The 177,061-nt window shown below is 67.1% G+C and carries 145 protein-coding genes, 2 tRNA genes and 2 rRNA genes; 83 read left to right on the top strand and 66 right to left on the bottom strand.

Annotated elements, in window-relative coordinates:
* From FBZ89_RS20660 to FBZ89_RS20645, 4 genes are all read left to right on the top strand, one after another.
* Window positions 1-99: ribosomal RNA gene (locus tag FBZ89_RS20660) — 23S ribosomal RNA — on the top strand; the annotation flags it as partial.
* A gap of 109 nt (window positions 100-208) precedes the next feature.
* A 5S ribosomal RNA gene (rrf, locus tag FBZ89_RS20655) occupies window positions 209-324 on the top strand.
* A gap of 78 nt (window positions 325-402) precedes the next feature.
* Window positions 403-479: transfer RNA gene (locus FBZ89_RS20650), tRNA-Met, on the top strand.
* 173 nt (window positions 480-652) lie between these two features.
* Complete coding sequence (locus tag FBZ89_RS20645; protein ID WP_246172380.1) at window positions 653-1,978, top strand: tyrosine-type recombinase/integrase; 1,326 nt, start codon at window positions 653-655, stop codon at window positions 1,976-1,978.
* A 147-nt stretch (window positions 1,979-2,125) separates the two neighbouring features.
* Here the strand turns inward: FBZ89_RS20645 and FBZ89_RS20640 are convergent, their stop codons facing one another.
* From FBZ89_RS20640 to FBZ89_RS20625, 4 genes are all read right to left on the bottom strand, one after another.
* Entirely contained in the window at window positions 2,126-2,662 is a 537-nt protein-coding gene (locus FBZ89_RS20640; protein WP_145751757.1) for a hypothetical protein, read from the bottom strand.
* Window positions 2,663-2,909: 247 nt separating this feature from the next.
* Window positions 2,910-3,959: a DUF4238 domain-containing protein gene (locus FBZ89_RS20635; protein WP_145751755.1), complete on the bottom strand. Its 1,050-nt coding sequence runs from the start codon at window positions 3,957-3,959 to the stop codon at window positions 2,910-2,912.
* Window positions 3,960-4,337: 378 nt separating this feature from the next.
* Complete coding sequence (locus FBZ89_RS20630) at window positions 4,338-4,922, bottom strand: hypothetical protein (RefSeq protein WP_145751754.1); 585 nt, start codon at window positions 4,920-4,922, stop codon at window positions 4,338-4,340.
* Complete coding sequence (locus FBZ89_RS20625; RefSeq protein WP_145751752.1) at window positions 4,915-5,472, bottom strand: hypothetical protein; 558 nt, start codon at window positions 5,470-5,472, stop codon at window positions 4,915-4,917. The genes FBZ89_RS20630 and FBZ89_RS20625 overlap by 8 nt, the downstream gene beginning before the upstream one ends.
* Window positions 5,473-5,883: 411 nt before the next feature.
* Here FBZ89_RS20625 and FBZ89_RS20620 point away from each other — a divergent pair, with 411 nt between their 5' ends.
* The 8 genes from FBZ89_RS20620 to FBZ89_RS20585 all read left to right on the top strand — a co-directional run bounded on the left by FBZ89_RS20620 (window position 5,884) and on the right by FBZ89_RS20585 (window position 11,556).
* Window positions 5,884-6,771 (top strand): ArdC family protein, encoded by an 888-nt coding sequence (locus FBZ89_RS20620; protein ID WP_145751750.1) that lies wholly within the window; start codon window positions 5,884-5,886, stop codon window positions 6,769-6,771.
* Between the two features lie 5 nt (window positions 6,772-6,776).
* On the top strand, window positions 6,777-7,088 hold the full coding sequence (locus tag FBZ89_RS20615; RefSeq protein ID WP_145751748.1) for a hypothetical protein: 312 nt from the start codon (window positions 6,777-6,779) through the stop codon (window positions 7,086-7,088).
* Window positions 7,089-7,218: 130 nt separating this feature from the next.
* Window positions 7,219-7,617, top strand: coding sequence for a hypothetical protein (locus tag FBZ89_RS20610; protein ID WP_145751746.1), 399 nt, complete (start codon window positions 7,219-7,221; stop codon window positions 7,615-7,617).
* Window positions 7,607-9,184 (top strand): type IV secretory system conjugative DNA transfer family protein, encoded by a 1,578-nt coding sequence (locus FBZ89_RS20605; RefSeq protein ID WP_145751745.1) that lies wholly within the window; start codon window positions 7,607-7,609, stop codon window positions 9,182-9,184. Before FBZ89_RS20610 ends, FBZ89_RS20605 begins: the two co-directional genes overlap by 11 nt.
* Window positions 9,181-9,867, top strand: coding sequence for a hypothetical protein (locus FBZ89_RS20600; protein WP_145751743.1), 687 nt, complete (start codon window positions 9,181-9,183; stop codon window positions 9,865-9,867). The genes FBZ89_RS20605 and FBZ89_RS20600 overlap by 4 nt, the downstream gene beginning before the upstream one ends.
* A 67-nt stretch (window positions 9,868-9,934) precedes the next feature.
* Window positions 9,935-10,426 carry a zinc ribbon domain-containing protein gene (locus FBZ89_RS20595; RefSeq protein ID WP_145751741.1) on the top strand — a complete coding sequence of 164 codons (492 nt, stop codon included), beginning with the start codon at window positions 9,935-9,937 and terminating at the stop codon, window positions 10,424-10,426.
* 218 nt (window positions 10,427-10,644) lie between these two features.
* Entirely contained in the window at window positions 10,645-10,857 is a 213-nt protein-coding gene (locus FBZ89_RS20590; RefSeq protein ID WP_145751740.1) for a hypothetical protein, read from the top strand.
* 9 nt (window positions 10,858-10,866) lie between these two features.
* Entirely contained in the window at window positions 10,867-11,556 is a 690-nt protein-coding gene (locus tag FBZ89_RS20585; RefSeq protein ID WP_145751738.1) for a DNA methyltransferase, read from the top strand.
* 11 nt (window positions 11,557-11,567) lie between these two features.
* On the opposite strand, the gene FBZ89_RS20580 is transcribed toward FBZ89_RS20585, so the two are convergent.
* On the bottom strand, window positions 11,568-11,864 hold the full coding sequence (locus FBZ89_RS20580; RefSeq protein ID WP_145751736.1) for a mobilization protein C: 297 nt from the start codon (window positions 11,862-11,864) through the stop codon (window positions 11,568-11,570).
* Between the two features lie 147 nt (window positions 11,865-12,011).
* On the opposite strand from FBZ89_RS20580, the gene mobQ reads away from it, so the two are divergent.
* Genes mobQ through FBZ89_RS20560 form a run of 4 tightly spaced genes read left to right on the top strand, consistent with a single transcriptional unit; the run spans window position 12,012 to window position 16,608 of the window.
* Window positions 12,012-14,681 (top strand): MobQ family relaxase, encoded by a 2,670-nt coding sequence (mobQ, locus tag FBZ89_RS20575; protein WP_145751734.1) that lies wholly within the window; start codon window positions 12,012-12,014, stop codon window positions 14,679-14,681.
* Between the two features lie 11 nt (window positions 14,682-14,692).
* Entirely contained in the window at window positions 14,693-14,941 is a 249-nt protein-coding gene (locus tag FBZ89_RS20570; protein ID WP_186457477.1) for a hypothetical protein, read from the top strand.
* Entirely contained in the window at window positions 14,938-15,348 is a 411-nt protein-coding gene (locus FBZ89_RS20565; RefSeq protein WP_145751731.1) for a hypothetical protein, read from the top strand. Before FBZ89_RS20570 ends, FBZ89_RS20565 begins: the two co-directional genes overlap by 4 nt.
* A gap of 57 nt (window positions 15,349-15,405) precedes the next feature.
* Window positions 15,406-16,608 (top strand): hypothetical protein, encoded by a 1,203-nt coding sequence (locus FBZ89_RS20560; RefSeq protein WP_145751729.1) that lies wholly within the window; start codon window positions 15,406-15,408, stop codon window positions 16,606-16,608.
* Between the two features lies 1 nt (window position 16,609).
* On the opposite strand, the gene FBZ89_RS20555 is transcribed toward FBZ89_RS20560, so the two are convergent.
* Window positions 16,610-17,020, bottom strand: coding sequence for a hypothetical protein (locus tag FBZ89_RS20555; protein ID WP_246172378.1), 411 nt, complete (start codon window positions 17,018-17,020; stop codon window positions 16,610-16,612).
* 23 nt (window positions 17,021-17,043) lie between these two features.
* Window positions 17,044-17,304 (bottom strand): type II toxin-antitoxin system Phd/YefM family antitoxin, encoded by a 261-nt coding sequence (locus FBZ89_RS20550; RefSeq protein WP_145751725.1) that lies wholly within the window; start codon window positions 17,302-17,304, stop codon window positions 17,044-17,046.
* A gap of 190 nt (window positions 17,305-17,494) precedes the next feature.
* Between FBZ89_RS20550 and FBZ89_RS20545 the strand changes: the two genes are divergently transcribed.
* Both FBZ89_RS20545 and FBZ89_RS20540 read left to right on the top strand, forming a co-directional pair.
* On the top strand, window positions 17,495-18,274 hold the full coding sequence (locus FBZ89_RS20545; RefSeq protein ID WP_145751723.1) for a hypothetical protein: 780 nt from the start codon (window positions 17,495-17,497) through the stop codon (window positions 18,272-18,274).
* A gap of 238 nt (window positions 18,275-18,512) precedes the next feature.
* A complete protein-coding gene (locus FBZ89_RS20540; protein ID WP_145751721.1) occupies window positions 18,513-19,604 on the top strand; it encodes a hypothetical protein in 1,092 nt (363 codons plus the stop codon).
* Here FBZ89_RS20540 and FBZ89_RS20535 read toward each other — a convergent pair.
* Window positions 19,601-20,497, bottom strand: a complete 897-nt coding sequence (locus FBZ89_RS20535) for a hypothetical protein (RefSeq protein ID WP_145751720.1) — start codon at window positions 20,495-20,497, stop codon at window positions 19,601-19,603. The two genes, FBZ89_RS20540 and FBZ89_RS20535, sit on opposite strands and share 4 nt — an antisense overlap.
* A 58-nt stretch (window positions 20,498-20,555) precedes the next feature.
* Entirely contained in the window at window positions 20,556-20,951 is a 396-nt protein-coding gene (locus tag FBZ89_RS20530; RefSeq protein WP_145751718.1) for a hypothetical protein, read from the bottom strand.
* A gap of 219 nt (window positions 20,952-21,170) precedes the next feature.
* On the opposite strand from FBZ89_RS20530, the gene FBZ89_RS20525 reads away from it, so the two are divergent.
* The 3 genes from FBZ89_RS20525 to FBZ89_RS20520 are packed head-to-tail and all read left to right on the top strand — an operon-like array spanning window position 21,171 to window position 22,278.
* A complete protein-coding gene (locus tag FBZ89_RS20525) occupies window positions 21,171-21,884 on the top strand; it encodes a tyrosine-type recombinase/integrase (RefSeq protein ID WP_186457476.1) in 714 nt (237 codons plus the stop codon).
* Window positions 21,881-22,039: a hypothetical protein gene (locus FBZ89_RS30955; RefSeq protein WP_186457475.1), complete on the top strand. Its 159-nt coding sequence runs from the start codon at window positions 21,881-21,883 to the stop codon at window positions 22,037-22,039. Before FBZ89_RS20525 ends, FBZ89_RS30955 begins: the two co-directional genes overlap by 4 nt.
* Window positions 22,036-22,278, top strand: a complete 243-nt coding sequence (locus FBZ89_RS20520; protein WP_145751714.1) for a helix-turn-helix domain-containing protein — start codon at window positions 22,036-22,038, stop codon at window positions 22,276-22,278. Before FBZ89_RS30955 ends, FBZ89_RS20520 begins: the two co-directional genes overlap by 4 nt.
* 14 nt (window positions 22,279-22,292) lie before the next feature.
* Here FBZ89_RS20520 and FBZ89_RS20515 read toward each other — a convergent pair whose 3' ends face one another.
* Window positions 22,293-24,722: a DUF4238 domain-containing protein gene (locus FBZ89_RS20515; protein WP_145751712.1), complete on the bottom strand. Its 2,430-nt coding sequence runs from the start codon at window positions 24,720-24,722 to the stop codon at window positions 22,293-22,295.
* Window positions 24,723-25,489: 767 nt separating this feature from the next.
* On the opposite strand from FBZ89_RS20515, the gene FBZ89_RS20510 reads away from it, so the two are divergent.
* Window positions 25,490-25,566: transfer RNA gene (locus FBZ89_RS20510), tRNA-Met, on the top strand.
* A gap of 91 nt (window positions 25,567-25,657) precedes the next feature.
* Here the strand turns inward: FBZ89_RS20510 and FBZ89_RS20505 are convergent.
* The 8 genes from FBZ89_RS20505 to FBZ89_RS20470 all read right to left on the bottom strand — a co-directional run bounded on the left by FBZ89_RS20505 (window position 25,658) and on the right by FBZ89_RS20470 (window position 46,783).
* Window positions 25,658-26,773 carry a THUMP domain-containing class I SAM-dependent RNA methyltransferase gene (locus tag FBZ89_RS20505; protein ID WP_145751710.1) on the bottom strand — a complete coding sequence of 372 codons (1,116 nt, stop codon included), beginning with the start codon at window positions 26,771-26,773 and terminating at the stop codon, window positions 25,658-25,660.
* A gap of 538 nt (window positions 26,774-27,311) precedes the next feature.
* Complete coding sequence (locus tag FBZ89_RS20500; RefSeq protein ID WP_186457474.1) at window positions 27,312-29,081, bottom strand: ShlB/FhaC/HecB family hemolysin secretion/activation protein; 1,770 nt, start codon at window positions 29,079-29,081, stop codon at window positions 27,312-27,314.
* Window positions 29,082-29,158: 77 nt separating this feature from the next.
* Complete coding sequence (locus FBZ89_RS20495) at window positions 29,159-39,352, bottom strand: MBG domain-containing protein (protein WP_145751707.1); 10,194 nt, start codon at window positions 39,350-39,352, stop codon at window positions 29,159-29,161.
* 486 nt (window positions 39,353-39,838) lie between these two features.
* On the bottom strand, window positions 39,839-41,170 hold the full coding sequence (locus FBZ89_RS20490; RefSeq protein WP_145751705.1) for a cytochrome c: 1,332 nt from the start codon (window positions 41,168-41,170) through the stop codon (window positions 39,839-39,841).
* Window positions 41,170-43,344 carry a xanthine dehydrogenase family protein molybdopterin-binding subunit gene (locus FBZ89_RS20485; RefSeq protein ID WP_145751703.1) on the bottom strand — a complete coding sequence of 725 codons (2,175 nt, stop codon included), beginning with the start codon at window positions 43,342-43,344 and terminating at the stop codon, window positions 41,170-41,172. The genes FBZ89_RS20490 and FBZ89_RS20485 overlap by 1 nt, the downstream gene beginning before the upstream one ends.
* Before the next feature lie 8 nt (window positions 43,345-43,352).
* Window positions 43,353-43,808: a (2Fe-2S)-binding protein gene (locus tag FBZ89_RS20480; protein ID WP_145751701.1), complete on the bottom strand. Its 456-nt coding sequence runs from the start codon at window positions 43,806-43,808 to the stop codon at window positions 43,353-43,355.
* Window positions 43,809-44,088: 280 nt separating this feature from the next.
* A complete protein-coding gene (locus FBZ89_RS20475; RefSeq protein WP_145751700.1) occupies window positions 44,089-46,038 on the bottom strand; it encodes a sensor histidine kinase in 1,950 nt (649 codons plus the stop codon).
* A gap of 25 nt (window positions 46,039-46,063) precedes the next feature.
* Complete coding sequence (locus tag FBZ89_RS20470) at window positions 46,064-46,783, bottom strand: LuxR C-terminal-related transcriptional regulator (RefSeq protein WP_145751698.1); 720 nt, start codon at window positions 46,781-46,783, stop codon at window positions 46,064-46,066.
* 189 nt (window positions 46,784-46,972) lie between these two features.
* On the opposite strand from FBZ89_RS20470, the gene FBZ89_RS20465 reads away from it, so the two are divergent.
* The 17 genes from FBZ89_RS20465 (at window position 46,973) to FBZ89_RS20385 (ending at window position 59,957) form a co-directional block, all read left to right on the top strand.
* The gene (locus FBZ89_RS20465) at window positions 46,973-47,251 is read left to right on the top strand and encodes an NHLP leader peptide family RiPP precursor (RefSeq protein WP_186457473.1); all 279 of its coding nucleotides are present in this window, start codon (window positions 46,973-46,975) and stop codon (window positions 47,249-47,251) included.
* 59 nt (window positions 47,252-47,310) lie between these two features.
* Window positions 47,311-47,589, top strand: a complete 279-nt coding sequence (locus FBZ89_RS20460; RefSeq protein WP_145751694.1) for an NHLP leader peptide family RiPP precursor — start codon at window positions 47,311-47,313, stop codon at window positions 47,587-47,589.
* A gap of 25 nt (window positions 47,590-47,614) precedes the next feature.
* Window positions 47,615-47,890: an NHLP leader peptide family RiPP precursor gene (locus FBZ89_RS20455; RefSeq protein ID WP_145751693.1), complete on the top strand. Its 276-nt coding sequence runs from the start codon at window positions 47,615-47,617 to the stop codon at window positions 47,888-47,890.
* A gap of 19 nt (window positions 47,891-47,909) precedes the next feature.
* Window positions 47,910-48,197, top strand: a complete 288-nt coding sequence (locus FBZ89_RS20450) for an NHLP leader peptide family RiPP precursor (protein WP_145751692.1) — start codon at window positions 47,910-47,912, stop codon at window positions 48,195-48,197.
* A 101-nt stretch (window positions 48,198-48,298) separates the two neighbouring features.
* Window positions 48,299-48,553, top strand: a complete 255-nt coding sequence (locus FBZ89_RS20445; RefSeq protein WP_145751691.1) for an NHLP leader peptide family RiPP precursor — start codon at window positions 48,299-48,301, stop codon at window positions 48,551-48,553.
* Window positions 48,554-48,591: 38 nt separating this feature from the next.
* Window positions 48,592-48,876, top strand: a complete 285-nt coding sequence (locus FBZ89_RS20440; protein WP_145751690.1) for an NHLP leader peptide family RiPP precursor — start codon at window positions 48,592-48,594, stop codon at window positions 48,874-48,876.
* Window positions 48,877-48,998: 122 nt separating this feature from the next.
* Entirely contained in the window at window positions 48,999-49,280 is a 282-nt protein-coding gene (locus FBZ89_RS20435) for an NHLP leader peptide family RiPP precursor (protein WP_145751689.1), read from the top strand.
* A 65-nt stretch (window positions 49,281-49,345) separates the two neighbouring features.
* Window positions 49,346-49,624, top strand: a complete 279-nt coding sequence (locus FBZ89_RS20430; RefSeq protein WP_145751688.1) for an NHLP leader peptide family RiPP precursor — start codon at window positions 49,346-49,348, stop codon at window positions 49,622-49,624.
* A gap of 7 nt (window positions 49,625-49,631) precedes the next feature.
* The gene (locus tag FBZ89_RS20425; RefSeq protein ID WP_145751687.1) at window positions 49,632-49,913 is read left to right on the top strand and encodes an NHLP leader peptide family RiPP precursor; all 282 of its coding nucleotides are present in this window, start codon (window positions 49,632-49,634) and stop codon (window positions 49,911-49,913) included.
* A gap of 23 nt (window positions 49,914-49,936) precedes the next feature.
* The gene (locus FBZ89_RS20420) at window positions 49,937-50,230 is read left to right on the top strand and encodes an NHLP leader peptide family RiPP precursor (protein ID WP_145751686.1); all 294 of its coding nucleotides are present in this window, start codon (window positions 49,937-49,939) and stop codon (window positions 50,228-50,230) included.
* 48 nt (window positions 50,231-50,278) lie between these two features.
* On the top strand, window positions 50,279-50,560 hold the full coding sequence (locus FBZ89_RS20415; RefSeq protein ID WP_145751685.1) for an NHLP leader peptide family RiPP precursor: 282 nt from the start codon (window positions 50,279-50,281) through the stop codon (window positions 50,558-50,560).
* 35 nt (window positions 50,561-50,595) lie between these two features.
* Window positions 50,596-52,836 (top strand): TOMM precursor leader peptide-binding protein, encoded by a 2,241-nt coding sequence (locus FBZ89_RS20410; RefSeq protein WP_145751684.1) that lies wholly within the window; start codon window positions 50,596-50,598, stop codon window positions 52,834-52,836.
* Window positions 52,837-52,847: 11 nt separating this feature from the next.
* Complete coding sequence (locus FBZ89_RS20405) at window positions 52,848-53,705, top strand: hypothetical protein (RefSeq protein ID WP_145751683.1); 858 nt, start codon at window positions 52,848-52,850, stop codon at window positions 53,703-53,705.
* 44 nt (window positions 53,706-53,749) lie between these two features.
* The gene (locus tag FBZ89_RS20400; RefSeq protein ID WP_145751682.1) at window positions 53,750-54,727 is read left to right on the top strand and encodes an NHLP bacteriocin system secretion protein; all 978 of its coding nucleotides are present in this window, start codon (window positions 53,750-53,752) and stop codon (window positions 54,725-54,727) included.
* Window positions 54,727-56,883 carry an NHLP family bacteriocin export ABC transporter peptidase/permease/ATPase subunit gene (locus FBZ89_RS20395; RefSeq protein ID WP_145751681.1) on the top strand — a complete coding sequence of 719 codons (2,157 nt, stop codon included), beginning with the start codon at window positions 54,727-54,729 and terminating at the stop codon, window positions 56,881-56,883. The genes FBZ89_RS20400 and FBZ89_RS20395 overlap by 1 nt, the downstream gene beginning before the upstream one ends.
* Window positions 56,880-59,069, top strand: coding sequence for an NHLP bacteriocin export ABC transporter permease/ATPase subunit (locus FBZ89_RS20390; protein WP_145751680.1), 2,190 nt, complete (start codon window positions 56,880-56,882; stop codon window positions 59,067-59,069). The genes FBZ89_RS20395 and FBZ89_RS20390 overlap by 4 nt, the downstream gene beginning before the upstream one ends.
* A gap of 66 nt (window positions 59,070-59,135) precedes the next feature.
* On the top strand, window positions 59,136-59,957 hold the full coding sequence (locus tag FBZ89_RS20385) for an isocitrate lyase/PEP mutase family protein (RefSeq protein ID WP_145751679.1): 822 nt from the start codon (window positions 59,136-59,138) through the stop codon (window positions 59,955-59,957).
* A 7-nt stretch (window positions 59,958-59,964) separates the two neighbouring features.
* Here the strand turns inward: FBZ89_RS20385 and FBZ89_RS20380 are convergent, their stop codons facing one another.
* Window positions 59,965-60,633 carry an O-methyltransferase gene (locus tag FBZ89_RS20380; protein ID WP_145751678.1) on the bottom strand — a complete coding sequence of 223 codons (669 nt, stop codon included), beginning with the start codon at window positions 60,631-60,633 and terminating at the stop codon, window positions 59,965-59,967.
* A 94-nt stretch (window positions 60,634-60,727) separates the two neighbouring features.
* Between FBZ89_RS20380 and FBZ89_RS20375 the strand changes: the two genes are divergently transcribed.
* The 6 genes from FBZ89_RS20375 to FBZ89_RS20350 all read left to right on the top strand — a co-directional run bounded on the left by FBZ89_RS20375 (window position 60,728) and on the right by FBZ89_RS20350 (window position 65,847).
* Window positions 60,728-61,360: a TetR/AcrR family transcriptional regulator gene (locus FBZ89_RS20375; RefSeq protein WP_145751677.1), complete on the top strand. Its 633-nt coding sequence runs from the start codon at window positions 60,728-60,730 to the stop codon at window positions 61,358-61,360.
* 103 nt (window positions 61,361-61,463) lie between these two features.
* Window positions 61,464-62,927, top strand: a complete 1,464-nt coding sequence (locus FBZ89_RS20370; protein WP_145751676.1) for a capsule assembly Wzi family protein — start codon at window positions 61,464-61,466, stop codon at window positions 62,925-62,927.
* 89 nt (window positions 62,928-63,016) lie between these two features.
* Window positions 63,017-63,640 carry a TetR/AcrR family transcriptional regulator gene (locus FBZ89_RS20365; RefSeq protein ID WP_145751675.1) on the top strand — a complete coding sequence of 208 codons (624 nt, stop codon included), beginning with the start codon at window positions 63,017-63,019 and terminating at the stop codon, window positions 63,638-63,640.
* Between the two features lie 2 nt (window positions 63,641-63,642).
* Window positions 63,643-64,314, top strand: a complete 672-nt coding sequence (locus FBZ89_RS20360; protein ID WP_145751674.1) for an exopolysaccharide biosynthesis polyprenyl glycosylphosphotransferase — start codon at window positions 63,643-63,645, stop codon at window positions 64,312-64,314.
* A 247-nt stretch (window positions 64,315-64,561) separates the two neighbouring features.
* Complete coding sequence (locus FBZ89_RS20355; RefSeq protein WP_246138313.1) at window positions 64,562-65,107, top strand: RNA polymerase sigma factor; 546 nt, start codon at window positions 64,562-64,564, stop codon at window positions 65,105-65,107.
* Window positions 65,104-65,847 (top strand): anti-sigma factor family protein, encoded by a 744-nt coding sequence (locus FBZ89_RS20350; protein WP_145751673.1) that lies wholly within the window; start codon window positions 65,104-65,106, stop codon window positions 65,845-65,847. The genes FBZ89_RS20355 and FBZ89_RS20350 overlap by 4 nt, the downstream gene beginning before the upstream one ends.
* 3 nt (window positions 65,848-65,850) lie before the next feature.
* Here the strand turns inward: FBZ89_RS20350 and FBZ89_RS20345 are convergent, their stop codons facing one another.
* The gene (locus tag FBZ89_RS20345; protein ID WP_186457472.1) at window positions 65,851-67,248 is read right to left on the bottom strand and encodes a DUF1329 domain-containing protein; all 1,398 of its coding nucleotides are present in this window, start codon (window positions 67,246-67,248) and stop codon (window positions 65,851-65,853) included.
* Between the two features lie 206 nt (window positions 67,249-67,454).
* On the opposite strand from FBZ89_RS20345, the gene FBZ89_RS20340 reads away from it, so the two are divergent.
* The gene (locus tag FBZ89_RS20340; protein WP_186457471.1) at window positions 67,455-69,002 is read left to right on the top strand and encodes a DUF1302 domain-containing protein; all 1,548 of its coding nucleotides are present in this window, start codon (window positions 67,455-67,457) and stop codon (window positions 69,000-69,002) included.
* On the opposite strand, the gene FBZ89_RS20335 is transcribed toward FBZ89_RS20340, so the two are convergent.
* Complete coding sequence (locus tag FBZ89_RS20335; protein WP_186457470.1) at window positions 68,999-71,035, bottom strand: NAD(P)-dependent oxidoreductase; 2,037 nt, start codon at window positions 71,033-71,035, stop codon at window positions 68,999-69,001. The genes FBZ89_RS20340 and FBZ89_RS20335 overlap by 4 nt on opposite strands.
* A 118-nt stretch (window positions 71,036-71,153) precedes the next feature.
* Here FBZ89_RS20335 and FBZ89_RS20330 point away from each other — a divergent pair, with 118 nt between their 5' ends.
* Window positions 71,154-72,959: an ATP-binding cassette domain-containing protein gene (locus tag FBZ89_RS20330; RefSeq protein ID WP_145751669.1), complete on the top strand. Its 1,806-nt coding sequence runs from the start codon at window positions 71,154-71,156 to the stop codon at window positions 72,957-72,959.
* Here FBZ89_RS20330 and FBZ89_RS20325 read toward each other — a convergent pair.
* Window positions 72,932-74,413, bottom strand: a complete 1,482-nt coding sequence (locus tag FBZ89_RS20325; RefSeq protein WP_145751668.1) for a hypothetical protein — start codon at window positions 74,411-74,413, stop codon at window positions 72,932-72,934. The genes FBZ89_RS20330 and FBZ89_RS20325 overlap by 28 nt on opposite strands.
* A gap of 6 nt (window positions 74,414-74,419) precedes the next feature.
* Window positions 74,420-75,316, bottom strand: a complete 897-nt coding sequence (locus tag FBZ89_RS20320) for a nucleotidyltransferase domain-containing protein (RefSeq protein WP_145751667.1) — start codon at window positions 75,314-75,316, stop codon at window positions 74,420-74,422.
* A gap of 142 nt (window positions 75,317-75,458) precedes the next feature.
* On the opposite strand from FBZ89_RS20320, the gene FBZ89_RS20315 reads away from it, so the two are divergent.
* A complete protein-coding gene (locus tag FBZ89_RS20315) occupies window positions 75,459-76,877 on the top strand; it encodes a B12-binding domain-containing radical SAM protein (protein ID WP_186457469.1) in 1,419 nt (472 codons plus the stop codon).
* Here FBZ89_RS20315 and FBZ89_RS20310 read toward each other — a convergent pair.
* The 3 genes from FBZ89_RS20310 to FBZ89_RS30950 form a co-directional block, all read right to left on the bottom strand.
* Window positions 76,869-78,143 carry a glycosyltransferase gene (locus FBZ89_RS20310; protein WP_145751665.1) on the bottom strand — a complete coding sequence of 425 codons (1,275 nt, stop codon included), beginning with the start codon at window positions 78,141-78,143 and terminating at the stop codon, window positions 76,869-76,871. The genes FBZ89_RS20315 and FBZ89_RS20310 overlap by 9 nt on opposite strands.
* A 63-nt stretch (window positions 78,144-78,206) precedes the next feature.
* Complete coding sequence (locus FBZ89_RS20305) at window positions 78,207-79,664, bottom strand: O-antigen ligase family protein (protein ID WP_145751664.1); 1,458 nt, start codon at window positions 79,662-79,664, stop codon at window positions 78,207-78,209.
* Window positions 79,661-80,893 (bottom strand): lipopolysaccharide biosynthesis protein, encoded by a 1,233-nt coding sequence (locus FBZ89_RS30950; RefSeq protein WP_186457468.1) that lies wholly within the window; start codon window positions 80,891-80,893, stop codon window positions 79,661-79,663. Before FBZ89_RS30950 ends, FBZ89_RS20305 begins: the two co-directional genes overlap by 4 nt.
* Before the next feature lie 147 nt (window positions 80,894-81,040).
* On the opposite strand from FBZ89_RS30950, the gene FBZ89_RS20295 reads away from it, so the two are divergent.
* The 11 genes from FBZ89_RS20295 (at window position 81,041) to FBZ89_RS20245 (ending at window position 93,664) form a co-directional block, all read left to right on the top strand.
* Entirely contained in the window at window positions 81,041-82,030 is a 990-nt protein-coding gene (locus FBZ89_RS20295; RefSeq protein WP_145751663.1) for a hypothetical protein, read from the top strand.
* Between the two features lie 3 nt (window positions 82,031-82,033).
* Window positions 82,034-82,975, top strand: a complete 942-nt coding sequence (locus tag FBZ89_RS20290) for a glycosyltransferase family 2 protein (RefSeq protein ID WP_145751662.1) — start codon at window positions 82,034-82,036, stop codon at window positions 82,973-82,975.
* A gap of 28 nt (window positions 82,976-83,003) precedes the next feature.
* Window positions 83,004-85,967: an SLBB domain-containing protein gene (locus FBZ89_RS20285; RefSeq protein ID WP_145751661.1), complete on the top strand. Its 2,964-nt coding sequence runs from the start codon at window positions 83,004-83,006 to the stop codon at window positions 85,965-85,967.
* 104 nt (window positions 85,968-86,071) lie between these two features.
* Entirely contained in the window at window positions 86,072-87,577 is a 1,506-nt protein-coding gene (locus tag FBZ89_RS20280; RefSeq protein ID WP_145751660.1) for a B12-binding domain-containing radical SAM protein, read from the top strand.
* Window positions 87,574-88,974, top strand: coding sequence for a B12-binding domain-containing radical SAM protein (locus FBZ89_RS20275; protein WP_186457467.1), 1,401 nt, complete (start codon window positions 87,574-87,576; stop codon window positions 88,972-88,974). The genes FBZ89_RS20280 and FBZ89_RS20275 overlap by 4 nt, the downstream gene beginning before the upstream one ends.
* Window positions 88,967-89,773 (top strand): class I SAM-dependent methyltransferase, encoded by an 807-nt coding sequence (locus FBZ89_RS20270; protein ID WP_186457466.1) that lies wholly within the window; start codon window positions 88,967-88,969, stop codon window positions 89,771-89,773. Before FBZ89_RS20275 ends, FBZ89_RS20270 begins: the two co-directional genes overlap by 8 nt.
* 15 nt (window positions 89,774-89,788) lie before the next feature.
* Window positions 89,789-91,261 carry a B12-binding domain-containing radical SAM protein gene (locus tag FBZ89_RS20265; RefSeq protein WP_145751658.1) on the top strand — a complete coding sequence of 491 codons (1,473 nt, stop codon included), beginning with the start codon at window positions 89,789-89,791 and terminating at the stop codon, window positions 91,259-91,261.
* Between the two features lies 1 nt (window position 91,262).
* Window positions 91,263-92,273, top strand: coding sequence for a radical SAM protein (locus tag FBZ89_RS20260; RefSeq protein WP_145751657.1), 1,011 nt, complete (start codon window positions 91,263-91,265; stop codon window positions 92,271-92,273).
* An 8-nt stretch (window positions 92,274-92,281) separates the two neighbouring features.
* The gene (locus FBZ89_RS20255) at window positions 92,282-92,995 is read left to right on the top strand and encodes a methyltransferase (protein ID WP_186457465.1); all 714 of its coding nucleotides are present in this window, start codon (window positions 92,282-92,284) and stop codon (window positions 92,993-92,995) included.
* 70 nt (window positions 92,996-93,065) lie between these two features.
* A complete protein-coding gene (locus tag FBZ89_RS20250) occupies window positions 93,066-93,338 on the top strand; it encodes a ribbon-helix-helix domain-containing protein (protein ID WP_145751655.1) in 273 nt (90 codons plus the stop codon).
* A complete protein-coding gene (locus FBZ89_RS20245; protein WP_145751654.1) occupies window positions 93,335-93,664 on the top strand; it encodes a type II toxin-antitoxin system RelE/ParE family toxin in 330 nt (109 codons plus the stop codon). The genes FBZ89_RS20250 and FBZ89_RS20245 overlap by 4 nt, the downstream gene beginning before the upstream one ends.
* Window positions 93,665-93,681: 17 nt before the next feature.
* Here FBZ89_RS20245 and FBZ89_RS20240 read toward each other — a convergent pair whose 3' ends face one another.
* Both FBZ89_RS20240 and FBZ89_RS20235 read right to left on the bottom strand, forming a co-directional pair.
* Window positions 93,682-94,722, bottom strand: coding sequence for an amidohydrolase family protein (locus FBZ89_RS20240; protein ID WP_145751653.1), 1,041 nt, complete (start codon window positions 94,720-94,722; stop codon window positions 93,682-93,684).
* Entirely contained in the window at window positions 94,722-95,507 is a 786-nt protein-coding gene (locus tag FBZ89_RS20235) for a YdcF family protein (RefSeq protein WP_145751652.1), read from the bottom strand. Before FBZ89_RS20235 ends, FBZ89_RS20240 begins: the two co-directional genes overlap by 1 nt.
* A gap of 80 nt (window positions 95,508-95,587) precedes the next feature.
* On the opposite strand from FBZ89_RS20235, the gene FBZ89_RS20230 reads away from it, so the two are divergent.
* On the top strand, window positions 95,588-96,250 hold the full coding sequence (locus FBZ89_RS20230) for a class I SAM-dependent methyltransferase (RefSeq protein ID WP_145751651.1): 663 nt from the start codon (window positions 95,588-95,590) through the stop codon (window positions 96,248-96,250).
* A 1-nt stretch (window position 96,251) separates the two neighbouring features.
* On the opposite strand, the gene FBZ89_RS20225 is transcribed toward FBZ89_RS20230, so the two are convergent.
* The 4 genes from FBZ89_RS20225 to FBZ89_RS20210 all read right to left on the bottom strand — a co-directional run bounded on the left by FBZ89_RS20225 (window position 96,252) and on the right by FBZ89_RS20210 (window position 101,087).
* Window positions 96,252-98,759, bottom strand: coding sequence for an MtrB/PioB family outer membrane beta-barrel protein (locus FBZ89_RS20225; RefSeq protein WP_145751650.1), 2,508 nt, complete (start codon window positions 98,757-98,759; stop codon window positions 96,252-96,254).
* Window positions 98,756-99,994 (bottom strand): DmsE family decaheme c-type cytochrome, encoded by a 1,239-nt coding sequence (locus tag FBZ89_RS20220; protein ID WP_211115288.1) that lies wholly within the window; start codon window positions 99,992-99,994, stop codon window positions 98,756-98,758. The genes FBZ89_RS20225 and FBZ89_RS20220 overlap by 4 nt, the downstream gene beginning before the upstream one ends.
* Window positions 99,991-100,410 carry a c-type cytochrome gene (locus FBZ89_RS20215; protein ID WP_186457464.1) on the bottom strand — a complete coding sequence of 140 codons (420 nt, stop codon included), beginning with the start codon at window positions 100,408-100,410 and terminating at the stop codon, window positions 99,991-99,993. Before FBZ89_RS20215 ends, FBZ89_RS20220 begins: the two co-directional genes overlap by 4 nt.
* A gap of 83 nt (window positions 100,411-100,493) precedes the next feature.
* Complete coding sequence (locus FBZ89_RS20210) at window positions 100,494-101,087, bottom strand: NADH dehydrogenase ubiquinone Fe-S protein 4 (RefSeq protein ID WP_145751649.1); 594 nt, start codon at window positions 101,085-101,087, stop codon at window positions 100,494-100,496.
* A 161-nt stretch (window positions 101,088-101,248) separates the two neighbouring features.
* Between FBZ89_RS20210 and FBZ89_RS20205 the strand changes: the two genes are divergently transcribed.
* Entirely contained in the window at window positions 101,249-102,244 is a 996-nt protein-coding gene (locus FBZ89_RS20205) for an SDR family oxidoreductase (protein WP_211115287.1), read from the top strand.
* A 17-nt stretch (window positions 102,245-102,261) separates the two neighbouring features.
* Here FBZ89_RS20205 and FBZ89_RS20200 read toward each other — a convergent pair whose 3' ends face one another.
* Window positions 102,262-103,182, bottom strand: a complete 921-nt coding sequence (locus FBZ89_RS20200) for an NADP-dependent oxidoreductase (protein ID WP_145751648.1) — start codon at window positions 103,180-103,182, stop codon at window positions 102,262-102,264.
* A gap of 185 nt (window positions 103,183-103,367) precedes the next feature.
* Between FBZ89_RS20200 and paoA the strand changes: the two genes are divergently transcribed.
* Genes paoA through paoC form a run of 3 tightly spaced genes read left to right on the top strand, consistent with a single transcriptional unit; the run spans window position 103,368 to window position 107,219 of the window.
* Complete coding sequence (gene paoA, locus FBZ89_RS20195; protein ID WP_145751647.1) at window positions 103,368-104,072, top strand: aldehyde dehydrogenase iron-sulfur subunit PaoA; 705 nt, start codon at window positions 103,368-103,370, stop codon at window positions 104,070-104,072.
* On the top strand, window positions 104,069-105,019 hold the full coding sequence (locus FBZ89_RS20190; protein ID WP_145751646.1) for an FAD binding domain-containing protein: 951 nt from the start codon (window positions 104,069-104,071) through the stop codon (window positions 105,017-105,019). Before paoA ends, FBZ89_RS20190 begins: the two co-directional genes overlap by 4 nt.
* 4 nt (window positions 105,020-105,023) lie before the next feature.
* Window positions 105,024-107,219: an aldehyde oxidoreductase molybdenum-binding subunit PaoC gene (gene paoC, locus FBZ89_RS20185; protein WP_145751645.1), complete on the top strand. Its 2,196-nt coding sequence runs from the start codon at window positions 105,024-105,026 to the stop codon at window positions 107,217-107,219.
* A 141-nt stretch (window positions 107,220-107,360) separates the two neighbouring features.
* On the opposite strand, the gene FBZ89_RS20180 is transcribed toward paoC, so the two are convergent.
* A complete protein-coding gene (locus tag FBZ89_RS20180) occupies window positions 107,361-108,110 on the bottom strand; it encodes a creatininase family protein (RefSeq protein ID WP_145751644.1) in 750 nt (249 codons plus the stop codon).
* A gap of 179 nt (window positions 108,111-108,289) precedes the next feature.
* Here FBZ89_RS20180 and FBZ89_RS20175 point away from each other — a divergent pair, with 179 nt between their 5' ends.
* Window positions 108,290-110,203: an AsmA family protein gene (locus tag FBZ89_RS20175; RefSeq protein ID WP_186457463.1), complete on the top strand. Its 1,914-nt coding sequence runs from the start codon at window positions 108,290-108,292 to the stop codon at window positions 110,201-110,203.
* On the opposite strand, the gene FBZ89_RS20170 is transcribed toward FBZ89_RS20175, so the two are convergent.
* A complete protein-coding gene (locus FBZ89_RS20170) occupies window positions 110,204-111,607 on the bottom strand; it encodes an ATP-binding protein (protein WP_145751642.1) in 1,404 nt (467 codons plus the stop codon).
* Window positions 111,594-112,274, bottom strand: a complete 681-nt coding sequence (locus FBZ89_RS20165; RefSeq protein WP_145751641.1) for a response regulator transcription factor — start codon at window positions 112,272-112,274, stop codon at window positions 111,594-111,596. Before FBZ89_RS20165 ends, FBZ89_RS20170 begins: the two co-directional genes overlap by 14 nt.
* Before the next feature lie 164 nt (window positions 112,275-112,438).
* Between FBZ89_RS20165 and FBZ89_RS20160 the strand changes: the two genes are divergently transcribed.
* The 7 genes from FBZ89_RS20160 to FBZ89_RS20130 all read left to right on the top strand — a co-directional run bounded on the left by FBZ89_RS20160 (window position 112,439) and on the right by FBZ89_RS20130 (window position 121,426).
* Window positions 112,439-113,452, top strand: a complete 1,014-nt coding sequence (locus tag FBZ89_RS20160) for a YncE family protein (RefSeq protein WP_145751640.1) — start codon at window positions 112,439-112,441, stop codon at window positions 113,450-113,452.
* Between the two features lie 156 nt (window positions 113,453-113,608).
* A complete protein-coding gene (locus FBZ89_RS20155; protein ID WP_186457462.1) occupies window positions 113,609-114,979 on the top strand; it encodes a TolC family protein in 1,371 nt (456 codons plus the stop codon).
* Window positions 114,976-116,031 (top strand): efflux RND transporter periplasmic adaptor subunit, encoded by a 1,056-nt coding sequence (locus FBZ89_RS20150; protein ID WP_145751638.1) that lies wholly within the window; start codon window positions 114,976-114,978, stop codon window positions 116,029-116,031. Before FBZ89_RS20155 ends, FBZ89_RS20150 begins: the two co-directional genes overlap by 4 nt.
* Entirely contained in the window at window positions 116,028-119,081 is a 3,054-nt protein-coding gene (locus FBZ89_RS20145) for an efflux RND transporter permease subunit (protein WP_145751637.1), read from the top strand. Before FBZ89_RS20150 ends, FBZ89_RS20145 begins: the two co-directional genes overlap by 4 nt.
* A gap of 395 nt (window positions 119,082-119,476) precedes the next feature.
* Window positions 119,477-119,890 (top strand): hypothetical protein, encoded by a 414-nt coding sequence (locus FBZ89_RS20140; protein ID WP_145751636.1) that lies wholly within the window; start codon window positions 119,477-119,479, stop codon window positions 119,888-119,890.
* A gap of 159 nt (window positions 119,891-120,049) precedes the next feature.
* Window positions 120,050-120,685: a flavin reductase family protein gene (locus tag FBZ89_RS20135; protein ID WP_145751635.1), complete on the top strand. Its 636-nt coding sequence runs from the start codon at window positions 120,050-120,052 to the stop codon at window positions 120,683-120,685.
* A 228-nt stretch (window positions 120,686-120,913) separates the two neighbouring features.
* A complete protein-coding gene (locus FBZ89_RS20130) occupies window positions 120,914-121,426 on the top strand; it encodes a flavin reductase family protein (protein ID WP_145751634.1) in 513 nt (170 codons plus the stop codon).
* 155 nt (window positions 121,427-121,581) lie between these two features.
* Here FBZ89_RS20130 and FBZ89_RS20125 read toward each other — a convergent pair whose 3' ends face one another.
* The 4 genes from FBZ89_RS20125 to manD form a co-directional block, all read right to left on the bottom strand.
* Entirely contained in the window at window positions 121,582-124,458 is a 2,877-nt protein-coding gene (locus tag FBZ89_RS20125) for a TonB-dependent receptor (protein WP_145751633.1), read from the bottom strand.
* 96 nt (window positions 124,459-124,554) lie between these two features.
* Complete coding sequence (locus tag FBZ89_RS20120) at window positions 124,555-125,259, bottom strand: DUF5597 domain-containing protein (RefSeq protein WP_145751632.1); 705 nt, start codon at window positions 125,257-125,259, stop codon at window positions 124,555-124,557.
* Window positions 125,260-125,467: 208 nt separating this feature from the next.
* Window positions 125,468-126,787: an MFS transporter gene (locus FBZ89_RS20115; protein WP_145751631.1), complete on the bottom strand. Its 1,320-nt coding sequence runs from the start codon at window positions 126,785-126,787 to the stop codon at window positions 125,468-125,470.
* Window positions 126,788-126,887: 100 nt separating this feature from the next.
* Window positions 126,888-128,093 carry a D-mannonate dehydratase ManD gene (manD, locus tag FBZ89_RS20110; RefSeq protein ID WP_145751630.1) on the bottom strand — a complete coding sequence of 402 codons (1,206 nt, stop codon included), beginning with the start codon at window positions 128,091-128,093 and terminating at the stop codon, window positions 126,888-126,890.
* A 472-nt stretch (window positions 128,094-128,565) separates the two neighbouring features.
* On the opposite strand from manD, the gene FBZ89_RS20105 reads away from it, so the two are divergent.
* From FBZ89_RS20105 to FBZ89_RS20085, 5 genes are all read left to right on the top strand, one after another.
* A complete protein-coding gene (locus FBZ89_RS20105) occupies window positions 128,566-129,285 on the top strand; it encodes a GntR family transcriptional regulator (RefSeq protein WP_246172375.1) in 720 nt (239 codons plus the stop codon).
* Between the two features lie 138 nt (window positions 129,286-129,423).
* The gene (locus tag FBZ89_RS20100; protein ID WP_246172373.1) at window positions 129,424-131,814 is read left to right on the top strand and encodes a glycoside hydrolase family 3 N-terminal domain-containing protein; all 2,391 of its coding nucleotides are present in this window, start codon (window positions 129,424-129,426) and stop codon (window positions 131,812-131,814) included.
* Between the two features lie 5 nt (window positions 131,815-131,819).
* Complete coding sequence (locus FBZ89_RS20095; protein ID WP_145751628.1) at window positions 131,820-134,717, top strand: glycosyl hydrolase 115 family protein; 2,898 nt, start codon at window positions 131,820-131,822, stop codon at window positions 134,715-134,717.
* A gap of 42 nt (window positions 134,718-134,759) precedes the next feature.
* Window positions 134,760-135,686, top strand: coding sequence for a polysaccharide deacetylase family protein (locus FBZ89_RS20090; RefSeq protein ID WP_145751627.1), 927 nt, complete (start codon window positions 134,760-134,762; stop codon window positions 135,684-135,686).
* A gap of 26 nt (window positions 135,687-135,712) precedes the next feature.
* Entirely contained in the window at window positions 135,713-136,945 is a 1,233-nt protein-coding gene (locus FBZ89_RS20085; RefSeq protein ID WP_145751626.1) for an SGNH/GDSL hydrolase family protein, read from the top strand.
* Window positions 136,946-137,026: 81 nt separating this feature from the next.
* Here FBZ89_RS20085 and FBZ89_RS20080 read toward each other — a convergent pair whose 3' ends face one another.
* From FBZ89_RS20080 to FBZ89_RS30945, 5 genes are all read right to left on the bottom strand, one after another.
* Window positions 137,027-139,402 (bottom strand): heavy metal translocating P-type ATPase, encoded by a 2,376-nt coding sequence (locus FBZ89_RS20080; RefSeq protein ID WP_425465972.1) that lies wholly within the window; start codon window positions 139,400-139,402, stop codon window positions 137,027-137,029.
* Window positions 139,399-140,061, bottom strand: coding sequence for a methyltransferase family protein (locus FBZ89_RS20075; protein ID WP_145751625.1), 663 nt, complete (start codon window positions 140,059-140,061; stop codon window positions 139,399-139,401). Before FBZ89_RS20075 ends, FBZ89_RS20080 begins: the two co-directional genes overlap by 4 nt.
* Window positions 140,048-140,407, bottom strand: a complete 360-nt coding sequence (locus FBZ89_RS20070; protein ID WP_246172371.1) for a DUF2933 domain-containing protein — start codon at window positions 140,405-140,407, stop codon at window positions 140,048-140,050. The genes FBZ89_RS20075 and FBZ89_RS20070 overlap by 14 nt, the downstream gene beginning before the upstream one ends.
* A gap of 293 nt (window positions 140,408-140,700) precedes the next feature.
* Entirely contained in the window at window positions 140,701-141,174 is a 474-nt protein-coding gene (locus FBZ89_RS20065; RefSeq protein ID WP_145751624.1) for a hypothetical protein, read from the bottom strand.
* Window positions 141,175-141,296: 122 nt separating this feature from the next.
* Window positions 141,297-141,692: a DUF1636 family protein gene (locus FBZ89_RS30945; RefSeq protein WP_186457461.1), complete on the bottom strand. Its 396-nt coding sequence runs from the start codon at window positions 141,690-141,692 to the stop codon at window positions 141,297-141,299.
* 144 nt (window positions 141,693-141,836) lie between these two features.
* Here FBZ89_RS30945 and FBZ89_RS20055 point away from each other — a divergent pair, with 144 nt between their 5' ends.
* Entirely contained in the window at window positions 141,837-143,000 is a 1,164-nt protein-coding gene (locus FBZ89_RS20055) for a winged helix-turn-helix domain-containing protein (RefSeq protein WP_145751622.1), read from the top strand.
* Here FBZ89_RS20055 and FBZ89_RS20050 read toward each other — a convergent pair.
* Both FBZ89_RS20050 and FBZ89_RS20045 read right to left on the bottom strand, forming a co-directional pair.
* Window positions 142,983-143,567 (bottom strand): DUF4865 family protein, encoded by a 585-nt coding sequence (locus FBZ89_RS20050; protein WP_145751621.1) that lies wholly within the window; start codon window positions 143,565-143,567, stop codon window positions 142,983-142,985. The genes FBZ89_RS20055 and FBZ89_RS20050 overlap by 18 nt on opposite strands.
* A 101-nt stretch (window positions 143,568-143,668) precedes the next feature.
* The gene (locus FBZ89_RS20045; protein WP_145751620.1) at window positions 143,669-144,583 is read right to left on the bottom strand and encodes a LysR family transcriptional regulator; all 915 of its coding nucleotides are present in this window, start codon (window positions 144,581-144,583) and stop codon (window positions 143,669-143,671) included.
* Window positions 144,584-144,686: 103 nt separating this feature from the next.
* Here FBZ89_RS20045 and FBZ89_RS20040 point away from each other — a divergent pair, with 103 nt between their 5' ends.
* A complete protein-coding gene (locus tag FBZ89_RS20040) occupies window positions 144,687-145,523 on the top strand; it encodes an oxidoreductase (protein ID WP_145751619.1) in 837 nt (278 codons plus the stop codon).
* A 5-nt stretch (window positions 145,524-145,528) separates the two neighbouring features.
* Here FBZ89_RS20040 and FBZ89_RS20035 read toward each other — a convergent pair whose 3' ends face one another.
* Window positions 145,529-146,104 carry a helix-turn-helix domain-containing protein gene (locus FBZ89_RS20035; RefSeq protein ID WP_145751618.1) on the bottom strand — a complete coding sequence of 192 codons (576 nt, stop codon included), beginning with the start codon at window positions 146,102-146,104 and terminating at the stop codon, window positions 145,529-145,531.
* Window positions 146,105-146,186: 82 nt separating this feature from the next.
* Between FBZ89_RS20035 and FBZ89_RS20030 the strand changes: the two genes are divergently transcribed.
* The gene (locus FBZ89_RS20030) at window positions 146,187-146,717 is read left to right on the top strand and encodes a GNAT family N-acetyltransferase (RefSeq protein ID WP_145751617.1); all 531 of its coding nucleotides are present in this window, start codon (window positions 146,187-146,189) and stop codon (window positions 146,715-146,717) included.
* A gap of 26 nt (window positions 146,718-146,743) precedes the next feature.
* On the opposite strand, the gene FBZ89_RS20025 is transcribed toward FBZ89_RS20030, so the two are convergent.
* A complete protein-coding gene (locus tag FBZ89_RS20025) occupies window positions 146,744-148,243 on the bottom strand; it encodes a CoA-acylating methylmalonate-semialdehyde dehydrogenase (protein WP_145751616.1) in 1,500 nt (499 codons plus the stop codon).
* A 100-nt stretch (window positions 148,244-148,343) separates the two neighbouring features.
* Between FBZ89_RS20025 and FBZ89_RS20020 the strand changes: the two genes are divergently transcribed.
* The gene (locus tag FBZ89_RS20020) at window positions 148,344-149,249 is read left to right on the top strand and encodes a LysR family transcriptional regulator (protein ID WP_145751615.1); all 906 of its coding nucleotides are present in this window, start codon (window positions 148,344-148,346) and stop codon (window positions 149,247-149,249) included.
* On the opposite strand, the gene FBZ89_RS20015 is transcribed toward FBZ89_RS20020, so the two are convergent.
* The 7 genes from FBZ89_RS20015 to FBZ89_RS19985 form a co-directional block, all read right to left on the bottom strand.
* Window positions 149,233-151,332 (bottom strand): phosphocholine-specific phospholipase C, encoded by a 2,100-nt coding sequence (locus FBZ89_RS20015; protein WP_145751614.1) that lies wholly within the window; start codon window positions 151,330-151,332, stop codon window positions 149,233-149,235. The two genes, FBZ89_RS20020 and FBZ89_RS20015, sit on opposite strands and share 17 nt — an antisense overlap.
* Window positions 151,333-151,357: 25 nt before the next feature.
* The gene (locus FBZ89_RS20010; RefSeq protein ID WP_186457460.1) at window positions 151,358-152,605 is read right to left on the bottom strand and encodes a histidine-type phosphatase; all 1,248 of its coding nucleotides are present in this window, start codon (window positions 152,603-152,605) and stop codon (window positions 151,358-151,360) included.
* A gap of 23 nt (window positions 152,606-152,628) precedes the next feature.
* Window positions 152,629-153,789, bottom strand: a complete 1,161-nt coding sequence (locus FBZ89_RS20005; RefSeq protein WP_186457459.1) for a hypothetical protein — start codon at window positions 153,787-153,789, stop codon at window positions 152,629-152,631.
* The gene (locus FBZ89_RS20000) at window positions 153,789-156,713 is read right to left on the bottom strand and encodes a TonB-dependent receptor (RefSeq protein ID WP_186457458.1); all 2,925 of its coding nucleotides are present in this window, start codon (window positions 156,711-156,713) and stop codon (window positions 153,789-153,791) included. Before FBZ89_RS20000 ends, FBZ89_RS20005 begins: the two co-directional genes overlap by 1 nt.
* An 82-nt stretch (window positions 156,714-156,795) precedes the next feature.
* Window positions 156,796-157,791: a FecR family protein gene (locus FBZ89_RS19995; RefSeq protein WP_145751610.1), complete on the bottom strand. Its 996-nt coding sequence runs from the start codon at window positions 157,789-157,791 to the stop codon at window positions 156,796-156,798.
* Complete coding sequence (locus tag FBZ89_RS19990) at window positions 157,788-158,336, bottom strand: RNA polymerase sigma factor (RefSeq protein ID WP_186457457.1); 549 nt, start codon at window positions 158,334-158,336, stop codon at window positions 157,788-157,790. Before FBZ89_RS19990 ends, FBZ89_RS19995 begins: the two co-directional genes overlap by 4 nt.
* A 161-nt stretch (window positions 158,337-158,497) precedes the next feature.
* On the bottom strand, window positions 158,498-161,308 hold the full coding sequence (locus FBZ89_RS19985) for a TonB-dependent receptor (RefSeq protein WP_246172369.1): 2,811 nt from the start codon (window positions 161,306-161,308) through the stop codon (window positions 158,498-158,500).
* 261 nt (window positions 161,309-161,569) lie between these two features.
* Between FBZ89_RS19985 and FBZ89_RS19980 the strand changes: the two genes are divergently transcribed.
* Window positions 161,570-162,016, top strand: coding sequence for a DUF29 domain-containing protein (locus FBZ89_RS19980; protein WP_145751608.1), 447 nt, complete (start codon window positions 161,570-161,572; stop codon window positions 162,014-162,016).
* A gap of 37 nt (window positions 162,017-162,053) precedes the next feature.
* Here the strand turns inward: FBZ89_RS19980 and FBZ89_RS19975 are convergent, their stop codons facing one another.
* From FBZ89_RS19975 to FBZ89_RS19955, 5 genes are all read right to left on the bottom strand, one after another.
* Window positions 162,054-164,102 carry a hypothetical protein gene (locus FBZ89_RS19975; RefSeq protein ID WP_145751607.1) on the bottom strand — a complete coding sequence of 683 codons (2,049 nt, stop codon included), beginning with the start codon at window positions 164,100-164,102 and terminating at the stop codon, window positions 162,054-162,056.
* 108 nt (window positions 164,103-164,210) lie between these two features.
* Window positions 164,211-165,716 carry a tryptophan halogenase family protein gene (locus tag FBZ89_RS19970; protein ID WP_145751606.1) on the bottom strand — a complete coding sequence of 502 codons (1,506 nt, stop codon included), beginning with the start codon at window positions 165,714-165,716 and terminating at the stop codon, window positions 164,211-164,213.
* An 87-nt stretch (window positions 165,717-165,803) separates the two neighbouring features.
* Window positions 165,804-168,617 (bottom strand): TonB-dependent siderophore receptor, encoded by a 2,814-nt coding sequence (locus FBZ89_RS19965; RefSeq protein WP_145751605.1) that lies wholly within the window; start codon window positions 168,615-168,617, stop codon window positions 165,804-165,806.
* A gap of 208 nt (window positions 168,618-168,825) precedes the next feature.
* On the bottom strand, window positions 168,826-169,794 hold the full coding sequence (locus FBZ89_RS19960; RefSeq protein WP_145751604.1) for a FecR family protein: 969 nt from the start codon (window positions 169,792-169,794) through the stop codon (window positions 168,826-168,828).
* Window positions 169,791-170,360, bottom strand: a complete 570-nt coding sequence (locus tag FBZ89_RS19955) for an RNA polymerase sigma factor (protein WP_186457456.1) — start codon at window positions 170,358-170,360, stop codon at window positions 169,791-169,793. The genes FBZ89_RS19960 and FBZ89_RS19955 overlap by 4 nt, the downstream gene beginning before the upstream one ends.
* Window positions 170,361-170,583: 223 nt before the next feature.
* On the opposite strand from FBZ89_RS19955, the gene abc-f reads away from it, so the two are divergent.
* Complete coding sequence (abc-f, locus tag FBZ89_RS19950) at window positions 170,584-172,206, top strand: ribosomal protection-like ABC-F family protein (RefSeq protein WP_145751602.1); 1,623 nt, start codon at window positions 170,584-170,586, stop codon at window positions 172,204-172,206.
* On the opposite strand, the gene FBZ89_RS19945 is transcribed toward abc-f, so the two are convergent.
* Genes FBZ89_RS19945 through FBZ89_RS19925 form a run of 5 tightly spaced genes read right to left on the bottom strand, consistent with a single transcriptional unit; the run spans window position 172,207 to window position 176,882 of the window.
* A complete protein-coding gene (locus tag FBZ89_RS19945) occupies window positions 172,207-173,205 on the bottom strand; it encodes an FAD:protein FMN transferase (RefSeq protein WP_145751601.1) in 999 nt (332 codons plus the stop codon). It abuts the gene before it with no gap.
* Window positions 173,202-173,723 (bottom strand): nitrous oxide reductase accessory protein NosL, encoded by a 522-nt coding sequence (locus FBZ89_RS19940; protein WP_145751600.1) that lies wholly within the window; start codon window positions 173,721-173,723, stop codon window positions 173,202-173,204. The genes FBZ89_RS19945 and FBZ89_RS19940 overlap by 4 nt, the downstream gene beginning before the upstream one ends.
* Window positions 173,723-174,568 carry an ABC transporter permease gene (locus tag FBZ89_RS19935; RefSeq protein ID WP_246172367.1) on the bottom strand — a complete coding sequence of 282 codons (846 nt, stop codon included), beginning with the start codon at window positions 174,566-174,568 and terminating at the stop codon, window positions 173,723-173,725. The genes FBZ89_RS19940 and FBZ89_RS19935 overlap by 1 nt, the downstream gene beginning before the upstream one ends.
* Window positions 174,565-175,518, bottom strand: a complete 954-nt coding sequence (locus FBZ89_RS19930; protein ID WP_145751599.1) for an ABC transporter ATP-binding protein — start codon at window positions 175,516-175,518, stop codon at window positions 174,565-174,567. The genes FBZ89_RS19935 and FBZ89_RS19930 overlap by 4 nt, the downstream gene beginning before the upstream one ends.
* Window positions 175,515-176,882: a nitrous oxide reductase family maturation protein NosD gene (locus tag FBZ89_RS19925; RefSeq protein ID WP_145751598.1), complete on the bottom strand. Its 1,368-nt coding sequence runs from the start codon at window positions 176,880-176,882 to the stop codon at window positions 175,515-175,517. Before FBZ89_RS19925 ends, FBZ89_RS19930 begins: the two co-directional genes overlap by 4 nt.
* Window positions 176,883-177,061 lie beyond the last annotated feature (179 nt).

The raw sequence follows: 177,061 nt of genomic DNA, 5'->3' as shown, positions 1-177,061 counted from the left end.
CTGAAGAGCCGTGCTAGACCAGCACGTCAATAGGTGGCATGTGGAAGCGCGGCAACGCGTGAAGCTAAGCCATACTAATCGCTCGTCCGGCTTGAAACACCGCCTCCCCCGCGCAGCGGCAAACCCATTGCCCGGCGCCAGCAGACCTCAGCACGGGTTACACAAGACAACAGCAGCAGCAAGGGCACGCACGTGTGCGCCTGATCGATCTGGTGGTCATAGCGGGGGTCAATACACCCGATCCCATCCCGAACTCGGCCGTGAAAACCCCCAGCGCCAATGGTACTGCGTCTTAAGACGTGGGAGAGTAGGTCGCCGCCAGGTCCATCAGTCGCACATCCGCCCAGCGCCGCTCAATACAGACCCTCATCGCAATGCCCGCCTCCCCCAGAACACAGTTCCCGCGGGGTGGAGCAGCCCGGTAGCTCGTCAGGCTCATAACCTAAAGGTCGTCGGTTCAAATCCGGCCCCCGCAACCAGAAATCCCCAACAAAATCAATGCAGTGACCTTCTGGTGCAACGGCAAGAAAGCCGAAAATGCACTAGCGCAATTCTAGGGCACTTTTGACCCTTCGGCAAAACCTAATGGCCGATGGTCAATTTTGCGTATAGAATGGCGGTTCCGCTCGCTTAACGCGAAAGGAAGGGCCGCATGGCTACAACTGATTTAATGGGTGGTAAACTTCAGGTCTATCAACGCGGCAATAGCCGGTTCTGGCAGGCGCGCGCCTCCGTAGGTGGCAAGCAGCGCCAGTTCAGCACAAAAAAAGAGTCCCTGGCGCAGGCCAGTAAGGCCGCCGAGGACTGGTACATCACCCTCAAAGCGAAGGATCGTGTCGGCATTCTCGAAAGTGGCCCCACTTTCAGGAAAGCCGCCGACCAGTTCCAAAAAGAATACGGGGTCATCACCGATGGCCAGCGCAGCCCTAAATGGACGGAAGGCCATGAGTTGCGGCTGCGCGTGCACCTGGTGCCGTTCTTCGGTGATCTACCCATCAATAAGCTGACGGCGGGCAAGGTGCAGGAATACCGGGTGCATCGCATGACCACCTACATGCTGCCCAACCCGCATTCCAAAGGGCAGCACAAGCCCAAGACTACACCACCGGCGCGCAGCACCCTTCACAATGAGATCGTCACGCTGAGCCTGGTGCTCCAGACGGCGCAGCGCCACGGGTGGCTCGAACATCTTCCCAATCTCTCCGCTCCCTATAAGAGCCAGGCCAAGCGCACGCATCGGCCTTGGTTCAGCCCCGAGGAATACAAGCAGCTCTACGAGGCCGCGCGGAAGTATGCCCGCGAGGAAGTCGTGGAGAACTACCGATGGAACGCCGAGCAGGTTTACGACTTCATCCTGTTCATGGCGAACACGGGCCTCCGCCCCGATGAGGCTTACAACCTCGAATACCGCGACGTGAAGATTGTGGAGGACGACGCCACCGGCGACGAAATCCTTGAGATCGAGGTGCGCGGGAAACGCGGCGTCGGCCACTGCAAGAGTATGCCACGCGCGGTCAGCGTCTACCGTCGCCTCCTGGCGCGGGCAAAGCCGGTGCAAGACGAAAGTCGCCGGGAACGCCAACGCCGGAGAAGGGAAGGCGGTGAAGCCCCGCCCGCTCCCGCGCAGGAGTTCCCGCAGCTCACCGACAAGCTATTCCCCGGCAACCATATCCGCCTGTTCAACAACCTGTTGGATCGGATCGGCCTCAAGCTGGACCGGGATGGTAAGCCGCGCACCGCTTACAGCTTGCGACATACCTACATCTGTATGCGCCTTATGGAAGGTGCGGACATCTACCAAATTGCCAAGAACTGCCGAACCAGTGTTGAGATGATCGAGAAGCATTACGCGATCCATCTGAAGCACACGATCGATACTTCGGCCATCAACGTGATGAAGCCGAAGCCGGACAAAACGAAATGGAAGAAGACCCGCGCAGCGGTTACTAAATCCGTTCGGAACGATGACGACATCTAACCCTCTTGACCGAACCGCTTGCCGGTTCGGCGGGCCCACCCCTTGCGGGTGGGCCTTCCGGGGCTTGGCCCCATTTTCCGGCCTTGGGCCATTAAGTGTTCTTTATTCGGAGGCGGCAGCAAGGGGACTCAAAGGATGCTGACGGTATCAGGCTGCCGCTGCCTGGAATAGAAGCAGCGTCGTCCGGGCGGGCGAGTACCAAGAAATGTAATCGGGGTAGCTGACACGTAACCCCATATCGTGCGCCCATGCCTCTATCTCGGAACGCAGCGAGGGGTTTTTCCCGGCATCGTAAGAATGAGCGGCGACCACGGCAGCGCGTCCCTCCTCATCTCGGAAAAAGAACCTATGATCTGCAAAGCGGTTGACCCAATCGACCGAAGAGGCCGATTTCGAAGCGCGTATGGCGCGTTGCGCCAAAGTGGCCGGATAAAATCGCTTTTCGCTGTAGATGAGGCCATTCGATGACGCGAAATCAAGGGCAATTCGGCGCTGGTGCAGGCACACCAAATCGTGGTGCTTCTCAATTTCTATCTGGCGCTTTTCGCCAGCGGCAGTAGACCAGTTAATTCCATCTCGTGAGGGTGGGTTAGCGGTGAGTTCGTCAATTTTCTGAGCCACTTCACTGATAGTGCCGGGTATCTCCAGCGCCTTTGCATTCCTTTGCTCCCATCGCTTTGTCATCGCAGCCTTCTAGGTTGTGGGTGGTGGCGCTAAAATCGGTTGTGGGCGCTCCGCTTAGCCAATCGAGAGTAGATCGACGTCAACGGCCAAATCAAGGGTTGTTCGCCTCATGTTCTCATTTGGGTGCTGGCGATATAGGGGTTGAGTAGCGTCGCCGCTCCCGTCAAGGACGGTTTCGGCCATTCGGCTTCCACCCCTGATGCGGTCATGCCGCCGCAGACGCGGGTTTAACGGGCCGGTGAGGACGCTATGGTTTCGTCCCGAATAAATGCTGTTCGGACTCGGCTTGCTGGGCATGCCAGCGGTTCCATTGTTCAAGTTCCTGCCTATAAAACTCTGCGTTCGCCGTTCTCGGCCTCAACTGCGGCACGGTGGCATCGACAGTATGCGCGAAGATATAGCGATGAGCGTGTTCTGCCATCATTCGGCGCAGCAAGATCGTTTCGTCGGCTGAGAAGCGAGTGCCACGAGGGGGCGGGCGTTCGCCGATACGCGTATAGAGCAAGTGCTCCGGGCCGAGCGGCATCAATATTTCACTGCCTTTGCTGGCCCACCCAGCCTTGAAATCATACCTGTTCGAGTCATGGAAATTGAGCCGAATGACCGGTTTGTCCGTGGTGAACCAGGCCATTCCCTTCACAGGTTGCATAATCGTCCACTTGTGTTGCTCAAGTACCTTGGCGGTGCGTGTCAATAGGCGTTGGATCGCCCATAGCCAAAGAGCACGGCCCGTCGCAGTTTCCGCTTGGACGGTTCCAAACTCTTCACCTTCGGTGATCGTGGTGGTGACTTTCAACGGGAAGGCCATATCCAGTGGGCCGGGCGACGGAGGAGCGCCCCGCCCTTGTTTTACCGCCTCCAGCCGAGCGGCCAAATCCTGCATTGTTTTTTCCAACGCTAGTGGCGTGGTCCGGTTGGCCATTTCCAGGTACTCGACCAACCGCGCGGGTGTCCGCACATCATGCATGGCGAGATAACGGACGAGTCTGCGCCAGTCATCCGGTGTCAGGCGATCATTATGCAGCGCGCGTTGGATCGCGCTTTCTGCTGGGGTTTCAAATTCCTTAGAGAACCATTGCTCAATTTCATCGCTCTCTTGGCCGGTAATCCGGCGTGTGTAGAGATGTTGCTGGTAACCGATGCCCTTAATGCGCCTCTCGCGCCACAGCGGCACACGCTCATCCGAAACTAATATCCGGTATAGTTGGATGTGGCCGGGGGAGGATTCCCAGTGCTTGAGATACCCTTGAGACAGATAGTGATTATCACCGGTGATATTTTGATCTTTGGCGGTCATGGTCGCCGTTTATTGCTGATTTTCGTTGCGCGCACTTTCTAAGCATAGGGCGCTGCAAACCCGGAAAGCACCTAAAAAGTGTAGATACTTTAATCACGAGTGCATCTCCCGCTCACGGCGGGGCCGGGCTGTCGTGAACCGAACCAGCCGGGGCGGTTTCGGCCATTCGGCCTCCATCCCTGATGCGGTCATGCCGCCGCAGACGCGGCTTACGGGGGAGGCCGAGGGGCGCTGCCCCTTCATCATCCCCGAAGGAAAATAGACAGGGCCGAGGCTCGTCTGCGGCTGCGCCCGCATCACCCCCATCGATTTCCCTTCTCCCCCTCCCAACCCCGCGTGGTGACACTTCTAGTAAGGTCTAAAAGGCAGGGAGAAATCTCAAACTGGAGTGCGAAGAACAGCGGCTTTTCTGACGTTCTCAATAAATTCCTGCGCCGCCTTTTTTGCCGCGCGGCGATTTAAGCCATGTCGTCTAAATTGTTTGAATGAATAACTGTAATGGATCTTATCCCAAATTCGGCGGAACTTTGTGTCTGGTACCTCTAATATTACCTTAGGAGCATCTAGGTTGTCCCTCAAAAGATCGCCTTCTTTTCCCGCCTGAATATACAATGCTTTGGCGGCTAGAATGTGTTCAACTATGATGCCGTTACCAGCTGGAATGCTGAACTCTATAGCCGCAACAAGTTGGGAAGGACGGGCAAAGGTTAATATGAGGCACACGGTCTCCGGATGATCAATCATCTGACCCCACTGGCAAGAAACATCGCCAGCGCCAAGAAATAAATGTGCTCTGATAAACTCCGACAAATCGGGTCTGTTGGTCGTATCCAGGATAACTAATGGTATTAGTTTTCCATCGGCTACGTCTGGATGCGAGATCGCGCCATCTGACACAATTCGAATGGCAGTCTTTTCCCTGTCATTATTGACATTTATGAAGCCATATTTCTTCCTAAACATTCTTTTTCCTGCTGATAACGAGAACATCAATAGTTGATTCGGCTTGATGGCTATCCGTTATGATGACCTGCTGGCTTTGTACTGGATTCCCATTCAGTATCTGTTTGTTGACTTCAAAGTGAAACCAACCTGAGGCAGTATCGTGTGCGGCGATCCTATGCGGTACTGATATGTACTCACGAGTGCTGCTTTTCTGGGTAGGGGGTTTAGTCGCAGGAATTTTCACATTTATCAGTGCTTCTTGTGTAGCGTAATATTGCAAATGAAGCTCGACGCGTGCAATGGCATTGTCGGAATCGGTGGGGTTTCCTACAGAAATATGAAATGAATAGATGCGGTTTGAACCAAAATCTTCATCGAAGCCGCTATCTATCAAAATGGGCTTGAGTTTTGGTTTCTTTCTTAGATCTTGCCTTTCCGCCAGAGAAAGCGCGCGATTAGAGGTGCTGTAGCTTAACATAGAGATAATTACAGCGACGAGCGCAGCTGTGGCGGTGGCAATATCTGTCCAATGTTTTATAAGATCATCAACTGACATGGCGGTGGGCATGTAGGTTAAGCATTGTAGGGTGATAGAATATCCTGCACTCGGATTAAAGTCATTCGTCTACCCGGTCATTTTCAAGACGCATCCCCCGCCTTCAGGCGGGTCGGGCTGTCGTGAACCGAACCCGCCGATGGCGGTTTCGGCCATTCGGCTTCCATCCCTGATGCGGTTATGCCGCCGCAGACGCGGCTTTACGGGGGAGGCCGAGGGGCGCTGCCCCTTCTCATCCCCGAAGCAAAATAGACAGGGCCGAGGCTCGCCAGTTTCGTTGTCGGCGTAACCGCCGACGTTTCTGCTGTGGCTGCGCCCGCACCACCCTGTCGATTTTCCTTCCACCCTCCCAACCCCGCCTTCGCCAGGGGGCAGAGGTGCAGCAGCAGCGCTGCGCACCTCAAGCCCAAGGGAGAAGGCACCATGACCACCGACCGCCAGAATGTTTATACCCGTGTCACCGACAGCATCATTGCCGCCATCGAGGCGGGGGCTGGTGATTTCAGGATGCCGTGGCACAGCCAGGGCGATCTTGCACGCCCCTTGAATGTGATGAGCGGCAAGCCCTATCGCGGCATCAACACCGTGGCGCTATGGGTGGCGGCAGAGGCGACCGGGTACGCCGCGCCCATATGGGGCACCTACAAGCAATGGCAGGAGAAGGGGGCGCAGGTGCGCAAGGGGGAGAAATCCTCGACCGTCGTTTTCTGGAAGGTGAGCGACACCGGCACCGATGATGCCGGGGAACAGGGCGACGATGACGGGCAAGCGCATGCCCGCGTGTTCGCCCGTGCCTACAGCGTGTTCAACGCCGCGCAGGTGGATGGATGGCAAGCCCCGGCAATCCCGGTGTTGCCGCAGGCCGAGCGGATCGACCACGCCGAGCGGTTCTTTTCGGCATTGGGTGCGACGATCAAGGAAGGCGGGGCGCGCGCTTGCTATATCCCCTCCCGCGACGAAATCCACCTGCCGCCGTTCGCGGTGTTCCGCGATGCTGTGGCCTACTACGCCACCCTTGCGCATGAGGCGACGCACTGGACGGCGCAGGCCAGCAGGTGCGCCCGTGACCTGAAAGGCCGCTTTGGTTCCGAGAGCTATGCCGCCGAGGAACTGGTGGCCGAGCTGGGGGCGGCTTTCCTGTGCAGTGACCTTGCGTTGACGCCGGAACCCCGGCACGATCATGCCGCCTATATCGCGTCATGGCTTAAGGTGCTGCGCAGCGATCCGCGCGCCATCTTCACCGCCGCCGCCAAGGCGCAGGCCGCTGCGGATTGGATGCACGCACGTCAGCCGCAGGCCGTGGCTGCGTGACTACCATGAGCGAACCTCCCCGCCCAATTCAGCCCTGCCGCATCGTGTGGCAGGGCATCCCCATCGACGTAACCTATGAGGCCAATTGGCTCAGCATGGACGGTGATGGTGTCACCGCGCATCTTGAGGTGCGCGCCGAAAATCGCCGTCGCCTTCCGTTTACGGAAACCGGCTACCGCTCGCATTTCCTGCCGCGCGGCATCGTGGAGGCGGCGGGCGGCTCCGCCGCCTACGTGCTGGCATGGCTTGAGGAAGCGGCGCAGTCGGAAGACTGGCGGCAATACCGGAACGCCGAAAGCCAACTGTCGCTGTTCTAGTCGTCGGAGGGGCGGGGGCAACCCCCGCCCCTGACGATTTTTCGAGGTAACACGTTTGGCGTTATGTGATTGGGCGAGTGAGCGGCTTTATCGTTGAAGGTGTTGCGAGACTTTCCCGAAAGAAGCGCACATGAAAAACTGGTTCTATCAGGGCGTCGCCAAAGCCTACGAAGGCCCGTTGAACGACATCCGTCATAAGCTGGTGGAAGAAGCCTGGTTCGTGCGACCGGACGGGCGCGCAGTGACGGACGATCTGAAAAACGTGAGCCCGGAACCCTCAGCCGCCCAGGAGGTGAAGGTCGAGCTGGCGGAGCCGGTGGGCATCGCGGTCGAACAGCAGTTTCCCCAATTCTACGGCACCGACCTCACCCCCATCGCCGCGCCCGTGATTGAGGCCGCCGTGATCGAGGCTCCCGCCATCGAAGCGCCCACCATCGAAGGCGTCGCCACTGAGGTTCCCGACGCGCCGCAGATCGAAGGGCCGGACATCGGCCCCGGCCTGGAGGAGGGGCCGGGGATTGATCCGTAAACGTGCGGCCGACGCCGACCCTAAATCCCACCCCGTTCCCTATCATGCGGATTTGGATACGCCCTTGCTTGAGTTCGGCAAAGGCGAGGCGTGGACGATACGCGCCGCCGCCGAGTCGGTGGCCGTGTTCGGCGCTCCCGGCTCCGGCAAATCCAGCGGGGCGGGCAGAGCGTTCGCCAGCGCCTTTCTGTCTGCCGGAATGGGCGGGCTGGTGCTGTGCGCGAAGGTCGAGGAGGCCGAGGTTTGGCGGCGCTACGCGGCGGCGTGCGGGCGGCAGGCTGACTTGGTGGTTATCGACGAAACCGCCCGGCACCGTTTCAACATCCTCGACTATGCCGCCGCGACCATCGGCAGGCCCGGGTTTGAGCGCAACCTTGTCAGCCTGATGGAGCGGATGGCGGAAGCCGCCCGCGTTGCCGACGACAAAGGCGGCGGCAGCGATAAGGAAGGGCGCTACTACTATGACACCGCCAGCCGCTGGCTGGGCAGCGCCTTTCCGCTGCTGTTGCTGGCCTATGGCAGCGCGTCGATGAAGCAGCTTTACGACATGGTGAGCAGCGCGCCCACGAGTATGGACGAGGTGAGAAAGGAACTCGCCAACATCACCTCGGGCAAACAGCAGGGCATTTCGTCATTCTGCCTGCAAACCGTCTATCTCGCAGGCGAAGGGCTGAAAGCCAAGGCCGCGAAACTCCGTGTCCCGCCCACCAGCCTCCCCGAGGCGGGCGACTTCGACATTCATGCCGAGGTGTGGACGGACGAAATCCCCAGCGCCGACAAGCGGGAGCGCAGCATTGTCAGTTCGATCCTGCGGAATCTCACCGGCGCTTTCAGCACCGGCAAATTGCGGGAGTTGTTCTGCACCGATACCACGGTCACGCCGGAGGATGCGCGCGCGGGCAAGGTCATCGTGATTGACCTTCCGGCGCTGCGTTTCGGCCCGACCGGCATCGTGGCGCAAACGGTGTTCAAGTACTTGTTCGGCATCGCCATGCAGAGCAAGCCGGTTACCGCGAACACGCGCCCGGTGTTCATCTGGGCGGATGAGGCGCAGTTCTTCATTTCCAGCGCCGACGACGATCTGTTGAGCACCGCCCGCTCCTCGAAAATCTGCCTGGTCTATCTCACGCAGGATTTGCCGACCTATTACGCGCGCATCGGCAAGGACACCCACGACAAGGCCGAGGCCGTCCTGTCTAAGTTCGGCACCCGCATCTTTTTGGCGAACACCTCCCGCGAAACCAACCTTGCCGCTTCCGAAATCATCGGCAAGGAGTTCCAGGAGGAAATGGTGTTCACCACCAGCGACTCGCGGGACAAGCGCGGCGGCAGCAGCCGCCACGACGACCAGGCGGGCTTTGACGGTGGACGAAGCAGGACGCAGGGCGAGAGCCAAACGCGGCAGCAGCGCTACGAGTTCGCGGTTCCCCCGGATGTGTTCGCCTGGCGGCTGCGCACCGGGGGGCCGCGCAATAAATTCAAGGTGGATGCCATCGTGATCCGTAACGGTGCGACCTGGAAAAGCACCGGGCGGCACTGGTTACAGGCGGAGTTCTCGCAACGATGAGCGCCGCTTTCCATTTCGTCGCGTGGGGCTGGTACGGCGTGCGGCTGGTGCTGTCGCTGATCCATACGGTGCTTAGCTTCCTGAGCAAGCCGGGCGCGCGCTATACGGTGGGCGGGCTGCTGGCGCTGGGCGGGGCCTATTACGCCGATCAACTGCAATGGCTGCTTCTCAGCAGGCCCGATCTTTACCCTTCGCGCGATCCGCGTGAGGTGGTGCTGTATGCGGGCGTGGGCGGCGTCGCCATCATCGCGGGGCTCTTCATCCTGAAGCTCCGCGACTTCGTCAAGGGGCTCACCAAATACGCGGCGCTCGCGTTGCTGGCCGCGCTGGTGGTGGCGATCTACCGCCCGGTTCATGAGGGCCTTTTGCCCTTCATGCCGTCGCTGCGCGACCGGCTTACCTTCCATGTCGTGCTGGCCGTCACGCTCGCCGGTATGGCTATCGCCTACCGGACGGCATCGCAGGGGCTGGCGCATGTGCTGGGGCCATTCCCGCCGCCATCGCTGCCCCTGCCGCCGAGGCGTAAGCTGAAAGCGCGCACCAGGGTCATCGTCCCCGCCGCCGTTCGCGTCGTCGTGCCGCCGCTACCACGACGCAAGGCTGGGGATGGGGAGGCGTCTGCATCCGGTGGCGCGGTTCTCGACACCCTGCGGCGGCGGGTGCCGCCGGCGGGCACGGCATGACGCTTTGGCTGGCGCTCATGTGAAGCGCCAGCCCATTCCCGGAACACCTATTCTAAAGAGGTCGGCTATGGCGTTCTGTTCTGACTGCGGCAAGCAACTGCCTTCCACCGCTGCCGCCTTCTGCGGCCACTGTGGCAGCCAGGTGGCGCGCATGGCGCTCACCACGGTGGAGCCGCCGCCAAACGCGGCCTATCGCATGGCGGCACCGGGCGGTGCCATCGCGGCGACCGTCAACCCGCCGCCGACTAAGGGCGGATTTGTGCAGACCTTCGGCCTGGATATCCGCGTCGCCATCCTCACCGTGATCGTGGACACGCTGGTGTTCAGCGGCACCATCGTCAGCTTGGGCACCCTGTATTTTTTCGAGATCGGTGCCGGGTTCGTCCTCGGGTTCGTCACCTATAAAATCCAGAAGAACTGGTACGGCGACGACCACCATGCGGCGCTTATCAAGGCGCTCGTCATTGGCCTGGTCACGGCCATTCCCGCGCCGATTTCGGGGTTGTTCACCGTGCCGGGTGGTGCGCTGGGGCTCATTCACATGCTGCGCCGGAAGTAGGGCGAGTGTTGTCGCCCTGATTCATCGCCTTTGTTCCTTGGATGGCTGTTACCGCCCTCAGTCTGGCCGGGTTCCTTACCCGGCGCGGGCGGCTTGATCCATCCCCGGCCCGCTCCATTCGCTGCGCTCCCGTGTAGGGGAGGACAAGCCGCCCGTGGTCGCCGGGTTGGTGGGAACCGTCCTTCGGGACAGTAACCATCAACCAAGGAGACGACATCATGAAACAGACCACCAACGACACCGCCAGCACCACCGCAGCCGGGCCGCTCTATCACGCTTTCCACGTCGCTGAAACCGCCAGCGGCAAACGCTGGATACGCATCGGCACCGTATTCGCCCATGAGGACGGCCAGGGGGCGAGCCTCATTCTCGATGCGCTGCCCTTCAACTTCGATGGCCGCGTCGTGCTGCGCACCCCCAAGGCAGAATAGGGGGTGGCGATGGACTACTTCACCTATCGCCACTGCATCACACTGCCGGGGAGATCTCTCCGGCAGTTGCCGACCGCCACCGTGCTTCATGGCGACTGCATCGCGCGGATGCGACAGATGGAAACGGCGTCGGTCGATTTCATTCTGACCGATCCGCCCTATCTGGTGTCGTACCGCGACCGCACGGGGCGCACCGTCGCGGGCGACGACGACGCGGCTTGGCTGTGTCCCGCTTTCGCAGAAATGTATCGGCTGCTGAAGCCGGATGCTTGTTGCGTCAGCTTCTATGGCTGGGGTGCCGTGGATCAATTCATGGCCGCGTGGCGAGCCGCTGGCTTCCGCCCCATCGGCCATGTCGTATTCCACAAAGGCTACGCTTCCCGCGTCGGCATGCTGGAGGCGCGGCACGAATCTGCTTATCTGCTGGCGAAGGGCAAGCCACGCCCCCCGGCGTCGCCGCTACCCGATGTGCTGGGATGGCGGTACACCGGCAACCGGCATCATCCGACCGAGAAGCCGGTGCCGTCGCTGGCACCGTTGATTAGCGCCTTCTGCCCGGAAGGCGGCACGGTGCTCGATCCGTTTTGCGGTTCCGGCTCCACCCTTGTCGCCGCCCGCCAATTGGGGCGCGCGGCCATCGGCATCGAGTTGGATGCCGCGCATTGCCGTACCGCGCGGATGCGCCTCGACGCGCTGTAACGCGCGTGCGCCTATGATGATGGTTGATCGTCAGGCGCGGTCACTTCGGGCAACTGCGGGAAAAGCGCCCGGTCATGCGGGCGGATGACATACTCATCCAGTAGTCGATCCATTTGCTTGGCGAACGCGCTCTCCGGGTTCTTTTCCGAATGTTCCAGCGCCAACGCCCCGGCGATCACTTTGCGCCGTGTGGCAGCTTTACGAAGTTCATCCTTCAGTCGGGCGGATACGGCTTGGATACGCGCGTCAATCTCATCTCTTCGTTTCTTGAGCCCTTCGAGCTTGTCAGTAGATGTTTTTCGTGCCATGTCGGTATTCCCTCGCTTATTGCGATCAAGTATCGCAAATCGGCACGGGAGCTACAAGCCGAACCACAACCTATGGTTTTGCATTCATGGCGTAGCCGTGCTATCATCCCGAGAAAGACGAAGGGCGCACTTTAGCATTCCGTTGGAATGCGTGCGGCCTCCCGGCGGGAAGCGATGGAGACAAGCAGTCACTACCATTGCAGCGCTTCAACCATCACACGCGGCCAAGGGCGCGGCATTGTGGCCGCTGCCGCGTATCGTGCGGGTCAGCGCATCACCGATTTGCGTACCGGCCTGCGCCATGACTACACCCGTAAGCATGGTGTCCTTCACTCCGAGATTGTCGCGCCAGCCGGTGCGCCGCCATGGGCTTACGACCGGGCGGCTTTGTGGAACCAAGCCGAGCGTGCGGAGGATGCCAGTACGCGCCATGCGACCGCCAAGACCGGGCGGGAGTTCCGGCTTGCGTTCGCACATCAACTGACGGCGGAAGAGCGGATCGTTTGCGCCCGCGAGTTCGCGCAGTACCTCGTGGATACCTATGGCGTCGTGGTGGATTTCTCCATCCACGCGCCCGACAAGGACGGCGACCAGCGGAACTTTCACGCGCACGTCCTCACCTCCACCCGCGTCATGACCGACGCCGGTTTCGGCGGCAAGGTGCGCGTGCTCGACAGCCCCAAAACCAGCGGTAAGCACATCGAGGCCATCCGCGCCAAATGGGCGGAAATCGAGAATGCCGCCTACGTCCGCGCCGGGATCGACTTGCACGTCGATCATCGTAGCTACGAGCGCCGCGGGGAGGAGAAAGACGCCACCGTGCATCTTGGGCCCAAGGCATCCGGCCTTGAGCGCCACGGCCACGGTTCCGCACGCGGCGACCGCAACCGCGCCGCACGGGAGGCCAACGCGGAACGGGAGGCATTGAAGGCCGAGCGCGCCCGGTTGGGCGAACAGATGAAGGCCGAGGAGGCAGCACGGCAGCGTCGCGCGGAAGCAAAGGCCGAACGGGCGGCGATGCGGACCCATGACCCCGCCATCATTCTCGACGCAATCACCGAGCAGCGCTCGACCTTCACCGAAGGGGAATTACGCGCCCGGCTTGGTCGCACCATCAGCGACCAGGCCGAGCGTGACCGCATCGTGCGCGCCGTGATGCGGAGGCCGGAATTGGTGGGGCTGGCGGAGGCGCGCGGCGGCAAGATCGTGCGCTATACCACCATGAAGGTGCTGCGGCATGAGGCGGCGGGGCTGGCTGCTGCTGCATCCCTTACCCGCGACCGCCGCCATGGCGTTTCTGCGCGCACGCGCACGGCGGTCATGGAGCGGGGCCAGTTCGGCAGCATCAGCCCTGAACAATACGCCGCATACACCAGCGCCACCGGCCCCGAAGGGCTGGCGGTTGTCGCTGGTGAAGCGGGAACCGGCAAAAGCTACACGATGGCGGCTATCCGCCAAGCCTACGAGGCAGAGGGCAACCGGGTGGTGGGGTTGTCCTTCACCAACAAGGTTATTCAGGATTTGAAGCGCGACGGCTTCGGCGAGGTTCGCACCATCACCGGGGCATTGCAGGACTTAGCGAAAGGCCGCGCCGGGTGGAATGGCCGCACGGTGCTGATGGTGGATGAAGCCGCCATGCTCTCCACCCGCGATATGGTGAACCTGCTGACCCATGCCCACGAGGCCCGCGCGAAGGTCGTCCTTGTGGGCGACGACAAGCAGCTAGCCAGCGCGTTCCAGCGCGGCGGGTTGTTCGGTGCGATCCGCGCGCAGGATCAAACGCCGGTGTCCGAGCTTTCCGAGGTGCGGCGCATCAAGGACGCCGCGCCCGACGCCGTGCAGCAGCGTGGCGCGTTCAACGCCATGCATGAAGGCCGGTTCCGCGAGGCGCTGGGGACGTTCGACGCGCTGGGCTCTATCCACTGGTGCGGCACGCGGGAGGATGCCCGTGAAGCACTGGCGATGCAGTACGCGAAGGATGTAGCCGAGCGGCCCGGCCACCGCCGCTTCGCTTTCACCCACAGCAACGCCGACGCCTTGGCCGTCAATCAGGCGCTTCGCGCCGTTCATCGGCAGCGTGGCGAATTGGGCGTGGATCACCTGTTGCGCAGCAACGAGGGGCTATTCGCCTTTGCCACGGGCGACCGCATCCAGTTCACCGGCAGCGCCTACCACAAGACGGCCCGCGAGGCGGGGCTTGCCAACGGCGTGGTGGGGAGCATCCGCACCATCGAAGGGGCGCGCGTCACGGTCGAACTGGACGGCAAGAAAGGCGAGCCGGGGCGGATGCTATCCTTCGCCGTGGGCGATGATGCGCAGGCGGGCCAGTTCAACGCCTTCCGGCATGGCTATGCCGGGACGGTCTATAAGGGCCAAGGCGCGACCGTGGATGACGCCTACCGCCTGCACAGCGGCACGGAGCGCGCCGCCACCAGCTATGTGGGCGCGACGCGGCATGCCGAAAACCTGCATCTGTTCGTCAGCCGCGAAGCCTTACCCGCCAACACATCGTGGAATGCCCAGCAAGCGGGTTCGAGGCGCTGGACGAGCGCCAGCGGCAGCGGGCGGAGCTTGCCTACAAGGCGTGGTCGGAAACCTACCCGGCCCGTGGGGAGCGTTACGACATCGCCGCCTATGTCGGTTATGTGCAGCAGCAATGGACGCCGGAGAAAGCCCACGCCGCCGAGCTTGACCAACTCGCCCGCCAGATGGGCCGCCCAGAGGAGAACCGCGCCGCCTCGCAGTTCATACCCGTTGCCTTGCCACCCCCACCGGCCACGCCGGAGGATGGCCCTGCGACGCGCTACAGCGCGCTGAAACAGCGGGTGGTGGATGCGTTCCATCTGGTGCATGAGCGCACGATACGCCAAGCTGCTGCTACGCCGCAGCCTGCCGCCGCCGGGGGCACCGATCCGGGCGGGCGGTTCGAGTGGACACGTGCATGGATGAATTCCACGCCCCGCCCGGATGATAACTGGAAAAAACAACCAGAAGTTGATATAATGAACAAAAGCCCGTCCACTAAGAGCGGGCCGGAGGTAGGCATGAAGCCGGACATCGGCGGAATCGACCCATGAGCGGTAGCGGATTCCTTAAGAATATCCTTGAACAGCAGGCCCCGGCCCCGGCTGCCGAAGAGCTGCCGGACGATCCGGCTGTCTACCGCGCGTTCAAGACGGTAAACCACACGCAGTTAGGCTTCGCGGCCATCCTTGCGGGCGGCAAGGTGAAGTCCTTCCTATATCACTCTGTCGCCAATATCGAGTTGGAGACACGGGCAGGAGCTGAGTTCCTGACCTTCACCGACAGTGGTAAGGCCGTGACCATCCAAGGCAGTGGCTTGATGGCGATCTTGCGTGCGATGCTGCGCGGCAGCCTCATGGAAATCTGTGTATTGGACGGTCGCCCCGCGAAGCCGGGGGAGCCGGTCATTCGCCAGATGGCGATTACCGACACGACGGCGGGGGATAGGTTGTCGAGGTAGCTTCCAACAAGTGATAAGTGGGCTCATTGTAGATTCTGTGACGGCGAGGGGTGTGCAATGGAACATCAATTTAAAGATATGGAGCCGATGACGCATATTCGGCAGACTGTAAAGGAATTTAAATTCCTTTATTATCAGAGGTACTTGGCGAAAGGTTTCTTTAACTTTATAGCCCCATCTATTGTTGCGGTTAAGTCTCCTGTTCGTGATGGGTATATATACATACGACAATACATCAATGTTCTTCAAGTTCGCGACTTTGATAACGGATTTATTTTTGATGGTCAGAATGGGGCCCCTATTGGCGTAAAGAACAGCTTGGTAGACGGAATTCCAGAGTCCATATCTGCTAAGATAAAGATATTGGGCCGTTCGGACGACCAGACATGGTCTTTCACTAAGGGGGATTTTCCTAAAATAATTAACGATGAGACATTCACAGAATTTATTGTATGCGTGCCGGTTAAAGACTTATCTGACAAAATAATCGGTGATTATTCTTTAATATCTGATTATTATAGCAGGTTCATCGACATATACAGGATGGTGAGTGGAGATTCTTCGGTCATTAGATTTGGAGAAGGGGCGGCATTTGTCCCATTTACCGGAGAGGCAGTCGTTGAAATCGCGAGTCATGTAACAGAAAGCATTGATGAAATTGTCGCCAGTTACTACCCGAGGAATTTCACTAATAATATGTTCCAATTTGATGCTCATCAAGCAGAGATTGGTTCCGTAAATCAATATCACAATGAAATAGAGAGGGCTAAGGTAGTGGCGCATTTTCTAGCTACTGGGCTAGATGTCCCTCCATTCCATCGCAGAATTTCAGATATTATAAATATTTCCCAAAAAGCGCGAGACTATACGCTACTTGCTTTGGCGGCATTCCCGGTATTTGAGACATTCTATGATTCTTATATCAAGGAAGTGCGGACTGTTAGTAAGGAATTTAATGTATTCGTTTGCGGAAAAGAAAGAAAATCGAATGGTGGTTTTATAATGATTGGGGAGAGGATTAAGTGGCTTCCTGTCGCAATTAAAATGTTGGGTTTTGATACATCAATTCTTGGATTGTATTTCCGGAAAATTGAGGAAATTAACAAAATAAGAGGAGATATTGTTCATAATGGGAGGGAGTTAGGCGTAGATGAGTCTAATAAATTTATCCAATGGCTAACAATGTGTGTGGTTCTTTGTGAGACCTCTATTGGGAAGGCGACAGTTTATGCTGTGCCGCTGAAGCGTTTAAGCCAATAATCTATTCGGTACGCGGTACGGTCTTGAGCTTCCGGTGCAGATGCGCTTGCAGGATTCTTTCGCGGATATGCGTGAAGAACTTGGGCGGTAGCATGCCATACTCAAAGCGCGGAGGCTTGCTGCCGGGTACAGGTCGTAGGTCGGGGGTAGGCCATAGGAAGTCATTGGTTTCCGTGACCACGATCCATGATCGCGCGCCGTCCAGTCCAAGATGGGCTTTCAGCGCCGCCGGTATTTCGACCGCATCAGCCGCGTCAGTCGGTGGCGTATGGGTGATGGGAACGACGGTTATGACCTCGCGGCCTTCAATGACCTGATGGGCGGCCACGATGGCGCAGGGGCGATCTTTCCGCCCGTCTTCCGCTCCCCGGCGATGTTCCCATTCCCATAGGTAGGAATAGGAAATGACCAAGCCAGCTCGTGGAATTGGCAGGCTCACGCAGTCCAACCATCCAGCAGTTTATCAAGATGATTGAACTCCTCAGGCACGGAGCTTCCGGCAATCGCCTTGAGCGTTTCCGGATCAAGGTCTTCGACCTTGCGGGCGACGCGGCCTTTCGTAACCATCTCGAAGAAGGCAGCAGAAACGAGGACGGTATGGGTTCGCCCATTCTTGGTGATGGCCACCGGCGCTTGCTGGGCGGCATCTTGGTAGCGGCCAACATGCTGCTGGAATTCGCTGGAAGTAACTTTCATGGCATCCTCTCTCACGTATCTAAAATAGATAAAGCAGATAAAATTTGCAAGAGGAAAATAACACAAAGAACCTGTCAATAAGGCCGAATGGCCACTGGAATCGTCGTCCTCCCTTAAGCTCTTTGCCGTGGCAACGGAAAATTAACTATTTAATGGTATTAGTATTATATTAATCAACAAAAAAGGGTATATGGCACGAAAGAAAACAGATAAGGCAGCGCTGAGAAAACAACGCACCGCGCAGTTGGTTCGCTTGCATCGCCTTTGTGTCCTGATAGAAAAAAATTGGGATGGCTTTCGGATTTTCAAATTAGAGATAGAAACATTCGACGCTGAAAAGATGTCATGCCTTGTTCTGGCCATGAGCAATCTGCTGGAGCTTTGCCTTGATGCTATGGCAAGCCCTGAATATTCACCGAGTGAGGGTGAAAATAAGTCGCTTGCCGATTTTATGGACGGCACAGAAATCATGACGCAGCCGCTTATTTCCTTCTGTAATTTATATAAATCCAAGTACCTGCTTTATACGAAAAAGGACGAGTCGGTCCGCACTTATGCCATCAATTTCCTAAAGTTCGTTAATCAATTCCAAGAATGGGTGCGAAGTGCCGAAACATATTCACCATACCTGAAAGTCTTGGCGTCGAGTGGCAAGGTGGAGCGGGAGGTAGTTGCCAACATGAGCGTCGTTCGTAGCGGGCTTGACGTTATCGCCGTGAGGGTGACGAACGCATTCCATACCCCCGCCACCGTCTTTTCCAAGGATGAATTGTTGAAATGGAGCGACGAAGCGGAATGGCTAGTACACATGTTCGCTTGTGGTGTCGCCTATAAATTACGCCAAATGCCGGAAACTTCTGACGCTCCTGCGGAGGTTCCACCGCCACCTACTGCTGAGCCGGTCGCTCAATTGAACGAACCCGCAGCCAAGTCTTCCGGTGCGCCGGAGCAGGCAGTAGTCTTACATTAAATTTGGATAGGTTGCGGTAACCAATAAATAATATTGGTCTTCCTAACGAATGATGCTGCCTAGATTAGCAATAAATTAACGATTAGATGCTAGAATAGATTAAGTCATAAAAATAGTGAGAGCGCAAAAAGCGCCGGAACTTGGCGAACCACGTCCCACCAGAGGACGTTGGTTGATGAGCATAGGGAATAACATACCTCGCGCGGCTGAGAATAGTGCAGCCGATTTGGATGCTGGAATGGCGATGCTTGCGGCCCTCCGCGATGTCGCCGCCAAAGGCGTATCCATGCCCGAGGGCGTGCGCATGGACGATTCCGCCGCGCGCGCAGCGGTGGCCGATATTGCCGCCAATCTGGAGGTGCCGCCCGCGTTGAAGGCGAAAGCGCAGGAGCTTCGGGAACAGGTGCGCATGCACCAGATCAGCCCGGAGGAAGCCCGCAGCGTGCTTACCGCGCTCATTCAGGAATACCAGATCGACGCCAGCGCGGCGGCGGCTGGGGAAGAATCTACCCGCAAAGAAATGGCCCGCAGCCAACGCGCCCTATACGCCAGCGATTCCGTCTACCGCGCTGCTGCGGATGGCCTGCGTACCGAAGCCGACACCCGCCTTGCGGCGCTCGACAAGAACGAGGAGCGCTTGCAGGCCATGGCGAAAGAACGCGGCATCACGATCCCGGATGACGGGCGTATGGCCGCGCTGCGCAAAGCCTATGAGGAGGCCAAGCGGGACAACAACGACGAGGCCGTTCACGCCCTTGAAACCCAGATGCACGAGTTGGAGGAGCAGCGGGCGAAGGCGGCGGCGGCCCTATTGCACAAGGCGGGGCGTGATGATCTGGCCGGGGAAGCCGAGGGCATTGCCGGGGCGCAGAAGGATGGTTTTGAGGCGGCGCTTAAAGGCTACGACGAGTGGTCGCGGAAATTTCTGGAGGCTGAAAAGCGTCAGGGCAAGCTGACCCCCGAGAAGCTGAAACAGCATGAGGAGGAACTGGCCAAAGAGCGCGAAGCCTTGGTGAAAAATCGGGACACGAAAAGCGCTGCTGAGGGGGGATTACAGTATCGGGATAAAACGACTGACCTCCTCAGTCAGTTGGTGAATCCCCCATCCCCTTCCGGCGCGGCGGCGGGCGATCAGGAGAAACCCGCATCCGCTGCGGCAGCAACGTCACCCACGATGGTGCAAACGCCTGCCCCGCTGGTGATCCATCTGGAGGAACCGGCAGTGAAATTCGACATGGCGGAGGCCAACCACGTCGATCAAAAGGTGCCGACTACCATCACAGTAGCCGAGGTAACGAACTCAGCCCGTCCGGGTCGTGGCAGCGTTTAATAGCCCATCGCTGTCTTGGCCTTCCTGAGATAGTTCCCGGCCTGCGCCACCCCGGCATCATGGCATGCGCCGTTGGTCGCCGCGTTGCGGTAGCAGGCCCGCGTCATATCATTCAGCGCGGCCTCGCTCATGTTCGAGGGGGTTGGCATCTTGCCCGTCTGGAGGGCGTTCAGCACCGTCTTACTAAAGGCGGCGTCGATCGTCACGCTGGGGAAGCTATGGAAAGGGACGTTTGGCGCATCCGAAAGCTGGAACGTCACCGTACCGGTGCTGTCGCGCACGGCGGGATTTTGCGAGAGGGTATCAATCACTTCCACCAACCGCCGCGCGTTGCTCGCGGAGGGATTCAGGCCCTTGCCTGCCAAAATATTCTCGTAGACGCCCAGCACGCCACGGTCATGCAGGTCTTGCGCATCCTGCGGCAATCGCTGCACATCGGCGCTCTTTTCGAGCAGGCGAAGGCAGTACATCCCATTGTCCATGGGGTGCTTATCTCCGGGCTTTTCCCATACCTCAGCGCTGAGGCCGGTCATGCAGGTTGTACGGGCTGTGTTGAAATGTTTACGGTCATCTTTGTCAAGATTCACTTCGTAGTCGGTTTGATACTGATCGTAGATGATAGTATCAGCTACAGGTGCTGCTTGTGCCATGGTAAAAATCTCCTTTTTATCTGTGCGTGAATAACGGCGCGCTTCAATATTTTTTGTACCATCTATATCTATACTTATAGCAGTCGTATTAATTTTGAATGTGACAATTCCATGAAGATTTATACCTGTTGATATTTGAGTCGCTTGCACACCGAAATTTGGCCGTGCTTGGATGGGATAAGCAGAAAACAGGGTGCAACCGGCCACGGCGAGCCGTGCCAGCACCGCGTTTCGCATGGGCATGGTGAACGCCTTTCGTCACAGGGAAAGAAGGGCGGCGCAGTAAGCGCCGCCCCATGGGTCACGCCCAGTAATGGCCGCCCATTTCATGATTGCCGTGGATGTTGCGCTCGCAGCGGCGATAGCAGGCCGTGTTCGTCACGGCTCCCTGATCTTCCGTCAGCATCCAGCTTGTTTGCATGCTGCGCCCCACCTCCGGGGAATCGACTTTGGCCGGTTGCAGCACCAACCGCCGCGTGGCGGGGTCGGTATGCTCCAGCAGCACTTCGTCATCACCCATCGCAAAATGCTTGTGCAGGAGGGTGACGCCGAACCGAGCAGCCTTCCCGTGCCGCTTCAGCACGGCATACATTTCCTTCAGACACTCCGTATCACCCTCACCGATGGGTTCCACCGCATCAATATCCTGAAGCGGGGTCCATTCCATCGGACGCATCACCAACGCAGTAGCCGACATTCCCAGACTCCAATATATAAGTCACCGGAGGCGGAATGATGACACCATGCAACACTATCGGCAATTTTGTTGCGGGATGTGCTCTGGAATACATGGTTATTATCGACAAGGACGGCGACTTATACTTTGGTTGAGGCCGGGAATCGGCTGCATTTCTGGCGTGAGAAAATCCGCATGCAACCCTATTGCCGATTTTGTTGCATGCAGGAGGAATGGAAAATGGCTATCCCGGCAACGCTGGATTGGCAGGTGTATGACCCGACAGGCCGCCGAAAATACCTCAACCAAAACGAAACCGACCGCTTTCTGGCCGTGGCGGACGGGTACGACCTTGCCCGCCATGCGCTGTGTTACCTGCTGGCCTACACCGGCTGCCGGATTTCCGAGGCGCTGGCGTTCATGAAGCATCAGATCGACGAGGAGCAAATGGCGGTGCAGTTCCGCACCCTGAAACGGCGGAAGACCGTCTTTCGCAACGTCCCTGTGCCCCCGTTCGTCATTGAATTGTTGCTGGCCCTACCGGCGGGGGAGGATGGCCGCCTATGGACGATGCACCGCACGACGGCTTGGCGGATCATCAAAGCCGCCATGAGGCGGGCGCAGATCGTCGGGCCGATGGCGTGTCCCAAAGGGTTGCGGCACGCCTACGGCATCCGCGCAGCCGAAGGGGGCAGTACGCCTACCGTCATTCAAGAGGTGCTGGGGCATGCCACGCTACGCACGACCATGGTGTACATGAACGCCGTTGGGGTCGAGAAACGCGCCTTGGCAGCAAGGGCGTGGGAAAACTTGAGGGTCAGTGCCCGCGTAGCGGTTCCCGTACCCAAACGCCCGCGGTCTACCCGTCCGGCACGCGCCCCGGCGCTTCGGATACCGCCGCCCCACCAGCTCCCCCCTCCGGCAACGGTGTTCCCATGGTGGGGGTACGGATGACGACACCCCGCAAACCAACCTGTTGGGCTGATGTCCGGCTCGCACTGCGCATGACGTGGGCGGTGGTGGAAATTTTTCTTTCCCCCGCCGTGCTGCTGATTTTTGCCTCACGGCGACGCCCGCATGCAGAAACCAACGAGGAGGAAACCCAATGACCCGCCACATCCACCCGGTAGATAAGCAAGTCGCAGCGCGCCTGTATTTACGGCGGCGCTCCCTTGGCATGACCCAAACCGAGTTGGGCGCAGCCCTTGGCGTCACCTTCCAGCAGGTGCAAAAATACGAAAAGGGCATTAACCGTATGGCCGTCTCCACCTTGCATGAAGCCGCGAAAGCATTGGGTGTGCCGATTACATTCTTTTTTGAGGGGGCGGAAAGCATTGCCGATGGCTGATGTATGCTCCCCATCTACGGGAGAGTGGCTAGTGCTTCGAACTTAATGCACATCGCAAATGGGATGGGCCGAGTAGCCTTTACTCGACCAAACGTAAGCAGAAGTCGTTGCACTTCCTGTCGCTGGAAGCCGCCCGAGGGGACGGAAAGCCCAATCCGCCCCGTCAATCGATTTCCGATTGGTATTTTTGACATCTCACGCTGGACCAACTCGGAAATGGAAGAAATTTGCGTCGCAATTTTATCAGGCTGTGGCGCTTCTTGCAGATTTAAAAGAGCATCGGTCAACGTCCCCGATCTGACCTTTATCTTGCCAAATCGGCCCATCCGAATTGCTTGCAGAACGGGCCAACCCTGTAATTCAAGTGGGAATTCGACATTGCTCAGAGCCTTGACGGCCGGTGCCCACTGGGCATTCTCCACGATCCCCTTCTCCAATCCATGCATATGAAGGTACTGCCAATGCACGTCCAGATCCGTGTAGATGACGGAGCCGGTAAGTGAAGCAAGGTACATTCCGACTTCCAGCCCATATCCTTTGAAACAAAGAAGTTGTGCACCAGCTTCTCCCATCTCCATTGGCTGAAGCAGCGCATATGGATCAGTTTCTAACTCTGATTTAGCATGAGATACTATGGTGTCGATCTGTTTATCTGATAGCTCAGGCGTTATCTGCCGGAATCTTCGACGCAACGACGCTTCCGGCTGGCGCAGCATTAGCCGACGATGATCATCATCGGCCATCGCCTTATGCCAACCATCAAGCGCGCTTGATGGTTTGGAGTCCGCAGTCCGTTCGGTCGCCATTTGAAGCATGGAGGCCCCAAATTGCGCATCAATGTCTCCGGGGTCCGGGATGAGGTGGACATAACCGGCATGAATAAATGGCTCAAGTTCCAGAAGGAGCAATACGTTCTTAAGTGTCTGCTCTTTGTATTGCGACGGCGATACCGTGGGGCTGTACTCCGGCTTGAGCCGTACCGGATTCACGAAAGGATGTGCGAGAATCACTTCGTCAAAATAAGGAAGCCACCCAAGAACCATTGGGCCAATGAGGCGCGGGTCCGAAACGCCAAGATAGACCGCACGCAAAATGCCATTCCTCGGCCTCGGCAGAAGGCTAGGGAGATCGGTGTCTTCTGGCCAGAGGCTGCCGAATGCTTCATAGATGCGCTTGACCTGATCTTCGTTTAGTTCGCGCTGGACGTCTTGCCAAGTTTTCCCCGCGTTCAGGCCTAAAATATCCTCAACCACGCGGCAAAACATGAGATTACGCTCGCGAATGCCGTAAACCTCCCAAGTCGGACGGTCTGCAAACGGCAAGGATTGGCAACAACGCTTAAATTTGTGGCCACTTCCACAGCCGCAGAGATCATTGGGCTGGAGGTTCGATTTCTGTGCATTGCGTCGCAGGTATTCGTGGGCTCCTGACGTGCGCCCGAAGGCATCCTGATAATGTGTCCGACCGTCATTATATCCGATGTAAATCTCGCCGCCAAAACGCCACAGGTCATCCTTTGGAAGAAGGACTTGTGCAATATCACCCCATTCGCCTACGAACGATTTCTCGGGCGTGAGCCAGTCACGGTTCGAAGCGGCTAGGAATCTGCGTGCGCGACTCTTGATTAGGTGGTTAATAGCGATAACCTGATCCCGCGATAGCTTCCTTGTGCGGATGAAAGCGTCCGTCCGCACGATGCTTGACCCACGAAAATTTGGGTTGGTCCTGGGCGCACTCAGATTTACAGAAGCCGGATTTTTTGCGTACTCTAAATGCGTAAGAATCAGGCATGTATTAGCATCGAGGACAAAAACAGTCTGCGTGCCGATCCCCTCGATAGAGGGATCGTTTGGGTAGGCGCAATCCGCTGCCGTCGGTGGAAGCGACGCATTGTAAAATGTCACGGGATGATCGCTAACGATGAACTTCACCTCGGAATTTTCAGCAGAAACAATCTCGCGCACCCCCTCGGTCCACATCCTGCAATGCATGAGCCGCAATCCCTGCATCTCGACCATTAGCTGCACCTGATCGAGCGATGCATAGCGCGTTTTGATCCAGTCTAGGCCCTTTGGGGTTCTTAGCTTCTGTGCGTCCACATATTCGAAGAAATCCTGAAAGGCAGGGTGTACCTCGCTCGGATCACCTGAGACAAATGCGCGAATAGCTTGAGAACCTTTGTCATCGATTGGCCCGAAGAGAAATTTTTCGACTTCATCATTTACGATTTGGCCAAAATGGGTTGAGTAAAGATCAAATGCATAAAAGCACCCTTTCGGTGCGCGTCGGTTTAGATTGTTCATAGTGATGATGCGGCCATCGGCTAGCACCTTCTGGTCTGGCGACATGTCGAGATAGTGCAATTGCGTCTCCCCGAGCGCGAGAAAACCGCGCTGATACCATTGAGGGACGTAATGGTTGTCTCTTGTTACCTGCAGAGGCACTGATCTGTTCCTCAAAATTCAACCCGCATGGACCAGAATTTTTCTATTTTTAATTCTCTTTGAAGGAACTGAGAATAGCAATATGTACCTCGGCGAGTATAATATGTTAAGCGCGAGCCGTTTCCTGCATAGGAGTAAGGGGTGTCGCAATGAGTTGAGCTTACAAATATTTTTATATGATCGCAGAAGTGGCGAAATATATAAAGAAAAACATCAACTCATATATGCCTAGCCCGACTCGAAGTCTGTTCACGGGCAAGCCGTCGCCACTGGGTAACAGCAGCGATGAGGTTGGCGCTTGCGTTTAAGATCAAGGCTAGTTCGGTTAGGGTCATGGTGTCCTCCTTGGCTTCCACGCGCATCATTGCGCGATGGCGCGAAGGAGTGAGCAGGCCAAAGGGCGGGGCTGTCACACGCCGCCGTAGCGCCGGTTACGGGGCGCTACTGCACAAGCCGCAGGCGCGGAAGTGAGCCGCTTTGACGGTTCCCGCACGGGCTGCTTTCATTCGCTGCCCATCCGCATATGCGCTGGCGTAGCCGGGGAGGGCTGATCCGTGACGAAGTGGAGCAGCCTGATTTGCCCAAGGTGAAAGGCATCCTCAGAATTAGCTTCGCATTCCGTTCGGGGGTGTGCTACATGCTGGCTCCCCGTTAGGGCACTTTAATGTCAGAGCAGGGAATTAGGGCAAAACTCTAGGGCAGAATCTAGGGCACTTGCTTTGATAGAGTTGGTGAGAAGCGGTAAAAACTGAGTAAATTCAAGCTGACGCGGGGTGGAGCAGCCCGGTAGCTCGTCAGGCTCATAACCTGAAGGCCGCAGGTTCAAATCCTGCCCCCGCAACCAAGCACAAACCCCCGCCCGCGTAAGCCGGCGGGGGTTTTGATTCTGGGCCCCTTGGGCGATCGGATCGGGACAAGAACCGGCCGCGCGCCGTTCAGGCCAGAGGCGCCGTCCGGTACAGGATCACCTTGATGCCGCCATGCAGCACCGGCGCGCCGGTGGGCAGGAAGGAGAGGTCGGTCACTTTGGCCAGAGCCGGTTCATTGGTGATGATGCCGACGCGCCAGCCATGGAAGCGCTCGCGCAGCACCTTGCCAAGGCTGCCGTACAGGGCATAGAGCTGCTTGGTGTCGCCGATGCGCCCGCCATAGGGCGGGTTGACGATGACCAGCCCGGGCGGGCCACCGGGCGGGGTCAGGTCGCTGATGGCGTGGCGCCGAAAGTCGGTCCAGTCTGCCACGCCGGCCCGCGCCGCGTTGTCCTGGCTCATCTTCACGGCGCCGGCGTCGCGGTCGCTGCCATGGAAGCGCACGGTTGGTGGGGTAAGGACTGCGGAGGCTTTCAGCGCGTCCCAGGCGGCGGCGTCGAAGCCGGCCAGCCTTTCGAAGGCGAAGGATCGGGAACGGCCAGGCTTCAGGCCGGCGGCAATCTCCGCCGCCTCGATCACGAAAGTGCCTGAACCGCACATGGGGTCGATCAAGGGCTCATGGCCGTCATAGCCGCACTGGCGCAGGAACAGGGCGGCCATGGTCTCCCGCATTGGGGCCTTGTTCACCGCTTCCTTATGGCCGCGCTTGTGCAATGATTCGCCCGACGTGTCGATGCTGAAGGTACAGAGGTCGTCGTCGATGCGGGCCTTGACGACGACCTCGGCATCGTCCGCGATGGGGGCGCCCAACTCCTCCGACAGGGCGCGGGTGATGCGCTCCGCCGCGGCGCCGGCGTGGTAGATGCGAGACTTGGTGCAGCTGGCCTCCACCTTCACCGGCACGTCCGGCCGCAGGAAGTCCGTCCAAGGGAAGCGGCGGGCGCGCTTGTCCAACTGCGCCAGGTGCAAGGCGCGGAAGGAGCCGATGCGCACCAGCACGCGGGTGGCGCCGCGCAGTTCCAGGTTGGCGCGCCAGACCTCCGTCCAGCCGCCCCGAGTGCTGACACCGCCCTTGCCGGGCTGCGGGTCGGTGAAGCCGGCCGCCGTCATTTCCGCGCACAGCGCGGATTCCAGGCCGGGTGTGGTCACCACGTAGATGTCAAAGTCGTCGCGCTCATCCATGGCGCTTTGATATCGCGCCACCCCCGAACCGGCGAGGGCTTTCTCGCCATGGCTTCCGTGCGGTGGGGCAGGGGGCCAGTCCGTCATAATACGCGCGGCATTTGAACGTGACCGTTCAAATGCTCCCTCAGTCGCCGGGCGGCGGACATCCGTCCGCCTAGGCTTGTCCTCGCTGTGCCCCCCTTTACGTAAACTGGGGGTGCTCGCTCCGGCGGCCCCAGTCGGGGCCTACAGCGGCACGAGTCTCCATCTCGTGCCGCTGGTATAAGACCGAGCCAATTTCCAGGTACAAGGTCGATACCAGCGTCCGGCCCGAGGATTCGGTAAGCGCATCATGTTCGGCGCGGACCAGATATATTGGCCCGATGCCATTGGCCCGGCCGTCGATCGCATCAAGTCCGCTCCCTTCCTGACGGAGGACCAGAGGGCCAGAGAAGATCACCCAAAGGTGGAATCATCTTTGGGCGTGAAGCTACCCGCGGACAAACTCAGCCATAGCCGGCGGTGTCCGATTTAACGCGAACGGCTATATGCCGCGTCAATAGCTCAGCGTCACCGAGACGTGGCCGAGTTCCCCCTTTTCCGTGGCGCCCGGCAGCTTGCGCAACTGCCAGCCGTAGGCGAACTTCACCGTCAGATAGGTGCCATAGGTGTAGCCCAGGCCCACACCGGTGCTGGCCAGGTTGACGTTGTCACTCTCCCCGGCCGGGATGTTGCGGTTCCACAGGCTGCCGTAATCGAAGAAGGCCAGCAGTTGCAGGGCGTCATCGGGGCCGCGCTGCACCAGCTTGAAGGCGCGGCTGCGCAGCTCCGTGCTGATGAGCACGCCCTGGTCACCATTCACGGCGCGCTCGTTGTAGCCGCGCAGGATGTCGGCGCCGCCGGCGCCCAGCTGCTCGGTGTCCAGCAGGGCGCGGTTGCTCAACTGCCCCACCACGCGGGTGGCCCATACCGAGTCCTCCGGCAGCTTGACCAGACGGTTCAGCTCACTGCGGACGTAAAGATAATCGGCCTTGGCGCCCAGGCGGCCGGACTGGTTGTCGCCCGGCTGGAAGGCGGCGTTGGTGTTGTCGCCGGTCAGGCCGCCGGGGCTCCACACCAGGGTGTTGCTCCACCCCGTGCTGCCCCAGGCGTCACCCAGGGTGGCGGTGTAGTTGGCGGAGAACTGGTTGATCTCCGTCGCCGTGCGCGAGATTTGGACGCCGCCGAAGGCCAGGTTATTGTTGGTGGTCTTGAAGTCGTAGCCGAATTCCAGCTGGTGGGCGAAATCCGACGTCCGCGCCAAGGGGATTTGATAGCGCAGGCTGGCCTGGCCGCTCTTGCCCACCAGGCCGAAATCGTTGCCCACGTTGGGCACGCTTTCCTCATAGCTGCCGAAGATCATCAGGCGGTCCTGCCAGGGCAGGGGCGCCAGCCAGCTGAGGGAATGGCCGACAAAGGACGCGTTCCGCCCGCCCGGCCGGTCATGCCAGAAATCGTCGCTGGTGGTCAGCTGGTAGGACAGCTGCTCATCCTGCCAGAAGGCGTTGCCCCAGTTGAAGCCCAGGTTCCAGCGGTCGCGGCCGGTGCTGGGCGCGCCGCTGTTGTCATAGCCGGCATAGACGCGCAGGGGCAGACGGTCGCGGGTGGACAGCACCAGGTCGGTGGTGCCCGGGGCGGTGCCGGGGCGATAGACCAGGTCAACCTGGCGGAAGGGATTTTCGTTCAGGCCATTGACCTCGCGCAGCAGGCGCTCCCCCTCCACCCGGTCACCCGGGCGGACGCTGATGTGCCGGGTCAGCAGGGCGCTGTCGAACCACTCGTTGCCCTCGGCCGCCACCTGGCCCACCGTGAATTCGCGCACCACCACCTGCACGGTGCCGTTGTCGATGTCTTGCTCCGGCACCAGCACATCGACCAGCGGGTGGTCGTTGTCTCGGTAGAAAGCGACGATGCGGCGGGCCAGTTCATTCAGGTCCGCCAGGCGCAGGGGCTTGCCGATGTAAGCCTCCGCGAGCGGGCGAAAGCCGGGGCGGTCCAGGATGTCGATGCCGCCGGTGTCCACGCCGGTGACGGTGCTGCCGTGCGGCTTCACGGCGGCCGGCGAGGGCACGAAGGCCAGGCCCTTCAGCAGGGGCAGGATCACCCGGTCTGATTCGGGCGCGGGGGCGGCCGGCATGGGCAACTGCGGCGTCTGGTCCACCGGCGCCTTGGCGGGCGGCTCCTTGGGCGCGATGCGCTCATAGCTTTGTGCCTGCGCCCGCAGGGAGGTCAGCGACAGGCCGGCCAAGAGCAGGGCGGTGAGAACGCGTGCCGGGGGGACGGGCATGGAATTCCTGGGCATGGAGGCGGTCGTGGGAGAAGGGAGGGCGGGCGAGGGGGCGGAGGGGACGGTCATGACGCGCTTCAGCGCCACCGCTTGGCGATTTCGAACTCCGTCTCATCGGTCCCGTCCTGGTGGGCGGCGGAGAAGGTCGAGGTGTTGGTGATCGTGCCGCTGGCCGTGGCGGGGGGCGCCAGGTAGATGACGCGATAGTTGCCCTGCGAGTAGTCCGACCCCACCAGGGGCTGGGTGGGGGTGAAGGGCACCTTGCCGGAGGGCTGGTCCACGAAGTGGGTGGAGGACGGCACCTCGGGCAGCACCACGGGCGGCGACGTATCCGCCTGCACCGTCAGGGTGCCGGCGACGTAGCTGATGAGGTAATTGCCGGACGCGAGGCCACCCGGCGTGATCGTGTAGGTGCCGGCCGCCGTCCCGCCACCGTTGTAGACAAGGCTGCCGCCCAGGACGGCGGCCGTTTCGCCATTGACGAAGCCGCTGTAGCTGGCGCTGTAGGCCGGCGCGCCGCCGAACGTGATGGTGACGTCGTTGGCGGCAACGGTCAGCGGGGCGCGGTTCACCGTCAGCGTGCCGGCGACATAGGTGATGGCGTAATTGGCGCTGGTGAGGCCGCTGGGGGTGAGGGTGTAGCTGCCGGCGTTGGTGCCGGCGCCGCTGATCGTCAGGGTGCCGCCCAGGACCGACGCCGTCTCGCCATTGACGAAGCCGCTGTAGCTGGCGCCCAGGGTGGGCGTCTGGCCATAGGTGACGGTGGTGGTGTCGGCGGTGACGGTCAGGGCGGCCTTGTTCACCGTCAGGGTGCCGGCGACATAGCTGATGGCCGAGCCGTCCGTCGTGGTGGCCCCGCTGGCCGTGATGGTGTAGCCACCGACGTTGGCGCCGCTGCCGGCCCCGGTGGAGGCGAGCGTGGGGGCGGTGCCGAGGCTGGTGCCACCCAGATAGGCGTGCGTCACACCGGTCGCGCCGCCGGACAGCGTGTAGGCCAGCGCGCCGCTGACATCCTGGCCGTAGGTCTTGGTCACGTCGCTGGCCGTGATCACCAAGGTGGGCTGTTCCGCGAAAACATAGCGGTTGCCGCCGACCGACACCGTGCCGGACGCCAGGGTGCGGTTCCACAGGGCGGTATTGCCGCTGTCCAGGTTACCGAAGGTGTCGCCGGCCGAGGTGGCGGAATAGACCAGCCAGCGGCCGCTGGCGGCAGTGATGGCGCTGGAGCCGGCGGTGTTGATGAAGGCGCTGGTGGTCGACAGGGTGACGGCATCGCCGGTGGCCTGGCTGGTGACCGCGTTGGCCAAGGTCAGCGTTCCGCTGGTGGTGATGGTGACGCCACCGATGGCGGTGATGCCACTGATACCGGCGGCGGTGCCGATGGTCAGGGCGCCGGCGTTGGCGAAGGCCATGGCGCCCCCGGCGGTGGCCGCCAGGGTGCCGACGCCGTTGGGCTGGGTCAGAGTGATGGCGCCGCCGGCGTTCAGACCCAGGCTGCCCACGGTGATGGTGGCGCCGCCGGCCTGGGTGATGGTGCCGCCGGCCTCCAGCACCAGAGTACTGGCATGGGCCGGGGCGATGGCGGCGCTGATGACGATGTCGCCGGCCACGGGCGGATCCACCACCAGGGTGCCGGCGGTGATGTGGTCCAGTTCCGCCGCCGACAGCTCCAGCGTGCCGGTGGTGGCATCGCTGGCGCTGCCCAGGTCGACGGCCCAGCCGCTGGTGACGGGGGCCAGGGTCACGGTGCCGCCCCCCGTGGCGCTCACGGCGCTGGACAGGTTTATGCGATCGGCGGTCAGGGTGACACCAGTACCGGAGATGGCCTGGGACACGGTCAGCAGGCCGCCGGCCCCGGCTGTGAGCTGCGCCGTGGTGATGGCGGTGACCCCGCCCAGGCCATCGACGGTGCCCACGGTCAAGGCGCCTGAGTCCTTGAAGCTGACGCTGCCGGCGCCGGTGGTGGCCGCCAGGGTGCCGACGCTGTTGGCGGCGTTGGCCAAGCCGATGTCGCCGGCGGCGCGCACGGCCAGGTTGGTGGCGGTGATGGTGGCGCCGCTGGACTGGGTGATGGCGCCGCCCGTGGCCAGGGACAGGGTGGTGACATTGGTGGGCGCGATGGCGCCTGCGATGGTGTAGCCGGCGGTTTCGCTGATGTCCGTACGGCCGATGACCAGGGTGCCGGCAGTGACGCCGTTGATGCCGGCGGCGCTCAGCACGTCGGCGCCCGTCACGCTGCCACCCACGGCCAGGGCGCGGTCGGCGGACTGCTGGCGCAGGGTCACCGTGCCCGTGGTGGTGATGGTGGGGGCCGTGCCGCTGGACAGGGCGAAGTCGTCGCTGGTCAGCGTGATGGCGCCGGTCTGCGTGCCGCTGCCGAGGCTGGCGGCCGTGCTGGCGCCGTCGCCCAGCACCAGGCCGGCACCGGTGGTGCCGCTGCCCGTCAGGGCGACGGCGCCGCTGGTGGTGCTGACCGTTTCGCCGTAGAGCCGCAAGCCGGTACCGCCCGTACTCGTGCCGGTCAGCGTGATGGCGCCGGTCGTGGCGGCCACGCCGCCGCCGTTGACCAGCACGCCGGTGTTGCCGCCGGGGCCAGCCGCCGCCGTGCCGGTCAGAGTGATGGCGCCGGTCGCCGCCTGCAATGTGCTGGACACCAGTTGCAGGCCCAGGTGCGCGCCGGCGGCGGTGCTGGTGGTGGCCGATCCGGTCAGGGTCAGCGTTCCGCCGCCGCTGGTGGTGAGGCTGCTGCTGTTCAGCGCGATGCCGGAGGAGGTGCCGGTGACGCTGGCCTGCCCGTCACCCTTCAGGATGGCGCTGCCCCCCTCCAGGCTGATGGCGGTGTTGGTGATGCTGATGGCGGCGTCGTCGGTGGCGCTGGCCCCCGTGCTGTGGGCGTTGCCGGCCGTCGCGGGGTCGCTGACGACGGCGCCGCCCACCAGGGCCAGGGTGCCGCCCTTGGTCAGGATATTGACGCGGCTGAGGGTGATGCCGCCGGTGCCGCTGCTGTCGCTGTCGGCGTACAGGGAAAGGTCCAGCCCGGCGCCGACGATGCCGTTGACGGTGATGGTGCTGGAGGTGCCCTGCAGGGTGACGTTGTTGCCGGCCACCAGCGTCAGGGTGCTGGTGCCGCCGCCGGTACCGACTGCAAGGCTGGTGTCGGTGACGGTCAGGTCGCCGCCGGCCGTCAGGGTCAGGGTACCGCCCGCCGCCAGGGTGGCGGTGTTGGTGGGGGTGGCCACCGTCAGGTCGGTGCCGGCGGTCAGGCTGTTGCTGCCCGTGCCGCTCAGCGTCAGGCCGTCGTAGGTGGTGCCACCCGCGGTCACGCTGTCCACGGTGACGGCGCCGGAGGTGACGACGCTGAACGTGGCGCCGTTGGCGGTGAAATGCGTGACGGCGTTGCCCGAGTTGGTCAGGGTGTAGCTGCCGCCCTCCAGCGCCAGGCCGCCGGCGCTGATCGCCTGGGTTTGGGTGACGCTGGTGCTGGCGCCGGTGAACCCCAGGCCGCCGGTCAGGGTGATGCCATCGGTGGTGCCCACGCTTCCCACCGTCAGGGCGGTGTTGGAGCCGATCAGGATGCTTCCGGTGTTGGCCGCCAGCGTGCCGATGCTGTTGATGCTGGTGCCGCCGGACAGGCTGCCCAGCAGCAACAGGCTGGGGGTGGTGATGGCGGCCGACTGCGTGCTGGTGCCGGTGCTGTTCAGCGTAAGCGTGCCCGTGCCGCTGACCGTCAGGGCATCGTCGACGGTGATGGCGTGGCTGCCGGCCTCGATGTCCAGGCTGGCGTCGGCGGACAGCGTGATGGTGCCGCCCGACACGGTGTAGAGCAGGCTGGAATCGATGCCCGTGGGGCGGGCACCGGCCAACGCGCTGGTGCTGACCGCCGGGCCGTCGCTGGTCATCTGCACCGCGTTGCCCAGCACGGTCAGGCCGGTGGTGGTGCCGCCGCTGGTGGTCAGGTGCACGGCGTTGCCCAGCGTGGTGTTGCCCAGGGCCGGGTTCAGGTAGGCCACCAGGTTGCCGCCGGTGATGGGGCTGCCGTCGGCCAGGATGTAGTAATAGCCGTTGGCGCCGGTGAAGCCGCTGCCCAGGCTGGTGCCGTTGGTCAGCGCGCTGACGCGGTTGGCGATGGCGAAGCTGCTGCCGGCGGCGTTGCTGTAGGCGGTACCGGTGACGATCTGGACGCCGCCCGAATGTTCCCAGGTGAAGTAGGGCAGGGTCACGCCGTCGCTCATGCCCCAGACGGGCGTGGTGTAGTCCCACCCGGCACCGGTGAAGGTGCTGCGCGTCTGCATCTGGGCGGTCGTCTTCCCCGTGGCGCCGGAGGCCGTGCCGCCACCCACGCCGACCGACAGGCCGGAGGTTTCGGTATCATAGAAGCTGTTGCTGGTGGTGCCGCTGTTGTTGCCGATCAGGCCGCCCCGGGTGGTGGTGCCGGTCAAGGCCAGGGCGCCGATGCTGTAGGTCCGGGCCACCGTGCCGCTGTTGGTACCCACCAGGCCGCCGGCGGCGGACCCGCTCCTCACCGCGCCCAGCAGCGCCACTTGCGCATAGTCGTCGGTGATGGTGCCGATCAGGCTGTGGACCAAGTCGACGCTGTTGTTGCCCACCAGCCCGCCCACGGACTGGGCGCTGCCGGCGGCGGTCATGCGGATGCCGCCCAGGGCGTAGCTGTCCTGGATGGTGCCGTTGCTGTTGCCCACCAGCCCGCCGACATCGGTGCCGCTGGCGGTGATCAGGATGTCCGCCTTGGTGTCCTGCAGCAGGGCGCCGCCGGTGACGCTGCCAATCAGGCCGCCCACGGTGCTGCCGCCCGTGATGCCGCCGGTCACGGTGACATGGCTGATGCTGCCGCCGCCGACGTTGCCCGCCAGGGCGCCGACGTCGTTGCCGCCGGTGATGGAGACGGTGCTGAGCGTCAGGTCATGCACATAGGACGTGCTGCCGATGCCGCCGATGGCGCCGAACAGGCCGACCTCGGTGCTGCTGGGTGTGTTGATGGCCAGGCCGCTGATAGTATGGCCGCCGCCATTGAACGTGCCGCCGAAACTGTCGATGGGGGAGAAGCCGCCGCTGCCCCACACCCCGCCGGTGGCGGACAGGGCGCTACCCAGGTCGATGTCGTTGGCCAGGGTGTAACCGATATTGGGATTAAGGTTCACCAGTTGCAGCTGATGGGCCGACCGCAGGGTGGCCGACGCCTCCGTCCGCAGCATGGGCCGTGTGGCGCCGTTCACCATGTACCAGGTGTTGGACATGTCCCAGCCGGCGTTGCTGAACGTGGTGCTGGTGAACCCTTGTGTGCCGGTGATGCCGGTAAAGCCAGGCACCGTCTGGCCGGTGCCACCGCTGACGGCGCCAAAGCTCTGCCCCGTGGTGGTGACGTCCCAGAACGAATTGCTGGCGGTGAACGTCACGGCGCTCAGGCCCACCAGCCCGCCGTTGTAGGCGCTGCCGCTGGTGCTGCTGACCCGGCCGCTGGCGTAGCTGTTGGTGATGGTGGTGCCCACCGCCTGGATGATGCCGACCAGCCCGCCCTCTTCCTGGAAGCCGGTGACGGCGCCGGTGGCATAGGTGTTGGTCAGGCTGGCGCCAAACACGTTCCCCACCAGCCCGCCGATCACGCTGCCCCCGCCGGTGACATTGCCACTGGCGCCGGAGGTGGTGATGTTGCCGGCGGCAAGGCCTGCCAGCCCGCCGACATCCGTCCAGCCGCTGACGGCGCCCGATGCCCAGGACCGGTCGATGGTGCCGGCGCTTTGCCCCACCAGGCCACCCACGTACAAGCCGTGGGTGCTGGTGCCCGAACTGCTGACCGTGGCGGTGGACCAGCTGTCCGAGATGGCGCCGTTGGTGAAGCCCACCACGCCGCCGATGCTGTCGGCGGTGGCGCTGATCGTGCCCGACATGCCGGCGAAGCGGATGGACCCGGCGGTGGCGCTGCCCGCGATGCCGCCCACCTGGCTGGCACCACTGACCGTGCCGGAAACCGTGATGTTGCTGATGGCGGTGCCGCTGGCGGCCCCCACCAGGGCGCCGACGTTGTTGCCGCCGGAGACGGAGACGTTGGTGAGCGTCAGGTTGGCCAGGCTGCCGCCGCTGGTCTGGCTGAACAGGCCCCGGTTGTTCGCCGAGCCCGTCAGGGTCAGGCCACTGATGGTGTGACCCTGACCCGACAATTCGCCGGAGAAGGTGGGGATGGGCATGAACCCGCCGCCCCATATGTCAGCGGCGTTCGCGAGGGGGGTGGCCAGGCCGATGTCATTGGCGATGGTGTAGCGGGCGGTGGGGGCCAGGGCCACCAGTTGCAGTTCATGGGCGTCGCGGATGGTGGTGCTGGCCTCCGCGCGCAGGACCGGACGGAGCAGGCCGGCGGGCAGGTACCAGGTGTTGCTGAAATCCCAGCCGCTGAAGTTGGATTGGACCGACATTTGCGCGGTGGTCTGGCCGGTGGTGCCGGTGGCAGGGCCGCCTCCAACGCCGCCGGACTGGCCGGTGGTCTGCGTATCCCAATAGGAGTTGCTGAAGGTGGCGGTGCCGTCGTTCAAGCCCATCAGCCCGCCAACCATCGTGCCCGGCGCGCTGACGGCCCCGCTGGCATAGCTGTTGGTGATGGTGCCATTGGCGCCCAGGCCCACCAGGCCGCCAATATAATCGCTGCTCCCGCCGCCGGTTTCCCTGACGGTGGCGGTGGAATAGCTGTTGGAGATGTTGGTGGATATCCCCACAAGGCCGCCCGCCAGGGCTTGGCCCCCGACCCCGCCGCCGCCGGTGATGGTGATCGTGCCGCCGGCGTAGGAGGTGGTGACGGCCGTGGCGCTCAGGTCGGCGGTAACGCCCAGAACGCCGCCGGCATAAGCCTGCCCGCTTCGGATAAAGCTGAGATTGATGTCGGCCAGCGAGGTGGAACCGGTGATGGTCCCGCTGTTGTACTGCAACCCCACGATGCCACCGACGCCGTAGCCGCCACCGCCCTGGAAAGTCAATGTGCCGGTGACATAGGCGTTCACGACATGGCCGCCGTTGTTGGCGCCGACCAACGCGCCGACATGGCTGTCGGCATTGGTGACGGTGATGGCGGCATTGGTCAGGGTGATGTTGTTGAGGGTACCGCTATTGCCGCCAAACAGGCCGATATAGGTGTTGCTGCCGCCACCGTAGGTGATGGTCAGCCCATCGATGGCGTGACCCTGCCCGTCATAGGTGCCGCTGAAGGGTGTAGAGGGGTCGCCCAAGGGGATGAAGCCGGCGGGGACGCTGCCGGTGGTGGACTTCCAGATGCCGCCGGCGGTCGGGGCCGGCATGCGGATGTCGTTGCTCTGGGTGTAGCTGGCCGTCAGGTCGTGGGCGATCAACTGCAACTGGTGGGCATTGCTGACGGTCAGTGAATATTCCCAGAGGCCCAGGGGCCGCGTGCCGCCATCGCTCAGCCACCAATTGGTGGTGAAGTTGAAACCGCCGTAGGCGCTGGTCTTGTAAGCGTAGTTGCTGGCCGCGGACTGCGCCGGGTCGCTGGTCACGGCCGCGGCGCCGCTTGTGCTGCCCCCCACGACGGCGCCCACCGCTGTCACGCGGCCGGTGCTGAAGCTGTCCCAATAGCTGCTGGTGATGCTGCCGGCGCTGACGCTGTCGCCGTTGGTGCCCACCAGGCCGCCGATGCTGCCGGCGCTGCCGCTGCTGAGCGTGACGCTGCCGCTGGCCCAACTGGTGTTGATCGGGTTGGCGTTGATGCCGACTAGGCCGCCCACGCTGGTCACGCCGGTAACGGCGCCGGTGGCGTAGCTGGCGGCGATGCTGCCGCCCTCGGAGATACCGATCAGGCCGCCGACGGAATCGTTGCCGGTGACGGTGCCGGCGGCGTAGGTGTTGCCGATGCTGGCACCCTGGCCCGCGCCAATGAAGCCGTTGGTCCCCACCAGGCCGCCGACACGACTGGAATCCGGGGCATAGACGTTGCCCAGGGTGTAGACGTTGGTCAGGGTACCTAGACGCTGCCAACCGACCAGGCCGCCGACACCGGCGCCGCTATAGCCCTTGGGAACGGTGATGGTGACGTCGGTCCAGCTGTTGCTGATCGACTGCTGGTCGTCCTGGCCGACCAGGCCGCCAATGAAGTCGCCATAGCCGGTGATGGTGCCGGTGACATGGACGTTATTGAGGGAACCGCCGCCGTTGGCGCGCCCAACCACGCCGCCCACCCGGTTGGAACCGGTGATGTTCACATCCACCAGGCCCAGGTTGCTGACCCTGGGGCCATTGCTTGTGGGTGTGTCGCCGAACAGCCCGACCGCGACCGTGGTGGGGCGATTGATGGTAAGCCCGGTGACGGTATGGCCCTGGCCGTCCAGGGTGCCGGCGAAGTTGTTGATGGGGGCGAAACCGGCGCCGCTGTTCCAGGTGGCGGTGGCGCTGGCGTCGATGTCCCGGCCCAGGGCATAGGCGCCCGACAGGTTGGTGGACAAATTCTGCAGGTTCAGGGCGGTGTTCACCAGCATGGAGGCGGTGAGGGCGCCGGACCCCAGGGTGACGTTGCCGGTATAGCTGGTGGGTGAGGCGTAGCTAGTGGGGTTGTAATACAGGTTCACCGAGCCGCTGCTGCCGGTCATGACGACGCCGCCGCTGGTGAAGGTGATGGTGCCGCTGCCGGTACCGGTGTTGTCGGCATGCAGGGTGACGTCGCCGGACCCGGCGGTGTGGCTTAGCGTGCCACCGTTGAAGACGATGTTGCGATAGGCCGACAGGGTCAGGCTGTGGCTGGCGGACCAGGTGACGTTGTTGGCGATGGTTATGTCACCCGCCTGGCTGCCAGCGTTGCCGGTGGTGATGGTGACGTCGGCCGTGGACAGGGCGTTCTGCAGCGTCGTGGTGTTGATGACGGAGCTGGCGCCCGTGGGGGTGAAGGTGCCGCCGGACTGACTGCTGTTGAGATTACTGCCGGTGCTGATGGTAACGTTTTCCGGGTCCAGCAGCAGCTGGCCGACCGCGCCGAAGGGGGCCGTCAGGTCCACCGCGCCGGTGAAGTCCAGCAGCTTGTGGCTGGACACTTCGGCGAAGCCGCCGTTGCCGCTGCGGGGACCGCCCTTGGCGCTGAGCGCGCCGGCGAAGCCGGTGTACTGGTCCGACCAGACGATGACGGCGCCGCCGTTGCCCTTGGCGCCCGCGTCGGCCTTCAGGGTGGCGCCGGCCGTGACGGTGGTTTGGGCGGCCGTGGCCACGGCTTGCTTCACCATCTTGGTGGCCGCGTCGCTGCCGCCCTGGCGGTCGCCGCCCAGCAGGATGGTGCCGCCGGCCCCGGTGGTACCGCTGGTGTCGATCACCGCGCCCGCCGCCACCGCGACCGACTTGCCCGTCGCGATGACGGTGCCGCCACTGCCGTCGGCGTTGGTCGCCGCCAGGGCGCCGGCGACCGTGACGGCGCCGCCCTGGTCCGTCGCTGTTTCCATCGACCCGCTGGCCGACAGCCAGATGTGCCCATCCTTGACCGTGGTGCCGGTGGCGCGGATGGTCCCGCCGCCGTTGCCAGCCAGGGCATAGATGTTGCCGCCGGCGGCCTTCAGTTCCGCCTGCGCCGCCGCGATGGCGCCGGTGTTGGTAACGTCGCCACTTCCCACCTGGACATAGACGCGCTCACCCGCGTCGCCGTCCTTCAGCAGCACCTGCTGGCCGGCGGCCAGGCCCACGGTGCCGTTGGGCGCGGTGATGGTCCCCTCGTTGGTCACGCTGCGCGCGATCAGCAGGACATCGCCGCCGGTGGAGGAGATCTTGCCCAGGTTCTTGACCTCGGCATCCGTGTCGCCCTTGAACAGCAGGGTGCCGCCGGCCATGAAGGTGTCGTTGGCGATGTCCAGCGTGCTGGCGGTGAAGCTGCCGCCCGTGACCACCACGCCACTGGACCCCACGACCACGCCCGCTGGGTTGATGACGTACAGCGTGCCCGTGGCCTTCAGCGTGCCCAGGATGGTGGAAAGGTTGCCGCCAGTGACGCGGTTCAGCGTGGCGCCGGTGCCGTTGTTGAAGCTGACGGTGCCGCCCTGACCGATGGAAAAGCTTTTCCAGTCGATGATGGCGCGCTGGCTGCCCTGGTTGACGGTCAGGCTGCCCGGTCCGCCGCTGATGCTGCCCGATCCGGCCTGGAAGGCGCCGCCCGTGGGCAGGGTGGGGCCGCTGCCGGCGCGGGCCGGTCCGGCGGTGGTGACGGCCAGCATGGCCATGGCCGTGCCCGCCAGCAAGGCCGCCTGGCGGCCGTGCCGCTGGGGCTCTGGTGAGAAGATCACATGGTCTTCAGCGCGCGCCGCACCGCCTTGCGGGGCATTCCCCCGCATCCCCATCCCAACCCGAGAACCCATGCTGTCCGCCCCTGGAACCTGTGGCCCGAAACCTGTGGCGTACTCAGGCTCACGGGGGCGCCATACGGGCGACGGTCCTGCCCCGGCCGTCGACACCGCGTCACCGGTCCCGCCCCGGTTCGCGAATACGCCGCCAGTCACGCAACCGTTCGGCTGGCGACTAGCACCGGGACCATAACGCAACCGATGCGCGCAATTTATAGAAATTGTCGAAAGTGTACGGCAGTTATGCTGCCAATGATCCTCAAGTTATTGACACGATTAGTAGCATACACCCGTAAGGCATACGTGGTTAACGCCGCCACGCCGCCGCCGCGCACCAAGTGGCGGCTTCCCGGTGGGGACTCCCATATAGGCACCCGGGGAGGTGGCATTCCCGCCCCCGCGGGCTGGCCGGCGGGGCAACCGGGGACGCTACTCCAGGCGCAGCTTGGCGACATCGCCGGGCGTGATCTTCGACGGGGCCGCGCCGAAGCGCGCAGTCACGTAATTGGCCACCGCCGCGATCTCCTCGTCCGAATAGGCGCCGGAGAAGCCGGGCATGTAGGGCCGGCCGGTGACCTGGGGGCCGGAGCCCTTCAAGATCATCAGGGCGACGTTGGCCGCGCTGGGGTCGTTCACCGCCCGCTTCGCCGTCAGCTGAGCCTCCGCCGAATTGACGCCGGCGCCGCTCCAGGCGTGGCAACTGGCGCAGGCGCCCTCGAACATGCGCTTGCCGTCCAGGTTGTCGGCCACGGTGGCGCCATGCTCCCGCGGGGCGGGGCCGGCCGGGGCGGGCAGGCTGGTGTGCACCGCCGGCACGGTTTGAAGATAGCTGCGCATCGCCGCGATGTCCGACGGGCTGAGTTTCGAGAAGCTCAACTCCACCGCCTCGCGCATCGGGCCGGAGGCGACGCTCTTGCCCTTGGCGTGGCCGTGGGCCAGGTAGGCCTCGATCTGCTCCGCCGACCAGCCGCCGATGCCCGATGGGACGTCAGGTGTGATGTTGTAGGCGTTCCACCCTTCCGCCTGACCGCCGGCGAACTTGCGCCGGGTGTCCATGGCCTGGAACGGGGTGCGCGGTGTATGGCATTCGCCGCAGTGCGCCGCCCCCTCCACCAGATAGGCGCCCCGGTTCCATTCCGGACCGCGCTCGGCCACCGGCATGAAGCGGTGGTCGGGGTTGAACAGCATGCCCCAGAAGAACATCAGCCAGCGTTGGTTGTACGGAAAGGCGAAGGTGTCGGGCAGGTTCACTTTCCGCACCGGGGCCAGGGAGAACAGATAGGCCTTGATGGCCAGCACGTCCTCATCCGTCATCAGGGTGTACGACGCGTAGGGGAAGGCGGGGTAGAGGCGCCGCCCGCCCGGCGCCACGCCCTTGTGCACCGCCTTCAGGAAGTCCGCGTCGCTCCAGCGGCCGATGCCCGTTTCCGCGTCGGGGGTGATGTTGGGGGTGTACAGGGTGCCGAAGGGCAGCTTGAACGGCCGGCCGCCGGCGTAGGGCGTGCCGCCCTCCGCCGTGTGGCAGGCCTGGCAGTCGGCGGCCGAGGTCAGATAGGCGCCCCGTTCCAGCAGGGCGGCGTTGGCCAGTTCCTTGGGCACGCCGGTGGGCGAGGGGCCCTTGAAATCCGCCAGGCCAACCTGATGGCCGCCGGCGAAATCCAGGGCGCCGGGCAGGAACACCATCCGGGCCAGCACGGCGGCGCCCGCCACGACAATGACCCCGGCGGCCAGCAGGGCCGCCTTCTTTGAGCTACCGCGCATCAGGTTCGCCCTCCCTTGGCCAGCAGTGTCCGGTCTATGGGCATGCGTGTCAGTTGCACGCCGGTGGCGGCATAGATGGCGTTGGCCACGGCGGGCTGCACCGTGGTGGTGCCGGGCTCGCCAATGCCGCCGGGCGCCTCGGTCGAGGGCACGAGGTGCACCTCCACCGCCGGCATCTCATCGATGCGGACGACGCGGTAATCGTGGAAATTGCTCTGCTGCACGCGCCCCTTCTCAACGGTGATCTGGCCATGCAGGGCGGCGGACAGGCCGAAGACCAGGCCCCCTTGTATTTGCGAGATCACGCCGTCCGGGTTGACCACCATGCCGCAATCCACGGCCGTCACCAGGCGGCGCACCCGGACCGCGCCGTCGTCACCCACCGCCACCTCGGCGATGGTGGAGAGGAAGCTGCCGAAGACCGTCTGCAGGCAAATGCCCCGTCCCACCCGCTCGCCCGCCTTGGGGACCAGGGGCGTGCCCCAAGCGGCACGCTCCGCCGCCGTGTTCAGCACCTGCAGGGCGCGCGGGTTGGCGGTCAGCAAGGCGCGGCGGAAGTCCAGCGGGTCGCTCTTGGCCTCGCGCGCCAGCCGGTCGATGAAGCTTTCGATGCTGAAGATATTGTTATTGGGCCCCACGCCCCGCCAGAAGCAGGTGGGAACCCCCTGCGGCTCATGGCGGACGTAGTCGACGTGGAAGCCGCCGACGGCATAGGGCTGGTCGCTGGCGCCATCGATGGCGTCGATGTCGATGCCGCCGGTGAAGGCCGGCGGCAGCCATCGGGCGATGACCGAGGGGCCCACCACCGTGTGGCGCCAGGCCACCGGCTTGCCGTTCTCCAGCTTGGCGGAAAGCCAGCTGCCATAGGTGGAGCGGTACATCGCCTTCTGGATGTCCTCTTCCCGCGTCCAGACCACTTTCACAGGGCCATCGACATGGGCGGCGATACGCACCGCCTTGTCGATCATGTCCACTTCCAGCCGCCGGCCGAAGCCGCCGCCCAGCAAATGGTTGTGGACGGTCACCTGCTCGGGCTTCAGGCCGGCGGCCTGCGCCGCCATGGCCTGGGCTTTGGTCATTACCTGGGTGCCGGTCCAGACATCGCAGGCGCCCGGCCGCAGATGCACCGTGCAGTTCATGGGCTCCATGGGCGCGTGCGCCAGGAAAGGCAGCTCGTAGCTGGCGCTGATCACGCCGGGGGCGCCCGGTTGCGCGTCCGCCCCTTCGTTCTTCACCGCCACGCCCGGCTGCTTGGCGGCCTCATGCAGGGCCGTGCGCAGGCTGTCGGTGGACAGCGTGGCGTTGGGCCCCTCGTCCCAGGTGATGGCCACCTTGTCCAGGCCCTTCTTGGCCGCCCACATGTGGTCGCCGACCACGGCCACCAAATCGTCCAGCACGACCACCTGTCGCACCCCCGGCACGGCGCGGGCCTGGGTGTCGTCCACGTGCTTGACCTTGCCGCCCGGCACCGGGCAGCTGGCCAGGGTGGCGAACTTCACGCCCGGCGGCATGGCGTCGATGCCGTACTGGGCGGAACCGTTGCCCTTGGCTTCGATGTCCAGCCGGGTCTGGGTCTTGCCCAGCAGGCGGAAAGCCTTCGGATCCTTCAGCGGCGGGTCGGCCGGCGGGGTCAGGCGCGCGGCGGCGGCCGCCAGGTCGCCATAGGAGAGGGAACGGCCGCTGGCCGTATGGAGAACGGTGCCGTCCCGGGTCTCGCAGCTAGCGGGCGCTACCTGCCAGCGCTTGGCCGCCGTCTCCACCAGCATGGCGCGCGCGGCGGCGCCAGCCTTGCGCATGGGTGTCCAATAGGCGCGGACGGAGGTGGAGCCGCCGGTCGCCTGAATCTTGAAGATGGGATTGCCGTAGAGCGCGTCGCTGGCGGGTGCCGCCTCCAGCCGGATGGCGGCCAGCGGCAAATCCAGCTCCTCCGCAATCAGCATGGTCAGGGCCGTGTAGATGCCCTGGCCCATCTCCACCTGCGGCATGATCAAGGTCGCGGTCCCATCACCGGCGATGCGGATGAAGGCGTCGGGCGCGAACACGGCGGGGGTGTTCTCGCCCGCCACCGCCAGGCGGCCCAGCGGCAGATCGACGGCCAGCAGCAGGCCGCCGTAGGCCAGGCCACGCAGCACGTCGCGGCGGGATGCGCCGGGCGCGGAAGGATGCTTGTCCATCGTGTACCTCACGTCAGGGAGGCGGCGTGCTTCACGCCCTCGCGGATGCGGACGTAGGTGCCGCAGCGGCAGATGTTGCCCGCCATGGCGGCGTCGATGTCGGCGTCATTGGGCGCCGGCGTCTGAGCCAGCAGCGCCGCGGTCGACATGATCTGGCCGGACTGGCAATAGCCGCATTGCGCCACCTGCAGGTCCATCCACGCCTTCTGCACCTTGGCGCCGGCCGGGGTGGCGCCGATGCCTTCGATGGTGACGACGGCCATCTCCCCCACCTCCCCGACGGCCGTCTGGCAGGAACGAACAGGGGTTCCGTCCAGATGGACGGTGCAGGCGCCGCATTGGGCGACGCCGCACCCGAACTTGGTGCCCGTCATCCCCAGGACATCACGCAACACCCAGAGCAATGGCGTGTCCTGCTCGACATCCACATCGTGGACGGTGCCGTTGATCGAAAGCTTGACCATGGATTTTCCCCGTTCTGGCGGCCGGCGGCCTTGCTCGGCCGGGACCGGCACCGCCTGCGGAGCGGTGCCGGTCCCGGAGGCGCGCATCCTGGAGTTTCGCGCAGAACGGTGTGGTTCCGGAATTATACCGCGAGTGGGGGCGGGACCATCGGCAGGGCGCCAGCCGTGTCAGGGGGATTTCATAGTATACTGTATTATAAAGTAAATTTGTGTTTATCCGCCATTTTTGCCTGCGGGGCGTTGCCGGCCGCGCAACGATATTCTTGCCGACCGTGTCGCCTTAGTCGGCCGCCACCCCTCGGGTCAGGGGTAGCCATAGCGTGAAGCGCGTCCCCATTGGCCCTGACACCCAGGCGACGGAGCCGCCCACAGCCTGGGCGCGGCGCTGCTGGTTGCGCAGGCCCCGGCCACCGGCGGCGGCCAGGGCCGCCTGTGTGTCGAAGCCCCGGCCGTCATCCTCGATGGTGACGCATACGCCGGCCCGCTCGTCCTGGACATCGGGGGCGGTGCCCAGACGGATGTGGCTGGCCTGGGCATGGTGCAGGATGTTGGCGATACCCTCCTGCAGGATGCGCAGGATGTGCAGGGCGCTGGACGGGTCCAGCCACGCCAGGGTCGGCAGGTCCCGCACGTCCCATACCAGGGTGATGCCCGAGCCTTCCAGGCGCGGTTCCAGCCGGTAGCGCAGCGAGGCCAGCAGCAGCAGCAGGTCGGCGTCAACCGGTTCCATGGAATCGATGGCCAGTTTCAAATCGTCCAGGCAGCCCTTGAGGATTTGCGAGACCTTGGCATCGTCCACGGCGCCCTGCTCGACCGAGCGGATGGCGCTGATCAACGAGGCGCCCACGCCATCGTGCATGTCCTGCATCAGGCGCTGGCGCTCGTCACTGATGGTCTGGCGCCGCTCCGCCGCGCGCAGGCGCTGGTGGCTGATCTCCAGTTCCGCCTCGCGGGCGCGCAGCCGCTCCGCCAGGCTGGCGTTCACCCGCTCCACCTCCGCGATGGCGGCGACGTAGCGCCGGTACATCACCGTGCCGCACATGGCGAAGGTGACGGCGTTGGTGTAGGCGCCCAGGAACCAGCCCTCGGGGCCCAGCACGTGGTTGTGCATCATCCAGTCGGTCTGGCCCAGCACGGTGCAGAGGGCCAGGCCCCCGGCCAGCAGCCGCGCCTCGGGAAAGCGGCGCCAGGCGCAGGCGACGCCCACCACGCTGACCGTGGCCGCCATCACCACGGCGACCGCGTAGATGCGGGGCACGATGACCGGTGTGCTGGGCAGGACGGGCAGTACGCCGACCACGGGCAGGGTCAGGAGGGTGAGGGCGCTCGTCACCCCCACCACGGCGGACGTCAGCACTGTCAGCCGCCGGCCGTGAATCGACCGCAGGAACAGGTGGAGGATGACGATCAGCCAGAAAAGCGCATTGATGGTCAGCCAGGCGAACCAGTCGCTGGTGATCGGCACATCCAGGTAGAAGTGCAGATGGGCCGCGAACGAGATGGCGGCCAGGCCGAAGAACAGCAGATAGCCGGTGTCGTGACGGCGGCGGAGCCAGACGAACAGGGAAAACACGCCCACCGCCAGGAAGGCCGAGTTCAGCGCCATGGGCAGTTCGCGCTGAAGCAGCTGGCGCATGCGGTGCCGGACGCTCAAGGCTGCCTCCGGCCCTACCCAGAGCGAGGACAGGGCCACCGGCGTGGTCTGGGCATGGTCCAGGCGGATCAGGATGTCGGACGGCGGCGCGGCGTCGGCGTCCTGGTCCAGCACCAGCCACAGGGGGGTGAACAGGCCATTCCATGGCCGACCCTGCCGCTGCCGCCAATCGACCAGCTTGCCGTTCACATAGACGGCGTAGGGCCCGTCGGTGTCGATGCGGGCGCCGTACAGCGCCGGGGGCCCGCCACCCGTCGGCAGGTCGCGCGCCGACACCCGGATCCAGGTGGTGACCGGATAGCCCGGCGCCATGGCCGGCACCGTCTTATCCACCGGCACCATGGGTTCGGCATAGGGCAGGGTGATCGGCCGCCAGGTGCCGGCGGGCACCTGGCCGTCCAGCGTCGCCGGCGGTCGGGCCGGCGTGTCGCCGATGGCGGCCAGAACCTCTGCCTGGGTCAGGCGCACAGCCTTCCCCGGTCCCCCCGCCACCTCGTGGATGCCGGCGATCAGCAGCGACATAACGGAGAACAGCAGCACGGCGGCGGCCAACAGGGAGGCGGGACGGTACGTCATCAGCGGCTGTCGCGGGCCCTGGGGGTCAACTGTTCAGCAGGCCCAGGGTCCTGGCCTCGTAAATCGCCTCAGCCTTGGAGGTGACCTCCAGTTTGCTGTAGATGCGCCGCACGAAGGTGCGCACGGTGAAGTGCGACAGGTCCAGCATCCGCGCCACCTCCACCGTGGTGAAGCCCTTGGTGATGAGGGCCAGCACCTCCTTCTCACGCGGGGACAGCAGGGACGGAGCCTCGTCCTGGGGTTCGGCCTCGGCGGCGGCCTCTGTCGTGGGCGGGGGGGGCAGGTCGGTTCCGCGGCCCCGGAAGCGCAGCAGGATTTGCCGGGCAATGATGGGGCTGATAGGGCTGCCGCCCGCGGCCACGCTACGGATTTCATCGACAATGCGGACCGGCGCGCTGTCCTTCAGCAGATAGCCCGCCGCCCCAGCCTCGATCGATTGCATGACGTGCACTTCATCCCCGAAGCTGGAGCTGACCATGATGCTGCATTCCGGCCAGCGCCGGGCGGCGGCGCGGATGATGTCGATGCCGCTGCCGTCCGGCAGGCCCAGGTCGACCAGCAGCACGTTGGCCGGCGGCCCGTCCAGCAGGGCCAGCCCATCGGCGCGGGTGACGGCTACGCCGGTCAGCCGCAGGTCGGCCGCGCTCTGGACAGCCTGGCGCAAGGCGTCCAGGAAACCGGCGTCGTCCTCGACGATCGCGACGGCGACACGGGACGGCGCCAGGGCGGTGGGCGTGGGCTGCATAAAGGTCACTGCCATACAGGGGTGTGCGACAGCCAGTGTCGCACGTTTGTTCTACAGACAAGATCCGGCCCCGTAAATACTCTCACACGAGATCGGCAGCCAGTACATGGGGGTGCCAATAACGGTACGGGGATGACCGGTATTTGGCAAGCAGCCGGCCACGTCACTCAAGATTGGGGGAATATGGGCATGAACGCGCAGGAAAACCTGAAGATCACCAGCCGTGTCATCGCGAAGGCCTGGGCCGATGAGGACTTCAAGGCCAGGTTGCTGGCCGACCCGGCCGCCATCCTGAAGGCCGAGGGCCTGGAACTGCCAGCCGGTGTCGCCTTCACGGTGGTTGAGGACAGCGCCGCCGTCCAGACCCTGGTCCTGCCGGCCCGGCCGACGGACCTGTCGGACGAGGACCTGGACCGGGCCGCGGGCGGTGCCTGCAACTGGTGCGTTTTCTGCGAACTCAGCTTCTGAGTTCTACGGTTCCGTCCGATGGGAACCGGCACATCCTTTTGAGATCAGGGAGAGACGAGATGGTGGGTGAAGACAGCGCCCGGGCCTATGGCCGGGTGGTGGCCAAGGCTTGGTCCGACGACGGGTTCAAGGCGCGGCTGATGGCCGACCCGGTGGCGGTCCTGCAGGCCGAGGGCCTGGCCGTGCCGGCGGGCCTGAGCGTGACGGTGCTGGAAAACACGCCGACCCGGTACACGCTGGTGCTGCCGGCCCGGCCGACGGACCTGTCCGATGACGATCTGGATGAGGCGGCCGGCGGCTGGTGCGGCTGCGTCATGTCCAGCGACTTCTGCCTCTAAGTCGTAGACCGGCGGGGGCGGGGACATGATGGGGAATACCGACAACACCTACGGCAAGGTCATCGCCAAGGCGTGGACCGATGCCGCTTTCAAGGCGCGCCTGCTGGCCGACCCGGTAAGCACGCTGGCGGCCGAGGGGGTGGCGGTGCCGCCCGGCGTTCACCTGGTGGTGGTTGAGGACCCGGACACCGTCCGCACCCTGGTGCTGCCGGCCCGGCCGGCGGACCTGACCGATGAAGACATGGCGGGCATCGCGGGCGGAACGCCTTGGCCCCGCTGCATGTGCTTGTGCGGTCCTTAAGACATAAGGAAACCAAGACATGATGAAGGAAGATACGGCGAAAATCGCCGGCAAGATCATCGCCAAGGCCTGGGCGGACGATGCCTTCAAGGCGCGTCTGCTGGCCGACCCGGCCGCCGTGCTGACGGCCGAGGGCGTGGAGGTGCCGGCCGGCATCACCTTCAGGGTCGTGGAGGACACCGCCGTGACTCAGACCCTGGTCCTGCCGGCCCGGCCGACGGAAATGTCTGACGCGGATCTGGGGGGTGTGGCCGGCGGGCGCCCAGTCCCCGGCCCGCCGCCTCCGCCCAAGGGCTTCACGTTTTGATGCTTCCCGATCCGGGTGGCTCCTGAACGCTCCGGCGCGTCCATCGTCGGATCACTTTCCTGAAAGAAGAACGGGCACGAAGACCTGAGGGGAAGGATGCGATGCTGAATGCGAACACTTTCAATCAAATCATTGCCAAGGCCTGGGCCGACGAGCGCTTCAAGAACCGCCTGCTGGGCGATCCGGCCGCCGTCTTGGCCGCCGAGGGCATCGACTTCCCGCCAGGCGTGACCGTTAGCGTGGTGGAGAACACCGCCACGCATCTGAACCTGATCCTGCCCATCCCGCCCACCGACCTGTCCGACGACGAACTGGACGGCCTGGGTGGTGGCTTCGGCTGGTGTTTCACCCTCTAGGGTCCGTCGCGAGGTTGGGCCATCCAAGGAAAAGCCACATGACGAACGAAGAAAATCTGAAGGTCACCGGCAAGATCATCGCCAAGGCCTGGACCGATGCCGCCTTCAAGGCGCGGCTGCTGGCCGACCCGGCCGCCGTATTGAAGGCCGAAGGCATCGACGTTCCATCCGGTGTCCGCTTGTCGATCGTTGAGAACACAGCGTCCAGCTACACGCTGGTCCTGCCGCCCAAGCCGGTGGACATGTCGGACGCGGACTTGGACCAAGCCGGCGGCTACTGGTGCCACACCGGTGGCCTTTTCCTCGACACATACCCCTGGTGACCGAAGCCAACGCCCTGGCCTACGGCCGGATGCGTCCGAAGGCGAACTGGACGGCATCGGCTTCGGCTGGTGCTTCACCCTCCAAAGTCCGGCCGACGCCGGATCATGCAAGGAACAATGACATGACGAACGAAGAAAACCTGAAGATCACCGGCCGTATCATCGCCAAGGCCTGGGCTGACGAGGGCTACAAGGCCCGGCTGCTGGCCGATCCCGCCGCCGTGCTGACGGCCGAGGGCCTTGATCTTCCGACGGGAACCACCTTCCGGGTGGTGGAGGATAGCGCCACGGTCCAGACGCTGGTGCTGCCGGCCCGGCCGGCGGACATGTCCGATGACGACCTGGATCGTGCCGCGGGGGGATTGAGCATGCTCTGCGATCCCCGCGGCGGCTTCTGCTTCTAAATCCGAAACATCAGGCGGCGGCGCATGCCGCCGCCGGCCGGTATCGACATGGAAAGGATATGCAAATGCTGAACGAAGAAAACGCCAAGGCCAGCGGCCGCATCATCGCCAAAGCCTGGACCGACGCAGGCTTCAAGGCCCGCTTGCTGGCCGACCCGGCGGCGGTGTTGAAGGCCGAGGGGGTGGAGGTGCCGGCTGGCGTCACCCTGAACGTGGTGGAGAACAGCGGGACCGCCTATACCCTGGTGCTGCCGGCCCGTCCCACCGACCTGTCGGACGAGGATTTGGACAACACCGCCGCGGGCGCCATCCTGTGCGTCATTCCCTGCGGCTCGACTTTTTGACGCCGCCATGACGGCGGCGGAAAGCGACGCGGCGATCGACGACATCATCGCCAAGGCGTGGGGGGACGAGGCCTTCCGGGCCCGTCTGCTCGCGGACCCGGCGGCGGTCCTGAGGGATGAGGGCGTCGACCTGCCGGTCGGCGCCCTGGTCCAGGTGCTGGAGGACACCGCCACCGTCCAGACCCTGGTGTTGCCGACGCGGCCCTGGGATTTGGTTGAGGACGCGCTGGAGGGTGCTGCCGGCGTCCTATCCGCCGTCTGTTACGACAGCTTCATGCAGGGACCGTGAGGGGTCTCATGGGGGGGGGAAGGATGAGCCAGGGGAACACCGCCATCTCCCGCCGGATCGTGGCCAGGGCCTGGGCCGATGAGGGCTTCAAGGCCCGCCTGCTGGCCGATCCGGCGGCTGTCCTGGGCAGCGAGGGCATGGATCTACCCGCCGGGGTCGCCATCCGGGTGGTGGAGGACACGGTCGGCACCCGGACCCTGGTCCTGCCGGCCAAGCCTGTGGACCTGACGGAAGAGGAATTGGGTCGCGTCGTGGGCGGGGCCGATCCGTCCTACTGCGCCAACTGGTGCCTGTGTTGCGCCAACTGCGCCATCTGACCGGCCTTGCATAGCCTTTCAAACCCTGACCGCGAGAGGAATTGCGCCATGACCCATGAGGAAAAAGCCAAAGCCTATGGCCGCGTCGTCGCCAAGGCCTGGGCTGACGACGCCTTCAAGGCCCGCCTGCTGGCCGACCCAGTGACCGTCCTCAAGGGCGAGGGCGTGGACATCCCGGCGGGCATGGCCGTCACCGTGGCGGAGAACACCGCCACCGCCTGCACGTTAGTGCTGCCGGCCCGGCCGGCCGACCTCAGCGACGAGGAACTGGACGTGGTGTCTGGCGGCTTCGACCTGGCGGCCCACTCGGCCTGCGCGCCGATGTTCTGACCCATTCCCATCCAGACGAACGCGGCACCATATCCATGTTGAAAATTCCCGCCCTGAAGGCGCACCTGCGCGCCGCCGTCATCCCTGGCGAAGGTGTCCTGCTGCTGACCGAGGACGGCGCCAAGGTGTTGCACGGTGCCGCGTATGAGAAGGTTGTGCCGCTGATCGACGGCCGGCGCTCGGCTGACGACATCGCCGACGCCCTGGCGGGGCAGGTGGATGCCGCGCGCGTCTATTTCGCCCTGGCCCGCATGGAGGAACAGGGCCATCTGGCGGCGCCGGTGCCCGATCTCGCCCCGTCCGTCGCCGGTTTCTGGCAGGCGGCGGGCGCCGACGCCCGGGCGGTTCAGGATGCGCACGCCACCCGCCGCGTGGCGCTCATGACGGTCGGCGGCGTGGACGCGGCCCCCCTGCGGGCGGCGCTGGCGACGGCGGGCTTGGCGGAGGAAGCGCCCGAGGGGGCCGACCTGTGGATCGTCCTGGCTGACGACTATCTGCGGCCGGAGTTGCGGGACATCAATGCCCGGGCCCTGGCGGCGGGTCGCCCCTGGCTGCTGGCGCGGGCCGGCGGGCGGGAGCAGTGGCTGGGCCCCTATTTCGAACCAGGCGCCACGGCTTGCTGGGAATGCCTGCAGCGGCGGCTGGCGCACAACCGCGCCACCCACCGTTTCGCGGCGGCCAAGCTGGATGCCCAGGGCCCGCTGGTGCCACCCGTGGGACTGAGCGTCACCCAGGCCGCCACCAGCCACGTCGTGGCGCTGGAGGCGGCATTGATCCTGGCGGGCCTGCCCACCGCCCTCAAGGGCCAGGTGGTCAGCCGTGACTGGGTGACCCATGCCCAGCAGACCCACGTCCTGACGCCCAACCCGCTCTGCCCCGCCTGCGGCACGCCGGCGGAACCGGTGGCGCGGCCGCTGGAACTGGGCACCGCCCGGGCGGCCTTCCAGTCCGATGGCGGCCACCGCAGCGTGTCGCCCCAGGCGACCTTGGCCGCGTACCAGCACCTGGTCAGCCCCATCACCGGCGTGGTCAACGTGCTGCAGCCGGCGACGCCGCCGGACGAGACGCTGGCCCATGTCTTTGTCGCGGGTTCCAACGCCGCCCGACCCATCGGCAGCTTGCGCGACCTGAAGCGCAGCCTGCGCAGCAGCAGCGCCGGCAAGGGCGTGTCGGAGGCGCAGGCCAAGGTCAGCGCCCTATGTGAGGCGCTGGAGCGCGGCAGCGGCGAGATCGCGGGCGACGAGGTGCGCGTGCGCCGCGCCTGGCGCGACTGGCCGGCGGGGGAGGCTATCCATCCCAACGCGGTCATGGGTTACAGCGAGGCCCAGTTCGCCGACCGTGAGGCGCAGAACGCCAAGCAATCGGTCTTCAACATCACGCCCCGTCCGCTGCCCGATGACCACGCCGTGGATTGGACGCCCCTGTGGTCGCTGACCGAGAAGCGGTTCAAGCACCTGCCGACGCAGCTGGTTTATTACGGCGTCGATGGCGGGCGCAGCGGTCCGGACTTCTATGCCATGGGCTGTTCCAACGGCAACGCCGCCGGCAACACCCGGGAGGAGGCCTTGTTGCAGGGCTTCTTCGAACTGGTGGAGCGCGATGCCACCGCCCTGTGGTGGTACAACCGCCTGCGCCGCCGGGGTGTCGCGACCGACACCTTCAACGATCCCTACCTGCCGCGCATCGCCCGGCATTACCGGGAAAAGCACGGGCGGGAGGCCTGGGCGCTGGACCTGACGTCGGACCTGGGCATCCCGGTGTTCGTCGCCCTGTCCCGGGAGGTCAGCGCCCCGCAGGAACGCATCCTGTTTGGCCTGGGCTGCCACCTGGACGCCCGCATCGCCCTGCAGCGCGCCTATGCCGAGATGAACCAGATGCTGGGCCTGGCCACCGCCGAGGTGGAAGGCAAGATCGAGGATCCGGAGACGTTGCACTGGCTGCAGACGGCCACGGTGGAGAACCAGCCCTATCTGGCGCCCGACCCGGTCCAGGCGCCGGCGCGGCATGAGGATTTCCCCGTGCAGCACAGCGGCGACTTCCTGGCCGACATCAACCACTGCCTGTCCATCCTGGATCGCGCCGGGCTGGAGATGCTGGTGCTGGACCAGACGCGGGCGGAGTTGGGCCTGCCGGTGGTCAAGGTGGTCGTCCCCGGCTTGCGCCACTTCTGGGCGCGCTTTGCCCCCGGCCGGCTGTACGACGTGCCCGTGCGCATGGGCTGGCTGGACCGGCCGCTGACCGAGGCCGAACTCAACCCCATTCCCATCTTCGTGTGAGGGGACCCGCTATGACCGACTTTTCCGAAAGCCTTTCCCTGCCCGGCGGCCTTCATCTGGAGGCCTCCGAAGGCCGGTTCCGCCTGCATCGCCTACCGCCTTGGCAACCGGGCCCGGCCGACAGCCTGTCGGCGCAAGGTTCGGCACGGGCGACGCGGCAACTGATGTCCGGCGCCATGTATGCCGGCTTCTCCGCCGCCGTGGCCGACGCCACCGGGCCGCGTCCGTCCTCCGTCCAGCGCGACGTGTTCCTGCGCTACGTCCACGGCCTGGCCGCCGGCTGGCGCACCACGGGCGTCACTCCTGGCGCCATGCGCCGCGCGGCCGACCGGCTGGAGGAACGGGGCCAGCACGCCATCGCCGCCTACTGCCGCCACGTGGCGGAGGAGGAGACGGGCCATGACACTCTGGCCTGGCTGGACATGGAGGCCCTGGGCCTCCCCGCCGCGACCTTCGTGGAACGCCTGCGCCCCCGCACGGCGATGGCCCTGGCGGAACGGCACCGGGCGCTGGCGGAGGCGGAGGAACCCATCGCCGTGCTGGGCTATGCCTATGTCCTGGAACGCACCAGCCTGAACGTGACCGCCGAGGTCATCGCCGAGGTGGAGGCCGCCTTGCCGGCCGGCGTCTTCGCCACCCGCTGCCTGCGGGTGCACAGCGCCGTGGGCAGCGACATCGGCCATGTCGACGAAAGCCTGGAGTTCATCGCCGGATTGCCGGCTCGGGACCGGTCCATCATCGCGCGGGAGGCGTTCAACACCGCCCGAATCATGGGCGGTGGCGACGACTACCCCGGCGACAACGCCATGCGCGAGTTGCTGGCCGACCTGGGGGTGATCCAACCGGTGCCCGCACTCGCCTGCGCCTGACGGATGTGGGGGTAAAGGGGCGGGTATGAAGGGACATTGGGGGCATGAGTAATCCGATTTTCCGCAAGGCGGCCCAGGACGGCCTGTCCTCGCCGGAACAGCTGGACCGGCTGGTCCAGGTGACGCCGGCGCGCGCCTGGATCGCCCTGTGGGCGTCCGCCGTCCTGCTGGCGGCGATTCTGGCCTGGGCCGTCTTCGGCACCCTGCCGTCGCGCATGGCGGGGCGGGGGGTGCTGATCCATGACGGCGGCACCTTCAACGTCGTGGCGGTGGTCGACGGCGTCGTGGCCGACCTGGAACACCTCAGCCCCGGCCAGCACATCGCCAAGGGCCAGGTGCTGGGCCGCATCATCGACCCCGCGCTGGGTCAGCAGATCGCCTCCGCCGAGGCCTATGTGCGCACCCTGGCCGCCGCCACCGGCCCGGGCGCCCAGGAAACCCGTGCCCAGGCGCAGCAGGAACTGGACCGCCTGCGCTTCGAGGCGGCGCTGGACCACCGGGTGGTCAGCGACCACGACGGCGAGGTGGTGGAGGTCATGGCCACCAACGGCCATGCCGTGAAGCCGGGTGACCCCATCGTCAGCATTGAATCCGGCGATTCCCCGCTGCGCGCCGTGCTCTACCTGCCGCCCAGCAGCAATGCCAAGCTGCTGCGGCCGGGCATGACCACGGAAATCTCCCCCGTCACCAGCCTGCGCGAGCGGGACGGCTATCTCATCGGCCGGGTGCGGTCGGTGTCCAAGTACCCGGCGACGCAGGCCGGCATGCTGGCCCTGCTGCCCAACCCCGCCCTGGTGGACGAACTGGCGCCGGAGGGGCCGCCCATCGCCGTGGAGGTCGATCTGGTGCCGGACCCGCAATCGCAAAGCGGCTATCGGTGGTCCTCCCCCGCCGGCGATGCGCTGGAGATCAGCAGCGGCACCCTGTGCGGCGGCAGCTTCGTGCTGGAAAGCCGGCGGCCCATCGCCCTGCTGTTCCCCTTCCTGGATAAGGTCGCCCGGAACAAGGCGGTGGGGAACTGATGGCCGGGCTTCCCTTCAGGCGCCGGCTGCGCACGCCCACCATCCTGCAGATGGAGGCGGTGGAGTGCGGCGCCGCCAGCCTGGCCATCCTGCTGGCCTATTACGGCCGCCATGTCTCATTGGAGGAGCTGCGGGCCGCCTGCGGCGTCTCCCGCGACGGCAGCAAGGCCAGCAACGTGGTCAAGGCCGCCCGCGCCTACGGCCTGACCGCCGGCGGCAAGCGCTATGACATCGGGCAGTTGCGCCAGGCGCCCATGCCCGCCATCGTCTTCTGGAACTTCAACCACTTCCTGGTGGTCGAGGGTTTCGGCAAGGGCCTGGTCCACATCAACGACCCGGCCACCGGCCCCCGCACGGTGACGGACGCGGAGTTCAGCGAGGGCTACACCGGCGTCACCCTGGCCATGGCGCCGGGGCCCGATTTCCAGAAGGGCGGCAACGAGCCCAGCCTGGCCCGGGCGCTGGCCAGCCGGTTGCGGGGCGTGCGGGCCGCCTTCGCCTTCGTCGTCATCGCCACCCTGGCCCTGGTGCTGCCGGGTCTGGCGTTGCCGGTGTTCACCCAGGTGTTCATCGACGAGATCCTGATCAAGCGCCTGGATGGCTGGTTGCAGCCGCTGTTGCTGGGCATGCTGATCACGGCGCTGCTGCGCATGGGCCTGACCGCCCTGCAGCAGTCGCAACTGCTGCGCTTGGAGATGCGGCTGTCGCTGCAATCCTCCGCCAGCTTCTTCTGGCATGTCCTGCGCCTGCCCATCGAATTCTTCAACCAGCGCTATGTCGGTGACATCAGCGTGCGCGTGGCCGCCAACGACCGCGTGGCCCATCTGCTGGCGGGCGATCTCGCCACCAACGCCGTCAACGTCCTGTCCGTCCTGTTCTACGCCGCCATCATGGCCACCTACGACGTGGGCCTGACCCTGGCCGGCATCGCCATCACGGCTCTGAACCTGCTGGTCCTCAGGGCCATCGCGCGCAAGCGGCGGGATGACAATCTGCGGCTGCTGCAGGACCGGGGCAAGCTGATGGCCGTCACCATGGGGGGCGTCGAGACCATCGAGACCCTGAAGGCCACGGGCGGCGAGGGGGATTTCTTCGCCCGCTGGTCCGGCCATCTGGCCAAGGTCATCAATGGCGAGCAGCGGCTGGAACTGAACACCCGCCTGCTGGCCGTATTACCCAACCTGCTGAACGCGTTGGTTTCCGTCGCCATCCTGGGCCTGGGCGGGCTGCGGGTGATCGACGGGCGCATGTCCATCGGCATGCTGGTGGCCTTCCAGGGGCTGATGGCCAGCTTCACCCAGCCGGTGACCAACCTGATGGGCCTGGCCGGCAAGCTGCAGGAGGCGCAGGGCGACATGGCCCGCCTGGACGATGTCCTCAATTTCCCGGCCGCGGTTGACGGGTCTGGAGACAGCGTGCCCGAGGGCGGGGCGTTGGCTGGGCGGCTGGAGCTGCGCAACCTGCGCTTCGGCTATAGCCGGCTGGAGGCGCCCTTGATCGAGGATTTCAGCCTGACGCTGGAACCCGGCCGCCGCGTCGCCCTGGTGGGCGGCTCGGGCAGCGGCAAATCCACCGTGGCCCGCCTGGTCACCGGCGTGCTTAAACCATGGGAGGGGCAGGTGCTGCTGGACGGCATTCCACGCGATCAGATCGCCCGCGACCGGCTGCACGCCACCCTGGGCAGCGTCGACCAGGACGTCTACCTGTTCGCCGGCACCATCCGCGACAATCTCAGCCTGTGGGACGGCACCCTGCCGCCGGAGGAGATGGTCGGCGCCGCCCGTGACGCCGCCATCCACGACGTCATCGCGGCCCGGACCGGCGGCTATGACGCGCCGGTGGAGGAGGCGGGGGCCAACTTCAGCGGCGGGGAGCGCCAGCGGCTGGAGATCGCCCGCGCCCTGGCCGGGCGGCCGCGCGTGCTGGTGCTGGATGAGGCGACATCCGCCCTGGATCCGGTGACCGAGAAGGCCATCGACGGCAATCTGCGCCGCCGTGGTTGCGCCTGCCTGATCGTGGCCCACCGCCTGTCCACCATCCGCGACTGTGACGAGATCATCGTCATGGATCGCGGGCGCATCGCCGAACGGGGCAGCCATGACACGCTCATGGCCCTGGGCGGTCGTTACAGCACCCTGATCGCGACCGACCAATGACCGACACTCCCCTCGAGCAACGGCTACAGGACAAGGCCCGCGCCGACGGCCGCATGTTCGCCTCGTCCATCGGCGACCTGGCCCAAGTGCTGGCCGGGCAGGCGGCGGATTCCGCTGTCCTGCTGGGCACGGGCGACGCCCTGGTCGATGCCTGCCGGCAGGTCTTCCGCGCCGCCGGCATCACGCCGGCCGTGTCGGCCCCCGCCGCCGACGACCCCATCCAGCGCCTGGAAAGCCTGGCCCGCCAGGCCGGGGCCGCCTGGCGTGTCGTCGCCCTGACTGGTCGCGACTGGTGGCGGGACGGCGCCATGCCCCTGCTGGCCTTCCGCAAGGACGGCGCGCCCGTAGCGCTGCTGCCGGTCGCGCGCGGCGACGGGTTATGGTTGTGGGACCCCGCCGCCGGCACGCGGGTGCGTCTGGATGCCCAGCAGGCGGCAGGGCTGGAGGCCCAGGCCTTCGTCTTCTACCGGCCACTGCCGGATGAGCGGATTACGCTCTGGAGCCTTGCGCGTTTCGCCTTGCGCGGCAGCGGCCGCGACATCGCCCGGCTGCTGCTGCTGGGCGCGCTGGGTGGCGTTCTGGGCCTGGGCGTACCCGTGGCCACCGGCGCCCTGATCAACACCGTCATTCCGGCGGGGGAGCCGGGGCGGCTGGGACAGTTCATCCTGCTGCTGCTGACCGCCACCCTGGGCGTCAGCGCCTTTGAGTTGACCCGTGCCATCGCGCTCTTGCGCGTGGACGCGCGGGCGGCCATCGGCGTCCAGGCGGCGGTGATGCAGCGCGTGCTGCGCCTGCCGGCCCCCTTCTTCCGGACCTATGCGGCGGGCGATCTGACGCAGCGCATCTTCGGCGCCACGCAAATCCTCCACAGCATCAGCGAAAGCGCCCAGTCGGCCCTGATCAGCTGGATCTTCAGCCTGGCCAGCTTCGCCTTCCTGTTCACCATAGACTGGCGGCTGGGCCTGCTGGTGGCCGTGCTGGCCGGCATCGCCATGGCGGCGGCGGTGGGCATCAACCTGCTGCGCCTGCGGCTGGAGCGGCGCATGATCGCGGTGCAGGGCGACCTGGCCTCCCGCGTTTTCCAGTTGCTGACCGGCATGGCCAAGCTGCGCGCCAATGGCGCGGAGAAGCGTGCCTTCGCCCTGTGGGCCACCCGCTTCGCCCAGCAGAAGACGCTCAGCTTCGGCGTGCAGCGCCTTGCCAACGGGCTGGAGGTGTTCAACGCAGGCTATGTCGTCCTGGCCTCCCTCTGCCTGTTCGCGGTGGTGGAGGCTGCGGCGCCGCTCAGCACGGGCGCCTTCGCCGCCTTCAACGCCGCCTTCAGCCAGTTCTTCGCCGCCACCCTGGCCATGACCATGGCGCTGACCAACGCGCTGAGCGCGGCCCCCCTTTATGAACGCCTGCGTCCCCTGCTGCAGGCGATGCCCGAACCCAACCGGGTGCAGGCCGCCCCGCGGCCCTTCACGGGCGCCATCGACATCAGCCATGTCAGCTTCCGCTACAGCGCCGACGGCCCGCTGATCCTGGACGACGTGTCGATCAGCATCCGCCCGGGGGAATTCGTGGCCGTCGTCGGCGCGTCCGGGTCCGGCAAGTCCACCCTGTTCCGTCTGCTGCTGGGCTTTGAACGGCCGCAGGGGGGGGCCATCTATTACGATGGCCAGGATTTGGCGGGCCTGGATCTGGGGGCGGTGCGCCGGCAGTTGGGCGTGGTGCTGCAGAACGGCAAGCTGATTCCCGGGCCGCTGTCATCCAACATCATCGGCGCCTCCACCCGCCTGACGGTGGACGACGCGTGGGAGGCGGCGCGCCTGGCCGGCCTGGACCAGGACATCCGCGCCATGCCCATGGGCATGCACACCGTGATCGCGGAAGGGGCGGGCGTCATCTCCGGCGGGCAGAAACAGCGGTTGATGATCGCCCGCGCCATCGCCGGCCGGCCGCGCATCCTGTTGTTCGATGAGGCCACGAGCGCCCTGGACAACGCCACCCAGGCCATCGTGACGCACAGCGTGCGCGAGTTGCAGGCCACCCGCGTGGTCATCGCCCACCGCCTGTCCACCATCATCGAGGCCGACCGCATCTTTGTCATGGACCAGGGCCGCTTGGTGGAAAACGGCAGCTATGCTGACCTTATTGCCCAGGATGGCGTTTTTGCCGATTTGGCGCGGCGCCAGATGGTGTGATCGTCATCCTTGCCGACAGGGCGGCGGCGGATGGACTGTCCGTCGCCAACGGGAGGGATAGGGACCATGACACGCACCATCACGGAAAAGCGCGCGGCCTTCCGCGCCCTGCATCAGGAGGGCTGCTTCCTGCTGCCCAACCCCTGGGACGTGGGCAGCGCCCGGATGCTGCGGCACATGAGCTTCAAGGCCCTGGCCACCACCAGTTCCGGCTACGCCTGGACGCAGGGACGGCCGGACTATGGCGTGACGCGGGACGACGTGCTGGCGCACCTGCGCACCCTGGTGCCGGCCACGGACCTGCCAGTGAACGCGGACTTTGAGTCCGGCTTTGCCCATGAGATCAGCGACCTCGCGGCCAATGTTCGCATGGCGGTTGAGGCTGGTGTCGCCGGCCTATCGATCGAGGACATCCGCGCCGATGGCCAGCCTGGCCACTATGACATCGCCACGGCGGTGGAGCGTATCCGCGCGGCCCGGGCGGCCATCGACCAGGTCGATGCGCAGGCCCTGCTGGTCGCCCGCACCGAGATCCTGTTGAGCGACCCGTCCCGCGTGACCGAGGCCATCGACAAGATGGTGGCACTGGCCGACGCGGGCGCCGATTGCCTCTACGCCCCCGGCCTGGTGGACAAGGCCGATGTCGTGGCCCTGGTGCGCGCCGTGGCGCCCAAGCCGGTGAACCTGCTGGTCATGCGCCCGGGTCCCAGCCTGGCGGAAATCGCCGACTGGGGTGTGCGCCGGATCAGCGTCGGCAGCGGGCTGGCGCGCGCCGCCTGGGGCGGTTTCCTGCGCGCGGTGGAGACGCTGCAGGCCGGATCGTTCGACGGGCTGGCCGCCGGCGCCTCCGGCAAGCAGCCCAACGAGATCTTCGCCAATTTCACGTGAAGGGGCTTCAGCGCAGCTTGAGCGACAGCTCAACATCCTCGCCGAAGGGCAGGGAGATGTAGCCGTTGGCGGGGTCGCGCACCCGGGCCAGATAGTCCGGGCTGTGGTCGGCGTTGTCGGCGAGGATGTAGGCGCCGGGTCGCAGGCGGCTTTCCACCAGGTCCAGGATCTCAGGATACAGGGCCTTGGCGCCATCCAGCAGCAACAGGTCTATGGTCTGCGGCAGGTCGGTGGCCAAGGTCTGCAGGGCGTCGCCCTCGCGGATTTCCACCAAGTCGATCAGGCCGCCAGCCGCCAGGTTTTCCCGCGCGCGGGCGACCTTGGACGGCTCGAATTCAGTGGTGATCAGCCGGCCGCCGCCATTGTCGCGCAAGGCCGCCGCCAGGTGCAGGGTGGACAGGCCGAAGGAGGTGCCGAACTCCACGATGGTGCGCGCGTTCGAGCCGCGCGCCAGCATGTACAGCAGCGTGCCCGCCTCGCGCGACACCGCCAGGGGCAGGTCCTTCAGCGCGTTGTAGAACGTGCGATATTCGGTCCTGCTGCGCATCAGGTGGGTATGGTCGCCGCGCGCCATGAGGTCGGCCAGAGCGGGGATGGAGGACGGGGTGATCTGGGCGGCCTCCGCGAACAGGCGGTCCAGCAAGGGGGCCACGGGGGCGGTGGTCAGGGTGTTCATCGAGGGAAATCCGGTTTGATGCGGCGCGGTCTTGCGCCGGTCTCAAAATACGACTAATTCGTCATGTTCCCTATTCGCATTGCCTCGGCCCGCCATGCCCGACCGCGCCAGCCCCCGCATTTCCTCACGAAAGCAGCCACAGCAGGCCCGCTCCGCCGGGCTGGTCGCCACCATCCTGGAGGCGGCTGTTCAGGTTTTGGCGAAGGAGGGGGCGGCCCGCTTCACCACCGCCCGTGTGGCGGAAAAGGCGGGCGTCAGCGTCGGGTCGCTGTACCAGTATTTTCCCAACAAGGCGGCCATCCTGTTCCGCCTGCAAAGCGACGAATGGCGGCAGACCGCCGACATGCTGCGTGCGATCCTGGAGGATCGCGGCCGGCCGCCGCTGGACCGCGTGCGTACCCTGGTTCACGCCTTCCTGAAGTCGGAATGCGATGAGGCGGCGATGCGGGTGGCGCTGGACGATGCCGCCCCGCTCTATCGCGACGCGCCGGAGGCCAGGACGGCGCGGGCCTCCGCCGATGGCGTCGTCGCGGCCTTCATGCGCGAGGCGGTACCCAACGCCACCGATGCCGTGCGCGCCATGGCCGGGGACTTGCTCAAGACGACCATGAGCCAGGTGGGCAAGCACTATTCCGAAACCCCGCGCACGGATGCGGAGATCGCGGCCTACGCCGACGCCATGGCCGACATGTTCTGCGCCTATCTGCGCAGCCTGGATCACGCCTGAGACCGTATACGAAGTTACGTCCTATCCCGCCGTTTTCCCTTGGTTTTAAGGTGGCGCGCGGCCCCGGTGGCGGGGTCGGGTTCGGCCATAGGGGACCCTGAGGATGCGGACCGGGGCGATGGGCCGGCGGTTGGCCGGCGCGCTGTTTCTTTTGCTGGGCACGACGGGTTTGGCCGGCGCCTCGCCTTGGGGCGAGGTGGGCGACAACCAGTTGCGGGGCGATATCGAAATGCTGGCGGCGGCCGGCCTGATCGACGGCGTCACCACGCAATGGCCCTTGCCCTGGACGGCCATCGTGCCCGCGCTGAAGGCGGCCGATCTGGATGCCCAGCCGGACGCGGTGCAGGCGGCGGCGCTGCGCGTGCTGGGCCGCGCCACGCGCGAGAACCGGCCGGGCTTCAGCACCAGCGCCAGCCTGGACCTGACCAACGCGCCGGCCCTGGTCCACGGCTTCGACAGTCTGGGCCGGGGAGAGGGGCAAACCCAGGTGGCGCTGTCCTACAGTTCCAATACCGTGGCCGCCCGGCTGGCCGTCGGCAGCTACACCCAGGATTTCAAGACCGGCGCCACCAAGCTGGCACTGGATGACAGCTATCTGGCGGTGAAGGCGGGCGACGCCCTGGTCTACGGCGGCTGGCTGACCCATTGGTGGGGACCGGGCTGGATCTCGGCCCTGACCCTGTCCAATAACGCGCGGCCCATGCCCCAGGTGGGTATCCAGCGCCTGGACACCTCACCCTCGACCTGGCCGCTGCTGGAATGGCTGGGGCCGTGGCAGGCGGAGTTCTTCCTGGGCCTTCTCGACGGCCCGCGCCTGCAAAAGAACACGGTGTTCGACGCCCTGCGCGTCACCGTCAACCCGGCCCCGGGTTTGGAGATCGGCCTGGCGCGCACGGGGGAGATCTGCGGCCAGGAGCACCCATGCGATCCGGCGGAGTATTTCCAGCTGAACAACTCCCCCACCGACGTCAACCGGACCAATGACGAAGGCGTGGTGGACATCAAGTACAGCCATGACCTATGGGGTGTGCCGGTCCAGGCCTATATGCAGCTGATGAACGAGGACAGCTCACCCATCACCCATTCCGGCACCAGCCACCTGTTCGGCGCCACTGCCTTCGTACCTCTTGCGGGCCGCCCCCTGAGGCTGACGGCGGAGTATGTCGACAGCATCTCCACCACCGACATCTTCAGTTTCGCCAGCCGCATCTATGGCTTCTCCTACACCAATGGCGGCTACCCCGATGGCATGCGCTATCGCGGCCGCACCATCGGCTTCAGCCTGGACGATGATTCCCGCTTGCTATCCTTGCAGGGCAGTTGGACCGATGCCGACGGCTGGACCTATGAGATGACCTTGCACCACGCCGTCATCGGCACGGCGCAGTCGGCCGGGGCCAACATCGTCAGCCCCGTGCCCGTCAAGGTGAACATCCTGGAAGGACGCCTCAGCCTGCCGTTCCGCCACTTCACCCTGGACCTGCGTGGCAGCATCCAGGACGACCAGGCGCGGCCGGACCATGGCTTCCTGCCGGCGGTGGAGGCGGCCCTGCGCATCGCGCTGTGAAAATAGCGCGGGCTCATGGGAATAAACCCGCGGTCCGTATCCGTCATGGGAATGAGGGAGCCATCCCAAAGTTGCCTGCCGGAGGATCCATGCCGTCCATCGTCGCCTGCGCCAAGACCACCACCCCGCGCGATCGTGTCCGCGATGTCGCCGCCGGCCTGTTCGCCGACCGGGGATTGGACGGGTTCAAGATGCGGGACCTGGCGCAGCGCCTGGGCGTCAGCGTCATGACGCCCTACCGCTATTTCGAGAATAAGGAGGCCATTCTGGCCTGTGTCCGTGCCCACGGCTTCGCCTGCCTGGCCGACGCGCTGGACCAGGTGCTGGGCGGCGGTTCGCTGGAGGAGCGGGTGGCCGGCCTGGCCACGGCCTATGGCGCCTTCGCGACCGCTGAGCCCGCGCGCTATCGCCTGATGTTCGCCCTGGCGCCGGCCCAGGTGCCCGGGGTGGCGGAGGTGCGGCGTCAGGAACGCCGGGTGGAGGACGCCTTCGCGGCCCACGCCGCCGGCTTCGTGGCGGCGGGGCCGTCGTGCGCCGATCCCGGCGCCCTTGGCCGCCTGCTGTGGTCCACCCTGCACGGCGTTGCCGTCCTGCACCTGGGCGGTCAGCTGCCGCAGGTGGACCTGACCGACGCCCTGTGCCAGGCCGCCCGGGCGCTGGCCATCGCCTGTGCCGGGACCGCCCCCGCCGTCACCACCGGGACCGCCGCGTGACCATGACGGCGCCCCAGCCGTTGCGAATGCCGGAGCCGGCGCCGCGGTCGGAGGCGGTCGAGGTGCCGCCGCCCTGCGTCCGTCCGCGCCTGACGCCGAAGCGCGCGCTGGACATGACGCTCAGCCTGGCGCTGTTGCTGGCCTGCCTGCCGCTGCTGGGCCTGATCGCCTTGCTGATCCGCCTGGACAGCCGTGGGCCCATCCTGTTCCGCCAGCAGCGTATCGGCCTGGCGGGCCAGCCCTTCCACATCGTGAAGTTCCGTACCATGCACGTGCTGGAGGATGGCGCCGACGTGGTGCAGGCCATCGAGGGCGACCCCCGCGTCACCCGGGTGGGTGGCGTCCTGCGGGTGACCAGCCTGGATGAGCTGCCACAGCTGCTGAACGTGCTGTCGGGGGAGATGTCGCTGGTGGGGCCGCGCCCCCATGCCGCCGCCCATGACGACTATTACCGCGCCCGTATCCCCAATTATCTCTACCGCCAGAACATGCGGCCCGGCATCACCGGCTGGGCCCAGGTGAACGGCGCGCGCGGGGCGACGCCCCAGGTGGCGGACATGCAGGCGCGGGTGGACCTGGACGCCTGGTACGTGGATAACGCGAGCCTGGCCCTGGACCTCAAGATACTGGCGCGCACGCCCCTGGTGGTCCTGAGCCGGCGCAAGGCGTGCTGACGAAGCCCGGCACTATTTCGCCGACACTATTTCGCCGACACTATTTCGAACGCATAGCGGTTGCCCCGGGGAATAAACGCGGAAGGCCATCCGTCTTAGGGATGAGAGGACCGTGATCCACCGGGGAATTGGCCCCTGGGATGCCGGTGAAGATGGACGTAAGCTGATGCGGCGTAGGCACGGGCGCGAGGTTTCCCATTGGTTCGACATGTCCCGTGTCTGGCCCCGTGTCGGAGAGCCCTAGGCCGTGACCCAGCAATTCGCGAACGCCCTGGTCATGCAGCTGCCGGCGCTGAGGCGATATGCCTTGGCGCTGGTGGGCAATGCCGCGCTGGCGGATGATCTGGTCCAGGATTGTGTGGAACGCGCGCTGCGCCAATCAGCGCAATTGCGGGAGTTGCCCCGCATCTCCGGCTGGCTGCGGCGTATCTTGCGGAACCTTTACACCGACGAGATCCGCCGCGGCAACAGCCGGGGGGAGGAGCAGGACATCACCGAGTTGGCCGACCATGTGGAACTGAGTGCGCCGCCGACCGACGTCGGGGCCGCACGGGACTTCGTGAAGGCCGTCAGCCGGCTCACGCCGGAGCATCGGGAAATCCTGCTGCTGTCCAGTGTCGAGGAACTGAACTATCGCGAGATCGCGGAGGAGTTGGACATTCCGGTGGGTACCGTGATGTCGCGCCTGGCGCGGGCCCGTGAGCGGCTGCGTAGCGTAATGCAAGGCGAGGGCGCGGAAATCATCCCGCTGCCCCTGGGCCAACAGCACCCAGTATCGAAAGACCGAAAGTGAGCGACCATACCCCCAACCATCCCTCCATCGCGGAGGTCGACCTGCACGCCTTCCTGGATGGCGAGCTGCCGGAAGACCGCGCCCGCGTTGTCGAGGCCGCCTTGCTGGCCGACCCCGCCTTGGCGGAGCGCCTGGCCGGGTACGAGGCCGACAAGGCCATGATGAAGCGGCTGTACAGCCCGCTGATCGACCGGCCGGTGCCGCAGCATCTGATCGACCTGGCGCAATCAACCGCCAACGGGCCCGCTGCCCGGCCCTGGGCCGACTGGCGCCGCCTGGGCGCCGTGGCGGCCGTCCTGCTGCTGCTGGTGGGCGGTGGCGCCTACCTGGTGAACGACCCTGCGGGAAGCCCGGCCGGCGATGTCGTGCAGATGGCGCTGGCGGCCCGCGATGTGCCGGCGGCTGTGCCCAGCGACCTCGCCCCCTACAACGCGGCGCTCAGCCGCGTCGTCGCCCTGAACATCAAGGTGCCGGATCTGACCCGCGCCGGCTATCGCCTGGCCGGCGTGAAGGTGGAGGGGCAGGCGGCCACCGTGGCCTACCGCGACGCCGACGACCGGCTGTTCACCATCTACCTGCGCCATTCCGACGGCACGGTGCGCTTCGACCAGTTCAAGCGCGACAAGCTGCGGGTCTGCATCTGGCAGGACGACCAGCTGAGCATGGTCATGGCCGGGGAGATGTCGGCCGCCGTGATGCAAAAGCTGGCCAGCATGGCCTATGTCGGCTTGACAGCGTGAGGATTAGCGAACGGATCGGGCTGATAGGCTGTCAGGGCTGAACAAGGTGGCGGGGTGCGGTGGGGTGACCATGTAGGGCGTCGCCTCGCCATTGAAGGCGAAGGTGTAGGCGTAGCCGCCCAGTTCGAAGTCGTGGATGAACTGGCTGCCGATCACCACCGCCGGCACGTCCGGCATGAGGTACATGGTGGCCTGCCCGAACTTCCACAGCGTGCCTTGCTCGTCCCAGGAATCCCCGTAAACCGCCATCCAGGTGTCTTCGTCGAGGTAGAGCCGCCGATGCGGGACAACGTCATGCGCGCCGGCGGCCAAGGTGCCGTCCACCACCCAGACGCGGTGCAGCTCATAGCGCAGCGCGTCGGGATTGGGATGGGTGCGGCCCAGCATCTCCGTCACCGGTTTGGCGTACAGGCGGTTGTTGTTGTAGGGCACGAACATCTCGGCCTTGCCCACCAGCTTGAAATCATAGTGGTCCAGGCCGCCGAAGAAGATGTAGTACTCGTCCTCGCTCATATAGCCGGCGGCGTCGGTGTCCGGCACGTCGTAAGATATGGCCGGCGCCTTGCGCACCCGGTGCTCCCCCGGCAGCAGGCGCCAGGCGGCGAAGTCGTGCCGCCTGATGTTGATGGGCTGCCAGTTGAGGTAGCCTTCGCCCACGCGAGAGGCGGGGGCCACGGCCAGGTGCAGCGTCTTGAAGTAATAGCCGCCATAACTGTCGGGCGTGGCGTCGCGGTAGTAATAGGGGAAGTCGGCGATCTCCCTATAGCCGCTGGCCTTCTCCACCACCCCGTCCGCCGGCACGACATAGGTGCTGACCGTCACCTCGCGCGCCGGGCCCCAAAAGGCCAGCAGGTGGTTCCACATGGCCTGGAACCCGTCCTTCGGGATGGGGAAGGGGATGCCGCCCACGGCCCCCTCCACCCCATAGGCGATGCCTTCCGGCGCCGGCCGGGCGCGCGTGGCGTTCAGGCGGATGTTGTCATAGACCCATTCAGGGGCGGCGGCGGTGCGGTGGCTGGGGTAGATGTCCATGCGATAGTCGGCGTCGCGCTCGAACAGGCGCTTGGCACCCTCTGGCAGCCGGTCGGCATAATCGCGGAAGTTCTTGGCGGTGATGGAGAACAGTGGCTTTTCCGCCGCGAACGGATCGGGCCGCGGGCCCGTGGCCACGGGGCCCGGCGCGCTCAATCCGCCCGTCCAGGCCGGAATGCTGCCGTCCGCGTTGCCCGCGCGCTCCGCCCCAACCGGGGTCAGTCGGGACTTCAGCTGTGCTGCCTCCTGCTCGGTCACCTGGGCGCGGGTGGTGGTGGGCTGGCAGGCCAGCGCCAGCGTGGCCAGCAGCACGGCGGCCAGCGATATGGGGCCCAGCGATATGGAGGACGGGACGGCAGTGGATCGCATGGGCTCGCGTACGGCGCCTGGTTGTGTAGGGGGCTGCGCGCCGGCGGGCCCGGATTTCCCGCGTTTCGGCCGGCGCCGGCGGTGGGTGCCGGGGATCATGGCGTGCGGGCCTTGGCGACACAAGCGGCATGTGGCGCTGGCGCATCCTGTCGCGGGGTGTGGTAGTGTCGATGCGGCAAGCCTTTGTTGGATTGAGCCAAAGCGCAATGGCGTCCCGCGTTCTCGGCCTATTGGTCTTCCCCGTCCTGTGCCTGGCCGCCCCTGTCCGGGCGGCGGACCTCTATTCCGGCGACGGGCTGGATCTGCGCTGGGACAACACGGTGCGCTATACGGTGGCGGATCGCCTTGGGCCCCGCATGGGGGGCTTGCTGACCAACACCAACTGGGATGATGGGGACCGCAATTTCGGCCCCGGCGTCGTCTCCAACCGGTTGGATCTGCTGTCGGCCCTGGACCTGGGCTGGGGCGAGTGGGGCGTGCACGCCAGTGCCGCCGCCTGGTACGACACCGCCTACCAGGGCCGGACGGATGATGCGGACCCGCAGGCCATCAACGCCTCCACCGCCACGCCCGGCCACTTCGCCCCGGCGGTGCGCGACCTGCAGGGCCAACACGCCGAAATGCGCGAGGCCTTCGCCCATGGCGCCTTCACCCTGGCCGGCATGCCGGTGTCGGTGCGCGTGGGCCGGCAAGCCCTGGTGTGGGGTGAAAGCCTGTTCTACGACACCAATTCCATCGCCGCCGCCATGGCACCCGCGGACTACAGCCGCGCCGTGGGCGGGCCCAGCGCCTATACCAGCGACATCTACCGGCCGGTGGGGCAGGCCGCCGTGACGCTTCAACCCTGGCCCGAGGTGGCCCTGTCCTTTTACGACCAGGTCGAATGGCGGCCCACGCGCCAGGCCGGCAGCGGCAGCTATTTCAGTTACCTGGACTATCTGGGCGCCGGCGCCGACCGCCTCTATGTCGGGCCCGGCCGCTACCTGGTCCGCCAAGCCGACCGCACGCCCGATGCCGATGGCCAATTCGGTGTGTCGTTGCACGCCACCGTGGACGGGGTGGATTACGGTCTCTACGTCCTGCGCTACAATTCAATGGACCCTCAGTACGTGGTGAGCCCGGACGGCGACGCCTCGGCCCCTGGCGCGGCTGGTTATTACCGCCTGGTCTATCCCGGCAGCGTCCACCTCTATGGCGCCAGTTTCAGCGCATCCCTGGGCGACAACACCGTGACGGGCGAGGTCTCCGCCCGTCACAATATGCCGCTGGTGCTGCCGCCGCCCTTCGTGAACGGGTCGGTGACGCAACGCTATGCCGCGTACGTCCGGGGTGACATGGTGCACGGCCAGCTGTCGCTGACCACGGCCCTGGGGCGGTCCAGCCTGTGGGACAGCGCCGACGTGAATGCCGAGGCGGTGGTGGACGACGTGGTCGGCGTCGTGCGCGACGATGACGGCAACCAATGGCACCAGGTCGCCACCAAGGCCCGCGTGCTGTTCGAGCCGCACTACTTCCAGGTCCTGCCCAACCTGGACCTGACGGTGCCCCTGGGCTTGGGCTATAACATCACCGGCCACAGCCTCAGCTACTACGCCCAGAACGCGGGCGCCGGCGACCTGACGGTGGGGGTGTCGGCGACCTACCGCAGCGTGTGGAAGGCCAACCTGACCCTGACCCATTACATCGGCGCCCCTAGCCAGCAGTTGCTGGCCGACCGCGATTTTGTGGCCCTGAGTCTGGAACGGACATTCTAGGTCATGGAGCGCAGGCGCGCAGGCGTCAGAATGTCGGTCGCGCCGCCGTCCAGCAGGCGCGCCACCTTGGCCACCACCTCATCCGCCGCCTGGGCCTGCATGTCGGCGCTGCCGCCCGCGATGTGCGGTGTCAGAAAGACGTTGCGCAGGCGCCGCAAGGGGTGGCGGGGTGGCAGCGGCTCTTCCTCATAGGTATCCAGGCAGGCGAAGACGTCGCCCCGGCGCAGACGGTCCAGCAGGGCCGTGGGCTCGATCAGCCCGCCACGGGCCACGTTGATCAAGACGGCACCGGGACGCAGGCGCGCCAGTTCGGCCGCACCCAGAGTGTGGCGGGTGGCGGGCGTCAGGCCCCGGTGCAGGCTGACGATGTCGGCCGCCAGCACCTGGTCCAACGCGGTGGGTTGGGCGCCGGCCTGGCGGATGGCGGCCCCACCCGCGTTCTCGGACCACACCAGCACTCGGGCGCCGCAGGCGGTTAGGCGCCGAGCGAAAGCGTGAGCGTTGGCGCCCCAGCCGACCAAGCCCACCGTGGCATCGGCAAGGTCGCGCGCTTGCGGCGGCCGGCCGCCGCCGCCGGCCAGGCGCGCCTTCATCTTTTGCGCCAGGGGCAGCAGACCCAGGCGCGTCAGTGTGGGCTTCAACCGCCGGGCCAGGCCGCGCAGGCCCGGGGGCGGCGGCACCACCCCCCAGCCGCCGGCACGCATCACGGCATCACCCTGGAAGGCACGGCGCCGGCCCAGGATGGCCAGGCCCAGTGCGAACTCCGCCACGCTCTCGGCATGGGCGTCGCTGGCGTTTACCAGGGCGACGCCCCGGGCCAGCAACGCGTCGGCGCCGAAACGCGCCACCGCCAGGCCGGCGACGCCCACCACCGCCAGATTGGGCAGGCGGTCCAGCAGGTCCGGCGCCAGTGGCGGGCTGCCCCGTCCCAGCAAGGCGGCCACCACGTCCGGCCGTGTGTCCGTCACGTCGTCCGGTGTGGTCAGGCGATAGCCGGCCAGTAGGGGCGACAGGGCGGCCCCCCAATGTCCGTCCACCAGGATGGTGCGTTCCGCAGGCGCGGGTGCCGTGGCCGCCGCCGCCAAGATTGGGGGGACGGCGCCGATGTGCCCGCGCTCGATCAAGTCACACAGGTGCAGGGATGGGGCGAGGGCGGCCAGGCTGTGCGGCGGCTCCCGTCCTGTGCGGACGGCGTCCAGGAAAGCGTCGTGCTCCAGGGCGAAGCTGGTCATTCCGCCGGGGAAGGCGGTGGTAAGGGATTGGCCATCCGTCTGCACGGTCAGCGCCGTCTCGGTGACCGCGCAGCTTTCGCCGGCGGCATGGAAGGCGTAGTCCTCGCGCCGGCACCCAGCGGCATTGTCGCAAAGGAAGGCGGCCTGGGCGCCGCCCGGCCAGCGCATCAGGGCGCTGAAGGTCTCATCCGAGGCGTGGGCCGCAAGGTGGTCCGGCGGGCCGCCCATCATCCACAGCAGGGCGTCCAGGGCATGGATGCCGTTGGCGCCCAGCCAGCTGGTGGCGCCGAATCCCGGCGGCTGGCCTGCCAAGGGCTTGTGGAACACCGCCTCCGCCTGGCGCCATCCGGCCAGCCCGGCGCGAGCCCGGGTGGCGCGCAGCGAGGGGTAGAAGCGGCGGTTGTGTCCGCCCGCCGCCACCAGTCCCCGGGCGCGGGCCAGGTCGGCCATGGCCTGGGCCTGGGCGGCGCCGGGCGCCACCGGCTTTTCCACAAACAGGTGCTTGCCCTGGCTCAGTGCCCTCATTCCGTATTCGTAATGAAGTTTGGCGCTGGCGTAGATGTGGACGGCGTCGATGTCGTCGCGGGCCAGGGCCGCACCGGCATCCCCGGTGCTGGCGCCAAAGCCGAAGGTGGCCGCCGCCGCCGCCGCCCGCCTCCTGTCCAGGTCGCAGACCAGGGCGAGGTCCACCAGCCCCCGGTCGCGCAGGCCGGCCAGCACGGGCAGGTGCACCTGGGTTGCCATCGGGCCGGCGCCGATGACCAGGACCCTCAGGGGCGGGATGGGGATCGCGGAGGACATCACCTTGAAGACGGATGGCAGGGCCCGCTTATTCCCCACCCGGTGAAATATATAGTTGCGGTGCCCCATCCGGATTTGTGCCAAGAAATCAGCGCGTAATCAGGGATTCCTCACCATCATGGACAAGCGTGGCGCAGGGCGGGAACTGGCCCGGTCGGCCTGGGATTTTTTCCGGGATTTCCGGGCCCACGCCGACGGTGATGGGCTGACGGCCGCCGTCCTGATCATCCTGGGCGCGGGGCTGGAGGGCGTGGGCCTGGTGCTTCTGGTTCCCCTGCTGGACCTGGTGGTGGGGGGCGACCGTGGGGGCTGGGCCGCGGCGCTGATTGGGCACCTGCCGTGGTATTCGGCTGGCGGTGATGCGCTGGCCCGCCTGTTGCCGCTTCTGGCCTGCTTCGCCCTGCTGGTGGGCCTGAGGGCCGTTGTGCTGTGGCACCGGGATGTATTGCTGGCCACCCTGCGCATCGGCTTTGTCGAGGAGCAGCGCACGCGGCTGGTGGCCCGGTTGATCGCCGCGCCCTGGACGCGGCTATCGACCTTGCCGCATGCCCGGGTCAATCATCTGTTGAGCAGCGACATCATCCTGACCGGCGCCTGCGCCCATTTCATGCTTCAGGGCGCCACCTCCCTCTTCCTGCTGCTGGTGCAGTGGGGGCTGGCCTGCCTGCTCTCCGCCCCCCTGGCGGCCGTCACCGGCGTGCTGTTGGCGGTGGCCACCCTGGCCCTGCTGCCGCAGCTGGCGCGGTCGCGCCGCCTGGGGCGCGAGGTGGCCGATGCCAACCTGCACCTGGCCACCAGCGGTGCCCAATTCCTGGGGGGCCTCAAGCTGGCGCTCAGCCAGAATATGCAGCAGCGCTTCGCCGATGAGTTCAACGGCACCCTGGGCCGGCTGATGGGCCGCCAGGTCGCCCTGACCCGGGAACAGACCAAGGCGCAACTGGCCTTCACCACGCTCGCGTCCCTGGCGGGGGCCGCCGCCATAATGGTGGGTGTCTGGGCGCTGGACGTGCCGCCGGCGGTGCTGATCGTCTTCGTGCTGGTGCTGGCGCGGATGAGCGCGCCGGCCGCCCAGTTGCAGCAGGGCGCGCAGCAGTTCGCCAACTTCCTGCCGTCGTATGAGAAGATCCGGGCGCTGGAGGCGGAGTTGGCCGGCAGTGCGCCGCCGGCGGGGGCCGCGTTGGCGGCCGAGATCGCGGACGGCGGCGCTTTCGCCGGCCCGGAGCCCATTCGCTTCCACCAGGTCAGCTACCGCCACCCCGGCGGCGACCGGGGCGTGTCCGGCCTGGACCTGACCCTTGAGGCTGGCAGCTTCGTGGGTGTGACGGGCGCCTCCGGCGCCGGCAAGACCACCTTCGCCGATCTGCTGGTCGGCCTGACGGCGCCCGATGTCGGCACCATCACCGTGGGCGGGCGCGCCCTGGCCGGTGCCGCGCGGCGGCAATGGGCGGCCGCCATCGCCTATGCCCCGCAGGACACCTTCCTGTTCCACGACAGCATCCGCGCCAACCTGGCCTGGGCCAACCCCTCGGCCAGCGAGGCCGACATGCGCGCCGCCCTTGGTCTGGTGGGCGCCAGGGCTTTGGTGGACCGCTTGGAACAGGGTTTGGACACGGTGGTGGGTGCCCAGGGTGGCCAATTGTCGGGCGGGGAGCGCCAGCGCCTGGCCCTGGCCCGCGCGCTGATGCGTCAGCCGCCTTTGCTGGTGCTGGACGAAAGCACCGGCGCCATCGACATCGCGGGAGAGCGCGCGCTGCTGGCCGGCCTGGCGACGCTGCCGTGGCGGCCCACCATCGTGCTGATCGCCCACCGGCGGGAAAGCCTGATGCTGTGCGACCGCGTCCTGGAATTCGCCGAGGGCCGTGTCATCGCCGACCGCCGAATGGGCACGCCCGCCGCTCAGGCCCCGGCCCACAGGGCGCGGTAGCAGGCACCGATCGCCTCAAGCCGCCGCAGGCCGGCGGACAGGTTCGGGATCGGGGCGGCGCGGCGCGGTGCCTTGGGCAGGGCCGCCAATGTGGGGATCAGGGCGTCCATGTCGGCCACCACCCGGGCATGCCCCGCCTCAGCCAGGTGGCCGAAAGGGCCGGTGGCGTCGGCGCTGAGGAACAGGGCCGGCACACCGAAGGGCACCGCCTCCGCCGCCACGCCGGAGGCCAATGACACCACGGCGTCCATATGGCGCAGCAGGGCCGGCAGCGGCAGGGCCGAGGCGGCATCCATGCGGATATTCGAGCCGCGCAGCGCCAGCAACCGGGCATAGCGCCGGTCATCCCCCGGCCCTGCGGCGGGGTGCCGGCGGATCCACCAGCGCCATTCCGGCGGGCCCGCGGCGATGCGGTCCGCCAGCGCATCCCAGATGGCGGACGGGCCGGTGGTTTGCAGGGCCACCAGGATATCGCGTTGGGCATCACCGCCGGCGGCCTGGCGGAACCTCTCATCCCAAGCCAGGGTGCGCGGGTCGGCATCGTCGAGAAAGGGGCCCAGGCGGGGATGGCCGCCGGCCAGGGCCTGGTGCCAACGCCCATCCGCCCAGGCGTTGATGGCGGTGGCATCGGCAGCATCCCAGGTCCAGAACAACGCGGGCAGGGTGGTGTAGCCCTGGGCGCCGACGCCTGCCCAGCCATAGGCCTTGTGCCGGCCGCCCTGCGGGCAATGCTGCACGTCCACCGACAGGATGCCCCGCCGCCGGCAGGCAAGCGCCAGGGCGGAGCCCAGGCCCGCGTACCAGGTGGTGGTGAAGGCCAGGCGCGGCCGGGCAATGTCCAGCACCAGGCCCAAGGCCTGGGCCCGGGCGCGCAGCCCCAGGGCACGCCGCGCCAGACGTTCCGGCCGCAATGACGGCGCCGCCACTCCCTGGCGGGCCAGAAAGTCCGCGACCTCCGCATGGTGCGGCAGGTCCAGCGGCGCGCGAACCAGGGGAGCCAGCGCGCGGGCGGCGCCGACGATCAGGTCGACCGCCAGGGTGGGCCGTCGCCAGGGCGTGCGCCGGCCGGGTTGCAGGTGCAGGCAGCGCGCTCCGTCATCCTCCAGCACCGCCAGGAGGGGGGCGCCATAGCGGTCCTCCCACGCGCCGTCGATGCGCTCCACCGACACGCCGTCACCCAGGAATAGGATGTCGGCCCGGTGGGGCCGGAGGATGACGTTGTCCCGGCGCCCCAGCGTCGCCAATGGCTGGGCCAGGGTGCGCACGCCGCGTGCGATCCGGGATGGCCGTCCGGCCTCAAGGTCGCCCACATGCTGACGGTAGAGGTCCAGGTACAAGTCCATGCGTGCCGGCGGCCACAAATGGGCGTCGCCGCTGGTCCAGCGGCTGACGGCGAAGCGTGCCTCGATCTCCGCCACCAGGGCCAGGTACTGGATGTGGAAGGGCGTCGCCATGGCCGCCTACCGAGCCACCAACTCATCCATGCGCGCCTGCCACGCCGCCTCGATCTTCAGGCGCATCTCATCCCACATGCTGTGGGATTCCCGGGTTGAGCGGGTCCAGGCGCCCTTCAGCCGGTCGGTTTCATTAAAGCGATGGATCTTGCGGCGTGCCTCCAGCCCCTCCAGCGCGCGGCCCAGGGGGCTGGCCAGCAGCCATTCCCCGGCGCGCTTCAGGGCGGTGGTGTAGGGGATGCAGTTCAGGCTGCCCCCTTGGACGTCTACGGGCGGCGCCCCCACGGCGTTGGGCAGCCAGTCGGCCGTCCAGGCGTTGGCCTCCCGCACCGTCTCGTACACGTCCAGGCCATACAGCGGGATCATCTGGCACAGTTCCTGCGCGTCATAGAGGCTGCGGCGCGCCAGGGGCAGGGCCGCCAGCGACAGGAAGGTGTTGGGGCAGAACAGTCCCTTCGCCAGCTTGGCGTCCGCCAGGGCGAGCAGGCGGCAGAAGGCGCGTGTGCGCCACATGGTGCCGGCGTCGGTCACCAGCAGGAAGTCGATGTCGCCGTCGGGGGGGAAGTTGCCGGCGGCCAGCGAGCCCGTCATCGCCACCATGCGCACGTTGGGCAGGCTGGCCAGGAAGCGGGCATAGCGCCGCGCGGTCGGCCATTGCCGGCGCGACAGCTCCCGCCGGGTGCGGCGGATGGCGAACAGGTCGGTTCGGCCGTGCAGGGCGTGATAGGTGCCGTCCGTTTCCAGGTGGCGGGCCAGGGCCGGACCGTCCAGTGCGTGCTGCACGTCGCCCGGCGTGCAGCGGATGCCATGCAGGTAGCGGTGGATTTCAGGCACCGACACCGGGAAATGGAAAATATCCCGATAGGCGATTGTTGAGTAAATCGCCGTTTCCAGTTTATTCATCGAAAGGACAACCGTCATGAAATCACCTGTCGGCCGAGCGATATCGGCGTCCGTAAAATCAGATTATTATTTTAAAAGGCGCATTGTTTATTTTATTTATGTTGGGTACGATGCGCCATCGATATTTGATTTTTGGTGGATCATGGCCATCCGACACAAGGTCGTCCTTTACAATCCCGCGGCTGTCTTTCACACCATGCCGCTGGGCCTGTTGGCCATTGGCTCCAACCTTGATCCCGCGCGCTTCGACGTGCGTATCATCGATGCGCGGATTGAGGCTGATCCGCTGGGCACGGTGCTGCGGGCCATCGACGGCGCGCTGTGCTTCGGCGTCAGCATGTTGACTGGCCGGCCCCTGGGCGATGCGCTGGCCATGCTGCGGGCGGTGAAGCGGGCGCGGCCCGACCTCACCACCGTGGCCGGCGGCTGGCATCCCTCCCTGTTCCCGGTGGAGACGCTGGACGAACCCAGCATCGACATCACCGTGGCGGGGCAGGGCGAGCGCACCTTCGCGGAGATCATGGACCGTTTGGCCGAGGGTGGTGATGTTGAGGGCATCGCCGGTGTCGCCTACCGCGACGGCGACCGCGTGGTGCGCACCAAGGCGCGGCATTTGGAAAGCCTGGACGCCTTCGCCCCGCCCGACTTCGACCTGATCCCGGTGGAGCAATACTTCGAGCTGAAGGGCCGGCGGCAGCTGGACTACATCGGCTCCATCGGCTGCAACTTCCGCTGCGCCTTCTGTGCCGACCCCTTCGTCTACGGCCGCGACTGGAAGGCGACCTCGGCCAGCCGCATGGGGGTGGAGATCGAGGCGCTGTGGCGCCGCTATCGCTTCACCGACCTGAATTTCCAGGATGAGACCTACTTCACCCACCGCCACCGCGTGGCCGACATCTGTGACGAATTCCTGCGGCGGGGGCTGGACTTCACCTGGGCGGGCACCATGCGCGCCGACCAGGGCGTGCGCCTGCCGGACGAGATCTGGCGCCTGTGCGTCCGGTCCGGCCTGCGCCGCGTGCTGGTGGGGGTGGAGACCGGGTCCCACGAGATGATGAAGCGCATCAAGAAGGACACCACCATCGATGCCATCCTGGAGACGGCGGCCAAGTGCCGGCAGCACGATGTCGCCGTCATCTTCTCCTTCATCGTGGGCTTCCCGGAGGAGACGGAGGAGCAGGTCGAGGCGACGCTGGGCCTGATCAAGACGCTGCGGGCCATGAGCCCCAAGTTCGAGACGCCGCTGTTCTATTACAAGCCCTATCCCGGCTCCGCCCTGGCTGCCGCCGTGGCGGACCAGACGCCGCGCACCCTGGACGACTGGGCGCGGTTCGACTATGTGGCGGGGCCGGCCGGCACCTGGGTGCCGCCGCGTCTCTATCGCCGTATCGAGCGCTTCAAGTTCTACAACAAGTATGCCGCAGGCACCGCGGCCACTGGTCAAGGTGCCGGCCGTCTGCTGCGCCGGGTGGCGCGCTGGCGCATCGACCATGACGTCTACGCGGCACCGGTGGAAAAGTTCCTGGTCCAGCATCTGCGCCCCGAACCCTCCCTATCCTGAGGCCTGTTCCGCGTCGACCAGAGGGGCGCCGGCCGGCACCTCCCGCGTCGCGGACTTGGGCCTCAGGGCCATTTCCCAGGCGCGCTCGAACCCCGCCGGCGACAGGGCGCGGCGGACGAAGGCGGCCCCCTTGCGGGCGGCGTCGGCCCATAACTCGGCATAGGCCTCGGGCTGCGTCAGGTAGGGGCCCCATTGGTCCTCGGGCAGCGTCAGGGGATAGCCCGGCGCGCGTAGGCCCTCCATTGCCGTGCGGTTGCCCAGTACCGGGCAGCCCCAGGCCCAGGCCTCCGCCACCTTGGTCTTGATGCCGCCGGCCACCAGCGCCGGCACCAGGGCGATGCTGCCCGGCCGGTAGACCTGGGCCAAGTCGTCGGCATAGCCGTGCCAGTGCACGCCGGGCACGTCGGCCAGGGGGCGGGTCTGGCGGCCATGGATGTGCAGCGGCGTCGCCGGCTTCAGGCGTCGCCATTGGTCCAGCAGGAAATCGATGGCCGTGCGGTTCTGCAGCTGCCGGTCGCTGCCGATGAAGACGAAGCGCAGGGGCAGGGTGTGCCCCCACGGCTCCGCCCGCAGGGGCACGCCGGGCGGAATGGCGCGCACCACCGGCGGCCCGTCCTTGGACAGGGCGTCCGCTGGCGCGTACCGGCACAGCATCTGCCGTTCCACCGGCGACAGCAGTACCGTGGCGCTGGAGGCCAACACCACCTCCCGCTCCGCTGCCGGCAGGGTTCGGGCCTCATAGGCCGTCACCAGGCGGGCCAGCGGCCCTTCCGCCAGGCGGCGCGCCCAGCGGGGAAAGTGAGGGCCGACATGGCCGGTCAGCAAGGGCAGGCGGTGGTGGCGCAGATAGGTCATGCGCCGCGACATCAGGTCGTCGAAGTCGGTGACGATGTGCAGGTCGGGCAGGACGCGCCGCAGGGTACGCAGCAGGGCCTGGCAGCGTACGGTGTCGAGGTAGACGGCATCGAACGCCCCCGCCGCGATGCGCGCCGTCACCCGCTCCGCCTCCCGGGGGCCGGCGTACAGCAGGCATTGCAGGGGCGGGGGGCGCCCGGCCGCCAGGCCCGCCAGCCAGGCGGCGGCGGCGGCCATGCGGTCGGCCCTGCCACCCTGCAGCACGGAATGCAGGGTGATCACCTCCACCGTATGCTGGCGCCGCAGGGCCACCAGGATGTGGCCCATGATGGGGGTGCGGCCGTTGCGCTGGGCCAGGTCGCGGGTCGTCACGAAGGCGATCCGCAAGGCGGGTCTGGAGTGGCTGTCCATGGGTCTACCTGAGGCGGGCGCATCCCATGTGCGCCTATCCCCAGGACGGATGGCGGTGCCGGTCTATTCCCCGGCGGGCGCTTTAATCTTCGGCGGCAGGTGATTCATGGCGCAGCAGAGGGCCAGCGGAATCCAAAGGCCGGCATCGACGAAGGTGTCCTGGTTCAGGAAGCTGAAGCCCAGGGCCGCGGCGCTGGCCAGGCGGAAATAGCGGTGGAAGGCGTCATGCGGCTGGCCCTGGAACAGCTGGCGCCAGAAGAAAACAATGAACAGGGCGAAGCCCACCACCCCGGTTTCCGACAGCAGGCGCAGGAACAGGTTCTTGGCGTTGCCCTTTTCCGGCGAATTGGGATCCAGCCAGCCGATGCCTTCCTTGGCCCCCTGGGTGAACAGCTGGGTGGTGAAGGCCCAGTCGGGGGCGTATTCGCCGAAATAGCGGTAGTTGTTGCCCAGGGACACGCCGAAGACGGGATGGTCCAACCAGGTCAGGCCGGCGGCCTCCGCCGCGGCGAAACGGCCGGCCAGGGCCAGGGCGTCGGTGACGCCGGTGGCGACATCCCCGCCGGCCAGGCTGTTGAGGTCGGCGGATTCCGTCAGGTAGGCGACCGGCCCCATGACATAGGTGGCCCCCGCCCCGGTGCCCAGGCCGCTCATGGCCACCACCGCCCCGCCGCCTGCCACCAGCACGCCAAGGAAGGTGGCTGCCGCCAGGATGCGGCCACGCAGCGCGGCGAGGAACACACTGAGCCCCAGCATGGCGACGATGCAGGCCAGGCCGAAGCGGGAGCCGGAGAACAGCAGGCCGCCGATGGCCAAGGCGAAGCCGCCGGCCAGACGTAGCGCGTGGCCGGGCAGGGCCGGCAGGCCCACCCCCTCCTGCCGCGCCATGGCGCGGGCGATCAGGGCGGGGATCAGCAGCACGATGATCTGGGTGGCCAGCCACGACGGTTCGAACGTCATGCCCTGGGCACGGTTGACCAGGCCGTCATAGCGCACGGCGATCAGGTCGGTGATGGCCTGGACGACGCGCAGCAACTCGCCATGCTGGGCCATGGCCACCACCTGCACCCCTGCGAAGGCGATGGAGACGCCCATGCCGATGAACAGGAAGCGCATGGTCATGCGGATGTCGGCGGCCGTGCGGATCTGCAGGCGCGCCACGACGTAGAAGGCCAGGCCCACGCCCCAGGTCAGCAGGGCGCGGACCAGGCTGTCCAGCGGCGTCTGGCCCTTGAAGGCATCTGGCGGCTGGACCATCACGACCCCTAAGCCGCTGACAACGATGTAGAGGGTGAAAAGGCCCAGCGCCGCGAAGCCGTCGCCCGCCAGCCGGGGCCGCTGGCCCAGCACCACCAGGCGGTAGACGGCCAGGATCAGCAGCAGGGCGGCCGGCACGATGGCCAGGGGCCGCGCCAGCGTGCCGTTGCCGAAGGGCAGCAGCGGCGTGGCCGACACCGGCACGCACAGCAGCAGCGCCTGCCATAGGCGTCGCTCGATGGGCTGCAGCGGATCGGTCGTCATGATGATGCCAGGGCGGGCCGCGCCACGGTCAGGGGCCGTAGGCGCAGCAGGTAGACGAGGCCCACGGCGGCCCTGAGGGCGCCGGCGGCCACCGAGGCAATGCAGGCGCCGCCAAGGCCCAAGCGCCAGGTGAGCCAGCTGCCCACGGTCAGGCCGAACAGGGCGGGGTAGAGCTGCATGCGGAAGACGGCGCCGCTGGCGCGATAGCCGCGCAGGGCGGCGCTGAACAGCGTGGCCCCCAGATAGCAGGCATAGGCCAGCGCCAGCAGGCGCAGCTCCCCCGGATGCGCGGCGTAGGCGCTGTCGCGGCCATAGAACATCCGCGCGGCCCAGGTAGGCGCGGCCAGGATGACCAGGAACAGCGGACCGACCAGGCCGGCCGCCACCAGGCCCCGCCGGCCCACCAGGCGCAGCAGGTCGGGGAAGCTCAAGCTGTCGCGGGCGCGCGCCACCTCCGGCACCAGGACGTTCTCCATGCCGAAGATGACGGGGCTGGCCACAGCCACGACGTTGGCCAGCGCCACCAGGGCGGCGGCCCCGGGCGCATCGTCGTGCCAGGCCAGCAGCCACAGGAACCATTGCGTGGACAGGGCCGCCAGCAGGTTGGCGCCCAGCACCGGCGCGCCCAGGCGCCAGTGGTCCGCCATCTCGGTCCGCAATCCGCTGGCGGCGGTTTGCCCATTCCGTCCCAGGTGCCGGGCCGCAGGTAAGGCCGCCAGGGCCGAGGCGGCAGCGACCACCAGGAACACCCCCCCGATGGCGAGATTGGCGCGCAGGGCCCACACCGCCACCAGCGGCCCCAGATAGCGCAGGGCGTCCAGGGCGATCAGGGGGATATGCCGGCTCTCCGCCAGCAGGGCGCGCCGCACCACCTCTTGCAGTTGCCAGCAGACCAGGGCGGCTCCGGCGGCCGGCAGCAGGCCCAGGTGGCCGACACTGGCCGCAGCGACGCCCAGCAGGGGCAGGAAGGCCAGGGCGCAGACGGGTGTCAGCAGCAGGGCCACCGCCAGGGGCCGGCCGCCGGGGGCCGGCCGCACCGACAGGGGGTAGGTCACCAACGCCTGATGCAGGGTGTTCAGCACCAGGATGAAGGACAGCACCACGGAATAGGCGCCGTACTCCGCCGCCGGCAGGCTGCGGGCCAGCGTCACGTTCAGCGCGAAATTGCCGAAGCTGACGATGGCCTGATCGGCCAGCCCGCCGGCAAGTCCCAGCCCCGTCCTTTTCACTGATGCACCCGATGCGGTGAAGACCTTCGAAGTGAGGGCAGAGTGGTCCGGCCGCGCCTCGCGGGAAAGCACTATATTTTTCCGGAATTGGGGAATATCGGCCGGCCGCCATCCGTCGTTCTGCCAGGTTTCAGGCGATCGGGGGCGATGACGGTGGGTGTGGATACTCCAGATTTGGCATGGGCCGGCCGGACCGTCCCCGATGGCGCGTCCGATGGCGCCTGGGCGCCGCGCGGCCAGGGGGACGATGGCCAGGGGAGCGGCGGCCTGGGCCTGTTCCTGGGCCGCCTGCGCCGCCACTGGTTCCTGGCCGCCTTCCTGTTCCTGGCCAGCGTCGGCGCCTCCGTCGCGGCGGCCTTCCTGTTGCCCTCCTACTGGCGGGTGGAGGTGCTGGTGATGCCGGTGTCCAAGAGCGGGGCCGGCTTCGGCAACCTGGACCTGGGCAGCGCGTCCGGCCTGCTGGGCGGCCTGGGCGGGTTGGGCGGCGTCGCCGGCCTGCTGGGCAAGTCCTCCTCCTCCAACGAGGATGAGGCCATGGCCGTGCTCGGCTCTCGTGAGCTGTTCGACACCTACGCCATCCAGCAGGACCTGCTGCCCATCCTGTTCGCCAGCAAGTGGGACGCGGCGGCCAAGCAGTGGAAGGTGCCGGCGGACGAGGCGCCGACCCTGCGCCGGGGCTTCAAGCTGTTCAGCCGCAGCATCCGCGACATCACCCTGGACCGGCGCAGCGGCATCGTCACGCTGGCCATCACCTGGAAGGACCGCGACCTGGCGGTGCGCTGGGCGCGCGACCTCATCGCGCTGACCAATGCGCAATTGCGGGACCGTGCCCTGGCCGACGCCAACCGCAACCTGGCCTATCTGCGCACCGCCATGGCCAACGCCCAGAAGGAAGGCAACAGCAACGCCCTGAACGCCGCCCTGGTCAGCGCCTACGAACGCACGCTGCAAAACTACATGTACGCGACAGGGCAGACGGAATTCGCCTTCCGCATCATCGACCCGCCCACCGTGCCCGACGTGCGCGAACGGGTGTGGCCCAACCGGCCCCTGTTCCTGGCGCTGGGCGTCATCCTGGGCGCCCTGCTGGCCGCCGGGGGCGCGCACTTGCGTGGCCGGGCTGCGGGGCGCCGCTGACAAATGCGCGCGTCCAAGATCGCCATCCTGGTCCCCAGCTACAACGGCGGCGTTCTGCTGGCCGAGACGGTGGCCTCCGCCGCCCAGGCCGGCCTGCCTCCCGACAGTTATGAGATCGTGGTGTGCGACAACGCCTCCACCGACGGCAGCGCCGACGCCTTGCCGGTCCGGGACGCGCAAGGGGTGGCCATCACCGTGCGCCGCAACGCCCGGAATCTGGGCCGTGTCGCCAATTGGAACCGCGCCGTCGAGGTGGCGGAGGAAATGGGCTTCGGCTTCGCCCTGTTCCTGATGGTGGGCGACCTGGTGCATGGGACGGGCGTCACCAAGCTGCGCGACCGCATGGTGGCCGCCGGGGCCTGCCTGGGGATCGCCAGCTACGAGATCGTGGATGAGGCCTTGCGGCCCCGGCGCGTGGCGCGGCGCATCCTGTGGCGGGGTGCGACGGGCCTGTCGGCGCAGGCCTTCCTGGCCCAGTCGCTGGCCAGGGGCGCCATGCTTTATGGCCCCCTGGGCGCCAATCTCTATTGGCTGGGTGGCGGCGCGCATCTGCGCTTCGACCCATCGGACGAAAGCCACACCGACCAATTGGCCACCGCCGTCTTCACCCGCGTGGCCGGGGGCGGGGTGGTCTATCTGGACCAGCCCATTTCCCGCTGGCGAGCCCGGCCCAGCCGCTTCCACAGCGGCATGGAACCCCGGGGGCGGCTGGCCAGCGACGTGCGGGTCATGGAATGGGCCTGCCAAGCCGCCCAGGTTCCGCCCGATTACCCCAAAATCCGGGCCAGCCTGCTGCTGCGTGGCGTCTGGCTGACCCGGGGCGACCTCAGGGCCGCCTGGGCCTGGTCCGGCGCCATGGTGCCGGCCGTCCCCTCCTGGACCTGGTTATTCCGCTTGCTGTGCCGGCAGGCGTTCCACAAGACACCCTGGCTGGTGAAGGCCTGAAACGATGACGAAAATGATTGGGGCGACGATGAGCTCAGGCCGGAAATGGGCCCGCCACGCCATGCTGCTGGCGGCGCTGGCCTCCAGCGTGACGCCGGGGCTGGCGCAGGCGCAGGGGCTGTCGCAGCTGCTGGGCGGCGGGAACGGCAACGACCTGACGGGCGACCTGCTGCGCACGGTGCAACAGCGACTGACCGGCCAGTCCACGATACCCTCGCTTCAGCCCGACGTGCAGGTGCAGAACCCCGCCGTGCAGCAGGGACCCCAGGCCTATGGCCCGCCCTCGGCCATCGAACGGCTGATGAGCACCCGCGCCGGCCAGCCCATCCGCCAGTACGGCTATGATGTCTTCGGCCGGGGCGCCCCCGTGGTGGTGCGGCAGAGCGGCGCCCTGCAGGATAGCTACATCCTGGGTGAGGGGGATGAGATCGTGCTGACCCTGCGCGGGCAGCAGAACGCCAGCTATCGCACCCGGGTGGACCGCGACGGCCGGGTGGTGTTCCCCGGCCTGCCACCCGTCGCGGCGGCCGGCCGGTCCTTCGGGGGCTTCCGCGAGGATTTGGAGGATGCGGCCGGGCGCGCCCTGACGGGGACGGAGGTGCTGGTGTCCGTGGGCGCGGTGCGCCAGATCGCCGTGCGCGTGACGGGCGAGGTCAACGCCCCCGGCCTGTTCAACCTGTCCGGCCTGGCCACCGCCATGGATGCCCTGTCCCTGGCGGGCGGCATCAAGAACACGGGCTCCCTGCGCGACGTGCAGGTGGTGCGGGGCGGGCGCAGCTATCGCCTGGACCTCTACACCCTGCTGATGGGCGACGCCGCCGGCCGCGACATTCCGCTGGCGGAGGGCGACCGCATCGTCGTGCCCTTGCAGACCAGCGCCGTGGCCGTTGTCGGCCAGGTGAAGCGCCCCGCCATTTATGAACTGCCGGCCGGCCAGCAGGCCACGCCGCTGTCGGCCCTGATGGCCATGGCCGGGGGGACGGAGGTGCGCGGCAGCTACCGCTATTCCATCCTGCGCACGCGTGAGGATGGCAAGCGCGAGATGGTGCAGGTGGGGGCGGGCGGCAGCGCCACGGTCCACGACGGCGACGTGGTGTTCGTGGCGCCCACGGCCGACGTTTCCCTGGCCAAGGTGGAATTGCGCGGCGCCACCACCCTGAACGGCAGCTACCCCCTGGAAACGGTGCGGTCCCTGCGCGGCCTGCTGGCCTCCAGCGACATGTTCGCGCCCGCGGTGGGCCGCCCCTTGCCCTATCTGCTGGCCGACGCCCTCATCCGCCTGGATCCGGCGACCCTGCAGCGCACGGTCATCCCCTTCGCCGTGTCCGACGTGCTTGAGGGCAAGGCCGACGTGGCCCTGCAGTCCAACGACGTCGTCTACATCACCAACGTGGCGGAGATGCGCTACATCGCCCACAAGGCGGGCGACCTGCAGCGCAGCCCGACCCGCAAGGTGAACGACCATCCCGACCCGGTGGCCCCGCCACCGGCGCCTGACGCCAACGCCGCCCTGCAAGCCCAGGCGGCGGCCTTGCCACCCGGCCTGGCGGCGGATCCGCGCCTGGCGCAGCTGGCGGCCATCCAGGGCATCCAGCTGCCGGCCGGCCAGGCGGGTGGAACGGGGCAGGGTGCCGCCCTGTTGGCCGCCAACCCGGCCTATGCCGCCTACGCCGCCACCCAACTGGGCCAGCAGAACTCGGCGCTTCAGGACCAGGGCCCGCCCAAGCCGGAGGAAGAGCGGCTGAACCCCGGCATCGTGGCGCCGCCGGATATCCTCACCGCCCAGGACGGCAGCACCGCCCGGGCGGATGATGATCAGGACCAGGCGACGGCCCTGCCGGCGGGCGCCGGCCCTCTTAGTGCAAGCCAGCTGGGCGCCAGCCAGGCCCAGCATGCGCGCCGGCCACCCCTGCGCCTGTTCGTGGGCCTGGACGACGACACCCGCCGCCTGCTGGTTGGCACCCTGACCAACTACCACGTCACCGTGGTGGGCGAGGTCAACAGCCCCGGCGACTTCCTGGTCATGCCCGGCGCCACCCTGGACAAGCTGGTGCAGGCGGCGGGCGGCCTGACGCCCAAGGTGGATCTGCACGCCTTCGAGGTCACCTCCGCCGACATCGACAACGCGTCCGGCCTGTCGCGCACCGTGCGCCACAGCTATGGCCTGCCGGTGGCGCAGTTCGCCCAGGTGGCGCTGAAGCCCTTCGATCGCGTGCGCTTCAACCCCGTCTTCTCCGACCGCGACACGGGCGACGTCACCCTGTCGGGTGAGGTCAAGTTCCCCGGCGGCTATGAGATCTTGCGGGGTGAGCATCTGTCGTCCGTGCTGGCGCGGGCCGGCGGCTTCACCGACGCCGCCTATCCGGCGGGCGTGGTCTTCCTGCGCCAATCGGTGGCGGAATCCCAGCGCGACACCCTGCAGAAGGAGGCCGACGCGCTGGAGCGCCAAATCATCTCCATCGTCGGCAATGTCAGCGGGAAGGTGCAGGTGACGGATGGGGAGATCGCCTACGTCACCCAGATGATCGGCCGCCTGCGCCAGGGCATCGGCCCCGCCAGCGGCCGGGTGGCGGTGCATGTCGACCCGAGGGAGATCGCGGCCCATCCGGAACTGGACCTCGTTATGGAACCGGGCGACCAGCTGGTGGTGCCGCGCCAGCCCAGCGCCGTGGTCGTGTCGGGTGAGGTCATGGCGCCAGGCGGCATCCAATTCCGCAGCGACCGCAGCGTGGACGACTACATCGCCATGGCCGGCGGCATGACGGAAATCGCCGACGACGACCATGTCTTCGTGGTGCAGCCCGACGGCTCCGCCATCCAGGTGGACGGCGGCGGCTGGCTGTCCGCCGCGCCCAAGCTGGCGCCCGGCTCCGTCATCGTCGTGCCGCGCAAGCTGCGCCACTTCACCTGGGACAGCATCCTGATGGACATCATCCAGGTCACCAGCCAGTTGGCCATCACCGGCGCCTCGCTGGCGGTGATCTCGAAGTAGGCCATCGAGACAAAACGTCTGGAATAAAGGGCCCCCGGTTTCCGTCCTTGGGTTAAGGGCGGGCCGGGGGCCCGTCCCATTCTTCCCCCGCAATGGGATGGCGGATGCCTCGCATACTCGTCGGCAGTGTTTATTTCCTGCGCCTGGACCCGGCGCGGTGGGCGGAACATCAGCCGTTCCCCCCGCTGGGCACCCTCTATGCCGCCGGCACGCTGCAGGCGGCTGGGCATGAGGTGCATTTCTTCGACGCCATGATCGCCCAGACCGTGGCCGAGTGGTCGGCGCGGGTGGCCCAGGTGCGGCCGGACATCGCCGTCCTCTACGACGACAATTTCAACTACCTGTCCAAGATGTGCCTGTCGGCCATGCGGCTGGCGGCGCTGGAGATGATCGCCGCCGCCACGGCCGCGGGGGCCAAGGTCGCCATCTGCAGTGCCGACGCCGCCGACCATCCCGACCTCTACCTCGACGCCGGTGCCGGCGCCGTCATCGTGGGCGAGGGGGAGTTGACCCTGGCGGAGCTGACGGCCGCCTGGCGCGATGGCGCCGACGACCTGTCCATCGTCAAGGGGCTGGCCTGGCGCAAGGGCGCGCAGACCGTGCGCAATCCCAAGCGTGAGGTGCTGCGCGACCTGGACGCCCTGCCGCCGCCGGCCTGGGAACTGGTGGACATGGACGCCTACCGCCAGGTCTGGTGCCGGCACCATGGCTTCTTCGCCCTCAATCTCGTCACCTCGCGCGGCTGCCCCTATTCCTGCAATTGGTGCGCGAAGCCCATCTGGGGACAAGGCTACGCGGTGCGTGGTGCCCGGGCTGTGGCGGAGGAGCTGGCGCGCCTGGTCTGCCTGGCCGCGCCCGACTACATCTGGTTCATGGACGATATCATGGGGCTGAAGCCCCGCTGGTGGGGGGAGTTCGCCGCCGCCATCGACGAATTGGGCGTCAAGGTGCCGTTCAAATGCCTCAGCCGCGCCGACCTGGTGCTGCGCGAGGGCGCGGTCGACGACCTGAAGCGCGCCGGCTGCGACATCGTCTGGCTGGGGGCGGAGTCCGGCAGCCAGAAGATCTTGGACGCCATGGACAAGGACCTCTCGACCGGGGAGATCGCGGAGGCGACGGCGAAGCTCAAGGCCGCCGGCATCCGCGTCGGCCACTTCCTGCAGTTCGGCTATCCCGGCGAGGGCATGGCCGAGATCGGCCAGACCCTGGCCATGCTGCGTGCCACCCGGCCGGATGAGATGGGCATTTCCGTCTCCTATCCCCTGCCGGGGACGGTGTTTTATGAGCGGGTGCAAAGCCAGCTGCGGGACAAGCGGCATTGGGACGTGTCGTCCGACATGGCCATGCTGTACCGGGGACCCTATACCACCGCCTTCTATCGTCACCTGCACAGCTATGTGCATCGCGACTTCCGCGTGCGCCGGGCGGTGGCGCAACTGCGGGGAGCTATGAGGGGCCGGGCCGAGGGCGGCGATCATCTGCGGGCGCTGGCCTTCGTCGCCTATTGCGGCGTGGCCATCCCGTTGTCCTGGGCGCGGCTGCAACTGCTGCGCCTAATGCCCCATCCGGCCGGCCCCCGGACGATGACTGCGGGCAGGGCGGCGCCGTGACCGATATCCTGCTGACCCACGGCTATTTCCTGATGGCGGACCCGGCGGAGCGGGCGGTGATGAAGCCCTATCCGCCGCTGGGCCTGCTCTATATCTCCTCCCACCTCAAGGCCCAGGGCTTTGGGGTGGAGGTGATGGACACCACCTTCATGGATATGGACGCCGCCCAGGCCACCCTGGCCCGGAAGCGGCCGGCGGTCGTGGGCATCTATGTGAACCTCATGACCCGGGGCAACGCCTTGCGCCTGGCGACGGCGGCCAAGGCGGCCGGGGCCACCGTCATTTTCGGGGGGCCGGAGCCGGCCAACTACGCCGAGGAATACCTCAGCCGGGGCGGCGACATCGTCGTGTCGGGGGAGGGGGAGCTGACCCTGGCGGAACTGATCCCCCACCTGGCCCGCCATGGGCTGACCGAACTGGATCAGGTTCACGGCATCGCCTATCGCGGCGAGGACGGCGGCGTGCGCCGCACCCCGGCGCGCAAGCAGATCGCCGACCTGGACGCCCAGCCTTTCCCGGACCGGGGCGCCATCGACCTGGAACGCTATCTGCAGACCTGGAAGACGCACCACGGCGTGCGCTCCGTCTCCCTCATCGTGGCGCGGGGCTGCCCCTATACCTGCAACTGGTGCAGCCATTCCGTCTTCGGCCACAGCCACCGCCGCCGATCCCCCCGGAACGTGGCGGATGAGATCGAGCTGATCCGCGACACCTACGCCCCGGACCAGCTGTGGTTCGCCGACGACGTGTTCACTATCAACCAGAAATGGCTGGAACAGTTCGCGGCCGAAATGAAGCGCCGGGGCCTGCGCTATCCCTTTGAGACCATCACGCGCGAAGACAGGCTGAACGAGCGGGTGGCCGACCTGCTGGCGGAACTGGGCTGCTACCGCATCTGGATCGGGGCGGAAAGCGGCTCACAGCGCATCCTGGACGCCATGCAACGCCGGACCAACGCCGTGCGCATGCGCGAGATGATCGCCCTGGTGCAGAACCGGGGCATCCGCGCCGGCACCTTCATCATGCTGGGCTATGACGGCGAGACGTGGCAGGACATTGATGAGACGGCGCGCCACCTGCGCCTGTCGGCGCCCGACGACGTGCTGACCACCATCAGCTATCCCATCAAGGGCACCCCCTATTACGACAAGGTCGCGGACCGCATCGCCGGCGGCGGCGCCTGGCAGGAGAGCAGCGACCGCGCCCTGACGGTGGTGGGGCGCAAGTCCCGCCGCTTCTACCGCCATGCCCAGCATTGGCTGGCGGCGGAAGGCCGCCTGGGCCGGCTGGAAGCCGCCCCCCAGCGCGACCTGCTGCGGCATGCCAAGGCGCGTGCCTCCTCGGCGCTCAGCCGCCTTGCCATGTACGCCACCCGGCATGAGGTGGAACATGGCTGAGGTCATGGTGCGGCCGGCGGCTTTCGACCGCTTCGCCGATGACTACGACGCCGGCTTCACCCACAGCATCCCCGGCCGCTGGCTGCGCCACGCCGTGTGGCGGCAGGTGGGTGCCCACCTCCGGCCGGGCATGCGCGCCCTGGATCTCGGTTGCGGCACGGGGGAGGATGCGCTGTGGCTGGCCCATGCCGGCGCCCAGGTGACGGCGGCCGACGGCTCCCCCGCCATGCTGCGGGTGACCGCCGGCAAGGCGGCGCGCCTGGGCATGGGGGACAGGGTGACCACCCGCCAGATCGACCTCAATGCCCCGGCTGACCTTTTTCTGGCGGATGGCGGCGGCCCCTATGGCCTGGTGCTGTCCAACTTCGGCGCCCTGAACTGCGCCGTGGATCTGGCGCCCTTGGCCGGCGCCCTGCGCCGGGCGGTGGCACCGGGCGGGGTGGTGGCCCTGGTGGTCATGGGACGCTTCTGCGCCTGGGAAACCCTGTGGTATGGCGCGCGCCTGCATCGTACCGCCGTGCGACGCTGGTCCGGCCGCTCCACCGCCGACATCGGTGGCGCCGCCATCCCCATCCGCTATTGGACGCCGGGCGACATCGCCCGCGCCTTCGCCCCGGCATTCCAGCCGGTCTCCGTCCATCCGGTGGGGGTGTTCCTACCGCCATCCGACCTGTTCGCCGGGCTGGAACGCCGCCCCCGCCACCTGACCCGCCTGATGCGCTGGGAGACGCGGGTGGTTGGCCATCCGTGGCTGGCCCGGCTGGCCGACCATCATCTGACCTTGCTGCGGCATGTTTAAGGAAGCGACCGCGCCATGATCCTGTTCTACAATCCCGTCAGCTCCGCCTCCAAGAAGCCGGTCCTGCCCATGTCGTTGCTGGCCATTGGCGCCATGCTGGAGGGGGTGGAGGAGTATCGCATCATCGACGGCAACCTGATGCCGGATGGCCTGACGGCCCTGCGTGAGGCGCTGGTCGAGACCAAGGCTGACATCCTGTGCGTGACGGTGATGCCGGGGCCGCAGCTGTCCAACGCCTCCCCCATATGCCGGGCGCTGAAGGCGGAATTCCCCCAGGTCACCATCCTCTGGGGCGGTTATTTTCCCACCCTGCACGGCCAGATCGTGATGCAGGAGGCTTACGTCGACTACGTCTTCCGCGGCCATTGCGAACTGGCCTTCGGCGAGTTCGTCGCCAAGGTGCGGGCGGGGCAGGATGTGACCGGCCTGCCGGGCCTGGGCTGGCGCGACGCGGACGGCAGGGTGCACCTGAACCAGAAGCCGCCGGTGCCCGACATCAACGCCCTGCCGGACTTCCCCTATCACCGGGTGGACATGGACGCCTACGTCCGCTCCTCCTTCTTAGGATCCCGCACCATCGCCCACCACGCCAGCTACGGCTGCCCCTTCCAGTGCAATTTCTGCGCGGTGGTGCACAAGGTGAACGGCCGCTATTCCGCCCAGACGGCGGAGCGGACGGCCGCCGTGGTGGAAAAGCTGGTGCGCGAGCATGGCGCCACGGCGGTGGAGTTCTACGACAGCAACTTCTTCGTCCATGAGGCCCGCTGCGCCGAGTTCGCGGAGCGCATCACCCACCTGGACATCGGCTGGTGGGGCTTCGGCCGCGCCGACACCATGCTGAAGTTCAGCGATGCCACCTGGGCCAAAATGCGCAAGAGCGGCCTGAAGATGGTGTTCATGGGGGCCGAGTCCGGCGACCTGGAAACCCTGAAGCGCATGAACAAGGGCGGCAAGCAGGACGGCAACGCCATCCTGGCGGTGGCGGAGAAGATGCGCCGCCACGACGTGGTGCCGGAGATGTCCTTCATCATCGGCAACCCGCCGGACCCGGCGAAGGACGCGGAAAACACCATCCAGTTCATACGGATGCTGAAGAAAGTTAATCCGGCGACGGAGATTGTGTTCTACATCTACAGCCCCGTGCCGGTGGAGGGCGCCATGCTGCAGGAGGCGCAGGCGGCCGGCTTCGAATACCCCAAGGACGTCGCGACCTGGACCGAGGCGAAGTGGGAGAAGTTCGCCCAGCACCTGTCGTCCAACCTGCCATGGATGAACGACGACATCCGCCGCAAGATCGGCAATTTCCAGCGGGTGCTGCACGCCCGTTATCCCACCATGACCGACACGCGCCTGACCCGCACCGGCCGCTTCGCCCTGCGCACCATGGCTGCCTGGCGCTACAAGACGCAGTTCTACGACTTCCCCATCGAACTGCGCCTGCTGGACAAGGTGTTCCCGTACCAGCGCCCCGAAATCCAGGGCTTCTAGCATGGGCGCCTTTCCCCTAGCGCGCGCCTGGCGGGGCCGGCGCCTGGTCCGGGTTCCGGTGGTCACCCTGATGCCGCACAGCCGCTGCAACTGCCGCTGCGTCATGTGCGACATCTGGAAGGCCAACCGGAACGGCACCAGCCTGGAACAGGTGGCGGTGGACCGGCTGGTGGATGACTTCGGCGCCCTGGGCGTGCGCTGGGTGGTGCTGTCGGGGGGGGAGGCGCTGATGCACCCCAACCTGTGGGGCCTGTGCGCGGCGCTGAAGACCCTGCCGCTGAAGATCACCCTGCTCAGCAGCGGCCTGCTGCTGGAGCGGCACGCCGCCGACATCGTGGAGTGGTGTGACGAGGTCATCGTCTCCCTGGACGGGCCCGAGGCCACGCACAACCGCATCCGTGGCATCAAGGATGCCTATGGGGCGCTGGCCGCCGGCGTGGGCGCCCTGCGGCGCCGGCGGGCCGGCTATCCGGTGGCGGCGCGCTGCGTCATCCAGCGCGGCAATTTCCGTGAGCTGCCGGCCATCATCGACGCCGCCAAGGCCATCGGCCTCGACAGCATCTCCTTCCTGGGCGCCGATCTCACCTCCACCGCCTTCAACCGGCCGCAGGCCTGGGGGGAGGGCCGGGTGGAGGAGGTGGGGCTGTTCCCCGCCGAGTGTGACGCCCTTGACGCCGTCATCGATGGGCTGGCGGCCAGCCACGGCGGCGACTTCACCCACCGCTACATCCAGGAAAGCCCGGCCCGCCTGCGCCATATCAGCGCCCGCTACCGCGCGGCCCATGGTGTGGCGCCATCGCCGCCCGTGCGGTGCAACGCGCCCTGGGTGTCCACGGTGGTGGAAGCCGACGGCACGGTGCGCCCCTGCTTCTTCCACGACCCCATCGGCAGCCTGCGCGACGGCACCCTGCCGGAGATCCTGAACGGCTCCGCCGCCCGATCCTTCCGCGCCGGCCTGGACGTGGACAGCGATCCCGTGTGCCAGCGCTGTGTCTGCAGCCTCAAGCTATGAGTACCGCCATGGCCATTCCCCAGCCGGCCCCGCCGCCCCCGCCCGTTTCCACCGCCACCCGCCTGTTGTGGACGCCCTGGACGGCGGCCAAGCGCGCGGTGCTGCGCCGCCGCCTGGGCCGGGCGGTGTTCGAGAAGATCCGGGGGCGATCCTTCGTCGTCTGGCCGGGGGTGTTCAACCCCGTGGTCTTCCGCACCGGCCGCTTCCTGGCGGAATTCATCGCCACCAGCCCGGTGCTGGAGCCGGCGGGCGAGGGCGCCACGGCGCTGGACGTCGGCACCGGCTGCGGCGTGCTGGGCATCTTCGCGGCCCTGCGCGGCTATCAAGTAGCGGCGGTCGATGTGGTGCCCGAGGCGGTGTCCTGCGCCCGGGCCAATGCCATCCTGAACCGGGTGGCGGTGGAGTTACATCAGGGCGATCTGTTCGCCCCGGTGGCCGGCCGCACCTTCGACGTCGTGCTGTTCTCCCTGCCGAAGTTCCGGGGCACGCCCACCACCACTTTCGAACAATCCTGGCGCAGCCCCGACGTCATCGACCGGCTGGCCGCCGAACTGCCCGCCATGCTGAATCCCGGCGGCAAGGCCTACTTCGTCCTGACCAGCCACGGCGACTGTGCCGGCATGCTGAACGGCCTGGCCCAGGCCGGCCTGTCGGTCGAGCGCGTGCTGTGGCGCCACTTCGGGGTGGAGACGCTGGCGGTCTACTGCGCGTCCCGGCCTTAGGTCAGTCAAGCGGCTGGACTGCGCCCATCTGGAAGAATAGGATTAAATCCTACTCCAGAAGGTGCCGACCATGCGGACCACTCAGCAATTGAGCATCACCCTGCCTAACGAAATGGCCGAGGTCGTGAAGGCTAAGGTGCAAGCGGGTGAATATGCCAGTGAAAGTGAAGTGATCCGGGATGGTTTGCGGGCTCTGATGGCGCGGGACCGCGCCGTGGAAAGCTGGCTGCATACCCAAGTTGGTCCCGCTTATGATGCGCTTAAAGCCGATCCTTCCCGAGCAGTCACCGCTGATCGGGTGCGGGCCCGTCTGGCCGCAGAACATTTAAAAAAGACGCGATGACTTACCGCGTCGTCTTTGCTCCTGAGGCTTTGGAACAACTCGCGGCATTGTATCACTATATCGCCAACGCGGCTTCGCCGGACATCGCTGCCCGCAATACCGCGGCAATCTTGAGTTACTGTGAAGGCCTCAGCGCGCACCCCTGTCGCGGCACCATAAGGGATGATGTAAGACCCGGTCTGCGTATTACGAACTACAGAAAACGCGCGGTGATCGCATTTGACATAGACGCCGATGTGGTCTCCATTATTGGTGTTTTCTATGGCGGCCAGAATTATGAAATCATCCTACAGGATGAGACGACGGACGGTGGCGGAGAGTATTGATTGATCCGCCCGCCAAGTCACAAGCCATCGCACCCAAACCGCCCCAGCAGCGCCGCCGTGTCCAGCTGAGGCTTCAGGGCCGCCAGCAGGTCCGCGACATTCATGCGCACATGCTTGGCTCGGCCGCCCACCGTCAGGCGCCCGTAGCCCGGGGGGGCGCCCAGGGTATCGTCCACCAGAACCGGCTGGCCGCCCCGGACCACCAGCAGGATGTCGGCCGGCGTCAGGGCGTAGAAGGTGTCCCATGGGTCGTCGGCGATGCGCCGCGCGATGACCAGGTCGTCAGGGGCGGGGTGCCGCCAGAAGCGGGTGGCGCGGAAGGTCAGGCTGGCGAACAGCTCCGCGTCCGCCACGCGGCCCCGGGCCAGGCGCAAATGATCCCACAGGGTGCCGGGGGCGGAGATGGTGGCGTCGGTGCCGAACAGCAGCTGGGTGTGGCGCAGGGCCGCCGCCGCGTCCGCCGTGCGGCCGAACAGGAACAGGTTGCTGGCGGGACACCACACCAGCGCGGCGAGCCGCTGAAAATCCTCGCCCTCCAGGCTCACGCCATGCACGCCGGCGACGGCGCGGCGGAACAGGTTTTCCTTCAGAAAGGCCAAGGCGCGGCGGCGGCTGCCGGCGGTCACACCTTCGGCCAGATGCAGCACCGCCGGACCCAGCCCGGCCATCCAGCGCCAGGGGCTGGCCAGTTCCGGCGAATGCAGGTCCTGAAAGGGTGCCAGCACCCGGATGGGGCCTTCGACCGGGGTGCCGCCATGGTCGGCCACCGCCGTCACGCCCCACAGCAGGTTTTTCAGCAGGCCGACCTGGACGCGCAGGGGGGCGGGGATGGCCTCGATGCGGGTGACCAGCGCGCGGTCGGCCTGCACGTCGCGGCTCCAGCCCAGGAAGTCGTCATAGGGCGGGGAACCGGTGGGCGGGTAGCAGTTGAAGGCCAGGTGGTCGTGGGAATTGACCAGCCCGGGAAAGGCGATGCAGTCGCCCAGCCGCCGGCCGTAGGTCGCCGCCAGATCCGCCAGGCTGGCCGGGGGCGCGGTGGGGCCCAACCAGCGCGGCATCAGGGGGCCTCCGACCCGGCATGGGACAGGCGATAGGCCGCCAGGCCCAGCGCCTCATGCGCCGCCAGATCCAGGTGCGCCAGGTTGGCGGCCAGGGACAGGTGGGTTTCCGGCCCCTGGGCCGTGGTCAGATAATCGGACGGCCAGGGCGTTACCCGCCAGCCCACGCGGGATGCCGACAGCATGGCGCGCGGCATGTGATAGGCCGATGCCACGAGCAGCCAGGTCTGGCCTGGCACGGGTTGCGCCATGTCCTTTGCCAGCAACAGATTTTCCAGGGTGGTGCGCGACCGCGCCTCATAGCTCACCCGCGTGTCGTCCAGGCCCAGGTCGGCCAGCACGTGGCGCGCCACCTCGGCCTCCGGCATGCCGGCCGTGCCCAGCTCACCCGATCCACCGCTGAAGACGACGCGCGCCTCTGGATGACGGCGGGCCAGCGCGGCGGCGGCCAGCAAGGTGCCGCCGTCCGGGCCCACGCCGGGCACGCCCCGGTCGCGCAGCACCTCACCATTCAGGCCTTCGCCCAACACCAGGATGCCGTCGATGGCGGCGGGCTCCGCCGGCCGGGGGTACAAGCCCTCCAGGGGGCGCAGGGCCCAATTGCCCACGGGCAGGGTCAGCAGGACCAGCAGCGTCAGGGCGCAGGCCGTGGCCGGCACCACGGCCGCCCCATGGCGCCGCGCCGCCAGCACGGCGGCGGCGAGGGCGGTCCATACCAGCACATGGCTGGGCGCCACCAAATACCAGCCGATCTTGGAGACAGTGAAGAATTCCAGCGGCGTCATCCTGGCGCACCGCCCATCAAGTGTTTGAATTTACACCGTATAGTCCTACGCTTCCGCCTCACGTTGAAGGGGTGCCGGCCATGACGGTGACGGATGTGATGAGGACGCCGATGCGCCTGCTGCGCGGCCTGGGGCCGTGGCGCCGCTCGCCCCGGCGCTTCCAGCCCTTCAGCTACACGGCCCCCGACCGCTATCCCTGGCTGTTCACCTTCGTGCGCGATCGGCTGGGCGACGGGCCGGACCGCCGCCTGCTGTCCTTCGGCTGTTCGGTGGGGCAGGAGGTCGCCAGCCTGCGCCGGCTGTTCCCGCAGGCGCGGCTGAAGGGCATCGACATCGATCCCCGCAACATCGCCGAGGCCCGCGCCCTGCGGCTGCCAGGCGTGGACTTCGCCGTGGGCGACAACACGGCCGGGGAGGATGACGGCGCCTATGACGCCATCTTCTGCCTGGCGGTGCTGTGCAACGGCCGGCTGACCGTCAACGGGGCCGAGCGCTGCGACCCGGTGCTGCACTTCGCGACCTTCCAGGCCATGGTGGCGGACTTCGCCCGCTGCCTGAAGCCGGGTGGCCTTCTGTGCCTGGTCACCACCAACTTCCGCTTCCGCGATACCGACGTGGCCGCCGGCTTCGACGTGGCCCTGACCATCACCCCCGACCAACTGGCGCCTGATGTCATATTCGGGCCTGACAACCGCCTGATGCCGGGGGAGCGCTACACCGACGTCGTCTTCGTCAAGCGTTGAGCTAGAAGACATACTGAACCAGCAGGCCGATGGTCTGGACCGTGTAGTTCTCAGGAATGACGCCCAGATAGGTGTTGTTGTTGAGGGCGCCGGCTGTCAGGCCCGTATAGTGGAAATCCACCACCCGCTCATAATTGAAGCGATAATACAGGCGGTAGGACAGCTCCTCCGACATCTGCCAGCGCACGTCGGTTTGCAGGGCGTGGCTGTCGTAGGTGATATCGGGGAAGCTGCTGCCGGCCTGGGCCGGCGTCAGGCTGTTGAAGAAGGCGCCGGTGCTGGCGAAGGCGTAGGCTATGGCCGTGCTGGCGCGGGTGAAGGTGTAGTCCGCGTTCAGCAAGATGACGCCCCAGCTGTGATGGGCGTTCAGGCCCAGCGTGTAATTGTCCGACCCCACCGTTTCCGTCCAGCCGTTGGCCAGGGGATAGCCCGGGCCGCCGGCGCTGCCGCTGGTGCCGCTGCCGGTGGCGTTGATGTTGGCCACGCCCCGGTCCTGGTTCTGATAGGTGAAATAGCCGGTCAGCGTGGTCGCCGCCGACAGCTGGTAGGTATAGGCGGTGGTGACATCGAAGGCGTGAGTGGATTGCAGGCCGTAGGCGGCGTCGTATTCGTCCACCTTGACGCTGCCGGTCAACTGCAGGTCGCTGCGCGGGGACAGGATGTAGTTGGCCTGACCACGCAGCACATGCTCCGTCCGGTTGGCCACGTCGAACTTGCGCAGGTCGGCCAGGGCGAAGGCGGGGTCGCCGGCCGGCGTCGCGGGGATATAGCCGGGCAGGGCCGAAGAATAATAGGGCGTGTAGGGGTTGGACTGGTAGTCGCTGCCGATGCGCCGTGCGAATTCGTAGGACAGGCGGGCGGTACCCCAGTCATAGCCCGTGGTGCTGACCTGCAGTCGGGCGATGTTGTCGTTGGCGTCCGCGATCTCCCGCACCGTGTGGTCGATGATGTCGTTCTCGTAACTGAGGTCCAGCTTCCAATGGGTGTCCAGGCGGTAGGCCGCCTTGACCGTTGCCTGCAACTCGTTGTTGGCGAAGGGCATGTTGCGGATCTGGACCAGACTGCCCGGGGTGTTGGCCCGGTAGATACCGCTCAGGGACGGGATGAAGGGCGCCAGCCCGCCATCGATGGCGATATAGCCGTACTGCCCGGTCTGCGGGTTGTAGGCGACGTAGTTGGTGCGGTTGGCCTCATTCCGGTCGCGCACCTCCACCGTCAGGCCCAGGTCGGGACTGACGGTGTAATGGTACTGCGCCACCGCGTTCAGGATGTTGATGGCGGCGTTGGCCGTGGGCTGGCTCAGCGCCGAGGCGCTGTTCCATTGGCTCAGGTTGATGGTGTTGGCGCCGCTGGTGATCAGGCCGCCGCCCGTGCTGGGCGCCTGCAACTCATCATCCTGGCGCATCAGGCTGTAGGACAGGCTGGCGGTGAAGCGTGAGGCCGGCGACAACTGCACCGCCAGATCGCCCTTCACGGTGTGATAGTCGTTGTTGGGCGCCAGGCTCAGCCGCCCGGTCTGGGGAATATAGGCGCCGGGCGTGGTGTTCGACGTCAGCCCCGGGTTCTGCCAGGTGAGATCCAGGATGTCGTTGCGGAAGAAGGACCCGGCGTAGGCCAGGTTGGCCTGGAAGTTCTGTTCCTTGTAGCGCACGCCGCCGGTGACATCGACGGTCTGGTAATGGATGGGCTGGATCAGCTGGGTGGCGCCGTTCTGGAACGGATAGCCGAAGGTGGCGCTGATGGGCTGGGTGCCGTTGCGCCGCTCATCCGAGATCTTCAGGAACAGCTCGGTATGCTCATCCGCCGTGTAGGTCAGGGAACTGCCGGCCTTTTCCCGCAGGATGCGCAGGGTGCTGGGCCCCACCGCCGCCGCCACGGCGTTGACCTGCGCCGGGGTGGATGCGCCGGGTGTCAGGCCGCCCCGCAAGGTGAGGTTGCCGGTGCCCGCCCCATCCCACAATGATTTCGCGGTGGTGGAGAAGGTGTGCGGGATGCTGTCGAAATAGGCCTGCAGGTCGAACACGCCATAGCGGCCGATGTCCACCTGGTAATACTGGTCGGTGCGGCCCAGGTTCTGGCCGTAGGCGGAGGCGTGCAAGGCGGTCTTGCGGTTCTCCGCCGAGAAGCCCAGGCCGGTAACGGTAAAGCCGTTCTTCCAGTCGCCGTATTCGTTCAGCGCCGCCGAGCGGCTGTCCTGTCCGAAGGTGCCCATGATGCCGGCCTCGAGCCAGCCCTGGGTCCACCAGTCGGGGTCGCTCTGGCTCTGCGTCATTTCCGGCGTGCGGAAGGGCACCGGGTACATCAGCCCCGTGGGCGTGCGCGTCACGTCGTCGATGATGGACAGGCCGTCGTTGTCCCGCGCCCGGTTCAGCACCTGGGCCGTGGGGTTCAGGACGTTGCCCGGGCCGCCATAGCCGGTGGTGCCGCTGTCGGCCTGGGCCGCCGTCGCCGCCAAGGGGGCGGTGGCCGCAAGCAGCCAGCGGGTGGAGGTTTGCAGACGAGGTCTCATCGTTCGAACCGTGCGCCGGAGGGACTGTTGGACCCGTGGATGTTGACGTGGCAGGTCTGGCAGCTGGTGGCGATCAGGCGCGGGTCGGGCATGGGGCCGCGCGCCATGTTGCCGGCCGTAAGCAGGCTTCCCGGGTGGCCATCCTGCGAGTGGCACTGCTGGCACAGCACCGGGCGCGGCGCGTTCAGCAGGTTCTCGAAGTTGGACCCGTGCGGCGAATGGCAGTTCAGGCAGCTTTCGCGCACCGGCGCATGCTCGAACAGGAAGGGGCCGCGCTTGTCGGCATGACAGGTAAAGCAGACCTCGTTCACGCTATCGGCCTTCAGCAGGGGCGCCGTGGTCGAGCCGTGCGGGTTGTGGCAGTCGGTGCAGCTCAGCTTGCCCTCCAGCAGGGGCATGTGCGACCGGCGGGCGAACTCCGCATGCTGGGCCTTGTGGCACTGGAAACAGGTCTCGTTGATGCTTTCCCGTGCCGTCAGGCCGCGCGCGCCGAAGGTGGTCATGGGGTTGTGGCAATCGGCGCAGCCCAGCTGATTGCTGTCGTGGATGCTGTCATGCCAGAAGATGCGCTGGCCGCCGGCATGGCAGGTCAGGCACTGGCCGTTCTGCTCCGCCACCGGGGTTTTGCTTTTCTTGGAAAAGCTGATGATGGTGGTGAGGTCCGAGGGATCCTCGACATGGGCCGAACCCGGGCCGTGGCAGGCTTCGCAATTCTGCGCCTGCAGCTCCGTGCGGGGGTTCTGCTCGAACACCTTGGCGTGGATGGTGTGCGCCCAGTTGGTCGCCTCTTGCTGGTGGCAGCTCTCGCACGTCTCGCGCCCGACATAGGTGCGCTGCGGCTTGGCGTCCGCCTTGGGCGCGTCGCCCTTGGGGGCGTCGGCCTTGGGTGTGTCAGGGGCGTAGCTGGCCAGGCGCGTCCATTTTGACGCCGCCGGCTGCGGGGCCGGCGCTGGGGTGAATTGGGCGGCCTTCAGGCTGGGGTAGGGGGCTTGCGTCGCCATGCCGCCCGTCGCCATGCCCATGTGCGCCGCGCCCGGGGGCATGGCGGCGATGTCGCTGTCGATGCGTTGCAGGGCGTCGGCGTCCACATGGCCCGCATGGATGCGCGCCATCTCATTCCGCAGGGCCGCCTGATCAGGCGGCAGCACGAGCGCCTCAGCCCGGGCCAAGTCCGCAATGCCGCCAGCCATCAGCAGGCCAACCAATAGCAGGCCCAGGACGATCGCGCGCCTCATTGCGGCGCCAGGGATTTGAGGTAGGCCACCACGTCCCGGCGCTGCTGCTCATCCGCCAGACTGAAAGGCATCTTGTTCGAAACGGATGGGTCGCCGACGAAATCGCCCAGGTATTTGTGTGGGTTGGCCAGGTAGGCGACGATGGTCTCTTCGCTCCACACCAGGCCCTTGGCCGCCGCCTGCCGCACGGCGGGGGAATAGCTGTAGCCGCTGATGCTGCCGGCCGGACGGCCGACCACGCCGAACAGGCTGGGCCCCACCTTGTTCACGCCTTGCTCCGCCGAATGGCAGGCGGCGCATTTCTTGAAGACGGCGGCGCCGTTGGCGGCGTCGCCAGCGGCGCGCGCGGTGCTGGCGCCCCCGACGGCCAAGACCGACATCAGCGCGGCGGAAAACAGGTTTTGTCTCGGCGTCATACAGCGGCTCCCTAAGTCCCTGTCCCCTCTGACGGGTGGGACCGGCGGGATATTCCCCTGGCGCGCCGAAAAAAATGATGCCGTTAGACCGTTTTCTTGGCCTCTCCCGTCACAGGCGTCCAGGAGGGCGGGTCGCTGGCGGGGAAGGAGTCCTCGCTGGCGTCACCCACCACGTCGCGGTTGGGCACATAGGGCGGCGGGGCATTGGCCTGGTCCACCAACGCCTTCTGGCCCTGGGCCATGGCCTGCGGCACGACCGGGCCGGGTGTCGTCACCACGGTCTCGTGCCCCCGGATTCTGGGGTCCTCCTTGCGGGCCGGCGCCAGGGTGGGGCCACTCAGCACCTGGCGCATCTGGTGGGTCTGCGGCCGGGGTAGGGGGCGCGGCCGTTCCTCCGGATCGCTGATTTCATAAGGAAGGTTGTGCCGCTCCGCATAGTCCACCGCCTCTTGCAGCTTGTCGAAGGCGAGGAAGACGTCCATCTGCGGGTCGCCGCCGCCCTTCCAGCCCATCAGCGGATCGGTTTCATGGGTGTGCTTGGCCTCATAAGTCAAAATCCAGGACATTTTGCGGCCCGGCGCGTTCTGCATCGTGGCCGGCGCCGGCCGGCGGATATAGGCGCGGAGCGGGACCGGGATGCCCAGGGGATCGCCTGGGGACCGAAGCGGCTTGGTCATGCGTCACCTCCAACAGGGCGTCACCCCCCGCATGGGGGGACCGCATGCTTAAGCGCCATTGCCGGGCTTCGTTCCCGAGCCCTGGCCTTTTGGACCCGGCGAAACGGAACCCGTCGCGATTGCGCCTGTTGACGCCGCACACCCCTTGCGGAGGCAGGATCATGAGCGAAGAAGGCAACGGCACCTCCCGTCGCGCCGTCATCGGCGGTTTGGCGGCGGGCACGGCGATGGCGGGTTTCACGGCGGCCCCCGCCCAGGCGGTGCCCGCGACCGCCGGTGGCAAACGCCCGGCGCCCGATTATCCCAGTCCGCCCTTTCCCAAGCAGGAACAGCAGGAACCGCCGGGCCTGGCCAGCCGCATGAACCCCAGGCCGGACCATGGCGAGGAAAGTTACAAGGGATCCGGCCGCCTGGCGGGGCGCAAGGCGCTGATCACGGGCGGCGACAGCGGCATCGGTCGCGCCGCCGCCATCGCCTTCGCCCGCGAGGGGGCTGACGTGGCCTTCGGCTACCTGCCGGTGGAGGAACCTGACGCCAAGGAAGTGGTGACGCTGATCCAGGACGCGGGGCGCAAGGCCGTGCCCCTGCCGGGCGACATCCGGAACGAGGCCTTCTGCCAGAAGCTGGTGGCGGACGCCGCCCGCGAACTGGGGGGACTGGACATCCTGGTCAACAATGCCGCCCGGCAGCATTCGGTGGACAGCCTCACCGACATCAGCAGCGAGCAGTTCGACGACACCTTCAAGACCAACGTCTACGCCATGTTCTGGATCACCAAGGCGGCCATGGCGCACCTGGGCAAAGGGGCGGCCATCATCAACACCGCTTCGGTCAACGCCTACGACCCGTCGCCCAACATCCTGGACTATTCGGCGACCAAGGGCGCCATCATGATTTTCACCAAGGGCCTGGCCAAGCAGTTGGCCAAGAAGGGCATCCGCGTGAACGCCGTCGCGCCGGGCCCGGTGTGGACGCCCCTGCAGCCCAGCGGCGGCCAGCCACCGGAAAAACTGGTGACCTTCGGGTCGGATACGCCCCTGGGCCGGCCGGGCCAGCCGGCGGAGCTGGCGGCGCTCTACGTGCTGCTGGCCAGCAACGAGGACACCTTCTCCACCGGTCAGGTCTTCGGCGCCACGGGCGGTCACGGCGGGCCCTGAAGCCCGCCGCCCGGGTCTCAAGCGACCTTGAGCACCACCTTCCCGCGCACATGCTCGTCCTCCAGCACATGCTCCGCTTCCGCCGCTTCTTCCAGGGCGAAGACCTTGTCGATCTGTATCCGCACCCGCCCGGCGTCGATGAGGCGCCCGATCTCCGCCAACTGGCGGCCATCGGGATGGGCGGTGTAGCGCGTGCCCTCGGCGCCATGCTCCCGGGCCTTGTCGGCCGACGGCTCGGTCAGGGTGGAAACCAAGATGCCGCCCTGTTTCAACACCGACCACGACCGGTCCTGGGTTTCCCCCGCCACCAGGTCATAAACCAGGTCAACCTCCGGCACCTCATCCTCAAAGCGCTGGTTCTTGTAGTCGATAGCCTGGTCCACGCCCAGCGACCGCACCCATTCCAGATCCCCTTCGGAACAGGTGGCGTAGACCGTGGCACCATAGGCCTTCGCGAACTGCACGGCGAAATGGCCCACGCCGCCGGCAGCACCATGAACCAGCACCCGTTGCCCGCCCTTCAGGCGGCCATGGTCGAACAGGCCTTGCCAGGCCGTCAGGGCCGCCAGCGGGACGGCGGCGGCCTGGATGGCGTCCAGCCGCTCCGGCTTGGGCGCGCAATGGGCGACGTTGGCCACCACGTATTCGGCATAACCGCCCCGGTCGGTGGGCAGCATGGCGAAGACCGCGTCCCCCTCCGCGTAGCCGGTGACGGCGCGGCCGCATTTCTCGACCGTGCCGCACATGTCGCGGCCCAGGGTCAGGGGCAACTGGTCGGCCGGTAGATACTTGCCATTGCGGATCTTGTAATCGACTGGGTTCACGCTGGCCGCCTGTACCCGGACCAGCACCTCATAGTCGCCGGGCTCGGGCTTGGGCACATCTTCCAGCGTCAGAACCTCGGTCCCGCCAAAGCTGTGGATACGCACCGCCTGCATCGGAGCCTCCTCTCTTGCGTGGGGATGATGGGGCAGCAAAACCCACCATCCCGGTTATGGTTCCGCGTTTGTGACCAGGGGCGATGGGAACCAAGCCGGCCCTGCCGGGTTCAGAAGCGGCACCTTGGCGGCATCGCGTTGCCGTGTTGGTGGCTGGCAGAGGGGACGACAGCAGAGGGGACGACATGCGAAATCATGGGAATGCCGATGTCAGCCGGCGCGGATTGCTGCTGGGGGCGGCGGCGTCCGCCGCCTTGACGGCGACGCCGCGGCACGGCCAGGCTATGCCCGCTGACGCCGATGTGCCATCGGCCCCCCATCCTGGTCCGGTGCCCATCATGAACCCTGTGATGAACCGCGTGTCCCTTACCGTGAACGGCGCGGCGCAGACGTTGGAGATGGACACCCGCACCACCCTGCTGGACGCGCTGCGCGAGCATCTGCGCCTGACTGGCACTAAGAAGGGCTGCGACCATGGCCAGTGCGGCGCCTGCACCGTCATTGTCGATGGCCGGCGCATCAATTCCTGCCTGACCCTGGCCGTCATGCATGAGGGTGGCAGCGTCACGACGGTGGAGGGACTGGGCACGCCGGCCAAGCTGCACCCCATGCAGGCCGCCTTCGTGAAGCATGACGGGTACCAGTGCGGTTACTGCACGCCGGGCCAAATCTGCTCCGCCGTTGCCGTGCTGGATGAGATCAAGGCCGGCATCCCCAGCCATGTCACCGCCAGCCTGACGGACGCACCCCAGGCCACCAACGCCGAGATGCGGGAACGCATGAGCGGCAACGTCTGCCGCTGCGGCGCCTATTCCAACATCCTGGAGGCCATGACCGAGGTGGCCGGCCAGAAGATGGCGGACCAACAGAACGGGAGGGATCCGGCATGAGGCCCTTCACCTATGAACGCGCCACGTCCCCGGCGGATGCCTCGGCCAAGGCGGCCAGCATACCCGGCGCCCGCTTCATCGCCGGCGGCACTAATCTGCTGGATTTGATGAAGCTGCAGATCGAGACGCCAGCCCATCTGATCGACGTGAACGGCCTGGGCCTGGACAAGATCGAGGAAACGCCGGACGGCGGCCTGCGCGTCGGCGCCCTGGTGCGCAACACCGACCTGGCGGCCGACATGCGGGTGCGCCGGCATTATGCCGTGCTGAGCCGGGCCCTGGTGGCCGGCGCCTCGGGCCAATTGCGCAACGTCGCCACCACGGCTGGCAACCTGCTGCAACGGACCCGCTGCCCCTATTTCTACGACCCCAACCAGCCCTGCAACAAGCGCCAGCCCGGCAGCGGCTGTTCCGCCATCGGCGGTGTCAGCCGCCAACTGGGCGTCGTCGGCACCAGCGAGGCCTGCATCGCCACCCACCCCAGCGATATGGCCGTGGCCATGCGGGTGCTGGATGCGACCGTGGAAACGGTGCGGCCCGGCGGCGCCACCCGCGCCATTCCCATTGCCGAGCTGCACCGCCTGCCCGGCGACACGCCGCATGTGGAAACGTCGCTGGAGCGGGGGGAACTGATCACGGCCGTGACCCTGCCCAAACCGGTGGGCGGCGCGCAGCTGTATCACAAGGTGCGTGACCGCGCCTCCTACGCCTTCGCGCTGGTCTCCGTCGCCGCCATCGTGCAGCCCGACGGCACCGGCCGGGTGGCGCTGGGCGGCGTGGCGCCCAAGCCCTGGCGGGTGGAGGCGGCGGAGGCGCACATGAAACAGGGCGCCAAGGCGGTCACCGCCGGCCTGCTGGCCGATGCCCGACCCACGGACGACAACAGGTTCAAGGTTCGGCTGGCCGAACGCACGCTGGCCGCCGTGCTGGCAGAGGCGAGGGGGTGACGCCATGAAGTTCGACACACCCGCCGCCGCCAACCCCATCGACCAGTTGAAGGTGGTGGGCAAGGCCACCGACCGGATTGATGGGCCGCTGAAGACCACCGGCACCGCGCCCTACGCCTATGAGCGGCACGATGTGGTGGCCAACCAGGCCCACGGCTTCATCCTGGGATCCGCCATCGCCAAGGGCCGCATCAGCCGCATGGACATCGCCGCCGCCAAGGTTGCCCCCGGCGTCATCGCCGTCGTGACGGCGGAGAACGCGGGCACGCTGGGCAAGGGCAAGTGGAACACCGCCGCCCTGCTGGGCGGACCGGAAATCCAACACTACCACCAGGCCGTGGCCCTGGTGGTGGCCGAGACGTTCGAGCAGGCACGCGACGCCGCCGGCCTGATCAAGGTGGACTATCAGGCGGAGGCCGGGGCCTATGATCTGGCAGCCGCCCGGAACGGGGCGACAGTGGCCAAGGGTGAACCGGACAGCACGGTGGGCGATTTCAATGGCGCCTACACTGCGGCGCCGGTGCAGCTGGACGCCACCTACACGACGCCCGACCAGGGCCACGCGATGATGGAGCCGCATGCCACCATTGCGGCCTGGAACGGCGACAAGCTGACCCTGTGGACCGCCAACCAGATGATCAACTGGGGTGTCAAGGACGTCTCGCAAACCCTTAACATACCTGAGGAAAATATTCGGCTGATCTCGCCCTACATCGGGGGCGGATTCGGCGGCAAGCTGTTCGTGCGCAGTGACGCGCTGATGGCGGCCCTGGGCGCGAAGGTGGCGGGGCGGCCGGTGAAGGTGGCGCTGACCCGGCCGCTGATGTTCAACAACACCACCCATCGTCCCGCCACCATCCAGCGCATCCGCATCGGCGCCACGCGTGAGGGCAGGATCACCGCCATCGGCCACGAAAGCTGGTCCGGCGATCTGCCCGGCGGCAAGCCGGAGACGGCGGTGCAGCAGACCCGCCTGCTGTACGCCGGGGCCAACCGCCTGACCGCCATGCGCCTGGCCGTGCTGGACCTGCCGGAAGGCAACGCCATGCGCGCCCCCGGCGAGGCGCCCGGCCTGATGGCCCTGGAGGTCGCCATGGATGAAATGGCGGAAAAGCTGGGCATGGATCCCATCCAGTTCCGCATCCTGAACGACACGCAAGAGGATCCGGAAAAGCCGGGTCGCCCCTACTCCCAACGCCAGCTGACGGAATGCCTGCGGCAGGGGGCCGAGCGCTTCGGCTGGGCCAAGCGCGACCCAAAGCCCGCCAGCGTGCGGGAGGGGCGCTGGCTGGTGGGCATGGGCATGGCGGCGGGCTTCCGCAATAACCTGGTGACCAAATCCGCCGCCCGCGTCCGCCTGGACGGCCAGGGCATGGTGACGGTGGAAACGGACATGACCGACATCGGTACCGGCACCTACACCATCATCGCCCAGACGGCGGCGGAAACCATGGGCGTGCCGCTGGACAAGGTGGCGGTGCGCCTGGGTGACAGCAACTTCCCCGTTTCCTGCGGCTCCGGCGGGCAGTGGGGCGCCAACAATTCGACGGCGGGCGTCTATGCCGCGTGCATGAAGCTGCGCCAGTCCGTGGCGCGCAAGCTGGGCTTCAACGCCGCCGAGCCGCACTTCGCCGATGGACATGTCTCATCCGGCGGGCACACCGTACCGCTGGCCCAGGCGGCCAAGGATGGTGACCTGGTGGCGGAAGACCAGATCGAATACGGCGACCTGGACAAGAAGTACCAGCAATCCACCTTCGCCGGCCATTTCGTGGAGGTGGCGGTGGACAGCGCCACGGGTGAGATCCGGCTGCGCCGCATGCTGGCGGTCTGTGCCGCCGGACGCATCTTGAACCCCAAGTCGGCACGCAGCCAGGTCATCGGCGCCATGACCATGGGGGCGGGGGCGGCCCTGATGGAAGAACTGGCGGTGGACAAGCGCCGAGGCTTCTTCGTCAACCATGACCTGGCGGGATACGAGGTGCCGGTGCATGCGGACATCCCGCACCAGGAGGTGGTCTTCCTGGATGAGGTCGATCCCATTTCCTCGCCCATGAAGGCCAAGGGCGTGGGCGAGCTGGGCATCTGCGGCGTGGGGGCGGCGGTGGCCAACGCCGTCTACAACGCCACCGGCGTCCGGGTGCGCGACTATCCCGTCACCTTGGACAAAGTCCTGGACCATCTGCCGGAAATGACCTGAGGAGAGGGCCCGCCAACCAGGTCAGTGCTTCACCTTGGCGGCGGTCACCTCGATCTCCACCAGGGCGCCGGGCACTTCTTCCGAGTGCTGGCTATGCCGGGCCGGGTAGGCCTTGCGACGTCGCAAGGCCCCTCTTGACATTTAGACGGCGGGCTCGTTGCCGAAGGCCGCGACCTCGGCCACCAGGCCGGTCACCGCCAGCCGCACCAGTTGGCCGCCCTTTTCCGGCGTGGCCAGCGCGGGGTCGGAGCCCATGCGGCCGTCCGGGTGCCGGGCGCGGAAGTCCAACGCCTCCCGGATGGGGCCGGAACCGGCGATCTTGGGCGTGTACTCGGCGGATTTGATGGCGTCCGGATAAGCCCACTGCGTCACCGCGATTTCCGATGGGGTGGCGTGGCTGCCGTGGCCGGCGGGAAACAGCTGCTGCGCCAGGGCGTTGACGCCGGGCAGATCCCACCAGTTGCGCAGCTTGAGGGCGAAGCCGGCGCGGCGCTTGGCGAAACTGGCCTCGGCATACAGTTCGGAGAAGGCGGCCTCAATGGTGGCGACGTTGCCGCCATGGCCGTTCAGGAAATAGATCCGCTCGAAACCGTGCACGGCCAGGGACCGCACCCAGTCGCCGATGGCCGCCATGAAGGTGGAGGGGCGCAGGCTGATGGTGCCGGGGAAGCCCAGATGATGCTGGGCCATGCCGATGTTGAAGGTGGGGCCCACCAGGATGTCGGCGCCGCCCTTGTGCGCCTCATGCGCGATGATCTCGGGGCACAGCCAGTCCGTGCCCAGCAGGCCGGTGGGGCCGTGCTGCTCGTTGGAGCCGATGGGGATGACGATGGTCTTGGAGCGTTCCAGGTGGCGCTCGGTCTCCGACCAGGTGGACAGGTGCAACAGCATGGGTTCGTTCCTCAAAGCCCTATTTGGCCGCCACCATAGGGGCGGCCGCCGGCAAAGGCATCCCAAAAGCACGCCAGGGAACCGCGACACCACCTTGGCGGTTGGCAGGGGATGGGGATGAACGCTGGGCTTGCCGGGTGGGGGCTTGCCGGATGGAACCTGCTTTACGGATTTGGGCCATGCGACGGGCATTCAAGATAATCGGCTGGTCCCTGGGTGTGCTGGTGGTGGTGCTGCTGCTGGCCGGAGCGGGGGTCTATTTCTTCGTCACCTCCGACTATGTGCGCGCCCAGCTGGAAAACCGGGCCGACGCCTTTTCCGGGCGCAAGACCAAGATCGGCCAGATCGCCGTCCACTGGGGCTGGGTCACCCACATCTTGCTGAACGACGTGCAGGTCTCCAACACCGACTGGGGCCAGGCGCCGCACCTGTTCACGGCCAAGCAGATCGAGCTGGATATCGAGCTCAAGCCCCTGCTGCTTCACCGCAATCTGGTCTTCCCCCAGCTGATCCTGCGCCAGCCCGTGGTGGCGCTGGAAAAGGACGACCAGGACCAGTGGAACTGGAGCCCCGGGGAAAGCCCCGTGGCCAGTGGCACCCTCAACCAGCTGAAGCCCGAAAGCCGGGATGAGGTGCCGCTGATCGGCCGGCTGGAGATCGATGACGGCCGTGTCAGCTATCGCGACGCCAAGCGCAAGCTGAACCTCGACGGCACGGTGCAGACCGCCACCGGCCAGGCCCCCGCCGAACCCAAGGCGGAGCTGGACCTGAAGGGCAGCATCGAGAACCAGCCCCTGACCGTGCATTTCGTGGGCGGCAGCGTGCTGATGCTGCGTGACACGGACCAGCCTTATCCCGTGGACCTGAAGGTCGATTACGGGGCCACCAAGCTGACGGTGAACGGCACCTTGCAGGATCCCTTCCAGTTCACCGGGTCCAATGTGCAGGTGGCGCTGTCCGGCCCCAACCTCTCGGACATCTTTCCTCTGCTTGGCATCCCCGGCCCGCCCACGCCGCCCTACCGCATCAATGGCAAGCTGACGCATGAGCCCGGCGTCTGGCGGGTGGTGGACATGGCCTGGCACGCGGGCGACAGCGACCTGGCCGGCGACATCGCCATCGACCACCACGCCAAACCCTCTTTCCTCACGGCGCACCTCACCTCCGACCATCTCGCCTTCGCCGACCTGGCCCCCCTGGTGGGCGCCACGCCCGGCGCCAAGGGCAACGTCTCGGCGGAGCAGAAAAAGACTCAGGCCCAGCTGGAGGCGACAGGGAACCTGTTCCCCGACGTACCGCTGAAAATGGAACGGCTGCGGGCCATGAACATGGATGTCAGCCTGGACGCGCGCCGCGTGGTGGCGCCGGATTACCTGCCGGTGACGGCCCTGAACTTCCGCGTCCGCATCCGGGACGGGCAGGCGATGGTGGACCCGTTGCGCATGAGCGTGGCCGGCGGCACCCTGGCCGGTACCATGGCGCTGGACGCCCGCACCGACAATCCGCAGACCCGCGCCAACCTGTCCTACCAGGACGTGGACCTGAAAACCTTCTTCCGGGGCTCGGACTATTTCGACACCACCAAGGGCAAGCTGCGGGGCCGGGTGCAACTGGTGGGTAACGGCCATTCCCTGGCGGAGGTCATGGGGTCGGCCACCGGCAACGTCGTCGTCACCATGTCCGGCGGCACCATCAGTTCCCTAATGGTCAGCCTGGCCGGCCTGCAGATCGCCGACGCCCTGGTGCTGTACATCACCGGCGACGACCAGATCCCCATCCGCTGCGCCCTGGGCCGCCTGAACTTCAACCACGGCCAGGTGGCCTTCGACCGCACCCTGATGGACACCCGCAAATCCGTGGTCCACGTCAATGGCGAGGTGCGGCTGAAGACGCAGGAGGTGGATACCGAAGTCACGGCTGATACCAAGAAATTCGACCTTCTGGACCTGCACGCCCCCGTGGTGGTCAGGGGGAAGATCCGGTCCCCGCGCATCACCATCGGCCGCCTGATCCCCATTCCGCTGCCCGACTTCGGCGGTGCCGACGATGTGGATTGCGATGGCCTGACGCGTCAGTTGCTGGCGGCCGAGTAGCTAGTCGGCCCCCTGGCCCAGGCGGATGCGCATGACGCAGCCGGGCAGGCCGTCCTCGACGTCCAGGTGGAAGCCGTGCAGTTGCACCACGGCGGCCACCAGGCTCAGGCCCAGGCCGTTGCCGGGCGTGTGGCGGGCGTCGTCGCTGCGGGTGAAGCGGCGGAACATCATGTCCCGCTGCTCCGGCGTGATGCCGGGCCCGGTGTCGCGGACCGTGAGCTCCGGCGCCTGTCCCGTCTCTTGCCGCAGGGTCAGGCTGATGGCCCCACCCGCCCCGCCATATTTGATGGCCGTGAACTTGATGGCGTTGTCCAGCAGGTTGCCCAGCGCCTCGAACAGCAGGTCGGCGTCGCCGGTGACGGGACCGACCGGGTGGATGTCTGCGGCGAAGGCCAGGCCCTGGGCGGTGGCCAGGGGTTCATACAGTTCGGCGGCGGCGGTCGCCAGGGCCACGGGATCGACGGGGGCGAAGGCCGCGCGGCGGCGGCCATCCTCCACCGCCGCGATGCGCAGCAGGGCGCGGAAGGTGGACAGGATTTGGTCGGCGTCGCTGATGGCGTCTTCCATGGCGGCGCGATGGGTCTCGACATCGCCGCCCCGGCGCAGGGCACCTTCCAGCCGGGTGCGCAGGCGGGTGAGGGGGGTGCGGAGATCGTGGGCAATGTTGTCGCCTGCCGCCTTTACGTCGCCGATCAGCCCCTCGATCTTGCCCAGCATGGCGTTGACGATGGCGGCCAGCTTGTCGAAGTCGTCGCCGGAACCGCGCGTGGGCAGGCGCTGCGACAGGTCGCCCGCCATGATGGTGGCGCTGGCGCGGTGGATGGCCTCGATCCGGCGCAGGGTGCCGAAGCTCAGCGCCAGGCCACCCGCCAGGGCCAGTCCTACGCTGCCCACCAGGCCGGCCGCCATGGCGCGTAGGATCAGCTCTCGCACCTCATGCACCTCATCGGTGCGTAGGGCCAGCACCAGGACGCCGCCGTCGGGCAGGCGATGGGCCAGGCCACGCGCCTTGTGGTGATGCTCCGGTGCCGGGCCGGCACCGTGGGGCAGGGCGTGCACCTTGCCGTCGATCCCCGTCAATTCCGGCGGCAGTGCCGGCAGGTTGCCGGCCAGGACGTGGCCGTCGGGGGCCAGCAGCAGGGCCTTCCAGTACCCCCGGCCGTCGCTGTCCACCAGGCTCTCGATATGGGTGGACTGCTCGGGCACCGAGGTGCGCAGGAATTCCTCCGTCTCGCGCACCAGCGTGTCGTCCAGCCGACGGGTCAGGAACACGCCCGTGCGCCAATAGACGAAGCCCAGAACCAGCAGCACGGCGGTGATCATCAGCACGCCGAACAGCAGGGTCATGCGGAAGGCGGTGGTGCGTGGCAGGTCCGCCAGGCGGAACAGTTCAATCCGGGGCATGCAGGCGCCAGCCCCCGCCGCGCACGGTGCGGATCATCGGGTCCTCGTTATCCCAGTCCACCTTGCGCCGCAGGCGGCCGATATGCACGTCGATGACGTTGGTGCCGGGATCGAAGCTGTATTCCCACACGGCCTGGTACAACATGCTGCGGGTCAGGGTCTGTTCCGCGTTGCGCACGAAGTATTCCAGCAAGCGGAATTCACGTGGTGTCAGGTCCAGGTCCCGCGCCCCGCGCGTGGCCCGCCGGTTCATCAGATCCATGACCAGGGGGCCCACCTGCAGCAGGGTGCCGGCCGGCTTGTCCGCCCGGCGGCGGGCCAGGGCCATGACCCGCGCCACCAACTCGGCCAGGACGAAGGGCTTGGTGAGATAGTCGTCGCCGCCGGCGCGCAAGCCGCGCACCTTGTCATCCACCCCGTCCAAGGCGCTGACCACCAGCACGGGCGTGGTCACCCCCTCCCGACGCAGGTCGGCCAGCAAGGTCAGCCCGTCCAGGCCCGGCAGCAGGCGGTCCAGGGTGATGGCGTCGTAATGGCCGCCGCGCGCCGCCGCCAGGCCAGCGGGACCGTCGGCGCGAAGGTCGACGGCATAGCCTTCGGCCTTCAGCGCGTCGACGATCTCGCGCGCCGTCCGCTCCTCATCCTCGATCACCAATATCCTGGGCATGGGCGGGCAACTCTGGCTGGGCATTCTCAGGGCATCTCGGCGCACGATAGCGGCCTTGCCACCGTGGGGCACCAGGGCAGACGCGGCCCTAACGCAAAAGTTAGCGTTCCCCCGGCCGGGATGCGGTTATTGAGCAGGGGTTTCATCGCTTGGACATCCCGATCATGCCCCGTCGCCTCTCCTTCGCCGCCATCGCCTTCCTGTCCGCCGGCCTTGCCATCGTGGGGGCGGCCGGCGCCGCTGATGCGCCCTACCGCAAGGGCGCCAGCATCGCCGCCCCCGATGGGCCGTGGGACTACGCCAGCGTGGATGCCGACGCCCGCCGGCTGTATGTGGCCCGGGGCGACGGCGTGCTGGCGCTGGACCTGGACAGCGGCTGGCTGACGCCCACCCTGGTGCCGGGCCAGCGGGTGCATGGCGTGCTGCCGCTGGGCGGCGGCCTGGCCGTCAGCACCAACGGCGACAGCAACACCGCCACCCTGTTCAACACCGCCGACGGCGCCGTGCTGGCCAGCCTGCCCACCGGGACCAAGCCGGACGCCGTGGTCCAGGCCGGCAAGCTGGTGGCGGTGATGGACGGCAAGCAGGGCGACATCACCCTGATCGATCCAGCCGCCCGTGCCATCGTCGGCCATATTGCCGTGGGCGGGGCGCTGGAATTCGCGGCGGCGGACGCGCAGGGGCATCTCTACGTCAATGTGGAGGACAGGAACGAACTGGTGGTGATCGACCTGCCCGGCCATGCCGTGCTGGCGCGGCGACCGCTGGCGGATTGCGATGGTCCCACCGGATTGGCCTTGGACCCGGCCACGGGCGTCCTGGTCACCGCCTGTTCCAGCGGGCGGGCCGTGGCGATGAACGCCGCCGACGGCCATGTCCTGGCCAGCATGTCCATCGGCCAGGGCGCGGACGCCGTCATCCTGGACGCCAGGAACCACCGCTTCCTGATCCCATGCGGCCATGACGGCGTGCTGACGGTGCTGAGCCAGGATGCCCGGGGCGTGCCCGACGTCACCGCCGTGGTGCCGACGGAGAAGGGGGCCCGCACCGGCGCCTTGGATCCGGTGACCGGCCGCGTCTATCTGCCGACGGCGACCTTCGAGGCTGCGAAGGCGGGCGGGCGTCCGGCCATGGTGCCCGGCAGCTTCCATGTGCTGGTGCTGGAACCGGCCCAGTGAATCGGGCCGTCATCCATGAAAAATGCGTGAGGGTCGAAGACTAACTGAAAAGTCAATGGTGGGTGGTCCCGTCTTCTGGCGTCGTGCCTCCATGATTTCGCGACCTCTTCTTCCAGAACGCATCGCATGATTCCATCACGCTTGACATCGAGGGGCTTGGCCAGTCTGCTGGCCCTGTCCTGCCTGGCCGGCTGCGCCAGCTACAGCCCGGCCCCCTTGCCTGATGCGCCCGACTTGGCTCGGGACCTGGCAGGCATTACCGTCAATGCTGCCGCCATGCCCCTGCCGGCCCTGCGCCGCCACACGATCGACCCAGCCCGCCCGCTGGATGTCGATGCGGTGGCCATGGTGGCCGTGGCGCGCAATCCCGAGCTGAAGGCCGCCCGCGCCCAGCATGGCGTGGCGGTGGCGGAGGCGTTCACGGCGGGCCTGCTGCCCAACCCGCAGCTGTCGGTGGACTACGGCTTCCTCACCTCGGGCCCCGCGGTGATGGACGCCTTCACCATCGGCCTGATGCAGGACGTCATGCCCTTCCTCACCCGCTCCTCCCGCAAGGACGCGGCGGCGGCCACCCTGCGCGGGGCGGATCTGGACCTGCTGTGGCAGGAATGGCAGGTGGTGTCCCAGGCGCGGCTGCTGGTGGTGCGGGCCCAGGCCTTTGAGCGCCAGCGCGCGGTGCTGGAGGCCAACCGCAGGCTGTTCGCCGACCGCTACCGCCTCACCAACACCGCCATGGGGCGGGGGGATGAAACCTTGCCCAACGTGGTCAGCGATTTGGCGGCGCTGAACGGCGTGGAAACCCAGCTGCATGACCTGGACCAGCAGGCCTTGCGCAACCGCATGGACCTGAACGCCCTGCTGGGCCTGACGCCGGCAGCCGCCCTGGCCCTGGCGCCCCTGACGGCAAGCGACCTGCCCCTGCCGCCGGCCGACCGCGTCCAGGCCGATCTGCCGCAATTGGCTGGCCGCCGGCCGGACCTGCTGGCGCTGAAGGCCGGCTATCAGGCGCAGGAGGCGGCGGTGTGGCAGGCGGTGCTGGGCCAGTTTCCGACCCTCAGCATCGGCAGCAATCGGGCCCGCGACACCTCCAACGTCAAGACGCAAAGCCTGGCGCTGTCCATCAGCCTGCCGCTGTTCGATGGCAACCAGGGTGCCATCGCCGTGCAGCGCGCAACGCGGGAGCAGCTGCGCCAGGACTACCAGGCGCGTCTGGACGCCGCGGTGGCCGGTGTCGGCCAGGGCCTGTTGGCCCTGGACCAGCTGGAAACCCAGGCGCAGGCGACGGCCGACAGCGTTGCCATCCTGGAACGGGCGGCGACCGGCGCCGACACCGCTTTCCGCGCCGGCAGCCTGGATGAACGCACCTTCGCCGACCTGCAGGGCGCCCTGCTGTCCCACCGGCTGGAGGCACTGAAGCTGGACCAGGCGGTACAGGAACAGCGCGTCAACCTCATGACCCTGATCGGCGGAGACCTGCCGGAAAACCTGGCCACGGCCCCAGACGCGACCGAGAAAGCGACCCCATGACCAAGTTCGCCCTGCGCGCCACGCTGCTGGTCGCGACCCTGCTGGCCACGACCCCGCTGGCCGGTGGCGCCCATGCCGCTGAGGAGCCGGCCGCCGTCGTCACCGTGCGCACCGCCCCCCTGGCCCGCCAGGCGGTCAGCGTCACCGTGGGTGGTTACGGCACCCTGACGCCGGACAGCGACGCCCTGGTCACCATCAGCTTCCAGCGGGCGGGGCAGGTGGCCCGCGTGCTGGTGCGGCCGGGCCAGCCGGTGGCCAAGGGCGCCCCCCTGGTGGACCTGGTGACGGACCCCACGGCCGCCGCCGGCTATGCCAAGGCGCGCTCCGCCCTGATCTTCGCCACGGGCGAGCTTGAACGGGCGCGCGCCCTGCGCGACCAGCACCTGGCCACCAATTCCCAGGTGGCGGCGGCGGAGCAGGCGGAAAGGGACGCGCGCGGCGCGCTGGAGGCGGAGCGGCGCCTGGGCACCGACCATGCCACCGAAACCCTGGCCGCCCCCTTCGACGGCTATGTCGACAGCATCCCCGTGGTCCTGGGTGATCGCATCCAGCCGGGCGCGCCCGTGGTGCGGCTGGGGCGGGGGGCGGGGGTGCGCGTGGTGGCGGGTGTGGACCCGGCCGAGGTCGCCGCGATCAAGGTGGGTCAACCGGTGGCGGTGACGCCCATGGTGGGGCCCGGCACCGCCCTCCCTGGCACCGTGGCCGGCATCGCCGGCATGGTGAACCCCGCCACCCGCTGGGTGGACGTGACCGTCATCCTGGAGGGCGGCGGCGGCGCGCTGCCCGGCACCCCGGCCCGCATCGCCGTCACCACCGACCGGCACGACGGCTATGTCGTCCCCCGGCAGGCCGTGCTGACGGATGAGGATGGCGCCTATTTGTTCCAGCTGGCGGGAGCCAAGGCCCGGCGCGTGGGTGTCGAAACCGGCGTGGAAGGCCCGGCCGGCACCGAAGTGAGCGGCGGCAAGCTGGACCCCGAGCTGCCGGTCATCATCCTGGGCAATTACGGGTTGGAGGATGGCGCAGCCGTCAAGGTCGAGGCCGCCCGATGACCAGCTTCACCGCGTGGGTGGCCGCCCATCGCCGCTCGCTCTTGTGCCTGCTGGCCCTGCCGGTGCTGGCGGGCCTGATCATGGCGGGCCGCCTGCCCGTCACCCTGTTTCCCGCCGTGACCTTCCCCCGGGTGCGTGTCTCGCTGGATGCCGGCGACCGGCCGGCGCCGCAGATGCTGCTGCTGGCCACGCGACCGCTGGAACAGGCGGTGCACCGGGTGCCCGGGGTCACGGACGTGCGCTCCACCACCAGCCGGGGCAGCGCGGAACTGTCCATCACCTTCGCCTGGGGCACCGACATGACCACGGCGGAGCTGCAGGTGAACGCGGCGGTGGGGCAGATACTGCCCACCCTGCCGGCGGGCTCTACCGCGACCGTGCGCCGCATGGAACCCACGGTCTTCCCCATCATTGCCTACAGCCTGACCTCCGACACCCTGTCGCCCATGCGGCTGCGGGACCTGGCGCAGTTCCAGCTGCGTCCCCTGCTGGCCGGCATCGAGGGCGTTGCCGAGGTGGGTGTCGCCGGCGGGGCGGAGCAGGAATTCCAGGTCATCGCCGACCCCGACCGCCTGCTGGCCCATGGCCTGGCCTTTGAGGACGTGGTCAAGGCGGTGGGCAACGCCAGCCTGGTGCAGGCCGTGGGCCGCATCGAGGATCATTACAAGCTGTTCCTGGTGGTGTCGGACAACAGCCTGACCGGCCTGGACGCCGTGCGCCATGTCGTCCTGTCCACCGGGGCCCCGTCCAGCGGGGCCGGCGGTGTCGTGACGGTGGGCGACGTGGCCCAGGTGGTTGACGGCACCGTGCCGCAATGGACGCGGGTGACGGCCGGCGGCCGCGACGCCGTGCTGCTGAACGTCTATCAGCAGCGCGACGGCAACAGCGTGCGCATCGCCCAGGCGGTGCATGACCGGCTGGCGACGGCCAGCCTGCCCAAGGGTGTCACGGTCAGCAACTGGTACGACCAGAGCCAGCTGGTGCTGGCCTCCGCCGCCAGCGTGCGTGACGCCGTGCTGATCGGAATCGTGCTGGCGGCCCTGGTGCTATGGCTGTTCCTGCGGGACGTGCGCATCACCCTGATCGCGGCCTTGGTGGTGCCGGCGGCCCTGGCGGCCACGGTGGCGCTGCTGAGCATCCTGCGTCTCAGCTTCAACATCATGACCCTGGGCGGCATGGCGGCGGCCGTGGGCCTGATCATCGACGACGCCATCGTCATGGTGGAGCATATCGTGCGCCGCCTGCGCGAGGGGCACGGCGATGGCGGCGTGCTGGCCGCCGCGCGGGAGTTCACGCGGCCGCTGGCCGGGTCCAGCGCCGCCACCCTGGTCATCTTCGTGCCCCTGGCCTTCCTGGACGGCGTCACCGGCGCCTTTTTCCAGGCGCTGTCGCTGACCATGGCCTCCGGCCTTGCCTTTTCCTTCATCATCACCTGGCTGGCGGTGCCGCTGGCGGTGGAACGGCTGGTCGACATCCATAAGCCGCATGGCGCCGGCAGGGTGCAGGCCTGGGTGGATGACCGCTACGGCCGCCTGTCGGCCCACCTGTTGGCCCGGCCGTGGCTGGCACTGGCCGGCGTTCTCCCCCTGATCATCCTGGGCGGCCTGGCTTACCGCGCCGTGGGTTCCGGCTTCATGCCCGACATGGATGAGGGCGGCTTCGTCCTGGACTACCGCAGCGCCCCCGGCACGGCCATCACCGAGACGTCCCGCCTGTTGCACCAGGTGGACGCCATCCTGGCCGATACCCCCGATGTCGCCACCTGGTCCTGGCGCATCGGCGCCGGTCTGGGCGGGGAGCTGAACGAGCCCAACCGGGGCGATTATTTCGTGCGCCTGAAACCGACCGGCCGCCGCGATATCGATGAGGTCATCGCCGAGGTGCGGGCCCGCCTCGCCCACGGGGTGCCGGGCCTGGAAGTGGAGATCGCCCAGCAGATGGAGGATCTGATCGGCGACCTGACGGCCGTGCCGCAGCCCATCGAGGTCAAGATCTTTGGCGACGACCCCGCCACCGTGCTGCCCACGGCCCGAGCCGTGGCGGCGGCCCTGGCCAAGGTGGATGGCGTGGTCGATATCAAGGACGGCGTCAATCCGGCCGGTGACGCCCTGGACATCCGCGTGGATGCCGCCCGGGCGGCGGTGGAGGGCATGGACGTGGCCGGTGTCACGGCGGCCGTGGCCGATTACCTGCAAGGTGCGGTGGCGACGCAGCTGCCGCTGCAGACGGCGCTGGCCGCCAAGCAGGTGGGCGTACGGGTCTGGGTGCCGGCGGCGGTGCGCACTACCGACACCGACGTGGCCAACCTGCGCCTGCGCGCCCCCGACGGCCACATGTTTCCCTTGAAACGGGTGGCGGCGGTGGTGCCGGTGAGTGGGGAGCCGGAGATCGGGCAGGAGAATCTGCAGGGCATGGTGGCCGTCACCGCCCGCATCGAGGGGCGCGACATGGGCTCCGTCGCCGCTGACGTCACCGCCCTGCTGGACAGCCAGCACTTGGTGAAGGCGCCCTTGCGCTATGAACTCGGTGGGCTTTATCAGCAGCAGCGCATCGCTTTTCGCGGCCTTTTGACCGTGTTCGCCGCCGCCGTGGCCGCCGTCTTCGTCCTGCTGCTGTTCCTGTACGAAAGCTTCATCACCGCCCTGGTCATCCTGGTCATGCCCTTGCTGGCGGCGGGAGCGGTGTTCGTGGGACTGTGGCTGACCCGGACGGAGCTGAACATCACCGCCATGATGGGCATGACCATGGTGGTCGGCATCGTGACGGAGGTGGCGATCTTCTTCTTCTCGGAATTCGAGAGCCTACCGCCGGGCATGCCGTTGGTGGAGCGGCTGTCCCGGGCGGGGCGCAACCGCCTCCGCCCCATCGCCATGACGACGCTGGCCGCCATGCTGACCCTGCTGCCGCTGGCCTTCGGCCTGGGTGAAGGGGCGGGCATGCAGCAGCCGCTGGCCATCGCCATCCTGTCCGGGTTGGCGGTGCAACTGCCGCTGGTGCTACTGGTCATGCCCTGCCTGTACCGCCTGGCTCTGCGCGGCGTCAGGACCTGATCAGGCCGGCCTCCAGGATGGCGCGGGCCTCCTCGGCGCCGCCGCTCCGCCATGATGACGCCCAGCAGGCGCGCCTGAACCAGCAGGCCGGAGGGCAGGGGCGTGTCCAGTACCAACAGCAGATCCAAGGGATCGTCGTCCTGTCCTTCCGTCCCCCGGAACGGCGCCGAAAACAATAGGCCGCCGGGACTGACGGGGGATGGGGCCGCCGGGCGGCTTGTGCTATGCTGGCACCGCCAGTCCATCCAGCGGGCGACACGGTACCCATCTGCCCTGAGCCCGTCTCAGGGGAGGGAGGTGCGGGGCCGCCATGCTTGCTTCGTTCGTCTCGCCCGCGGCACCGGGGCCTTGCCCGTGCCACCCGTGCCGGGGATCGCAACAGAGGGGAGGACGCTATGCCTGACGCTGTCAAAGCACCGTTTCCACCGAACGACCGGACCAACCAGGCCCTCTTCGGCACCATGCTGGCCGACAACGCTGCCTGGCTGGGTGACATCCAGCACGCCTATGGCCGCATGGCCCACGGTGGCATGGCCTTCTTCCAGGAAATGAGCCGCTTCTGGGAGTTGCGCATGCACGAGGACAGGGAGGCCTGCGCTGAACTGTTGGCCTGTCGCACGCCGCAGGAGCTGCAGGAATGCGGCCAGCGCTTCGCCCTTAAGGCCAGCCAGGATTATGCCGAGGGCATCAGCCGCCTGCTGCAAGTCAGCATCGGCGCCTTGGAGGACGGGCCCATTGACAAGGGCAACGGGGTGAAGGGGGATGACGTCGGGGGCGGTGCCACTGCGCCGTCCAAGCAGGTCGCCTGACAGCCCGCGCCCTTGCCGGTTGCGCAACAGACCTGTGCGTCGACGCCGCGTTCAAAGCGCGCGCCGGGCCCCTTATGTTCAGGCGGTTAGCAATTCGGGCGGCCGCCCCACCGCAGGAAGACGCCAGCGGCGGCCGCCCCACCGCCGGGACAGGACCTTATGCGCCAGCACGATGACCTTTATTCCTATGAGCCGGCCAAGGGCCACGGGTTGCCGCATGACCCGCTGAACTCCATGGTGGGGCCCCGTCCCATCGGCTGGATCTCCAGCAGGGGGCGGGACGGCAGTGTCAACCTGGCGCCCTACAGCTTCTTCAACCTGTTCAACTACCGCCCGCCCATTGTGGGCTTCTGCAGCACCAGCGCCAAGGACAGCCTGCGCAACGCGCAGGAAACGGGCGTCTTCGTCTGGAACCTGGCCACGCGCGATCTGGCGGAACAGATGAACGCCACCAGCGCCCCCGTGCCCTACGGCACCAACGAGTTCGAGGCCGCCGGCCTGACCCAGCGGCTGGCCGTGCACATCGACGTGCCGCGCGTGGCCGAAAGCCCCGTCCATTTCGAATGCCGGGTGACGGACATCCACCGCCTGCGGCGCCATGACGGCACCGACGTGGATTCTTGGCTGGTGATGGGCGAGGCCGTCGCCATCCACATCGCCCGCCACCTGATCGTCGACGGTGTCTTCGACACCTTCGGCGCCGGCATCATCCTGCGCGGCGGCGGCCCCTCGGCCTACGCCGCCATCACGCCCGAGACCCGTTTCGACATGAACAGGCCGGGCGCCCCGCGCTGACGGATTGGGCGCGGACGAAAGGCTGTTGAGAACTATTCAATTACGGCCCGGCGGGCCGATGTGGTACCGCAGCGCACGGTCCTTTGACTAAGCGTTGATCCGCCTTGTCATCCCGGATGAAGCGGTGTCCTATGCCCCCCGCTTGGGTCTTGTGCCGAAACATTGGGCTGGCAACACCATGACCGACAGGTAAGGTGGGCCTGCTCTCGCGCTGTCTATTGAGGCCTCATGTCCACGTCACCCGCTCTTCAATCGCCTGATGACGCCGCCAGCATCACGGATGGCCTGCGCCAGGCCATGCGCCGCCTGGCCGCCTCCGTCTCCGTGGTGACGCTGCGGGATGCGCACGGGGCGGCGGGCGCCACGGTCAGCGCCCTGTGTTCCTTGAGCTTCGAGCCGCCATCGGTCCTGATCGCGCTGAACCAGTCGGGCAGCATGCACGACCGCATCCTGGCGGTGGACACCTACGCCATCAACATCCTCTACGCCGACCAGGAAGAGATTTCACGCACCTTCGGCGCCCCCAACCGGACGGCCGACTGCTTCAAGCCCGACGTGTGGGAAGACATCATGGGCGCCCCCTGCCTGATCGGCGCGCAGTCCACCCTGATCTGCCGCCGCGCCGCCGAGCTGCCCCACGGCAGCCACCGCGTCATCGTGGGCGAGGTGCTGTGGACCCGCAGCCGGCCCGAGGTCGACCCGCTGCTCTATGCCGACGGCGGCTATCGCCGGCTGGGGTGATGGACGAGACCATCGCCAAAGGAAAATCCCCGGGGAACGGGCGCCCCCGGGGATTTTTGTTTTCAACTGCCAAAACTCGAGTTTGGACGGCCCCAGGGAAGGGAGGCCCCTGGGACCGTCGGGGGGGGGACTGAACTGGGTCTTAGAACTTGGTCCTAGAACTTGGCGCGGGCGCCGAAGATCACCTGCACGCCGGGGTAATAGATGCTGTAGGGCGAGTTGGAGTGGCCGAACAGCGTCACCAGCGGTTCGTTGGTGACGTTCAGGGCATCCACGGTCAGGCGGACGCTGTCGTTGAAGAAGGGCAGCTGATAGCCCATGGACAGGTCCAACTGGCCATGGGCCTCGGCGATCAGCGGCTCGTTGATATTGTTCTGGGGGGCGTTGGCGGCCGTGGACTGGTCGTTCCAGACATAGTTCACGCTGAGCGACACGCCATGGCCTTCGTAATAGGCCTGCAGGTTGTAGCTGTAGGGGGCGATGCCTGTGGCGAACAGGCCGCTGTCCGAACTCTGCTCGATATGCGTGCCGTTGGCGGAGAAGCCCAGGCCCTCGACGATGAAGTCCAGCGGCTGCACCCAGGTCAGCTCGATGCCCTGCAGCAGCAACTTGCTGAGGTTCACCGGCTGGGTCAGCGTGACGGTCGCCACATTCGGGCCGCCGCGCAGCAACAGGGCCTGCTGCTGGCTGGTCTGCAGGTCGCTGAAGTTGATGCCCAGGGCGGTGAAGGGCACCGTCTTCTGCGTGGTGACGGTGAAGCCGTCGATGTCCTTGCGGAACAGCGCGGCGCCGACGTAGCCCAGGCCGCCCGTGTACCACTCGCCACCGATGTCGATGTTGTTGGAGGTGTAGGGCTTCAGGTTCGGATTGCCGGCGCTGGCCACCTGCGCCGAGATGTCGGAGAAGGTGGTGCCGGGCAGCAGCTGGCTGGCGTCGGCGCGGGTGATGCTGCGCGAGGCCGAGGCGCGCAGCTTGATGTCATCCGTCAGGCTGTAGACCACGTTGGCCGAGGGCAGCACATCGCTGTACCCGGTGCTCAGCGTCTGGTCGACCAGCGCGCCAGACGCGGTCACCAACGGGCTGGTCACGGTCTGGTCGGTGTGGAAGTAGCGCAGGCCCATGTTGATGGCCACGTCATGGCCCAGCAAGGTGTCCTTGGCGTTACCCTCGGCATAGCCGCCGAAGGTCTTTTCCGAGATGTTGCCGACGGAGCCGCCGGTCACGGCGCTGCGGGTCTGCGGCGCGGTTTGCTTGTAGTAGTCGTAGTTGGTGGCCTTCTCCAGCGCCGACAGGTTGGTCATGATCCACTGGGTGTACCCGACGTTGCCGCCGGCCAGGTGGCCGAAGTCGCTGATGTTCATGGGCTGCAGGTACTGGCCGATCTGGGAATTCGGCACGGAACCCGACAGGCCGTCGCAGGTGGCGCCGCAGACGGCGGTCTGGAAGGCGGTGCTGTTGTCGTAGGCGCGGATGATGCGGCTGGCCATGTCATAGGCGCCGCCCACCTTCAGGTTGACGGTGTCATCGCCATACTGGGTGTCGATATGGGCGCCGCGGGTCGTGGTTTCGCGGTACACGTTCTGCACGTTCACGCGGTACCACTTCCAGCCCAGATTCGGGTCGTTCAGGTCGCGGTTGGGCACGATGATGGGTTGGCCGTTAGCGCCATTGGCCTGGTAGTTGACCACCAGGCCGGACTGCGCCGGCGTCTGCACGTCGAACTGCGGCTGCTCACGGAAGAAGGTGCTGTGGCCATAGTTGACCTGGGCATCGACCTTGAAGTCCTTGGATGGCTTCCAGGTCAAGGTGGGGTTGATGTTGTAGAACTCGGTATGCTGGTTGAAGATGTCGTTTTCCAGGAAGAAGCTGGAATTGGCGAAGGTACCCTGGGTCACGACGTTGTTGCTGTCGACCGTCAGGTTGAAGGGAACCATGCCGCCGGTTGAGGTGGGGCTGGTGCCGGGGCCGGAGTTGCGGACGTACCAGTTCATGTTCAGGCGCTGGTAGTCGCGGTCGGACTGGGCCCACAGGCCGTCGATGGCGAAGTGCCATTCGTCGCTGGGGCGGTATTCCAGGGAAAGCAGGCTGGACACGCGCGAGCGGTCGCCGAAGGTGTAGCTGTTGCGGCCCAGGCGCGGGATCTGCGCGCTGCCCAGCTGCGGCAGGGTCAGGCCGGACGTCTGCGCCAGGTTCACCGGTTGGCCGGCGGTCAGGCCGGCGACGTTGCGGGGGGCGTTCTGGGCGTAGACGAAGCCGTTGCCGGTGCCGACGTCGCCGCTGCCGGCCGGCAGGTTGCCGTCGGTCCAGCCGATGGTCTCGAAGCCATCGATGCGGGTCGTGGTCTTCACGCCGGACACGCCGACCAGGATGCCGAAGGGCCCCCAGGTGTGGCTGGCGACCATGGCACCGCGCGGACTGACCTCGCCGTCGGCGTTGGTGTACTGGCCCTGGCCGATCAGGGTGACGTGGGTGCCCTCGTTATCGAAGGGGCGGGCGCTGTGCAGGTTCACGGTGCCGGCGATGCCGCCTTCCAGGGTGGAGGAGACCGGCGTCTTTTCCACGTCCAGGCGGGTGAACAGCTCGGACGGGAACAGGTCCAGGTCGACCTCACGGTTGGCGTTGCCGCCGTTGGTGCCGCCGTCCGACGCCACCGCGATCTGGGTGTTGTTCAGCAGCACCTTGGAGAAGCTGGGGCCCAGGCCGCGGATGGAAACCTGCACGCCTTCGCCGTCGATGTCGCGGTTCAGGTTCACGCCGGGGATGCGGTTCAGCGTCTCGGCCAGGTTGGTGGCCGGCAGCTTGCCGATGTCCTCGGCGAAGATGCTGTCGCCGAAGGCGACGGAATTGCGCTTCTGCTCGGTCGCGTCCAACAGGCTGCGCCGAATGCCGGTGACGGTGATTTCCTCCAGCGCGGCGTCATCGCCGGCCGAGGCCGTCTGGGCGTAGGCTTGCATCGACATCATGCCCAGCAGCGCGGAGCCGGCCAGGGCGGTGGTGGTCAGTAACGCCTTCCAGTTCTTTGAGTATGCCATTTCTTTCCTCCCCTGATCGCCCGCGGCTCCCTCTCCGGATTGGGCGGTCTGTTGTTAAGGCTCTGGTTTTGCGCGGCATTCCCGCGCGGGAATGGGTCAGCGGTAGCGGTAGAACGTCACCCGCTGGATCTGGAACTGATCGGGCGGCAGGCGGATGTGCCGACCCTGGTGGGTCTGGTCGCCGTTCAGGTAGCGTCCCGGGACCCAGCGCCCCTGCGCGTCGAACGTCCCCTCGACCGCCTTGTCGATGCCGGCCAGCACCGGGCCGTCGCCTTTTGGGCCGGGCTCACCGGCGACGGTGACGATCAGGCCGCGGCCAGCGATCAGGTATTCCTCCGGCCCCGTCTGGATGATCAGGCCGCCATGGCTGGCGGTGTCCTGCTCCGCCTTGGGCGTCCAGCTGTCGATGAAGCCGACGGTGAAACGGTAGTCGCCCAGGGTGTGTGTGACCGGGGCGTCCAGGACCGTGCCATCCTCCAGCACCCGGGGCTTGAAGCCCGCCATGCGGCCCAACCCCTGCGCCATCAGGACGGTGCCCTTGGCATCCACCGCCTTCAGCTTGGGCCAATACTTGGCCATGTAGGGGCGGCTGGACGCGCTGGAGTTGCCCAGCTCGCCCCCCAGCACCAGCAGCGGCTTGCCGTCCATCATCAGGCGGGCGGCGGTGCCCTGGTGGTCCAGAGTGGGGGCGGCGAGAGCCATGGGGGAGGACACCCCGGCCGACAGCGCGACCAGGCTGGCGGCCAGCGTCAACCGCCAGGTTTTGGTGTGCCGGCCGGTGGCCGAATGCAGGTGTCCCATTCCGCTCCCCTCCCTTAAGCAGCGCGTTCGAGGCGCTTTAAATGGTAGCGTTACCATTTCCAGGAAACCGCAATATTGTCAATATATTTTTTCAAATAATATTGGCATAATTCAAACAGTTATTTTAAAAGACAGGCAAATGCACTGTCGCCCTCAAGAATAAGGCGATCATTTCCGTAAAATTAGCAAGAATATATTCTTGTTTCTTTCAGGATGCGGCGCCTCCGCTGTCCGGCATGGCGGGTCGCAACTGTGGGCTGAGCGCCTGGAGGGCCAGCAGCGCCAGGGGATAGGCCAGGGCCGCCGTCAGGAAGATGGGGCCATAGCCGCCCGTGGTCCGCAAAATCCATCCCGTGAACTTGGACATCACCATGCCGCCCACGGCCCCCGCGGTGCCGCCCAGACCCACCACGGTGGCGACGGCGGAGGGGGGGAACAGGTCGGAGGGCAGGGTCATGAGGTTGGCGGAGAAGCCCTGATGGCCAGCGGTCGCCAGGCCGATGATCAGGACCGCCGCCACCAACCCGCCAACCCAGGGCGCCGCCAGCACGGGAACGACGCAGGCGGCACACGCCAGCATGGCGACCTTGCGCGACCGGTTGGTACCCAGACCCCGCCGGATCAGGCGCGATGACAGCCAACCACCGGCCACACTGCCGATATCGGACATGAGGTAGATCGCCACCAGCGGCGGGCCGAAGCTGGACAGGTCCAGGCCGAAGCGGCGGCCTAGGAAGTCCGGCAGCCAGAACAGGAACACCCACCAGATGGGATCGGTCAGGAACTTGGCCAGCACATAGGCCCAGGTCTGCCGCTGGCGCAGCACCCAGCGCAGGCGCGGTCCCTGGGCGGCGATGGTGGGGGACAGGGTGTCGGAACGGATGTGGGCCAGCTCCGCCCCCGTCAGATGCCGGTCCTCCTCGGGACGGCGATAGAACGCCAGCCAGGCGGCCAGCCACCCGAAACTGATGATACCGGTTACCACAAAAGCGGTGCGCCAATCGGCCACGGCGACGATGACGGGCACCACCAAGGGGGTGACGACCGCGCCGACGTTGGAGCCGGCGTTGAAGATGCCAACGGCCAGGGCGCGCTCGCGCCGGGGGAACCATTCCGCCACGCTCTTCAGGCCAGCGGGGAAATTGCCGGCCTCCCCGGCGCCCAGGGCCACGCGGGCCAGGGTGAACTGCACCAGGCCGCCGGCCAGGCCATGGGCCATGTGGGCCAGGTTCCAGATGACGAAGGTCAGGGCATAGCCCCAGCGGGCGCCCACCCGGTCGATGACACGGCCAAACACCAGGTAGGCGACCGCGTATGAGGCTTGGAACCAGAAGATGATGTCGGCGTAGTCGGTATCGGACCAGTGGAATTCCTGCGACAGCAGGGGCTTCAGCAAGCCCAGCATCTGGCGGTCGACATAGTTGATGACGGTGGCGGCGAACAGCAGGGCCACGACGATCCAGCGCCGCCGGCCTAGCCTGGCCGGCGGTGGGATCGGTGCACCTGTGGCTTCCGCGGGCCACGCCATGAACGTCTCTCTCCCATTCGTCACCGGCGGGCTTTTGGCACCCGCGCGGCGCTGTTCTTATGCAAGGGCGCGTTCAAGGCGCGCCCGGTCTCAAACCAACTCACCAGTTCCAGAGCGTGCCGTCCGTCAGGCGGGCCACCGGCAGGTAGGCGGGCTGATAGGGGTACTTGGCGGCCTCCGCCTCATCGATGTCGACGCCATGGCCCGGTGCCTCGCCCGGGTGCATATAGCCCTGGTCGAAGCTGTAGGCGTGGGGGAAGACGCTCTCGGTCACGTCCTCATGCACCATGCGTTCCTGAATGCCGAAGTTGGGCACCCACAGGTCGAAGTGCAGGGCGGCGCCCATGCACACCGGCGACAGGTCGGTGGCGCCATGGCTGCCGGTGCGGATCTGGTACAGCTCCGCCAGGTTGGCGATGCGGCGCAGGTGGGTGATGCCGCCCGCGTGCACCACCGTGGTGCGGATGTAGTCGATCAGCTGGTTCTGGATCAGATCCTTGGCATCCCAGATGGTGTTGAACACCTCACCCACCGCCAGGGGCGTCGTGGTGTGCTGGCGGATCAGGCGGAAGGATTCCTGGTTCTCCGCCGGGGTCGGATCTTCCATCCAGAACAGGCGGTAGGGTTCCAGCGCCTTGCCCAGCCGCGCTGCCTCGATGGGGGTCAGGCGGTGGTGCACGTCGTGAAGCAGATGCAGATCCCAGCCGAAACGGTCGCGGGCGGCGGCGAACAGGGTGGGGGCGAAATCCAGGTAGGCTTCCGTGGACCAGGCCGATTCCGCCGGCAGGCCGCGCGTGGCCGGCTCGTAATTGATGCCTTTGGCCACGCCGTACACGCCCTTCAGGCCGGGCACGCCGGCCTGGACGCGGATGGCCTTGTAGCCCTGATCGACGTAGTGCTGTACCTGGTTCAGGGCGTCGTCGATGGTCTGGCCGTTGGCGTGGGCGTAGACCATGACGCCGTTGCGGCTCTTGCCACCCAGCAGCTGGTACAGCGGCAGGCCGGCCACCTTGGCCTTGATGTCCCACAGGGCGGTGTCCACCGCGGCGATGGCCGACATGGTGACGGGCCCGCGGCGCCAATAGGCGCCCTTGTACAGGTACTGCCAGATGTCTTCGATGTCGTGCGGATCACGGCCGATCAGGCAGGGGATGACATGATCGGTCAGGTAGGACGCGACCGCCAGCTCGCGCCCGTTCAGGGTGGCGTCGCCGATGCCATAGACACCTTCGTCCGTGCGGATCTTCAGGGTGACGAAGTTCCTCGCCGGGCAGGTGACGATGACGTAGGCGTCCGTGATCTTCATACTTTCAGCTCCGAAGGCGGGTCCAGGTGGGCGCGGGGCCGGCCGGGAAACGGGCGGCGGGCCCGGCGATGGTCTTCGATAAGGCCCCCCGAGGCGGTCATGGGGCTGCGTTCTCTCCCAGCGCGAAGCGGCTCATGCCGTTCGTCGGTTACCATTCATGTATACTACCATACCAGTATGGTCAACAGGGCAATGCGCGGTCATCGGGAGGGGCAGGCGCTGCCGTGTGAAACGCGCCCCTCCTATTCACGGAGCGACATCGCGGCCTTGTTTGTCATCTAGTATGGTAGTATGTATGAATTACGAGAGCAACGGCGTTCGACTAAAATGCGTTTCCTTCGGGCGAAGCCCTCTGGAAGACGCGGGACGAATGTCGCAGGGTGGGAAGCGGGGATGGGCGGTGTGCCGTGAGGGTGCTCCATGCCGGGACCGTTTCGGCCCGGGCCCGTGCGACTCTAATGGGGTGCGTCTGGTGTTGGCGGAAAATGACCGTGTCGTCCTGAACCGTATCCAGGCGGACAGTGCGGAGCCTGTGGCCCGCCGCGTGTTCCGAGAACTGCGGGGCGCCATCGTCGCCATGAAGTTCCGCCCCGGCCAAGCCATCTCCGAACAGGATATCGCCGACCAGTTGGGCGTCAGCCGCCAGCCGGTGCGCGAGGCCTTCATCAAGCTGAGCGAGGCGGGGTTGCTGTCCATCCGGCCGCAGCGCGGATCCTTCATCGTCAAGATTTCCGTGCGTCAGGTGTTCGACGCCCGCTTCGTGCGCGAGGCGGTGGAACTGGCGGTGGTGCGCCGCGCCGTGGCGGAAATGAAGGGCCGCGACATCGACCTGCTGCGCGACAACCTGCGCGCCCAGGCCAATGCCGCCGAGGATCGCGACCATGCCGGCTTCCTGGAATTGGACGAGCGTTTCCACCGTGACATCGCGCTGCATGTCGGCTGCGAATACGCCTGGCGGGTGGTTGAGGAAACCAAGGCGCAGATGGACCGCGTGCGCTATCTCAGCACGCCGGAGGCGACGCCGTTTTCCCTGCTGATCACGCAGCACCATGCCATCGTCGACGCCATCGCCGACCGCAACGCGGACAGGGCGGAGGCGGCGATGCGTCAGCATCTGCAGGAAATCCTGACCTCTCTTCCCCGGTTGGCCACCCGGTTCCCGGACCTGTTCGCCGACGACGCGCCCTTATAACGATTTGGCTGTTTGGTATGGCCGGCCCGGGCCGGCTTAAGGTTTTGTGGTCATGGTAACGGTACCATGACGGCCCTGACGGGGCGGGGTGTCCGGGTTGCGGATATCTGGAAAGAATAACGATAGGGAGAAGCCAGCGTGCGTAGACGCCATGACTCCATCCATCATCGGATCGGCCATCGGATCGGCCGCCGCCTGGTCCTGGCCGGCGTCGCCGCCGTGGCCGTCAGTGCCGCCGCCCATGCAGCTGACAAGCCGGCGATCTATAAGGACGCGAGCGCGCCGGTGGCCGCCCGGGTCGACGACCTGCTGGCACGCATGACGCTGGATGAGAAGGTGGCCCAGTTGATCGCCGTGTGGGATCACAAGCCCGCCATCTTCGACGGGGCGATGAACTTCGACCCGGCCAAGGCCAGCAGCGTATACCCCAACGGCCTGGGCCAGTTCACCCGCCCCAATGACGAAAAGGGCTCCGGCTCCCTGCGGACCCAGCATTGGCGCGACACAAGGGGCACGGTCGCCATGGTGAACGCCGTCCAGCATTGGGCGGTGGAGAAGACGCGGCTGGGCATCCCCGTGCTGTTCCATGAGGAAGGCCTCCACGGCTATCCCGCCATCGGCCCGACCAGCTTCCCCCAGGCCATCGCCCAGGCCAGCAGCTGGGACCCGGACCTGGTCCGCGAGGTCGACAGCGTCGTCGCCCGCGAGATCCGCGTCCGCGGCGTCAGCCTGGTGCTGTCGCCCGTGGTGGATGTGGCGCGCGATCCGCGCTGGGGCCGGATCGAGGAGACTTTCGGCGAGGATCCCTACCTGGCGGGGGAGATGGGCGTGGCCGCCGTCCAGGGGCTGCAGGGCGATAGCCTGCCTCTGGCCGACGGCAAGGTCTTCGCCACGCTGAAGCACCTGACCGGCCACGGCCAGCCGGAAAGCGGCACCAACGTCGGCCCGGCCTCCGTGGGCGAGCGCACGCTGCGGGAGATGTTTTTCCCACCGTTCGAGCAGGTGATCCACCGCACCAACGTGCGCGCCGTCATGGCCTCATACAATGAGATCGACGGCGTGCCCAGCCATGTGAACACGTGGCTGCTGCATGACATCCTGCGCGGGGAATGGGGCTATAAGGGTTCCATCATCAGCGACTACTCTGCCATCGACCAGCTGGTCAGCATCCATCATGTGGTGCCGGACCTGCCGTCCGCCGCCATCCGCGCCATCCAGGCCGGGGTGGACGCCGATCTGCCGGATGGCGAGTCCTATGCCAGCCTGGCTGACAGCGTGCGCGCCGGAAAGATCAAGGAAGAAGTGATCGACCGCGCCGTGCGCCGCATCCTGGAACTGAAGTTCCAGGCCGGCCTGTTCGAGCACCCCTATGCCGATGCGGACAAGGCCGAGGCCCTGACGGCGAACGGCGAGGCGCGGGCCGTGGCCCTGAAGGCGGCGCAGAAGTCGGTGGTGCTGCTGAAGAACGACGGCGTGTTGCCGCTGGACATGGCCAAGGTGAAGACCCTGGCCGTCATCGGCCCCAACGCCGCCAAGGCGCACCTGGGCGGCTATTCCGGCGAGCCTAAGCAGACTGTCAGCATCCTGGACGGCATCAAGGCCAAGGTGGGCTCACGAGTGAAGGTGACCTATGCCGAGGGCGTGCGCATCACCAAGGATGACGACTGGTACGGCGACACCGTCGAATTGGCCGATCCGGTGGAGAACGCCCGGCTGATCCAGCAGGCCGTCGCCTTGGCCAAGGCCGCCGACCACATCGTGCTGGTCATCGGCGACAATGAGCAGACCAGCCGCGAGGGCTGGGCCAACAACCATTTGGGCGACCGCGACAGCCTGGAACTGGTGGGCCAGCAGAACGACCTGGCCAAGGCCCTGTTCGCTTTGGGCAAGCCGGTGGTCGTGGTGCTGCAGAATGGCCGCCCGCTCTCCGTGGTGGACGTGGCCGCCAAGGCCAACGCCCTGGTGGAGGGCTGGTACCTGGGGCAGGAGGGCGGCACCGCCATGGCGGACGTGCTGTTCGGCGACGTGAACCCGGGCGGCAAGCTGCCGGTGACCGTCGCGCGCTCCGTCGGGCAACTGCCCATGTTCTACAACAAGAAGCCCAGCGCGCGGCGCGGCTATCTGTTCGACACCACCGACCCGCTGTTCCCCTTCGGCTACGGTCTCAGCTACACGACCTTCGACGTGGGCAGCCCGCGCCTGTCCTCGCCCACGATCGCCAGGGATGGCGCCGTCACCGTGTCGGTGGATGTGAGGAACACCGGCAAGAGGGCAGGGGACGAGGTGGTGCAGCTCTACCTGCACCAGCAGGTCGCCTCCGTCACCCGGCCGGTGAAGGAACTGAAGGGCTTCCAGCGCGTCACGCTGGCGCCGGGCGAGAGCCGCACGGTGACCTTCACCGTCGACGGCAAGGCATTGGCCCTATGGAACCAGGACATGAAGCGGGTCGTCGAGCCCGGCGCCTTCGACATCATGGTCGGCGACAATTCCGTCGACCTGAAGACGGCCGTCCTGACGGTCACGGAGTGAGGACCATGAAGCGTTTCATTCGCTCCCTTCTGCTTGCCACCGCCACGGTCACGCTGGCCCCCTCCTTGACGTCAACGGCCTGGGCCCTGGGCCAGCCCCGGTATGTCGAGGGGCAGGCCACACCTGGCGGCTTCGCCATTGTGCAGGGCGGTGTCTCCGCCCGCCTGCATGTCGACGCCCAGGACTATGCCGGCGTGCAGCGCGCCGCGCGGGACCTGGCGGCCGACATCGGCAAGGTCACGGGCGTCACGCCCGCGCTCGGCCAGGACAAGGATCTGGGGGCCATGCCCATCCTGGTCGGCACCCTGGGCCACAGCCCGACCATCGACAAGCTGGCGGCGGAGGGCAAGATCGACGCCGGCGCCCTCAAGGACAAGTGGGAGGCGTTCCGCATCCAAGTGGTGGCCAATCCCGCCCCGGGCATCGCCAGCGCCCTGGTCATCGCCGGCAGCGACAAGCGCGGCACCATCTACGGCCTGTATGATGTCTCGGAACAGATCGGGGTGTCGCCCTGGGCATGGTGGGCGGATGTGCCGGTGCGCCACCGCGACAGCCTGTACGTGAAGGCCGGCACCTACGGCGAGGATCCCGCACCGGTCAAGTATCGCGGCATCTTCCTGAATGACGAGGCGCCGGCCCTGACCGGCTGGGCCAGGGAGAAGTTTGGCGGCCTGAATCACCAGTTCTACGAACACGTGTTCGAGCTGATCCTGCGGCTGAAGGGCAATTACCTCTGGCCCGCCATGTGGGGGAACGCCTTCAACGAGGATGACCCGCTGAACCCCAAGATCGCCGACGAGTACGGCGTGGTCATGGGCAATTCCCATCACGAGCCCATGCTGCGGTCACAGCAGGAATGGAAGCGCCACGGCACCGGGCCCTGGGACTATGCCCAGAATGGCGAGGTGCTGCGCCAGTTCTGGTCAGAAGGTGTCCGCCGCAACAAGGACCTCGAGAGCATCGTCACTATCGGCATGCGCGGCGACGGCGACATGCCCATGACCGGCGACGCGGCGGCGGCCAACACGGCCTTGCTGGAAAAGATCGTGGCCGACCAACGCAAGATCCTGGCCAAGGAGATGAACCCCGACGTCACCCAGATCCCGCAGATCTGGGCGCTCTACAAGGAAGTGCAGGAGTATTACGAGAAGGGCATGCGCGTGCCCGACGACGTGACCTTGCTGTGGTGCGATGACAACTGGGGCGACGTTCGCCGCCTGCCGACGGCGGAGGAGCGCAAGCGCCCCGGCGGTGCCGGCATGTACTATCACTTCGACTATGTCGGCGATCCCCGGAACTACAAGTGGATCAACACCAACTCCATTCCCAAAGTCTGGGAACAGATGAACCTGACCTTGGAGTATGGCGCCGACCGGGTGTGGATCGTGAACGTGGGCGACCTGAAGCCCATGGAACTGCCCATCGAGTTCTTCCTGGATTACGCCAGGAACCCCGGCCGTTGGCCCAAGGAGAAGCTGCCGGAGTTCATGGCCGCCTGGGCCGAGCGCGAATTCGGGCCGGAGCATGCGGCCGAGATCGCGACCCTGGTCACCCGCTACGGTATGCTGATCAGCCGCCGCAAGCCGGAACTGCTGGACGCCAACACCTTCAGCCTGACCGATTACCGCGAGGCGGAGCGGGTGGTGGCCGACTACCAGGACCTGGTGGCGAAGGCGGAGGCCATCCACCAGGCCCTGCCGGCCGACGCCCGTGATGCCTTCTTCCAGCTGGTGCTGCACCCGGCCAAGGCGGCGGCCCAGGTGACGGAACTGTACGTCGCCGTGGGCCGTAACCGCCTGTATGCCGACCAGGGACGCGCCTCCGCGAATGCGGAGGCCGCGAAGGCCAGGGCTCTGTTCCAGGCCGATGCCGACCTGGCGAGGGAGTACCACGCGCTGAATGGCGGGAAGTGGGACCACATGATGGACCAGACCCACATCGGTTACGCCTCTTGGCGGGAACCGCATACCGACATCATGCCGGAGGTACGGGAACTGGGCCTGCCGGCAGAGGCGAAGCTGGGCGTGGCGGTGGAGGGCAAGACCCAGGCCTGGCCCGCCCTGGACGGCAAGCCCGTCAAGGACGCCGCCGTGCTGCCGGACCTGGATATGGCCAATAAACCAAGCCGTTACATCGATATCTTCAACCGGGGATCGAAGCCCTTCGCCTATACCGCCAAGGCCAGCGCCCCCTGGATCATCCTCAGCCAGGCCAAGGGTACGGTGACGCAGGAGACTCGCCTGCAGGTGGCGGTGGACTGGGCCAAGGCGCCGGCCGGGACCACGCCGGGCAGTGTCACCATCACAGGGGCCGGGGGCAGCGTCACCGTCCATCTGCGGGCGCTGAACACGCCGGTACCCGCCGATGGCCAGCCGGCCTTCATCGCCGCCGACGGCTATGTGTCCATGGAGGCGGAGCACTACACCGGCAAGGCCGACGCCGGCGGGGCCGCCTGGCAGAAGATCCCGAACTATGGCCGCACCCTGTCGGGCCTGGCGCCCTTCCCGGTGACCTCGGCCAGCTTCGCGGCCGGGCAAGGCCCGCGCCTTGACTATCGTGTCTATCTACCTGCCGCCGGCCCCCTGACGGTGCAGGCCATCGTCGGCCCCACCCTGAACTTCGTGCCCGGGCGCGGCCTGCGCTATGCCGTCGCCATCGATGATGAGGCGCCGCAGGTGGTGGACATCCTGGCCATGAACGGGGTCGCCGACTGGTCCAAGGCGGTGGAGGACAATGCGCGCAAACCCACCAGCCACCACATCGTGGCCAGTGCCGGCTATCACACCCTTCACATCTGGATGGTGGATCCGGCCGTGGTGCTGACCAAGCTGGTGGTGGATCTGGGCGGGGTGAAGCCCAGCTACCTGGGCCCGCCGGAAAGCGCCCGCGTGGCGGCGCGATAAAAAGTTGCCGCGCGATAAGAAGACGATGGGGAAGGGAACGTCATGCGTCTGAAACGACTATTGGCCCTGGTCGCCGGCCTGATGCTGACCGCGCCTCCTGTGCTGGCGCAACAGGCGCCCATGCAGGTGGCCTTGACCATGGACGACCTGCCGGTGCATGGCCCCTTGCCACCCGGCATGACCCGGGCGGAGGTGGCAAACCGCGTGCTGGCGGCCTTCAAGGGCGCTGGCGTGGCGGAGGTCTACGGCTTCGTCAACGCCAAGGGCCTGGCGGACGAGGGCGATGATGCCGCCCAGGTTCTGGCGCTGTGGCGCCAAGCCGGCTATCCGCTGGGCAACCACGTCTATGCCCATGATGACCTGCATGGTCACGACGTCGCCGCCTTCACCGCCGCCGTCACGGCGGATGAAGCGGCGCTGAAGCATTATATGGGGGATGCGGACTGGCACTGGCTGCGCTTCCCCTATCTGCACATTGGCGAGACGCCGGAAAAACGGCGGGAGGTGGCGGCCTTCCTCAAGGACCATGGCTATCGCGTGGCCGAGGTGACGCTCAGCTTCAACGACTACATCTACAACCCGGCCTATGCCCGCTGCATGGCCAAGGGCGACCAGGCGGCCGTGGCCCAACTGCGCAGGAACTACCTGGACCGGGCGGCGGAATCGCTGACCATCGGGCGCCAGCAGGCCCAGGCCTTGTACGGCCGCGACGTGCCCCACGTCATGCTGTTGCATATCGGCGGGTTCGAGACGGTGATGCTGCCGGAACTGCTGTCGCTGATGAAGGCCAAGGGCGTGGCCTTCGTGCCGCTGGCCAAGGCGGAGGCGGACCCCATCTACGTCCCCAACCCCGACACCCCGTCCAATGGCACGGGCAGCCTGCTGGACCGTGAGATGACGGCCCGCAACCTGCCGCAGCCGATGCACAGCGCCGACCCGTCCACCTGGCTGGACGGCCTGTGCCGCTGACACCCCCTAGATTCAGGAAACGCCCCATGCGCCTCCGTTCCCTATTCCTGGCTGGTGCCCTGCTGGTCCCGGCCATCATCCCCGGAGCGGTTCATGCCGCCGATGCCACCAAGTGGGTGGGCAGCTGGATGGCGTCCGCCCAGGCGGGCGGCGCCGATTCCACGCCGCCGGCGCCCGGCTTCACCGACGCCACCCTGCGCCAGGTGGTGCACCTGACCCTGGGCGGCGCCCGCGTGCGCTTCCGCCTGTCCAACGCCTTCGGCGCGGCGCCGCTGACCATCCCCGGCGCCCATGTCGCCCTGTCGGCGAAGGAGGGAAAGACGCCCAGCGCCGCCATCCGCGCCGGCAGTGACCACGCCCTGACCTTCAACGGCCAGGCGTCCGTCACCATTCCGGCCGGCGGCATGGTCTGGTCCGACCCGGTCGACCTGGCCGTGCCCGACATGGCGGATCTGGCCGTCAGCCTGCGCCTGAAGGACGTGCCGGCCACGGTCACCGCGCATCCGGGGTCCCGCGCCACCACCTATGTCGCTGGTGGTGACGCCCTGGACGCCGCCGACCTGCCCGGTGCCGCGACGGTCACCCACTGGTATATCCTCACCGGCGTGGACGTGCAGGCGCCGGCGACGGCCAATGCCGTGGTGGTGCTGGGCGACAGCATCACCGATGGACGCGATAGCACGACCGACGGCAATGGCCGCTGGACGGACGCGCTGGCCCGGAACCTGCTGCGGGGCAAAAGCCCGGTGGGCGTGCTGAACGCCGGCATCGGCGGCAACCGCCTGCTGCTGGACGGCATCGGCCCCCGCGCGCTGGACCGGCTGGACCGTGACGTGCTGGACCAGACGGCCGTGCGCTGGGTCATCGTGCTGGAAGGCATCAACGATCTGGCGACGGCGCTGAAGGCGGCGGACCGTAAGGAGGTGGCGGCGACGCCGGAGGCCATCATCGACGCCTACCGCCAGATCATCGCCCGCGCCCACGCACGCGGCCTGCTGGTCTATGGCGCCACAATCCTGCCCTGCCAGGGCATCGGCTATTGCGCCCCGGCCATGGAGCCCAACCGCCAGAAGGTGAATGCCTGGATTCGCGGCAGCGGCGCCTTCGACGCCATCATCGACCTGGACCGCACGTTGGAGGACCCCAAGAATCCCGGCCATCTGTTGCCGGAGGCCGATGGTGGCGACCATCTGCATCCGGGCGACACCGGCTATCGCCTGATGGCGGAAGGCACCGACTTGGCCCTGTTCGCGCGATAGGGGGCTGGAGAGGGGGCGTCCACCTTCGTGGTCGAGCGCCCCCTCCGGCCGCGGCTATCTGGGCCTCAAGTCCGAGCACCGCTATAGGCGCATGAACCGTAGGCGCAGGGCGTTGCCGATCACCGAAACGGAGCTGAGGCTCATCGCGGCCGCGGCGACAACCGGGCTCAACATGAGTCCGAATCTTGGGTAAAGCACGCCCGCGGCCAGTGGGACGCCGAGAACGTTATAAATGAATGCGAGCACCAGATTCTGCCGGATGTTCCGCATTGTCGCCCGGCTCAAGAGGCGAGCCCGCGCGATTCCCGCCAGGTCGCCCTTGACCAGCGTGACGCCGGCGCTTTGTATGGCGACATCCGTACCCGTCCCCATCGCCACGCCGACGTCGGCCTCGGCGAGCGCGGGTGCATCGTTGACGCCGTCGCCGGCCATGGCGACCGTGCGGCCTTCGCCGCGTAGACGCCGGACGACCGCGTTCTTCCGTTCGGGCAAAACCTCGGCTTCGATGTCAGTGATGCCGAGTTCCGCCGCGACCGCCTCAGCGGTGGTGCGGTTGTCGCCGGTCAGCATGACGATGCGGATTCCGTCGCCGCGGAGGCTGTCGAGGGCGGCCGGCGTGGTCGGCTTGATCGGATCGGCGACGGCGATGATGCCGGCGGGACGATCGTCCACGGCGATGAACATGGCCGTCGCGCCTTGGCGACGGAGATCTTCGGCGCGCGCCTCCAGATCGGTGCTGGTCACACCGAGGTCGCGGAGGAGGGCCGCGTTGCCGATGGCGATTTGGCGTTCGCCGATTTTTCCCGTCACTCCCTTGCCGGTGACCGAAGCGAAGTCGGCCACAGCCTGCATCGCGATGCCACGATCGCTGGCTGCGGCGACGATGGCCGTGGCGAGCGGGTGTTCGCTCGACCTTTCCAGGCTGGCGCCCAGCGACAGCACGGCGGTCTCGTCGAAGCCATCGGCCGGAATCACGGCGACGACGCGCGGCCTACCCTCGGTAAGGGTGCCCGTCTTGTCGACGACGAGGGTATCGATCTTCTCGAAACGTTCCAACGCTTCCGCATTCTTGATCAATACGCCGGCCGTCGCGCCTTTGCCGACGCCGACCATGATCGACATCGGCGTTGCAAGACCCAGTGCGCAGGGGCAGGCGATGATGACGACCGACACCGCCGCGACCAGCGCATAAGCAAAGGCCGGGGCCGGCCCCCAGATCATCCAGGCGGCGAAGGCCATGACCGCGACCAGGATCACGGCGGGCACGAACCAGGAAGAGACGACATCGACGAGGCGTTGGATGGGGGCGCGGCTGCGCTGCGCCTCCGAGACCATGTGGACGATCCGCGCCAGCAGGGTATCCGAGCCGACCTTCTCCGCGCGCATCACCAGACCGCCGCTGCCGTTTATCGTGCCGCCGATCAGCTTGGCGTCCGGCGTCTTCGCGACGGGCAGGGACTCACCCGTCACCATCGATTCATCGACGGCGCTGCCGCCTTCGAGCACGATACCGTCCACCGGCACGCTTTCCCCGGGCCGGATCCGGAGATGGTCGCCGATATGCACCTGTTCCAGCGGGATTTCCTCGTCAGCCCCGTCCGCGCGGATACGGCGGGCCATTTTCGGCGCCAGGTTCAGAAGGGCGCGGATGGCGCTGCCGGTCTGTTCCCGTGCCCGGATCTCCAGCACCTGGCCGAGCAGGACCAGGACGACGATGACGGCCGCCGCCTCGTAGTAGACTTGGACGGTGCCGCCTTGCTGCCGCATGTCCTCCGGAAAGAGCCCGGGCGCAAAGGTGGCGGCGAGGCTGTAGAGATACGCCGCGCCGACACCGAGGGCGATCAGGCTGAACATGTTGAGCGAGCGGTTGCGAACCGATGCCCAGCCGCGTGCGAAGAAGGGCCAGCCGGCCCACAGCACGACAGGCGTGGCCAGAACGAGCTGAAGCCATGTCGAGACCTGCGGCGGGACGTAGTGGTGCAGGTCCAGCCCCGGGATGTGTCCCCCCATTTCCAGGATCACGATCGGCACAGCCAGCGCGGTACCGATCCGGAAGCGCCGGGTCATGTCGATGAGTTCATGGTTGGGGCCGGCTTCGCCGGCGCCAACAACGGGCTCAAGTGTCATGCCGCAGATCGGACAGTTCCCCGGTTCCGATCTTCGGACCTGGGGATGCATGGGGCAGGTGTACACCACGCCCTCCGTCGCCGCTGGTTTCGATTCCAGGGCGTCGGTCTTCAGATATTTCGTGGGGTCGGCCGTGAATTTGTCGCGGCATCCGGCGCTGCAGAAGAAATACCGAACCCCATGATGGCTCTCGGCATGTTTGGCCGTTGCGGGATCGACCGGCATGCCGCAGACCGGATCGCGGGTTTGACTTTGCGTCATATCCGCCGTCGCCGTGCCGGCGTTGCCGGCATGGTGATGGTCGTGCTGGTGATGTTCGAACATGCTCATGGGTGCGCTCCGGCGGATCGGTCGCTGCCGAAATGTGGAATCCAACGCGGCGTCGCCGCGGCGTAGCTGACGTAGGCATCCCCGAAGTCGCGCAGCGCCCCTCGCTCCTCGGCAAGCGCCAGCCGCACGTACATCCAGACCAGGAAGGGGAACATCGCCAGCGTCAGGATGGTCGGCCATTGCAGCAGGAAGCCGAACATGACCAGGATGAAGCCGATGTACTGGGGATGGCGGACGTAGGCATACACGCCTGTCTTGGCGAGCGTGTTCCTGCGCTGCGCGTCGTACAGGACCCGCCATCCCGCTGAGATGAGGATGAAGCCGCCGCCGATGAAGACGAAACTCAGGATATGGAATGGTCCCGCGTGCGGGTTGGTCTTCCAGCCGAACATCATCTCCAGGAGATGGCCGGCGTCGTGGGAGAACCAGTTCACGTTCGGATAGTGGGATTGCAGCCAGCCCGAGAACAGATAGATCGTCAGCGGAAAGCCGTACATCTCCGTGAACAGCGCCACCAGAAAGGCGCTGAAGGCGCCGAACGATCGCCAGTCGCGTGTCGTTCGCGGCTTGAAGAAGCTATAGGCGAAGAGAATGAAGATCGCCGAATTGATGATCACCAACCCCCACAGCCCGTAGGCGGGCACATCATCGTGCGTCATCGCGGCCTCCCTTGGGCAAGCGATTGGGCGCCTGCTGGTGCGCATCATCCGGATGGTGATCGTGTGCGCCGTGACCGTGATGCATGAACAGGTGCATCAGCGGGCAGACGGCGAAAAGGAGCCAGGGCAAGGCGCCAAGAACATGCGCCGTATGCTCCGTGACCAGGAAAAAGGCCCCGATCGCGAGGAAGCAGATCAGGACGATCCCGCTTCGTGTGCGCCACCAGGGTGTCTGACTATGGTCATCCATGAAGTGTCCCCTCGGCAATCGCCAGCGTATGGCGAAGAAGTTGTGAAGATGCCCGAAGTTCAAACTGGCGAACCAGACCGACGTGGCGTTCTCCACGAGCCCGGGCAGCCAGCTCGGCAATCCGAAGCCAGGCAGGAAAGGGGAGGCCGCGTGATTGAACGGTGAATCCGACCAATGACACAGGGCATGGGGGTGACGATGGGGAAAAGGCTTGGCCTCACGCCAACCGGTGGCGATGTGCAGCCGAATTCGTCGATTCCATCATGCCTATCGGATCGGTCGGGCCGTTGGCGCGCGTCTTCCAAGCATCGCTGAAGGCGGCGTGGAACGGTCGGGTGCGGCCCCTGGCGCCTTCACGCAATGGGCGCCAGTCGCTCACGCCAGCCCGATCACATGTGGCGTGGCGGTCGTTCGTTGGGTGCCCCAGCCAAGTCGCCCCGGGAGGGCGGCGCCTCGATCCATCGCAGGCTCGACGCCAGGCGCAGGGGAAGTCTTGCCGACGCGGGAGAGATGAAGCCGTTTGGACCGCAACAGCAATGGGAAGCGCAGCACGGGCAATGGCCCGCGCGACCGAAGGTCGCCGGCATACCGTCCATGGAACCAAGTTGGGCGGAACCAAGCTGGGCGCCAATATCGACCCGGGCGGTCACGTCGGGCACGGCGACCGCCGGACTGATTTGATAGGCCGGCGAAAACTGGTCGCTGGATGGACTTGCCGCCGTCGCGTCCTGAAGCCCATCGCATGCGATGGCGGGCGTGCTGTTCAGAATGAGCGCCAGCAGCAAGAATATTGCCGCCGCCGTTGCCCTGAACAGATTGACCCCGCTGACCCGCACGGCTTTGTCCTCTTCATCCCTGGACACTCCCGCATGGGGCCACGGTTGTGGAAGAAGGACATTGATTCACGTCAAAAGGCGAACCATTTTTCCCCGCCCGGATTTTGTCGGGAAAACGTGGGGAATGGCCCGCATCCGGTGGCCGTTCGTCAAAGGACGGCCGGCGGAATCTTCGCCAGGATGCCGGAACGGAAGGGGCCGGGGCGGTCGCCGCGCATCAGCACGCCGGTCTCGCTGGCGGCATACTGTGCCGCCAGGTCCAGGGCGGCGGCGGCGGTCTCGGCCGTCGGCGCCTTGTCGCAGAAAAGATAGCTGGGCTTGCCTGGGCCGGACAGGGCTACCGTGCAGGCGCGGTCGCAGCCGCTCATGCATTCCACCCCGTTCAAGGCCACCTGGTCGCGGCCCGGCCAGTCGGCGTGCAGGGCGGCCACAGCCTCGTACAGCAGGCGGCCGTCGCGCACGGCCTCCGGCGGGGTGCCTTTGGGCCGGCAGGTGACGCAGATGTGCAGGGTGTGGGCAGGGACGCTCGGAGACGCTTCGCTCACCGGGGACTTCCTCAAGGCTTGAACGCGGGCGACTATGGGCCCGGCCGGGCGGCGGGCGTCAAGGGAATACGCCGTATATTCATCACAGGCGCGGCGGCTTTTGATGGGTATAAGACGGCTTCCACGCCCCGAGGATTCGGCCTGATGCCCAGCACGCCTGTCGAGATTTCCGCGTCCCGCGCCCGCCACCTGTGGCTGGCGGCCCAGCGTCTGCTGGAACCGGCCCCGTTCGGCGCGGGGCCGGAGGCGGTGGCGCGGGCGGCACAGCATCTGGGCTATGTCCAGATCGACACCATCAATGTCATCGAGCGCAGCCACCACCACATCCTGCAGACGCGCATCCCTGATTACGTCCGGGATGACCTGGCGGCGGCGCAGTCGGTGGACAAGTCGGTCTTCGAATACTGGGCGCACGCCCTGGCCTACATCCCCACGGCCGACTATCGCTATTTCGCACCGGACATGCGCCAAATCCGCGATAACCCGCCGCCCCACTACGCCGCCATCAACCGGCGCGATTACAACGCCCTGCTGCGCCGTATCGGGGACGAGGGGGCGCTCAGCATCCGCGACATCGACGATGAGGTGCTGGTGGAGAAGGAGCACCTGTGGGCCAGCCGCAAGCCGTCCAAGCGCCTGCTGAACTTCGGCTTCTACAACGGCGACCTCACCATCTCCCGCCGCGACGGCATGCTGAAGGCCTATGAGCTGACCGACCGCCATTTCGGCTGGGAACGGCGGCCCCGTCCGGCGACGCCAGGGCAGGTGGCCGACTATCTGTTGAACCGCGCGCTGCGCAGCCAAGGGCTCGTCAGCCTGGATTCCATCTGCTACGGCAATTTGGGCCTGAAGGCCCAGGTCTTGCCCCTGATCGAGAAGGCGGTACGCGCCCGCCGCCTGACGCCGGTGACCATCGCCGGCGTGGAGAAGGTGCCCCACTGGGCTGAGGCCGCGGTGCTGGAAACCGCGCTGCCGCCCGTGCCGGCCGGCCTGGTGCACATCCTGTCGCCCTTCGACCCCCTGGTCATCCAGCGCAAGCGCCTGGAGGCCATCTTCGGCTATGTCCATCGGTTCGAGGCCTATGTACCGGCGGCCAAGCGGGTGCTGGGCTATTTCGCCCTACCGGTGCTGGTGGGGGATGAGATCGTGGCGGCCCTGGACCTGAAGACCGACCGCCAGGCCGGCCGGCTGCTGGTGCAGCGCTGGACCTGGATGGTGCCGGAACGGCCGGACCTTAAGGCCGCCATCGAGGAAGCACTGGGCCGGTTCCAGCGTTTCCAGCTGGCGCCGTCACTCCTGTCGGCTTGAGGGCAGCGTTTCCAGCAGCGGCCGGGCCAACTGCAACACCTGGTAGATCACGGCTGTGGCCGGCGGGTTCGGGGGCGCTTCCGTAGCCAGGCGAACCCGGGTCAGGGTCCAGGTGCGGGTGTCAACGCCCACCGCAGCCGCCACGATGCCGTCCCCCTCCGCCACCTCGCGGTTCAGCGCGATTTCATCGGCCCACAGCCCACCCAGGGCGGTGTCCATCGAGATGGGGGCATTGTCCACCACGGCGTAGCGGGCGTCGCGGGCGCGACCCTTGCGCGCGTCCAGTGCCACGCGCACGTCGATGTCCGCCCGGCCGAAGGTGTCGGTGACGGTCTTGTACCGGTTGTGCACCAGGAAATCGCGAAAGGCCGCGTCGTGCCGCCACAGATACAGGGCGGAATAGGCGTTGGCGATGGCGCCATGCCGGCCCGCCTGGCGCAGCAGGAAACCTTTGAAGTACAGCTCGGGCATGGCGGCCCAGCGGGCGGCGTTGGTCTCGGCCCGCTTGCGCAGGATGTCCAGGTCGTAGTCGGCCGTCAGGCGGTGGCTGTAGTGCGCGATCAGCATCGGTTGTCACTCCCGTGGTGGCGATGTCCGGGAGGATAGCGGCGCCTTGATGATCACATAATCACATGAATTCCTATTTCAGTAATTGCTGTTCGAAATGATTAAGCCGTCGGCTCCTGCGCCGTGCGCCGTAGGAAATCCACCAGCGCCCGCACCGCCGGCGGGGTGTGGCGCTGCTTGGGATAGTACAGGTACCAACCGGGGAAGGGCGGGGAATACTCCTGCAGCAGCGGTACCAGGGCACCCTGGTCGATCAGCGGTTTCATCCACCGGTCCGACCAATAGGCGAAGGCGATGCCCACGCCCTGGGCCGCCGCCTGCAGCGCCGTGTCGCGGTGCGACACCACCAGCGGCCCCTCCACCGCCACGACGAACCAGCGGCCATCCGCCTGGAATTCCCAGTTATACAGCTTGCCACTGCCGGGCTTGCGCCAGTTGATGCAGCGGTGGTGGTGCAGGTCGGCGGGCGTCTGCGGCCGGCCGTGACGGGCGATGTAGTCGGGCGACGCCACGGCCACCTGATGCAGGTCGGGGCCCAGCTTCACCGCCACCATGTCCTTGGCCAGCAATTCGCCCAGGGTGATGCCCACGTCGAACCCGGCCTCCACGATGTCCACCACCGCGTCGTCGATGGCCAGTTCCAGCACGATGCCGGGATAGGCGGCGTGGAAACGGCCCAGCACCGGCTCCAGCAAGGTGGCCGCCGCCAGGCGCGGCAGGTGCAGGCGCACGGCGCCGGTGGCCGTGCCGCGCAGATTGCCGACGTCGGCCACTGCCGCCTCCATCTGCTCCATGGCCGGCTTGAAACCGGCCAGCAGGCGGGCGCCGGCCTCCGTCAGGGCGGTGCTGCGGGTGGTGCGGTTGAACAGGGCGACGCCCAGCCGTTCCTCCAACCCACGGATGGTTTGGCTGAGGGCCGACGGCGTGACCCGCAGTTGGGCGGCGGCGCGGGAGAAATTCCCCTGCTCCGCGATCATGGCGAAGGCCCGCAGGTCGGCGAATTCACTGCCGCGCATTCTATCTTCTCAGCTAATAGCCGCATCGAGTTTATGTAGCATACCGCAGATCCGGGCCCTGTGGCCAACTCCCCACCGATCCAACCATCGGCGGAACCTCCTTATGTCGGACCCCAAGATTTTCCTGATCACCGGCGTCAGCAGCGGCTTCGGCCGCGCCTTCGCCCAGGCCGCCTTGGCGGCCGGCCATACCGTCGTCGGCACCGTGCGCGACGCGGCGGCGCGGACAGCCTTCACCGCCCTGCACCCGACCCGCGCCCGCGCCATCCTGTTGGATGTCACCGACACCGATGCCATGGCGCCAGCGGTGGCGATGGTGGAGCATGAGGTTGGCCCCATCGCCGTGCTGGTCAACAATGCCGGCTATGGCCACGAAGGCATTCTGGAGGAATCGCCGCTGGCCGAAATGCGCCGCCAGTTCGAGGTCAATGTCTTCGGCGCCGTGGCCATGATCCAGGCGGTACTGCCCTTCCTGCGCCAACGCCGGGCCGGGCACATCGTCAACATCACCTCCATGGGCGGCTTCATCACCATGCCCGGCCTGGCCTATTACTGTGGCAGCAAGTTCGCGCTGGAGGGCGTCAGCGAGGCGCTGGCCAAGGAGGTGCGCGACCTGGGCATCCGGGTGACGGCGGTGGCGCCGGGCTCCTTCCGCACCGATTGGGCGGGCCGCTCCATGGTCCGTTCCGCTCGTGCCATCGCCGATTATGACCGCCTGTTCGATCCGGTGCGCCAGGCGCGGGAGGAGAAGAGCGGCCGCCAGGCCGGCGACCCCGCCAAGGCGGCACAGGCGCTGCTGACTTTGATCGAGGTGCACGCGCCGCCGCTGCACCTGCTGCTGGGCACCGACGCCCTGGTCCTGGTGCGCGACAAGCTGACGGCGATGGAGGCCGAGATCACGGCGTGGGAAGACCTGACACGGTCAACAGACTTCGCCTGACGGCCTCAGGGCTGCAGGATCAGCACCAGATAGGTGCAGGGCCGGTCGCCCCGGTTCTCGAACACGCAGTCGGCCGGCGGGCCCAGTTCCAGGCTGTCGCCAGCCGCCAGCCGGTGCTCGATGTCGCCCTCGGTGAAGGTCAACTCGTTGGACAACACGTGGATGATGTGGCGGGTGAAGGCGTAGGCCGAGGCGGGGAAGGGCACGCGGGCCCCCGCCGGCAGGTCGATGTGCACCAGTTCCAGGGGCAGGTCGGACCCCGGTGGTGGGGCCACCAGGCGGCGGACATAGCCGGTGGCGGGGTCGCGCCAACTGCGCTGCTCCCCGGCGCGCAACAGGCGGCGGCGTCCGTCATCCTCTGCCCGGGCCAGCAGGGCCGACAGGGTCAGGCCGAAGGCGCCCGATAGCCGGCCGAGCAGAGAGGCGGTGGGGCTGCTTTCCGCCCGCTCGATCTTGTTGATCATGGCGCGCGACACGCCGGCGCGGTCCGACAGGTCGGTCAGCGACCAGCCGCGCGCCTCACGCTCCATCCGGATGCGGGCGCCCAGCCGCGCATCCAACTCATCACCGTTTCCCGTCATCTGCTTACCGAACCCCACTTGCCCATGCCGGCATTGTATCACATAGTAGACGCAATGAAACTATAGTGAACGGATCGCCCACATGACCCAGACCGTTACCATCCGCCCGGCCACCCTGGACGATCTGGAAGGCATCCGCGTCATCTACAACCACGCGGTGGTGCATACGACGGCCATCTGGAACGACATGCAGGTGGATCTGGAGAACCGCCGCCAGTGGTTCGAAGCGCGCATGGCCCGGAACTTCCCGGTGCTGGTCGCGGTGGCAGAGGGGGAGGGGCAGGGGCAGGTGGTGGGCTACGCCGCCTATGGCGACTGGCGCCCTTTCGATGGTTTCCGCCACTCGGTGGAGAATTCCGTCTATGTGGCGCCCCAGGCCCAGGGACGCGGCGTGGGGGAGGCGCTGCTGCGCGCCCTGGTGGCTTGCGCGCAGGAACGGGGCATCCACCGCATGATCGCGGCCATCGCCAGCGAGAACGCCATTTCCATCGCCCTGCACGCCAAGGTCGGCTTCCGCACCGCCGGGGTTTTCTCGGAAGCCGGCACGAAGTTCGGCCGCTGGCTGGACCTGACCTTCATGGAACTGCTGGTCGGCGGGGGCCAGCCGACCTGAGGCCGGCCCCCATCCCTCCATAAGCCTCAACTCATCGTCGGGATCACGAAGCTGGCGCCTTCCTTGGTGCCGGAGGGCCAGCGCGAGGTGACCGTCTTGGTCTTGGTGTAGAAGCGGACGCTGTCCGGACCGTGCTGATTCAGGTCACCGAAGCCCGAGCGCTTCCAGCCGCCGAAGGTGTGGTAGGCCAGCGGCACGGGAATGGGCACGTTTACGCCCACCATGCCCACGTTCACCCGATTGGTGAAGTCGCGGGCGGTGTCGCCGTCGCGGGTGAAGATGGCGACACCGTTGCCGTAGGCATGCTCGTTGGGCAGGCGCAGCGCCTGCTCATAGCTGTCGGCCCGCGCCACCGACAACACCGGGCCGAAGATCTCGTCCTGGTAAATCCTCATGTCCGTCGTGACATGGTCGAACAGGCTGCCGCCGATGAAATAGCCGTTCTCGTGCCCCTGCATCTTGAAGCCGCGCCCGTCGACCAGCAGCTTGGCCCCCTCGTTCACGCCAGCGTCGATGTAGCCGCGCACCCGCTCCAGCGCGTCGCGCGTCACCAGGGGGCCGTAGTCGGCGCCCTCATCGGTGGACAGGCCCACGCGCAGGGATTCCACGCGCGGCACCAGCCGTTCCACCAGGGCCTCGGCCGTGGCCCGGCCCACCGGCACGGCCACCGAGATGGCCATGCAACGTTCCCCCGCCGAGCCGTAGCCGGCGCCAATCAGCGCGTCCACCGCCTGGTCCAGGTCGGCATCGGGCATGATGATCATGTGGTTCTTGGCGCCGCCGAAGCACTGGGCGCGTTTCCCGTGTTCCGCCGCCGTGGCGTAGATGTAGTTGGCGATGGCGCTGCTGCCGACGAAGCCCACGGCCTGGATGCGCGGGTCGGTCAGCAGCGTGTCCACCGCTTCCTTGTCGCCGTTCACCACGTTGAAGACGCCCTCGGGCAGGCCCGCCTCCAGGAACAGTTCCGCCAGGCGCAGCGGCACCGACGGGTCGCGCTCCGACGGCTTCAGAACGAAGGCGTTGCCGCAGGCGATGGCGGGCGCGGCCTTCCACAGCGGGATCATGGCCGGGAAGTTGAAGGGGGTGATGCCGGCCACCACGCCCAGGGGCTGGCGCATGGAATAGATGTCGATGCCGGGGCCGGCGCTGTCGGTGTACTCCCCTTTCAGCAGGTGGGGGATGCCGATGGCGAATTCCGCCACCTCCAGCCCGCGCTGGATGTCGCCCTTGGCGTCGGCGATGGTCTTGCCATGCTCGGAGGACAGCAGCCGCGCCAGGCTGTTCATCTCGCGATTGACCAGGTCCACGAACTTCATCAGCACGCGGGCGCGGCGCTGCGGGTTGGTCGCGGCCCAGGCCGGCTGCGCGGCCTCGGCGGCGGCGATGGCGGCCTCCACCTCGCTTTTCGAGGCCAGCGGCACCCTGGCCTGCACCTCGCCGGTGTTGGGGTCGTAGACATCGCCGAAGCGGCCGGACGTGCCCGGCACAGGACGGCCGTTGATGAAATGGGTCAGTTCCCGGGTCATGCGCGTTCCTCCTGCTGTAGTTGTTTTGCCCCAGTTAAGCATTCATATTCCTGCACGTACAGGGTGCTGATTTCGCCCTCGGCTGTGCGGGAATTCCCATATGGAAAGCTCATTTGACTGGGACGCCCTGCAGTCCTTCCTGGCGGTGGTGCGGGCGGGCAAGCTGACGGCGGCGGCCCGGCGCCTGGGCGTGGACCACTCCACCCTCAGCCGCCGCATCGCCGACCTGGAACGCACCCTGCAAACCCAGCTGTTCACCCGCAGCGTCCAGGGCTATGCCCTGACACCCCAGGGGGAGAAGCTGCTGGCCTCCGCCCAGGCCATGGAATCCGTGGCGCTGGGCATCCTGGGGGAGGTGGCGGGATCCAGCCTGAAGGTGGCGGGCAGCGTGCGCATCGGTGCGCCCGACGGCTTCGGCACCGTCTTCCTGGCGCCGCGCCTGGGCGACCTGGGTGCGGCCCATCCGGATTTGCTGGTGGAACTGGTGACCACGCCCCGGCTGTTCAGCCTGACCAAGCGCGAGGCCGACATCGCCATCGGCCTGGCCCCGCCGCGCGAGGGCCGGTTGCACGCCCGCAAGCTGACGGACTATCAGCTGGGCCTGTACGCGGCGCAGGACTACCTCGGCCGGCGGGGGGCGCCGCAGCGCCGGGCCGACCTGCGCGACCATCGCCTGATCGGCTATATCGGCGAACTGATCTACGCGCCGGAACTGGACTACGTCCCCCTGATCGAAAAGGACCTGTCGCCCAGCATCACCAGTTCCAACCTGCTGGCCCAATACCAGATGACCCTGGCGGGGCAGGGGCTATGCGTCCTGCCCTGCTTCATGGCAGGGCAGGAGCCGCGCTTGCGCCGGGTTTTGCCTGAGACGGTATCCTTGACCCGCTCCTTCTGGCTGATCGTCCATTCCGACCTGCGCGCGCTGGCGCGGGTGCGCATCACCTCCGACTTCATCGTTGAGGCGGTGAAGGCCGCCCGCGCGATGTTCATGCCGGGCGCGTAGATCCGATGGCCGGATCGGAGCTGGCCGGCCAGTCGCCATCGGCGCGGCCGGCCAGGCGGCGTTGGACATGGTCGCCGGTGATGACCATGTCGTACCAGCCGCCCGTGGGGCGCAGGGGCCAGCGCATGACGCCGCCCTCCGGCCCCGGCGTCCAGGGCCGGTGATGGTCCAGATAGGCGCCGGGCTGGACGCTCACGCCCGTGCCGGGGGCCACGGTGATGCGCAGGGACTCGCCCTCCACCGCCCAGCTGATCCCGGCGGCGCCCGCGCGGGTGCCGGTGAAGGCGCGGTGGAAACCGTTGGGGCCGCGCACCCACAGGTCATAGGCGCCGTCCGGCCCCGTCAGGTGCCAATCGCCCGACAGCGTGCGGCCGGCCTCCACCGTGTAGCGGCGGGGGATGGCGTCCAGCCGAAGCCGGTCATAGACGTGGAAGACCGCGCCCTGCCCATTGGCGCCCTGGCCCGCCCCGGCGGAGAAATCCAGACGCAGGGTGCCGGCGGCCGTGTCGACCTGGCCGGCGACCTCCAGGGCGTAGCGCAGCCGGCGCGACGGCCGGGTCCCGGCCTCCTGCACCGGATGGGGCGGGGCCACCGGCGTTTCCGGCACCGTCTGGCCGACGATGGCGCGGGCGCGGTCGCGGGTGGGCACCGTGTCCGGCAGAGGCGCCAGCTTGGCGTTGGGCGTCCTGAAGTCGAAGGCGGTCAGCAGGTCGCCGCACACCGCCCGCCGCCAGGCGGAGATGTTGGGCTCCATCACGCCGAAACGGTGCTCCATGAAGCGGATGATGGAGGTGTGGTCGGCCACCTCCGAATGCACCCAGCCGCCGCGGGACCAGGGGGACAGGATGTAGCAGGGCACGCGCGGCCCCAGGCCATAGGGCCGGCCGCGCAGGTTCAAATCGTCGCCATCGGCACCGGGAGCCTTCAGCCGGTGATAGTCGTCGTCCGTTACCGCCGTGCTGGCGCCGGCGAAACCACCGGGCGCGTCCGGGTCGGGCGACGGCGGGGCCGGCGGCGGCACATGGTCGAAGAAGCCGTCGTTCTCATCGAAGGTGATGAACAGCACGGTGCGCGCCCACACCTTGGGGTTGGCGGTCAGCGCGTCGATAACCTGGGCGGTGTAGGCCGCCCCCTGCGCCGGGCTGGAAGGGCCGGGATGCTCCGATCCTTCCTCCGTACCCACGACCCAGGAAATCTGGGGCAGCCGGTCGGCCAGCACATCCTCGCGCAGCTTGTCCAGCGCCCGGGTGGACAGGCCCTTTTCCCGCAAGACGGCGCGGGAACCGGGATCGCCGCGATAGGCGGCGCGGTACTGCAGGAAATTGGCCAGCGGGTTGTCACCGAAATTGTCGGCCATGTCCTGGTAATGGCCCCAGCTGATGCCCGCCGCCTCCAGCCGTTCCGGGTAGGTTGTCCAGGAGAAGCGAGGGGTGCTGGCCGCGTCCGGCTTCGTCAGGTCGTCGTCGGGGTTGTCGAGGGCCGGCCCGCCGCCCTTGCCGTGGGGATCGTTGGTGCCCGTCCACAGGAACAGGCGGTTGGTGTTGGTGCCGGTGTGCATGGCGCAGTGGTAGGCGTCGCAGATCGTGAACGCCTCCGCCATGGCGAACTGGAAGGGGATGTCCTCCCGTGCGTAATAGCCCATGGCGCGCTGGGTCTTGGCTTCCGGCCAGTGCGCCATGCGGCCGTTGTCCCAGGCGGCCTGGGCGTTGGCCCACTGATGCGGCGTGCCCAGCATGCGCATCAGGTCGAAATGCGCCTTGGTCGACAGGTGGAAGGGGTTGACCAGGCGCGGGTGCGGATCGGTGCGGTCACGCTGGTCCCAGACGGTCAGGGGCTGGCCATCCGGGCCCGGCGGCACCGGGATGGGGAAGCGGTCGCCGAAGCCGCAGACGCCCGAAAGGGTGCCGAAGTAATGGTCGAAGCCCCGGTTTTCCTGCATGAGCACGACGATGTGGGCCACATCCTCGATGGTGCCGGTGCGCACGTCGGCGGGGATGGCGGCGGCACGGGCCAGGGCGGGCGGCAGGCCGGCCAGGGCGGCACCGCCCAGCGCATGGCGAAGAAGCGAACGGCGATCCATCATGATGGGCGGTCTTTCCGGGCGGGGATCAGGGGGCGACCGACAGCTTGTCGGCCACGGTCTTCACGGGGCATAGCGCGCCGCAGCCGGGCAGGGGCAGCACGGCGCTCCACGGCGGGCTGGCCAGGCTGAGGGACGCCAGATTGCGCACCTGGTCCGGCGTCTGGGCGACATAGGCGACGCGGACCAGGGCTTGGCCGGTGGCGTCACGCCATAACTCCAGCCGCAGGCCGCCGCCCACGGGCGGGTCATCCTCGCCATAGCCCTGGACCTGGAAGTGCACGTCCAGCAATCCCGCGATGGCGGCGATGTTGTCGTCATGGCCCACCAGCAGGGTGACGGGCGGCTGGCCGGCGCCGGTCAGCGCCTCCACCATGCGCGGCGCCAGGGCCACGGCCTTGCGCGGCGCCATATAGGCGTTGCGGGCGAAGACGTCGAACTGCAGGCCGTGCAGGCGGGAAATCTGCGCCAGCGCGTCGCTCAGGCCCTGGCCCGCGCCGAAGCGGCCCCAGGCAACCTGGTCCGGCGGCATGCCTTCCAGATATTCCAGGATGAAGATCTGCGCCGCGCCGGCGGTCTGGGCCACCGGGCCGCGCAGGTCCACGCCGCGGTTGTCGGCGCTGGGGCTGATGACGGTGCGCTCCTGCACCAGGTCGCAGGCCGGCAAGGTCTTGTCGCAGCCCAGGCCGCGTATGGTGAGCGCGATGGCGGGCACTAGGTAGGTGGACGCGTTGCGCACGTCGCCCATCTCGGGCTCCATGGCCTTTACGGCGGCGGCGGCATCCACGGTGGCGGCACCGGCCTCGAACGGATCGAACAGCGGGTCCAGCGTGCCTGGCGGTTTGTGCCCCACGGGCAGGGAGCAGTCCGGCGCCAAGCCTTGCGCCATGGCCTCACCGGTGCGGATGGTCCGCTCCGCCGAATTGGTCCAGATCGCCACCTGGTTCGCGGCGGGACAGCCCTGGGCCGGCAGCAGGCCGTTGGCGGCCAGCCACTGGCGTTGAAAGGCGCCCATCAGGCTCGCGGCGGCGGCACCATGGGGCGTGAGATGGCTGGGCGCCACCGGCCAGGACGGCCACGGGCCCTGCGCCAGCCCGGGGGCGGCCTCGGTATCCAGGGGCGCCCGCACGCCGTGGCGCACCAGCATGACCACCCGCTCCAGCGTCAGGGGCTGGCCGTTCGCGGCACGAGGTGCCACGGTGGCGTCGGGTGCCGCTTGGGCCGGGGCGGTCGCCAGCATCAGGCCGGCCAGGAGAAAGGGAAGAAGGCGGGTCACGGGCATCTTTCCAGCAGCAGGGGTCAAAACACGCCTTGGGCGCGCAGTTGGGTCAAGGCTTGGGCGAGGGCGTCCAGTCCGCCCTGGGCCGCCAGCGATTGTACACGCGCCGCTCCCAGGCGGCTCAGCACGGCGTGGCGATAGCCCCAGGTGTAGCGGGCGGCGTCGCTGGCATCCACGCCGAAGCGAGGGGCCAATTGGCGCAGCAGGGCGTCGGCATCCTCCACAGCCGGTTCGGCGTAGACCCAATTGTGGTCGGACTGGGCGTGGATCAGGCAGGCGGACCACCAGCGCGGCACGCCGACGATCTCCGTCACGCCGGGCGGGGCCATGCCGGGCAGGGTCAGGTCCCCCGCCTGCGCCGGCGCCAGGTAACCCGCCGCCACCGGATCCACCCGGGCGATGATGGCGGCGGCGCGTAGCCAGTGCACCAGCCGATCGGGCTTGCCCCGCTCCGGCGCCTGGTGGGCGCAGGCCTGGACGATGACCAGGTCGGCCGGCAGGCGGCGGGCCATCGCCTCCGCCAGGCCTAGGATGTGGTGGGCGCCGGTTCGGTAGTCACCATCGGGTCCATGCCCGCCCAGGGATGCCTCGGGCGGCAACCCGCCATCCGGCCGCCAGACGAACAGCAGGGCCTTGGCCCAGTCATGCCATAGCGGCGCGGCGGCGATCAAATCGTCCTGCCCATCCAGGCCGACACCGTCGATGGCCCGGTAGGTGGTGGCGAAATCCTTGGCGCTTTGGGCGTTGAACGCTTCGTGCAGGGGCAGGCCGCCGGGCCAGGAATGGTGGCTGCCGGCATTGCCCCCAGGCGCGGCCGCGAAGGGTTGGGGCAGATGGGGGCAGGGGCCGCCCTCGCCGGGCAAAGCCGGGAACAGTCCATTCACCAAGCCTGCGCCGGGATCGGCCAAGCCCTCGGCCACCAGCCGGTCGGTGATGGCCCGCCTGCCCGCCTGGTCCAGGTTGGCGCGATGGGCCACGCAGGTGGCGGGGTTGAACAGGGCATCCTCGGTCGCGGCCCTGATGACCGGGTCGTGTATGGTGTCGACATCCGCGCGCAAGCGGGCCAGGGCCTCGCGCGTCAGGGCCGAGGCGCCCGCCAGGGCGGCGGCATCGGCCGCCAGCGCGGGCGGGGCCAGCAGCAGAGCGGCCAGGACGGTGGCCAGGCGCAGGGGCATGGTCATCAAAACTCCTGTTGCAGGCTGAGTTCATAGCTGCGGCCGGCGGCGATGGTCTGCACCACGGCGTCGCCGTGACGGCCGACGCTGGTGCGGTAGGCCAGGGCGTCGCCCAGGTTGCGCACCGTCAGCCGCACGGCCAAGCCCCCGCCGGCATCATAGCCGGCGCTGATGTCAAGCCGTCGTGTGGGATGCACCCAGGTATCCAGCCCGCTGCCCGCCAAGGTCGTTCCGCCTCCGGAAACAAAGGCGGTGCCGTAGGATTGCACGTAATCGTCAGCCCAGCGGTAGTCCACGGCCAGATGCAGGGCGTCGCGGTCGTAGCGCAACTGCACCCCGGCCAGCCAGCGGGGCGCATACTGCACCCGCTCCACCGCGTTCAAATCAGGGCTGTTGAGACGCACTGCGGTCGTCTCCCAGCTGAGTGTGCCGGCCAGGTGGAAATCACGCAGCGTGTCGGCCACGGGCGCCAGTCCCTGGTCCACCGACAGCTCCGCGCCGGTCAGCCGGGCGGTGCCGCCGTTGGTGGGCACGCTGAGGCGGACTTGCGCGTCGCTGGTGGGGGACCCCACCGCCAGGCCGCCGCCGGCGTCGTAAAGGTAGTTTTTCAGCCGTTTGTGGAAGAGCGCCAGCTCCAGCCGGCCATTCTCCCCGGTGGTGTGGCCGCCCCAGGTCCAGGCGCCGGACAGGTCGAAATTCAGGCCGTCCACCGCCTTCAGGTCGGGGTTGCCCCGGGTGATGGTGACTACGCCGTCACTGTCCTGAGTGGCGGTGGCATTGCCCGCCAGTTGATAGGGCGACGGCGCGGTCTGGCTGGTCCAGACGGCGGCGCGGTAGGTCGAGCGCTCATCCGGTTGCCAGCGGGCAAGCACGCGGGGCAGCAGGGCGGTGAACCGGCTGTCACTCTCATTCCACCCGTAATGGACGCCGCCCGTGGGCACGCCGTTGTTGCCGGACAGCCAATAGCGGTTGGTCAGGTCGGAGAATTCCGCCCGGAACCCCGGCAGCAGGGTGAGGTCATCCCAGGTCAGCCGCGCTTGGGCATAGGCGGCCACCGTACGTTCCCCGCCGCTCAGCGTGTTGCTGTTCCAGGCATCGGCCGTCCAGGTCGCGGTGCCGTCGCGCTGGCGGTACAACTGCGCCAGCCGATCGGCGTCGATCAGGGGAAATGTGAAATTGTATATGCCAGCCAGAGGGGCGGCCAACGTACCGGCGCGCAAGCCCACGGCAGCGAGGTCGGCCACGCTGGTGCCGGCATCCACCGCGCCCAGCCCGCCCACCAGTTGCCCTTCCTGGTCGCGACGGTAGCTGTCGCGCTGGCTGTCGGTGATCTTCACCCCGGCTTCCAGCGTGGCGTCGGGGGTCACGGCCAGCTTGCCGTCCAGGGCGCCGCCCAGCTTGTCCTGACGGCTGGAGAGGCTGGTGATCTGGCCGCGGTTGGACACGGGCAGGCTTTCCACCCCGTCGGCCATCGCCAGGGCGCCGGATGGCCCCGCCACCACGGGATAGCCGTCCTGATGGCCCAGGCTCAGGCCCTGGTTCACGGTGGTGCCGGTCGGGTTCCAGAACGACAGCTCGATATGCTGCGGCCGGCCGTTCTCCCCCCAGGTGTAGAACAGGCGGGGTGACAGGGTCAGGGCGCCCGTATGCCAGTCGGCGCCCAGCTGGGCCGTGCCCAGGGTGGCGGTGTCAGGGTTGGTCTCGAACCAGTAATGCACCTGGGTCTTGACGCTCCGGTTCTCATAGAGGCCGTTGCCCAGGGCGACGCGGGTGATGAAGCTGGGGTCGCGCCCGCCCTGAAAGCCCATCTGGTAGACCTCCTGGTCGGTGTCGGCCGTGGCCACGGTGACGTGGGCGAAGGCGCGGAAGGCGTCGTTGGGCTGCCAGTCCCCCGCCAGGCTGCCCCCCCAGCGCCGCGTCTCCCCTTCCGAATATTGCACGTTCAGCGAGGTGGCCAGCAGGTTGCGCGCCGGGTCCATGCCGGCCGGCGTCTGTCCGCTGGCATCGACCAGGCGGTATTCGAACTGGGTGGACTGGTAGGACTGCTCCACGCTGGCGAAACGGTTGCGGCCGTAATAGCCGGTGGCGGCCAGGCCCAGGCTGTGGTCGTGGCCGAATTGCCGGGCGATATCCACGGTGGCGAGGCCTCCGCCCGAGGGCCGGCCCAGGCTGGCGGAGCGTTCGTCCAAATTGCCCTGGACCAGCAGGCGGGTATGTTCCCCGCCCTCCAGGGCGGACGCCAGGCGCAGGTCGAACTGGCCCGCGGTGGCGTCGCCGTCGTCGTGGGCGTCTGGCGTCTTGGTCAGTTCCACCCCGTCCATGGCGAGTGGCGGCAGCAGGCTCAGTTGCACGGCGCGGCTGTAGGGCATGCTCTGCGCCACCGACACCCCATCCAGGCGGGTGACGGCGTAGGCGCTGTCCAGCCCACGCACGGCGGCGAACTGGCCTTCGCCCCGCGCCGCCCGGTCGATGCCGCCCAGGTCGCCCTGAAGGGATGTCACCAGCACGTTGACCCCCGCCAGCCGGCCCAGGCTTTCCGCCAGAGTGCGGTCCGCCCCGTTGTGCAGATCCGCCGCGGTCAGGCTGTCGGTCAGGGCGGTGGCGGCAATCTCCGCCGGCGGCACGCCATGGTAGGGGGCCTTGACGATCAGCACCTCGGGCAATTGGCTGGCGGCGGGAGCCACGGCCGGGGTGGGCGACGCCCGTTCCAACTCGATGGCGCCACCGTCGCCCAGGCGATGGCGCAGGTGGCAGCCGGATATCAGGCGGCCCAGCGCCACCTCGAAATCCGTCACGCCCGCCAGCGGGCCGGCGCGGCAGCCGCGCACCAGCTCCGGCCGGAACAACACGTCGCGGCCAGACTGGCGCGCCAGGTCCAACAGCGCGCTACCCAGGGGTTGTTCCGCGATAAAGAAAGCGCTTCCCGCCATAGCGGGCGTCGCCAACAAAGGGAGCACGGCGCAGGACGCCGCCAGGCGGCGCCCCTGGCGGCGTCCGGGCCGGGGCTGGGGCTTACCGCCGGCGCGCAATCCGATAATCCCCATTGGCGTCTTGCCGCCAGGTGATGGGATGCAGACGGGCCAGGGCGGCCAGGAAGCCGGCGATATCGTCGGCGCGATAGCTGCCGCTGACGCGGATGGCGCCCAGGGCGGGGTCGTCCAGGCGCAGGACGATGCCGGTACGCGCCGCCACCTCCGGCACCACCTGGGCCAGGGGCACGTCATCGAACAGCATGCGGCCATCCTGGCGGGCCCTGACCTGGTCCACATTGGCCTTGCCCAGGCGCAGGGGCCCCCAGCCGTCCTGGTCCACCTGCTGCCCGGGTGCCAGGCTGGCCAGCACCCGGCCGCTGTCGCGGTCGCGGACCTCGGCCGCCCCCTCCAGCAGCACGGCGCGCACCTGCCCGCCGTGGGATGAAACGGTGAAGCGCGTGCCCAGGTCGCGCACCTCCAGTGCTCCGGCCATCACGTGGAAGGGGCGTAGCGCCTCATGTGTCACCTGGAACTCCGCCTCGCCCTGGGCCAAGTCCACGCGGCGGCCCAGCGGGTCGATGCGCACATGCAGGTGGGTGGATCCGCCCAGGCGCATGACGGTGCCATCGGACAGGGTCACCTGGGGGTGGTCATGGGCGGCGGTGACGTAGTCGGCCTCGCTGACCGCGCCATTCCACAGCCAGACCAGCGCCAGGGCCAGGACGGCGGCCAGGCCGCCCAGGGGCGGCATCCAGGCGATGGGGCGCCAGGACCGGTGGGGGCGCGTTTTCTCGTTGGCCAGGCGCAGGCCGCGGGCCCGTGTCAGGTCCGGCCGCAGCGCGCCCTTGTCATCGATGGTGCCGCTGGCCGTCCAGGCGCGGGTCACCAGGTCCATGGCGGCGGTGTGCCGGGGGTCGGCGGCCAGCCAGGCGCGAAAGGTCCGCTGGCCCTCCGGCCCCAGCTCTCCCGCCTGTATGCGCCGCATCCAGGCGGCGGCGGTTTCCAACAAGGCTTGATCGTGATCGGTGGAGGTCAACGCGCCGGCTCCACCATCGTCCGGGCAAGGTGGGCCAGGACGCGTTCGATTTGACGAGACACCATTTTGACCTCAAGGCCCAGGCGGCCGGCCACTTCCCGGTGGCTCAGCCCATCAACGCGCACCAGCAGGAAGGCATGCCGTGCCAGGGGGTCGATGTCGCGCAGCGCCGCCTCCAGGCTGGCCAGCTCCTGCCGGACCATGACGGTGTGCTCGGGCGTGGCTGCGCCGTCGTCCGCCAGTTCCGCCACCTCGTCCAGGCCGTCGTGGGCGTCCTGGTGGCGGGCGGCGTTGCGGCGGAAGCGGTCGACCAGCAGGCTGCTGGCCACCCGCAACAGGAAGGCGCGCCAGTTGTCCACGCCCCGGGCGGGGGCGGCGGCCAGGGCGCGCAGATAGACGTCCTGGACATAATCGTCCACGTCCTGCGCTTGGCGCACGCGGCGGGCGAAATAGCCGCGCAGCACGGATTGGTGCGCCTCGAACTCCGCGCCGTCGAACGCCGACGGCGCATCGCTCTTGGCCCTGGCATCGGCCTGATTGTCCATCTTTCCTCTCCGCCGACCAATGGGCGCGGACAAGGTCATAGCGACGGCAGGCTGCAGATTTATGATGGAGGGCTGCGCCATGTGCAGGCTCCGGATGATGGGGACGCGGGGGTGGCAAGGGGGGCGGGACCTCACGGCCCCACCCCCGGTAGCAGGACGGATCAGTAGGTATACTTGACGGTCATCAGCGCGGTGGTGCCGCTATCGACGATGTTCGACAGCGTCAGGCTGTTGTGCCCGATATGCGCCCAATAGGTGTAGTCACCGGTGAGGTTGGAGACGGAGCCATCGACCGCGAAGCCGTTGTCGAACTTGTAGCCCACGTGCAGGTCCAGGCGGTTGGTCGGCCGGACCCACATGTTGTCCCAGCTGCCGCCCTGGCCCAGGTAATCATAATAGGCCAGGTAGGAACCGGTGTAGTTGTAGCCGAGGTCGGCGGAGAAGCCGCCCACGGCGTAGGACAGGGTAGCGTTGGCCAGCCAGCCGGGGGCGTTCTGGATGGGCTGGTCGGCGTCCAGGCCCTTGATGCCGGTATCGACCACCGACCACTGGCGGGTAACGTTGCCGCCGATGCTGAAGCCCGACAGCCAACCGGGCAGGATGGTGTCGAACTTCTGCCGGAACGCCAGCTCGATGCCGTAGACGTCGCCGTCGCCGCCGTTCTTGGGCTGGCTGATGCTGACCAGGTTGCTGGTGGTGCTGAAGGGGTTCACCAGGGTGGAGCCGTTGTCGAACAGGTAGTTCGACAGCCGCTTGTAATAGACGGCGGCCGAGGCCGTGCCGCCCTGGCTGTTGTGCCATTCACCCGACATGTCCAGGTTGGTGGACTCGATGGGCTTCAGGTTGGGGTTGCCCTGGGTGATGGTCTTGACACCCGTGTCGGCGCTGATGGACACGGAGGAGGAGGCGCCCAGCTGCACCAGGGCGGGGCGGGTGTAGGACTGGCTGACGCTGGCGCGGTAGACCGTGTCGTTGTCGGGGCGCCAGTTCACCAGCACGCTGGGCAGCGGCTCGTTGTAGGTGGTGCTGCTGTTTTCCCAATGGCCCACGCTGTTGCCGCTGTTGTCCAGCTGCCAGAAGGTGTTGTGGATGTCGGTGTGCTCGAACCGGATGCCGGGGATGACCTCCACCTGGCCGAACTGCAGGTCGGCCATGACATAGGCCGACGTCACCTGCTCCCGCCCCTTCAGGGTGTTGCAGTTCATGTTGTCGACGTAGTTGCCGTTGCAGGTGTCGAAGCTGCCGGCCGTCTGCAGCTTGTAAAAATAGTCCAGCAGGGCCTGCTGGTTGACCTTGGGCACCGACCAGCTGTAGCGGCCGGGGTAGACGGAGGAATAATAGCCGTTGGCGATGCCCAGGCTGGACCAGGTGCTGTTGGGATAGCCCAGGGCGGAGAAATAGGGGTTGGTCCAGTCGCGGTTGGTGACGGCGCGGTCGCTTTCCACGAACTTCACGCCGGCCTTGATGAAGGACAGCGGGCCGTTGTCGTTCATGTCGTACTGGCCGTCCAGCTTGGCGCCGTACTTGTCCTGATGGCTGCCCTGCTGGGTCAGCTGGCCGGCGCGGCGGGCCCACAGCGCGGTGGCGGCGTTGTTCAGGGCGTCGTACATGCCCGGGCTGAACACCGGCACGGGGTAGCCGTCATTGGTGCCCATGCCGCTGATGCCGCTGGGGAAGCGGGCGTCGCTGCTGTACTGGTCGTTGCGGGCCGACGCCTCGATGTGGTTGGGGCGGTCGTTGTTGGCGGCGCTGAAGAACAGGGTGGGCGTCAGGGTCAGGGCGCCCAGCTTCTTCTCACCGCCCAGCTGCAGGGTGGACAGGTCGGCGCGTTCCGGGTTGGTCTCATACCAGACGGAGGTGCGGTACTTGTCCACGCTCAGGCCGTACAGGCCGTTGGCCAGGGCGTTCCAGCTCTTGTCCGTGCTGATGATCTGGCTCAGCGTGCTGTTCTGCACCGCGTTCTCGCGGGCGAAGGAGCCGCGCAGGAAGACGGCGGTGGTGTCGTCCGGGTGCCAGTCCAGCGACAGGTTGCCGCCGTAGCGTTCGGTGCTGCCGTCCGACACGCCGACGCTGATGCCGGTCTGGCGCAGGTTGGATGCCGGGTCCGTGCCCGCCGGGTTGGTCGAGCCGTTCTTGGCGCTGCTGACGGCGAAGCCCCAGCCGCCGTCGTTGTGGGCGCTGTCGATGCCCGCCATCTCGCTGTTGGTGAAGTAGCGCTTGTCGTAATAGCCGCTGACATAGACGCCGAACTGGCGGTCGCGGCCGAACTGGGTCGCCACCTCGGCGGCGGTGTTGCCGCCCAGGCCGGTCTCGCCATAGTCGCGCGCCCGGCTTTCCAGGCGGGCGCCGCCCTGGATGCTGAAGTGCAGCGGATTGGCGAAGTCGTAGGCCGTGGGCGTGCGGAAGTCGACGGTGCCGGAAATGGCGTCGCCGCTCATGGACGCGTCCAGCGTCTTGTTGACGACGATGGTCTGCAGGCCGGACGGCGGCAGCAGGTCCAGCTGCACGCTGCGACTGTAGGGCAGGCCCTGGGCCACCTCCACGCCGTTCATCAGGTCGACGGCGAATTCGGAGTTCATGCCCCGGATGGCCACCAGCATGCCTTCGCCGCGCGAGGCGCCATCGATGCCGCCGGCCACCGACTGGCCGGTGTTGCTGACGGTCACGCCGGGCAGCAGGCCCAGGGCCTCGGCCACGTTGTGGACGGCGGTGTGCTCCAGCTCCGCCGCCGACATGATGTCGACGGTGTTGGACGAGCGCATCTTGGCGGTGTCGGCCTGGTCGCGGTTGGCGAAGACCAGGATTTCGTCCAGCGTCCCGTCCGTGCTGGCGTCGGGGGTGCCGGCGTCGGCGGCGTTGGGGGCAGGGGTGGCGGGGGCGCTGGCTTCAGCGGCATGGATGGTCGGTGCGGCCAGCAGGGCGCCGGCCATGGCGCCGCACAGCAGGACGTCCTTGAGCATCGTGTGTCGCATAGTCTTCTTTCGGCTCCGTCATGGACGCCCACGACGGGCGCCCTCGGAAAGCCAAGACGCGGCACGCGGCCAGATTCCGGCCTGTCACGGAACTTTAGTAATTTTGGTTTCGTTATTCGCCGCTCCTTCAACCCTTGCACCGAACGGTAAACGCGCTGGGACCTTTGCCTTTGCTTGTGCGATATCATGCAGATCCTCGATCCATCCTGGGCGACGGCTTGTGCTATCCTCAGGCCCAGTCGTTCGAAGGAGGAAGTGCTGATGCCCAAGTCCGGCCTTTATGAGCAGGACTTTTACGCCTGGGCCAATGAGCAGGCGGCCCTGCTGCGCTCCGGCAAGCTGTCGGCGGCAGACATTGAGCACATCGCCGAGGAAATCGAGAGCATGGGCAAAGCCGAGAAGCGTGAACTGTCAAAGCGCCTCGTGGTCTTACTCCTGCATCTCCTGAAATGGCAGTTCCAGCCGGTGCGACGCGGCTCTTCTTGGGAAGCGACGATCCGGGTGCAACGGCGAGACTTGGCCGTTCATCTTCAGGACAACCCCAGCCTGACGGCGAAACTGCCGGAAGCCATTCAGCAGGCTTACGGCAACGCCTTGATCATGGCCGCTGATGAAACCGGCCTGCCGGAGGCAACCTTTCCGGCGGAATGCCCATGGTCATTTGAGCAGATCATGGATCCTGGGTTCTGGCCGGAAACCTCGCACTAGCATCGTATGCCACCAGGTGTTTAAAGCTGGACAGCGATTAGCGCTGTCCCCCGGGCGGCTGCACGGCCAGGAAGACGGTGCTCCACAGCTGAGCGGCGTTGGACTCGTCGGCGTCGTTGCCGGCGGCGCCATAGGGGGCGACGATGTAGTGGCCGTCGCGGTAGTCCCAGGACCACAGTTCGGAGTTCTGCACTCCCTTGGCGGCCTCGATGTCCCGCCACAGCGCGGTCTGCATCCGGGTCAGCTTGGCCCGGGTCGTGGCCGGCAGGTCGGTGCGCGTCAACTGCCGGGCCAAGCCTGCGGCGGTTAGCGCCTGCTGCCAGGACCACACGACGGTGCCATGATAGGCGGTGCGGGGGAACAGGTCCTGCGTTGCCGCCGGCGCGTAGGCCGGGTTGGCCACCAGCATGCCGATGCCGGTCATCAGGCCGGCGGGGAAGGGGCGGTCGGCAGCCTCCACCGCGGCGTCCAGCGCCGCGGGGCTGGGGTGGCCGAACAGCATCTCAAACCCTTCATCCGAGTGCAGGACCGGGACGGGGGTGTCGTCGGCGTTCAGCGACAGGGCGTGGAAGCGCACCGGGCCCTTGGGCAGGGCCGCCAGCGCCGCGTCGGCCGGCACGCCCACCTTGGCGGCATAGGCGGCGACGTCCCGGCGCGCCTCGGCCGGCGCCACCGTCACGTCGAACAGGGCGGGGGCCTTGGCCCGCCACACCTTCGCGAGGTCCGCGGCCTTGGCCAGGTCGGTACGGGCGGCCGCGTCCATCCAGGGGTCCAGCAGCTTGGACTTCAGCAGGGCGTCCGCCGCCTCCAGGGCCGCCGGCACCAGGATGGCATTGACGTCGTAGGGATAGACACCGCCGCCCAGGCCGGTGTTGCTGTCGCGCCATTCGCCGACCCGCTGGCCCGGCTTCAGCCGCACCAGGGTGGTGGTGCCGGGGGCCACGGCGAAGGGGGTGGCCTGGGCCACCACCTGCCGCAGGTTGCGCACCAGGGCCGCCCCCGCCGCCTCGCTTTCCCCATGCCGGCCATCGGGCGCAGCCAGGAATTCGGCGGCCGCCACCCGGCCGCGCGCGTCGTCCAACAGCCAGGCCCCCGCCACCGGCGCCAGCAGGAAATCGCTGTCCACCATCTTGTAGTCATAGACGGGCGCGTCTGACATGCCGCCGTCGGCCTTCAGATGGTCCAGGATGGCGAATTCGCCGATATCCTCCTCATGCGCCACCTCACCGGCCGGCGACAGGCGGGCGAGGACGGAGCGCAAGCCGGCCTGCACGGCATCCGGTTGCAGGGCCGGCATCAACAGCATGACGGACATCAGGGTGTCGCGCCCGAAATAGGTATGGAAGCGCCAGGACCCGGCCAGCAGCTTTTCCCGATAGCTGAGGAAGGTCAGGGCGTCGCGGCTGGCCGGCTGCGCCGCCGCGCCGGCGTTCAGCAACTGGTCGCCGGCCAGCGGGGTCAGCGGCGTCTCACCGGTCAGTGCCGTGACGCGCAGGCCGATGGTGCCGTCGGCACCGGCCTTAAACCCACCGTCCGTCAGCTGGCCGTGGGTCACCGTCACGGTCAGGCGGTAGCCAGCCTTGCCGTCCAGGCGGTCGCGGCTCCAGTCCAGCGTGTCGTTCGTGCGGGTGGGCCGCGCCTGCACCTGGGCGGGCAGGGTGCGCAGGGTTTCATAGTCGCGCAGCACCCGGGTGCTGGACAGCACGCCCTGGCGGGGCAGGGCGCTGTCGGCCTTCAGCGTCGCCTCGAACACCACCCCGCGCAGGGGGCGGCCCTGGGCGTCGGTGGTGGTCACCGGCTGGGGGGGGCCGGTCAGGGTCCAGCTGGCGGTGTCAGCCGTGTCCAGCCACAGGCCGACGCTGCTGTTGCCGGCCGGGAAAGCCACCAGGATGCGCGCGTCCTTGCCGGAACGCAGCAGCAGGTGGGCCGCCACCTCGCCCTGACGCAGGAAGGTGTTGAGGTTCCGCCCCTCCGTCAGGCTGTAGGACAGGGCAGGCTTGGCGGCCGTGTCGGCGAAGCATGCCGGCGCCCAGGCCAGCGTCAGGGCCAGGACAGAGCTGGAGAGCAGGTGCGGAAGGCGCGGCATGGGCGGGTCCTATGAGGCAGGCATGAACCAGGGGCGCGCCGCCCCGGAATTGGGAAGGTGGCAAGCTGGGGCGGCGGCGGGGTGGACGGACGGGAGGAGGGTCAGGGGTCAGGCCGGTCCCATCACGCGGCGGAGATATTCTTCGTGGCTGGGCAGGGTGGCGGCGGCCTTGGCCATCTGGTCGCGCAGGCGCAGCAAGTAGGCCAGGTTCTCGTTGGCCGGCATGGTGTCCAGCAGCGGGTTGTAGTCGGTGGCCCGCAATCCCTGGCCCATCAGCACGGCGAACCAGCTGGCCTCGCGGAACAGTTCGTCGGTCGACAGCACGATGCGGCCGGTGCGGGTGAAGTGGCGTTCCTTCAAGGACAGGCCCTCCGGCACCGCCATGGCCTGGCAGTGGCGCCACAGGGGCTCATCCCGTCCCTGGGTGCGGCTGTAGTGCAGCACCAGGAAGTCGCGCACCGATTCAACGTCGGCGCCATAGACCTGGTTGAACTGACCCGCCGTCTCCTCCGGACAGTCGCGGGTGGGGAACAGGGACAGAAGCTTGGCGATACCGCTCTGGATCAGGTGGATGGAGGTGGATTCCAAGGGCTCCAGGAAGCCGCTGGACAGGCCGATGGCCACCACGTTCTTGACCCAGGACCGCCGCCGCCGCCCGGTCTGGAAGCGGATCAGGCGCGGGTCGGCCAGCGCCTTGCCGTCCAGGTTGGCCATCAGGGTGGCGGCCGCCTCATCGTCGCCCACGAACCGGCTGCTGTAGACGATGCCGTTGCCGGTACGGTGCTGCAGCGGGATGCGCCATTGCCAGCCGAAGGCGTGGGCGGTGGCGCGGGTGTAGGGGGTGGGGTCGGCGACACGCTCGCAAGGGATCGCCAGGGCGCGGTCGCAGGGCAGCCAGTGCGACCAGTCCTCGAACCCGCTGTTCATCACGCCCTCGATCAGCAGGGCGCGCAGGCCGGAACAGTCGATGAACAGGTCGCCCTCCACCACCTCGCCCCGGTGGGTGGTCAGGCGGGTGACGAAGCCGGTCTCCGGGTCCTGCTCGATCCGCTCCACCTTGCCTTCGATCCGCTTCACCCCGCGCGCCTCGGACAGGCGGCGCAGATGGGCGGCGTAGAGCCCGGCGTCGAAGTGGTAGGCATAACCCAGGGTGGAGAAAAGGGAATTGGGGTCGGGGGCGGGCGGGCCGAACCTGTTCGCCCTGGCCGCCAGCGTGGCCAGGGAATAATCCTGGTGGCCGTGGGGGAAGCCACCCAGGTTGGCGCGAATCCAGCGGTGAAAGAACATCTGCGCGTCGGCCGGCCCGCCATAGCGGCCGAAGGGATGGAAATAACGACTATCGCCGCCATTCCAGCCGACGAACTCGATGCCCAGCTTGAAGGTGGCCTTGGTCTCGCGCAGGAATTGCGCCTCATCCAGGTCGATCAGGCGATTGAACCAGTGGATGGTGGGAATGGTGGCCTCCCCCACGCCGATGATGCCGATCTCATCGGACTCGATCAGCGTCACCTCGAACTGCGGCGGGGTGTTGACCTTGGCCAGCGCTGCCGCCGTCATCCATCCGGCGGTGCCGCCGCCCAGGATGACGACCTTCCGGATCCGGCGATCTGACACGGTTTCGCTCTCCTTCAGGGAAAAAAGCGGGCGGCGGGCCCCGAGACTGATCCGCCGCCCAGGGGAGGAAGGGGGGAGGAAGCGGGATCAGAACTTCGCGGTCAGCGACACCATGGCGTTCGGGCCGACGATGCCACGGCCATAGAAGTAGCCGTTCACGACCTGCTGGGTGAAGCCCTGGCGGGGGTTGCCCTCCGTCAGGCCCAGCTCATCCGTCACGTTGTCGACGCTGACGTTCAGCGTCATGGCCGGCGTGATGTTGTAGATGGCACCGATGGTCACGACGCCGTAGCCGGGCAGCTCCACCTGGTTGCCGTTGTCGGCGAAGATGCGGCCGACATATTTGTAGCGCAGGTAAATCTGGCCCTTGTTGTTGGGCAGGTTGTACTCCGGCGTGACGGCGTACAGGATCTTCGGGGTGCGGCCCGGGATCTTGCCATTGTAGAAGGCGGCCACCTGCGGCGCGATGTTGGTGCCGTTGACGTCGATGAAGCCGACCTTGACGTTGCTGAACGTCGGGTCCTGGTAGGTGGCCTGGGCGTGCACGCCGAAGGCGCTCAGCGGCTCGTACTGCGGGCGGTAGTACAGGTCGACATCGACGCCGTTGGTCTCGGAATCGGCGAAGAAGCCTTGGTTCAGGTTGGGATCGGCCGGATTGACGCCGCCGCCCCAGGTCTGGTTCTTGAACTCGGTACGGAAGCCGCGGACGGTGCCGGTCAGGCCATAGTCGGAATAGGTGACGCCACCTTCGTACAGGGACAGGGCGGCCGCCTGCGGGTTGGTGCCCTGGGTTTGGTAGGCGTGGGCGTAGCGGGCGTAGACCGACAGGTTCTGGGCGATGGTGTAGTTCACGCCGGCGGTGACGTGCACCGGCGACTCATGGCCCGAGGTGTAGCTGTAGGTGCCGTTGAACGCGTTCGGGTTCACCTGCACGATGCCGCCCACGCCCGCCGGGATGGGCTGGGGCGAGCTGTTGCCCGCCACGCCGTCGGTGTCCTCGCGCTCATAGCGCACGCCGAAGTCGAAGTGCAGGTCCTGGTTCCAGGCGAATTCGTCGTTCACGTAGACCGACTTCGACGTCTGGTGGGTGGCGCTGATGCCAGCGCCCCAGTTGCCGTAGGAGATCAGGCCGTTGTTGCCCAGCGTGCCCAGCACGTTGCCGGCGCTGTTCATGGCCACGATGTCATAGATGTTGGACTGGTTCTTCACGTCGTTGATGACGGTGGAGACGCCGGACTGGTCGTTGGCGATGTCGGTAGCGTAGATCATGCCGCCCACGGTCAGGCTGTTGGTCCAGCCGTCGCCCGAGGTGTCCCACTTGGCGCCGAAATCGCTGCCCCAGTCGCGCAACTTCACCAGCTGGCGGTTCAGCACGGTCTGCTGTAGCAGGCCGTTGCCGTTAAGCGCGTTCAGGGCGGCGGCGTTGGACGCCGCGGTGACCTGGCCGTTGGTCAGGTTGCGGATGCCGAACTGCGTGGTGCCGGGGAAGGCGGCCAAGCCGGACTGCAGCAGGTCGTAGATGGGCGAGGCGCTGGTGGGTGCCAGGTAGGTGAGGGCCGAGGCCAGGCCGCCGTTGCCGGTGCCGCTGCCGGCGAACACGCCGTTGAAGTCCCAATCCGTCTCGGTATAGCGGCCGCGGGCGAAGAGGGAGATGCCGTGGTCGAACTCACGCTCCCCATCCACGCGGAACTGGTGGCCGGTGGCGTGGATGCCGTCCTGCATGCTGAAATTGCGGAAGCACTGGCCGTTGGCGTAGCAGGAATCCGGCACGCTGACGTTGGCGAAGCCCTTGCCGATGATGTTGCCGAACTGCGTGTCCAGGCCCGGCACGCTGGAAATCGTGCCGTTGTTGTAGGCGTAGGGCTGGTCGGCGTAGTAGGGGTCGTGCTCGTCCCAGTCCTTGACGGTAAAGCGGATCCAGCCGTCCTCGAACTTGTGCTCCAGCTGGCCCTTGATGTGATAGGTCTCGTACCGGAAGGGCGAGCTGCGCACACCCGGCGTGCTGTCGTAATAGCCGGAGATGGCGAAGGCGGTGTCCTTCAGGTCCGGGATGGGGGACGAGAACCACAGGTCGCCGCGCCGGTCGCCATAGGTGGTGCCGGTGATGCGGGCGATGCCGCCGGCCTCGTCGAAGTTCAGCTTGCGCGAGATGAAGTTGATGGACGCGCCGGCGGCGTTGGGCGTCAGGATGCCGGAGCTGCCGCCCTGCAGCGCCTCGACCCGGTCGATCGAGATGTCGTTCTGGAAAACCTCGTCATCGTTCAGGCCGCCATAGATGGCGGGCATGCCATCCTCGATCAGGCGGACGAACTGCTGGCTGCCACCGGGCAGGCCGCGCACCGAGTAGTTGTTGGACACGGGGCCGGCCGTGCCCTCGACGAAGATGCCGGGGATCATCTCCAGCACATCGACGGTGCTGCGCGGCGCCTTCTGGGCCAGATCGGCCTCGTTCACCGCGGTGATGGCGACGGAGGCGTTCAGCAGGTTGCGCTTGGAGCGCAAGCCGGTGACGATGATTTCCTGCAGGTCGGGCGCGCCGCCCATCTGCACGGTGTCGTCGGCACCGGTCGTGGTGGCGGGCGTGGCCTGGGCCACCTGGGTCTGGGCCGCGGCCCCCTCGGTGGCGCCCCCCTGGGCGGCGGCATTACGCAGGGCCGGGGTCGCCGTGGCGGCGCGGTCGGCCTTGCGGCTGACCACGGCGGCGCCCGAGGGGTCGCGGTGCACGGTCAGGCCGGTGTTGGCCAGAATGCTGTCCAGCGCCTGCTGGGCCGACAGGTGACCCTGGGCACCCTTGGTGCTGATGCCGGCGACGTCGTCGGCCTTGTAGATCAGTTGCGAGCCGGTCTGGCGAATATAGCTTTCCAGCGCGGCGCGCAGATCACCAGCCGGGATGTCAATCATCGTTTCGGCGGCTGATGCCAAAGTGATCGCGCGCGAAGGTTGCGGCACCGCCATGGATTCAGCGGCTTGCGTTAGTGCTGGCCAGCAGACCGTCGTCAGAAGGGCGGCGGAAAGGGCGTGACGGATATTGGGGGTTGGCACGATTTCTCCCTCATTTCTGGATTGTTGTATTTGGCTATGACGAAGGACCGTGCCGGATCCCCTATTCTCAATTTGAAATTCTTATTTCCCTGCCGTCGTCGATTACCTTCAGGCCGAAACCGCTGTGCAGCAGGCGGGCGAAAGCGTCGATATTGGTGGCCTCGAAACTGCCACCGATGCGGATATCGCCCATGGGGCCCTCGGCCGGCACCACCAGCTGTTTGCGGTTGTAGCGGTTGAACTCCGCCGCCACCTCGCGCAAGGGACGGTCGGTGAAGACCAGCGTCCCGTGGCGCCAACCCAGGGCGTCCCGCACCTGTTCCTCACTACGCGGACTTTTCCGGATGGCCTTGGGCTGCGCCACCGCCGCGCTCAGCTGGGTCACCAGCGTGGGAGCCACATCGTTGGGATGGGCCATATCCTCAACCACGACGGCGCCTTCGGCCACCACCACCTCCAGCCTGTCGCCGTCACGGCGGACGGAGAACTTGGTGCCGACGTCGACGATGCGCAGGTCGCCGCTGATGACGACGAAGGGGTGCTTGTCGTCGTGCACCACCTCGAAGAAGGCCTCACCCTTGTCCAGTCGCACCTCGCGCGTCGTCTGATCGACGGAGGCCCTCAAGCGCGTGTCGGTGTTCAGCTCGATCTGCGATCCGTCCTGCAAGTGGGCGGTGTAACGATCGCCGACGCCGGTGCTGAACTTCTGCCCGGCGGCGAAGGGCCAGTCATCCAAGGCGGGAATGATGACGACCAGGGCCACCGCCGCGGCGACGGCCATCGCGGGCGCCCAGCGGCGCCACGGCCCGCGCGCCACGCTGGCGCGCGGCGGGGGCAGGACGGGGGCCTGGCGGGTGACGCGCAGCTGGTCGGCCCGCTGCCATGCCGCCTCCAGCCGCAGGTAGGTCACGCGATGGCGGGTGGAGGTGGCGATCCAGGCGTCGAACCCGGCCTTGGCCGCCGCGTCCAGGGGGCCGGCATCCTGGCGGGCCAGCCAGCGTGCCGCCTGTTCCTCGATGGGATCATGCTCCATCATGGCTGCCCCACCTTGCGCGGCCGCCGGCCGAAGCGGCCGGTCACGGGTTCGGGGACGATGTCGATCATGGCGTCGGCGATCAGGCGCACGCCCTTGGCCACCTGCTGCTCCACCGTGCTTTCGCTGATGCCCATGCGGCGGGCCACGTCGCGCTGCGGCAGGCCGTGCACCTTGCGCAGCAGCGTCACTTCGCGGCAGCGCGGCGGCAGGCGGTTGATGGCGGCCTGCAGCAGCCGCATGGCCTCGCGGCCGACGGCGCTTTGTTCCGGGTTGGGCACGGTATCGGCCACGTCCAGGTCCTCAAGATCGATGACCGTCTCGATGGAGACCACCTGCGCGCGGCGGGCGCGATCGATCAGCAGGTTGCGGGCGGTCATGAACAGGAAGGGCTTGGTCATCTCAGGGATCGCCACGGTCGCCGCCTCGTAGACGCGGGTGTAGATTTCCTGCCGAAGATCGGGGATCTCGGATACCTCCCGCCATTTGCGGCGCAGATAGCCGGTCAGCGCCGCCTCCAAGGGTAGGACTTCCTCCACAAACCATAGATCCACCGCACTTCTGTTCACCGGACGTCCTTCCTCCCTTTGGCTTTTCGCGCGCACACGGCGCCCTTTCCCTGGATGACGAACGGGCGCCAAAAATCCCTTATGGGCAATGGGAAAAATTTTCGGAGCCAGGATGTGCGGGGGCGCAGCCCCCATCGCTGGACCGGTATGCCGATCCGGACACTATCGCGTTGCGCATCCTGTGGCATAAGGGGGCCATCCCCGCCTTCGGAAACCGGTCCCCATGATCCGCCTCGAAAACATCAGCAAGCACAACGGCCACCGCATCCTGTTCATGGAGACGTCCGCTGCCTTGAACCGGGGTGAGAAGGTGGGCCTGGTCGGTCCCAACGGCGCCGGCAAGACCACCCTGTTCCGCATGATCACGGGCGAGGAACTGCCGGACACCGGCCAGGTGTCGGTGGAGAAGCAGATCACCATAGGCTACTTCAACCAGGACGTGGGCGAGATGTCCGGCCGCAGCGCGGTGGCGGAGGTGATGGACGGCGCCGGCCCGGTCAGCGAGGTGGCCAAGGAGATGGCTGTCCTGGAGGCCGCCATGTCCGACCCCGACCAAGCCGACCGCATGGATGAGATCATCGAGCGCTATGGCGAGGTGCAGGCGCGCTTCGACGAACTGGGCGGCTATGAGCTGGAAGGCAAGGCGCGTGAGGTGCTGGCCGGCCTCAGTTTCAGCCAGGAGATGATGGACAAGGACGTCGGCATGCTGTCCGGCGGCTGGAAGATGCGCGTGGCCCTGGCCCGCATCCTGCTGATGAAGCCCGACGCCATGTTGCTGGACGAACCCAGCAACCACCTGGACCTGGAAAGCCTGATCTGGCTGGAGGGTTTCCTGAAGGGTTACGACGGCGCCCTGCTGATGACCTCCCATGACCGGGAGTTCATGAACCGGATCGTCACCAAGATCATCGAGATCGATGGCGGGTCGCTGACCAGCTATTCCGGTGACTATGGGTTCTATGAGCAGCAGCGGGCGCTGAACGAACGCCAGCAGCAGGCGCAGTTCGAGCGCCAGCAGGCCATGCTGGCGAAGGAGCTGAAGTTCATCGAGCGGTTCAAGGCCCGCGCCTCGCACGCCAGCCAGGTGCAGAGCCGCGTGAAGAAGCTGGACAAGATCGACCGGGTCGAGCCGCCGAAGCGCCGCCAGATCGTGACCTTCGAGTTTCCGCCGGCCCCGCGCTCGGGCGACGACGTGGCGGTACTGAAGAATGTGCACAAGGGCTACGGCAGCCGCACCATCTATAAGGGTTTTGACCTCACCATCCGCCGCAAGGAGCGCTGGTGCGTCATGGGCGTCAACGGCGCGGGCAAGTCCACTCTGCTGAAGCTGATCGCCGGCGCCGACCAGCCGGACTCCGGCACCGTCACGGTCGGCGGCAGCGTCAAGATGGGCTATTTCTCCCAGCACGCCATGGAACTGCTGGATGGTGAGCAGACGGTGTTCGAGGCCTTGGAGGCCAAGTTCCCCCAGGCGGGCCAGGGCTCGCTGCGGGCGCTGGCCGGCTGCTTCGGTTTCTCCGGTGACGACGTGGAAAAGCGCTGCCGCGTCCTGTCGGGCGGGGAGAAGGCCCGGCTGGTGATGGCCATGATGCTGTACAACCCGCCCAATTTCCTGGTGCTGGACGAGCCGACCAACCACCTGGACCTCGACACCAAGCAGATGCTGATCACGGCGCTGGCGGCGTATGAGGGCACCATGCTGTTCGTGTCGCACGACCGCCACTTCCTGGCCACGCTGTCCAACCGCGTGCTGGAACTGACGCCGGAGGGCATCCACCAGTACGGCGGCGGCTACACCGAATACGTGGCCAGCACCGGGCAGGAGGCCCCCGGCCTGCACAGCTGATCAGGCCAGCGCCACGATGGTGCCGTTGGTGTGCGAGCGCCAGGCCTGGCAGTCCGGCAGTTGGGCCAGCACCCGTTTGACACCTTCTGGCGGCATGATGCTGAAGGCGGTGGATAGGGCATCGGCCAGGGTGGCGGTGGGGGCGCGCACGCTGATGCTCATGCTGGGGTCGCTGCACGTCCCCGTAGCCGGGTCGAACAGGTGGTTGAAGCGGCCCGTGGGGTCGAACGGCGTGCCGTAGGCGCCGGAGGTGGACAGGGCCTGGTCCACCAGGGGCAGGGTCAGCAAGGTGCGCTCACCTTCGCCCGGCACTTTGATCCCGGCGGTCCAGGGCCGGCCGGCGGGGTGGTGGCCCACCGCCCGTATCTCCCCCATGTCCACCAGGGTGTGGGCGACACCCCGCGCCTTCAGCAGGGCTATCACCCGGTCGGTGACATACCCCTGGGCGATGCCGTTCAAGGTCAGCGCCATGCCGGGGCGACTCAGGGCCACCCGGTCCGCCGTTACCGACACGTGGGCGTGCCCGACAGAGGCCAGGGCACGGCGCAAGGCCGCCACTGGCGGGCCGGCCGGTTCGGCGCCGGGCTTGCCAAAATGATCGGCGTATAGCGTCCATAGCGGCTGCACCGTGGGGTCGAAGGCGCCATTGGTCAGCCGGGCGATGGACAGCGCCTCCGCCAGCAGGGCCACCAAGTCGGACGGCGGGTCGGCCAGCACGCCGTCGCGGTTCAGTCGGTTCAGCAGGCTGTCCGACCGATACAGGCTGAACATGCCCTCCAGCCGCGCCACCTCCGCCAGGCTCGCCTGGATCAGGGTATCCGCCTCGGCCGGGTCGGGGTGGTTGATGACCAGCTGGGCATCGGCGCCCAGCGCCACGCCGGACCAGCGGCGCAGGGGGGATGGCGTCTCGGCCGCCAGCGTGCCGCGCAGGCCCAGCAGGGGCAGGCCAGCGGTGGCGGCCAGGATGGTCAGGACACGGCGGCGGGAGGGCATGCTCATGACGCGCCACTCCGGTCGCCCTCGTTGAACACCTTGTCCTTGGGGATGTCGGCATAGCGCATGACGGTGCCCTGGTGCGCCGCCGCGAAGGCCTGCGCCGCCGCTTCGCTGCCGAAGGGAAACAGCTCACCACCGCCCATGGCGCCCTGCTCGGCGCTGCCCACCACGTAGAAGGCGGTACGGGCGTCGATCCAGCTGCCGGCCGGCGGATGGTGCTGGTCGTCGCTCATCAGCTCCATCGCCGTCACGTAGATGGCGGCGATGTCCTTGGGCTCCTCCGGCAGCAGGGTATAGGCCACCGTGTCGCGGACGGAGGCGAACCACACCGGCATGGGATCGCCCTTCAGCAGGACCTGACCCTTGGGGCCGCCGTGTTCCGTCACGGCCATGTTGCAGAAATGGGCGAGGTCGGCGTCGGTCAGGCTGTGCGGTGCGGGGATGGCCGCGACCTCCGCCTTGGGTTTGCACCCGCCAATGGCCAGGATGGCCAGCACGGCGATAAGGTAAGGGGCGCGCATCAGATTTGCCTCCGGGAGAAGATGAGGGCGGCGGCGCCCAGGGGTAGGGCGGTCCAGCCGGCCAGAACGGCGAGAAGGGTGACGGGACCCAGGTGGATCTGGCCGGCGATGCCGGCCATGCCGGCGAATTGGCTGACCTGGGCGGTGCCCGTCAGATTGAACAGGCGGAAGGCATCGGCCGGGTTGGCCAGTATCAGCCAGTTCAGCAGGCCCACGGTGACGGTCTTGCCCTGGTCCGCCACCAGGACGCCCAGCAGGGCCATGTCGAACACCAGCACGAACACCAGCCACAGGCCGATGGCGATGCCGCCGGCAGCGCCCCGGTCGCGCACGAGGGCGCTGACCAGATAGCCCAGGGCGATGAACACGGCGCCCAGCAGGATGCTGGACCCGATCAGCCCGGCGAAGGCGCGCCAGCCCTCCGGCCCCGTGTCGGCGCCAGTGGCCACCAGGGCGGCCCCGGCCGCGCCATATCCCACCAGGGTGGCGAAGGCCAGCGAGGCGAGGTGGCCCAGGAACTTGCCCAGCACCACCTGGCCCCGCGACACGGGGTAGGAGAGCAGCAGGCTCATGGTGCCGCGGTCGACCTCGCCCACGATGGCATCGAAGGACAGCAGCAGGGCGATCAACGGCACCAGGAAGATGGTCAGGCTGGACAGGCTGACCACCACCACGTCCAGGGCGCCCACGCCCACGGTGCCGGTGGGCACGCTGCCCAGAAAGGTGAGGCTGAGCGCCAAAGTGGCCATCAGCAAGGTGGCGGCGACAACCCATCGGTTGCGCAGGCCGTCACGGATTTCCTTGCCGGCCAGGATGAGGGGTATGGTCATGAGGGGAATGCTCATGTGGCCTGCTCCCGGCGCAGGAAATGGGCGTAAAGCTCGTCCAGGCTGGGCTCCACCACCGAGATGTCGGCCAGGGGCAGGCCGGTCAGGCGGCGCAGCACGGCCACCTTGTCGCCGCCGGCGCACAAGCATTCCACCGCGTGGCCGTTGGTTGAAACCTGGCCCAGCGTCCCGAGGGCATCCGCCACCGCGCCCGCCGGGGCCCCCGTGGCCTGGATGCGCACCGGCAGATCGGCCAGGTGGCGCAGGTTGGCCAGGGTGCCGTCGGCGATCTTGACGCCCCGGTTCATGACGATGATGCGGTCGGTCCGGCCCTCCAGTTCCGTCAGCGCGTGCGAGGACAACAGGACGGTCACGCCGGCGGTGCGCAGTTCCTGCACGATCTCGTAGAACACCTGGCGCAGGGCCGGATCCAGGCCGGTGGTCGGCTCATCCAGGAACAGCACCTTGGGCTGCCCCAGCAGCGCCTGGGCCAGGCCCAGGCGCTGGCGCATGCCCTTGGAATAGGTGCCGACGCGGCGGCGCGCCGCCTCCGCCTCCAGCCCGACGCGGGCCAGCAGGTCGGTGTTGCCGGCGCGGGCCACGCCCTTCAGCCGGGCGTAGAAGTCCAACGTCTCCCGCCCGGTGAGGGAGGGGTGGAAGGCCAGGTTTTCCGGCAGGTAGCCCACGGCCCGGCGCAGGCGGGCGGCATGCGCCCCGGCCGGATCCTCGCCCAGCAGACGCACCTGTCCGTGGGTGGGCCGGATCAGGCCCAGCATCAGCTTGATCAGCGTGCTCTTGCCGGCGCCGTTGTGGCCGACCAGGGCCACGCATTGGCCCGGGTCCAGGTGCAGGCTGACCTCGGTCAAGGCGGCGCGGGCGCCGTAAATCTTCGTGACCTGGTCGATGACGACCGAGGCGCTGGTGGGGGAAGCGCTGGTGGGGGAAGCGTTCACGGGGTGGGCGCTCATGGCTGGGCACTCGCGATGGCGGGGGGCGGCTTCATCAGGGGCGCGCTGTCGACCACCCCGCCGGGATGCAATGCCGGGAACTGGGCCTGGGCCCAACGGATCACCTGGATGGCCGGGCTGTTCAGCAGCAGTTTGGCGGCTGGGAAGCGCCAGACGACGCGGTCGACCATGTCGTTCGGGCGGTAGGCCTCATCGGCGATGCCGTCGCCGTTCAGGTCGAAGGCGGGGTTGTCGCTCCAGTAATTGCCCCGGCCATGGTCGGACCAATTCAGCGAGCGGGTGCCGACATACATGACCTGGGTGCGATTGCCGATGAAGGCGTTGCCGGTCAGGGTGTTGCGCTCCGCCCCCGCGGTGAAGTGGATGCCAATGTCGCAGCCGTCGAAGCGGTTGTCGGCGATCCGGTTCTTGTTGGCGTTGTAGACGAAGACGCACTTGGCCGTGCCGGCACGCAAGCCGCCCTCGCTTCCCGTCACCCGGGGCATCATGGCGCCGTCGCCGGCGTCGCCCCCGGACGGGCGGCCTGACTGCGGCAGCAGGAAGCGCCCCGTCACCCGGTTGCCGATGATGGTGGAGGCGTTGGCGTAGTTCAGCAGCAGGCCGTAGTCATTGTCGCCCATGGACTGGTTGTCCCGCACCTCCAGACGGTCGGAGAACATGAGGGCGAAGCCGATGTCGTTGCCCACCGACACGTTGTCCAGGATGCGGCTGTCGTTGGTGTACATATAGTGGATGGCGAAACGGACGCCTTCCATGCGGTTGCCCTGGAACAGGTCCTGGCGGCTGGCGTTGGCGAAGATGCCGTCACGGCCGCCGGTGATGCGGTTCTTCACGATGCGGGCACCGGGGGCGTTCCACACGGTGATACCGTTGCCACGCTGGCTCATGGGCAGATCGATGCGGCCGGCGATGTCATTACCCTCCACCGTGGCGTCATGGGGGCCTTGGACATAGACGCCGTAGAGGTTGCCGGTCAGCCGGTTATCGATGATCCGTGCGCCCGTGGCCGTGGGTTGCAGCAGCACACCGGCATCCATGGTGTGCTGTTCGACGCCCGATCCTGTCAGGGTTAGGCCGCGCACCGTCACCTCCGGCGCCGTTACGATCAGGGCGCTGCCCGTGCCGCCGGCGTCCACGGTGGCGGCATGGCCGGGCGGCCCTTCCAGGGTCAGCGGCTTGTCGATGGTGACACCGCCCTGGTGGATGCCCGGCGCCAGGCGCAGGACATCCCCGGGGGTGGCGGCCGCCACCGCGCGGGCCAGCCCGTTCCCGCCGGCGGGCACCTCGCGCACGTCGGCGTGCGCGGTCGGGGCCCACGGGCAAGCCAGCAGCAGGACCAGTATCACGGTGGCGGCTGCGCGCATGGCGGTCAGGCCTTGGCCGGATGGACCAGCATGCGGCCCACCATTTCCATGTGCAGGGCATGGCAGAACCACTGGCAGTAATACCATGTGTGGACGGCCCCGCCGAAACAAGGTGTTGGCGTAAGATTTTGTTTGGGTTGAAAGCGGTCATGTGTCCGGCCTTTGTGCGCGGTCGACAG

This window comes from Nitrospirillum amazonense (genome assembly GCF_007828045.1).
GTDB lineage: Bacteria > Pseudomonadota > Alphaproteobacteria > Azospirillales > Azospirillaceae > Nitrospirillum > Nitrospirillum amazonense_C.
This window is presented reverse-complemented; position numbering and strand designations above follow the sequence as displayed.

Bases quoted from the DNA above. Each gene is read 5' to 3' on its own strand.
- FBZ89_RS19985 (WP_246172369.1), bottom strand. From the start codon at position 161,308: ATGCGACACACGATGCTCAAGGACGTCCTGCTGTGCGGCGCCATGGCC.
- FBZ89_RS20295 (WP_145751663.1), top strand. From the start codon at position 81,041: ATGACGGTGGGTGTGGATACTCCAGATTTGGCATGGGCCGGCCGGACC.
- FBZ89_RS20500 (WP_186457474.1), bottom strand. From the start codon at position 29,081: ATGCCCGTCCCCCCGGCACGCGTTCTCACCGCCCTGCTCTTGGCCGGC.
- FBZ89_RS20150 (WP_145751638.1), top strand. From the start codon at position 114,976: ATGACCAAGTTCGCCCTGCGCGCCACGCTGCTGGTCGCGACCCTGCTG.
- FBZ89_RS20000 (WP_186457458.1), bottom strand. From the start codon at position 156,713: ATGGCGGGAAGCGCTTTCTTTATCGCGGAACAACCCCTGGGTAGCGCG.
- FBZ89_RS20205 (WP_211115287.1), top strand. From the start codon at position 101,249: ATGAGCGAAGAAGGCAACGGCACCTCCCGTCGCGCCGTCATCGGCGGT.
- FBZ89_RS20490 (WP_145751705.1), bottom strand. From the start codon at position 41,170: ATGCGCGGTAGCTCAAAGAAGGCGGCCCTGCTGGCCGCCGGGGTCATT.
- FBZ89_RS20465 (WP_186457473.1), top strand. From the start codon at position 46,973: ATGAACGCGCAGGAAAACCTGAAGATCACCAGCCGTGTCATCGCGAAG.
- FBZ89_RS20320 (WP_145751667.1), bottom strand. From the start codon at position 75,316: ATGAATAAACTGGAAACGGCGATTTACTCAACAATCGCCTATCGGGAT.
- FBZ89_RS20135 (WP_145751635.1), top strand. From the start codon at position 120,050: ATGCGCCAGCACGATGACCTTTATTCCTATGAGCCGGCCAAGGGCCAC.
- FBZ89_RS20580 (WP_145751736.1), bottom strand. From the start codon at position 11,864: ATGGCACGAAAAACATCTACTGACAAGCTCGAAGGGCTCAAGAAACGA.
- FBZ89_RS20125 (WP_145751633.1), bottom strand. From the start codon at position 124,458: ATGGCATACTCAAAGAACTGGAAGGCGTTACTGACCACCACCGCCCTG.
- FBZ89_RS20540 (WP_145751721.1), top strand. From the start codon at position 18,513: ATGGCGATGCTTGCGGCCCTCCGCGATGTCGCCGCCAAAGGCGTATCC.
- FBZ89_RS20480 (WP_145751701.1), bottom strand. From the start codon at position 43,808: ATGGTCAAGCTTTCGATCAACGGCACCGTCCACGATGTGGATGTCGAG.
- FBZ89_RS20315 (WP_186457469.1), top strand. From the start codon at position 75,459: ATGGCCATCCGACACAAGGTCGTCCTTTACAATCCCGCGGCTGTCTTT.
- FBZ89_RS20250 (WP_145751655.1), top strand. From the start codon at position 93,066: ATGCGGACCACTCAGCAATTGAGCATCACCCTGCCTAACGAAATGGCC.
- FBZ89_RS20015 (WP_145751614.1), bottom strand. From the start codon at position 151,332: ATGATGGATCGCCGTTCGCTTCTTCGCCATGCGCTGGGCGGTGCCGCC.
- FBZ89_RS19965 (WP_145751605.1), bottom strand. From the start codon at position 168,617: ATGATTGACATCCCGGCTGGTGATCTGCGCGCCGCGCTGGAAAGCTAT.
- FBZ89_RS20585 (WP_145751738.1), top strand. From the start codon at position 10,867: ATGGACTACTTCACCTATCGCCACTGCATCACACTGCCGGGGAGATCT.
- FBZ89_RS20245 (WP_145751654.1), top strand. From the start codon at position 93,335: ATGACTTACCGCGTCGTCTTTGCTCCTGAGGCTTTGGAACAACTCGCG.
- FBZ89_RS20365 (WP_145751675.1), top strand. From the start codon at position 63,017: ATGCCGTCCATCGTCGCCTGCGCCAAGACCACCACCCCGCGCGATCGT.
- FBZ89_RS20175 (WP_186457463.1), top strand. From the start codon at position 108,290: ATGCGACGGGCATTCAAGATAATCGGCTGGTCCCTGGGTGTGCTGGTG.
- FBZ89_RS20560 (WP_145751729.1), top strand. From the start codon at position 15,406: ATGGAACATCAATTTAAAGATATGGAGCCGATGACGCATATTCGGCAG.
- FBZ89_RS20445 (WP_145751691.1), top strand. From the start codon at position 48,299: ATGCTGAATGCGAACACTTTCAATCAAATCATTGCCAAGGCCTGGGCC.
- FBZ89_RS20615 (WP_145751748.1), top strand. From the start codon at position 6,777: ATGAGCGAACCTCCCCGCCCAATTCAGCCCTGCCGCATCGTGTGGCAG.
- FBZ89_RS20485 (WP_145751703.1), bottom strand. From the start codon at position 43,344: ATGGACAAGCATCCTTCCGCGCCCGGCGCATCCCGCCGCGACGTGCTG.
- FBZ89_RS20550 (WP_145751725.1), bottom strand. From the start codon at position 17,304: ATGAAAGTTACTTCCAGCGAATTCCAGCAGCATGTTGGCCGCTACCAA.
- FBZ89_RS20090 (WP_145751627.1), top strand. From the start codon at position 134,760: ATGCGTCTGAAACGACTATTGGCCCTGGTCGCCGGCCTGATGCTGACC.
- FBZ89_RS20180 (WP_145751644.1), bottom strand. From the start codon at position 108,110: ATGCTGTTGCACCTGTCCACCTGGTCGGAGACCGAGCGCCACCTGGAA.
- FBZ89_RS20045 (WP_145751620.1), bottom strand. From the start codon at position 144,583: ATGCGCGGCAGTGAATTCGCCGACCTGCGGGCCTTCGCCATGATCGCG.
- FBZ89_RS20080 (WP_425465972.1), bottom strand. From the start codon at position 139,402: ATGAGCATGTTCGAACATCACCAGCACGACCATCACCATGCCGGCAAC.
- paoA (WP_145751647.1), top strand. From the start codon at position 103,368: ATGCGAAATCATGGGAATGCCGATGTCAGCCGGCGCGGATTGCTGCTG.
- FBZ89_RS20455 (WP_145751693.1), top strand. From the start codon at position 47,615: ATGATGGGGAATACCGACAACACCTACGGCAAGGTCATCGCCAAGGCG.
- FBZ89_RS20200 (WP_145751648.1), bottom strand. From the start codon at position 103,182: ATGCAGGCGGTGCGTATCCACAGCTTTGGCGGGACCGAGGTTCTGACG.
- FBZ89_RS20170 (WP_145751642.1), bottom strand. From the start codon at position 111,607: ATGCCCCGGATTGAACTGTTCCGCCTGGCGGACCTGCCACGCACCACC.
- FBZ89_RS20385 (WP_145751679.1), top strand. From the start codon at position 59,136: ATGACACGCACCATCACGGAAAAGCGCGCGGCCTTCCGCGCCCTGCAT.
- FBZ89_RS20505 (WP_145751710.1), bottom strand. From the start codon at position 26,773: ATGGATGAGCGCGACGACTTTGACATCTACGTGGTGACCACACCCGGC.
- FBZ89_RS20325 (WP_145751668.1), bottom strand. From the start codon at position 74,413: ATGGCGACGCCCTTCCACATCCAGTACCTGGCCCTGGTGGCGGAGATC.
- FBZ89_RS20345 (WP_186457472.1), bottom strand. From the start codon at position 67,248: ATGCGATCCACTGCCGTCCCGTCCTCCATATCGCTGGGCCCCATATCG.
- manD (WP_145751630.1), bottom strand. From the start codon at position 128,093: ATGAAGATCACGGACGCCTACGTCATCGTCACCTGCCCGGCGAGGAAC.
- FBZ89_RS20590 (WP_145751740.1), top strand. From the start codon at position 10,645: ATGAAACAGACCACCAACGACACCGCCAGCACCACCGCAGCCGGGCCG.
- FBZ89_RS20085 (WP_145751626.1), top strand. From the start codon at position 135,713: ATGCGCCTCCGTTCCCTATTCCTGGCTGGTGCCCTGCTGGTCCCGGCC.
- FBZ89_RS20225 (WP_145751650.1), bottom strand. From the start codon at position 98,759: ATGAGACCTCGTCTGCAAACCTCCACCCGCTGGCTGCTTGCGGCCACC.
- FBZ89_RS20230 (WP_145751651.1), top strand. From the start codon at position 95,588: ATGACGGTGACGGATGTGATGAGGACGCCGATGCGCCTGCTGCGCGGC.
- FBZ89_RS20595 (WP_145751741.1), top strand. From the start codon at position 9,935: ATGGCGTTCTGTTCTGACTGCGGCAAGCAACTGCCTTCCACCGCTGCC.
- FBZ89_RS20120 (WP_145751632.1), bottom strand. From the start codon at position 125,259: ATGGGACACCTGCATTCGGCCACCGGCCGGCACACCAAAACCTGGCGG.
- FBZ89_RS20450 (WP_145751692.1), top strand. From the start codon at position 47,910: ATGATGAAGGAAGATACGGCGAAAATCGCCGGCAAGATCATCGCCAAG.
- FBZ89_RS20025 (WP_145751616.1), bottom strand. From the start codon at position 148,243: ATGACCCGGGAACTGACCCATTTCATCAACGGCCGTCCTGTGCCGGGC.
- FBZ89_RS20395 (WP_145751681.1), top strand. From the start codon at position 54,727: ATGGCCGGGCTTCCCTTCAGGCGCCGGCTGCGCACGCCCACCATCCTG.
- FBZ89_RS20375 (WP_145751677.1), top strand. From the start codon at position 60,728: ATGCCCGACCGCGCCAGCCCCCGCATTTCCTCACGAAAGCAGCCACAG.
- FBZ89_RS20280 (WP_145751660.1), top strand. From the start codon at position 86,072: ATGCCTCGCATACTCGTCGGCAGTGTTTATTTCCTGCGCCTGGACCCG.
- FBZ89_RS20310 (WP_145751665.1), bottom strand. From the start codon at position 78,143: ATGGACAGCCACTCCAGACCCGCCTTGCGGATCGCCTTCGTGACGACC.
- FBZ89_RS20400 (WP_145751682.1), top strand. From the start codon at position 53,750: ATGAGTAATCCGATTTTCCGCAAGGCGGCCCAGGACGGCCTGTCCTCG.
- FBZ89_RS20035 (WP_145751618.1), bottom strand. From the start codon at position 146,104: ATGACGGGAAACGGTGATGAGTTGGATGCGCGGCTGGGCGCCCGCATC.
- FBZ89_RS20165 (WP_145751641.1), bottom strand. From the start codon at position 112,274: ATGCCCAGGATATTGGTGATCGAGGATGAGGAGCGGACGGCGCGCGAG.
- FBZ89_RS19960 (WP_145751604.1), bottom strand. From the start codon at position 169,794: ATGATGGAGCATGATCCCATCGAGGAACAGGCGGCACGCTGGCTGGCC.
- FBZ89_RS20620 (WP_145751750.1), top strand. From the start codon at position 5,884: ATGACCACCGACCGCCAGAATGTTTATACCCGTGTCACCGACAGCATC.
- FBZ89_RS20240 (WP_145751653.1), bottom strand. From the start codon at position 94,722: ATGCCGCGCTGGTTGGGCCCCACCGCGCCCCCGGCCAGCCTGGCGGAT.
- FBZ89_RS20440 (WP_145751690.1), top strand. From the start codon at position 48,592: ATGACGAACGAAGAAAATCTGAAGGTCACCGGCAAGATCATCGCCAAG.
- FBZ89_RS20030 (WP_145751617.1), top strand. From the start codon at position 146,187: ATGACCCAGACCGTTACCATCCGCCCGGCCACCCTGGACGATCTGGAA.
- FBZ89_RS20415 (WP_145751685.1), top strand. From the start codon at position 50,279: ATGACCCATGAGGAAAAAGCCAAAGCCTATGGCCGCGTCGTCGCCAAG.
- FBZ89_RS20380 (WP_145751678.1), bottom strand. From the start codon at position 60,633: ATGAACACCCTGACCACCGCCCCCGTGGCCCCCTTGCTGGACCGCCTG.
- FBZ89_RS20270 (WP_186457466.1), top strand. From the start codon at position 88,967: ATGGCTGAGGTCATGGTGCGGCCGGCGGCTTTCGACCGCTTCGCCGAT.
- FBZ89_RS20005 (WP_186457459.1), bottom strand. From the start codon at position 153,789: ATGACCATGCCCCTGCGCCTGGCCACCGTCCTGGCCGCTCTGCTGCTG.
- FBZ89_RS20435 (WP_145751689.1), top strand. From the start codon at position 48,999: ATGACGAACGAAGAAAACCTGAAGATCACCGGCCGTATCATCGCCAAG.
- FBZ89_RS19930 (WP_145751599.1), bottom strand. From the start codon at position 175,518: ATGAGCGCCCACCCCGTGAACGCTTCCCCCACCAGCGCTTCCCCCACC.
- FBZ89_RS20190 (WP_145751646.1), top strand. From the start codon at position 104,069: ATGAGGCCCTTCACCTATGAACGCGCCACGTCCCCGGCGGATGCCTCG.
- FBZ89_RS20420 (WP_145751686.1), top strand. From the start codon at position 49,937: ATGAGCCAGGGGAACACCGCCATCTCCCGCCGGATCGTGGCCAGGGCC.
- FBZ89_RS19945 (WP_145751601.1), bottom strand. From the start codon at position 173,205: ATGAGCATGCCCTCCCGCCGCCGTGTCCTGACCATCCTGGCCGCCACC.
- FBZ89_RS19980 (WP_145751608.1), top strand. From the start codon at position 161,570: ATGCCCAAGTCCGGCCTTTATGAGCAGGACTTTTACGCCTGGGCCAAT.
- FBZ89_RS20095 (WP_145751628.1), top strand. From the start codon at position 131,820: ATGAAGCGTTTCATTCGCTCCCTTCTGCTTGCCACCGCCACGGTCACG.
- mobQ (WP_145751734.1), top strand. From the start codon at position 12,012: ATGCGTGCGGCCTCCCGGCGGGAAGCGATGGAGACAAGCAGTCACTAC.
- FBZ89_RS20405 (WP_145751683.1), top strand. From the start codon at position 52,848: ATGACCGACTTTTCCGAAAGCCTTTCCCTGCCCGGCGGCCTTCATCTG.
- FBZ89_RS20160 (WP_145751640.1), top strand. From the start codon at position 112,439: ATGCCCCGTCGCCTCTCCTTCGCCGCCATCGCCTTCCTGTCCGCCGGC.
- FBZ89_RS20290 (WP_145751662.1), top strand. From the start codon at position 82,034: ATGCGCGCGTCCAAGATCGCCATCCTGGTCCCCAGCTACAACGGCGGC.
- paoC (WP_145751645.1), top strand. From the start codon at position 105,024: ATGAAGTTCGACACACCCGCCGCCGCCAACCCCATCGACCAGTTGAAG.
- FBZ89_RS20520 (WP_145751714.1), top strand. From the start codon at position 22,036: ATGACCCGCCACATCCACCCGGTAGATAAGCAAGTCGCAGCGCGCCTG.
- FBZ89_RS20145 (WP_145751637.1), top strand. From the start codon at position 116,028: ATGACCAGCTTCACCGCGTGGGTGGCCGCCCATCGCCGCTCGCTCTTG.
- FBZ89_RS20640 (WP_145751757.1), bottom strand. From the start codon at position 2,662: ATGACAAAGCGATGGGAGCAAAGGAATGCAAAGGCGCTGGAGATACCC.
- FBZ89_RS20635 (WP_145751755.1), bottom strand. From the start codon at position 3,959: ATGACCGCCAAAGATCAAAATATCACCGGTGATAATCACTATCTGTCT.
- FBZ89_RS20390 (WP_145751680.1), top strand. From the start codon at position 56,880: ATGACCGACACTCCCCTCGAGCAACGGCTACAGGACAAGGCCCGCGCC.
- FBZ89_RS20215 (WP_186457464.1), bottom strand. From the start codon at position 100,410: ATGACGCCGAGACAAAACCTGTTTTCCGCCGCGCTGATGTCGGTCTTG.
- FBZ89_RS20235 (WP_145751652.1), bottom strand. From the start codon at position 95,507: ATGACGCCGCTGGAATTCTTCACTGTCTCCAAGATCGGCTGGTATTTG.
- FBZ89_RS20210 (WP_145751649.1), bottom strand. From the start codon at position 101,087: ATGACCAAGCCGCTTCGGTCCCCAGGCGATCCCCTGGGCATCCCGGTC.
- FBZ89_RS19940 (WP_145751600.1), bottom strand. From the start codon at position 173,723: ATGCGCGCCCCTTACCTTATCGCCGTGCTGGCCATCCTGGCCATTGGC.
- FBZ89_RS19990 (WP_186457457.1), bottom strand. From the start codon at position 158,336: ATGGACAATCAGGCCGATGCCAGGGCCAAGAGCGATGCGCCGTCGGCG.
- FBZ89_RS20340 (WP_186457471.1), top strand. From the start codon at position 67,455: ATGGCGTCCCGCGTTCTCGGCCTATTGGTCTTCCCCGTCCTGTGCCTG.
- FBZ89_RS20545 (WP_145751723.1), top strand. From the start codon at position 17,495: ATGGCACGAAAGAAAACAGATAAGGCAGCGCTGAGAAAACAACGCACC.
- FBZ89_RS20130 (WP_145751634.1), top strand. From the start codon at position 120,914: ATGTCCACGTCACCCGCTCTTCAATCGCCTGATGACGCCGCCAGCATC.
- FBZ89_RS20610 (WP_145751746.1), top strand. From the start codon at position 7,219: ATGAAAAACTGGTTCTATCAGGGCGTCGCCAAAGCCTACGAAGGCCCG.
- FBZ89_RS20645 (WP_246172380.1), top strand. From the start codon at position 653: ATGGCTACAACTGATTTAATGGGTGGTAAACTTCAGGTCTATCAACGC.
- FBZ89_RS20075 (WP_145751625.1), bottom strand. From the start codon at position 140,061: ATGACGCACGATGATGTGCCCGCCTACGGGCTGTGGGGGTTGGTGATC.
- FBZ89_RS20040 (WP_145751619.1), top strand. From the start codon at position 144,687: ATGTCGGACCCCAAGATTTTCCTGATCACCGGCGTCAGCAGCGGCTTC.
- FBZ89_RS20535 (WP_145751720.1), bottom strand. From the start codon at position 20,497: ATGCCCATGCGAAACGCGGTGCTGGCACGGCTCGCCGTGGCCGGTTGC.
- FBZ89_RS20430 (WP_145751688.1), top strand. From the start codon at position 49,346: ATGCTGAACGAAGAAAACGCCAAGGCCAGCGGCCGCATCATCGCCAAA.
- FBZ89_RS20255 (WP_186457465.1), top strand. From the start codon at position 92,282: ATGGCCATTCCCCAGCCGGCCCCGCCGCCCCCGCCCGTTTCCACCGCC.
- FBZ89_RS20220 (WP_211115288.1), bottom strand. From the start codon at position 99,994: ATGAGGCGCGCGATCGTCCTGGGCCTGCTATTGGTTGGCCTGCTGATG.
- FBZ89_RS20285 (WP_145751661.1), top strand. From the start codon at position 83,004: ATGAGCTCAGGCCGGAAATGGGCCCGCCACGCCATGCTGCTGGCGGCG.
- FBZ89_RS20565 (WP_145751731.1), top strand. From the start codon at position 14,938: ATGAGCGGTAGCGGATTCCTTAAGAATATCCTTGAACAGCAGGCCCCG.
- FBZ89_RS20525 (WP_186457476.1), top strand. From the start codon at position 21,171: ATGGCTATCCCGGCAACGCTGGATTGGCAGGTGTATGACCCGACAGGC.
- FBZ89_RS20470 (WP_145751698.1), bottom strand. From the start codon at position 46,783: ATGCAGCCCACGCCCACCGCCCTGGCGCCGTCCCGTGTCGCCGTCGCG.
- FBZ89_RS20475 (WP_145751700.1), bottom strand. From the start codon at position 46,038: ATGACGTACCGTCCCGCCTCCCTGTTGGCCGCCGCCGTGCTGCTGTTC.
- FBZ89_RS20460 (WP_145751694.1), top strand. From the start codon at position 47,311: ATGGTGGGTGAAGACAGCGCCCGGGCCTATGGCCGGGTGGTGGCCAAG.
- FBZ89_RS20050 (WP_145751621.1), bottom strand. From the start codon at position 143,567: ATGCTGATCGCGCACTACAGCCACCGCCTGACGGCCGACTACGACCTG.
- FBZ89_RS20335 (WP_186457470.1), bottom strand. From the start codon at position 71,035: ATGTCCTCCGCGATCCCCATCCCGCCCCTGAGGGTCCTGGTCATCGGC.
- FBZ89_RS20425 (WP_145751687.1), top strand. From the start codon at position 49,632: ATGACGGCGGCGGAAAGCGACGCGGCGATCGACGACATCATCGCCAAG.
- FBZ89_RS19925 (WP_145751598.1), bottom strand. From the start codon at position 176,882: ATGCGCGCAGCCGCCACCGTGATACTGGTCCTGCTGCTGGCTTGCCCG.
- FBZ89_RS20600 (WP_145751743.1), top strand. From the start codon at position 9,181: ATGAGCGCCGCTTTCCATTTCGTCGCGTGGGGCTGGTACGGCGTGCGG.
- FBZ89_RS20630 (WP_145751754.1), bottom strand. From the start codon at position 4,922: ATGTTTAGGAAGAAATATGGCTTCATAAATGTCAATAATGACAGGGAA.
- FBZ89_RS20265 (WP_145751658.1), top strand. From the start codon at position 89,789: ATGATCCTGTTCTACAATCCCGTCAGCTCCGCCTCCAAGAAGCCGGTC.
- FBZ89_RS20305 (WP_145751664.1), bottom strand. From the start codon at position 79,664: ATGACGACCGATCCGCTGCAGCCCATCGAGCGACGCCTATGGCAGGCG.
- FBZ89_RS20370 (WP_145751676.1), top strand. From the start codon at position 61,464: ATGCGGACCGGGGCGATGGGCCGGCGGTTGGCCGGCGCGCTGTTTCTT.
- abc-f (WP_145751602.1), top strand. From the start codon at position 170,584: ATGATCCGCCTCGAAAACATCAGCAAGCACAACGGCCACCGCATCCTG.
- FBZ89_RS19935 (WP_246172367.1), bottom strand. From the start codon at position 174,568: ATGAGCATTCCCCTCATGACCATACCCCTCATCCTGGCCGGCAAGGAA.
- FBZ89_RS20260 (WP_145751657.1), top strand. From the start codon at position 91,263: ATGGGCGCCTTTCCCCTAGCGCGCGCCTGGCGGGGCCGGCGCCTGGTC.
- FBZ89_RS20410 (WP_145751684.1), top strand. From the start codon at position 50,596: ATGTTGAAAATTCCCGCCCTGAAGGCGCACCTGCGCGCCGCCGTCATC.
- FBZ89_RS20115 (WP_145751631.1), bottom strand. From the start codon at position 126,787: ATGGCGTGGCCCGCGGAAGCCACAGGTGCACCGATCCCACCGCCGGCC.
- FBZ89_RS20360 (WP_145751674.1), top strand. From the start codon at position 63,643: ATGACGGCGCCCCAGCCGTTGCGAATGCCGGAGCCGGCGCCGCGGTCG.
- FBZ89_RS19975 (WP_145751607.1), bottom strand. From the start codon at position 164,102: ATGCCGCGCCTTCCGCACCTGCTCTCCAGCTCTGTCCTGGCCCTGACG.
- FBZ89_RS20020 (WP_145751615.1), top strand. From the start codon at position 148,344: ATGGAAAGCTCATTTGACTGGGACGCCCTGCAGTCCTTCCTGGCGGTG.
- FBZ89_RS20625 (WP_145751752.1), bottom strand. From the start codon at position 5,472: ATGCCCACCGCCATGTCAGTTGATGATCTTATAAAACATTGGACAGAT.
- FBZ89_RS20140 (WP_145751636.1), top strand. From the start codon at position 119,477: ATGCCTGACGCTGTCAAAGCACCGTTTCCACCGAACGACCGGACCAAC.
- FBZ89_RS20330 (WP_145751669.1), top strand. From the start codon at position 71,154: ATGGACAAGCGTGGCGCAGGGCGGGAACTGGCCCGGTCGGCCTGGGAT.
- FBZ89_RS30955 (WP_186457475.1), top strand. From the start codon at position 21,881: ATGACGACACCCCGCAAACCAACCTGTTGGGCTGATGTCCGGCTCGCA.
- FBZ89_RS20055 (WP_145751622.1), top strand. From the start codon at position 141,837: ATGCCCAGCACGCCTGTCGAGATTTCCGCGTCCCGCGCCCGCCACCTG.
- FBZ89_RS20530 (WP_145751718.1), bottom strand. From the start codon at position 20,951: ATGTCGGCTACTGCGTTGGTGATGCGTCCGATGGAATGGACCCCGCTT.